At 72.2% G+C, this 222871-nt stretch carries 222 protein-coding genes and 2 pseudogenes (2 of these 224 only partly in view); 86 read left to right on the top strand and 138 right to left on the bottom strand.

Features of this window, described 5'->3' with window-relative positions:
* Window positions 1-1207 carry the 5' portion of a helix-turn-helix transcriptional regulator gene (locus tag BAY60_RS18395; protein WP_245992600.1) on the bottom strand. Its footprint begins 1517 nt before the window's first position, so the window shows 1207 of its 2724 coding nt (coding positions 1-1207); the start codon lies at window positions 1205-1207; its stop codon lies beyond the left edge, outside the window.
* A gap of 121 nt (window positions 1208-1328) precedes the next feature.
* Here BAY60_RS18395 and BAY60_RS18390 point away from each other — a divergent pair, with 121 nt between their 5' ends.
* The 3 genes from BAY60_RS18390 to BAY60_RS18380 all read left to right on the top strand — a co-directional run bounded on the left by BAY60_RS18390 (window position 1329) and on the right by BAY60_RS18380 (window position 3133).
* Window positions 1329-1712, top strand: coding sequence for a nuclear transport factor 2 family protein (locus tag BAY60_RS18390; protein ID WP_112282123.1), 384 nt, complete (start codon window positions 1329-1331; stop codon window positions 1710-1712).
* 11 nt (window positions 1713-1723) lie between these two features.
* Window positions 1724-2356 carry a CatB-related O-acetyltransferase gene (locus BAY60_RS18385; RefSeq protein WP_425466477.1) on the top strand — a complete coding sequence of 211 codons (633 nt, stop codon included), beginning with the start codon at window positions 1724-1726 and terminating at the stop codon, window positions 2354-2356.
* 78 nt (window positions 2357-2434) lie between these two features.
* Entirely contained in the window at window positions 2435-3133 is a 699-nt protein-coding gene (locus BAY60_RS18380) for a DUF5701 family protein (RefSeq protein WP_112282121.1), read from the top strand.
* A gap of 167 nt (window positions 3134-3300) precedes the next feature.
* On the opposite strand, the gene BAY60_RS18375 is transcribed toward BAY60_RS18380, so the two are convergent.
* On the bottom strand, window positions 3301-4527 hold the full coding sequence (locus BAY60_RS18375; protein WP_112282120.1) for a cytochrome P450: 1227 nt from the start codon (window positions 4525-4527) through the stop codon (window positions 3301-3303).
* A gap of 238 nt (window positions 4528-4765) precedes the next feature.
* Here BAY60_RS18375 and BAY60_RS18370 point away from each other — a divergent pair, with 238 nt between their 5' ends.
* The 4 genes from BAY60_RS18370 to BAY60_RS18355 all read left to right on the top strand — a co-directional run bounded on the left by BAY60_RS18370 (window position 4766) and on the right by BAY60_RS18355 (window position 8067).
* Window positions 4766-5929: a steroid 3-ketoacyl-CoA thiolase gene (locus BAY60_RS18370; RefSeq protein WP_112282119.1), complete on the top strand. Its 1164-nt coding sequence runs from the start codon at window positions 4766-4768 to the stop codon at window positions 5927-5929.
* 52 nt (window positions 5930-5981) lie between these two features.
* Window positions 5982-7127, top strand: a complete 1146-nt coding sequence (gene solA, locus BAY60_RS18365; protein ID WP_112282118.1) for an N-methyl-L-tryptophan oxidase — start codon at window positions 5982-5984, stop codon at window positions 7125-7127.
* A gap of 219 nt (window positions 7128-7346) precedes the next feature.
* Window positions 7347-7550: a cold-shock protein gene (locus BAY60_RS18360; protein ID WP_112282117.1), complete on the top strand. Its 204-nt coding sequence runs from the start codon at window positions 7347-7349 to the stop codon at window positions 7548-7550.
* Window positions 7551-7848: 298 nt separating this feature from the next.
* Entirely contained in the window at window positions 7849-8067 is a 219-nt protein-coding gene (locus BAY60_RS18355) for a hypothetical protein (RefSeq protein WP_112282116.1), read from the top strand.
* Window positions 8068-8370: 303 nt separating this feature from the next.
* On the opposite strand, the gene BAY60_RS18350 is transcribed toward BAY60_RS18355, so the two are convergent.
* A complete protein-coding gene (locus tag BAY60_RS18350) occupies window positions 8371-8790 on the bottom strand; it encodes a DUF6292 family protein (protein ID WP_112282115.1) in 420 nt (139 codons plus the stop codon).
* Window positions 8791-8967: 177 nt separating this feature from the next.
* On the opposite strand from BAY60_RS18350, the gene BAY60_RS18345 reads away from it, so the two are divergent.
* On the top strand, window positions 8968-9630 hold the full coding sequence (locus tag BAY60_RS18345; protein WP_112282114.1) for an MBL fold metallo-hydrolase: 663 nt from the start codon (window positions 8968-8970) through the stop codon (window positions 9628-9630).
* Here the strand turns inward: BAY60_RS18345 and BAY60_RS18340 are convergent.
* The 4 genes from BAY60_RS18340 to BAY60_RS18325 all read right to left on the bottom strand — a co-directional run bounded on the left by BAY60_RS18340 (window position 9627) and on the right by BAY60_RS18325 (window position 13638).
* Window positions 9627-10370, bottom strand: a complete 744-nt coding sequence (locus BAY60_RS18340; RefSeq protein ID WP_112282113.1) for an SDR family oxidoreductase — start codon at window positions 10368-10370, stop codon at window positions 9627-9629. The two genes, BAY60_RS18345 and BAY60_RS18340, sit on opposite strands and share 4 nt — an antisense overlap.
* Window positions 10371-10387: 17 nt before the next feature.
* Window positions 10388-11755: an MFS transporter gene (locus BAY60_RS18335; RefSeq protein WP_112282112.1), complete on the bottom strand. Its 1368-nt coding sequence runs from the start codon at window positions 11753-11755 to the stop codon at window positions 10388-10390.
* Window positions 11756-11762: 7 nt separating this feature from the next.
* Window positions 11763-12794: an Ldh family oxidoreductase gene (locus BAY60_RS18330; RefSeq protein ID WP_170160445.1), complete on the bottom strand. Its 1032-nt coding sequence runs from the start codon at window positions 12792-12794 to the stop codon at window positions 11763-11765.
* 100 nt (window positions 12795-12894) lie between these two features.
* Entirely contained in the window at window positions 12895-13638 is a 744-nt protein-coding gene (locus BAY60_RS18325; protein WP_112282110.1) for an IclR family transcriptional regulator, read from the bottom strand.
* 113 nt (window positions 13639-13751) lie between these two features.
* Between BAY60_RS18325 and BAY60_RS18320 the strand changes: the two genes are divergently transcribed.
* From BAY60_RS18320 to BAY60_RS18310, 3 genes are all read left to right on the top strand, one after another.
* Window positions 13752-14231, top strand: a complete 480-nt coding sequence (locus tag BAY60_RS18320; protein ID WP_112282109.1) for a nitroreductase/quinone reductase family protein — start codon at window positions 13752-13754, stop codon at window positions 14229-14231.
* A 136-nt stretch (window positions 14232-14367) separates the two neighbouring features.
* A complete protein-coding gene (locus BAY60_RS18315) occupies window positions 14368-14619 on the top strand; it encodes an antitoxin (protein WP_112282108.1) in 252 nt (83 codons plus the stop codon).
* Window positions 14616-15038: a type II toxin-antitoxin system VapC family toxin gene (locus BAY60_RS18310; RefSeq protein ID WP_112282107.1), complete on the top strand. Its 423-nt coding sequence runs from the start codon at window positions 14616-14618 to the stop codon at window positions 15036-15038. The genes BAY60_RS18315 and BAY60_RS18310 overlap by 4 nt, the downstream gene beginning before the upstream one ends.
* Here the strand turns inward: BAY60_RS18310 and BAY60_RS18305 are convergent.
* From BAY60_RS18305 to BAY60_RS18280, 6 genes and pseudogenes are all read right to left on the bottom strand, one after another.
* Complete coding sequence (locus BAY60_RS18305) at window positions 15031-15495, bottom strand: ATP-binding cassette domain-containing protein (protein ID WP_245992598.1); 465 nt, start codon at window positions 15493-15495, stop codon at window positions 15031-15033. The genes BAY60_RS18310 and BAY60_RS18305 overlap by 8 nt on opposite strands.
* Window positions 15496-15563: 68 nt before the next feature.
* A complete protein-coding gene (gene hsaB / locus BAY60_RS18300; protein ID WP_112282106.1) occupies window positions 15564-16097 on the bottom strand; it encodes a 3-hydroxy-9,10-secoandrosta-1,3,5(10)-triene-9,17-dione monooxygenase reductase subunit in 534 nt (177 codons plus the stop codon).
* The gene (gene hsaC / locus BAY60_RS18295) at window positions 16094-16993 is read right to left on the bottom strand and encodes an iron-dependent extradiol dioxygenase HsaC (RefSeq protein ID WP_112282105.1); all 900 of its coding nucleotides are present in this window, start codon (window positions 16991-16993) and stop codon (window positions 16094-16096) included. Before hsaC ends, hsaB begins: the two co-directional genes overlap by 4 nt.
* Window positions 16993-17835, bottom strand: coding sequence for a 4,5:9,10-diseco-3-hydroxy-5,9,17-trioxoandrosta-1(10),2-diene-4-oate hydrolase (gene hsaD / locus BAY60_RS18290; protein ID WP_112282104.1), 843 nt, complete (start codon window positions 17833-17835; stop codon window positions 16993-16995). Before hsaD ends, hsaC begins: the two co-directional genes overlap by 1 nt.
* A gap of 2 nt (window positions 17836-17837) precedes the next feature.
* Window positions 17838-19019 (bottom strand): 3-hydroxy-9,10-secoandrosta-1,3,5(10)-triene-9,17-dione monooxygenase oxygenase subunit, encoded by a 1182-nt coding sequence (gene hsaA / locus BAY60_RS18285; RefSeq protein ID WP_112282103.1) that lies wholly within the window; start codon window positions 19017-19019, stop codon window positions 17838-17840.
* 45 nt (window positions 19020-19064) lie between these two features.
* Window positions 19065-20664: pseudogene (locus tag BAY60_RS18280) on the bottom strand (FAD-binding protein).
* A gap of 99 nt (window positions 20665-20763) precedes the next feature.
* Here BAY60_RS18280 and kstD point away from each other — a divergent pair.
* Genes kstD through BAY60_RS18255 form a run of 5 tightly spaced genes read left to right on the top strand, consistent with a single transcriptional unit; the run spans window position 20764 to window position 25758 of the window.
* Window positions 20764-22464 (top strand): 3-oxosteroid 1-dehydrogenase, encoded by a 1701-nt coding sequence (kstD, locus tag BAY60_RS18275; protein WP_112282102.1) that lies wholly within the window; start codon window positions 20764-20766, stop codon window positions 22462-22464.
* A complete protein-coding gene (locus BAY60_RS18270; RefSeq protein ID WP_112282101.1) occupies window positions 22461-23603 on the top strand; it encodes a 3-ketosteroid-9-alpha-monooxygenase, oxygenase component in 1143 nt (380 codons plus the stop codon). The genes kstD and BAY60_RS18270 overlap by 4 nt, the downstream gene beginning before the upstream one ends.
* Entirely contained in the window at window positions 23604-23873 is a 270-nt protein-coding gene (locus tag BAY60_RS18265) for a hypothetical protein (RefSeq protein WP_112282100.1), read from the top strand.
* A complete protein-coding gene (locus BAY60_RS18260) occupies window positions 23866-24885 on the top strand; it encodes a ferredoxin--NADP reductase (RefSeq protein WP_112282099.1) in 1020 nt (339 codons plus the stop codon). The genes BAY60_RS18265 and BAY60_RS18260 overlap by 8 nt, the downstream gene beginning before the upstream one ends.
* 12 nt (window positions 24886-24897) lie before the next feature.
* Window positions 24898-25758: a MaoC/PaaZ C-terminal domain-containing protein gene (locus tag BAY60_RS18255; RefSeq protein WP_112282098.1), complete on the top strand. Its 861-nt coding sequence runs from the start codon at window positions 24898-24900 to the stop codon at window positions 25756-25758.
* A gap of 5 nt (window positions 25759-25763) precedes the next feature.
* On the opposite strand, the gene BAY60_RS18250 is transcribed toward BAY60_RS18255, so the two are convergent.
* Complete coding sequence (locus BAY60_RS18250) at window positions 25764-26723, bottom strand: helix-turn-helix transcriptional regulator (RefSeq protein ID WP_112282097.1); 960 nt, start codon at window positions 26721-26723, stop codon at window positions 25764-25766.
* A gap of 61 nt (window positions 26724-26784) precedes the next feature.
* On the opposite strand from BAY60_RS18250, the gene BAY60_RS18245 reads away from it, so the two are divergent.
* Together BAY60_RS18245 and BAY60_RS18240 are read left to right on the top strand one after the other, a co-directional pair.
* Complete coding sequence (locus tag BAY60_RS18245; protein ID WP_211330355.1) at window positions 26785-27369, top strand: DinB family protein; 585 nt, start codon at window positions 26785-26787, stop codon at window positions 27367-27369.
* A gap of 1 nt (window position 27370) precedes the next feature.
* Window positions 27371-27808, top strand: coding sequence for a VOC family protein (locus BAY60_RS18240; protein ID WP_112282096.1), 438 nt, complete (start codon window positions 27371-27373; stop codon window positions 27806-27808).
* 11 nt (window positions 27809-27819) lie between these two features.
* Here the strand turns inward: BAY60_RS18240 and BAY60_RS18235 are convergent, their stop codons facing one another.
* The 7 genes from BAY60_RS18235 to BAY60_RS18205 form a co-directional block, all read right to left on the bottom strand.
* Window positions 27820-28419, bottom strand: coding sequence for a DUF5134 domain-containing protein (locus BAY60_RS18235; RefSeq protein ID WP_112282095.1), 600 nt, complete (start codon window positions 28417-28419; stop codon window positions 27820-27822).
* Between the two features lie 180 nt (window positions 28420-28599).
* Window positions 28600-29769 (bottom strand): lipid-transfer protein, encoded by a 1170-nt coding sequence (locus tag BAY60_RS18230; protein ID WP_112282094.1) that lies wholly within the window; start codon window positions 29767-29769, stop codon window positions 28600-28602.
* Window positions 29766-30164 carry a MaoC family dehydratase gene (locus tag BAY60_RS18225; RefSeq protein ID WP_112282093.1) on the bottom strand — a complete coding sequence of 133 codons (399 nt, stop codon included), beginning with the start codon at window positions 30162-30164 and terminating at the stop codon, window positions 29766-29768. The genes BAY60_RS18230 and BAY60_RS18225 overlap by 4 nt, the downstream gene beginning before the upstream one ends.
* Window positions 30161-31060, bottom strand: coding sequence for a bifunctional MaoC family dehydratase N-terminal/OB-fold nucleic acid binding domain-containing protein (locus tag BAY60_RS18220; RefSeq protein WP_112282092.1), 900 nt, complete (start codon window positions 31058-31060; stop codon window positions 30161-30163). Before BAY60_RS18220 ends, BAY60_RS18225 begins: the two co-directional genes overlap by 4 nt.
* Entirely contained in the window at window positions 31057-32220 is a 1164-nt protein-coding gene (locus tag BAY60_RS18215) for an acyl-CoA dehydrogenase family protein (protein ID WP_112282091.1), read from the bottom strand. Before BAY60_RS18215 ends, BAY60_RS18220 begins: the two co-directional genes overlap by 4 nt.
* Entirely contained in the window at window positions 32220-33281 is a 1062-nt protein-coding gene (locus tag BAY60_RS18210) for an acyl-CoA dehydrogenase family protein (protein WP_112282090.1), read from the bottom strand. Before BAY60_RS18210 ends, BAY60_RS18215 begins: the two co-directional genes overlap by 1 nt.
* A 92-nt stretch (window positions 33282-33373) precedes the next feature.
* Window positions 33374-34768, bottom strand: a complete 1395-nt coding sequence (locus BAY60_RS18205) for a WS/DGAT/MGAT family O-acyltransferase (protein WP_112282089.1) — start codon at window positions 34766-34768, stop codon at window positions 33374-33376.
* 41 nt (window positions 34769-34809) lie between these two features.
* On the opposite strand from BAY60_RS18205, the gene BAY60_RS18200 reads away from it, so the two are divergent.
* A complete protein-coding gene (locus tag BAY60_RS18200) occupies window positions 34810-36042 on the top strand; it encodes an alpha/beta hydrolase (protein WP_112282088.1) in 1233 nt (410 codons plus the stop codon).
* 105 nt (window positions 36043-36147) lie between these two features.
* Here the strand turns inward: BAY60_RS18200 and BAY60_RS18195 are convergent, their stop codons facing one another.
* Window positions 36148-38256 carry an acyl-CoA dehydrogenase family protein gene (locus tag BAY60_RS18195; RefSeq protein ID WP_112282087.1) on the bottom strand — a complete coding sequence of 703 codons (2109 nt, stop codon included), beginning with the start codon at window positions 38254-38256 and terminating at the stop codon, window positions 36148-36150.
* 116 nt (window positions 38257-38372) lie between these two features.
* On the opposite strand from BAY60_RS18195, the gene kstR reads away from it, so the two are divergent.
* Window positions 38373-39008: a cholesterol catabolism transcriptional regulator KstR gene (gene kstR / locus BAY60_RS18190; RefSeq protein ID WP_112282086.1), complete on the top strand. Its 636-nt coding sequence runs from the start codon at window positions 38373-38375 to the stop codon at window positions 39006-39008.
* 12 nt (window positions 39009-39020) lie between these two features.
* On the opposite strand, the gene BAY60_RS18185 is transcribed toward kstR, so the two are convergent.
* From BAY60_RS18185 to BAY60_RS18155, 7 genes are all read right to left on the bottom strand, one after another.
* On the bottom strand, window positions 39021-40010 hold the full coding sequence (locus tag BAY60_RS18185; protein ID WP_112282085.1) for a TIGR03557 family F420-dependent LLM class oxidoreductase: 990 nt from the start codon (window positions 40008-40010) through the stop codon (window positions 39021-39023).
* 47 nt (window positions 40011-40057) lie between these two features.
* Window positions 40058-40891 (bottom strand): LLM class F420-dependent oxidoreductase, encoded by an 834-nt coding sequence (locus tag BAY60_RS18180; RefSeq protein WP_112282084.1) that lies wholly within the window; start codon window positions 40889-40891, stop codon window positions 40058-40060.
* Between the two features lie 71 nt (window positions 40892-40962).
* Entirely contained in the window at window positions 40963-44202 is a 3240-nt protein-coding gene (gene icmF, locus BAY60_RS18175) for a fused isobutyryl-CoA mutase/GTPase IcmF (protein WP_112282083.1), read from the bottom strand.
* 79 nt (window positions 44203-44281) lie between these two features.
* Complete coding sequence (locus tag BAY60_RS18170; RefSeq protein WP_170160444.1) at window positions 44282-44914, bottom strand: GTP-binding protein; 633 nt, start codon at window positions 44912-44914, stop codon at window positions 44282-44284.
* Window positions 44895-45491, bottom strand: a complete 597-nt coding sequence (locus BAY60_RS37935; RefSeq protein WP_245992597.1) for a DUF742 domain-containing protein — start codon at window positions 45489-45491, stop codon at window positions 44895-44897. The genes BAY60_RS18170 and BAY60_RS37935 overlap by 20 nt, the downstream gene beginning before the upstream one ends.
* Window positions 45492-45498: 7 nt before the next feature.
* Window positions 45499-45951, bottom strand: a complete 453-nt coding sequence (locus tag BAY60_RS18160; RefSeq protein WP_112282082.1) for a roadblock/LC7 domain-containing protein — start codon at window positions 45949-45951, stop codon at window positions 45499-45501.
* Window positions 45948-49409, bottom strand: a complete 3462-nt coding sequence (locus tag BAY60_RS18155; protein WP_112282081.1) for a sensor histidine kinase — start codon at window positions 49407-49409, stop codon at window positions 45948-45950. The genes BAY60_RS18160 and BAY60_RS18155 overlap by 4 nt, the downstream gene beginning before the upstream one ends.
* A 1250-nt stretch (window positions 49410-50659) precedes the next feature.
* On the opposite strand from BAY60_RS18155, the gene BAY60_RS18150 reads away from it, so the two are divergent.
* Genes BAY60_RS18150 through BAY60_RS18140 form a run of 3 tightly spaced genes read left to right on the top strand, consistent with a single transcriptional unit; the run spans window position 50660 to window position 53066 of the window.
* The gene (locus tag BAY60_RS18150; protein WP_112282080.1) at window positions 50660-51829 is read left to right on the top strand and encodes a type III PLP-dependent enzyme; all 1170 of its coding nucleotides are present in this window, start codon (window positions 50660-50662) and stop codon (window positions 51827-51829) included.
* Window positions 51819-52208 (top strand): adenosylmethionine decarboxylase, encoded by a 390-nt coding sequence (gene speD / locus BAY60_RS18145; RefSeq protein ID WP_112282079.1) that lies wholly within the window; start codon window positions 51819-51821, stop codon window positions 52206-52208. Before BAY60_RS18150 ends, speD begins: the two co-directional genes overlap by 11 nt.
* On the top strand, window positions 52209-53066 hold the full coding sequence (locus tag BAY60_RS18140) for a spermidine synthase (RefSeq protein WP_112282078.1): 858 nt from the start codon (window positions 52209-52211) through the stop codon (window positions 53064-53066). It abuts the gene before it with no gap.
* On the opposite strand, the gene BAY60_RS18135 is transcribed toward BAY60_RS18140, so the two are convergent.
* The 7 genes from BAY60_RS18135 to BAY60_RS18110 all read right to left on the bottom strand — a co-directional run bounded on the left by BAY60_RS18135 (window position 53044) and on the right by BAY60_RS18110 (window position 58431).
* The gene (locus BAY60_RS18135; RefSeq protein ID WP_112282077.1) at window positions 53044-53385 is read right to left on the bottom strand and encodes a DUF3817 domain-containing protein; all 342 of its coding nucleotides are present in this window, start codon (window positions 53383-53385) and stop codon (window positions 53044-53046) included. The genes BAY60_RS18140 and BAY60_RS18135 overlap by 23 nt on opposite strands.
* A gap of 3 nt (window positions 53386-53388) precedes the next feature.
* Window positions 53389-53817 (bottom strand): hypothetical protein, encoded by a 429-nt coding sequence (locus BAY60_RS18130; protein WP_112282076.1) that lies wholly within the window; start codon window positions 53815-53817, stop codon window positions 53389-53391.
* Between the two features lie 179 nt (window positions 53818-53996).
* The gene (locus BAY60_RS18125) at window positions 53997-54839 is read right to left on the bottom strand and encodes a lytic transglycosylase domain-containing protein (protein ID WP_112282075.1); all 843 of its coding nucleotides are present in this window, start codon (window positions 54837-54839) and stop codon (window positions 53997-53999) included.
* A gap of 114 nt (window positions 54840-54953) precedes the next feature.
* Window positions 54954-55439: a helix-turn-helix transcriptional regulator gene (locus BAY60_RS18120; protein WP_112282074.1), complete on the bottom strand. Its 486-nt coding sequence runs from the start codon at window positions 55437-55439 to the stop codon at window positions 54954-54956.
* Window positions 55440-55753: 314 nt separating this feature from the next.
* Window positions 55754-55921 carry a hypothetical protein gene (locus BAY60_RS37170; RefSeq protein ID WP_170160443.1) on the bottom strand — a complete coding sequence of 56 codons (168 nt, stop codon included), beginning with the start codon at window positions 55919-55921 and terminating at the stop codon, window positions 55754-55756.
* Window positions 55922-56124: 203 nt separating this feature from the next.
* Window positions 56125-57267: a CaiB/BaiF CoA transferase family protein gene (locus BAY60_RS18115; protein ID WP_112282073.1), complete on the bottom strand. Its 1143-nt coding sequence runs from the start codon at window positions 57265-57267 to the stop codon at window positions 56125-56127.
* A gap of 42 nt (window positions 57268-57309) precedes the next feature.
* Window positions 57310-58431 (bottom strand): acyl-CoA dehydrogenase family protein, encoded by a 1122-nt coding sequence (locus tag BAY60_RS18110; RefSeq protein ID WP_170160471.1) that lies wholly within the window; start codon window positions 58429-58431, stop codon window positions 57310-57312.
* A gap of 129 nt (window positions 58432-58560) precedes the next feature.
* Between BAY60_RS18110 and BAY60_RS18105 the strand changes: the two genes are divergently transcribed.
* Complete coding sequence (locus BAY60_RS18105) at window positions 58561-59169, top strand: TetR/AcrR family transcriptional regulator (RefSeq protein ID WP_112282071.1); 609 nt, start codon at window positions 58561-58563, stop codon at window positions 59167-59169.
* A gap of 72 nt (window positions 59170-59241) precedes the next feature.
* Complete coding sequence (locus tag BAY60_RS18100; protein WP_112282070.1) at window positions 59242-60843, top strand: succinic semialdehyde dehydrogenase; 1602 nt, start codon at window positions 59242-59244, stop codon at window positions 60841-60843.
* A 4-nt stretch (window positions 60844-60847) separates the two neighbouring features.
* Here BAY60_RS18100 and BAY60_RS18095 read toward each other — a convergent pair whose 3' ends face one another.
* From BAY60_RS18095 to BAY60_RS18080, 4 genes are all read right to left on the bottom strand, one after another.
* Window positions 60848-63850, bottom strand: coding sequence for a helix-turn-helix transcriptional regulator (locus tag BAY60_RS18095; RefSeq protein WP_112282069.1), 3003 nt, complete (start codon window positions 63848-63850; stop codon window positions 60848-60850).
* A gap of 87 nt (window positions 63851-63937) precedes the next feature.
* On the bottom strand, window positions 63938-64144 hold the full coding sequence (locus tag BAY60_RS18090; RefSeq protein WP_245992595.1) for a hypothetical protein: 207 nt from the start codon (window positions 64142-64144) through the stop codon (window positions 63938-63940).
* Window positions 64145-64317: 173 nt separating this feature from the next.
* Window positions 64318-64527 carry a DUF397 domain-containing protein gene (locus BAY60_RS18085; protein WP_112282068.1) on the bottom strand — a complete coding sequence of 70 codons (210 nt, stop codon included), beginning with the start codon at window positions 64525-64527 and terminating at the stop codon, window positions 64318-64320.
* A gap of 4 nt (window positions 64528-64531) precedes the next feature.
* Window positions 64532-65410 (bottom strand): helix-turn-helix domain-containing protein, encoded by an 879-nt coding sequence (locus BAY60_RS18080; RefSeq protein ID WP_112282067.1) that lies wholly within the window; start codon window positions 65408-65410, stop codon window positions 64532-64534.
* A gap of 192 nt (window positions 65411-65602) precedes the next feature.
* Here BAY60_RS18080 and BAY60_RS18075 point away from each other — a divergent pair, with 192 nt between their 5' ends.
* A complete protein-coding gene (locus BAY60_RS18075) occupies window positions 65603-65977 on the top strand; it encodes a hypothetical protein (RefSeq protein ID WP_112282066.1) in 375 nt (124 codons plus the stop codon).
* 28 nt (window positions 65978-66005) lie between these two features.
* Here the strand turns inward: BAY60_RS18075 and tesB are convergent, their stop codons facing one another.
* The 4 genes from tesB to BAY60_RS18055 all read right to left on the bottom strand — a co-directional run bounded on the left by tesB (window position 66006) and on the right by BAY60_RS18055 (window position 70130).
* Window positions 66006-66911 carry an acyl-CoA thioesterase II gene (gene tesB, locus BAY60_RS18070; RefSeq protein WP_112282065.1) on the bottom strand — a complete coding sequence of 302 codons (906 nt, stop codon included), beginning with the start codon at window positions 66909-66911 and terminating at the stop codon, window positions 66006-66008.
* Between the two features lie 102 nt (window positions 66912-67013).
* On the bottom strand, window positions 67014-68438 hold the full coding sequence (pyk, locus tag BAY60_RS18065) for a pyruvate kinase (protein ID WP_112282064.1): 1425 nt from the start codon (window positions 68436-68438) through the stop codon (window positions 67014-67016).
* Between the two features lie 103 nt (window positions 68439-68541).
* Complete coding sequence (locus BAY60_RS18060) at window positions 68542-69207, bottom strand: DUF2461 domain-containing protein (protein ID WP_112282063.1); 666 nt, start codon at window positions 69205-69207, stop codon at window positions 68542-68544.
* A gap of 140 nt (window positions 69208-69347) precedes the next feature.
* Complete coding sequence (locus BAY60_RS18055) at window positions 69348-70130, bottom strand: AraC family transcriptional regulator (RefSeq protein WP_112282062.1); 783 nt, start codon at window positions 70128-70130, stop codon at window positions 69348-69350.
* 38 nt (window positions 70131-70168) lie between these two features.
* Here BAY60_RS18055 and BAY60_RS18050 point away from each other — a divergent pair, with 38 nt between their 5' ends.
* On the top strand, window positions 70169-70534 hold the full coding sequence (locus BAY60_RS18050; RefSeq protein WP_112282061.1) for a DUF4345 family protein: 366 nt from the start codon (window positions 70169-70171) through the stop codon (window positions 70532-70534).
* Between the two features lie 124 nt (window positions 70535-70658).
* Here the strand turns inward: BAY60_RS18050 and BAY60_RS18045 are convergent, their stop codons facing one another.
* Window positions 70659-71684: a 6-phosphofructokinase gene (locus tag BAY60_RS18045; RefSeq protein ID WP_112282060.1), complete on the bottom strand. Its 1026-nt coding sequence runs from the start codon at window positions 71682-71684 to the stop codon at window positions 70659-70661.
* 249 nt (window positions 71685-71933) lie between these two features.
* Between BAY60_RS18045 and BAY60_RS18040 the strand changes: the two genes are divergently transcribed.
* Window positions 71934-73028, top strand: a complete 1095-nt coding sequence (locus BAY60_RS18040; RefSeq protein WP_112282059.1) for a 3-deoxy-7-phosphoheptulonate synthase — start codon at window positions 71934-71936, stop codon at window positions 73026-73028.
* On the opposite strand, the gene BAY60_RS18035 is transcribed toward BAY60_RS18040, so the two are convergent.
* A complete protein-coding gene (locus BAY60_RS18035) occupies window positions 73025-73522 on the bottom strand; it encodes a polyadenylate-specific 3'-exoribonuclease AS (protein WP_112282058.1) in 498 nt (165 codons plus the stop codon). The two genes, BAY60_RS18040 and BAY60_RS18035, sit on opposite strands and share 4 nt — an antisense overlap.
* A 21-nt stretch (window positions 73523-73543) precedes the next feature.
* Entirely contained in the window at window positions 73544-74308 is a 765-nt protein-coding gene (locus tag BAY60_RS18030; protein ID WP_112282057.1) for a lysophospholipid acyltransferase family protein, read from the bottom strand.
* 206 nt (window positions 74309-74514) lie between these two features.
* On the opposite strand from BAY60_RS18030, the gene BAY60_RS18020 reads away from it, so the two are divergent.
* Together BAY60_RS18020 and BAY60_RS18015 are read left to right on the top strand one after the other, a co-directional pair.
* On the top strand, window positions 74515-75276 hold the full coding sequence (locus tag BAY60_RS18020) for an alpha/beta hydrolase (protein WP_112282465.1): 762 nt from the start codon (window positions 74515-74517) through the stop codon (window positions 75274-75276).
* Complete coding sequence (locus tag BAY60_RS18015) at window positions 75273-75782, top strand: hypothetical protein (RefSeq protein WP_112282056.1); 510 nt, start codon at window positions 75273-75275, stop codon at window positions 75780-75782. The genes BAY60_RS18020 and BAY60_RS18015 overlap by 4 nt, the downstream gene beginning before the upstream one ends.
* Here BAY60_RS18015 and BAY60_RS18010 read toward each other — a convergent pair whose 3' ends face one another.
* From BAY60_RS18010 to BAY60_RS17980, 7 genes are read right to left on the bottom strand one after another with little or no spacing between them, the layout of a single operon-like run.
* The gene (locus BAY60_RS18010; protein ID WP_112282055.1) at window positions 75783-76664 is read right to left on the bottom strand and encodes an NUDIX domain-containing protein; all 882 of its coding nucleotides are present in this window, start codon (window positions 76662-76664) and stop codon (window positions 75783-75785) included. It lies immediately after the preceding gene.
* A 9-nt stretch (window positions 76665-76673) separates the two neighbouring features.
* Window positions 76674-77627, bottom strand: coding sequence for an ROK family glucokinase (locus BAY60_RS18005; RefSeq protein WP_112282054.1), 954 nt, complete (start codon window positions 77625-77627; stop codon window positions 76674-76676).
* Between the two features lie 6 nt (window positions 77628-77633).
* Window positions 77634-78065, bottom strand: coding sequence for a hypothetical protein (locus BAY60_RS18000; protein WP_112282053.1), 432 nt, complete (start codon window positions 78063-78065; stop codon window positions 77634-77636).
* Window positions 78062-79201 (bottom strand): ArsA family ATPase, encoded by a 1140-nt coding sequence (locus tag BAY60_RS17995; protein WP_112282052.1) that lies wholly within the window; start codon window positions 79199-79201, stop codon window positions 78062-78064. The genes BAY60_RS18000 and BAY60_RS17995 overlap by 4 nt, the downstream gene beginning before the upstream one ends.
* Window positions 79202-79207: 6 nt before the next feature.
* Window positions 79208-79648 carry an SRPBCC family protein gene (locus BAY60_RS17990; protein ID WP_112282051.1) on the bottom strand — a complete coding sequence of 147 codons (441 nt, stop codon included), beginning with the start codon at window positions 79646-79648 and terminating at the stop codon, window positions 79208-79210.
* Between the two features lie 28 nt (window positions 79649-79676).
* Window positions 79677-80465 (bottom strand): metallophosphoesterase family protein, encoded by a 789-nt coding sequence (locus BAY60_RS17985; protein WP_112282050.1) that lies wholly within the window; start codon window positions 80463-80465, stop codon window positions 79677-79679.
* 26 nt (window positions 80466-80491) lie between these two features.
* Window positions 80492-80905, bottom strand: coding sequence for a polyketide cyclase / dehydrase and lipid transport (locus tag BAY60_RS17980; protein WP_112282049.1), 414 nt, complete (start codon window positions 80903-80905; stop codon window positions 80492-80494).
* 109 nt (window positions 80906-81014) lie between these two features.
* Here BAY60_RS17980 and BAY60_RS17975 point away from each other — a divergent pair, with 109 nt between their 5' ends.
* Entirely contained in the window at window positions 81015-82811 is a 1797-nt protein-coding gene (locus tag BAY60_RS17975) for an AMP-dependent synthetase/ligase (protein ID WP_112282048.1), read from the top strand.
* A 9-nt stretch (window positions 82812-82820) separates the two neighbouring features.
* Here BAY60_RS17975 and BAY60_RS17970 read toward each other — a convergent pair whose 3' ends face one another.
* Window positions 82821-83561 carry a TetR/AcrR family transcriptional regulator gene (locus tag BAY60_RS17970; RefSeq protein WP_112282047.1) on the bottom strand — a complete coding sequence of 247 codons (741 nt, stop codon included), beginning with the start codon at window positions 83559-83561 and terminating at the stop codon, window positions 82821-82823.
* Between the two features lie 91 nt (window positions 83562-83652).
* On the opposite strand from BAY60_RS17970, the gene BAY60_RS17965 reads away from it, so the two are divergent.
* A complete protein-coding gene (locus BAY60_RS17965) occupies window positions 83653-84651 on the top strand; it encodes an ATP-binding cassette domain-containing protein (protein WP_112282046.1) in 999 nt (332 codons plus the stop codon).
* Window positions 84648-85463, top strand: coding sequence for an ABC transporter permease (locus BAY60_RS17960; protein WP_112282045.1), 816 nt, complete (start codon window positions 84648-84650; stop codon window positions 85461-85463). The genes BAY60_RS17965 and BAY60_RS17960 overlap by 4 nt, the downstream gene beginning before the upstream one ends.
* Window positions 85464-85502: 39 nt before the next feature.
* On the opposite strand, the gene BAY60_RS17955 is transcribed toward BAY60_RS17960, so the two are convergent.
* The 8 genes from BAY60_RS17955 to BAY60_RS17920 form a co-directional block, all read right to left on the bottom strand.
* The gene (locus BAY60_RS17955; RefSeq protein ID WP_112282044.1) at window positions 85503-87437 is read right to left on the bottom strand and encodes a peptidoglycan D,D-transpeptidase FtsI family protein; all 1935 of its coding nucleotides are present in this window, start codon (window positions 87435-87437) and stop codon (window positions 85503-85505) included.
* Window positions 87438-88211: a cell division protein FtsL gene (ftsL, locus tag BAY60_RS17950; RefSeq protein WP_146771033.1), complete on the bottom strand. Its 774-nt coding sequence runs from the start codon at window positions 88209-88211 to the stop codon at window positions 87438-87440.
* Window positions 88211-89167 (bottom strand): 16S rRNA (cytosine(1402)-N(4))-methyltransferase RsmH, encoded by a 957-nt coding sequence (gene rsmH / locus BAY60_RS17945; protein WP_112282042.1) that lies wholly within the window; start codon window positions 89165-89167, stop codon window positions 88211-88213. The genes ftsL and rsmH overlap by 1 nt, the downstream gene beginning before the upstream one ends.
* Window positions 89168-89356: 189 nt before the next feature.
* Window positions 89357-89788, bottom strand: a complete 432-nt coding sequence (mraZ, locus tag BAY60_RS17940) for a division/cell wall cluster transcriptional repressor MraZ (protein WP_112282041.1) — start codon at window positions 89786-89788, stop codon at window positions 89357-89359.
* A 357-nt stretch (window positions 89789-90145) separates the two neighbouring features.
* Window positions 90146-90895: an ESX secretion-associated protein EspG gene (locus BAY60_RS17935; RefSeq protein ID WP_112282040.1), complete on the bottom strand. Its 750-nt coding sequence runs from the start codon at window positions 90893-90895 to the stop codon at window positions 90146-90148.
* Window positions 90892-91461, bottom strand: coding sequence for a PE-PGRS family protein (locus BAY60_RS17930; RefSeq protein WP_112282039.1), 570 nt, complete (start codon window positions 91459-91461; stop codon window positions 90892-90894). Before BAY60_RS17930 ends, BAY60_RS17935 begins: the two co-directional genes overlap by 4 nt.
* The gene (locus tag BAY60_RS17925) at window positions 91462-91998 is read right to left on the bottom strand and encodes a DUF3558 family protein (protein ID WP_245992594.1); all 537 of its coding nucleotides are present in this window, start codon (window positions 91996-91998) and stop codon (window positions 91462-91464) included.
* A gap of 4 nt (window positions 91999-92002) precedes the next feature.
* Window positions 92003-92377, bottom strand: a complete 375-nt coding sequence (locus tag BAY60_RS17920; protein ID WP_112282038.1) for a hypothetical protein — start codon at window positions 92375-92377, stop codon at window positions 92003-92005.
* Between the two features lie 259 nt (window positions 92378-92636).
* On the opposite strand from BAY60_RS17920, the gene BAY60_RS17915 reads away from it, so the two are divergent.
* Genes BAY60_RS17915 through BAY60_RS17905 form a run of 3 tightly spaced genes read left to right on the top strand, consistent with a single transcriptional unit; the run spans window position 92637 to window position 97530 of the window.
* Entirely contained in the window at window positions 92637-93722 is a 1086-nt protein-coding gene (locus BAY60_RS17915) for an AAA family ATPase (RefSeq protein WP_112282037.1), read from the top strand.
* Window positions 93723-93775: 53 nt separating this feature from the next.
* Window positions 93776-95047 carry a DUF58 domain-containing protein gene (locus BAY60_RS17910; protein WP_112282463.1) on the top strand — a complete coding sequence of 424 codons (1272 nt, stop codon included), beginning with the start codon at window positions 93776-93778 and terminating at the stop codon, window positions 95045-95047.
* Window positions 95044-97530: a transglutaminase TgpA family protein gene (locus BAY60_RS17905; protein ID WP_112282036.1), complete on the top strand. Its 2487-nt coding sequence runs from the start codon at window positions 95044-95046 to the stop codon at window positions 97528-97530. Before BAY60_RS17910 ends, BAY60_RS17905 begins: the two co-directional genes overlap by 4 nt.
* Before the next feature lie 217 nt (window positions 97531-97747).
* On the opposite strand, the gene BAY60_RS17900 is transcribed toward BAY60_RS17905, so the two are convergent.
* The 3 genes from BAY60_RS17900 to BAY60_RS17890 all read right to left on the bottom strand — a co-directional run bounded on the left by BAY60_RS17900 (window position 97748) and on the right by BAY60_RS17890 (window position 100416).
* Window positions 97748-98152 (bottom strand): DUF3040 domain-containing protein, encoded by a 405-nt coding sequence (locus BAY60_RS17900; protein ID WP_112282035.1) that lies wholly within the window; start codon window positions 98150-98152, stop codon window positions 97748-97750.
* Between the two features lie 208 nt (window positions 98153-98360).
* Window positions 98361-99617 carry a DNA polymerase IV gene (dinB, locus tag BAY60_RS17895; protein WP_112282034.1) on the bottom strand — a complete coding sequence of 419 codons (1257 nt, stop codon included), beginning with the start codon at window positions 99615-99617 and terminating at the stop codon, window positions 98361-98363.
* 37 nt (window positions 99618-99654) lie between these two features.
* On the bottom strand, window positions 99655-100416 hold the full coding sequence (locus tag BAY60_RS17890; RefSeq protein ID WP_112282033.1) for a methyltransferase domain-containing protein: 762 nt from the start codon (window positions 100414-100416) through the stop codon (window positions 99655-99657).
* A gap of 67 nt (window positions 100417-100483) precedes the next feature.
* Here BAY60_RS17890 and BAY60_RS17885 point away from each other — a divergent pair, with 67 nt between their 5' ends.
* The 4 genes from BAY60_RS17885 (at window position 100484) to BAY60_RS17870 (ending at window position 104769) form a co-directional block, all read left to right on the top strand.
* The gene (locus BAY60_RS17885) at window positions 100484-101425 is read left to right on the top strand and encodes a ParA family protein (protein WP_245992593.1); all 942 of its coding nucleotides are present in this window, start codon (window positions 100484-100486) and stop codon (window positions 101423-101425) included.
* Between the two features lie 6 nt (window positions 101426-101431).
* Window positions 101432-102235, top strand: a complete 804-nt coding sequence (locus BAY60_RS17880; protein WP_112282032.1) for a DNA-formamidopyrimidine glycosylase family protein — start codon at window positions 101432-101434, stop codon at window positions 102233-102235.
* A 130-nt stretch (window positions 102236-102365) separates the two neighbouring features.
* Window positions 102366-103376 carry an adenosine deaminase gene (gene add, locus BAY60_RS17875; protein ID WP_112282031.1) on the top strand — a complete coding sequence of 337 codons (1011 nt, stop codon included), beginning with the start codon at window positions 102366-102368 and terminating at the stop codon, window positions 103374-103376.
* A gap of 340 nt (window positions 103377-103716) precedes the next feature.
* Window positions 103717-104769, top strand: a complete 1053-nt coding sequence (locus BAY60_RS17870) for a quinone-dependent dihydroorotate dehydrogenase (RefSeq protein ID WP_112282030.1) — start codon at window positions 103717-103719, stop codon at window positions 104767-104769.
* Here the strand turns inward: BAY60_RS17870 and BAY60_RS17865 are convergent.
* From BAY60_RS17865 to rimO, 7 genes are all read right to left on the bottom strand, one after another.
* On the bottom strand, window positions 104764-106098 hold the full coding sequence (locus BAY60_RS17865) for an allophanate hydrolase-related protein (protein ID WP_112282029.1): 1335 nt from the start codon (window positions 106096-106098) through the stop codon (window positions 104764-104766). The two genes, BAY60_RS17870 and BAY60_RS17865, sit on opposite strands and share 6 nt — an antisense overlap.
* Window positions 106099-106286: 188 nt before the next feature.
* On the bottom strand, window positions 106287-107270 hold the full coding sequence (pspM, locus tag BAY60_RS17860; RefSeq protein WP_112282028.1) for a phage shock envelope stress response protein PspM: 984 nt from the start codon (window positions 107268-107270) through the stop codon (window positions 106287-106289).
* 10 nt (window positions 107271-107280) lie between these two features.
* Window positions 107281-108150 (bottom strand): PspA/IM30 family protein, encoded by an 870-nt coding sequence (locus BAY60_RS17855; protein WP_112282027.1) that lies wholly within the window; start codon window positions 108148-108150, stop codon window positions 107281-107283.
* Between the two features lie 191 nt (window positions 108151-108341).
* Complete coding sequence (locus BAY60_RS17850) at window positions 108342-108812, bottom strand: helix-turn-helix domain-containing protein (protein WP_112282026.1); 471 nt, start codon at window positions 108810-108812, stop codon at window positions 108342-108344.
* Window positions 108813-108906: 94 nt separating this feature from the next.
* Window positions 108907-109374 (bottom strand): CinA family protein, encoded by a 468-nt coding sequence (locus BAY60_RS17845; protein WP_245992592.1) that lies wholly within the window; start codon window positions 109372-109374, stop codon window positions 108907-108909.
* Window positions 109371-109925: a CDP-diacylglycerol--glycerol-3-phosphate 3-phosphatidyltransferase gene (gene pgsA / locus BAY60_RS17840; RefSeq protein WP_425466476.1), complete on the bottom strand. Its 555-nt coding sequence runs from the start codon at window positions 109923-109925 to the stop codon at window positions 109371-109373. Before pgsA ends, BAY60_RS17845 begins: the two co-directional genes overlap by 4 nt.
* Window positions 109926-109978: 53 nt before the next feature.
* On the bottom strand, window positions 109979-111430 hold the full coding sequence (gene rimO, locus BAY60_RS17835) for a 30S ribosomal protein S12 methylthiotransferase RimO (protein WP_112282025.1): 1452 nt from the start codon (window positions 111428-111430) through the stop codon (window positions 109979-109981).
* A 62-nt stretch (window positions 111431-111492) separates the two neighbouring features.
* Between rimO and BAY60_RS17830 the strand changes: the two genes are divergently transcribed.
* Both BAY60_RS17830 and BAY60_RS17825 read left to right on the top strand, forming a co-directional pair.
* A complete protein-coding gene (locus tag BAY60_RS17830; RefSeq protein ID WP_112282024.1) occupies window positions 111493-111993 on the top strand; it encodes an amino-acid N-acetyltransferase in 501 nt (166 codons plus the stop codon).
* A gap of 147 nt (window positions 111994-112140) precedes the next feature.
* Window positions 112141-112581 carry a phospholipase gene (locus BAY60_RS17825; RefSeq protein ID WP_112282023.1) on the top strand — a complete coding sequence of 147 codons (441 nt, stop codon included), beginning with the start codon at window positions 112141-112143 and terminating at the stop codon, window positions 112579-112581.
* Window positions 112582-112701: 120 nt separating this feature from the next.
* On the opposite strand, the gene groL is transcribed toward BAY60_RS17825, so the two are convergent.
* The 9 genes from groL to BAY60_RS17780 form a co-directional block, all read right to left on the bottom strand.
* Window positions 112702-114396 (bottom strand): chaperonin GroEL, encoded by a 1695-nt coding sequence (gene groL / locus BAY60_RS17820; protein ID WP_112282022.1) that lies wholly within the window; start codon window positions 114394-114396, stop codon window positions 112702-112704.
* Between the two features lie 35 nt (window positions 114397-114431).
* Complete coding sequence (locus BAY60_RS17815) at window positions 114432-115457, bottom strand: NAD(P)-dependent alcohol dehydrogenase (protein ID WP_112282021.1); 1026 nt, start codon at window positions 115455-115457, stop codon at window positions 114432-114434.
* Window positions 115454-116194, bottom strand: coding sequence for an iron-sulfur cluster assembly protein (locus tag BAY60_RS17810; RefSeq protein ID WP_112282020.1), 741 nt, complete (start codon window positions 116192-116194; stop codon window positions 115454-115456). Before BAY60_RS17810 ends, BAY60_RS17815 begins: the two co-directional genes overlap by 4 nt.
* Entirely contained in the window at window positions 116191-117231 is a 1041-nt protein-coding gene (locus tag BAY60_RS17805; protein ID WP_112282019.1) for an amidohydrolase family protein, read from the bottom strand. The genes BAY60_RS17810 and BAY60_RS17805 overlap by 4 nt, the downstream gene beginning before the upstream one ends.
* A 118-nt stretch (window positions 117232-117349) precedes the next feature.
* Window positions 117350-117721, bottom strand: a complete 372-nt coding sequence (gene mimD, locus BAY60_RS17800) for a propane 2-monooxygenase effector subunit MimD (protein WP_112282018.1) — start codon at window positions 117719-117721, stop codon at window positions 117350-117352.
* Complete coding sequence (locus BAY60_RS17795; protein ID WP_112282017.1) at window positions 117718-118914, bottom strand: ferritin family protein; 1197 nt, start codon at window positions 118912-118914, stop codon at window positions 117718-117720. Before BAY60_RS17795 ends, mimD begins: the two co-directional genes overlap by 4 nt.
* 48 nt (window positions 118915-118962) lie before the next feature.
* On the bottom strand, window positions 118963-120012 hold the full coding sequence (locus tag BAY60_RS17790; RefSeq protein ID WP_112282016.1) for an NADH:ubiquinone reductase (Na(+)-transporting) subunit F: 1050 nt from the start codon (window positions 120010-120012) through the stop codon (window positions 118963-118965).
* 121 nt (window positions 120013-120133) lie between these two features.
* Window positions 120134-121783 (bottom strand): ferritin family protein, encoded by a 1650-nt coding sequence (locus tag BAY60_RS17785; RefSeq protein WP_112282015.1) that lies wholly within the window; start codon window positions 121781-121783, stop codon window positions 120134-120136.
* A 195-nt stretch (window positions 121784-121978) separates the two neighbouring features.
* Entirely contained in the window at window positions 121979-122218 is a 240-nt protein-coding gene (locus BAY60_RS17780) for a hypothetical protein (RefSeq protein WP_112282014.1), read from the bottom strand.
* Between the two features lie 133 nt (window positions 122219-122351).
* On the opposite strand from BAY60_RS17780, the gene BAY60_RS17775 reads away from it, so the two are divergent.
* Window positions 122352-124193, top strand: a complete 1842-nt coding sequence (locus tag BAY60_RS17775) for a sigma-54-dependent Fis family transcriptional regulator (protein WP_112282460.1) — start codon at window positions 122352-122354, stop codon at window positions 124191-124193.
* 24 nt (window positions 124194-124217) lie between these two features.
* The gene (locus tag BAY60_RS17770) at window positions 124218-124814 is read left to right on the top strand and encodes a hypothetical protein (RefSeq protein ID WP_112282013.1); all 597 of its coding nucleotides are present in this window, start codon (window positions 124218-124220) and stop codon (window positions 124812-124814) included.
* A gap of 4 nt (window positions 124815-124818) precedes the next feature.
* Here the strand turns inward: BAY60_RS17770 and BAY60_RS17765 are convergent, their stop codons facing one another.
* Window positions 124819-127320 carry an FtsK/SpoIIIE family DNA translocase gene (locus BAY60_RS17765; protein ID WP_112282012.1) on the bottom strand — a complete coding sequence of 834 codons (2502 nt, stop codon included), beginning with the start codon at window positions 127318-127320 and terminating at the stop codon, window positions 124819-124821.
* 117 nt (window positions 127321-127437) lie between these two features.
* On the opposite strand from BAY60_RS17765, the gene BAY60_RS17760 reads away from it, so the two are divergent.
* The 3 genes from BAY60_RS17760 to BAY60_RS17750 all read left to right on the top strand — a co-directional run bounded on the left by BAY60_RS17760 (window position 127438) and on the right by BAY60_RS17750 (window position 129943).
* Complete coding sequence (locus tag BAY60_RS17760; protein WP_112282011.1) at window positions 127438-128259, top strand: lysophospholipid acyltransferase family protein; 822 nt, start codon at window positions 127438-127440, stop codon at window positions 128257-128259.
* Window positions 128260-128405: 146 nt separating this feature from the next.
* A complete protein-coding gene (locus BAY60_RS17755; protein WP_112282459.1) occupies window positions 128406-128855 on the top strand; it encodes a protein-tyrosine phosphatase family protein in 450 nt (149 codons plus the stop codon).
* A 92-nt stretch (window positions 128856-128947) separates the two neighbouring features.
* The gene (locus BAY60_RS17750) at window positions 128948-129943 is read left to right on the top strand and encodes an EamA family transporter (protein ID WP_245992591.1); all 996 of its coding nucleotides are present in this window, start codon (window positions 128948-128950) and stop codon (window positions 129941-129943) included.
* Between the two features lie 226 nt (window positions 129944-130169).
* On the opposite strand, the gene BAY60_RS17745 is transcribed toward BAY60_RS17750, so the two are convergent.
* From BAY60_RS17745 to thyX, 5 genes are all read right to left on the bottom strand, one after another.
* Complete coding sequence (locus BAY60_RS17745) at window positions 130170-131867, bottom strand: ribonuclease J (RefSeq protein ID WP_112282010.1); 1698 nt, start codon at window positions 131865-131867, stop codon at window positions 130170-130172.
* A complete protein-coding gene (gene dapA / locus BAY60_RS17740; RefSeq protein ID WP_112282009.1) occupies window positions 131864-132889 on the bottom strand; it encodes a 4-hydroxy-tetrahydrodipicolinate synthase in 1026 nt (341 codons plus the stop codon). The genes BAY60_RS17745 and dapA overlap by 4 nt, the downstream gene beginning before the upstream one ends.
* Before the next feature lie 133 nt (window positions 132890-133022).
* On the bottom strand, window positions 133023-134552 hold the full coding sequence (locus tag BAY60_RS17735; protein WP_245992586.1) for a serine/threonine-protein kinase: 1530 nt from the start codon (window positions 134550-134552) through the stop codon (window positions 133023-133025).
* Window positions 134553-134622: 70 nt separating this feature from the next.
* On the bottom strand, window positions 134623-135021 hold the full coding sequence (locus BAY60_RS17730) for an ACT domain-containing protein (RefSeq protein ID WP_112282008.1): 399 nt from the start codon (window positions 135019-135021) through the stop codon (window positions 134623-134625).
* Window positions 135022-135029: 8 nt separating this feature from the next.
* Complete coding sequence (gene thyX / locus BAY60_RS17725) at window positions 135030-135782, bottom strand: FAD-dependent thymidylate synthase (protein WP_112282007.1); 753 nt, start codon at window positions 135780-135782, stop codon at window positions 135030-135032.
* 135 nt (window positions 135783-135917) lie between these two features.
* Between thyX and BAY60_RS17720 the strand changes: the two genes are divergently transcribed.
* The 3 genes from BAY60_RS17720 (at window position 135918) to BAY60_RS17710 (ending at window position 140086) form a co-directional block, all read left to right on the top strand.
* Window positions 135918-136469 carry a toxin-antitoxin system HicB family antitoxin gene (locus BAY60_RS17720; protein WP_112282006.1) on the top strand — a complete coding sequence of 184 codons (552 nt, stop codon included), beginning with the start codon at window positions 135918-135920 and terminating at the stop codon, window positions 136467-136469.
* Window positions 136470-136471: 2 nt separating this feature from the next.
* The gene (locus tag BAY60_RS17715; protein WP_112282005.1) at window positions 136472-137386 is read left to right on the top strand and encodes a DUF4097 family beta strand repeat-containing protein; all 915 of its coding nucleotides are present in this window, start codon (window positions 136472-136474) and stop codon (window positions 137384-137386) included.
* 144 nt (window positions 137387-137530) lie between these two features.
* Window positions 137531-140086 (top strand): ATP-binding protein, encoded by a 2556-nt coding sequence (locus BAY60_RS17710; RefSeq protein WP_112282004.1) that lies wholly within the window; start codon window positions 137531-137533, stop codon window positions 140084-140086.
* Here the strand turns inward: BAY60_RS17710 and BAY60_RS17705 are convergent.
* On the bottom strand, window positions 140083-141294 hold the full coding sequence (locus BAY60_RS17705; protein ID WP_425466475.1) for a winged helix-turn-helix domain-containing protein: 1212 nt from the start codon (window positions 141292-141294) through the stop codon (window positions 140083-140085). The genes BAY60_RS17710 and BAY60_RS17705 overlap by 4 nt on opposite strands.
* A 64-nt stretch (window positions 141295-141358) precedes the next feature.
* Here BAY60_RS17705 and BAY60_RS17700 point away from each other — a divergent pair, with 64 nt between their 5' ends.
* Together BAY60_RS17700 and BAY60_RS17695 are read left to right on the top strand one after the other, a co-directional pair.
* Window positions 141359-141919, top strand: a complete 561-nt coding sequence (locus BAY60_RS17700; protein ID WP_112282002.1) for a GNAT family N-acetyltransferase — start codon at window positions 141359-141361, stop codon at window positions 141917-141919.
* A 181-nt stretch (window positions 141920-142100) separates the two neighbouring features.
* Window positions 142101-142811, top strand: coding sequence for a GAF and ANTAR domain-containing protein (locus BAY60_RS17695; RefSeq protein WP_112282001.1), 711 nt, complete (start codon window positions 142101-142103; stop codon window positions 142809-142811).
* On the opposite strand, the gene BAY60_RS17690 is transcribed toward BAY60_RS17695, so the two are convergent.
* On the bottom strand, window positions 142808-143305 hold the full coding sequence (locus BAY60_RS17690) for a GtrA family protein (RefSeq protein WP_245992584.1): 498 nt from the start codon (window positions 143303-143305) through the stop codon (window positions 142808-142810). The two genes, BAY60_RS17695 and BAY60_RS17690, sit on opposite strands and share 4 nt — an antisense overlap.
* Window positions 143306-143452: 147 nt before the next feature.
* On the opposite strand from BAY60_RS17690, the gene BAY60_RS17685 reads away from it, so the two are divergent.
* Window positions 143453-143977, top strand: coding sequence for a YqaA family protein (locus BAY60_RS17685; RefSeq protein ID WP_425466474.1), 525 nt, complete (start codon window positions 143453-143455; stop codon window positions 143975-143977).
* A 13-nt stretch (window positions 143978-143990) separates the two neighbouring features.
* Here the strand turns inward: BAY60_RS17685 and BAY60_RS17680 are convergent, their stop codons facing one another.
* The 11 genes from BAY60_RS17680 to BAY60_RS17630 form a co-directional block, all read right to left on the bottom strand.
* Complete coding sequence (locus BAY60_RS17680; RefSeq protein WP_112281999.1) at window positions 143991-144437, bottom strand: tetratricopeptide repeat protein; 447 nt, start codon at window positions 144435-144437, stop codon at window positions 143991-143993.
* Complete coding sequence (gene dapB / locus BAY60_RS17675; protein ID WP_112281998.1) at window positions 144434-145180, bottom strand: 4-hydroxy-tetrahydrodipicolinate reductase; 747 nt, start codon at window positions 145178-145180, stop codon at window positions 144434-144436. The genes BAY60_RS17680 and dapB overlap by 4 nt, the downstream gene beginning before the upstream one ends.
* Window positions 145177-146547 (bottom strand): M16 family metallopeptidase, encoded by a 1371-nt coding sequence (locus BAY60_RS17670; RefSeq protein WP_112281997.1) that lies wholly within the window; start codon window positions 146545-146547, stop codon window positions 145177-145179. The genes dapB and BAY60_RS17670 overlap by 4 nt, the downstream gene beginning before the upstream one ends.
* Window positions 146548-146626: 79 nt before the next feature.
* A complete protein-coding gene (locus BAY60_RS17665) occupies window positions 146627-148876 on the bottom strand; it encodes a polyribonucleotide nucleotidyltransferase (RefSeq protein ID WP_112281996.1) in 2250 nt (749 codons plus the stop codon).
* Window positions 148877-149098: 222 nt separating this feature from the next.
* Window positions 149099-149368 carry a 30S ribosomal protein S15 gene (rpsO, locus tag BAY60_RS17660; protein ID WP_112281995.1) on the bottom strand — a complete coding sequence of 90 codons (270 nt, stop codon included), beginning with the start codon at window positions 149366-149368 and terminating at the stop codon, window positions 149099-149101.
* A gap of 89 nt (window positions 149369-149457) precedes the next feature.
* Window positions 149458-149985, bottom strand: coding sequence for an RNA 2',3'-cyclic phosphodiesterase (thpR, locus tag BAY60_RS17655; protein ID WP_112281994.1), 528 nt, complete (start codon window positions 149983-149985; stop codon window positions 149458-149460).
* Window positions 149986-149989: 4 nt separating this feature from the next.
* Window positions 149990-150469: a helix-turn-helix domain-containing protein gene (locus BAY60_RS17650; RefSeq protein ID WP_112281993.1), complete on the bottom strand. Its 480-nt coding sequence runs from the start codon at window positions 150467-150469 to the stop codon at window positions 149990-149992.
* Between the two features lie 130 nt (window positions 150470-150599).
* A complete protein-coding gene (locus BAY60_RS17645) occupies window positions 150600-151562 on the bottom strand; it encodes a bifunctional riboflavin kinase/FAD synthetase (RefSeq protein ID WP_112281992.1) in 963 nt (320 codons plus the stop codon).
* Between the two features lie 153 nt (window positions 151563-151715).
* Window positions 151716-152615: a tRNA pseudouridine(55) synthase TruB gene (truB, locus tag BAY60_RS17640; protein WP_112281991.1), complete on the bottom strand. Its 900-nt coding sequence runs from the start codon at window positions 152613-152615 to the stop codon at window positions 151716-151718.
* Between the two features lie 27 nt (window positions 152616-152642).
* Window positions 152643-153923: an MFS transporter gene (locus BAY60_RS17635; protein ID WP_245992582.1), complete on the bottom strand. Its 1281-nt coding sequence runs from the start codon at window positions 153921-153923 to the stop codon at window positions 152643-152645.
* Between the two features lie 172 nt (window positions 153924-154095).
* Window positions 154096-155460, bottom strand: coding sequence for an MATE family efflux transporter (locus BAY60_RS17630; RefSeq protein WP_112281989.1), 1365 nt, complete (start codon window positions 155458-155460; stop codon window positions 154096-154098).
* A 44-nt stretch (window positions 155461-155504) separates the two neighbouring features.
* On the opposite strand from BAY60_RS17630, the gene BAY60_RS17625 reads away from it, so the two are divergent.
* The gene (locus BAY60_RS17625; protein WP_112281988.1) at window positions 155505-156191 is read left to right on the top strand and encodes an antibiotic biosynthesis monooxygenase; all 687 of its coding nucleotides are present in this window, start codon (window positions 155505-155507) and stop codon (window positions 156189-156191) included.
* A 34-nt stretch (window positions 156192-156225) separates the two neighbouring features.
* Window positions 156226-157263, top strand: coding sequence for a TRM11 family SAM-dependent methyltransferase (locus BAY60_RS17620; RefSeq protein WP_112281987.1), 1038 nt, complete (start codon window positions 156226-156228; stop codon window positions 157261-157263).
* Between the two features lie 19 nt (window positions 157264-157282).
* On the opposite strand, the gene BAY60_RS17615 is transcribed toward BAY60_RS17620, so the two are convergent.
* From BAY60_RS17615 to rimP, 9 genes are all read right to left on the bottom strand, one after another.
* Window positions 157283-158863 carry an alkaline phosphatase D family protein gene (locus tag BAY60_RS17615; RefSeq protein WP_112281986.1) on the bottom strand — a complete coding sequence of 527 codons (1581 nt, stop codon included), beginning with the start codon at window positions 158861-158863 and terminating at the stop codon, window positions 157283-157285.
* Between the two features lie 96 nt (window positions 158864-158959).
* On the bottom strand, window positions 158960-159370 hold the full coding sequence (locus tag BAY60_RS17610; protein ID WP_112281985.1) for a type II toxin-antitoxin system VapC family toxin: 411 nt from the start codon (window positions 159368-159370) through the stop codon (window positions 158960-158962).
* Entirely contained in the window at window positions 159367-159648 is a 282-nt protein-coding gene (locus BAY60_RS17605) for a FitA-like ribbon-helix-helix domain-containing protein (RefSeq protein WP_112281984.1), read from the bottom strand. The genes BAY60_RS17610 and BAY60_RS17605 overlap by 4 nt, the downstream gene beginning before the upstream one ends.
* Before the next feature lie 53 nt (window positions 159649-159701).
* Complete coding sequence (gene rbfA, locus BAY60_RS17600) at window positions 159702-160154, bottom strand: 30S ribosome-binding factor RbfA (protein ID WP_112281983.1); 453 nt, start codon at window positions 160152-160154, stop codon at window positions 159702-159704.
* A 12-nt stretch (window positions 160155-160166) separates the two neighbouring features.
* Entirely contained in the window at window positions 160167-160463 is a 297-nt protein-coding gene (locus BAY60_RS17595; RefSeq protein ID WP_112281982.1) for a DUF503 domain-containing protein, read from the bottom strand.
* 70 nt (window positions 160464-160533) lie between these two features.
* Window positions 160534-163437, bottom strand: a complete 2904-nt coding sequence (gene infB, locus BAY60_RS17590) for a translation initiation factor IF-2 (protein WP_112281981.1) — start codon at window positions 163435-163437, stop codon at window positions 160534-160536.
* A 65-nt stretch (window positions 163438-163502) separates the two neighbouring features.
* Window positions 163503-163781: a YlxR family protein gene (locus BAY60_RS17585; RefSeq protein WP_245992660.1), complete on the bottom strand. Its 279-nt coding sequence runs from the start codon at window positions 163779-163781 to the stop codon at window positions 163503-163505.
* Between the two features lie 130 nt (window positions 163782-163911).
* A complete protein-coding gene (gene nusA, locus BAY60_RS17580; RefSeq protein WP_112281980.1) occupies window positions 163912-164958 on the bottom strand; it encodes a transcription termination factor NusA in 1047 nt (348 codons plus the stop codon).
* Window positions 164955-165494, bottom strand: coding sequence for a ribosome maturation factor RimP (gene rimP, locus BAY60_RS17575; RefSeq protein ID WP_112281979.1), 540 nt, complete (start codon window positions 165492-165494; stop codon window positions 164955-164957). The genes nusA and rimP overlap by 4 nt, the downstream gene beginning before the upstream one ends.
* Before the next feature lie 102 nt (window positions 165495-165596).
* On the opposite strand from rimP, the gene BAY60_RS17570 reads away from it, so the two are divergent.
* The gene (locus BAY60_RS17570; protein WP_245992580.1) at window positions 165597-166547 is read left to right on the top strand and encodes a ferritin-like domain-containing protein; all 951 of its coding nucleotides are present in this window, start codon (window positions 165597-165599) and stop codon (window positions 166545-166547) included.
* A 31-nt stretch (window positions 166548-166578) separates the two neighbouring features.
* On the opposite strand, the gene BAY60_RS17565 is transcribed toward BAY60_RS17570, so the two are convergent.
* From BAY60_RS17565 to BAY60_RS17540, 6 genes are all read right to left on the bottom strand, one after another.
* Entirely contained in the window at window positions 166579-167238 is a 660-nt protein-coding gene (locus BAY60_RS17565) for a hypothetical protein (protein ID WP_245992579.1), read from the bottom strand.
* A gap of 25 nt (window positions 167239-167263) precedes the next feature.
* Entirely contained in the window at window positions 167264-168292 is a 1029-nt protein-coding gene (locus BAY60_RS17560) for an aminotransferase class V-fold PLP-dependent enzyme (protein WP_112281978.1), read from the bottom strand.
* A gap of 86 nt (window positions 168293-168378) precedes the next feature.
* Complete coding sequence (locus BAY60_RS17555; protein ID WP_112281977.1) at window positions 168379-169884, bottom strand: PH domain-containing protein; 1506 nt, start codon at window positions 169882-169884, stop codon at window positions 168379-168381.
* A complete protein-coding gene (locus tag BAY60_RS17550; protein WP_245992578.1) occupies window positions 169881-170405 on the bottom strand; it encodes a PH domain-containing protein in 525 nt (174 codons plus the stop codon). Before BAY60_RS17550 ends, BAY60_RS17555 begins: the two co-directional genes overlap by 4 nt.
* 57 nt (window positions 170406-170462) lie before the next feature.
* On the bottom strand, window positions 170463-171593 hold the full coding sequence (locus BAY60_RS17545; protein ID WP_112281976.1) for a CapA family protein: 1131 nt from the start codon (window positions 171591-171593) through the stop codon (window positions 170463-170465).
* Window positions 171594-171658: 65 nt separating this feature from the next.
* Window positions 171659-172792 (bottom strand): MBL fold metallo-hydrolase, encoded by a 1134-nt coding sequence (locus BAY60_RS17540; protein WP_112281975.1) that lies wholly within the window; start codon window positions 172790-172792, stop codon window positions 171659-171661.
* 120 nt (window positions 172793-172912) lie between these two features.
* On the opposite strand from BAY60_RS17540, the gene BAY60_RS17535 reads away from it, so the two are divergent.
* The 6 genes from BAY60_RS17535 to BAY60_RS17510 all read left to right on the top strand — a co-directional run bounded on the left by BAY60_RS17535 (window position 172913) and on the right by BAY60_RS17510 (window position 179690).
* Window positions 172913-173875: an AraC family transcriptional regulator gene (locus BAY60_RS17535; protein ID WP_112281974.1), complete on the top strand. Its 963-nt coding sequence runs from the start codon at window positions 172913-172915 to the stop codon at window positions 173873-173875.
* A 118-nt stretch (window positions 173876-173993) separates the two neighbouring features.
* Complete coding sequence (locus BAY60_RS17530) at window positions 173994-174974, top strand: LacI family DNA-binding transcriptional regulator (RefSeq protein ID WP_170160442.1); 981 nt, start codon at window positions 173994-173996, stop codon at window positions 174972-174974.
* A 51-nt stretch (window positions 174975-175025) separates the two neighbouring features.
* Entirely contained in the window at window positions 175026-176315 is a 1290-nt protein-coding gene (locus BAY60_RS17525; protein ID WP_112281972.1) for an ABC transporter substrate-binding protein, read from the top strand.
* 10 nt (window positions 176316-176325) lie between these two features.
* Entirely contained in the window at window positions 176326-177279 is a 954-nt protein-coding gene (locus tag BAY60_RS17520) for a carbohydrate ABC transporter permease (protein WP_211330353.1), read from the top strand.
* Window positions 177272-178102: a carbohydrate ABC transporter permease gene (locus tag BAY60_RS17515; RefSeq protein ID WP_245992576.1), complete on the top strand. Its 831-nt coding sequence runs from the start codon at window positions 177272-177274 to the stop codon at window positions 178100-178102. Before BAY60_RS17520 ends, BAY60_RS17515 begins: the two co-directional genes overlap by 8 nt.
* A 10-nt stretch (window positions 178103-178112) precedes the next feature.
* The gene (locus BAY60_RS17510; protein WP_112281971.1) at window positions 178113-179690 is read left to right on the top strand and encodes an FAD-dependent oxidoreductase; all 1578 of its coding nucleotides are present in this window, start codon (window positions 178113-178115) and stop codon (window positions 179688-179690) included.
* Window positions 179691-179877: 187 nt separating this feature from the next.
* Here the strand turns inward: BAY60_RS17510 and BAY60_RS17505 are convergent, their stop codons facing one another.
* The 4 genes from BAY60_RS17505 to BAY60_RS17490 are packed head-to-tail and all read right to left on the bottom strand — an operon-like array spanning window position 179878 to window position 183701.
* Window positions 179878-181431, bottom strand: coding sequence for an AMP-binding protein (locus BAY60_RS17505; RefSeq protein ID WP_112281970.1), 1554 nt, complete (start codon window positions 181429-181431; stop codon window positions 179878-179880).
* Between the two features lie 27 nt (window positions 181432-181458).
* A complete protein-coding gene (locus BAY60_RS17500) occupies window positions 181459-181914 on the bottom strand; it encodes a MaoC family dehydratase (RefSeq protein ID WP_112281969.1) in 456 nt (151 codons plus the stop codon).
* Window positions 181911-182783 (bottom strand): amidohydrolase family protein, encoded by an 873-nt coding sequence (locus BAY60_RS17495; protein WP_112281968.1) that lies wholly within the window; start codon window positions 182781-182783, stop codon window positions 181911-181913. The genes BAY60_RS17500 and BAY60_RS17495 overlap by 4 nt, the downstream gene beginning before the upstream one ends.
* A gap of 9 nt (window positions 182784-182792) precedes the next feature.
* Complete coding sequence (locus tag BAY60_RS17490; protein WP_112281967.1) at window positions 182793-183701, bottom strand: SDR family NAD(P)-dependent oxidoreductase; 909 nt, start codon at window positions 183699-183701, stop codon at window positions 182793-182795.
* Between the two features lie 102 nt (window positions 183702-183803).
* On the opposite strand from BAY60_RS17490, the gene BAY60_RS17485 reads away from it, so the two are divergent.
* A complete protein-coding gene (locus BAY60_RS17485; RefSeq protein ID WP_342769779.1) occupies window positions 183804-184247 on the top strand; it encodes a MarR family winged helix-turn-helix transcriptional regulator in 444 nt (147 codons plus the stop codon).
* On the opposite strand, the gene polX is transcribed toward BAY60_RS17485, so the two are convergent.
* Both polX and BAY60_RS17475 read right to left on the bottom strand, forming a co-directional pair.
* Window positions 184242-185972 carry a DNA polymerase/3'-5' exonuclease PolX gene (gene polX, locus BAY60_RS17480; protein WP_112281965.1) on the bottom strand — a complete coding sequence of 577 codons (1731 nt, stop codon included), beginning with the start codon at window positions 185970-185972 and terminating at the stop codon, window positions 184242-184244. The two genes, BAY60_RS17485 and polX, sit on opposite strands and share 6 nt — an antisense overlap.
* 38 nt (window positions 185973-186010) lie before the next feature.
* A complete protein-coding gene (locus BAY60_RS17475) occupies window positions 186011-187498 on the bottom strand; it encodes an aminotransferase-like domain-containing protein (protein ID WP_112281964.1) in 1488 nt (495 codons plus the stop codon).
* A gap of 53 nt (window positions 187499-187551) precedes the next feature.
* On the opposite strand from BAY60_RS17475, the gene BAY60_RS17470 reads away from it, so the two are divergent.
* Window positions 187552-187806: a hypothetical protein gene (locus tag BAY60_RS17470; protein ID WP_245992572.1), complete on the top strand. Its 255-nt coding sequence runs from the start codon at window positions 187552-187554 to the stop codon at window positions 187804-187806.
* Here the strand turns inward: BAY60_RS17470 and BAY60_RS17465 are convergent.
* Window positions 187797-188564, bottom strand: coding sequence for an NAD(P)H-dependent oxidoreductase (locus BAY60_RS17465; RefSeq protein ID WP_112281962.1), 768 nt, complete (start codon window positions 188562-188564; stop codon window positions 187797-187799). The two genes, BAY60_RS17470 and BAY60_RS17465, sit on opposite strands and share 10 nt — an antisense overlap.
* Window positions 188565-188636: 72 nt before the next feature.
* Here BAY60_RS17465 and BAY60_RS17460 point away from each other — a divergent pair, with 72 nt between their 5' ends.
* From BAY60_RS17460 to ligD, 4 genes are read left to right on the top strand one after another with little or no spacing between them, the layout of a single operon-like run.
* Window positions 188637-189620, top strand: coding sequence for a GlxA family transcriptional regulator (locus BAY60_RS17460; RefSeq protein ID WP_112281961.1), 984 nt, complete (start codon window positions 188637-188639; stop codon window positions 189618-189620).
* Window positions 189621-189654: 34 nt separating this feature from the next.
* A complete protein-coding gene (locus tag BAY60_RS17455) occupies window positions 189655-190626 on the top strand; it encodes a sigma-70 family RNA polymerase sigma factor (protein ID WP_112281960.1) in 972 nt (323 codons plus the stop codon).
* A 53-nt stretch (window positions 190627-190679) separates the two neighbouring features.
* The gene (locus tag BAY60_RS17450) at window positions 190680-191756 is read left to right on the top strand and encodes an ATP-dependent DNA ligase (protein WP_211330352.1); all 1077 of its coding nucleotides are present in this window, start codon (window positions 190680-190682) and stop codon (window positions 191754-191756) included.
* Complete coding sequence (ligD, locus tag BAY60_RS17445) at window positions 191753-192760, top strand: non-homologous end-joining DNA ligase (RefSeq protein ID WP_112281959.1); 1008 nt, start codon at window positions 191753-191755, stop codon at window positions 192758-192760. Before BAY60_RS17450 ends, ligD begins: the two co-directional genes overlap by 4 nt.
* A 3-nt stretch (window positions 192761-192763) precedes the next feature.
* On the opposite strand, the gene BAY60_RS17440 is transcribed toward ligD, so the two are convergent.
* Window positions 192764-193186, bottom strand: a complete 423-nt coding sequence (locus tag BAY60_RS17440) for a DUF4345 domain-containing protein (RefSeq protein WP_112282449.1) — start codon at window positions 193184-193186, stop codon at window positions 192764-192766.
* Between the two features lie 83 nt (window positions 193187-193269).
* On the opposite strand from BAY60_RS17440, the gene BAY60_RS17435 reads away from it, so the two are divergent.
* Window positions 193270-193854: a TetR/AcrR family transcriptional regulator gene (locus BAY60_RS17435; RefSeq protein WP_112281958.1), complete on the top strand. Its 585-nt coding sequence runs from the start codon at window positions 193270-193272 to the stop codon at window positions 193852-193854.
* 86 nt (window positions 193855-193940) lie between these two features.
* Here the strand turns inward: BAY60_RS17435 and BAY60_RS17430 are convergent, their stop codons facing one another.
* The 3 genes from BAY60_RS17430 to BAY60_RS17420 all read right to left on the bottom strand — a co-directional run bounded on the left by BAY60_RS17430 (window position 193941) and on the right by BAY60_RS17420 (window position 196385).
* Complete coding sequence (locus BAY60_RS17430) at window positions 193941-194357, bottom strand: ChaB family protein (RefSeq protein ID WP_112281957.1); 417 nt, start codon at window positions 194355-194357, stop codon at window positions 193941-193943.
* Between the two features lie 66 nt (window positions 194358-194423).
* The gene (locus BAY60_RS17425; protein ID WP_112282448.1) at window positions 194424-195743 is read right to left on the bottom strand and encodes an erythromycin esterase family protein; all 1320 of its coding nucleotides are present in this window, start codon (window positions 195741-195743) and stop codon (window positions 194424-194426) included.
* A gap of 42 nt (window positions 195744-195785) precedes the next feature.
* Window positions 195786-196385, bottom strand: a complete 600-nt coding sequence (locus BAY60_RS17420; RefSeq protein ID WP_170160467.1) for an ATP-dependent Clp protease proteolytic subunit — start codon at window positions 196383-196385, stop codon at window positions 195786-195788.
* 147 nt (window positions 196386-196532) lie between these two features.
* On the opposite strand from BAY60_RS17420, the gene BAY60_RS17415 reads away from it, so the two are divergent.
* The 7 genes from BAY60_RS17415 to BAY60_RS17385 all read left to right on the top strand — a co-directional run bounded on the left by BAY60_RS17415 (window position 196533) and on the right by BAY60_RS17385 (window position 201788).
* On the top strand, window positions 196533-197300 hold the full coding sequence (locus tag BAY60_RS17415) for a tyrosine-protein phosphatase (protein ID WP_112281955.1): 768 nt from the start codon (window positions 196533-196535) through the stop codon (window positions 197298-197300).
* 149 nt (window positions 197301-197449) lie between these two features.
* Complete coding sequence (locus BAY60_RS17410; protein WP_112281954.1) at window positions 197450-197809, top strand: GntR family transcriptional regulator; 360 nt, start codon at window positions 197450-197452, stop codon at window positions 197807-197809.
* A 2-nt stretch (window positions 197810-197811) separates the two neighbouring features.
* On the top strand, window positions 197812-198711 hold the full coding sequence (locus BAY60_RS17405; protein WP_112281953.1) for an ABC transporter ATP-binding protein: 900 nt from the start codon (window positions 197812-197814) through the stop codon (window positions 198709-198711).
* Window positions 198708-199406: a hypothetical protein gene (locus BAY60_RS17400; protein ID WP_112281952.1), complete on the top strand. Its 699-nt coding sequence runs from the start codon at window positions 198708-198710 to the stop codon at window positions 199404-199406. Before BAY60_RS17405 ends, BAY60_RS17400 begins: the two co-directional genes overlap by 4 nt.
* A 106-nt stretch (window positions 199407-199512) precedes the next feature.
* On the top strand, window positions 199513-200457 hold the full coding sequence (locus BAY60_RS17395; RefSeq protein ID WP_245992570.1) for a sugar kinase: 945 nt from the start codon (window positions 199513-199515) through the stop codon (window positions 200455-200457).
* Window positions 200429-201190, top strand: coding sequence for an IclR family transcriptional regulator (locus tag BAY60_RS17390; RefSeq protein WP_112281951.1), 762 nt, complete (start codon window positions 200429-200431; stop codon window positions 201188-201190). Before BAY60_RS17395 ends, BAY60_RS17390 begins: the two co-directional genes overlap by 29 nt.
* The gene (locus BAY60_RS17385) at window positions 201177-201788 is read left to right on the top strand and encodes a bifunctional 4-hydroxy-2-oxoglutarate aldolase/2-dehydro-3-deoxy-phosphogluconate aldolase (protein ID WP_112281950.1); all 612 of its coding nucleotides are present in this window, start codon (window positions 201177-201179) and stop codon (window positions 201786-201788) included. The genes BAY60_RS17390 and BAY60_RS17385 overlap by 14 nt, the downstream gene beginning before the upstream one ends.
* Here BAY60_RS17385 and BAY60_RS17380 read toward each other — a convergent pair.
* Together BAY60_RS17380 and BAY60_RS17375 are read right to left on the bottom strand one after the other, a co-directional pair.
* Entirely contained in the window at window positions 201772-202329 is a 558-nt protein-coding gene (locus tag BAY60_RS17380; protein WP_112281949.1) for a methyltransferase domain-containing protein, read from the bottom strand. The genes BAY60_RS17385 and BAY60_RS17380 overlap by 17 nt on opposite strands.
* Window positions 202326-202691 (bottom strand): VOC family protein, encoded by a 366-nt coding sequence (locus tag BAY60_RS17375; protein ID WP_112281948.1) that lies wholly within the window; start codon window positions 202689-202691, stop codon window positions 202326-202328. The genes BAY60_RS17380 and BAY60_RS17375 overlap by 4 nt, the downstream gene beginning before the upstream one ends.
* 200 nt (window positions 202692-202891) lie before the next feature.
* Here BAY60_RS17375 and BAY60_RS17370 point away from each other — a divergent pair, with 200 nt between their 5' ends.
* Complete coding sequence (locus BAY60_RS17370) at window positions 202892-203488, top strand: plasmid pRiA4b ORF-3 family protein (RefSeq protein ID WP_170160441.1); 597 nt, start codon at window positions 202892-202894, stop codon at window positions 203486-203488.
* A 91-nt stretch (window positions 203489-203579) separates the two neighbouring features.
* Here the strand turns inward: BAY60_RS17370 and BAY60_RS17365 are convergent, their stop codons facing one another.
* Window positions 203580-204431 carry a formate/nitrite transporter family protein gene (locus BAY60_RS17365; protein ID WP_112281947.1) on the bottom strand — a complete coding sequence of 284 codons (852 nt, stop codon included), beginning with the start codon at window positions 204429-204431 and terminating at the stop codon, window positions 203580-203582.
* 292 nt (window positions 204432-204723) lie between these two features.
* On the opposite strand from BAY60_RS17365, the gene cynS reads away from it, so the two are divergent.
* Window positions 204724-205173: a cyanase gene (cynS, locus tag BAY60_RS17360; RefSeq protein ID WP_112281946.1), complete on the top strand. Its 450-nt coding sequence runs from the start codon at window positions 204724-204726 to the stop codon at window positions 205171-205173.
* Window positions 205174-205265: 92 nt separating this feature from the next.
* Here the strand turns inward: cynS and BAY60_RS17355 are convergent, their stop codons facing one another.
* From BAY60_RS17355 to BAY60_RS17340, 4 genes are all read right to left on the bottom strand, one after another.
* Window positions 205266-205736, bottom strand: coding sequence for an ATP-binding protein (locus BAY60_RS17355; protein ID WP_146771032.1), 471 nt, complete (start codon window positions 205734-205736; stop codon window positions 205266-205268).
* A 196-nt stretch (window positions 205737-205932) separates the two neighbouring features.
* Window positions 205933-206994, bottom strand: a complete 1062-nt coding sequence (locus tag BAY60_RS17350) for a cobalamin B12-binding domain-containing protein (protein ID WP_112281944.1) — start codon at window positions 206992-206994, stop codon at window positions 205933-205935.
* The gene (locus tag BAY60_RS17345; RefSeq protein ID WP_245992568.1) at window positions 206991-208592 is read right to left on the bottom strand and encodes a PP2C family protein-serine/threonine phosphatase; all 1602 of its coding nucleotides are present in this window, start codon (window positions 208590-208592) and stop codon (window positions 206991-206993) included. Before BAY60_RS17345 ends, BAY60_RS17350 begins: the two co-directional genes overlap by 4 nt.
* A gap of 63 nt (window positions 208593-208655) precedes the next feature.
* On the bottom strand, window positions 208656-209486 hold the full coding sequence (locus tag BAY60_RS17340; RefSeq protein ID WP_112282444.1) for a class I SAM-dependent methyltransferase: 831 nt from the start codon (window positions 209484-209486) through the stop codon (window positions 208656-208658).
* 111 nt (window positions 209487-209597) lie between these two features.
* On the opposite strand from BAY60_RS17340, the gene BAY60_RS17335 reads away from it, so the two are divergent.
* Window positions 209598-211943, top strand: a complete 2346-nt coding sequence (locus BAY60_RS17335; RefSeq protein WP_170160440.1) for an ATP-binding protein — start codon at window positions 209598-209600, stop codon at window positions 211941-211943.
* 27 nt (window positions 211944-211970) lie between these two features.
* On the opposite strand, the gene BAY60_RS17330 is transcribed toward BAY60_RS17335, so the two are convergent.
* The 4 genes and pseudogenes from BAY60_RS17330 to BAY60_RS17315 form a co-directional block, all read right to left on the bottom strand.
* Window positions 211971-212906, bottom strand: a complete 936-nt coding sequence (locus BAY60_RS17330) for a formylglycine-generating enzyme family protein (RefSeq protein WP_211330350.1) — start codon at window positions 212904-212906, stop codon at window positions 211971-211973.
* A 138-nt stretch (window positions 212907-213044) separates the two neighbouring features.
* On the bottom strand, window positions 213045-213668 hold the full coding sequence (locus BAY60_RS17325; RefSeq protein WP_146771031.1) for a LysR substrate-binding domain-containing protein: 624 nt from the start codon (window positions 213666-213668) through the stop codon (window positions 213045-213047).
* A gap of 34 nt (window positions 213669-213702) precedes the next feature.
* Window positions 213703-213837, bottom strand: a pseudogene (locus BAY60_RS38600) (helix-turn-helix domain-containing protein); the annotation flags it as partial.
* A gap of 72 nt (window positions 213838-213909) precedes the next feature.
* Window positions 213910-214566, bottom strand: a complete 657-nt coding sequence (locus tag BAY60_RS17315) for a hypothetical protein (protein ID WP_112281941.1) — start codon at window positions 214564-214566, stop codon at window positions 213910-213912.
* A 276-nt stretch (window positions 214567-214842) separates the two neighbouring features.
* On the opposite strand from BAY60_RS17315, the gene BAY60_RS17310 reads away from it, so the two are divergent.
* The 7 genes from BAY60_RS17310 to BAY60_RS17280 form a co-directional block, all read left to right on the top strand.
* Window positions 214843-215979, top strand: a complete 1137-nt coding sequence (locus tag BAY60_RS17310) for a type I restriction endonuclease (protein WP_112281940.1) — start codon at window positions 214843-214845, stop codon at window positions 215977-215979.
* A gap of 204 nt (window positions 215980-216183) precedes the next feature.
* Complete coding sequence (locus BAY60_RS17305) at window positions 216184-217212, top strand: LacI family DNA-binding transcriptional regulator (protein ID WP_112281939.1); 1029 nt, start codon at window positions 216184-216186, stop codon at window positions 217210-217212.
* On the top strand, window positions 217212-218186 hold the full coding sequence (locus tag BAY60_RS17300) for a carbohydrate ABC transporter permease (protein WP_112281938.1): 975 nt from the start codon (window positions 217212-217214) through the stop codon (window positions 218184-218186). The genes BAY60_RS17305 and BAY60_RS17300 overlap by 1 nt, the downstream gene beginning before the upstream one ends.
* Window positions 218187-218189: 3 nt before the next feature.
* The gene (locus BAY60_RS17295) at window positions 218190-219017 is read left to right on the top strand and encodes a carbohydrate ABC transporter permease (protein ID WP_112281937.1); all 828 of its coding nucleotides are present in this window, start codon (window positions 218190-218192) and stop codon (window positions 219015-219017) included.
* A gap of 32 nt (window positions 219018-219049) precedes the next feature.
* Window positions 219050-220321: an ABC transporter substrate-binding protein gene (locus tag BAY60_RS17290; protein ID WP_112281936.1), complete on the top strand. Its 1272-nt coding sequence runs from the start codon at window positions 219050-219052 to the stop codon at window positions 220319-220321.
* Window positions 220322-220418: 97 nt separating this feature from the next.
* The gene (locus BAY60_RS17285) at window positions 220419-221606 is read left to right on the top strand and encodes an ADP-ribosylglycohydrolase family protein (RefSeq protein WP_112281935.1); all 1188 of its coding nucleotides are present in this window, start codon (window positions 220419-220421) and stop codon (window positions 221604-221606) included.
* Window positions 221603-222871 carry the 5' portion of an ADP-ribosylglycohydrolase family protein gene (locus tag BAY60_RS17280; protein WP_112281934.1) on the top strand. Its footprint extends 75 nt past the window's final position, so the window shows 1269 of its 1344 coding nt (coding positions 1-1269); its start codon is at window positions 221603-221605; its stop codon lies off the right edge, out of view. The genes BAY60_RS17285 and BAY60_RS17280 overlap by 4 nt, the downstream gene beginning before the upstream one ends.

The following is a 222871-nucleotide window of genomic DNA, read 5'->3' as shown; positions in this document are numbered from 1 at the left end:
CGGCAGCCAGCACGAGCCGGCGCGCCCGATCCGGCCGCGACCTCGTCAGCACGGCGGCCCGTTCGTAGGCCGCGCCCGCGGCGGCGTACCCGCTGCGTGCGGCGGCCCGCTGGGCGGTGCGCTCCAGTTCCGCGGCTACCGCCTCGTCCGGGCCGGTGGCCACGACGGCGTGGTGCCAGGCGCGCCGATCGGCGTCCTCGGGCCGGTCGAGGGCCCCGGCGAGCGCCGTATGCACCACGAAGCGGAGGCTGACCGGTGCCGCGTGGTAGACGGCCGACCGTACGAGCGGATGCCGGAAGCGCACGGTGTCGTCGTCCAGCCGGACGAGACCGGCCGCCTCCGCGGGCACCAGATCCGACGGCTCGCAGCCGAGCGGGGCAGCCGCGCGCAGGATGACGTCGCGGTCACCGGTGTCCTCGGCGGCCGCGACCAGCAGCAGCTGCTGGGTCGGCTCGGGTAGCCGCCGCACCTGGTGGAGAAACGCCGCTTGGACCGTGTCGGTCATGGGCATCGCATGACCGGTGGTGACCGACCGGTCGGCGGCGAGAGCGGCCGGTAGCTCCAGCAGGGCGAGTGGGTTGCCCTGTGCCTCGGCCAGCACCCGGTACCGGTCGGCGGGCGACAGCGTGGCGGCGTGCTCGGCCAGCAGCCCCGCGGCGGAGGATGCGTCGAGCCCGGTCAGCGACAGCTGGGTCAGCCCGGGTGCGGCGAAGCCGGGCCGGGCGGCGATGATCAACGCGATGCCCTCGGCGTCGAGCCGGCGCGCGGCGAACAGCAGGGCCTCGGCCGAAGCGCGGTCCAGCCACTGGGCGTCGTCGACGAGGCACAGCACGGCCCCGCCGTCGGCGAACTCGGCGAGCAGCGAGAGCACGGCGAGGCCGACGAGCATGCGGTCACCCGGTTCGGCCGGGGCAAGGCCGAAGACGCCGCGCACGGCACGCGCCTGCGGCGCGGGCAGCGCGCCGGTCCGGTCGAGCGCGGGTCGCAGCAACAGATGCAACCCGGCGAAGGGCAGGTGTGCCTCGGATTCGATCCCGGTGCTGCGCACGACCCGCAGCCCAGCGGCCGCCGACGCCGCGTACTCCAGCAACGCGGTCTTGCCGATACCCGGCTCGCCGGTGATGAACAGGCTCCCGCTGCGGCCGGCCCGGCAGTCCGCCAGCATCCGGTCGATGACCGATGTCTCCGCAATCCGTCCGTGCAACACGAGGCGACAGTACTGAAGCCGGCAGGCCGTCCCGGCCCGAACTACCGGGACGTGACAGATTCCGCACCCCGTTCCCGGCCCTAGCGTGATCACCGAAGCGCAGCGGACGAAGGAGACCGACATGTCCGACATCGACAAGCTGGCCAGGCGGTACCTGGCGAGCTGGAACGAGCCCGACCCGGTCAGGCGCCGGGCGCTCGTCGACGAGCTGTGGGCAGACGAAGCTCGCTACGTCGACCCCATCGTGACCGCTGAGGGCCGCGGTGCGATCGATGACGTGGTGGCCACGGCTCAGCGGCAGTTCCCCGGCCTGGTGTACCGGCAGGCCGGTGCCGTCGATTGCCACCACCATGTGGCGCGCCTCACCTGGGAGCTGGCGCCGGCCGGCGGTCCTGCGGTGATCGCTGGGCTGGCCGTCATGGTCACCGAGCAGGCTCGCCTGCGCCGCGTCTACGGCTTCCTCGACCCGTTGCCACCCATCCCTTCGCCAGGAGCCACGCGTTGACACCTGATCCCATGACCTGCCATCCGCTGCCTGCCCACGAACGGGTGGTGTTCCTCAAACCGCTCGTCAGCTCACCGACGATCGTCGTCGGCGACTACACCTACTACGACGACCCGGACGGCGCGACCGAGTTCGAGCACCGCAACGTGCTCTACGCCTACGGGCCGGAACGGCTCGTCATCGGCAAGTTCTGCGCCATCGCCACCGGGACCCGGTTCCTGATGGCCGGCGCCGACCACCCGACGATGGGCGTGTCCACCTTCCCGTTCACCATGTTCGGCGGCGAGTGGGCCCAGCGGACTCTCGACCTCGTGACCGGCATGCCCAGCCGCGGCGACACCGTCGTCGGCAACGACGTCTGGTTCGGCTACGGAGCGACCGTGATGCCCGGCGTGCGCATCGGCGACGGCGCCATCATCGCGGCGGGGGCAATGGTCACCACGGACGTACCGCCCTACGCGATCGTCGGCGGCAACCCGGCCCGTCCGATCCGGCAGCGGTTCACCGACGCCGACGTCGCCCTGCTCCAGCGTGCTGCCTGGTGGGACTGGCCCACCGAGCTCATCACCGAGCACGCCCGCACCATCATGGCGGGCACGCCGGGCGACATCGCCGGCATCGCCGCCGAGCACGGACTGGAGTAACCGCCGGCCGCGCCGGCACGCCCGTGCCCGCGCAACGATCGTCCTGCCCTGCCAGCACCGAACCGTTGAGAGGACACCATGCCACCCATTGCCGATGACCCGGGTGCCGAGTTCGACCGGCAGGTCCAGAATCTGGTCGAACGGGACTACCCGACGATGGCCGGTCTGACCTCAGAACAGTTCACCGACCTGGTCGCACCTCTGCGCGAGCTTGCCGCCGGCGCCGGGAACGACGGCGACGACCCGGGCACGGGCCTGCTGCCGTTCCTGATCGTGGTCACCCGGCAGGTCGTCCCGATCGAGCAGATGATGCAGCACACCACCCTGCACAACAAGACCAAGCCCGGCTTCGTCGACCGCTCCTTCGAACCTGGCGCACTCGAGCGATTCGTCGCCACCGAGCAGACCGATCTCCCGGACGACCGGGTTTACCTGCTCTTCGAGATCGAACGCGGCGAGGAGTTCTGCGGGGCCATACCCAACGACGCCATGGACACGATCGCCGCGAGGGGCCGAAGCCTCCTCACGATCGAGGAGGGGATCGCGATGATCACCCATTACCCGGAGAGCCTGGTCAAGAACAAGTGCTTCTCTCTCGGCGGCTCTCGCTCTGGCGACCGCCGCGTCCCGGCCATCTGGATCAGCCAGCACGCACCCAAGCTCGGCTGGTGCTGGGAACGCAACCCGCACACCTGGCTGGGCATGGCCTCCGCCGGTCACCGCAAGGCCGGCGCTACGGGCCGGGTCGTACCCGGAGCCGGCGCGGCCAAGCCGTAACCGAACACCACCGAAGCCGTCTCGGGCGCACCCGAGGCGGCTTCGGTGCGTGTGCGTGCGCAAAGCTCCCGAATGCGGCATTGGTTACGTTGAGTGGAGCGAATGCGGCATTCGCTCCATCCAGTGGAGCGAATGCCGCATTGGGGAGCTTTGCCGGGGACAGTTGGTTACTCGTAGGCCACCCGGTAGTGCTTGATGCCGTTGAGCCAGCCGGAGCGCAGGCGGTCGGGCGGCGCGAGCTCGCGGATGTTCGGCATCTCGTCGGCGATGGCGTTGAAGATCAGGTCGATCTCCAGGCGCGCGAGGTTGGCGCCGATGCAGTAGTGGGACCCGGTGCCGCCGAAGCCGACGTGCGGGTTGTCCTCGCGCAGGATGTCGAACTTGCCGGGCTCGTCGAACACCTCGGGGTCGAAGTTGGCCGAGCTGTAGAACATGCCGACGCGGTCACCCTTGCGGATGTGCTGCCCGCCCAGCTCGGTGTCGGCCGTCGCGGTGCGCTGGAAGGCCACCACGGGCGTGGCCCAGCGCACGATCTCGTCGGGTGCGGTCTTGGGCCGCTTCTCCTTGAACAGCTCCCACTGGTCGGGGTGGTCGAGGAAGGCCTTCATGCCGTGGGTGATGGCGTTGCGCGTCGTCTCGTTGCCCGCCACGGCGAGCAGGATCACGAAGAAGCCGAACTCGTCGGACGTCAGCGACTCACCGTCCACATCGGCCTGAATGAGCTTGGTGACGATGTCGTCCATCGGGCACTTGCGCCGGTCCTCGGCCATGTTCCACGCGTAGCCGACCAGCTCGGCGGAGGCGGCGATCGGCTCGACGTCGTACTCGGGGTCGTCGTAGCCGATCATCTGGTTGGACCAGTCGAAGATCTTGAGCCGATCCTGCTGCGGAATGCCGATCAGCTCGGCGATCGCCTGCAGCGGCAGCTCGCAGGCCACGTCGGCGACGAAGTCACCGGAGCCCTTCTTCTTCGCCGTGTGCACGATCTGCTGTGCGCGGTCGCGCAGCGTGTCCTCCAGCCTGGCGATCGCGCGCGGTGTGAAGCCCTTCGACACGATGCGGCGCAGCTTGGTGTGCTGCGGTGCGTCCATGTTGAGCAGGACCAGCCGGTTGGCCTCCATGCCCTGGTCGTCCATGGTCTCGTCGAAGCGGATGATCGCCGTCTTCTCCCGGGACGAGAACAGCTCGCTGTCCTTGGAGACGGTCTTGACGTCGTCCAGGCGCGTGACGACCCAGAAGCCCTCGTCGCGAAAGCCCGCCTTGTTGTACGGCTGGGCGTTCCACCACACGGGTGCGGTCTTGCGCAGCAGCGCGAACTCCTCCAGCGGCAGCCGGGTCGCGTACAGATCGGGATCGGTGAAGTCGAAACCAGTGGGCAGCAGCGACGAGCTCATGCGCCGGACCTCCGACAGCCGTGTCGTGGAACAGGTTCTAGAACCTGATTGAAGCACACGGTGTTAACTGAGGGAAGACGTTTAGTGAATGCCGTTTACTTTATCGATTGGGATCTTGAAGCCGCTGGTAGAGCAGGTCGGTGCTGTCGGTAACCAGATGGCGGTTGACCTCGGCCACCCTTGTCCTGGATAAGAACTTGTTCTACTTTTGACTCAGCAGCGAACCGAGGAGCGCAGCGTGGGACATCCCGTCATCGTCGAAGCCGTCCGCACCCCCATCGGCAAGCGCCGGGGCTGGCTCTCCGGCCTGCACGCGGCCGAACTGCTCGGCGCCGCGCAGCGCGGCCTGCTGGAGCGGGCCGGGATCGACCCCGCGCTGGTCGAGCAGGCGATCGGCGGGTGCGTCACGCAGGCGGGCGAGCAGGCGGGCAACATCACCCGCACCGCCTGGTTGCACGCGGGCCTTCCCGAGGACTGCGGCGCGACCACCATCGACTCGCAGTGCGGCTCCGCGCAGCAGGCGACCCACCTCGTGGCGGGCCTGATCGCCGCGGGCGCCATCGACACGGGCCTCGCCTGCGGCGTCGAGGCCATGACCAGGGTTCCGCTGGGCGCCAACATCGGCAGCGACGCGGGATCCCGCAGGCCGGAATCGTGGTCGATCAACATGCCCGACCAGTACGGCGCCGCCGAGCGCATCGCGGCCCGGCGCGGGCTGAGCAGGGCCGACGTCGACGCGTTCGGCCTCGCCTCGCAGCGCAAGGCCGCGACGGCGTGGGCCGAGGGCCGGTTCGACCGTGAGGTCCTGCCGGTCAAGGCCCCGGTGCTCGGCGACGACGGCACGCCGACCGGCGAGACCCGCCTCGTCAGCCGTGACCAGGGCCTGCGGGAGACGAGCCCGGAGGCGCTGGCGGCGCTCAAGCCGGTGTTGGACGGTGGCTTGCACACGGCGGGCACGTCCTCGCAGATCTCCGACGGCGCCTCGGCGGTGCTGGTGATGGACGCCGACCGCGCACGGGCCACGGGACTGAGGCCCCGGGCGCGGATCGTCGCGCAGGCCCTCGTCGGCGCCGAGCCCTACTACCACCTCGACGGCCCGGTGCAGGCCACCCGCCGGGTGCTGGAGCGAGCCGGGATGAAGACGGGCGACGTGGACCTGTTCGAGGTCAACGAGGCCTTCGCGTCGGTGGTGCTGTCCTGGCAGCGCGTCCACGACCCGGACCCCGAGCGGGTCAACGTCAACGGCGGCGCGATCGCCCTCGGCCACCCGGTCGGCAGCACCGGCACCCGGCTGCTCACCACGGCCCTGCACGAACTGGAACGCCGCGACGCGGCAACGGCGCTGGTGACGATGTGCGCGGGGGGCGCACTGTCCACGGCCACCATTCTGGAACGCCTCTGATCCCTCGCGCGGGCTCCTTGTGCTGCCCGCCTGCCGCGGGTAGCCAGGACAGATGCGCGAACTCGATGCGGACATCGTCGTCGTCGGGCTCGGGGCGGTCGGCTCCCACGCCGTGTGGCGGCTGGCCCTGCGCGGCAAGCGCGTGCTCGGCCTCGACCGGTACCGCCCCGGGCACGTCCACGGCTCCTCCCACGGCCACACCCGGCTGTTCCGGGTCGCCTGCCGCGAGCACCCTGGCCTGGTCCCCGTCGCCCAGCGTTCGCTGCAGCTGTGGCGGGAGCTGGAGGTCTCCTCCGGGCGTCCGCTGCTCGACGTCACCGGCGGCGTGATGATCGGGCCTCCGGACTCACCGCTGGTCACGGGTTCGCTGGAGGCCGGGCGGCGACACGACCTCGCCGTGTCCACGATGGACAGCGCCGAGCTGCGCGAGCGGTTCCCGCAACACGCCGGACTGGCGGACGAGGACGTCGGCGTGTGGGACCCGCTGGCGGGCATCGTCCGCCCGGAGGCCGGGGTCAGGGCCGCCGTGGGCGCCGCGACCGACGCCGGAGCCGACGTGCCCGGTCCGGCCACGGTCACGGCCGTCGAGCCGGTCGGCGGCGGCGTGCTCGTGCACACCGGCTCGGGCACCGTCGCCGCCCGCCAGGCGGTGCTCGCCGCGGGCCCGTGGCTGGGCACGTTCGCCCCCGGGCTGCCCCTGCGCCCCATCCGTACACCGATGACCTGGTTCGCCGCCAGGGACGGCACGGACGGCGCCGCGTTCGGCCTCGAACGGCTCGCCATCTTCATCCGGCAGCTGGCCGACGGAACCCGGATGTGGGGTCACGGTGCTGTCGACGGACTCGACGCCAAGGTCGGCCCCAGCGACGACCCGGCGTACCGGGAGACCGACCCGGACGCCGTCGACCGCGACATCTCCCCCGCCGACCACGCGCTGGTGTCGGACCTGGTGCGCAGGGCACTGCCCGGTCTCGACCCGCGGCCGAGCCGGATCACGACGTGCCTGGTGACCCGCACGCCGGACGAGCAGTTCCTCGTCGGCCGCCCCGGCGGGGACCCGCGACTGATCCTGGCGGGCGGCTGCAGTGGCCATGCCTTCAAGCACGCGCCCGGGCTTGGCGAGGCGATCGCGCAGCTGGCCTGCGGCGAACCGACCTACACCGACCTGGCGTTTGTCCACCCGGACCGGTTCGCCTAGCGTCTCCCGGCCGCCTCTTCGGGGGTGGCCGGGAACAACCCGCGGAGCCGTCGCGTTAGGATGGGTAGTCGCTAGTTTTCGTGCGTGCCTCGCTTCGCGGAAAACGTGATGCGGGCGTGTTGTTTGTCTTCCAGTAGCTGCAGCACCGGCCGTTTCTTGTATGCGACCCGGTGCCGCACAGTGCGTGCCCGGTCAACCAGCTCCTGGAAGGAGACACACATGGCAGAGGGAACCGTCAAGTGGTTCAACGGCGAGAAGGGCTTCGGCTTCATCGCCCAGGACGGCGGAGGCCCCGACGTCTTCGTGCACTACTCCGAGATCGACGGCAGCGGCTTCCGCACCCTCGACGAGGGCCAGCGGGTCAGCTTCGCGGTCGGCCAAGGCGCCAAGGGCCCCCAGGCCACCGGCGTTCGCGCGCTCTGAGTCAGTAGGGTCGCGGTGGTCGTCGGCGACGGCGACCACCGCCACCGCGGGAAGTGATTCCCGCAGGCCGGGCCGGGTGAGGCGCGCTCTCTGCCGCCTCACCCCGCCTCGTCGACGCGCCCCTCGTCGGGAGCGCGTGCCGATCGCGGTCAGCTTGACCTCGCGCGCCGGCCTCCGCCCGGCGCCTGTCGCCCACCGCGATCGCACTTCCCAGCCCGTCCCGGGAACACCCGGACGGATCCGCGCCTTCGCGCTGCCGCCACCTGCACACGCCGGTGCGGCGAATCCCAGGAGCACCATGACCCCCAGGCAGCCGGCCCACGCCGGCCACGGCGCGACCGCCGTAGCGCCTGTCCTGTTCAGCCACCCCGACGCCGGCGAACCGGTCGACTACCAGCGGCTCGCCACGGCGGACGATGCGGGTGGCCCCTCCGCGCTGCGCACGCCGTTCGCGGCACAGCCTCCCGTTCCCGGCCGGCGGCGAGGGCGTCATCCGGAACGAGTGAGCCGCAACTGATGCGCTGCGCCCGGAAGTGGCGTAGCGTCAGTGCTGCCGGAGAAAACCTTGCGCACCACTGTTCGCTGGTGGATTTCCGGCGAGTGATACCGGCCGGTTCTCCGGCCGGGCAAACGGGAAGGGCTTGACACCGACCCGGCGAATGGACCCGACCGGCCATCATGGCCGCTGAGCAGCCGGCGCTGGCTTCGCCACGGCGAGACCGGCCCACAGGGCGCCCACTCCGGGACAGACCGTCGAGCGGGGATCAGACCCGCTAACCACCCGCGGGCTATCGGCACCCAGGCGTGCCGGTAGCCCGTCTCATGCCCCCTGGACGTACCGGGCCAGCCGTTCGGCGAGTTCGTGCCGCCGGGCCGTGAGCACCGAGCCCGGTTCGGGCGAGGCACGGGCCCGGCCCGCGATCACGTCCGAGACGAAGCGGGCCACGGCGTCCGGCTCGGGGACGACGCCCGCGCCCGCGAGGTAACCCATCACCTGCGGAGGTTCGCCGGGATCGGTCTCGACCGCCACCGCCCAGCCGTGCTGTTCGTTCCACACCAGCATCAGGTCGTGGCCGGGCCGGGCGATCCACCGGCGCGTCAGTCCCAGGTAGGCGGTCGCCGTGTCGCTGACCTCGAACGACGTCGCCTCGGCAGGCACCCCGACCGCCCGCGCCACCGCGTGTACGTACCCTGCCAGCCCGCGGCTCAACGGCGGCACCTCTGCCCGGCGATCGTCCATCCTCTCAGGCTAGGCGATCGTGCCGGGTGTCCTCGCGCCACGGCCCCTCACGCGCCGGGTCGCGCGACCTTCCTGCCACCTTCCCCGTGCCGGCACCGTCGTCGTCTCATTGACCTCCAGCATGGTCGAACTATTAGCCTCGCGAAGGTCAGGCGAGGACGAGAAAGGACGACCATCATGCTGGAGCGTGTCCGCGACGACCTGTGGCAAACCCAGGCCTACTCACCGTTTCCCGGGCTGAACACCCACGCCTACCTCTGGACGCCGCCCGCCGGGGAGAACGTGCTGTTCTACTCCCCCGGCGACGACGAGGACTTCGACGCGCTCGCCGGGCTCGGCGGCGTGGCCCACCAGTACCTCAGTCATCGCGACGAGGCGGGTCCGATGCTCGCCCAGGTGGCGGAGCGGTTCGGCGCACGCCTGCACGCCTCCGAGGCGGAACTGGAGTCGGTGCGCGAGTTCGCCGTGCCGCAGGTGCTGTTCAGGCAACGCCACGTCGACGACCGCGGCGTCGAGGTGATCCCGACGCCCGGCCATTCACCGGGAAGTACCTGTTTTCTCGTCCCGGGCGCGGACGGCGCACGCTACCTGTTCACCGGAGACACGGTGTTCCTCAGCGACAAGGGCGTGTGGACCGCCGGCTTCATCCCCGGCATCAGCGACGCCGAGGCCCTGCTGGCGAGCCTGCGCCTGCTGTCGGCACTCGAGCCGGACCTGGTCGTGTCCAGTGCCTTCCAGGGGGCCGCGGGCGCGCACACGCTCGACGGCACGTCCTGGGCGTCGTGTGTGGAGCAGGCCATCGCCACCCTGCCCGAACGCGCCGCCCGAAGCGCTACCTAGCCGCGGCCGATGAAGGGCATCGCCGTGGCGGTGATCGTGAGGAACTGCACGTTCGCCGACAGCGGCAGGCCCGCCATGTACAGCACCGACTCGGCCACGTGCGCGACGTCGAACGTGGGCTCGGCACGCACGCTGCCGTCGGCCTGTTTCGCCCCGGTGGCGATCCCGGCCGTCATCTCGGTGGCGGCGTTGCCGATGTCGATCTGCCCGCAGGCGATATCGAACTCCCTGCCGTCCAGCGAGATCGACTTGGTCAGCCCGGTGACGGCGTGCTTGGTCGCCGTGTAGGCGACGCTCTGCGGCCGCGGTGCGTGCGCCGAGACGGAGCCGTTGTTGATGATCCGCCCGCCACGGGGATCCTGGGCCTTCATCAGCCGCACCGCGTGGTGGGCACACAGGAACATGCCGGTGAGGTTGACGTCCACGGTGCGCCGCCAGTCCTCCACCGGCAGGGTGTCCACGGAGCCGGGCGGGCCGAACGTGCCCGCGTTGTTGAACAGCACGTCGACCCGGCCCCACGCCGTGCGCACCCGCTCGAACAGCGCCTCCACCGCGGCGGGGTCGGTCACGTCCGTGGGCACCACCAGAGCGTCGCCGGAGCCGTCCGCCGCGTCGGCCAGCGGCTCCTCCCGCCGCCCGGCCAGCGCCACCCGATAGCCCTCGGCCAGCAGCGCCCGCGCCACCGCCCTGCCGATGCCGGTGCCCGCACCCGTCACCACCGCCACTCGATCCTGGGTCATGGACCCACCCTAGGACGTCAGCCTTCCGCGGCGGCCCCGGTCCTCGCCCGGGACGCGGGTCGCGTCGCGTCGGCCAGGGTGATGTCGACGTGTCGCGACTCGCGGGAGTACAGGAACGCCACCAGCGAGACGAGCGCGGTGAGGATCATCCAGCCCGCCACGAGCCACGGCCGCCCGCCCGCCTGGGCCAGCAGCGCGGTGGCGATCATCGGCGAGAACCCGGCGAGCGCGGCCCCGATCTCACGCGACGCGGCGAACCCGGTGTAGCGCACGCGGGCACCGAACAGTTCGGAGTAGAACGCGGGCTGCACGGCGATCATCGGTGCGATGCCGCCCGCCGTGGCCACGACGAGCGCCAGCCAGATCAGCACCGGCTCCCGGGTGTCGAGCAGCAGGAAGAACGGGAACGCGAACGCGGCCGTGAACACGACGCTGAACAGGTTGAGCGGCCGCCTGCCGATGCGGTCGGACAGCGCACCGTACACCGGTTGCAGCAGGATCTGCACGGTGGTGAACGCGATGACGCCGGTCAGCGCGACCCACCGGTCGAGCCCGAGTGTCTCCTGGATGTAGGCGATGGTGAACGTCGCGTAGATGTAGATCACCGCGGTGTCGCAGACGTGCGCGCCGATGCCGACGAGAAAGTTGCGCGGGTTGCGGCGCAGCGCGTCCACGATCGGCAGCTTCACCACGTGCTGTCTGGCCGACATGTCCCGGAACACCGGCGACTCCGCCACGCGCAGGCGCACGTAGAGCGACACGGCGATGAGCGCGAAGCTCAGCAGGAACGGCACGCGCCACGCCCAGCCGAGCAGCGTGCTTTCCGGCAGCAGTCCGACGAGCAGGAACACCAGCGTTCCGGAGAGGAGTCCGATCTGGACACCGGTCTGGGCGAACGAGGTGAAGAAGCCGCGCCGGTGGGCGGGGGCGTGCTCGGCCAGCAGCGTCGAGGCGCCACCGAACTCGGCTCCCGCTCCGAGGCCCTGGCACACGCGCATGAGCACCAGCAGGATCGGCGCGGCGACGCCGAGGGTGTCGTAGGTCGGCAGCAGGCCGATGAGGCCCGTGGACAGTCCCATCACGAGCGTGGTGATGACCAGCGTGGTGCGCCTGCCGATACGGTCGCCGAGGTGTCCGAAGAGGAACCCGCCCAGCGGCCGGACCAGGAACGCCACCCCGAACGTGGCGAACCCGACGAGTGTTCCGACGGCGGGGTCGAAGGCCGGGAAGAACAGGTCGTTGAACACCAGCGCGACCGCGGTGCCGTAGATGAAGAAGTCGTACCATTCCAGCGCGGTGCCCACGACGGACGCGCTCACCACCCGGCGCAGTTCCTTGCCGGAGGTGGCGGGAACGCCGTCGGCGTTGACGGGTTGCCGGTTCACGAGGTCGTCACTCCTTCGCTGTGTCGTCGAACGGGTATGAGCGCAGCCGGTGCAGCTCGTCCCAGGTGTGCTTGCTGATCGGGATCCCCTCACGGCTGCGCTGCGCGTGGATGCGCTGCTCGGGCTCGCCCGGCACCAGCACCTCGGTGTGCCCCTCGGCGGGAGGGGTGGCCGCGAGCTCGGCGCAGAACCGTTCGGTCTGCTCGCGGAAGTGCTCGGGCGCGGTGAAGGCGGCGATGTCGAGGGCGACGAGCACGGTGCCGAAGCCGCCGGTGTAGCCCGGCATGCTGCCGATGCCCACCCCGGACAGCAGCCCGCCCACGATCTCGATGAGAAGGCTCAGCCCGTAGCCCTTGTGGCCGCCGAACGGCAGCAGGGCCCCGCCACCGTAGAAGGCCGCGGGGTCGGTGGTGGCGCGGCCGTGCGCGTCGAGCACGAGGCCGGGCGGCACCGCCTCGGCCCGGTCGCGGACCAGCGCGAGCTTGCCCTCCGCGATGCCCGCGGTGGCCCAGTCCATCACCACGGGTGGCCTGCCCTCGGCGCGGGGCACGGCCCAGGCGAGCGGGTTGGTGCCGAGGCGGCGGCGCCCACCGCCGAACGGCGCGACGGTCGGGTCGGCGTTGCCGAACGCCAGGCCGACGAGCCCGTCCTCGGCCAGCGCGCCGACGTACTCGCCGAGCCTGCCGACGTGGTTGCATTCGGTGATGGTGGCGACGCCGGCGCCCTGCCGGGTGGCGACGGTGTGCAGTTCCCGCACGGCGTGCGCGGCGGCGAGCTGCCCGAACGCCCAGCGCCCGTGCACCAGCAGCGCGCCGGGGCGGGTGGCCTCGGCCTTCGGCCGTGCCGTCGGGTCGATCCGGCCGTCGCGGATCTCCCCGAGGTACTGGCCCAGCCTGCGCACACCGTGGGAGTCGTGACCGAGCAGGTTGGACAGCACGAGCGAGCCCGCGACGGCCGCGGCGTCGGCGGGAGCGGCACCCGCCACGGTCAGGATCTGCGTGGCGAGGTCGCGGAGCTCGTCGGCGGACGGGTGCGACACGAACCGTCTCCGTTCTGTCTCACGGAATAGCGTTCCATCCTTGCCGCCGATGATGCCACGGTCATCCGGGCTTGTGAAGCCCGTCACAGGACGTAAGGGGTCAGCCTCCGAGCGCGCGGGACACCGCCGCGGCCGTTCGCAGCACGGCCTCGCCGCGGGCCCCGGCGTCCTCCTCGTGGAACACGAGCGCGGCGGCCGAGACGCCGCCGATGACCTGGCCCGCGTGATCGAACACCGCGGCGCCGACGGCCCGCACGCCCGCCTCGTTCTCCTCGTGGTCCTCGGCGAAGCCCTGCCGCCGCACCACGGCGAGCTCCTTGAGCAGCACGTCCGGGTCGGTCACCGTGTGCGGGGTGCGCGCGGGAAGGCCCGTGCGGTTCAGCAGCGCGCGCACCTCCTCGTCGGGCATCGTCGCGAGGATCGCCTTGCCGATCGACGTGCAGTGCAGGCGCAGGCTCATGCCCACGCGCGAGGCGAGATGGTACGGCTTGGCGCCCTCCACCTTGGCGACGTAGACCGCCTCGTCTCCGGACAGCAGTGCCAGATGGACGGTCCAGCCGGTGGCCTCCTGCAGCTCACGCAGCAGCGGCCGCACCCGCTCGGCCAGGTCGAGCCGCTGCAGGAAGCGCCCGGCCAGGCTGAGGATGCGCGGCCCGCCCACGTACTCGCCGTGACCGTCCGAGCGGGCGAACCCGCGCGCCACCAGCGTCTGCAGGATGCGGTGCACGGTCGGCTTGGGCAGGCCGGTGGCCACCGCGAGATCGGCGATCCGCGAGTGGTCGGCGAGCGCCTCCAGCACGGACAGGGTCTTGTCGGCGGCCGACTGTGGTGCATCCGCGGGCATGGCACCAATCTAGAACGACCCGTGGCCAGGCGCGGAACTCACGGGACCTGTGGCCCTACTGCCTCCTGCCCGGCGGGCGCTACCGTGGGCCGACCGACAGCGGTGGGGGTCCCATGTCCGAGAAGCGCACACGATCGCCGTGGCTGCCGCCCCGCTGGTTCATCCGGCTGGCGTGGAAGGTGCACCGCGGGCTGTATCGCCTCTCCCGCGGACGGCGCGGGCTCTGGCCGCCCAAGGGCAACCGCTGGGGCACCCTGCGGCTGACCACCGTCGGACGCCGAAGCGGCCAGGAACGCAGCGTGATCCTGGCTTACGTCCACGACGGGCCCAACCTGGTGACGCTCGCGATGAACGGCTGGGCCGCGCCGGAGCCCGCGTGGTGGCTCAACCTGCAGGCGCGTCCGGAGGCCAGCGCCACCCTGGTCGACGGTCAGCGCCACGTCCGGGGACGCGCGGCCCACGGCGCGGAACGGGAGCGGCTGTGGGCCCGCTGGCAGGAGCTGGACAAGGGCCTGGACGGCTTCGCCGCGCGCCGGCCCGGCCAGACGGCGGTGGTCGTCCTCGAACCGTCACCGGACCAGGCCCGGAACTGACCCATCCCGCGGCGCGCCCACCGAGCCCACGTAACCGTAGGTACTCGGTGTGTACCCACGGTGCCCTCCGGCTCGTCGTCCGTCCGAGCCGGCTCGTGCATCATGGCATCATGGCTGTTGATGCTATGATGCACCCATGAGGACGACCATCACGCTCGACCCCGACGTCGAAGCGCTCGTCCGGAAGGCGATGGCGGAGCGGGGACTGTCGTTCAAGGAAGCGGTCAACAGTGCGCTGCGGGCCGCGCTCGGCACACCGCACCGGCGGCGATTCCACACGCCGGCCTTCGCGATGGGCGGGTCCACCGTGCCGCTGGATCACGCGTTGCGGGTCGCCGGCGAGCTGGAGGACGCGGAGATCCGGCGGGAACTGGGCGTCGGCCGGTGAAACTGGTCGACGCCAACGTGCTGCTGTACGCGGTCAACAGCGACGCGCCCCAGCACGAGGTCGCCCGCGACTGGCTCGACGGTGCGCTCTCCGGGGACGACACCGTCGGGTTCAGCTGGACCGTGCTGCTCGCCTTCGTGCGGCTCGCCACGCACCCGAGCATCTTCGCGCGCCCGCTGCCGCCCGGCACCGCCTTCGACATCGTCGACGCGTGGCTGGGCCAGCCCAGCGCGGTGGTCGTGGAGCCCACCAGGCGCCACGCCCCGCTCCTGCGCGGCCTGCTGGGCGCCGGAACGGCGGGCAACCTCGTCAACGACGCGCACCTCGCCGCGCTGGCGATCGAGCACCGTGCCGAGGTGGTCTCGTTCGACGCCGACTTCACCCGCTTCGCCGACATCCGCCTGCACAAGCTCAGCTGACGTGCTCGGCCGACGACGCCTGCCAGAGGCGGGCGTACCGGCCGCCCCGGCGCAGCAGCTCGTCGTGGCTGCCCTGCTCCACGATCCGGCCCCCATCGAGCAGAACGACCTGGTCGGCGGTGTGCACGGTCCGGAGCCGGTGCGCGACCAGCACCACTGTCCGGCCCGACGCCAGGCGTTCGATCCCCTGGTGAACGGCCGCCTCGTTCACGGGATCCAGGGCCGAGGTCACCTCGTCCAGCAGCACGACGGGCGCATCCTTCAACAGTGCCCGCGCGATCGAGACCCGCTGCCGCTCGCCACCCGACAGCAGTGCCCCACCCTCGCCGACGTTGGTCGACCACCCGTGGGGCAGGCGCTCGATCACCTCGTCCAACTGTGCCGCCGTCGCGGCCGCTCGCACCTCGGCGTCGTCGGCGTCCGGACGGCCGAGGCCCGGCTGCGAGCCGAAGGGCACCGTGGGTGCACGTCCTGGACCCGCGGTCACCTTGGGCTCGGCCCGGTGCCACGCGACAGCGCGAGGACTCAGAACCAGTCGTCGGGCCGGGGCCAGGTGAACAGCTCCCCCACCGGCTCCGGCTCGGTCACCGTGTAACGGCCCCGGTAGAACAGCAGCGGCCGGTCACCGGACACCTCGCCGAGCGCGGTCACCCGCCCGACGGCGACGTAGTGGTCGCCCCCCTCGTGCACCGCGTCCAGCGCGCAGTCGATCCACGTCAGCGCGCCGTCCAGCAGCGGAGCACCGCTCGGCGCCGGCGACCAGTCCACCGAGGCGAACTTGTCGGCGCCGCGGGCGCCGAACGTGGCACTCACCTCCCGCTGGTCGCCGGAGAGCACGTTCACCGCGAACCGGCCCGCCCGCTCGATCACCGGCCACGTGCGCGAGGTCCGCGCCGGGCAGAACAGCACCAGCGGCGGATCCAGCGACAGCGCCGCGAACGACTGGCAGGCGAAGCCCACCGGATCGTCGCCGTCGCGGGCGGTGATCACGGCCACCCCGGTGCAGAAATGGCCGAGCACCGTGCGAAACCGCGCGGGCTCCACGGTGGTCGTGGTCATCGCGCGCCGACGGAGAAGTCGTGGCCCCACAGGCTCACCGCCGTGCTCTCGCGGGCGATCCAGGTGTCGTCGTCCACCTGACGGCCCTCGCAGCCGAACTCGACGTCGAAGCCGCCCGGCGTCTTCATGTAGAACGACAGCATCAGGTCGTTGACGTGCCTGCCGAGGGTGGCCGACATCGGCACCTTCCGGCGCAGCGCCCGGTCCAGGCACAGCCCCACGTCGTCGGTGTTCTCGACCTCCACCATCAGGTGCACGATCCCGCTCGGGGTGGGCATCGGCAGGAACGCCAGGCTGTGGTGACGCGGGTTGCAGCCGAAGAACCGCAGCCACGCGGGCTCGCCGTCGGCGGGCCTGCCCACCAGCTGCGGCGGAAGGCGCATCGAGTCGCGCAACCGGAAGCCGAGCACGTCCCGGTAGAACCGCAGCGCGGCCTCGTCGTCGTGTGTGGACAGTACGACGTGCCCGAGCCCCTGCTCGCCGGTGACGAACGTGTGCCCGTACGGGCTCACCACCCGGCGGTGCTGCAGCGCGATGCCGTGGAAGACCTCGAGCGTGTTGCCGGACGGGTCCTCGAACGTGACCAGCTCGTGCACGCCGCGGTCGGCGCACTGCTCGGCGGTGCCCTCCTTGAACGGGACACCGTGTGCGGCAAGGCTTTCCCGTACCTCGTCCAGCTCGGCGGCGTTGGCGGACTCCCAGCCCGCCTGCGCCAGCCGGTCCGACTCGCCCGGCACGATCACCAGCCGGGCCGGGAAGTCGTCCATGCGCAGGTACAGGGCGTCGGGATCGGCGCCCTTGCCCTCGACCATGCCGAGCACCTTGAGCCCGAACTCGCGCCACGCCGCCATGTCCGTGGCCTCGATGCGCAGGTAGCCCAGTGAACGGATACCCATCACGTGTCCTTCAGAAAGTCGATGGCGATGCGGTTGAACTCGTCGAACTTCTCCAGCTGCGCCCAGTGCCCGCAGCGGCCGAAGACGTGCAGCTGCGCCCTCGGGATCGTCTTGAGCGCCAGCAGGGCACCGTCGAGCGGGTTCACCCGGTCCTCGCGGCCCCACACCAGCAGCACCCGCTGGCGCAGCCGGTGGGCCTCCCGCCAGAGCATGCCCTGCTCGTAGTCCTCGGGGCGGGAGAACGACGCGCCCATCGCCGCCATCGCGGCGAGCGCCTCCGGGGTGCTCGCGGCGGCGAACCGCTCGTCGATCAGCTCGTCGGTGATGAGCGACTGGTCGTGGACCATGATCCGCAGGAACGCCTCGAGCCGCTCTCTGCTCGGCGCGCCGCCGAAACGCGCGAGGTTCTTCACACCTTCGGTGGGATCGGGCGCGAACACGTTGACGCTGAGCCCGCCCGGGCCCATGAGCACGAGCCTGCCCGCGCGCGACGGGTGGTCGAGCGCGAGCCGGACCGCCGCGCCGCCGCCGAGCGAGTTGCCCACCAGGTGCGCCTTCTCGATGCCCAGCGCGTCCATCAGCCCCACGATGGCGTTGGCGCTGTGCGTGAAGTACTGCGGGTGGTCGGTGGGCTTGTCGGAGCGGCCGAACCCGGGCTGGTCGACGGCGAGGGTGCGAAACGACTTGCCGAACACGGCGATGTTGCGCGAGAAGTTGCTCCACGCCGACGCCCCGGGGCCGCCGCCGTGGAGCAGGATCACCGTCTCGGAGTGTTCGGTTCCGGCCTCGTGGTAGTGCAGGCGCAGTCCCGGCCGCGCCTCGACGTAGTGGCCCTCGGTCATCGCTACACCATCGCGTTCTCGACGGGGAGCCCGAACGCGCCGGTGCCGAACATCGTGTACGCGCGCTCGGGGTCGTTGGCGGCGTGCACACGCCCGGCGTGGGCGTCGCGCCAGAACCGCTGGATCGGCGTGCCCACGGCCAGCGCGCGGCCACCGGAGTTCTCGAAGAGCCGGTCGATGGCGGCGATGGCGCGCTCGGTGCCGCGCACCTGGTCGCGCCGTACGCGCAGGCGGACGTCGAACGGCAGCTTCTCGCCCTGGCACGCCTTCTGGTACAGCTCGTCGATGTTGTGGGTCAGCTGCAGCCAGGCGGCGTCGATCTCGCTGGCGGCCTCGGCGATGCGCACCTTCGCGAACGGGTCCTCTTTGGACTGCTCACCCAGGTAGGCGGCACGCACGCGCTCGCGCTGGTAGGCCACGTGGGCGTCGTAGGCGCCCTGTGCCATGCCGATGATCGGCGCGGTGATGGTGCTCGGGTGTACCGAGCCGTACGGCAGCCGGTACAGCGGGCCGGGGTTGACCTCCTGGCCCGGCGTCTTGCACTTCGAGGTCGCCATGAAGCTCAGTGCCCGGTGCTGGGGCACGAACACGTCGTCGACGACGATGTCGTTGCTGCCGGTGCCCCGCAGGCCGACGGTGTCCCACACGTCGGCGATGGTGTAGTCGGCGATGGGCAGCAGGTAGGTGCAGAAGTCCACCGGCTTGCCGTCGGCGTCGAACGCCGGTGCGCCGAGCAGCACCCACGTGGCGTGGTCGCAGCCGGAGGAGAAGCTCCACCGCCCGCTCAGCCGGTAGCCGCCCCCTTCGACCACCGTCGCGTTGCCCATCGGCGCGTACGACGAGGACACGAGCGTGTCGATGTCGTCGGCCCACACGTCGTGCTGTGCCTGGGCGTCGAACAGCGCGAGGTGCCACGGGTGCACACCGAGGATCGAGGCGACCCAGCCGGTGGAGCCACACGCGCTCGCGATGAGTTTGACCGCCGTGTAGAAGGTCACCGGGTCGGCTTCGTAGCCGCCGTAGGGCCTGGGCTGCAACAGCTTGAAGAACCCGGTCTCCCGCAGGGCCTTGATCGACTCGTCCGGGATGCGGCGTGCGTCCTCCGTCTCCTGCGCGCGATCGCGCAGGACGGGCAGCAGCTCCTCGATCCCGGCGATGACCGCGGCGGTGCCCCGATCGCTCATCCTGTGCCTCGTTCCTGCTGGTTACCTGGCATGACGTCGTCAAGACTAGAACACGTTCTCGTTTTTGTCACGTTGCGACGCTCGTTCCCGCGCGACGCCCTGAGAACACACAGTCCGCCAGCGAGAGCCCGCTGACATAGGACCTGGAACAGATTCCCACCGCGGTGCGTCCGGCCGCGTAGAGACCCGCGATCGGCTCCCCCGCCCCACCCAGCACCTGGCCGGTGTCCTCCGATACCACGAGCCCGCCGAGGGTCAGCATCGGGCACGGGTAGCCGATGTTGGGCCTGATGCCGACGTCCACGAGCGAGAACGGGGGTGTGGTCAGCGGGCGCACGAACGCGGACGGTTTGCCCATCGGGTCGGGACCCTCGGCGTTGTAGGCCTCCACGGTCGCCACGAGCCGCTCCGCGTCGATCCCCGCCTTGCGGGCCACGCCGGCCACCGAGTCCGCGCTCACCCGTCCCCTGCGCAGCAGGTACACCGTCTGCAGCCACTGGAACCACTGGCTCTCGCCGCGGGCGCCGCGGCGGGCGTCGCGCACGATGGCGGCGTCGACGAGCAGCCACCCGCGGCCGCCGTGGCGAGCGATCATGGCCTCCCCGATGGCGGCGCCGTAGCGGGACTCGTCGATGATCCGCTCGCCGTGCTCGTCGACGAGCACCCCGCCGAGGAAGGCGCTCGGCGGGGTCAGGAACCGCCACGCCGACACGCGGTCCAGCTCCGCCGTCGCGGCACCGGCCCGCGTCCCGAGCCGGATGCCGGAGCCGTCGTCGCCCGCCGTGCCGAGCGCGAGCCCGCCGCGGTAGGCCGGGGCGTGCTCGCGCACCATCGCCCGGTTGGCGATGAACCCGCCCGCCGAGAGCACGACCCCCCTGCTCGCGGTCAGCGTCGCCTCCCGGCCGTAGCGCCGCTCCAGCGCGACCACCCTGCGCTGCAGGAGCTTGCGCACGGCGGGCACGTAGAGCCCCGGCTTCGCCGAGTACCGCGCGAGCACCCGGTGGGCGCGCCGGGCCCAGGCGGGCGCGTCCCGCAGGGTGCGCACGCGCACCCCGGTGATGGCGCCGTCCTCGGTGACCAGCTCCACCGCGGTCGTCTGCGGCAGCACGCGCACCCCCAGCCGCCGCGCCGCGGCGGCCAGCCGCGCGAACAGCACCTTGCCGGAGGTCCCGCTGCCCTTCACCCGGTGGCCGCGCGCCGCGGGCTTGGCCGTGTCACAGAACCCGCCCGCCGCCTCGCTGCCGGAGAAGTAGAGGTAGTAGTCGTTGTTCGGATACGACGTCTTGACCGGGCACAGGCTGCCCTCGAACGGCACATCGTGGCGCTCCAGCCAGGCGATCATGCCGGGGCTGTCCTCGCAGAACCGGCGCAGCGTCACCTCCGAGACGACGTCACCGGCCTCCAGGCGCAGGTAGTCGTACATCGCGTCGACCGAGTCGTCGACACCCGCGTCGCGTTGCTGCGGCGTGCCGCCGCCCGCGTAGACGACGCCACCGCTGAGCGCGCTGGCCCCTCCCCCGTCGAACCGGTCGATCACCAGCACGTCGGCGCCGTGTTCGGCGGCCTCGATCGCCGCGCACGCGCCCGCCGCGCCGAACCCGACGACAATCACCTCGGTGTCCTGTCCTTGAGCAGTCGCTGCCACGACCACTACCCTAGAACTGAAACACGTTCTCGTCTATCGTGTCAGCAACGGCACCACGCAGCGACGCAGTGGTCTGTAACGTGTTTCACAGGAGGTGGCATGGCGGACGCTTCGCCGGAGTTCGACGTCGTCGTGGTCGGCAGCGGTGCGGCCGGGATGACGGCCGCGCTGGCGGCCGCCCACGAGGGCCTGAACGCGGTGGTGCTGGAGAAGGCCGACCGCTTCGGCGGCTCCACCGCGCGGTCCGGCGGCGGGGTCTGGATTCCGAACAACGAGGCGCTGCGCGCGGCCGGGATCGACGACACCCGCGAGGCGGCCGCCCGCTACCTGGAGGCCATCGTCGGCGACGTGGTGCCCGCCGAGCGCCGCGCCGCCTACCTCGACGCCGGGCCCGAGGTCGTGGAGTTCGTGCACCGGCACACCCCGCTGCGGCTGGAGTGGGTGCGGGACTACTCCGACTACCACCCCGAGGCGCCCGGCGGGCGGCCCGGGGGGCGCTCGGTGGAGCCCAAGCCGTTCGACGGCAAGCTCCTCGGCGCCGAACTGGCCAACCTCGAACCGCCCTACAGCGCTCCGCCGCTGGGCGTGCCGCTGACGCAGGCCGACTTCCGCTGGCTGAGCCTGCTCGCCCGGCATCCGCGCGGTGTGCTGCGCCTGGTGCGGCTCGGCCTGCGCGGGCTGCGGGGCAGGCTCGCGGGCCGGCGGCTGCTCTCGATGGGCCAGGCCCTCGCGGCGGGCCTGCGCACGGGGCTCCTCCAGGCCGGGGTGCCGGTCTGGCTGTCCACGCCGATGACCGGCCTGCACACCGAAGGCGGCGTGGTCACCGGTGTGCTCGCCCGGCGCGACGGCGAGGAGGTGCTGGTGCGCGCCCGCCGGGGCGTCATCCTGGCCAGTGGCGGTTTCGAGCACAACGACACGCTCCGGCAGAAGTACCAGCGCCAGCCCATCGGCACCGAGTGGACGGTCGGCGCCAAGGGCAACACCGGCGACGGCATCACCGCAGGGCTCGCCCTCGGTGCCCGCGTCGACCTCATGGACGACGCGTGGTGGGGACCGACCCTGCCGCTGACCGGCGGCCCGTGGTTCGCGCTGGCCGAGCGTTCGCGGCCAGGCTGCCTGATGGTCAACGCGCGCGGCGAGCGCTTCGTCAACGAGTCGGCGCCCTACGTCGAGGCCGTGCACGCGATGTACGGGGAAGGCGAAGGGCCCGCCCGCAACATCCCGGCCTGGCTGGTGTTCGACCAGCGCTACCGCAACCGCTACATGTTCACCGGCATCGGCCCGCGCCAGCCGCTTCCCGGCCGCTGGTTCAAGGCCGGAATCGCGGCGAAGGCGGCCACGCTGGGGGAGCTGGCCGAGCGTATCGGAGTGCCCGCCAAGGCGTTGAACACGACTGTGGAGCGGTTCAACACCTTCGCCCGCACCGGGGTGGACGAGGACTTCCGGCGCGGTCAGAGCGCCTACGACCACTACTACGGCGACCCGCGCAACCGCCCCAACCCCAGTCTCGGCGCGCTCGAGGTGGCGCCGTTCTACGCCGTGCGGATCGTGCCGGGCGATCTGGGCACCAAGGGCGGGCTCGTCACCGACGAGCACGCGCGGGTGCTGCGCGAGGACGGCTCACCCATCGCGGGGCTCTACGCGGCGGGCAACACCAGCGCCGCCGTCATGGGCCGCACCTACGGGGGGCCCGGCGCCACCATCGGGCCCGCCATGGTGTTCGGCTACCTCGCCGCCCGGCACCTCGCCGCCGGGAACCGATCCCGCCCGACCGCCCGACACGCTGGAGGTTCGCAATGACGCAGGGCGACGCCGTTCGCACGATCGACGCGGGGGCACCGCCGGCCCGCTTCGCCCGTGGCTGGCACTGCCTCGGGCTCGCGGACACCTTCAAGGACGGCAAACCACACGCCGTCAACGCCTTCGGCACCAAGCTCGTCGTGTTCCAGGGCCAGGACGGCGCGCTGAACGTGCTCGACGGCTACTGCAGGCACATGGGCGGCGACCTCACCCAGGGCACGGTCAAGGGCAACGAGATCGCCTGCCCGTTCCACGACTGGCGATGGGGCGGCAACGGCAAGTGCGTCTCGATCCCCTACGCCAAGCGGGTCCCGCTGCGGGCGCGCACGAAGTCGTGGATCACACTCGAGGAGAACAAGCAGCTCTTCGTGTGGAACGACCCGGAGGGCAACCCGCCTCCGGACGACGTCGTGATCCCGCGCATCGACGGCGTGTTCAGCGACGAGTGGAGCAACTGGACGTGGGACTCGGTGCTCATCGAGGGCTCCAACTGCCGCGAGATCATCGACAACATGGTGGACATGGCCCACTTCTTCTACATCCACTACGCGTTCCCGACGTACTTCAAGAACGTGTTCGAGGGCCACATCGCCACGCAGTACCTCAACACGAAGGGCCGCCCCGACGTCGGCATGGCCTCCAACTACGGCGGCGAGGAGAACCTGCTGCGCTCCGAGGCCTCGTACTTCGGACCGTCCTACATGATCAACACGTTGCTCAACACGTACAAGGGCTTCGAGATCGAGAACGTGCTCATCAACTGCCACTACCCGGTGACGCAGAACTCCTTCGTGCTCCAGTGGGGTGTGATGGTGAAGAAGCTGCCGGGCGTGACCGACGAGCAGGCCGACAAGATCGCCGGCAAGTTCGCCAAGAGCATCGGCGTCGGCTTCCTGCAGGACGTGGAGATCTGGAAGAACAAGACCCGCATCGACAACCCGCTGCTGTGCGAGGAGGACGGCCCGGTGTACCAGCTGCGCCGCTGGTACGAGCAGTTCTATGTGGACGTCGCCGACGTCACCGACGACATGACGAGGCGGTTCGAGTTCGAAGTGGACACCACGCGGGCCAACGAGGTGTGGGCGCAGGAGGTGGCCGAGAACCTGGCCCGCCAGCAGCAGGAAGCCGGGGTCTCCTGAATGCGAGCCGACACGCTGGCCGACCGCGAGGAGTTCCTCACGGCGGGGCTGCGGCCGGTCGCCTGCCGGACGTGTGCGACGACGGTGCTGGTGAAGAAGAACAGCCCGCAGCACACGAGCATCCAGTGGACCACCGACGCGGCCACGGCGTGCCCGGTGTTCGCGGAGAAGGTCGCCGACGGCACCCACCCGGCGCTGCTGGACACGTGCGAGCGGCTGCACGAGAGCATCGCCGAGGCGGCCAGGGAGGGTCTGTTCGCCCATGAGTGAAGGCTCGCGCGTGCTGCGCGTGTCGGAGGTGATCGCCGAGACGCCCCAGGCGTGCTCGGTGGTGTTCGACGCGGCGCTCGACTACCGGCCCGGCCAGTTCCTCACGCTGCGCATCCCCAGCGACGAGTGCGGCTCGGTGGCGCGCTGCTACTCGCTGTCCAGCTCGCCCTTCACCGGCGACGCGCCGCAGGTGACCGTCAAGCGCGACGGCTACGCCTCCAACTGGATCTGCGACCACGTCGCCGCGGGCACCGAGCTGGAGATCCTGCCGCCGAGCGGGGTCTTCACCCCCGCCTCGCTCGACGAGGACCTGCTGCTGTTCGCCGCGGGCAGCGGCATCACGCCGGTGATGTCGATCGTGCGGTCCGTGCTGGCGCAAGGCCGCGGCACGCTCAACCTGGTCTACGCCAACCGCGACGAGACGTCGGTGATCTTCGCCCGCGCCCTGCGGGAACTGGCGGCCGAGCACCCGGACCGGCTCACGGTCGTGCACTGGCTGGAAAGCGTGCAGGGCCTGCCCGCCGCCGAGCAGCTGCGCACGCTGGCGGCGCCCTTCGCCGCGCGCGAGACGTTCGTGTGCGGCCCGCGCCCGTTCATGACCGCGGCGACCACGGCACTGAAGTCCCTCGGCGTGCCCCGCTCGCGCATCCACACGGAGAAGTTCGTCTCGCTCGGCGGCAACCCGTTCGAGCGGGCCACCCCGGCCCCGGCGGCACGGCAGGCCGAGCCTGCGGAGGAACCGGCCGCGCTCACCGTCAACCTGGACGGCGCCGAGCACCGCTTCGCCTGGCCCCGGCAGCGCAAGCTGCTCGACCACCTGCTCGACAACGGGCTGGACGCGCCGTACTCGTGCCGGGAGGGGCAGTGCAGCGCGTGCGCTTGCCGCATCACCGCCGGCGAGGTGAAGATGCTGAACAACGACGTACTCGATTCCGAGGACATCGCCGACGGGATCGTGCTGGCCTGCCAGTCGCTCCCGCTCACCGACGAGGTGTCGATCAGCTACGAGTGAGGAAGGCCGCGCATGCCCATCGACCCGGACGCCGCCATCGGAGCCGACCTCGGCGACACGACGTTCGCCTGGACCTCGTCGGACGTGCTGCTCTACCACCTGGCGCTGGGCGCGGGCTCCCGGCCGACCGACGAGCGGGAACTGCGCTACGCCTACGAAGCGGACCTGCGGGTGCTGCCCACGTTCGCGACGGTCGCCCCGAACCTGCGCATCTTCGAACCGCCGTCGGTGACGTTTCCCGGCATCGACATCGACCTGGCCAGGGTGGTGCACGGCACCCAGGAGGTGGTGCTGGACCGGCCGATTCCCGTCGAGGGCAAGGCGGTCGGCCGCACCCGCATCGTCGACGTGCTCGACAAGGGCAAGGCCGCGGTGATCCAGCAGGAGACCCGCGTCACCGACCCGGCCGGTGACCCGCTGTGGACGGCGCGCTCCAGCATCTTCGCCCGCGGCGAGGGCGGGTTCGGCGGCAGGCGCGGCGCGTCCGACCGGGTCGAGCTGCCCGATCGGGAGCCGGATGCCGTCGTCGACACGCCGACCCTGCCGCAGCAGGCGCTGCTGTACCGGCTGTGCGGCGACCGCAACCCCCTGCACGCCGATCCGCAGTTCGCCAGGGCCGCCGGCTTCGACGTGCCGATCCTGCACGGCCTGTGCACCTATGGCATCGTCGCCAAGGCGGTCACGGACGCGTTGCTCGACGCCGACGTGACCCGCATCCGGTCGTGGTCGGCGAAGTTCGCGGGCATCGTGCTGCCCGGCGAGCCGCTGCGCACGCGCGTGTGGCGGGAGGGCGAGCGGCTGCTGGTCACCACGACGGCCCCCGACCGCGACGACGCGCCGGTGCTGTCCGACGCGGTGCTGACCACCGCGTGAGCGCCTCACCCGGCGCCGGCCAGCTGCTCAAGGCGGTGGGCGAGCCGGGCGGCGGCCTCCCGTAACGCGGCGGGCTCCAGCACCTGCGCCTCGAAGCCCAGCCGCGCGATGTGCATGGCCAGCCAGTCCAGCTCCACCCCGCCGACGACGAGCACGCACCACCCGTCGCGATCCTCCTCGACGCGACCCACCTGGGGCGGCACCAGGTCCCGCACCTGTTCGGCGGTGGCGCGCAGGCGCACCCTGGCGACATGCGGGTACGGCGCCTCGGTGACGGACCGCTGCACGTAGGCGACCGGGTCGGGGTGCTCGCCTGCCCGGAAGCGCCAGGTCGTCGCCACGACCTCGCGCATCCGGTCGAGCCGGAAGGTGCGCCAGTCGTCGCGGTCGACGTCGCGGGCCATCAGGTACCAGCGGCGGCCCGCGGCGACCATCCGCACCGGCTCCACCGTGCGCTCGCGCCGCGGGCCGTCGCGGGTGGCGTAGGTGAAGCGCACCCGCACGGCGTCGCGGCAGGCGCGCGCCAACGTCACCAGCACCTCGGCGTCGATCTCGGCACCGGAGCCCGCCAGGGTGGCGGTGGCTCCGTGCACTGCCCGCACCTCGGCGCGCAGCCGCGGCGGCATGACCTGGTTGAACTTCGCGAGTGCCCGCAGCGCCGCCTCACCGGCGCCCGCGATCGTGCCGCCCGAGGCCAGCCGCAGCGACACGGCCGTCGCGATCGCCTCCTCGTCGTCGAGCAGCAGCGGGGGCAGCCGGGTGCCCGCGCCGAGCTGGTAGCCGCCGCCGACGCCCGCGGTCGCGTGCACGGGGTAGCCGAGCGCGCGCAACCGCTCGACGTCGCGGCGCACCGACCGGTCGGTGACACCCAGCTCGGCGGCGAGCTCGGTGGCGGTCCAGGACGGCCGTCGCTGCAGCAGGGCCAGCAGCCGCAGCACCCGCTCGGTCGTCGACTCGACGCTCACGGGCCCATCGTCGCACGGATCACGGACCGCAGCTGTCCGCTATTGCCGCGACACTGTCCCCATGACCGACCTGACCTGGAACCCCCTGCTGCGCGATCAGCTCGACTGGCACTGGACCCACCAGCTGCGCGCCCGGCTCGACGGGCTCACCGACGACGAGTACTTCTGGGAGCCGGTGCCCGGCTGCTGGAGCGTGCGCCGTCGCGGCACCGGCAGCGCGCCCGTACAGGCCGGCTCCGGGGAGATGACCATCGACTTCGCGATACCGGAGCCCGACCCGCCGCCGTTCACCACGATCGCCTGGCGGCTGGCTCACGTGATCGTCGGCGTGCTGGCGATGCGCAACGCCTCGCATTTCGGCCGCGCGCCCGCCGACTACGTCTCGTTCGCCTACGCCCCGACCGCGAGCGAGGCGCTGGCCCAGCTGGACGCCGAGTACGGTGCCTGGCTGGCCGGGGTCGAGTCCCTCGGCGAGGCGGGGCTGGCCCGCCCGTGCGGTGAGGCCGAGGGCCCGTACGCCGAGCGCCCGCTCGCGGAGCTCGTCCTGCACATCAACCGGGAACTGATCCACCACCTGTCCGAGGTCTGCCTGCTGCGCGACCTCCACCTGCACACACATCGGCCGCTGCCACCGGAGGCGAACTGACATGGCCCGCGAGATCCAGATCACCATCGACTGCGCCGACCCCGCCGGGTTGTCGGCCTTCTGGGCCGAAGCCCTCGGCTACCAGGTGCAGGCTCCACCACCGGGCTTCGCGTCGTGGGACGAGGCGCTGGAGGCGATGGGGGTGCCGCCCGAGCGCCGCAACGACGCCTCGGCGGTGGTCGATCCGGAGGGCTCCGGGCCACGGCTGTTCTTCCAGCGGGTGCCGGAGGGCAAGCAGGTCAAGAACCGCGTGCACGTCGACGTGCGGGCCGCGCCGGGCCTGCAGGGCGAGGACCGGATGGCGGCGCTGGAGGCCGAGGCCGAGCGGCTGGTCGCCCGTGGCGCGACCCGGCTCGAGCGGCATGAGCCCGCTCCCCCGCTCGGTGCCGGTCACCTCATCATGGCCGACCCGGAGGGCAACGAGTTCTGCCTCGACTGACCGCGCGCCGGTTACCCTCCGATCGCCCCGGCGGCGAACAGGTAGGCCATGCCGATCCCCATCACGGTCCGGCACACGGCACGGGATCCGGCGCCCTCCGGCAGGGGGTGCCCGCCCCGGCGCCGCAGGTTCCGCACGGTCTTCGCCGCGGTGTGCGCGCCGTCGACGGCGAAGTAGCCCGCCGCCAGCACGGCGAGCGCGGGAAGGGCGTAGGACCCGCCGCCTGCCTGCACCATGGTCGGCCAGGCGCCGTGCCCGCCGGCGTGGGGCATGGCGGTGAGCATGTAGAGCATCGCGACGGCGGCGACGCCGTGGTGCAGGTCGCAGCGGCGGCACACGCCGTCGGCCATCCGGTCGCGCAGCGCGCAGGCGAGGAACCAGGCGGCGGTGAGCAGGAACATCGCCTGCCAGCCCGCGACCGGGATCGGCGCGCCGACGGGCGAGACCATGGCGACCATCGCGAGCGCCATGAGCAGCCCGGCGAGGTCGATGTGGCGTACCCCGGCGCCGAGGCGGCGGTAGTCGAGGCGCGCCAGCCGCGCCAGGCACGGGTAGGCCAGCGCGAGGAACGCCGCCGTGAGCGACCACGCCACACCTACGGGGATCCCCACGCCACCTCACTCCCGCCCGGCGTCACCTGACCTGCGCCAATACCGTCGCAAAGCGGCACCAGGACGCGCCAGCCGTCAAGCGTGTGATCCTCACGCTCCCCAATGCGGCATTGGTAGCACTGAACGCTACGAATGCCGCATTGGTGGCGCCCAACGCTACGAATGTGGCATTGGGGAGCTTCAGGCGGCGGTGAGGATCAGGCCGCTCGTGGGGACGCCGGTGCCGGCGGTCACCAGGACGTTGGCGGCTCCGCCGACCTGGTTGACGGCGGTGCCGCGCAGCTGGCGCACCGCCTCGGCGATGCCGTTCATGCCGTGGATGTAGGCCTCGCCGAGCTGCCCGCCGTGCGGATTGAGCGGCAACGCGCCGTCGAGCTCGAGCGCGCCGTCGCGCACGAAGTCCTTCGCCTCGCCCCGGCCGCAGAAGCCCAGCTCCTCCAGCTGCATCAGCACGTACGGGGTGAAGTGGTCGTAGAGCACCGCCACGTCGATGTCGGAGCGCGCCAGCCCGGACTGCCGCCACAGCTGCCCGCCGACCACCCCCATCTCCGGCAGCGCGGCGAGGTCGTCGCGGTAGTAGCTGGTCATGATGTACTGCCCGGGCCCGCTGCCCTGCGCGGCCGCCGTGATCAGCGCGGGCGGGTTCGGCAGGTCCCGGGCACGCTCGGCACTCGTGACGACGAGCGCCACGCCGCCGTCGCTTTCCTGGCAGCAGTCGAGCAGGTGCAGCGGCTCGGCCACCCAGCGCGACGCCTGGTGCTCGGCGAGCGTGATGGGCTTGCCGTGGAACCACGCGTCCGGGTTGGTCGCCGCGTGCTTGCGGTCCACCACCGCCACGCGGCCGAAGTCCTCGCTCGTCGCGCCGTAGGTGTGCAGGTAGCGCTGCGCCACCAGGGCGACCGTGGCCGCCGGGGTCGCCAGGCCCATCGGGTAGTGGAACGAGTTGTCGACACCCGAGGTGTTCACCTGGTGCGCGGCGGCCGACGACACCTGGCCGAAGCGCATGCCCGAACGCTCGTTGAACGCCCGGTAGGCCACGACGACGTCCGCCATCCCGGTCGCCACCGCCATCGCGGCCTGCTGCACCGTGGCGGCGGCCGCGCCACCCCCGTAGTGGATGCGGCTGAAGAAGCTCAGCTCGGGGATCCCGAGTTCACGGGCGACGGCGATCTCGGCGTTGCCGTCCATGGTGAACGTCACCAGACCATCCACATCGGACGGCGTGAGCCCGGCGTCGCGCACCGCGGCGCTGACGCACTCGGCGGCCAGGCGCAGCTCGCTGCGGCCGGAATCCTTGGAGAACTCGGTGGCGCCGATGCCGGCGATGGCGGCCTTCCCGGACAGGGTCACGAGCCACCCCCTGGCAGCGTGATGCGGACCGTGCCGGTGACGTGCTCGCCGAGGCTGTCGGTGGCGGTCACCGTGATCTCGGCATCGTCGCCCTCGCAGGCGGTGACCCGGCCGGTGAAGGTGAGGGTGTCGCCCGCGTAGCACGGCACGCCGAGGCGGATCCTGATGGACCTCACGAAGGCCTCCGGGCCGGCCCAGTCGGTGACGAACCGCTGCACGAGGCCGGTGTCGGTGAGGATGTTGAGGAAGATGTCCTTCGATCCCCGCGCCACGGCGGAGTCCCGGTCGTGGTGCACGTCCTGGAAGTCACGGGTCGCCAACGCCGTGCTGATGACGAACGTGGGCGTGGCCTCGATGGTCAGCGGGGGCAGTTCGGTTCCGACGGTGATGCTCATGCGCGCACCTTCCACGCGGGCAGGGTCAGCTCGTCGTCCACCCGCACGAACGCGGCCTCGACCGGGAGTCCGATGTGGACTTCATCGGGCGAGGCGTCCAGCAGCTCGCCGAGCACCCGCACGCCTTCGTCCAGTTCCACCAGCGCCACGACGAACGGCGTCCGCTTTCCGGGCACCTGGGGATGGTGGTGCACGAGGTAGCTGTACACGGTGCCGGTTCCCCTGGCCACCACCCAGCCGGGCTTGGCGTCGAGGTCGCCGTCGGGAGGCATCGGGCCGGGCGGGTGCCGCAGCGTGTCGCCCCAGCGCTGGATGCGCAGCTCGCCGAGGCGGGTGCCCTCCCAGAAGAACTCCGTGTCCTTGCTGATCACCGGGCGCAGCACGGCGGCGGGCTCCGCGGCGGCGGTCGTGCCGCCACCGGGCCGGAACTTGAGCACCCGGAACAGCATGTCGGCCACGACCTCGTCCCCGACGTACCACGTGGTGCGGGTGGTGACGAACCAGCCCTCGCCGAGTGCGGTCCGCTTGGGGCCGGCCACGCTCTCCAGGCGGTTGGTCGCCGAGACGTGCTCCCCGGGCCGCAGATACCGGTGGTAGTTCTGCTCGGAGTTGGTCGCGACGACCGACGTGTAGCCCGCATCGTCCAGAATGGACATCATCGCGCCGAGCGGGTCGTCGCCGGCCCGCTGCCCGTGCAGGCCGGGCATCGTCCACGCCTGGATCATGGCGGGCGGCGCGACCGTGTCCTCGCCCGGCGCGTACCGGGGGTTCGCGTCGCCCATCGCCTCGACCCAGTTGTTGATCATCGCCTGGTTCACCGGGTCGCGCGCCAGGCGGGGCCGCGACTCCCCCTGTGCCGCGATGCGCCGCGCGGCCTCCTCGATGGGCGTGCTCATCGCGGCACCCTCGGCAGGCCGAGCCCGAACTGGGCGATCAGCTCCCGCTGGATCTCGTTCACGCCACCTCCGAAGGTCAGCACGATGTTGCGCTTGGCGAGCACGTCGAGCCATGCGGCCAGCTCGGCGGTCTCGGGATCGGCCAGGTCGCCGTGCCTGCCCACGATCTCCTCCAGCAGCCGGTGCACGCGCTGCTGCCGCTCGGAGGCGAACACCTTCGTCGCGGACGCGTCGGCCACCGACCCGGGCTCCGAGACGGCGACCTGCCAGTTGAGCAGCTCGTTGACCCGCACGACCGCGTAGGTCTCGGCCAGCGCCCGCCGCACGTCGGGCAGCGCCCGCAGCGGCGTTCCGTCCGGGGTCTTGCGGGCCGCGGCCCAGTCCCGCACCCGGTCGTAGAGCCCGCCGATGCGGCCCGCGGGGCCGAGCATGACACGCTCGTGGTTGAGCTGGGTGGTGATGAGCTTCCAGCCGCGGTTCTCCTCGCCCACCAGCATGGACGCGGGCACGCGCACGTCGGAGTAGTACGTGGCGTTGACGTGGTGGGCGCCGTCGCAGGTGATGATCGGCGTCCACGAGTAGCCGGGGTCGGACGTGTCGACGATGAGGATCGAGATGCCCTGGTGGCGGGGCGCGCCGGGGTCGGTGCGCACGGCGAGCCAGACGTAGTCGGCGTCGTGCCCGCCGGTGGTGAAGATCTTCTGCCCGTTGACGACGTAGGTCTCGCCGTCGCGGACGGCGCTGGTGCGCAACGCCGCGAGGTCGGTGCCCGCGTCCGGCTCGGTGTAGCCGATGGCGAAGTGCACCTGCCCGGCCAGGATCTTCGGCAGGAACAGCGCCTTCTGCTCCTCGGTGCCGAACTGCTGCAGCGTCGGGCCGACCGTCTGCAGCGTCACCGACGGCAGCTGCACGTCCGCGCGCGCGGCCTCGTCGGCGAAGATGTGCTGCTCGACCGGGCCGAACCCGCGGCCGCCGTACTCGACGGGCCAGCCGACGCCCAGCCAGCCGTCCCGGCCCATCCGGCGCACGATCTCGCGGTAGGTCTCGCCGTGCCGCTCGCGCAGCATCGTGCGCCGCTCCTCCGGGGTCACCAGGTTCGCGAAGTAGGTCCTCAGCTCGGCGCGCAGGCTGCGCTGGGCGGCGGTGAGCTCCACGTGCATCAGGCGCCTCCCACCAGCTCGCCGAGGGCGTCCAGCCGCGCCGACACCCCGCCCAGCGCCCTGCCCACGTCCTTGACCAGCGACGAGTGGCGATGCAGCGGGTAGGTGACGTCCACCCCGATGCCGCCGTGCAGGTGGTGGCAGGCCGCCAGCGCGCGAGGCGCCTCTTCGGTGAGCCAGTACGCGGCGACGGCGAGGTCGGCGTCCGGGTCGAGCCCGGCGGCGAGCCGCCAGCACGCCGACAGCGCGGCGAGGTGCACGGTGCGCGAGGCGATGTAGACGTCGGCGACCTGCTGTGCCACCGCCTGGAACGTCGCCAGTGGCCTGCCGAACTGCTCGCGGGTCCCGAGGTGGCCGGTGGTGAGTTCCAGCGCACCGGCCAGCGCGCCGTCGCCGAGGGCCACGGCACCGGCGAGGGCGCAGGAGTGCAGCACCGGCAGGGACTCGCCCGGCTCGCGGCTGCCGAGCAGGGCGGTGTCCGGCACCGGCGCGGCGTCGAGCCGCACGGTGTGCTCGGGACTGCCGGTGGCGGTGGGCGTCGCGGTGAGCGTCACCCCCTCGCCGTGCGGGTCGACGAGGAAGATGCCGGGCCCGCCCGGCAGGCTCGCCGGGACGAGCACGCGGTGGGCGGTGGCCGCGAACGGCACGGCCGTCTTGACGCCGCTGAGCAGCCAGTCGCCGTGCGCGGGGGTGGCCGTGGTCGCCGGGCGCGTGGTGAGCGGGTCGGACGGCTCGTGCAGGGCAGCGGTGAGCAGCGACTCGCCGGAGGCCACGCCGGGCAGCAGGGCCGCGCGCTGCGCCGGATCGCCGAGCCGCGTCAGCGGCAGCACGCCCAGGGCCAGGGTGGCCCAGGCGGGCAGCGGGGCGGCGGCGCGGCCGACCTCGGTGAGCACCACGGCCACCTCGACGACACCGAGGCCGTCACCGTCGAGCTCCTCGGGCAGCGCGAGCGCCAGCAGGCCCGCCCGCGCCAGCGCCTGCCACTGGTCGCCATCGCGGGCCAGGACGTCCCTGGCGAGCCCGGCGATCGCCTGCTGGCTCTCGTCGAGGGTGAAGTCCACGCGCGCTCCTCACTGAGACCGGCACCGAGTCCAAGACTGAAACCTGTTCTAGTCTTAACCACAGCGGGCGATCACGGCAAGTCCCGCGCCGATCAGGAAGGCCGCGCGTCGAGCAACTCCTGGAGCGAATCGTGCAGGGCATCGGCCAGCGGCCACAGATCTGAAACGAGTTCTCGTGCGCCGAGGAGGCCGACGTTGACCGTGCCCGCGTTGGACAGCACGGTGATGTTGAGCCCGGCGCCGTGGAACACCGGGCCGAGCGGGTAGAAACCGGTGACCCTGGCCCCGAGCAGGTAGAGCGGCTGCGGCGGCCCCGGCACGTTGGAGATCACCAGGTTGTGGACCACCGGATGGCGCTCGGCCAGCCGCAGCGCCGAGTAGGCCCGCACCGCGAGGCCGAACGTGGTCCCCGCGGCGAACTGCGCCCAGTCCTGGAGCATGTCGGCGTCGATCGTGCTGTGGTGGGCCTTCGACAGCCGGTTGTTCTCCGCGATCATGAACACGCGCGCCGCCGGTTCGGGCAGGTGGGTCGGCAGCGAGGCGAAGAACGCCGACACCCGGTTGCTGCCCTCCTGCCGCGCCGAGCGTTCGTGCACCGACACGGGCACGGTGGCCACCAGCGGGTCGGCGGGCAGCTCACCACGGTCGGCGAGGAACCGGCGCAGCGCACCGGCGCACACCGCGAGCACGGCGTCGTTGACCGTCACGCCGAACGCGTTCTTCACCGCCTTGACGTCGGCCAGGTCGAGCTGGGCGTAGGCGACGCTGCGGTGGCCGGTGATGGTGCCGTTGAACGAGGTGCGCGGCGCGGTGAACGGTGTCGCCATGCCCTTGCCCTGCAGCGACCTGCCGATCCAGCGCGGAACCATGCCGAGCAGGCCGGGCAGCAGCCGCGCCAGCTCCACCGGCCTGCGCGCCAGGTTCGCCACGCTGGAGCCGAGCAGGCTCAGCTGGTTCGGCGCGCCCGGCTCGGCCGCCGCCTCGGGGCCGGGCTCGGGCGGCGGCGCGTCCGGCCCCAGCCCGGCCAGGTAGCTCAGCAGGTTGGCGCCACTGACCCCGTCGACGCTCGCGTGGTGCATCTTCGCGAGCACCGCGATGCCGCCGTCGGCCAGGCCCTCGATGACGTACATCTCCCACAGCGGGCGCGAGCGGTCGAGCGGCTGCCCCGCGAGGTGCGCGCACAGCTCCGCCAGCTCCGCACGCCCGCCCGGCGCGGGCACGGCGATGCGGTGCAGGTGGTGCTCCAGGTCGAACGACTCGTCACTGACCCAGCCGGGATGCACCAGGTTCAGCGGCGGGTTGTAGAGCTTGCGGCGGAACGCGGGCACCAGCGCCACCCGCTCGTCCAGCCGTCGCGCGAGCTCGGCGAAGCGGTACCCGCCCGGGACGGTCGCCGGGTCGAGCGTGAGCAGGCCACAGACGTGCAGCAGCTGCGAGGACGTCTCCAGGTAGAGAAAGCTCGCATCGAGTCCGCTCAGGCGCTGCACACCACACAGCGTAAGCGAGCGCACCCACTAACCTGCAGATCGTGTTCCCCTCGTTCCGGACGCGTCAGGCGGTGCAGCTCGCCCTGACCGCGAACGCCCTGCGCCCCCTGCGCGCACCCCAGACCGCCATCCCCGCGTTCTTCGCGGGCTGGCTCACCGGGGAGCTGGCACCCCATCTGCTGGCGCTGACCGCCGCCGACACGGCCGCGCACCTCGCCCGCCGCGGGCCGCGCCGCGCCGACAAGGCGGCACTGGCGATGGCCGCGCTGTCGGCGGGCGGGCTCGGCGCGTTGATCGCCTCGGCCCAGCGGGCCCGCGGCGCGGTCGAGCAGGCACTGGTGGAGGCGCTCGGCACCGGCTACGAGCGGGACCTGCCGCGCCCGCCCAGCGCGCGGGACCTCGCCACGCCGTGGGGCCAGCTCGTGCTGCCGTTCCGTCAGCACAACCCCGACGTGCGCCGGGACCGCGACATCGCCTACGCGGGCGGCGGGAGGCGGTTCCTGCTCGACGTCTACCGGCCGAGGGAACCGGTCGCGAACCGGCCGGTGCTGCTGCAGGTGCACGGCGGCGCGTGGATCGTGGGCAACAAGGACCAGCAGGGCATTCCGCTGATGCTGCACATGGCACAGCGCGGGTGGGTGTGCGTGGCCATCAACTACCCGCTGTCACCGTCGGCGCGCTGGCCGGAGCACATCGTGGCCGCCAAGCGGGCGCTGGCCTGGATCCGCGAGCACATCGACGGCTACGGCGGCGACCCGTCCTACGTGGTGACCACCGGCGGCTCCGCGGGCGGGCACCTGGCGGCGCTGCTGGCGCTCACGCCCAACGACGCCGCGCTGCAGCCGGGCTTCGAGGACGCCGACACGAGCGTGCAGGGCTGCGTCCCGCACTACGGGGTCTACGACTTCGCCGCGACCAGCGGGTCACGGGCGAGCCAGGCGCGGCTGCGCCACCTGCTGGCCCGCTACGTCGTCGGCAAGGACCCGCAGAAGTTCCTCGACGACTACATCGCCGCGTCCCCGCTGGACCGCATCACCGACAAGGCGCCGCCGTTCTTCGTGATCCACGGCGAGCGGGACACGCTGGTGCCGGTACGCGAGGCGCGCGACTTCGTGCACAGGCTGCGCGAGGTCTCGCCGAACCCCGTCGGCTACGCCGAGATCCCGGGCGCGCAGCACGCCTTCGACCTGTTCCCCTCGATCCGCAGCGCGCACGTGGTGCGGGGCGTGGAGCGCTTCCTGGAGGTCTGCTACGCGCGCAGGCTGGCGGGGTAGGCCGCGCAGCCGCCGTCCCGCCTCGCCCGGCGACGAGCCCAAGGGCCCCTTCGGTACCCAGTGGGCACCCACGGTGCCCTTCGGCTCGCGTGCTGGGGGCGGGCGCTAGCGGGGCAGGCCCAGCAGGCGTTCGCCGACGACGTTGAGCAGCACCTGCGTGGTGCCACCCGCGATGCTCAGGCAGCGGCTCAGCAGGAACTCGTGCTGCGCGGCGGCCGCCTCACCCTCGGCGACGGCGCCTGCCGGGCCGAGCACGTCGAGTGCCACTTCGGCGACCTCCTGCCGGTGCCGCACGCCGAGCAGCTTGCGCACGCTCGACTCCGCGCCCGGCTCCTGCCCCTCCAGGCGGCGCAACGTGTCCCGCAGCGCCAGCACCGACAGCGCGCAGCCCTGGACCACGAGGCCGCCCAGAAGGTCGGCGTCCAGCTCCGGATGGGCGCCGACCAGCGCCTCCACCGCCTCCCCCACCGACGACCCGCCGCCGAGCGCGACCCGCTCGTTGGCCAGCGTCGTGCGCGCGAGCCGCCAGCCCCCATCGACTTCACCGACCACGTCGGCGTCGGGCACGAACACCCCGTCGAGAAAGACCTCGTTGAACCGCGTCTCGCCGGTGATCTCGCGCAGCGGCCGGATGTCGATGCCCTCGGAGCGCATGTCGACGAGGAAGTAGGTGATGCCCTGGTGCTTGGGTGCGTCCGGGTCCGTGCGGGCCAGGCAGATCGCCCAGTCGGCCTCGTGGGCGAGCGACGTCCACACCTTCTGGCCGGACAGCCGCCAGCCGCCGGGCGCCCGCTCGGCGCGGGTGCGCAGCGACGCCAGGTCCGATCCGGCGCCGGGCTCGCTGAACAGCTGACACCAGGTGAGCTCGCCCCGCAGGGTGGGCCCGACGAAACGCTCGCGCTGCTCGGCGGAGCCGTGCTCCAGGATCGTCGGGACGGCCCACGCGCCGATCACGAGGTCCGGCCTGCGCACGCCCGCGCGGCGCAGCTCGGCGTCGATGACCAGCTGCCGGGCCGGGGACGCGCCCAGCCCGTGCGGCGGCGGCCAGTGCGGCACGAGGTAGCCGGTCTCGGCCAGCCGCAGCCGCTGCCGGTGCGGATCGAGCGCCGCCAGTTCGGTGGCGACACGCCGCGCCTGCGCGACGTGCTCGGCGTCGCCGTAGCCGGTGAGGTCGACGTCGAGCTGGCGGCGTGCGCCGGCCATCGTCAGCTCCCCCACCGTGCGCCGCCAGCGGGCCGTCCCGCCGAGCAGCTGCCGCAACGCGAGTGCGCGCCGCAGGTAGCGGTGCGCGTCGTGCTCCCAGGTGAAGCCGATGCCGCCGAGCACCTGGATGCAGTCCTTGGCGTTGCCCACCGCGGCGTCGAGGGCCCCGGCGGCGGCGACCGCGGCGGCGAGCACGTGCTGGCGCGGGTCCTCGTCGGCGGCGCGGGCGGCGTCCCACGCCAGGGCGGCCGCGGTCTCGGCCCGGCACAGCATCTCGGCGCACAGGTGCTTGACGGCCTGGAACGAGCCGATGGGGGCGCCGAACTGCTCGCGGACCTTCGCGTAGCCGGAGGCCGTGCGCACGCACCACGCGGCGACGCCGGCGGCCTCGGCGGCGGCGAGTGTCGCGGCCAGCTCGGGGACGGCGGCGGCGCCCAGTACGGCCTCCGGCGGGACGGTCACGCCGGTCGCCTCGGCGTGGCCGAGCGGGCGGGAGGGGTCGAGAGTCCCGGCGGGATCCACGGGCTCGACGGGCACCGCGCCGGGCGGCAGGGCGAACCACACCGGCTCGCCGTCGAGGCGGGCCGCGAGCAGCAGGTGCGCGGCGGCCGCGGCGTCGGGCACGGGCCCGGTGCGTCCGGTGACCACCAGGCCGCCGTCGGCGGTGCGCCGGGCGACGAGTGACCCCGCGTCGAGCGCGACGGCCGCCTGGGCGGTGCCCTCGGCCAGCGCGGGCAGCAGTTCCTTGGCCACCGGCGAGTCGCCGGCGCGGGTCAGGGTGAGCCCGGCGAGCAGGCTGCCGAACAGCGGCCCGGAGGCCAGCGCGGCGGCGGCCTCGCCCACACCCGCGGCGAGGTCGGCGACGGTGCCACCCGCGCCGCCTGCGTCCTCCGGCAGGGCCACGGCAAGCAGCCCGATCGCGGCCAGCTCCTGGGCGTCGCCGCCCGCGGCGGCCCAGTCCCTGATCGAGCCGGCCAGGGCCCGTTGCTCGTCGGTCAACGCGATGTCCACGCGGCGAGTATAGAACGTGTTTCAGTTTTTGACAGATCACCCGAGCGGTGATCGAGGCCTGTTGTTGGGTACGCTGAGCAAGCGAAATGAAACAGGTTCCCCGATCAGGAGACCGCATGGCAAGCAAGCCCAAGGCGCAGGCCCCCGCCAAGGGCCGGGGCGCCCTGAGCGCGATCGGCGGCGAGGAGCTGGGCTCGGCGGCCCAGCGTGACCGGCGCAAGCGCATCCTCGACGCGACACTCGCGCTCGCCTCGAAGGGCGGCTACGACGCCGTCCAGATGCGCGCGGTCGCCGAACGTGCCGACGTCGCCCTCGGCACCCTCTACCGCTACTTCCCCTCGAAGATCCACCTGCTCGTGTCCGGGCTGGCGCGGGAGTTCGAGCAGGCGCAGGACAAGCTGGAGCGCGGCTCCATCCCCGGGGACACCCCCACCGAACGGCTGCTGTTCGTGCTCGGCCGCAACACCCGGCTGATGCAGCGCGACCCGCACCTGACCGAGGCCATGGTGCGGGCCTTCATGTTCGCCGACACCACGGCGGCGGCCGAGGTGGAGCTCGTCGGCAGGCACATGGAGAACATGTTCGCCCGCGCCATGGGCATCGAGAACCCCACCGAGCACGACCGCGACGTCTTCCATGTCATCGCCGACGTGTGGATGGCCAACCTGGTGGCGTGGGTCACCCGGCGAGCCTCGGCGGCCGACGTCGCCAACCGCCTCGAGCTCTCCGTGCACCTGCTGCTGGACAAGTGAGGCGGCAGCCGCTCAGGCCGTGAGCTTCGGCAGCACCTCGCGGCCGAAGACCTCCAGCCACTCGTCCTGGTTGCGGCCCACGTTGTGCACGTAGATCCGGGTGAAGCCCGCGTCGACGTAGCGCTGCAGGGCCGCGCGGTGCACGTCCGGGTCGGACGAGACGACCATGCGGCCCTCGAAGTCCTCCCGGCGCACCAGCTTGGCCATCTGCTCGAAGTCGAACGGCGAGCGGATGTCGGCCTTGGGAAATTTCATGCCGCCGTTGGGCCACTGCTCCATGGCGTTGGTCCACGCCTCTTCGTCGGTCGGCGCCCACGACAGGTGCACCTGCAGCAGCTTCGGCATGGCGTCCGGGTCCTTGCCCGCCTTGCGGGCGCCCTGGGCGAAGTTGTCGAGGATGCCGCCCAGCTTGGACAGCGACGCACCGGGCGTGATGAGCCCGTCGGCCAGCTCGCCGGTCTTGCGGGAGGTGTAGGGCCCCGCCGAGGCGATGTAGACCGGCGGCGGCGCGTCCGGCAACGTCCACAGCCGGGTCGTGTGCAGCTTGAAGAACTCGCCGCTGTGCTTGACGTCCTTGCCGCTGAACAGCTTCCGAATGATCTCCAGTGCCTCGAACATGCGGCGCACCCGCTCGGGCGCCTCGGGCCAGTAGCCGCCGATGATGTGCTCGTTGAGCGCCTCGCCGGAGCCGATGCCCAGCCACGTCCGGCCGGGATAGGTGGCCTCCAGCGTCGCGGCCGCCTGCGCCACCATCGCCGGGTGCTGCCGGAACGACGGGCAGGTCACCCCGGGCCCGAGGTCGCCGGTGGTGTTCTCCGCCAGCGAGGCGAGCACGCTCCACACGAACGAGGCCTCGCCCTGTGCGGGCACCCAGGGCTGGAAGTGGTCCGCCGCCATCTGGCCGGAGAAGCCGTGCCGCTCGGCCAGCGCCGCCAGCCGGATGGACTCCCTCGGCGAGAACTGCTCCAATGCCGCCGCGACACCGATCTGCACCTCAGCCACGTCTGTTCTCCACCCCTTCTGCGCGCCGTCGTCCGTCCGCGGCCAACCTACCCCGCGTGCCGCTCGGCGAGCACGGCAAGCTCGTCGAGCCTGCGCAGCGTCTCGCTCTCCGGCCGGGTGCCGAGCAGGAACGTCACCCGCTCCACGCCTGCCTCCGCCCAGCCCGCGATCCTGGCCTCGTCGCGGCCCGCGCCGAAGACCGTCACCGGCATGTCCGGCCTGCCCTGCTCGGCGAGCCAGGCGCGCACGCGCCGGATCTCGTCGGGCTGCGCGTTCGGCCGCGGCAGCCAGCCGTCGCCGTGCTCGGCCAGCCGGGCCAGTGCCGCGGGGCTCTCCCCGCCGATGTAGACGGGCGGGTGGGGCCGCTGCACGGGCTTGGGCCACGAGTAGACCGGGTCGAAGTCGACGTGCTTGCCGTGGAACTCCGCCTCGTCCTCGGCCCAGATCGTCTTCAGCGCCCGCAGCTGCTCGTTGAGCAGCGCGCCGCGCGTGGCCGGGTCGGTGCCGTGGTCGCGCATCTCCTCGCGGTTCCAGCCGACACCGACGCCGAACACGAAACGCCCGCCGGAGAGCAGGTCGAGGCTGGCGACCTCCTTCGCGGTGTGGAACAGGTCGCGCTGGACGAGCAGGGCGACCCCGGTGCCGAGCAGCAGGTTCCGCGAGCCCGCGGCGGCCGCCGTCAGGGCGACGAACGGGTCGAGCGTGCGGTAGTAGACGCGCGGCATCTCGCCCCCGCCCGGATACGGCGTCTCCAGGCTGACGGGAATGTGCGAGTGCTCGGCGAGGAACAGCGAGTCGAACCCGCGGTCCTCCAGCGCCGTGGCCAGCGTGTCCGGCCGGATGCCCTCATCGGTCACGAACGTCGAGACACCGAACTTCATGTGATCGTCAAACCGCACGGCCCCGCGGATTGTTCCCGGCCCCCCACCGATCGACATCACCCGGGTGCGGGTCAGACGTTGCGCCGGTACTGGCCGCCGACCTCGAAGAACGCCTCGGTGATCTGGCCCAGCGAGCACACGCGGGCGGCGTCCATGAGAACGCCGAACACGTTGTCCCCCCGGGCCGCGGCCTCCCGGAGCTCCTTGAGCGCCTGCTGGGCCTCGTCGTGGTGCCGCCTCTGGAAGTCGGCGAGCCTGCTCAGCTGCGACTGCTTCTCCTCCTCGGTGGCCCTGGCCAGTTCGACCTCGGTCTCCTCCTCGTCGGCGTGCGGGTTGCGGAAGGTGTTCACGCCCACGATCGGCAGCGACCCGTCGTGCTTGAGCCGCTCGTAGAGAATCGACTCGTCCTGGATCTTGCCACGCTGGTAGCCGGTCTCCATCGCGCCCAGCACGCCGCCGCGCTCGGCGATGCGGTCGAACTCGGTGAGCACCGCCTCCTCGACCAGGTCGGTGAGCTCGTCGATGATGAACGAGCCCTGCAGCGGGTTCTCGTTCTTCGCCAGGCCCCACTCCTTGTTGATGATCATCTGGATCGCCATGGCCCGTCGCACGGACGCCTCGGTGGGCGTCGTGATGGCCTCGTCGTAGGCGTTGGTGTGCAGCGAGTTCGCGTTGTCGTACAGCGCGCACAGCGCCTGCAGGGTCGTGCGGATGTCGTTGAAGCTCATCTCCTGCGCGTGCAGGGACCGGCCGGAGGTCTGCACGTGGTACTTGAGCTTCTGCGAGCGCTCGTTGGCACCGTAGCGTTCCTTCATGGCGACGGCCCAGATACGCCGCGCGACCCGGCCCAGCACCGAGTACTCGGCGTCCATGCCGTTGGAGAAGAAGAAGGACAGGTTCGGCGCGAAGTCGTCGATGTCCATGCCCCGCGCCAGGTAGGACTCCACGTAGGTGAAACCGTTGGCCAGCGTGAAGGCCAGCTGCGAGATCGGGTTCGCGCCCGCCTCGGCGATGTGGTAGCCGGAGATCGACACCGAGTAGAAGTTGCGCACCTCGTGCTCGATGAACCACTCCTGGATGTCGGCCATCATGCGCAGGCTGAACTCGGTGGAGAAGATGCAGGTGTTCTGACCCTGGTCCTCCTTGAGGATGTCGGCCTGCACCGTGCCCCGCACCTGGCGCAGTGTCCACGCGCGGATCCCGGCGGCCTCCTCCGCGCTCGGCTCCCGGCCGTGCTCGGCGCGGAAGGCGTCCATCCGCTGGTCGATGGCGGTGTTGAGGAAAAACGCCAGGATCGTCGGCGCCGGGCCGTTGATGGTCATCGACACCGACGTGGTGGGCGCGGTGAGGTCGAAGCCGTCGTAGAGCGCCTTCATGTCCTCCAGCGTCGCGATGGACACTCCCGAGGTGCCGACCTTGCCGTAGATGTCCGGCCGGGTCGCCGGGTCGAAACCGTAGAGGGTCACCGAGTCGAAGGCGGTGGACAGCCGCTTGGCCTCGGAGTCGGACGACAGGTACTTGAACCGCCGGTTGGTGCGGAACGCGTCGCCCTCCCCGGCGAACATCCGGGCCGGGTCCTCACCCTCCCGCTTGAACGGGAAGACCCCCGCGGTGTACGGGAAGTAGCCCGGCAGGTTCTCCCGGCGCAGGAACGACACCAGCTCGCCGTCGTCGGTGTAGCGCGGCAGCGCCACCCTCGGCACGCGGTTGCCGGACAGCGTCTCGCGCCACAGCTGGGTGCGCAGCTCCTTGTCGCGCACCATGAACACCAGTTCCTCGCCCCGGTAGGCCTCGGCCAGCTCCGCGTACCGCTCCAGCAGCCGCGTCGTCGCGTCGTCCACATCGGACTGCGCGCGCTCCACGAGCCGGTCGATCTCGGCGGTGTCGGCTCCCGCCTGTGCCAGCGCCTCCCGCGCCGCGGCGAGCTGGTCGCGCGTGCGCACGGCCCGCACCTGCTCGGCGGTCCTGCGGTGGTAGGCGCGCACGGTCTCGGCGATGTCGGACAGGTAGCGCGTGCGGGAGGCCGGGATGATCGTGCTCAGGTCGGTCGACACCTTGCCCTCGACCGGCGGCAGCACCCCGGCCGAGACCGACAACCCGCTGCCTGCCAGCAGGTCGCGCAGGTGCGCGTACAGGGCGGTGACGCCGTCGTCGTTGAACTTCGCCGCGCTGGTGCCGAACACCGGCATGTCCTCGGGCGAGGCGTGGAACTCCTCGCGGTTGCGCACGAGCTGACGGGCCACGTCCCGGCGCGCGTCCTCGGCACCGCGCCGCTCGAACTTGTTGATCGCCACCACGTCGGCGAAGTCGAGCATGTCGATCTTCTCCAGCTGCGACGCGGCGCCGAACTCCGGCGTCATCACGTACAGCGCGTGATCGACGTGGTCGACGATGCCCGCGTCGCCCTGGCCGATGCCCGGCGTCTCGACGATGACGAGGTCGAAGCCCGCGGCCTTGCACGCCAGTATGGCGTCGTCGAGCCCGGAGGGGATCTCGCCGCTGGCGGTGCGGGTGGCCAGCGACCGGAAGAACACCCGCTCGCCGTCGATGCTGTTCATCCGGATCCGGTCGCCGAGCAGCGCGCCACCGCCCTTGCGCCGCGTGGGGTCGATAGCCAGCACCGCGATGCGGAGCTTGTCCTCCTGGTCGATCCGGAACCGGCGCACGAGCTCGTCGGTGAGCGACGACTTGCCGGAGCCGCCGGTGCCGGTGATGCCCAGCACGGGCACGGTCCGCGACCGCGCGGTCTCCCGGATCGTGGCCAGCCAGTCCTGCGGCAGCACCTCCTGCTGGAGGCGGGTGAGGGTCCTGGCCAGCGTGGGCACATCCCCGGCGAGCAGGCGGTCGACCGACCCGACGGGCTCGGCGGCGAGGTCGACGTCGCACTCCCGGATCATCGAGTTGATCATGCCGGGAAGGCCCATCTCCAGGCCGTCGTCCGGGGAGAAGATCCGCGCGACACCCCGCGAGTGCAGCAGCTCGATCTCCTCGCGCACGATCACGCCGCCCCCGCCGCCGAACACCTTCACGTGCCCCGCGCCGCGCTCGCGCAGCAGATCCACGAGGTAGGTGAAGTACTCGACGTGCCCGCCCTGGTAGGCGCTGATGGCGACGCCCTGCGCGTCCTCCGAGATGGCGGCCGTGACGACCTCGTCCACCGAGCGGTTGTGCCCGAGGTGGACCACCTCGGCGCCCTGCGACTGCAGGATGCGCCGCATGATGTTGATCGACGCGTCGTGTCCGTCGAAGAGGCTCGCGGCCGTCACGAACCGAACGGGGTGCGCGGGCCGATGCAGTTCGGAGGAGGTCATACCTCCAAAATACTTGGACTTCCTACCTTTTTAAAACCGAGTGTCGGTGTGATGGCGACCTCAGCCGGGCCGGATCGATTCAGGTGGCGCTGGTGGTGGGGTTCGCCGAGCCTGCCGAGCGCATCGCGATCCACTGCCGCATCGCGTACTCCACGAGCGTGATCAACGTCTGCTTGGTGGACTCCCGGTCGCGGGCGTCGCAGCGGACGATGGGGATGCTCGAGTCGATCGACAGCGCCTCGCGCACGTCCTGCAGGTCGTGGTGCAGCACGCCGTCGAACGTGTTGACACCCACGATGTAGGGCAGGCCGCGGTCCTCGAAGAAGTCCACCGGCGCGAACGAGTCGGCGAGCCGCCTCGTGTCGGCGAGGACGACGGCGCCGATCGCGCCGCGTACCAGGTCGTCCCACATGAACCAGAACCGCTGCTGGCCCGGCGTGCCGAACAGGTACAGGATCAGATCGTCGTCGAGCGAGACGCGGCCGAAGTCCATGGCGACCGTCGTCGTCGCCTTGTTGGGCGTCGCCTCGAGATCGTCGATGCCGGCACTCGCGTCGGTCATCATCGCCTCGGTGGTCAGCGGCACGATCTCCGACACCGATCCGACGAACGTCGTCTTGCCCGCTCCGAAACCGCCGGCCACAACGATCTTGGCCGACGTCATCGTCTTCGGCGCGGTCTCGCGCGGTGCCTTAAAGCCGACGGAGTCCACTCAAAACCCTTTCCATCAACATCAAATGCGCTTCGGCACCCTCATCGCCGGTGATGGTCCTGTGCACGGTGACCAAGCCGGCATCCGCCGCGTCACTGATCAAGACTCGTGCCACGCCGAACGGGACACGCAGGGTAGCAGCGATCTCGGCGACCGAGTGTGGGGTCCGACATTGTTCCATGATCTGCTGGTGCTCGATCTGGTCGGGCACCGCCATCACGGCGGCCTCTCGAGTGGAGACCAAGGTCTCGAGCTCCAGTGCGTAGTTCGCCTTGGTCCGCCCGCCCGTGATGGCGTACGGACGGACGAAACCGGTCTCTTCCGCCGGGTGCAACGGAATGGCTTCGGCCGACACAAGCTGCTCCTCTCCGGGCGCGTACCCGGTCTCGCCGGGCGCACCGGCCTGTCCGGATGCCTCGGTAGCTGGGGGTGCATCCCGGTCACCGTGCTCACCGGGCTCGTCGGGGGTGGTGCTGTCCTTGCGACGGCCGTGGCCAGAACCCAGCGGGAACCCGTTGAGGACGTCCGCGAACGTACTCAACTCCTCGTCGCCGGAGTGTTCGGGCCCCGAGCTCATCGTCGGATCATCCCACCGGCTCTCCGACCAGCGGGCCGCTCGCGCCCTGCAGCTGTGCCCGCAGCTCCGGGGTCAGGATCTGCCCGACGCGGTCGACGAGCATGGTCATCTCGTAGGCCACCTGCCCGATGTCGCAGTTGGGCGCGGCCAGCACCGCAAGGCAGGAGCCGTCGCTGATGGACATCAGCACCATGATGCCGAGTTCCATCTCCACGACCGTCTCGTTCACCGCGCCGGCCTCGAAGCAGCGCGCGGCACCCTGAGTGAGGCTGACGAGCCCGGACGCCACCGCGGCGAGCTGGTCGGCCCTGTCGAGCGGAAGCCGGTTGGACGCGGTGAGCAGGAGGCCGTCAGCGGAGACGACCACCGCATGGGCCACTCCCGGCACGCGCTCCGCGAAGTCGTTCACCAGCCATCCGAACTGGTTCTGCTGGGGCTGAGCCCGATCCGGCGCGGTCATTCACCCTCCACTTTCTCATCACTGCTCTCGGTCGCCTGAGCGGTCCGATGCCGGCCTCGGCGAATTCCCTGCTGGAAGCTGCTGAGCCTGCCCCGCACGTCGGCGGGATCCCGCTCCCGCCGTGGCGGGCTCTCCGGCGAGCCCTGTGCCGACACGCTGCCCGGGAGCAGTTGTTCCCCGCGGCGGCGCCTCGGCAGGCCCGCCGCCGTGTAGCTGGACGGTGTCGCTTCCGACACCGCCTGCACGGTCCGCCACCGCTCGTCGGACGAGAACGCCCAGCCCGATGCGGGTGCGCCGCCGGAGCCGCCTGCCCCGGCACTGGTGCCGGCGTCGGCCGGGGCGCCCTCGCGGGACTCCCCGGTCTGCGCCTGCTTCTTCGGCTGCCGTTGCGGCAGGCCTGAAGCCTGGTTGCTCCGCGCGCCCTGCGCGGACTCCGCCGGTGCCGAGGCCTGCCCGGCTCCGCCGGCGGCGTCGGGCTCGGGCTTGCGATGCCTGCGGCCCCGGTTGACGCCCTGCTGGAAGCTGCTGAGCCTGCCCCGCACGTCCGCGGGGTCCCTCGGCGGGATCTCCTTGCGCGCGGGTGCGGCGGCCTGCTCCGGTGCGGGCGGGGTGGTGGGGACGGCACTGCCGGGCAGCAGTTGCTCGCCGCGCCGCCGCCGGGGCAGCCCGGCCTGTGTGTAGTCCGACGGCGCCTGCCGCTGCGACACGGCCTGCACGGTCCGCCACCGCTCGTCGGCGGCGAAGTCCCAGTCGCTCTTGTCGGCGGACTTCTCGTTCGCCGACTCGGTGACGCTGCGGAACCACGCGGAGAGCATCTCGTCGAAGATCGGTGTCGTCTCCGTCGTCGACTCCGCGATCCGCTGGGCCCTGCGCTGGGCATCGCTCTCCGTGGTCGCAGCGCTCCACCAGTCGCTCACCGTGGTGCTCTGTGCCTCGAAGAGGTCCCTGCCGCTGAGCCCTTCCTCGGTGCCGGGCTCGGAGCGCGCTCCGGCCTGTGTCTCGGGCTTGGACTCGGGCTGCGTCGTGGACCCCGCCTCGGGCTGCCCGCGCCGTGGCGCGGGCGGCGACGCCATGGATTCGGTGGCCTCGCTCTCGTCGGCGGCCGGCGGGTCCTGCTGCCCGGCCGTGCCCGCGGCGGGCACGACGGCGCCGTTGCGCCGGGACTCCTCCGGCGCCGCCGGGGACTGCTCCGCCGGGCGGGCCGGAGGCTGGACGACGGGAGGCGGCGTGCGCTGCTGGTCCTGCTTCTCCCTGCCGATCGGGGTGAACAGGGCCGTGCCCGACACCTCGTTGTCGGTGGGCGGAGGCGGCGGCTGCTGCCCGGACGCGGCAGCGCCGGGCAGGACGCCGCTGCGGCTCGCGCCGTTCGGCTTCCTGCGCGGCAGCGCGCCGGGTCCCTGCGCCGGGGCCTGCCGCGCGGGCGCGGCGGACTGCGGCTCGGGGTGCTGCGGCAGCGCGGGCGGCTGGGTCATCGTGGTGGCGCCGGGGGGCTGCGCGCCCTGCTCCTGGCCCATCACCAGCTCGGCGGGCACCGAGACGGTGGCCCGCACGCCGACGATGTCCTTGCCGCCGTGCAGCGCGACACCGAAGCCGTGCCGTCCGGCGAGCCTGCCCACCACGAACAGGCCCATCCGCCGCGACGTGGCGAGGTCGACGGAACCGGCCTCGGTGAGCCGCGTGTTGGCTTCGGCGACCTCGGCCTCGTTCATGCCGATGCCCTTGTCGAGGATGTCGATGGACAGCGAGCCGTCGTCCATCCGCCGGGTAGCGACCGTCACCTGGGTCTCCGGCGCGGAGAAGGCGGTGGCGTTGTCCAGCAGCTCCGCCACCAGCCGCACCAGGTCGCCCGCGGCGTAGCCGACGACCCTGGCGGGCGGCGGGGTGCGCACGACAACGCGCTGGTACTGCTCGATCTCCGACACGGCGGCGCGCAGGACGTCGGTGACGGTGACCGGCTGGCCGGAGCGGCGGCCCGGCTCCGCGCCGGAGAGCACCATCAGGTTCTCGTTGTTGCGCCGCATGCGGGTGGCCAGGTGGTCGAGCTGGAACAGGATGGCCAGCTGGTCGGCGTCCTCCTCGTCCCGCTCGAGCCGCTCGATCAGCTGCAACTGCCGCTGTACGAGGCTCTGGCTGCGCCGCGAGAGGTTGACGAAGACGCTCGCGTAGCCGGTGCGCATCCCGGCCTGCTCGGCGGCCAGCCGCAGAGCCTCGGAGTGCACGGCGTCGAAGGCCCTGGCCACCTCGCCGATCTCGTCGTCGGTCCGCACGGGCACCGGTGTGATCTCGGTGCTCTGCGACCGCCCCTCCTGGATCGTGCGCACCGCCTCGGGCAGCTCCCTGTGCGCCACGTCCAGCGCGCTCGACCGCAGCTGCCTGAGCGAGCGCAGCAGCTGGCGGGTGATGAGGAAGACCACGAGCACGGCAAGTGCGAGCGCCAGCACCAGCACCACGGCGAGCACGCCGAGGTTCGCGCTCGCTCCGCCGGCCAGGTCCGTCGCGGTGGAGGTCAGCTGGGTCGCGAGGCGCCCGCTCACCTGGCCGAGACCGTTGAACACGGTGCCGGAGGCATCGCGCCACTGCGCCGCGCCCGCCGAGGAGAAGGCGTCGCTGTTGCCGGAGTCCTGGCCCGCGAGCACCCGCTCGACGACGCGGTCGCGCTCGTCGAAGGCCTCACCGCGCACGGCGGCGTCGAAGTCCTGACGCTGGGCCGCGGTCGCGGCGGTGCGGAAGTCGGCGATGCGGTCGGTGAAGCGCACCTCGGAGGTGCGCAGCTGGTTGAACTCGCTCGGCGCGAGCCCGCCCCTGGCGATGCCGTAGTCGATGAGCGCCTGCTGCACCGAGACCTCGTCCTTGGCGACGAGCAGGTTGTGCAGCGCGTTGGGGGTGCCGCCGATGGCGTCGTCGCCGATGCCGGCCACGAGCGCGGTGTCGAGATCGAGCAGTGCCGAGGTGATGGCCGAGTACTCGTTGAGCGCGTCCACGGTGCCGACCTGGCCGGCCTGGATCCGCTGGCGCAGGTCGGTGAGCTTGCCCAGCTGCTCGGTGACGGCGGCGCGCGGGGCGGCGAGCCCGCCGTCGGCCTCGGCGGCCGCGTCGAGCGCGGACCGCGTGGGAGCGATCGCGCGATCCACCTCGCCGCGGACCTGCCGCAGCTCCGGGGAGTTCGCGCCCGAGCCCGCGGTGAGCGCCTCGGCGGTGCGGGTGCGCTCGCGCTGCAACCCGTCGAGCAGCGTCCCCGTGGCCGCGCCGAGCCGCGCGAGCTGGTCGACGCGGTCGTAGCGGTCGGAGCGCTCCAGCTGGTTGCTGAACGTGAGCCCGCCCAGCACGAGCGCGATGACGATCGGGATGAGCGTGACGGCACCGAGCTTGACCGGGAGGCTCCAGTCGCGCCACCGCGTCAGGGCTCGCCACCGCGGCGGCTTCGGGCTCTGCCGGCCGAGGAGCTTGCCCACAGGCACTTGGCCTTCTCCTGCAACGGTCACGAAGGTGACGCCTCCTCCGGCTCGCTCGCTGTGTTCCGACGGCTCATGGGGTGCTCCGGCCTACCAGTTCCGAGGACGCATGACCAGTGACTCTGCGTGCTCAGTTGTGTGCCGCATGTACTCCGTCCTCATCCTCGCTGGTGTCGGGCCCGTGCCCTGCCGTCGTGTCGCCTGCGCTGCCGACCGCGTCGTCAACCCCCGGGGGCGCCGCGCTCCGCAGCACGCGATCCGCAGCGCATGCGCCGCGGGCCGGCACCCAAATTGACATTCGGTCGGGGTGCCAGAAAGCGTACACCAATCGGGTACTCGGCAAATGCGCTCAGCCCGTGCCCCGTGACCAGGGCAAATACCCATTCGGGTCGCCCGTGGAGGCGCCCTTTCGCTCGGCCGGGACGGTTCACCGCCATTCCCGTTACTGTATTCATCAGCAGGTGGGCATCAAGCGTCACCCACACAGCCCAACCGGTGCGCTCGCCGACCCCCGAACGGCGGAGGCGACGTGCTCCCTCGGTGGAGTGACGCCACCAAAGTGTGCACGATCATGTGGCTTCACCGTCACGGACGTCACAGTGACCTACTGGTCAGTTTCGGGCGCTGGCCTGCGCATCTTCACCAACGCGTGACATCGGGTGCGACCCAGCGTAGCCGAATCGGCACCCGGAACACTCTCCGCACAAGGCCACCCTGGGTAATACTGGAACGGGGATTACCGGGAAAACTCTCACCCATTGGCACGGCACGAAGCACGCCGCATGACGGAACGCCACGTCGGGACGCACCAAGCCGTGTGAAACTCCCGGCCGGCACCGGCTGCACCCCGGTTGCCCACCACCGGGCCCACCCCGGCCATCTTTCGCCAGGAACCGCCACTACCCTGTGCTTTCCGCACCACACGCCCCGCACCCACACCCCGCCGGAGGGAGCCATGCCGCACGTCCGCCACCCGCGCCGGCCCGGCAGCTCCCTGGCGGCTCCGGCCGGCCCCGGGAAACGTCGAGCGCCACATCTTGTCGCGTTCAGGCACGCCATTTCCGGAAAATCGTGCGAAATGGCGCCGACGCGCCTCGACTGTTTCACAACGCCATTTCGGAGAATAATCGCCGTGGTCGGTCACCACGATTATTCCGAATTCTGCGGACCCACATCGCCGTGCCCAGGCCGTCCGGCCCGCGCGGTGCGGGAGGTCCGTGTGCCCGCCTGCCCGGTGACCTGAGACCCTGCCAGGAGTGAGTACCACCCTTGAGCGGCTCCGCGCGTTCCTCGCGGAGCACACCCCGCCGACACCCTGCCTGGTGATCGACGTCGACACGGTGCTGGAGCGCTACCGGGCGCTCACCCGCGCCTTCCCGGGCGCACGCCTGCAGTACGCGGTGAAGGCCAACCCGGAACCCGCGGTGCTGGAGGCGCTCGCGCGGGACGGCGCCGCGTTCGACGTCGCCAGCCCGGCCGAGATCCGGTCGTGCCTCGCGGCCGGCGCACCGGGCGGCACGCTGTCCTACGGCAACACGGTGAAGAAGCCCGCGGACATCGCGATGGCGCACGCCGCCGGTGTCCGGGAGTTCACGGTCGAGGCCACGAGCGACCTCGAGAACATCGCCGAGCACGCGCCGGGCGCGCAGGTGTCGGCCCGGCTGCTCATCGAGGCGCCCGCGTCGGTGACGCCGTTCGGCCGCAAGTTCGGCGTCGCGGCGGACGAGGCGGCCGCGCTGCTGGTGCGGGCGGCCGACCTCGGGCTGGACCCGGTGGGCGTCAGCTTCCACGTGGGATCCCAGCAACTCGACCTCACGGCCTGGGACATCGCCATCGGCTCGGCCGCCAAGGTGTTCGGCTCCGCCGCGGAGCGCGGGGTCGCGCTGCGCAGGCTCAACGTCGGCGGCGGCATCGGCGTCGGCTATCTCGAGCAGGCGCCGCCCGACGACGCCTACGCCGACGCCATCGCGGGTGCCCTGCGGGCGCATTTTCCGGGCCCGGCGCCGGAACTGGTGCTCGAGCCCGGCAGGGCCCTCGTCGCCGAGGCCGGGGTGATCCGTACCGAGGTCGTGCTCGTGTCGCGCAAGGCGGCCGACGACCCGTATCGGTGGGTATATCTGGACATCGGCCGCTACAACGGGCTCGCCGAGACGGAGAACGAGGCGATCGCCTACCGGTTCGAGGTTGTCGGGGACCACTCCGGCGACACCGGGCCGGTGATCTTGGCGGGGCCGACGTGCGATGGTGACGACGTGCTCTACCAGCGGCGAACCTACCGGCTGCCGGTGTCCTTGCGACCCGGCGACCAGCTCGACATCCTCTCGACGGGGGCCTATACGGCGAGCTACTCGTCGGTGGCGTTCAACGGAATCGAACCATTGCGTACCTACTGTATTTCTGGAGGGAGACTGATCAGTGCCGAGTGAGTTTGTTCCGGTCGGCGCGTTCTCCGGCAGGCACGTCCTTGCCGAGCTGGACGGGGTCGATCCGAACCTGCTCGATGACGCGGATTTCCTGCGGGCCACCCTGGCCAGCACCTTGACCGCGGCAGGCGCGACGGTGTGCGACGTGATCGCCCACCAGTTCGAACCGCAGGGAGTGACCGTGCTGGCGATGCTGGCCGAGTCGCATGCGTCCATCCATACCTATCCCGAGCTCGGCACGACCTTCGTCGACGTTTTCACCTGTGGCGAGCGGGCCGACCCCCAGCAGGCCGTGCACCTGCTCGCCGACGCGCTCGGCACCGACTCCGTGACCATGTCCGTCGTTCAGCGCGGGCGGCAGCCCGCCGGTGCGGGGAAGTGAATGTCCAAGCAGATCGTCGAACCACTCGGTCCCGGCCTCACCCGCGTCTGGGACCTGTCCGAGACCATCCTCGACACACGCACCGACTTCCAGCACGTGGTGGTGGCGCGCACGGCGCAGGGCATCTCCCTGTTCTGTGACGACGAGCGGCAGAGCACCGAGGCCAGCCAGCTCGTCTACCACGAGGCGCTGATGGTGCCGCCGATGCTGCTGGCCGACAGCGTCGACAGCGTGCTGGTGATCGGCTCGAGCGAAGGGGTGGCCAGCCAGCTCGCCATCGCGGAGGGCGCGACGGTGGTCGACCACGTCGACATCGACCACCAGACGGTGCGGCTGTGCGCGGAGCACCTGCCCTACGGCTACTCACCCGAGGAGCTGGCGGCCGCCGAACGCGGCGACGGCCCCGTGCGCGTGCACTACCAGGACGGCTGGCAGTTCCTCGCCTCCACCACGCAGCGCTACGACGTGGTGGTGATCGACCTGCCGGACGAGAACTTCGACCCCGAGGCCCAGCACAACCGGCTGTACGGCGAGGAGTTCCTGCGCCGGTGCTCCGAGGTCCTGACCCCGGGTGGCGTCGTCGCCTGCCAGGCGGGCTGCCCGACGCTGTGGCGCAACGACACGCTGATCGCCGCCTGGCAGCGGTTCCACGAGGTGTTCGGCACCGTCGTCTACTTCGGCTCCGACGAGCACGAGTGGGCGTACCTGTCGGGCAGGGCCGACAGCAGGCAGGACCCGGTCGGCGAGATGGTCGCCACGCTGCGCGAGGCGCGCTACCGGCCGGCCTCGATCGACGAGGACACGCTGCGCGGCTGCACGGTGCCGCCCTACTCGGTCAGAGCTTCTCGCCGGCGGTGACCTTCCGGGTCACCTTCCGTTCGGCGACGAACGAGAGGAAGGGGATCGTGCCGGCCAGCAGCACCAGCACGGTCCCCTTCATCGACCAGCGGGCCTTGAGCGCCAGGTCGACGGCGACGACGAGGTACACCATGTACAGCGCGCCGTGGGTGACGCCGATCCAGCTCATCATCCCGGGCGAGTCGGCCGCGTACTTGAGCACCAGCGCCAGCGTCAGCCCCAGCAGCGCGACGCCGGTGGCGTAGGCCAGCACACGGAAGCGCAGCAGGGAGCCCCGCAGTGCGGGGGCCGCCGTGTCGTCGCGGTCGGTCGTCACCATTTCTCACTTCACCTCGTGGTCGCGGGCGTTCAACTCCGCCAGGTACCGGTTGTAGGCGGCCAGTTCGGCGTCCTCGGGATCCTCGGCGTCGCCGGCGCCTGCGGTCTGCCGGGTCCGGGGCACGGCGGGCCGGGGTGCGGGCACGTCGGCGGGACGCCGTCCCCACGCCGCGCGGTCGCCCTGCGGCTCCCCCTGCCCCGTGCTCCGCCCGGCCTCGGCCTGCGCCTTGAGCCTGCGGATACGCCACACCATGAAGGCCGGGAACAGCCCGAACAGCGGCCACTGCAGCACGTAACCGAGGTTCTGGAACGTGCCGCCCGCCGAGGAGTACCGCTCCCACTGCCACCACGCGAGGCCGCAGCAGATCGCGAGGCTCAGCGCGCACACACCGGCGATCGCGAGCCTGCGGGTGGTGGTAGCGCTCCTGGACACGCTTCGACGCTAGCACTCGCCGTCGTCCGCCCGCCGCCACAGGTGAGCCAACCCGCGCGACGTCTCCCCAATGCCACATTTGTTCCACTCAACGGAGCGAATGCGGCATTCGCTCCATCCAGTGGAGCGAATGCCACATTGGGGAGCTTGGGGCGGCGGCGATGGGGCGCGGGGTGCGGTCAGCTGCGGGCGGTACGGGCCTGCTTGGCGTAGCCGTCGGCGAGGCCGAACACCTTCTGCGCGTACTCGACGGAGTTGTTGTACGACATGATCCCGGCCCACCAGCCGTCCGCGCTGGCCATGTCCCGCCCGTTGACGCACAGGTAGCGGGCGGCCGAGAGTGCCGCGTCGTCGATCTGCTGCGGCTCGGCCCTGCCGTCACCGTCGCCGTCGGAGCCGTAGCGCATCCACGTGCTCGGGATGAACTGCATCGGACCGACGGCCCTGTCGTGCACCGGGTCGCCGTCGAGCTGCCCGCCGTCGGTGTCGGAGATGGACCGCACACCCGTGGAGCCATTCAGGGGGACGCCGATGATCGGGGTCGACGGACGGCCGTCCTCGCCGAGCGTCGCGCCGCCGTAGCGGCCGTGGTCGGACTCGATGCGGCCGATCCCGGCGAGCGTCGCCCAGGAGAGACGGCAGTCCGGCTCGTTGGCGCGCATCGCCAGTTCGGCGTTGCCGTAGGCGATGAGTGCCCTCGCCGGGACGCCGACCACCTGTGAGGTGCGTTCCGCCCACGCGACGAGCGGATCGACGCCGTCCCGCCGCGGCTGGCCCGCGCCGGCCCGGTTGCCCGCGACGGTGTTGCTCACCGGGGCCACCGACCCCGGCTCGACCTGCGCGGGTTCGACCTGCAGGGCCGGGATGTCCGTCGTGGTCGGGCCCGCCTCGGGGGAGGCGGCGCTGGCGACGAGCCAGACGCCGCCCGCGGCGGCGGCGAGCACGACCAGGACGATGACCAACCGAATGAGGGCCGCCAGCCCCGGACGCGATTCCGATGCACGCGTCCCCGCCTCCTGCACGCTGGGCCCTCCACGTCGCCGACCAGTTGACAACTCGCTAACGATGGCACGGACGTTAGCGTTACGGGTGGGCACGCGGCGCGGCCGGCTGCGGCACGTACCCGATCGTGGCCGCTATCCCGCGGCGTCGCGCCGCTGCCGGGACAGCCGGGCCACGCACCACGCCGGGGCGCTGCCGCGGCGCAGGTGCTCCAGCACCGTGAGCGGACCGAGCCGCCTGCTCAGGTCGGCAGGCGTGAGGCCGGCCGCACGGTAGTCGAGCGCACGCTGGTCGAGCGGGCTGATTCCCGCGTCCCACCACGCCTTCGCCTCGTTGACGTCCCCGATCATCTGCCACCAGCCCGCGGCCGCGATCAGCAGCTCGAGCGGCGCCTCGGGCACCCGCTCCCGCATGGCGTCGAGATACCCGGGGTCGGCCGAGTCGACCGGTGCCCAGCCCGTGGGGCCACCGCTGCGCTGGCCCGGGATACCGGGCGCGGCCACCTGCGGTGCCTCCGCCAGCCACGCCGACGCGATCCGGTCGACCTCCTGCTCCTCCGCGCTCCGCTCGCGCTCGGACGCCCACTGCCGGATCACCGCGTCAACACCGGGATCTCGCATCCCTGCCTCCTCTGCACCGCACTGCTGTGGTTCTCGCGAAGACTGTCGAGCAACGTTGTTCGAGATGTTCGAGCGTGAGTCCTCGGATACCGGACGATCACGCAATGTGAGCACCGTATGAGAGGGGGCCAGCGATCCGCCAGACCCTCATGGGCACGAATTCGTTGACCAGCGTTTTATGGGCTGGAATCCACCCGGATGGTGGAGCATTCAGGCCCTCGAGCCGAAATCGGCAACACACAGTAGCCAAATGAGGGGTGCGCAGCAGAACCGCCGACACCGCTTCGGCGGTGCCGGCGAGCAGCGATGTCGGCTCAGGAGAACAGACTCTGCACGAACGTGATGATGGCTTCGGCGCCGTCGCGAAGCCAGCCGAGTGCCGATTGCACGGCGTCGGCGGATTCCGTGGGACGCGTGATCAAGAAGAACAGAACAAGTGCGACGACGCCGAATATGAGGACCTTCTTCAAACCCGGCGACATAGCTCCATCCGATTCACTCCGGCGGCTGCCGTGCCCTCACGGCGGCCGCTGCGCCTCCCCGCCCTTACTCGTCATGATGCCCTACCGGAACCCATCCTGACGGGTAATCACACGAACGGGCGGCTGCGGTGACAGCCCGTACCTGGCGGTTCCGGCCTCACTGTAGGCGCGGCGAGGGCGCCGCGGCCACCACGACACGCGCGTCAGCGGATCGCGCCGGCCTCCCGCAGCGCCGCGATGCGCTCGTCGCCGAGACCGAGCTCGGCCAGCACGGCAGAGGTGTCGGCCCCGGTCTGCGGCGGCGGCCCGGGCGTGGCCGGTGGGGTGCGATCGAAGCGGGGTCCCGGCGCGGGCTGCACGACGCCGCCGACGTCGACGAACGTGCCACGCGCGGCGTTGTGCGGGTGCTCGGCGGCCTCCCACGGCGAGAGCACCGGTGTCAGGCACGCGTCCGTGCCCTCCGCCTTGGCGACCAGCTCGTCGCGCGTGTGCTTGCCGATGGCCTCGGCCAGGATGGCCCGCAGCCGCGGCCACTCCCGCTGGTCGAGATGCACCGGCAGCTCCTCGGCATCGAGACCGAGGACCTGCACCAGCGCGGCCCAGAACCGCATCTCGATCGCCCCGACCGCGACGTACCTGCCGTCGGCGCACTGGTAGGTGTCGTAGAACGGTGCGCCGCCGTCGAGCAGGTTCTCGCCGCGCTCACCCTGCCACAGGCCACCGGCCCGCATGCCGTGCAGCTGCGTGGTGAGCAACGCGGCGCCGTCGACCATCGACGCGTCGACGACCTGGCCCTGGCCGGAGGAGGTGCGCTCGTACAGCGCGGCCAGCACGCCCATCGCCAGGAACAGCCCGCCTCCCCCGAAGTCGCCGAGGAAGTTCACCGGCGGCACCGGCCGCTCGCCTGCCCTGCCCACCGGCTCCAGCGCGCCCGCCAGGCCGATGTAGTTGATGTCGTGGCCCGCCGACTGCGCGAGCGGCCCGTCCTGACCCCAGCCGGTGACCCGGCCGTAGACCAGGCGCGGGTTGCGCGCCCGCACCTGTTCGGGGCCCAGCCCCATTCGCTCGGCGACACCGGGCCGGAAGCCCTCGACGAGCACGTCGGCCTTCTCGGCCAGCGTGAGCACCAGCTCCACGCCCTCGGGCGTCTTGGTGTTGACGCCGATGCTGCGCCTGCCCCGGGTGAGCGGGTCGTCGGGCAGCCCGAGAACGTCCTCACCGGGCACGGCACGGTCCACCCGGATGACGTCGGCGCCGAGGTCGGCGAGGATCGTGCAGGCGAACGGGGCCGGGGCCAGTCCCGCCAGCTCGATCACCTTGAGGCCGCTGAGCGGGCCAGGCTTCATCCGTCCAACTCCTTCGTGTGCTGCCTGTCCGGCCCGTCCCGGCTACAGGGTTCGGGAGATGATGTCCTTCATGATCTCGTTGGTGCCGCCGAAGATCCGGGAGATCCGCACGTCGGCCCAGGCCCTCGCGATCGGGTACTCGGTCATGTAGCCGTAGCCGCCGAAGAGCTGCACGCAGTCGTCGATGACCTTGTTGACGCGCTCGGTGGTCCACAGCTTCGCCATGGCCGCGCCCTGCACGTCGAGCTCGCCACGCAGGTGCCGCTCGATGCACTGGTCGAGAAAGGCGCGGGCGACGGCGGCCTCGGTGGCCGCCTCGGCGAGGGTGAACTTGGTGTTCTGGAAGGAAAAGACCGGCCTGCCGAACGCGGTGCGGTCCTTGGTGTAGGCGATCGTCTGCTCCACCGCGGCCTCCATGCCCGCCACCGCCGTGACGGCGATGATCAGCCGCTCCTGGGGAAGCTGCTGCATCAGCTGGATGAAGCCCTGGCCCTCCTCCTCGCCGAGGAGGTTCGCCGCGGGCACGCGCACGTCGTCGAAGAACAGCTCGGCGGTGTCCTGCCCACGCAGGCCCACCTTGTCGAGCACGCGGCCACGGCGGAAGCCCGGCCTCGAGGTCTCCACGACGATCAGCGACACGCCCTTGGCGCCCGCGTCGGGGTCGGTCTTCACGGCCACCACCACGAGGTCGGCGTGCGCGCCGTTGGTGATGAACGTCTTGGCACCGTTGATGACGTAGGAGTCGCCCTCGCGGACCGCCCTGGTCTTGATGCCCTGCAGGTCGGAGCCGGTGCCGGGCTCGGTCATAGCGATGGCGCCGACGTACTCGCCACTGGCGAGCTTGGGCAGCCACTCCCGCTTCTTCTCCTCCGAGGCGTAGGCGAGCAGGTAGTGCGCGACGATTCCGTTGTGGACGGACACGCCCCACGCGCCGTCCCCGGAGCGCGCCTGTTCCTCGTACAACACGGTCTCGTGGGCGAAGTTGCCGCCGCCCCCGCCATACTCCTCCGGAATGGACAGTGCCAGCAGGCCGACCTCCCCCGCCTTGGTCCACAGCTCCCGGTCGACCTGCTTGGCCGCTATCCAGCGCTCCTGGTTGGGCGTCAGCTCCTTCTGGCAGAACGTCTTCGCGAGATCGCGGAAGTCGTCCAGTTCCTCGGTCATCCACGAGCTTCGCTGGATCTGCAGCGACACGGCCTGCCCTCCTGGTTCCCGGCTACTGGAAAACATTCCAGTTGGAATGTAAGTTCTGACCGGAATGTACAGGCGCCCGCGACGGAGGTAAAGGGGGACATGGTGACGACGGCAGGCCGGGGCCACCGCACGCAGGCACAGCGCCGCGAGCAGACCAGGACCGCGCTGCTCGACGCGACCATCGACTGCCTCGTCGAGCTGGGCTACCCACGCACGTCCATGCAGGAGATCTGCGCCAGGGCGGGCGTGTCGAAGGGCGCCTTCCAGCATCATTTCGCCGCCAAGGCGGAGCTGATGGCGGCTGCCGTCGAGCACCTCACCACCCGTCTCAAGCAGCAGCGGGCTCCGGAGATGGAGGGGCTGCCGCCGGGGCGGGAGCGCATCGCGGCGGCGATCGATCTGCTGTGGGAGTCGTACTCGGGCACGCTGGCCACGGCGGCGATGGAACTGTGGATCGCCGCGCGCACCGAGCCGGAGCTGCGCGCGGCGATCCGGCCGGTGGACCGCGCGCTCGGCCGCTCGACCCTGGAGCAGGTGGCCGCGCTCGCGGGCGAGGTGCCCAGGGAGAGGGTGGAGACGCTGTACTGGCTCACCGTGAACCTGACCCGGGGGCTGGCCCTCGACGCCGAACTGGGTGGTGACGCCCGGCGGCGCAAGCAGCTCATCGAGGAGTGGAAACGCCTCGCGGTGACCCATTTCTCCGTCTAGCGGGCGAGGCACTGGCGGCCATACTGCCGGTATGCTCTACTCGTCGGTAACAACGTCGTTCGCGGAGGGGCCATGACCAGCACAGCTCCCGTCAGGACCGGCAGGCCGGGCACCATCGGCGGTGTCGTCGGCGCGCCCCCGGCCAGCCGTGCCACCGAACTCGTCAACCGGGTGCGCGGCGGTGCCGACTCCGCGCCCGTGGAGATGAAGGCCCCGTTCACCGGACTCACCACGGCGACCCTGCCGCAGGCCACCGACGCCGACACCCGGGCCGCGTTCGCCCGTGCCCGCAGCGCCCAGCGCTCCTGGGCGCAGCGACCCGTCGCCGAGCGGCAGCGCATTCTGCTCCGCCTGCACGAGCTGGTGCTGCGTCACCAGGACGAGGCGCTCGACCTGGTCCAGATCGAAGCGGGCAAGGCCCGGCTCGACGCCTTCGACGAGGTGAGCGCCACCGCGCTGGTGGCCGCCTACTACGGCAAGCACGCCGCGAAGATCCTCGCGCCGCGCCGGGCGCCCGGGGTGCTGCCGCTGCTCACCAAGGCGGGCGAGCTGCGCCACCCCAAGGGCGTGGTCGGGGTCATCTCGCCGTGGAACTACCCGCTGGCGCTGACCGCGATGGACGTGCTGCCCGCCTTGGTCGCGGGCAACACCGTGGTGCAGAAGCCGGACAACCAGACGGCGCTGTCGGCACTGTGGCTGCACGAGCTGGCCGAGCGCGCGGGCCTGCCCGTCGAGGCCTGGCAGATCGTGCTCGGGCGCGGCTCGCGGATCGGTGACGCGCTCGTCGAGGAGTCGGACTACCTCTGCTTCACCGGCTCGACGCCCACGGGCAAGCAGCTCGCGGGCCGCATCGCGCAGCGGCTGACGAGCTACTCGCTGGAGCTGGGCGGCAAGAACCCGATGATCGTGCTGCCCGGCGCCGATCTGGACAGGGCCGCGGCCGGAGCGGTGACCGCGTGCTTCTCCTCCGCGGGCCAGCTGTGCGTGTCGGTCGAGCGGATCTACGTGCACGACAGCGTGCGCGACGAGTTCACCAGGGCCTTCGCGGAGAAGACCGCTGCGCTGCGGCTCGGCGGCTCACTCGACTACGGGCCCGGCATGGGGTCGCTGACCTCCGCTGAGCAGCTGGCCGCGGTGCGGGCCCACGTCGACGACGCCCGTGCCCACGGCGCCACGGTGGTCACCGGCGGGCGGACGCGGCCCGACCTGGGCCCGCTGTTCTACGAGCCGACCATCCTCACCGGCGTCACCGAACGCGCCAGGGTGTTCGCCGAGGAGACCTTCGGTCCGGTCGTGTCGGTGTACGGCTACACCGACGTCGAGGACGCCATCGAGCGCGCGAACGACACCCCGTACGGGCTCAACGCCAGCGTGTGGTGCGGCGACGGCACGGAGGGCTGGGAGGTGGCGTCCAGGCTGAAGGCGGGCACGGTGAACGTCAACGAGGGCTACGCCGCGACCTTCGGCACGGTCGGCGTCCCGATGGGCGGCATGAAGGACTCGGGCGTGGGGCGCCGCAACGGCGCCGAGGGCCTGCTCAAGTACACGGAGGCGCAGTCGATCGCCGTGCAGCGGGGCCTGCGGCTGCGCCCGTTCCGCGGCATGCCGCCCGGGCTGTGGGCCAAGGGCATGACGGCGGGCATGCGACTGCTGCGCCGCCTGCCCCGGCGTTGAGCCGTCACGGTCTGGCCAGCAGGCCCCGGTCGTAGGCGATGGCGACGGCCTCGGCGCGGCGGCTCGCGCCGAGCTTCGCCATCGCGCGCGACAGGTGCACGCTCACGGTCTTCTCGCTGATGTAGAGCTCCTCGCCGACCTGCCGGTTGGTGCGGCCGAGCGCGACGCGCTCCAGCACGGCCCGTTCCCGGTCGGTGAGGGCGTCCACCACGTCGCGCCGCGGCGCCACGCCGTCGAGCTCGATCCTGGCCCGGCGCGCGAGGTCGCGCACCGCCGTGCGCAGCGGCACGGCCTTGAGGCGCTGGGCCACCACGTGCGCCTGCTCGAGCTCCTCCGCGGCACGGGCGGTCTCCCCCGCGGCCAGCAGCGCCTCGGCGTGGCGCCACCGGCACACCGCCTGCTCGTAGACCGCGCCGTAGCCGAAGGCCTCCACGACCTTGGCCCACTCGCCGGGCTCGACCGGACCGCGCAGCCCGCCCGCGGCGGTCTCGGCACGCAGCAACCAGGCCTGCCCCTCGGGACCGAGCGTGCCCGCGCGCGGCCTGCCCCGGGCGATGCAGTTGCGCACGTGCGCGAGCAGGTCGTCACCGATCGCGGCGGCCTCGGCCTCCGCGTCGGCGTCGCCCCGCAGCCGCGCGTCCGTGGCCCACGCCGCGCACGCCTCCAGGCCGAGCGCACCGATCCGGATGCCGCCCAGCGCCCATGGGAACGCGTCCTCGAGCCAGCCGACGCCCTCGCGGGCGCGCACGGCCGCCAGCCGGTGGTCGCCCTGCCAGGTGGCGAGCTGCGTGCCGGCGTCGGCGGCGGCGAGGGCGAACCAGATGTCCGAGCGCCACTGTCCGCGCAGGTCGGCCACGAGCCGCTCGGTTTCGGCGAAGCGGCCGCGCGCCAGCACCAGGTCGACCCAGGCCGAGGCCATGATCGCGCTCACGGTGCTGGACAGCGACGACCGGGGCCAGCCGAGCTCGTCCTCGGGCCAGTCGCCGCGGACGTACCGCAGCGAGGCCTCCCGCAGCCGCGCGCTGAGCCCGTAGGAGGCCCAGCTGAGCCCCGCCTGCTCGGCGTGCTGCACGGCCCGCCGGTACAGCGTGGCGGCGTCGGCGAGCTCGCCCTGGTCCTCGTAACTGAGGGCGAGGTAGTACATGGCGCTCAGCTCGACGTCGATGGCGCCGGCCTCCCCCGCCTTGCGCGCGGCGTCGCGCAACCGCTGCCGGGCCTCCTGCGGGTCGCCCGCCGAGTCGGCGAGCGCGCCCAGGGTGGTCAGCGCCGAGGCCTCGGCACCGTCGGCACCGGCAGCGCGGGCATCGGCGACGGCCGCCTCCGCGCTCGCGGCGGCCTCCTCCAGCCGGTCGTCGCCCCGCAGGATCTGCGCCCGCGTGGACAGCACCCAGGCCCGCCGCGCGCTCGGCTCGGCGTCGGCGACCAGCTCCCACGCCCGCTCGATGGCCTCGACCGCCGCGTCGAACGTGCTGTCCAGTCCCATCTGAGCCTCGGCGAGCCGCCGCCACGCCATGGCGGCGCGGTCGGCGGGCACCTCCGGGCCGAGCGACTCGACGGCGGAGCGCGCGAACGCCACGGCCCGCTCCGGCTCGCCCGAGGTGCCCGCGAAGTACGAGGCCTCCAGCAGCAGTTTCAGCTCGTCGTAGCCGTCGGGCCGGTCGGACCCGGGCACGGCGTCCCAGATGTCGAGTGCCTGCTCGATGTGCCGCAGCGCCCCGCCCGGCGCGCCGAGGCCCTCCGCCTCGTCGGCGGCCCGCACCAGCGCGGCCAGCGCCGTGGGGAAGTCCTTGCTGCGCATGCTGTGGTAGGCCAGCCGGGCGTTGTGGCCCCTGCCCTGCGGCTTCGACCGGATCCGCGTGGCGTAGGCGGCGTGCATGCGGCTGCGCTCGCCCGGCAGCAGGTCGCTGTAGACCGCCTCCTGCAGCAGCGCGTGCCGGAACTGGTAGAAGCCGCGCTCGATGACGAGGACGTGGTGGTGCACGGCCTCGCGCAGCGCCTCGTCGAGCTCCAGCTCGCCGAGGCCGGACACCTCGGCCAGCGCCGCGTGCGAGACACCGTCGCTGGCGACGGCGACCGCGCGCAGCACGCGCCGGGTGTCGGCGGAGAGCCGCTCCAGCCTGGCGAGCAGCACCTCGGCGAGCCCGGCAGGCAGGTCGCCGTCGCACCCCGGCCCTGAGGCGAGCAGTTCCTCGGCGAAGAACGGGTTGCCCTCGGAACGCCGCACCAGCTCCGTCACGGCGTCCTGGCCGAGCGGCTCCTCGGCGAGGGCCTGCACGAAGGCGCGGGCCTCGGGCTCGCCGAACGGCGGCAGCTCGATGCGCTGCACCGTGGGCAGGCGGACCAGCTCGGCCAGCAGCTCGCGCAGCGGATGGCGCCGGTGCACGTCCTCCTCGCGGTAGCTGCCGACGACGAGCAGTTGCTGCGCGCGCAGCCGGGACAGCAGGAACGACAGGAGGTTGCGGGTGGATCCGTCGGCCCAGTGCAGGTCCTCCAGCAGCAGCACCACAGGCCGGTGCGCGGCGATCTCGGTGAGCACGCCGAGCACGGCGTCGAACAGCTGCAGCTGCCCGACGTCCTGCTCGGCCCGCACCCGCAGCCGCGCCTCGTGCTCGGTGGCGGGCACGTGCGGGAACTCGCCACCACTCCTCGGCACCACGGCCGCCTGCGGGAGCAGCCGCCCGAGCGCGGGCCGGGCGCGCAGCGCCTCCGTCACCGCCTCGTCGCCGAGTGTGGCGAGCGGGGCCAGTGCCTCGGCGAAGGGCAGGTACGGCAGCCCGCCCTCCTTCATGTCGAGGCACCGGCCCGTCAGCACGAGTGCCCCCTGTGCGGATGCCTGCTCCGCGAGCTCGCTCAGCAACCGGGTCTTGCCGACCCCCGCGTCGCCAGCCAGCAGCACGGCCCCGGCCTCACCTCGCCGTGCCTGCGCGACGGCCTGACGCAGCCGCCGCAGCTCGTCGACGCGGCCGACCATGGGGATTCCGGTACCAAGACGGGGCACGAGAGCCATTCTCGCCTACCCCACCGACATTCCGGCCATGGTTTTCGCCGTCGGCCGAACGTCCCGCGACCCGGCGCGCGCCGTCGGCACGGCGGGTCAGCTCGCCCGGCGCAGCGGCTGCTGCACCTCCGCGTCGTGTGCACCGCTTCGCTGCGCCGGCAGCGTGATCCGCTCGGCTCTCCTACGGATCGCCCTGCGCCGGCGGACCAGCCGGGTCGCCCGCCCGGCCCGGTGCAGTTCCTCGGTGCGGTAGTCCACCTCGGCGCGCACCGCGTCCAGAGCCCATACCCCCGCCATCGTCATGCCCGCTCATCCCTCTCGCACTCGTCCGTCATCTCCGTCGAGACTCAGACTTCTCCTGAGTGCGGGGCCCCGGCATCGGACGTTCACGCCGCCTGCGGGCATGAGTCGACCCCTTACCCGCGGCCGAGCAGGGAAGACCGGGGTAAGGGGTCGAGGGCACCGGGTCCGGCGCGTCAGCGCAGGTCTAATTCACCTGTTCGGGCAGCGGCGAGCAGGGCGTCCCACTGGGCCGAGCCCAGCCGTAGCGCGCCCGCCGCCGGGTTCTTCGAGTCGCGGACCGCGGTGCCGTCGAGGGTGAACGCCACCTCGACGCAGTCGTTGCCGCCGCCGCTGTAGCTGCTCTTGCGCCAGTCCAGCGTGGAAAGGTCGACGTCAGCCACCATTTCCCTACTCCTTATCTTGCTGTGTCGTTGTCGCGGGTTCGTACCGCCGCCCGGCCTCGGCGATGACCTCGACCGAATCGTCCGGCTTCAGCGCGGCGGCCCGCAAATGATCGAACATGAGCGAGTACCGCCGCACGTCGACCTCCTCTTCCAGGTACAGCCCGCTGCTCGTGCTGTCGACGTAGACGACGTCGGAGTCGGCCTGCTCCGGAAAGCCGAGGATCAGAAACGGTCCCTCCATCCCAGGATGGGCCCCGGCCTCGAAGGGCACCACCTGAATGGTGACGTGCGGCAGCTGCGCGAGCTCGGCCATCCTCGCCAGCTGCTCGGCCATCACGTCGGCGCCGCCGACCATGCGGTGCAGCACCGCCTCGTCGACGATGGCCCAGTACTCCGGCGGGGTGGGATCGCGCAGCAGCTGCTGGCGCTCCATGCGCGCGGCGACCCGGCGCTCGATGTCGGTGTCCGGCGCGGTGGGGCGCATCGCCCTGATCACCGTGCGGGCGTACCGCTCGGTCTGCAGCAGCCCCGGCACGAGCAGCGCCTGGAACGCGTAGAGGGAGCTGGCGTCGGCCTCCAGGCCCACGAAGGTGCCGGTGAAGACCTCGTTGTAGGCATGCCACCAGCCGCGCTTGCGCGCCTCCCTGGCCAGCTGCACGAGGGCTTCCTGCTCGTCGCCGCGGACGCCGTAGAGCTCGAGCAGGTCCCGCGCGTCACGGGGAGTGACCCCGACATGGCCGGTCTCGATCCGGCTGATCTTGGACGCGGAGCATTCGAGCTTCTCGCCGACCTCGTCGATGGTGAGCCCGGCCTGATCCCGGAGCCGCCGCAGTTCGCTGGCCAGCCTGCGACGCCGAACGGTCGGGCCGTGCCCTCGTGTCATGCCTCACCTCCGGTTCACCTGTCCCTCGAACCCACATCTAACCAGCAGGTTCCGCACGGAGGGACGCACTGGGTACGGCCCGGTTCCGAAATGATGCCCAATCGGTGGACTGCAAATTGCACGATCCGCGAGGTAGGCTCACGGTCTGCTTCATGGTCGAGATGTTCCGCTAGTTGAAATACTGGAGCTGACGTGGCCGGGCGCGACCCTATCGTCACCCCCCTGCAGGCAGCTGTGCACCGCACGCTGGACGAGATCAGCCGTGGTCTCGATGGCACCACGCCGCCGCTGGGGGCCGAGTTCACCCGGCGCACCAGCGCCCGGCTCGTGGAGGCGCTGCGCGCCGTGCTCGCCGAGCACCGGCTCGACGCGAGCGGTCACTGCGAGCTGTGCCACGGGCGGCGGTCGTGGTTCGCCATGCGCCGCCGCGGCCCGCTGCCGTGCCGGGCCTATCTCGCCGCGCAACTCGCCCTCGGCGCGGCACAGGAGGATGCCACCACGTCCCTGCCCGCCGCCCGGCACCACCACCATCGGCGGAGTGGGGCGAACCTGCACTTCGCGAGCTGACCGGCGGCGAACGCCGCCCACGTCCGCCTCACAGCACGCGGATGAGCCCCTCCTGCACCACGGTGGCGATGTGGCCGCCGTCGCGGGAGAAGAACCGGCCGGTGGCCAGGCCGCGGGCTCCCGAGGCCGTGGGCGAGCCGCTGTCGTAGAGGAACCACTCGTCGGCGCGGAACGGGCGGTGGAACCACAGCGCGTGGTCGAGGCTGGCGCCGAGCACCTTGTCCAGCTCCCAGTACACACCGTGACTGGCGAGCACCGAGTCGAGCAGTGTCATGTCGGAGGCGTAGGTCAGCACGCAGACGTGCAGCAACTGATCGTCGGGCAGGGTGCCGTCCGCACGCATCCACACCTGGTTGCGCCCGGGGCGCTCACCGGTCTCCCGCGTGACCCACGGAGGCTCGTTGACGTAGCGGATGTCGATCGGCCGGGGCTGGGTGCGCAGGCCGAGCTTGTCGGCGTAGTCCGCGGTGCGCTCGGCCAGTGTGGGCAGCGACTCGGGATCGGGCACGTCCGGCATCGGCTCGGCGTGCTCGACGCCGCGCTCCTCCAGCTGGAACGACGCCGACAGCGAGAAGATCGCCTTGCCGTGCTGCACGGCGACGACCCGGCGGGTGGTGAACGAGCGGCCGTCCCGGATGCGGTCGACCTCGTAGACGATCGGCACCCTCGGGTCGCCGCCGCGGATGAAGTACGCGTGCAGCGAGTGGACCTTGCGTTCCGGGGGCACGGTGCGACCGGCGGCGACGAGTGCCTGCCCCGCCACCTGCCCGCCGAACACGCGCGTCGGCGAGTGGGGCGGGCTGACGCCCCGGTAGATGTTCTCCTCGATCTTCTCGAGATCCAGCAGCGCCACCAGCCGGTCGAGTACCCGCTGCCCGCCGGCACCCGCATCGGCGTCGAGGCCCGACGCGGCTTCCCTCGCCAGCTCAGTCATGCCCGAGATTCAACACTGTCGTCCTCCGGCGCGCCCGCCAGGCGTGCCGACACGTGCGCGCGATCACGCCTCACCCCGTACCGGCATCCGCGCAAGCGGCTCCTAGACGAGGTCTTCCTCACCGAGGCGGTGCACCCGGATGAGGTTGGTGGATCCGACCGTGCCCGGCGGCGAGCCCGCCACGATCACGACCAGGTCGCCGGGCTGGTAGCGGCCGGTCTCCAGCATCGCGTGGTCCACCTGCTGGATCATCCGGTCGGTGGAGTCGGCGTGCGGGACGATGCGGGCGGTGGTGCCCCACGTCATGGCCAGCTGGCAGCGCACGCTCTCCAGCGGTGTGAACGCCAGCAGCGGCAGCCGGGTGTGCAACCGCGCGAGCCTGCGGACCGTGTCACCGGACTGCGTGAACGCCACGAGCGCCTTGGCGTTGAGCCGTTCGCCGATGTCGCGCGCGGCGTAGGAGATCACGCCGCGCTTGGTGCGCGGCACGTGGCTCAGCGGCGGCACGGACGGCATGTCGGCCTCGACCGCCTGCACGATCCGGCTCATCGTCTCGACCGTCTCGATCGGGTAGCGGCCGACGCTCGTCTCCCCGGAGAGCATCACCGCGTCGGCGCCGTCGAGCACGGCGTTGGCCACGTCGGACGCCTCGGCGCGCGTGGGACGGGAGTTGTTGATCATCGAGTCGAGCATCTGGGTCGCCACGATGACCGGCTTGGCGTTCTCCCTGGCGATCTGGATGGCCCGCTTCTGCACGAGCGGCACCTGCTCCAGCGGCAGCTCGACGCCGAGGTCGCCGCGGGCGACCATCAGGCCGTCGAAGGCGAGCACCACGGCTTCGAGGTTGTAGACGGCCTCGGGCTTCTCCAGCTTGGCGATGACCGGCACGCGGCCCTTGCCGACGCGGTCCATCACCTGGTGCACGAGGTCGATGTCGGCCGGGGAGCGCACGAACGACAGCGCCACGAAGTCGACGCCGAGCTCCATCGCGAACTCGAGGTCCTCGATGTCCTTCTCCGACATCGCGGGCACGGACACGTCCATGCCGGGCAGCGAGACGCCCTTGTTGTTGCTGACGGCGCCACCCTCGGTGACCTCGCAGACCACGTCGGGGCCCTCGACGTGGTCGACGACGAGGCCGACCTTGCCGTCGTCGACGAGCAGCCGGTCGCCCGGCTTGGCGTCCTTGGCCAGGCCCTTGTAGGTGGTGGAGACGCGGTCATGGGTGCCCGCGACGTCCTCGACGGTGATGCGCACCGTGTCGCCCGTGCGCCACTCGACGGGGCCGCCCGCGAAGGTGCCGAGCCGGATCTTGGGACCCTGCAGGTCGGCGAGGATGCCGACCGCGCGGCCGGTCTCCGCCGCGGCGTCGCGGATGAGGTCGTAGACCTGCTTGTGATCGCCATGACTGCCATGGCTGAAGTTCATCCGGGCCACGTCCATGCCGGCCTCGACGAGCGCACGGACCTTCTCCGCCGTCGCCGTCGCCGGGCCGAGGGTGCATACGATCTTCGCTCGTCGGCTCACATCTGCACAGCGTAGACCTTCACACCGCCCACGTCTGTACCGATCCCGAGATCGTTAAGGAAAGTTTGGCAACGCGCGTTTCACACCGCGGACGAGCCGGTGGTCAGCGCCGGGGCAGCTCGCTGGCGCCCACGTGGTCGCGGGCCCACTCGTTGAACGGCCGCAGCTGCCGCCACGCCTTTCTCACCCGATCGAGGCACCGGCGCTCGTGCAGCACGTCGTCCGGTTCCCAGGTGCGGACCGCGTACAGCGAACGATGCCGCAGCAGCTCGAGCCGGGGGTGGTCGTCGGCGAACCCGCGTGGCCTAGTCTTGAGCGTGTCGCCCGCGATCGTCCAGCCGGACCGGCGCAGCTGCGCGAGGATGCGCTCGAGCGCGGCGCCGTGGATATCGGTGTCGACGGCCTGCCGGAACCGGGCGAGCTGGTCGGCCGCCAGGTGGAAGCAGCCACCGCCGGCACGCAACCCGTCCGGCCCGACCTCGACGTAGTACGCCCCGCCGCCCCTGCCCTGCTCGATCACCGCGCCGCAATGGGTCTTGTAGGGCGTCTTGTCCTTGGCGAAGCGCACGTCGCGATAGGGCCGGAACACCTTGCCCTCACCGAAGCCGGCGCCGAACTCGGGGCTCAGCTCGGCCAGCAGTTCCTCCATCGGCGCCCGCACGTCGGCCTTGTACGTGTGCAGGTTGTCGTCCCAGTACGACTTCGAGTTGTCCACGACGAGGCCGTCGAAGAAGTCGATCGCATACTCACCAAATCCCGTGAACCCCACGAAAGTCACGCTACCCGGCACCCCCGACGCTTCCTCCGAAGCTCCCCAATGCGGCATTGGTGGCGCTGGACGCTACTAATGCCGCATTGGTGGCGTTCAACGCTACGAATGTGGCATTGGGGAGCTCCCCCGCGTTGCGGTTACGGGGGTGGTCCGGCGACGCGGATGGTCACGCCGGTGGCCAGCAGCCGGGTGGGTGCCAGCCCGAACAGGGAGTGGAAGCTGTCGCTGAAATGCGAGGCGCTGGCGAAGCCGGCGTCCGCGGCCGCGGTGGTGAGATCGGATCCTTCGGCGAGCAGCGTGCCCGCCCGCAGCATGCGTGCCCACAGCCGGTAACGGCGGAAGCTGGTGCCGGTGTGCTCGCGGAACAGGTGCAGAAAGCGGGACACCGACAGCCCGGCCCCGGCGGCCAGCTCGGAGGCGGGCACGGCGGGGCTGGTGTGCGCACGCAGGGACGACGCCGCGGCGGCGATGCGCGGGTCCATACCGTCGCGTGCGGCCGGACAGGCCAGGTCCAGCCATTGCGCGGCCACGGCGGGGTCGCCGAGTGCGGGGGCCAGGCCGGCCAGCCGCTCCTCCGCGCGGTGGCCATGGCCGAGACCGTTCCGCTCCTCGGCGAGCTGGGCGCGGCAGGCCCGTTCCCTTGCCGACGCCGGATCGAGATAGCAGAACACCATCGCCTTGCCGTGCGCGACGACCCGGTGCCGCAGCCGCGGGCCGACGAGCGCGCTGCGCACGGTGCGTCCACCGTGCCCGTCGGCGTGCACGGTGAACGGCGCGTCGGCGCCGACGGCCAGACAGGACACCGAGCCGCTGTGCGGGTCGAGCCGCAACGACGGACCCGAGTACAGCGCCTGGCCAGGCCACAGCCACAGGGTGGCGCAGCACGTTTCCGGAAGCGCCGGTCCCTGCGGTGCGGTCATGCTGGCCTTCCCTGTCCGACCGGCTTCGAGGAGTGTCCGTGTCCACCGTGGTGATCGTCGCCGTGGCCGTCTTCTTCCTGGGCATGGGCGGCTACGCGCTCGCCGCCCCCGCCGCGCTCGTCCGCCCGTTCCGGCTGGTGGCCGACAGCCCGGAGAGCCGCTCCGAGGTGCGGGCCGTCTACGGCGGGTTCGGCCTGGCGATCGCCGTCCTGCTGACCCTGTGCGCCCTGGACGTCGGCGGGCTGAGGCCGGGTGCCGTCCTCGCGGTGGGCGCCGCGCTGGCCGGGATGGCGCTCGGCCGAGTGGTGTCCCGGCTGGCCGACGCGCCGACGGCGTTCTACCCCATCTGGTTCTACGGCGCGATCGAAGCGGTCGCGGCGGGGTTGCTGTTCGCCGCGGCGTGAGCGCCCGCGAGTCCTGCGTCCCGGCCCGCGAGTTCTGCGTTCGCGCGTCCCGGAACGCAGAACTCGCGGACCTGAGTGCAGAACTCGCGGACCTGAGTGCAGGACTCGCGAGGCTGCGCGCTCGTCAGCCGAAGAAGACCTCGGCCTCGGCGTAGCGCTCCGCCGGCACCGTCTTGAGCTCGGCGGTCGCCTCGGCCAGCTTCACCCGCACGATGTCCGTGCCGCGCAGCGCCACCATCACCCCGAAGTCGCCGTCGTGCACGGCATCGACGGCGTGCAGGCCGAACCGCGTGGCGAGCACCCGGTCGTAGGCCGTCGGCGTGCCACCGCGCTGGGTGTGCCCGAGCACCACGGCCCGCGACTCCTTGCCGGTGCGCTCGGCGATCTCCTCGGCCAGCCACGTGCCGACCCCGCCGAGCCGGACGTGGCCGAACGCGTCCTTCTCGCCGCTCTGCAGCACCTCGGCGCCACCCTCGGGCAACGCGCCCTCGGCGACGACGATGATCGGCGCGTACTCGCGCTCGAACCGGCGCTCCACCCACTCGACGACCTTCTCGACGGCGAACGGCCGCTCCGGCACGAGGATCACGCTCGCGCCACCGGCGAGGCCGGAGTGCAGGGCGATCCAGCCCGCGTGCCTGCCCATCACCTCGACCACGAGTGCGCGGTGGTGCGACTCGGCCGTGGTGTGCAGCCGGTCGATGGCCTCCGTCGCGATGTGCACGGCGGTGTCGAAGCCGAACGTGTAGTCCGTGGCCGCCAGGTCGTTGTCGATCGTCTTCGGCACGCCGACGACGTTGATCCCCTCGTCGGTGAGGCGCTTGGCGACCCCGAGCGTGTCCTCACCGCCGATCGCGACGAGCGCGTCGACCCCCTGCTCGGCCAGCACCGCCTTGATCCGCTCCGGGCCGTTCTCCTCCTTGTACGGGTTGGTGCGGGAGGAGCCGAGGATGGTGCCGCCGCGGGTGAGGATGCCCTCGACGTCGTCGCGGCCGAGCGGCTTGCTGTCCCCCGTGAGCGGGCCGCGCCACCCGTTGCGGAAGCCGACGATCTCCCAGCCGTGCATCTCGATGCCCTTGAGCACGACCGCCCTGATCACGGCGTTGAGCCCTGGGCAGTCGCCGCCGCCGGTCAGCACACCGACTCGCATCAGATCAAACCTCCGCGTTTGTCCTGCATCACACTTCTCGCCGCCAGCCTAGCGGGAGCGCACTTGATCGGTGCAGGTGCGGTGCGGGTCTGTTAGAGTCGCCGCCGTGCAGCGCTATTTCTGGTTTAGCAGGCCGGCCCGTGGTGGGCCGGTCGGCGACGCCGTGCGCTGACCACCATCCACCTCGAGCCGGACGACAAGCCGGCTCGGCGGAGCACACGGGCCGGCTTGCGGAAAGGAAGCCACCCGATGTCACTCACCGCAGGTCCCGCGGACGTCGCCGATCCCGCGCAGCTCCTGGACAACCAGCGGACCACGAGCCTCAGTCCCCTGCTCTCCCCCGCCCTGCTGCGCCAGGAGCACCCGATCGACGCCGCGGCCGCCAAGACCGTCGTCCAGGGCCGCGCCGACACCGTCGACATCCTCGACGGGCGCGACGACAGGCTGCTGGTGGTGGTCGGCCCCTGTTCGGTGCACGACCCGGGCGCCGCGCTCGACTACGCGCGCAGGCTTGCCGAGCACGCCGAGCGGCTGCGCGACCAGGTGCACATCGTGATGCGGGTGTACTTCGAAAAGCCCCGCACCACGCTCGGCTGGAAGGGCCTCATCAACGACCCGCGCCTGGACGGCAGCTTCGCCGTCAACGCCGGGCTGCGGCTGGCCAGGCAGCTGCTGCTCGACATCACCGCGCTGGGCTTGCCGGTGGGCTGCGAGTTCCTCGACCCGATCACGCCGCAGTACATCGCCGACACCGTCAGCTGGGGATCCATCGGCGCGCGCACCGCGGCCAGCCAGGTGCACCGCCAGCTGTGCAGCGCGCTGTCGATGCCGGTGGGCGTCAAGAACTCCACCGAGGGCGACGTGCAGGTGGCCGTCGACGCCGTCCGCGCCGCCGCCGCGAGCCATGTCTTCCCCGGCATCAACGCCGACGGGCTCGCCGCGCTGGTCACCACGTCGGGCAACCCCGACTGCCACGTCATCCTGCGCGGCAGCAGCGCAGGCCCCAACTACGACGCCGAGACCGTGGCGGGCACCCTCGCCCTGCTGCGCAAGGCCGGGCTGCCGGAGCGCACGCTCATCGACGCCAGCCACGGAAACAGCGGCAAGGACCACCTCCGGCAGGCCGGGGTCGTCGCCGAGCTCGCGGAACGGATCGGCGCGGGCGAGCGCGGCATCACCGGACTGATGATCGAGAGCTTCCTGGAGGGCGGCAGGCAGGAGCTCACGCTCGGCAGGTCCGGCGAGCTGACCTACGGGCAGAGCATCACCGACGCGTGTGTCGACTGGCCGACCACCGCCGAGCTGCTGACCGAGCTGGCCGCCGCCGTGCGGGCCAGGCGCTAGGCCAACCCACGGCGGCGGCGCACCTCCTCGATCACCCGCCAGCGCTGCAGGTTGTGCCGGGCGTCGGCGAGGGCGTCGTGCGCGTCGGAGGGAGGCGACGGCAGCCTCGGCTTGCCGACGTCCTCCCACCGCTGCCGCAGGTCGCGGGTGAAGCGCGGCAGCTGGCGCGGCAGTGCGGGCATCGGCCCCCACAGCTGCGCCAGCGCCACGTGGTCGTAGGCGGCGAACCACGCCCACAGCTCGATGCCGCCGGGCGGCGAGCCGAGGAAGTCCAGCAGGTCGGCGCGGATCCGCTCCCGGCTGCGCCAGGCCGGGTCACCGGGTGAGGGCAGCTTGTCCAGCACGTGCTCCCGCACCCACGGCCCCGCCTTGCCGGGATCGAACTCGGTGGACACCGCGTAGAACTCACGGCCGTTCTCGTCCACGACACCGATCGAGACCAGATCGATGGTCACGCCGTCCTCGATGAACTCGGTGTCGTAGAAGAATCGCACCGCAGCACGGTACTGAAACGCTCAGCCCGCCTTGCTCTCGGGGAGCCGCGCGGCATCGCGCGCACCACTGGTCTGCGCGGGCACGGCTGGCCGCGCCCCCGCGGCCTCGGCGGCGAGCAGTTCCTTCGCCTTCGCGGCGTAGATGTCGACGTACTCCTGGCCGGAGAGCTCCATCAGCGCGTACATGATCTCGTCGGTGATGGAGCGCTCGACGAACCGGTCACCGGAGAGGCCTTCGTAGCGGGAGAAGTCCAGCGGCTTGCCGAAGTGGATCTCCAGCCGGCGGGGACGCCACATCCTGGAGCCGATCGGGTTCACCTTGTCCGTGCCGACCATCGCGACGGGGATCACCGGCGCCCTCGCCTCCAGCGCGATCCGCGCGACGCCGGTCTTGCCCTTGTACAGCCTGCCGTCCGGGGAGCGGGTGCCCTCCGGGTAGATGCCGAGCAGGTGGCCCTCCCGCACCAGCCGGATGGCGGTGTCCAGCGCGGCCTGTGCCGCCGAGCCCCCGGAGCGGTCGATCGGGAACTGCCCGACCCCGGTGAAGAACCACTTCTTGAGCGTGCCCTTGACGCCCTTCTCGGTGAAGTACTCCTGCTTGGCGGGGAAGGTGACGCGGCGGGGCACCCGCAGCGGCATGAAGAACGAGTCGGCCACCGCGAGGTGGTTGCTGGCGAGGATCGCGCCGCCCTCGGCCGGGATGTTCTCCAGGCCGGTGACCTTCGCCGGCCAGAACAGCCGCAGCAGCGGACCGAGCAGCACGTACTTCATGAGGCGATACAGCACCGCGTCACGTCCTCCTCCAGTGCGACCGCGAACCCCAACCGGAAGGTGAGCCTACGAACCGGCGCTGGCCGGGCACAACAGGCGACACCCTGTTGCGCGAGCGCGGCGACGGATCTCACAACCGGGCAGGTTCCCACCGGGCGCCACGGCGGCGGCGCCGCCGTGCGACGATGGACGGCAGCAAGCTCAACGGGAGGGCGATGGGCATGCCAGTGCTCGCCGGCGCCGAGCCGTTCTCACACACCGGTTCCCCCGACGTCGGTGTGCTGCTGTGCCACGGGTTCACCGGTTCACCGGCGAGCATGCGCCCGTGGGGCGAGCACCTCGCCGAGGCCGGCTACACCGTGCGCGGGCCCCGGCTGCCCGGGCACGGCACCACCTGGCGGGAGATGAACCGGACCGGCTGGACCGACTGGTACGCGTGCGTGGAGGCCGAGTTCGGCGAGCTGGCCCGCGACTGCGAGTCGGTGTTCGTGTTCGGCCTCTCGATGGGTGGCACGCTGGCGTTGCGGCTCGCCGAGCAGCACGGCGACGCGGTGGCGGGCCTGGCGCTGGTCAACCCGTCGGTGCTGACGCTGCGCCGCGACGCGCGCCTGCTGCCCCTGCTCGCCCGCTTCGTGCCCTCCGTGAAGGGCGTCGCGGGCGACATCGCCAAGCCCGGCGTCACCGAGCTGGCCTACGGGCGCACCCCGGTGCGCGCCGCCGCGAGCCTGGCGCAGCTGTGGAAGCTCGTCAGGGCGGACCTGCACAAGGTGACGCAGCCGCTGCTGTTGCTGCACTCGGTCGTTGACCATGTCGTGGAACCGGTCAACTCGCGGATCATCGCCGAAGGGGTCCGCAGCACCGACCTCACCGAGGTCCTGCTGCACGACAGCTATCACGTGGCGACGCTCGACAACGACGCGCCGCTGATCTTCGAGCGCAGTGTTGAGTTCGTGCGCTCGGTCAGGCAGGTTGGTGCGCGGTGAGCAGAACCCCGGGCTCCGACGGACCGGAGGACGTTGACGCGACGTTCGAGGAGATCGTCGCGGACCTGCGCGCGCAGGGCTTCGGCGAGCCGAACGGGCGCGGCGCCGAGCGCGACCCCGCGCCCGAGCCGGAGCCGGAGCCGCGCGAGCCCCCCGCGGGCGGAACCGGCACCCTCGACCCGGTGGACACCGGCTGGCGCGGCAGCGACAGCAGCTGGGAAGACACCATGCTGGGCAGCCCGCCGCCCGGCGCGGACGACGACGAGCACTACGTGCCGCCCGAGCCGCCCCCGCTGCCGAGGCCGCGCAAGGGCGCCTTCGTGGTGCTGCTGTTCTTCGTCGTGGGCCTGCTGCTGCTCATCGCGCCACGGCTGATCGGCCTGTCCACCTCCGTCGCCACCCCACTGGGCCTGCTCGCGCTGGCCACCGGCATCGCGTTGCTGCTCCTGCGGGTCAAGCAGGGCCCTCCCGACGGCGCCGACCCGGACAACGGCGCCCAGGTGTGATCACCGCTGCCCGGCGCCGAGCAGCTCCAGCAGCCCCGAGGGGCCGCTGACGCCGCCGCCCACGGCACGGACGCGCTCGCGTAGCTCCCGGTCGGCGGTCACCACCACGACATGGTCACGGGGACGCTCGGCCACCGCGTCGCGCGCGGTCTCGACGATCGCCGTGTCGCCGTCGTGCCCGGCGGCGACGACCTCGACGCCGCCCGCGGCGGCGGTGTGGCGGGCCTGCCCCTCGACCACCAGCACGAGCCGTGGCCACCAGTGCCACCCTTCGGCGTGGGCGAGGCCGATCGAGGCGGCGGGGACCCCGGAGCGGGCCAGCGGCGCCAGCTGGTCGCGCAGGCGCTCGGCCGCGCCCGCCCGGTCACGCCACCAGCCGTCCGGCCGGGAGCCCATCACGTTCGCGGCGTCCACGACCAGCACCAGCTCGCGGTCGAGCTGCGGTTTGAGGGCAGGCCAGGCCGCCGCGAAGTCGCGGTGCAGCGGGTAGTCCGCCACGTCCTCGGGGTCCACCCAGTCGACGGCGGTGCTCTCGGCGTTGGCGATCCGGGGCCGCACGGGGCCGCGCACGGTGGCCAGCACGGTGGTGTAGCTCCAGGTGCCGTGGTCGACCGAGCGGGAAGCCAGCACGCGCACCGACTCGGCGGGCACGGCCGTCTCCTCGTGGGTCTCCCTGGTCGCCGCCTCGGCCGGGGTCTCGCCCGGCTGCACGGCACCGCCGGGCAGGGCCCACGTCTGGCCGTGGTGGGTCCAGCCTGCCCTGTGCTGCAGCAGCACTCCCCGCCGCGGGTCGGAGAGCAACAGCCCGGCGGCTCCGTGCAGTCCCCAGTGCCGCTGTCCGCATGCGCAGCTGACGAACCCGTCGCCGTTTCCGAGCAGCATTGCTCCAGCCTAGTGCGGCGCGCCGTGTTCCTCGCGCGCCAGCGTGGCCGCGCCGACGATCGCGGTCTCGTCGCCGAGCTGGGCCGTGCGGATGCGTGCCAGCGGCCGGTGCCCGGCACCGGTGACCGTGCGCGCGTAGTGCTCGCGGGCCTCGTCGAGGAACAGCGGCGCCGACTCCGACACGCCGCCCCCGATGACCACGACCTCCGGGTCGTAGACGTCGGCGACGAGGGCGAGGCCCTCGCCGAGCCAGCGCGCCAGCTCCGCCATGGCCCGCTGCGCGATCGGGTCGCCGTCGCGGGCCGCTCCCGCGACCTTGCGCCCGGTGACCGAGCCCGGGTCCGCGGCCATCTCCCTGGCCAGCACGGTCGAGCGGGCCGGGTGCGTGGCCAGCAGCTCCACGGCGGTGGCGGCGAGCGCGGTGCCGCTGCAGTAGCGCTCCCAGCAGCCGTAGCGGCCGCACGGGCACGGCCGCCCCCCGGGCACCACGCACAGGTGACCGAGCTCGGGCGCGACCCCGTGCGCGCCGCGGAACGTCTCGCCGCCCAGCAGCAGACCGGCCCCGATCCCGGTGCCGATGGCGACGAGCGTGACCACGCGGGCGCCGCGGGCGGCGCCGAAGCGGTGCTCGGCGACGGCGGCGGCGTTGGCGTCGTGCTCGAGGGTCACCGGCAGGCCGACCCGTTTCGCGACGCGGTCGGCCACGGGGGCCGATCGCCACGGCAGATGGGGCGCGAACATCACCGAGCGCCGGTCCGGCCGCACGAACGCGGCCACGGCCAGTCCCACGGCGGCCACGTCGTGCCGGTGACGCAGTTCCTCCACCACCCCGGCGATCGCGTCCTCGAGCGCGTTCTGCTCGCCGGGCGTGCCCACCCTGGCCGTGTCCAGCACCGTGCCCTGCTCGTCCACCACGCCCGCGCGCACACTCGTGCCGCCGACGTCGACCCCGACCGTCAGCATTCCCGCCTACCGTTCTCGCTGGTCCCAGTCCTGCCGCGGCCGCACGGCCACGTGCTGCACGCGGCCGTTGCCGCTCGGCTCGGGCTCGGGCCGCGGCGCGGGCGTGTAGCCCGGCATGTGCACGCCCTCGTCCGGCTCCCAGCGGTCGGCCAGCACGGCCCGCAGCAGCGCGATGAGCTGGGCGGCGTGCTCCAGCACCCGCGCGGCCACCTCCGGCCGCTCCCCGCGCGCCAGCGCCACCACCGCGCACAGCGGGCACCAGCCGCAGCCACCCCGCGGCTCCGTGTGCTCGCGCTCGCCGTGCCCGGCGGCGAGCACACCCTCCAGCCACGGGGCCGCGCGCTCGACGACGAGGTCGACGAGCAGCCGGATCTCCTCGGCAAGGCGCGTGGCCGTGTCCGCCGCCGCGCCGGCGTGCGGGTCGTCGTTGCCGGTCATGCAGTCCTCTCCAGGTGGACCAACAGGCCCCGCGAGTCGGATTCGGCGTCCACGATGCGGCACGCGCGCAGCGGTTCGGGCAGCGCGACGAGCCGCCGGAAGCCGTCCACGGTGACGGCGAGGTCGTCGTCGACCCTGGCGAGGTCGACCACGGCGTCCCTGGCCAGCGGCAGGGCGATCCGCAGCTGGAACCCGGAGTCCACTTCGGACACCTGCAGCAGCGGCGTGAGGTTGTGGTCACCGCTCAGCGGGGTGCCGGACCCGTAGAGCTCGTGCGCGATCTCGAGCAACGCGGGCAGCCCGACGGGCTCGGCGGCGCGGTGCTCGACGGACCGCAGCAGGCCGTCGCCGAAGCCCGACGCGGCGAGCTCGGCCAGCACCTCCTCCTGCTGGGCACGCCGGGTGCGCAGCCAGGCCGCGGCCCCGCCGCGCCACAGGCCGGGCGCGGGCATCAGCCGGTTGACGATCATGCCGTCGACCCGGATGCCACGCAGCGCGAGCGAGGTCAGCGTGCGCCGGGTCTCCGCCACCACCACGCGCTCCGGCGTGAGCACCAGCCGCACGCTCGTGCGCGCGGGATCGGTGAGCAGTGCCCGCAGCGACTCCAGGTGCGCGGCCAGCCGGTCCACCGAGCGGGCCAGCCCGGACAGCTTCGCCTTCCAGCCGTACATCCGGGCCAGGTAGCCGGACACGGCCTCGGGCAGCGCCAGCAGCCGCAGCGTCTCGGCGGTGGGCCCGCAGTCGACCACCACCGTCTCCCACGGCCCGGACTCGGCGAGTCTGCGCACCTCGGTGAGCGCGAGCAGCTCGTCCACACCGGGCAGCACGGTGAGCTCCTCGGCGTCGAGGGTGGCGAGCCCGGCGCCGGAGACCAGCGCCGAGCGCAGCTGGTCCCGCAGGGCGTGCCACGAGCCGTCGGCGAGCGCGCGGGTGTCCACCTGCGCGCCGTGCAGGCAGGTGTCCACCTCGGCGGGATCGGCCGACAGCGGCCTGCCGAGGGCGTCACCGAGCGAGTGCGCCGGGTCGGTGGACACCACGAGCGTCTTGCCGCCCCTCGCGGCCAGCGCGGCGCCGGTCGCGGCGGCGAGCGTCGTCTTGCCGACGCCGCCCTTGCCGGTGAACAGCAGCACGCGCACGGCGGCTCAGCCCTTGCTCTCGACGCGGCGCTTGAGCTCCTTCAGCGCGGTGTCCATGATCATCTTCTCGGCCTTGCGGCGGAGCAGCCCGATCATCGGCAGCACCAGCTCCACCGACAGCGTGTAGGTGACCAGCGTGCGGTCGCCCTTCGGCTCCAGCACGTACTGCCCGTTCTGCGCCTTCTGCATCTGGCCCTTGACGAGATGCCAGCGCACCGAGAGCCCGTCGGCGGCCCAGTCGTACTCCAGGGTGTAGACGTCCTTCACCGGGCCGGAGTCGAGCGTGAACCGCACCTGCCTGGCCCTGCCCGTCTCGTCGGTGGCCAGCACCTCGGTCTCCCGGACGGCCTTGGCCCACTCCGGATAGGCGGGCAGGTCGGCGATCACGGCCATGATCTGCTCTGGCGCGGCGTCGACCTCGATGGACTGCGTGGACTGCTCGGCCATGGGGCTAGAGCGTAGCGGTTGCGGGCCGCTACCAGCGCAGCACGTAGGGGCGCGCCGTCTGCTTGAAGTGGCCGACGTTGCGGCACTCGGTGCGCCCGAGCCGCTGCCCGGGCGCCAGCGGCTGGTGCACGTGCCCGAACAGAGCCCACCTGGGCTCCTCCTCGGTGATCAGCTCCCGCAGCGCCTCCGAGCCGATCTCCGGCCTGCGGGCCACGACGTCGTAGGTCAGGTCGGGAACGGCGGGCGGGATGTGGCTGCACAGCACGTCGATGTCACGCAGCTTCGCCGCGGCCGCGTCGAACTCGTCGGCCGGGCGCAGGTACGGCCGCCAGACGGCGCCCTTGCGGGGCACGACGCCCTCCGGCAGCAGCGCGCCGCCGAGGAAGCCGAACCGCAGCCCGCCGATCTCCACGACCTCGCCGTCGGCCACCTGCACACCGGCACCCGCGAACTCGGGCCACAGCCCGGGTGCGTCGACGTTGCCGGGCGTGGCGTAGGTGGGTGCGGTCATGGCGCCGAACAGCGCGGCGTACTGCTCCCGGATCGCCTCGTCGACGGCCGCGGCGGGGTCGTCGAGGCTCGCCCACAGCGAGCGGGAGAAGGCCACGGTCTCCTCGCGGGTGCCCTCCCTGCGCAGCCGCGCGAACGTGGCCACGTTGTCGGCGCCGAACAGCGCGCCCAGGATGCCCCTGTGGTGCTCGTGGTAGTCGACGAAGTCGAGAAGGTCCCCCAGCACGATCAGCGCGTCGGCGCCCTCTCCGGCGCGGGCGAGCGCCTCGGCATTGCCGTGCACGTCAGACACGACATGAACCCGCACGGTGACCAGCCTACCCAGGCGGCCGGTCAGGCGTGGGCGGGCGGCTCGCCGGGCGGGCGGCCGTCCTCCAGTTGCCGCTTGAGCCCGAGCGCGATCGCCTTCGCGGCCCGCGCCCTGCGGTCGAACTCGCGGCTCAGCTCGCGGGCCTTCAGCGGACGTGCCGTGGCCGGGCTGGCGCGCAGGAAGTAGTGCAGCAGCGTGCCGTCGAGCACCGGCTCGAGCCAGACCTCCATGGTGCCGACCAGCGCCCCGCGCACCGTCCAGCGCAAGCCCTTCTCCCCGCGGTCGGTGTAGACTTCCAGCACCAGGTCAGGCCAGTACAACGCCCACGAGCGGGGGTCGGCGAAGGCCGCGGCGACCGTGCTCGGCGGCACCGCGAGGAACGTCTCGTCGACGAGGTCGAGTGCTGGCTGGCCCACAGAACCGGACACGGCGTGCATGAGGTGAGAATGGCATGCTCACCGGATCGTGATGACCCGCCCATGGCCAACACCTCCCCCACGAGCTAAGTTGACCGGCGAGTAACACTGGTTGGACACGGAGGTTCACGTGCGCGAGTACAGCGCTCCCGCAAATCGGCCGGTTGCCGACGACGAGAACGCGTCGGATGTCGTCTGGGCGAACGCCGAGCGCTTCGGCGACACCGTGAGTTTCCGGCGCCAGATCGACTCGTCCTGGCGGGACGTCACCGCCCGTGAGTTCGCCGCCGAGGTGCTCGGCGTGGCGAAGGGCCTGGTGAAGGCCGGGATCAAGCAGGGCGACCGCATCGGCCTGATGTCCAAGACCCGCTACGAGTGGACCCTGCTCGACTTCGCGATCTGGACGGCGGGCGCTGTCACCGTGCCCATCTACGACACCTCCTCGGCCGAGCAGGTGCACTGGATCCTCTCCGACTCGGGCGCCAAGGGCGTGTTCGTCGAGACCGACGAGCACCTGGCCGCCCTCGACGAGGTGCGGGGCAGGCTCTCCGGCCTCGACAACGCCTGGCAGATCGAGGGCGGCAAGCCTGCCATCGACGAGCTCACGGCGCTCGGCACCGATGTGGCCGACGACGACGTGCACGCCCGCCGCCGCGCGGTGAAGGCCGACGACGTCGCCACCATCGTGTACACGTCGGGCACCACGGGCAGGCCCAAGGGCGTCACGCTGACCCACCGCAACCTGCTCGAGGAGGTCCGCGCGGACATCAACGCGTTCCCGCAGCTGATGGGCGCGGGCAACTCGCTGCTGGTGTTCCTGCCGCTCGCGCACATTCTGGCCAGGGCCATCGCGCTGACCGCGTTCACCTCGCGCGCCACCCTCGGGCACACGGCCGACATCAAGAACCTGGTCGCCGACCTCGGCACGTTCCGCCCGACGTTCGTGGTGGCGGTGCCGCGCGTGTTCGAGAAGGTCTACAACGGAGCCAAGCTCAAGGCCCATTCGGAGGGCAAGGGCAAGATCTTCGACGCGGCCGAGGCCACGGCGGTGGCGTTCAGCGAGGCGAAGGACGCCGGCGGCCCCGGGCTCGGCCTGCGCCTGAAGCACCTGCTGTTCGACAAGCTGGTCTACACCAAGCTGCGGGCTGCACTCGGCGGCCGCTGCATCGCGGCGGTGTCCGGCGGCGCGCCGCTCGGCGCCCGGCTGGCGCACTTCTTCCGCGGCATCGGCGTGCCGGTGTACGAGGGCTACGGCCTGACCGAGACCTCGGCGGCGGCCAACGTCAACACCGAGGACGCCTTCAAGGTGGGCACGGTCGGCAGGCCGGTGGCCGGTGTGTCGGTGCGCATCGCCGACGACGGCGAGGTGCTGCTCAAGGGCGGCGTCGTGTTCGGCTCGTACTGGAACAACGAGCAGGCGACCGCGGAGAGCCTCGAGGACGGCTGGTTCCACACCGGCGACCTCGGTGAGCTCGACGACGAGGGTTTCCTGAAGATCACCGGCAGGAAGAAGGAGATCATCGTCACCGCCGGCGGCAAGAACGTCGCGCCGTCCGGCCTCGAGGACACCCTCAAGTCCCACCCGCTGATCAGCCAGGCGATGGTGGTCGGCGACCAGCGGCCGTTCATCGCCGCGCTCGTGACGCTGGACGAGGAGTTCTTCCCGACGTGGAAGGCCCAGAACGGCAAGCCGGAGAACGCGACGGTGGCGGACCTTGCCGACGACCCGGACCTGCACGCGGCGGTGCAGGCGGCGGTCGACGAGGCGAACAAGCAGGTCTCGCACGCCGAGGCGATCAAGAAGTTCACCATCCTGCCGCACGACTTCACCGAGTCCGGCGGCGAGATCACGCCGAGCCTGAAGCTCAAGCGCAACGTGGTGAGCAAGAACTACGCCGACGACATCGAGTCCCTCTACGTCAAGTAGCCGAGCCGCTCACGCTCCTCGCCGGCCGGGCAGGGTGGCCTCGACGCCGGCGAGGATCCGTTGCAGGGCGCGCTCGAAGCGGGCGTCCGGCTCGATGTGCGGCGACGCCGCATCGGTGAGAACCCGCGTCAGCAGCGGGTACTGGCCGCTGCTCATCACCTGCTCCAGGTACGGGCCCAGGGCATGGTGCACGTCCTCGTCGGAGCTGCCACCGAAGAACTCCTTGGCGTCCAGCTCCGCGCGCACGTAGCCGTTGACCCACGTGTCGACGAGGCTCACCGTCTCGAGCATCGCGTCGATGTCCAGACCGAGACCGTCCACGATGGACAGGCTGCGCTCGAAGCCGCGCATGGTGTGCGGCCCGAAACCGGGCCTGCCCGACCAGATGCGCAGCAGCCAGGGGTGGGCGAGCAACAGTGCCCGCTGGCCACGGGCCAGGTCGGCAAGGTCGGTGCGCCAGTCACCGGTGAGCTCCCGCCACTCCTGCCTGCCGAGCATCCGGTCGCCCATCAGCTCGAAGATGCCCTCCTTGCTCTCCACGTAGCGGTAGAGGCTCATCGCGCCCGTGCCGAGCTCGGCGGCGACCCTGCGCATCGTCACCGCGTCCAGCCCGTCGGAATCGGCGATCGCGATGGCGGCGTCGGCGATCCGTTCCCGGCTGTAGGCGGGCGCGGGGCCACGGGACCGCTGCGGCGGCCGGGTCCACACGCGGATGCGCGCCTCGATCGGCGAGTCCGCCCTCTTCGGCACTGGCTTTCACTCCTGGCGAAACTTCGTTGCGTACATCGTACTCGGCTGGCTATCGTCAACCGCGTACATCGTACTCACTTGAGGGGTTTCCATGGGGACCGACACGGGCGACGCCATCGTCGTCGCCGAGGGAATACGCAAAAGATTCGGCGAGACCCAGGCCCTGGCCGGGCTCGACCTGACCGTGCCCGCGGGGACGGTCTACGGCCTGCTCGGGCCCAACGGCGCGGGCAAGAGCACGGCCGTGCGGGTGTTCGCCACCCTCACCAGGCCGGACGAGGGCCGGGCCACCGTCGCCGGCTTCGACGTGGTGCGCGAGTCCCGGGAGGTGCGCAGGCGCATCGGCCTGGCAGGCCAGCACGCCGCGCTCGACGAGCAGCTCACCGGCAGGGAGAACCTGCGCATCTTCGGCAGGCTGTTCCACCTCGGCGGGGCGCGCGCCCGGCGGCGCGCCGACGAGCTGCTCGAACGGTTCGACCTCGCCTTCGCCGCCGACCGCCTGGTGCGCACCTACTCCGGCGGCATGCGGCGCAGGCTGGACCTGATCTCCAGTCTCATCGTCTCCCCCACCGTGCTCTTCCTCGACGAGCCGACCACCGGGCTGGATCCGCGCAGCCGCAACGAGATCTGGGACACCGTGCGCGGGCTCGTCGCCGACGGCACCACCGTGCTGCTCACCACGCAGTACCTGGACGAGGCGGACCAGCTGGCCCAGCACATCGCCGTCATCGACACGGGCACGGTGATCGCCTCGGGCACCCCGGACCAGCTCAAGGCCACGATCGGCGGCCGGATCGACGTGGTGGTGGACGACGTCGCGGGCCTGGACGAGGCCGCCCGCGCGCTCGCCGTGCTCGCCGGCACCGGCGCCGAGCCGGACGTCGATCCGGTGAACCGGCGGGTCAGCGCACCGGTGGGGGCCGACACGCTGGCGTTGCCGGACGTGGTGCGCCACCTCGACCACGCGGGAGTCAAGGCCGTGGACGTCGGCATCCGGCGCCCCACGCTCGACGAGGTGTTCCTGACGCTCACCGGCAAACCCGCCGAGACGAGCGAGTCCACCGAGCCCGGAAGGGAGACCGCCCGATGAGCGCGCCCGCCGTGTCCTCCGGCCTGCGCACCGGCCTTTCCGACGGTCTCGCCGTCATGAGCCGCAACCTGCTCAAGCTCAAGCACCAGCCAGGGCAGATCGTCGCGACGTTCGCGTTCCCGCTGGTGTCGGTGATCCTGTTCGGCTACGTCTTCGGCAGCGCCATCCCGATCCCCGGCGGCGGCAACTACCGCGAGTACCTGATGCCCGGCCTGTTCGTGATGGGCACCGTGTTCGGGGTGATGGGCTCGCTCACCGTGATCGCCAAGGACAACGGCCTCGGCGTGATGGACCGCTTCCGCTCGATGCCGATGGCCCGCTCGGCCGTACCGTTCGGCCAGACCGCCGCCGACCTCCTCGTCGCCGCGGGCAGCCTGGTCATCATGGCGGCCTGCGGGCTGCTGTTCGGCTGGCGTGCCCACAACGGCGTCGGCGCGACGCTCGGCGCGTTCGGGCTGCTGCTGTTGCTGCAGTACGCCGTGTCGTGGGTGGGCGTGTTCCTCGGCGCCCTGGCGAAGAACGAGGAGACCGCCGCCCGGATCGGCCCGCTGATCTTCCCGGTCACGATGATCTCGAACATCTTCGTGCCGACCGACGGGATGCCCGCCGTGCTGCAGGCGATCGCGGACTGGAACCCGGTGAGCGCGGCGACGGTGGCGCTGCGGCAGCTGTTCGGCAACCCCGGCCTGCCCACGGGCGATCTGGCGTGGCCGCTCGCGCACCCGGTGCTGGCGACCGCGGGCTGGTCGCTGCTGCTGCTGGCGATCTTCGTCCCGCTGTCGGTGCGCCGCTTCCGCACCGCGGGACTGTAGGACCTCGCTGCTGGACCGGCCCGGGCACCCCGGGCCGGTTCAGGACATGATCAGCGGGACGACCGGCGCGGGCTTGTCCGACAGCGGGATCTGGTAGCGCTGGGCCAGATAGGACGCGATGTCGTGGAACAGCGGCGCTGCCGAGCTTCCCTCCGGCACCGTGGTGTCCGGCGCGTCGAGCCGGATGCCCACCACGAACCGCGGGTCGTCGGCGGGCAGGATGCCGGCGAAGGTGATGTTGTACAGGTTGTTGCTGTACGCGCCGGTCGCCGGGTCGACCTGCTGGCCGGTGCCGGTCTTGCCCGCGATCTGGTAGCCCTCCAGCGCGGCGGCGGGCGCGGTGCCCCGGTGGTAGGTGTCGCCGTCCTGCGTCACCGCCCGCAGCATGTCCTTGACGGTGTCGGCGGTCTTCTCGCTCACCACCCGCGCGCTCTTCGGCTTCGGTTCGGGGACCCGCCTGCCGTCCGGCGTGATCTTCGCGCTGACGATCCTCGGCTCGACGCGCACGCCGTCGTTGGCGATGGCCTGGTACATGCTGGCCATCTGCACCACCGTCATCGAAAGGCCCTGCCCGATCGGCAGGTTGCCGAACGTGGTGCCCGACCACTGGCTGCGCGGCGGCACGTAACCGGGGCTCTCCCCGGGCAGCCCGATGCCGGTGCGCTTGCCGAGGCCGAACTTGCGCAGCATCTCCAGGTACCGGTCCGGGCCCAGCTTCTCGGCGAGCATGAGCGTGCCCACGTTGGACGACTTCGCGAAGATCCCCGTTGTGGTGTACGGCTGGGTGCCGTGGTCCCACGCGTCGTGCACCGTGTGGTCGGCGATCCGGATGGATCCGGGCACCTGGTGCACCGCGCGCGGCGTGGTGAGGCCGGCCTCGATGGCGGCGGCCGCGGTGACGACCTTGTTCACCGACCCGGGCTCGTACGGGGTGGTGACGGCGGTGTTGTTCATCAGCTCCGGCTGGAGCGTGCTCGTGTCGTTCGGGTTGAACGTCTTGTCGTTGGCCAGCGCGTAGACCTGGCCGGTCTGGGAGTCGAGGATCACCGCGCTGCCGCCCTTGGCCCGCGAGCGCGCCACGTAGTCCGCGAGCTTGCGCTGCAGGTCGTACTGCAGGTCGGAGTCGATGGTCAGCTCCAGGTCCGAGCCGGGAACGGCGGGCTGCAGGTCGCGCTCGGTGCCCGGGATCACGACGTTGTCGTTGCCCTGCGCGGTGTCCACGATCTGCCTGCCCGGCGTGCCTGCCAGGTCGGCGTCCCGCATGCTCTCCAGTCCGGAGAGGCCGTGGATGTTGTGTTTGGACACGTCCGGGTTGTCCATGCGCCAGTTCGCGAAGCCGACGATGTTGGACGCCAGCTCACCGCCCGGGTACTCGCGCATCGCGCGCTTCTCGTAGCCGATCTCCGGGTACCGCTCGGAGATCTCGTCGGCCACCGACGGCTCGACGTTGTCGACGAGGTAGGTGAAGCTGGCGCCCTTGTGGAAGTCCGCCAGCAGCTCCGCCTCGGTGGTCTTGTCCGGCACCTTGCTCGCGATGAACCTCGCGATCTCGGCCACCCGGGTGTTGTAGTTCTGGCCGGAGTCCGGGTTCTGCTTGGCGAACTCGCCCCACGTCTTGCGCATCAGGCGCAGGTTGGCCCACAACGTGCGCGTCTCCACGCTGAAGGCCAGCTCCGCGCCGTTGCGGTCCAGGATGGACCCCCGCTGGGCGGGGATGTCGATCGTGGTGGTGCGCTGCCGCTCGGCCTTCGCCGACAGCGCCTCCGCCTCGAAACCCTGAACCTGCACGAGCTTGAGCCCCGCGGCCACCAGGACCACGACCAGGACCACCCGGCCCACGACGTAGCGGCCGCGGTTGTTCCTGTCGATCGCCGACGCGGTGCCCCGGCGCGCCCTGGCCGAGTAGGTGCGGCGCGTGCCCGCACCCCTGCGGGCGGCCCCCGCACCCCGCCGCGAACGTGGCTGAGCTGGCATCTAGTCCCCTCCGGTGGTCCCCTGCTCCTCCTGCCGGCCCTGCTGGTCCCCGCCCTGCCGGCCCTGTGCCTGCTGGTCCTGCGCCTGGTTCTCCGCATGGTCCTGGGCCTGCCGGTCCCCGCCCTGTGCCTGTGGGTCCTGTGCCTGCGGGTCCTGGGCGTGCTGGTTCTGCTCGGGCTGCTGCGGCTCGGGGTCGGGGTCGGGCTCGGGCGGCGGCGCCGGGGCGGTCGCCTCGCTCGGCTCGCCGACCACCCGCACGGTGCCGTCCTCCCCGACCACCAGCCGGGCGGGGTTGCCGCCCGGGACCATGCCCAGTGCCCTGGCCCGCTCGGCCAGCGACGACGGCGACTCCGCGGTGGCCACGTCGCGCTGGAGCTGCTCGGCCCGCTCGGCGAGCCGCGCGTTCTGCTCACGCAGCTCCTCGAGCCGGTAGGAGTCGGTGATCGCCTGCGTGGACAGCCACAGCGTGGCGGCCACCCCGGAGACCAGCAGCGCCATCAGCAGCAGCACGAACGACGCGCGGGACCGCGGCCAGCGCAACCGCAGCCGCGGCGGGCCCTGCCTGAGATCGGGCCCGTCGGCGCGGCGCAGCTCGTCGGCGCGCTGCGCGCGGCGGGCGTAGGCCCGCTCGGCGGCCGAGCTGCGCCGCCGGGGCGCACCGACATCGGGCAGCTCCGGCGTGACGGCGGGCGCCGACGCCATGGCCTGGCGGCGGGTGCGGACGGGCGGCGTCCGGGTACGGGTGCGGGTACGGCTCCGTGCGGGCGCGGTCATCAGGCAGCCACTCCGATCCGTTCGGCCGCGCGCAGCCGTACCGAGCTGGCGCGCGGGTTGTGCTCGATCTCCCGCTCCCCCGCCTTCTCCGCGCCCCGGGTCAGCAGCCGGAGCTCGGGGCCGTGGCCGGGCAGTTCGACCGGAAGGCCCTCGGGGGTACGGGAGCTGGCCCGCTCGGCGAACGCACGCTTGACGATCCTGTCCTCCAGCGAGTGGTAGGACTCGACGACGATCCGGCCCCCCGCGGCGAGCGCGTCGATCGCCGCGGGAACGGCGGCCCGCAGCGTGTCCAGCTCCCCGTTGACCTCGATGCGCAGTGCCTGGAAGGTGCGCTTGGCCGGATGGCCGCCGGTGCGCCTGCTCGGCGCGGGCACGGTGTCGTAGAGCAGCCGCACCAGCCGCTCGCTGCGGGCGAAGGGCTCCCGCTCCCGCTCGGCCGCCACGGCCTTGGCGATGCGGTGGGCGAAGCGCTCCTCGCCGTACTCGCGCAGGATGCGGGTCAGCTCCGGCACCGGGTAGGTGTTGAGCACCTCGGCCGCCGTGATCCCCCTGCTGGCGTCCATGCGCATGTCCAGCGGCGCGTCCCTGGCGTAGGCGAAGCCGCGCTCGACCTCGTCGAGCTGCATCGACGACACCCCGAGGTCCATCAGCACGCCGTCGACCCGCGACAGCCCGAGCTCGGCGAGCACGCCGGGCAGCTGGTCGTAGACGGCGTGGACGAGCCGGGCCCGCTCGCCGTGCCGGGCGAGCCGGGTCCGCGACCGCTCCAGCGCCCGCGGGTCGCGGTCCAGACCGATCAGGTGCAGCGCGGGATGCGCCGACAGCAGGGCATCGGCGTGCCCGCCGAGACCGAGGGTGGTGTCGACCAGCACGGCGTCGCGGTCGGCGAGCGCGGGCGCGAACAGTTCGAGGACGCGGTCGAGCAGGACCGGAAGGTGCGCGGGCTCGTCGTGCACGGCCGCACCCCCTTTCGCCTCACCTGCCCCGAATCGTTGCCCGGGCGGATGCCGTCAGGTTGCGGACCTGATACCGGGGAAGGTGCATCAGGGCCGCAGCCTGACGGCATCCACGCCGGGACGCCCTCGTCCCCCTCACGGCCGGGCAGAACCCGCGCCCCCCGACAGCGCGGGTGCCGGTGCCGGCCGTCAGAACACGCCGGGCAGGATCTCCTCCTGCGCCTTGGCGTAGTTGTCCTCGTTTTCCTCCAGGTAGCCCTGCCACGCCTGGGCGTCCCAGATCTCCAACCTGGTGATCGCGCCGATCACCACGCAGTCCTTGCTGAGCCCGGCATAGCGCCGCAGCTCGGAGGCGATCGCGATGCGCCCCTGCCCGTCGGGCCGTTGCTCATCGGTGCCGGCGAACAGGTACCGCTGATACGCCCGCACGGCCTCGTTCGTGAACGGTGCCTCCGCGACCTTGCGGGCCATCTGCTCGAACTCCGCGCGCGGGAAGACGTACAGGCAATGATCTTGTCCCTTGGTGATCATCAGCCCACCCGCCAGCGCGTCACGGAACTTCGCGGGCAGCGTCAGCCGCCCCTTGTCGTCCAGCTTCGGGGTGTGGGTGCCGAGGAACACCGGCCACCACCTCCCCTACCGACCAGTGCCGAACCCACGAGCGCGGATCCTGCCGAGATCGGCCACGAGGCTCCCTTCCGCCCCACTGAGCACCACCGTACCCCACTTTCCGCCACAGTCAACGGCGAAACAGCCCGATCGTGCGCATGCTCGCGGAGTTTTCCCAGGTCAACAGGGTGGGGTGCGGGTGGGGCTCCGTGGGGGGCCATCGCCGCCGTGGGTGATGCCGAGCCCGCTCCGGGCGTCCGCGGGACGCCACCGGAGGCGCCGACGAGCGGTCACCGGGGTCCCGGTGGTGGATCGTGGGGGATGCCGGTGGTGGGACGTGGGGCGGCCGGCACCGCCGCGGGAGGTCGCTCAGGCGTCGAGCAGGTCGGCGAGCCGCGACGCCAGGCGCTCGTGGTCGGCCGGAGCGACGCTGACCCAGTCCTCGCCGCCCCTGCCGAGCGCGACCGTACCCAGGTAGGCACCGACGTCGGTGACGAACCAGCTGAGGCCGCCCAGCCTGCGCAGCGCGCCGTCGCGGCGCACCCGCACCGAGAACTGCCCCGCGCCCAGCACCGGCCGCGCCTGGATCGCCAGCACCTCCCGGAGCTGCTGCTCGAAGGCGCGGGAGCCGCGCGAGGCGCCCTGGCCGTACACCGGATCCTGCGCGGCGCCGCCCAGCGCCGCAGACGGCAGGCTCACGCCGTAGCCCGGCCCCGGCTCGAAGGCGGGCAGCACCCCGACCGCGGCGGAGAACAGCTCACCGTCGCGGACCGCCTCGAGCCCGATCGTGCGCTGCGGCTGCACGGCCAGCACGCCCTGTGCGCCGCGCACGGCGGCGACCGCCCGCACCGGCTCGGGCTCGTTCACGTCCAGCATCGCCTCGCACTCGACGTACACCGACGCACCGGCCAGCAGGTCCAGCCGCTCGCGCAGCGTGGCGTCGAGCTCGCCGCCGGAGTGCAGCCCTCGCTCGGCGAGGTTGGCGTAGACGTCGCGCCGGATCGCGGCACGTTCCGCGTCGGTCCGCCCGACGCTGCGCACGGCCAGCGGCGACGGCGGCAGCCGGTGGCCCAGGTCCGACCACAGGATGTCGAAGGCCGACGCGGAGACGCGGATCACGGTGAGCCCGAGGTCAGCGGAGGCGGTGCCGAGAACGACACGTCCGGCAGGGCGGAGGCGAGCGCCTCGTCACGCGCGTAGAGCACGTCGACGGCCCGCTGCCGGGCGGACTCCGCCTCGGCCGCGCGCGCCGTCAGCGCAGCGGACAGCCCGGCGAGCGCGAGGATGCTGCCGCTCGACGCGGCGTCGCGGATCATCGCCGCCGGGTCGTAGCCCACCGGCTCCGGCATCTGTGCCCTCGCGCGGGCCGCGGCCTCGGCCTGCCTGGCCACGGCGTCGCCCACGGCAGCCGACGCGACGGCGGTCTCGGCCGACCAGTGCGCGGCGCGGTCCAGTACCGCGCGCAGGGCCTCACCCGCGGGACCCTGCCACAGCTGCTCACTCGACCCCGACAGCGTCACGAGCTCGTCGATCGAGTCGTGCAGCTGCCTGCCCAGCTCCGCCCAGCCTGCGCCGATCTCCCCGGCCTCACCCGGCTCGTTGCCGGTCTCCACCTCGGCCTTCAGTTCCTCGTGGGAGTAGCTTTCGTACCGCCGCCGCTCGCCGGGCGCCGCCGCCTCGCTCATCTACAACCTCGCCTCGATCAGGTCGGCCACCGTCCGCGCCCGGTCGCAGGCCAGCGCGGTGTCACTGAAGCTGCTGTTGCTGACGTCGACGTGCACACTCGCGGACTCGCCCGTGCCGAGCAGCACCGCACAGGTGCCGTCGTCGGCCTGCTCGTCGGCCACCCGCAGCGCGTCGTGCGCGCCGATGCGCAGCGGCTCCGCCCTGCCGTGCTCCGTCCGGAGGTCCGCGAGGCCGGAGGTGCCGTCGACGGTGATCGTGACGCCGAAGGTGCCGGGTTCGGTGTAGTCGCACGCGCTGGCCTCGCCGACCCGCTTGGCCACCCCCGGCGAGGTGAGCCCCGCCGCCGACCGGTCGGCAGGGCCGAGCAGCGCGCACGGGTCGAGGGCGCCCCGGCTCGCGGCCGGTGCGGTGGCGGTGGTGGCGGAGGCGGACGCCGCGACGGGCGTGCCCGCCTCGGTGCGCGGCTGGCCGCAGGCCGTGCCCAGCACGGCGACGCCGGCACAGCACAGCAGCAGTAACGGGCGACGGATCGGCACGCCGTCAGCCACCGCCCTTGCAGTCGACGCCGTCGGCCGCCGCCTCGTCCTCGCGCTCGTAGCGCTCCAGCGCCACGGTGATCTGCGTCTTGAGGTTCTCCAGCTCCCGGCCGAACCGGGTCAGCGACGCGACGGCCGAGCCGTCGCCGTCGAGGCCGTACCTGGCCATGAACTCGCCGACCTCACCGGCGTACCCGCCGCCCAGCGGCACCGACCGGCCGAGTACCTTGGCCTGCCTGACCATCTGGCCCACGACGTCCTGCAGCTGACTCAGCCGCCGGAACGCGTCGGAGGCCAGCTCCGGTGAGACGGCGAAAGCCTCGGCAGGCACCGGCGACACCGCCGCTGTTCCGCCCGTCGTGACTGCCACCTCGGCCATCGCCCGCGCCTCTTTCGTAGCCGACCGGTTTCGCTCCGAGCATAGGTCAGAACCCACCGTTACCGGGAGCCCCCGGTTCCTCTCACCTGAACAGGGCAAGAACTATCGTGACAGTGCGTGAGCACGGGGTTGTGGCGCGCAGTTCGCCCGGGTTTGACACACTTCGTGGCAGGCTTGGGAAGGGCGACAACCAGCCCGGCACACGAATGATCACCACACGTTCGTGGCATGCGCGAGGGCTTCGGCACCAGGAGGTCGTGTGACGTCGAGAGCACAGTCTGCTTCAACCGCCGAACTCAGCGGGGAGCAGACACCCGGGCAGGTGCCCTACCGCCCGGGCGAGACGTATCCCAACGGCGCCTCCCCCGGGCACTCCCACCCCGCCGGGCTCGACGAACTGCACGACACCGCCCGGCGGATCGCGAACAACGTCGAGCGGGTGCTCGTCGGCAAGCCCGAGGTGGTGCGCATCGCGCTGGTCACGCTGCTCGCCGAGGGTCACCTGCTGGTCGAGGACGTGCCAGGCGTCGGCAAGACGTCGCTGGCCAAGGCGCTGGCCCGCTCCATCGACTGCACGGTCAGCCGCATCCAGTTCACGCCGGACCTGCTGCCCAGCGACGTCACGGGCGTCTCCATCTACAACCGGCAGCGGGCCGACTTCGAGTTCCGGCCCGGCCCGGTGTTCGCCAACATCGTGGTCGGCGACGAGATCAACCGCGCCTCGCCGAAGACGCAGTCGGCGCTGCTGGAGTGCATGGAGGAGCGGCAGGTCACCGTCGACACGACGACCTATCACCTCGACGAGCCGTTCATGGTGATCGCCACCCAGAACCCGATCGAGATGGAGGGCACCTACGCCCTGCCCGAGGCGCAGCGCGACCGGTTCACCGCACGCGTGTCGATCGGCTACCCGGACCCGCAGGCCGAGCTGGCCATGGTCGACGAGCACGCCGGGCAGAACCCGCTCAGCAGCCTGGAACCGGTGGCCGACGCGGCCACCGTGCATCGCCTCATCGAGGCCGTGCGGGGCATGCACATCGCGCCCGAGGTGCGCCAGTACGCCGTGGAGCTGGTCTCGGCCACCCGCCAGGTGCCGGAGCTGCGGCTGGGGGCGTCGCCCCGAGCGACGTTGCAGCTCGTGCGCGCGGCGCGCGCGCAGGCGGCGCTGTCGGGCCGCGAGTACGTCGTGCCGGACGATCTGCACGCCGTCGCGGTGCCCGTGCTCGCGCACCGGCTCGTGCTCACCACCGAGGCGCACGCCGCGCGCCGTTCGGCCGTCGACGTGGTCCGCGGTGTGCTGCACCGGGTGCCCGTTCCCCACGGCAACGGACTAGGCCATCGGTGACCCGGCCGGTCCATCCCGGTGAACCGCCCGCGCGGCAGGGCTCGCGGCAGGCGCTGTGGCGTTCGCTGTCCGGGCTGACCACACGCGGGCGCTGCCTGCTCGCGGCCGGTGTCGCCGCGGCCGTCTGCTCCGCCGTGCTCAACGAGCGCGACCTGCTGCGCGTTGCGGTGTTCGTCATCGCGCTGCCGCTGTTCGTCGCGCTGCTGGCGTCGGCGTCGAGGGTCCGGATCAGGGCCACGCGCACGCTGCTGCCCGACCGGGTCGCCGTCGGCGGGCACGGCGAGGTGCAGCTGGACCTCTGGCGCGGCGGCCGGCTGCCCGCCGGTGACGTGCTGCTCGAGGACGGCATCCCGTACACGCTGGGCTCCCGGCCCCGGTTCGTCGTGGAGCGGCTGCCGCACCACCGCAGCGTCGCCCTGCGCTACCCGGTGCAGCCGAGCCTGCGCGGCATCCAGCAGGTCGGCCCGCTGCGCGCGACGATCACCGATCCGTTCGGCCTGTGCGAGTTCGAGCAGGAGCTCATCGGCCACTCGCGGCTGGTGGTGGTGCCCAGGGTGACGAGGCTGTGGGGGCTGCCGATCGGCGCGGGCATCGGTGCCGGTGACGACGGCAGCATCCGCCTGCACGCCGGGCAGGGCGAGACCGACGTCGTGGTGCGCCAGTACCGGCAGGGCGACGACATGCGCAAGGTGCACTGGCGCTCCACCGCCCACCGCGACGAGATCATGGTCCGGGTCGAGGAGCGCCCGTGGCGGGGCGGCACGACCGTCCTGCTCGACCACCGCGGCGCCGCCCACCACGGCACCGGGTCGACGGCGAGCCTGGAGTGGGCCGTCGAGTTCGCCGCCAGTGTCTGCTTGCATCTGGGCCGGGCGGGCCACCGGGTCCGCCTGGTCAGCGAGCACGGCAGGGTGCTGGCCGACACCCCTGGCGGGGGCGGGCCCAGCCACGACAACATCGTGCTCGACGCGCTCGCGGCGCTGCAGCCCGCGCACGAGCGCGACATCACCACCGGGTTCGACCCGGCGCAGGGCCAAGAGCTGATCGCCGTGCTCGGCACGGTGAGCGCCGAGTCGGTGCACGAGCTGACCAAGTACCGGCCCCGCGGCACCCGCAGCCTCGCGGTCCTGCTCGACGCGCCCGCGTGGGCGGGCGACGGCGGAGCCGAGCACCGCGGGTCGACCACCGAGGAGTCGGCGACACTGCTGCGCGCGGCGGGCTGGGGTGTCGTGATCGCGGCGCCGGGCAGCCCGATGACGCACGTGTGGGGCGAGCTGTGCGGGACGATCGCGCCGGGCGCCTCCCTGATCGGAGGACCCGCGTGAGCGCCCCCGCCCCGCCGCGACCGCGCCCGTCCGCCCCGCCGCAGCCTCCGCAGGCGCCGCCGCCCGCTGCCGCGGGTGGCGTGCTCACGCCCGCGGTCGCCGGGCTGGCCACCGTGGCCGCCGCGACCTCGCTCACCGGCGTGATCCAGGGCTGGTCCTGGCTGGCCTACCTCATCGTGGCCACCGTCCTCGTCGGCTGCACCGGGCTGGCCCTGCGCTCGCTGCGGGTGCCCCCGCTGGTGGTCGGGATGGCCCAGCTGCTCGTGCTGCTGTTCCTCGTGATCGGCGTGTTCACACGCAGCGGGATCCTCGCGGTGATCCCGGGACCGGCGGCGCTGTCGGAGCTGAACGACGTGCTGGTGGCGGCGTTCGACGAGATCCGCACCGGGCTGCCGCCGGTGGAGCCCAGCACGCCGATCCTGTGCCTGGTCACGATCGCGATCGGGCTCGTGGCGATCCTGGTCGACACGCTCGCCGTGGCGGCGGCGGCGCCCGCCGCGACCGGGCTGATCCTGCTGTGCGTCTACGCGGTGCCCTCGGCGCTGGCGGGCGAGCTGCTGCCGTGGTGGACGTTCGCGGTGGGCGCCGCCGCGTTCGCGGGGCTGCTCGCCGTGGACGGCAGTCACCGGCACCGCCGCTGGCGCAACCGCAGCTCGCCGGGGCTCGGCGCCTCCCCCGGCTCGGCGTCCGCCCCGGTGACGGTGGTCGCCCTGTCGCTGGTGGTGGGCCTGGTGGCAGGCTCCACGGTGACCGCGATCGGCACCGAGGGCAGCCTGCCCGGCTCCACGCCCGGCGGCTCCCGCGTGCCGGGCGGACTGGGCGTGAACCCGTTCACGTCGCTGCGTGGCATGCTCGACCAGGGCTCCAACGTCGAGCTGTTCCGGGTCCGCGGGCTCGGCGACGACCGGCGCCTGCTGCGGGCGTTCACGCTCGACACCTACCGGCCGAACGAGGGCTGGGGCCTGCCCGAGGGTCCGATGCCCGCGGGCGTGCCCGCCAACGGGCCGCTGCCCGCGGCGCCCGGCGACGACGGCTACGGCGAGAGCCGGGAGATCCGCATCGAGCCGGTCAACTGGTACGACCTGTGGCTGCCGGTGTACGGCGCGCCGCGCGGGCTGCGCAACGTGTCCGAGGGCTGGTTCTACGACCGCACCAGCGGCACGGTGTTCCGTGAACGCAGGCAGCGCCCTGCGCCCTACTTCGAGATCGCGTCGCTGCGGGAGCCGACGAAGGCGGAGCTGCGCATCGCCGACCCGCAGACCGAGCAGCTGCCGCCGGTCTACACCACCGTGGACGACGTCGATCCGCGGGTGCACCAGCTCGCGCAGCGGCTCACCGCGAACGCGACCAACAACTTCGACCGCGCCGAGGCCATCTGGCAGTACTTCAGCCCCGCCAACGGCTTCGAGTACGACACCGAGACGGCGCCCGCCAACGACCCGGACGCGCTCGCGGACTTCCTCCTCAACGGCAAACGCGGCTTCTGCGAGCAGTACGCCTCGGCGATGGCCGTGATGCTGCGGTCGATCGGCATCCCCTCACGGGTCGCGGTCGGCTTCACCACCGGTTATCCGACCGGCGCCTACCGCAGCATCACCTCGCAGGACGCGCACGCGTGGGTCGAGGTGTACTTCGGCGATCAGGGCTGGGTGAGCTTCGACCCGACCCCGTTGTCCGACGGGCGCGGCTACATCCCGCCGTACCTGCAGCCGGACGACGTGTCCGGCGACCCGTCCTCCGGCGCCGACGACGAGGTGCCGACCGCCTCGTCGAGCGAGTCGTCGTCCGCCGCCGCGCTGCCGGAGGAACCCACGCAGGGCAACACCGCGCAGCCGCAGCGGCCGATCTACGCGGCGCCGTCCTGGGCGGGGTGGAGCGCGCTGGTGACGGCGCTGCTGGGTGTGGCGTTGCTGGCGGCGGCGGCCGTGCTCGGCAGGCGGGTGATCACCGGCAGGCACCGGTCCACCGTCCCGCCGGTGCCCCGCTGGGTCCGGCCGCTGGGCGGCGGGCTGCTGGCGCTCGCGCTGCTGCTGCTGGCCTGGCAGCTGCACTGGACCGTGGCACTGGCGCTGCTGGTGACCGCGGCGGTCGGCCTGGGTCCCGCCGCCGTGCGGGAGCTGGTGCGCCGGCGCAGGCTGCGCGTGATCGCCGCCCGCGAGCCTGCGGCCGCCAACGCGGCCTGGGACGAGTTGCTCGACGAGTGCGCCGACCGCGGGATCACCATCCCGCGCAGCGACACGGTGCGGCTGGCCGCGCAGAAGGTGGCGCAGCGCCATCACCTGGACGAACGCGGCAAGAACGACCTGCGCACGGTGGTCACCGTCGTGGAGCGCTCGTGGTACAGCCCGGCCGGTGGCCCGGACGCCGAGTTCGCGCGCGCCTTCACCGGGCTCCGCGGCGCCCTGCGGCGCAGCGCGCCGCTGTCCTGGCGCGGCAGGCTGCTCCCCCGCTCCCTGTTCCGCCGCCGCACCCCCGCCACCTGAGCCCCTCCGCGGAAAGCTTCCCCTGCGGCACCGTTCGATCCGCGGCGTTCCGCTCGGTTACCAGCGCAGAACTCGCGGGCCCGAACGCAGAACTCGCGGGCCTGGGTGCAGGACTCGCGGGCCTGGGTGCAGAACTCGCGGGGCGGGTGGCGGGCACGCACGACGAAGCAGGGCGCCGTGGCGCCCTGCTTCGTGATCGCTGTGGTTGCCGGAGGGGCTAGCGGTCGTCGAAACGCTGTCGGAAACGCTCTTCCATGCGCTGCGCGAAGGAGCTGCGGCGCGCCGGCTTTCCTGCTCCGCCGCCGCCCGCGCTCTTGGCTTCCGTCTCGCTCGGCTCCCCACGGGTTCGCATGGCAGTGACGGCGAGCAGGACCCCGAAGAACATCACCAGGAACCCGAGCACGCTCACGAGCGGGATCTCGGCAACCCGGAACGGCACCACGACGCCGAGCACCAGCAACGCGATGCCCACCACGAACAGGGCTATGCCCTGGATGCGCCTGCGGCGCGTCGGGCGGCGCATCCTGGCGCCACGTACCTGCGATGCGAACTTGGGGTCCTCGGCATAGAGCTCGCGCTCGATCTGGTCGAGCAGCCGCTGCTCATGCTCGGAGAGTGGCATCTTTCCTCCTCCGGCACAGCGTTGTCTCCGACCCCACTGGCGGGTGTCGGACCGCGCATCGTCGTGGACCCAACGACCCCCCGTTCGGGGCGTCACCACCAGGATACGAGCACCGCGCGCCGACGACTACCCGATCTCGCATCAAGCACGCAGAGATTTGCACGAAACGCCCCGATATGAGCGCCGAACTGGGATTTCGCCGGAGTCGTCACCCCTCATCGGGTGACAACAGTGACGCAGGACGCACAGCGGCGGCGCCGAACTTCGACCGGGCGACGTCGGCGGCGACTTCCGCCTCCCGCCACCGGGGCGCGCCACCGGACCCCGCCGGGGCGTCGAAACTCAGCTGCTCGCCCTCGTCCTCGCCGGACAATCCCTCGACGCGGACGCCGATCAGCCGCACCGCGGCGGTGGGCGCAGCCTCGTCGAGCAGCGCGACGGCGGTGCCGTGGATGTCCCTGGCGACGTCGGTGGCGGCGAACAGTGTCCTGGCGCGCGTGATGGTCCGGAAGTCCGCGAACCGCACCTTGATCGACACGGTGCGCCCGCGCAGGCCCTTCGCCCGCAGCGAGGCCGCCACCCGTTCGGACAGGCGCAGCAGTTCCCGGTTGAGGAAGGCGCGGTCGTGCTGGTCGACGTCGAACGTGCGCTCGGCGCCGAGCGACTTCTCCTCGCTGTCGGGCACCACGGGCCGCTCGTCGCGGCCGTGGGCGAGCGCGTGCAGGTGCTCGCCGAGCGCGGTGCCCAGTGCGCGACGCAGCCGCTCCAGCGGGGTGCGGGCCACGTCGGCGATGGTGTCGAGGCCGTGCCTGCGCAGGTTCTCCTCGGTCTTGCGGCCCACACCCCACAGCGCCGACACCGGCAGGGGGTGCAGGAACTCGAGCGTCCGCGCGGCGGGCACCACCAGCATGCCGTCCGGTTTGGCCATGCCCGACGCCAGCTTGGCCACGAACTTCACCGAGGCCACCCCCACCGAGCAGGTGATGCCGTGCTCGGCGGCCACCCGCCGCCGGATGAGCGCCCCGACGCCGGCCGGGGTGGTGCCCAGCCTGCGCAGCGCCCCGCTCACGTCCAGGAACGCCTCGTCCAGGCTCAGCGGCTCCACCAGGGGCGTCAGCTCCCGGAAGATCGCCAGCACACCCCGTGACACCTCGCTGTAGAGGCCACGGGTGGGCGGCAGGTACACCGCCTGCGGGCACAGCCGCCGGGCCGCGCCCACCGGCATCGCCGAGCGCACGCCGTAGCGGCGGGCCGGGTAGTTGGCGGAGAGCACCACCGAGCGCGGGCCCGCACCGGCCACCACCACGGGTCGGTCGGCAAGCTCCGGCCTGGTGCGCAGCTCCACGGCCGCGAAGAAGGCGTCCATGTCGACGTGCAGCACGCCGCAGCCGGTGTCGTCCGGCGTGGTGTCCCCGGTGGCCCTGAACCGGTCGTAGCCGTCCGGCAGGGCCGCGTTCCGTCCCATCGGCGCCAGGTTATCCCCGACTACCGACAGTTCCCGCTCACGCGGGGCGGCGCGCCACTGCGTGCAGCCTGCTGGCGATGTCGCGCAGCGGCGGCGTGGCGGAGGCGACCGCCTCGAAGTCCGCCACGTCCTGCTCCCACGACGACACCGCGTTGACCGGCTCGGTGCCGCTGGTGTGCACCAGGTCCGAGACCACCCCGTCGCCCTGGACCAGCTCCACGTCCAGGCCGGCGCCACGCAGCAGCGCCTCCAGCCGGGGGGTGTCGAAACGGCGCAGCAGCGTCTCGGCGTCGCCGGTGAGCACGCCGTCCGGTTCGGTGAGCAGGCTGCGGGCCTCGGCGAGCTTGCCCGCCAGCGCGCGGTGCAGCACCGCCGCGTGCCGGTTGGCGGTGAGCACCGACACCGCCCCGCCCGGCGCCACGGCGGCCGCGAGCGCCGTGACCACGGCGCCGGGGTCGTCCACGACCTCCAGCAGGCCGTGCGCGAGCACCAGATCCGCGGAGCCGTCCGCGACGTGCCTGCCGAGCGCGTCGGAGTCGTCGGCGACGACGGTGATCCGCGCGGACACGCCGACCTCGGCCGCCCTGCGCTCCAGCGTCGCCAGCGCGTTCGGGTTGGGCTCGACCACGGTCACCAGGCAGCCCGCCGAGGCGAACGGCACCGCCCACACGCCGCTGCCGCCACCGACGTCGACCACTCGCGGCTGCTCGGCGCCCCGGCCACGCGCGTCGCGCAGCTCGGACTCGAGCACCTTTCGCACGGCCGCCGACCCGTGACCGGCCGAAGTCTCCGTTCGCATGGACGGCAAGCGTAGTTGGGCACCTCGCGCGTTCTCCCAGTGACCGGGCACGGCTACGCTCGCAGGCGTGCACACGGTGGCCGTACTGAGCCTCAAGGGAGGCGTCGGCAAGACGACGGTTGCGCTGGGTATCGCCTCGGCTGCGCTGCGTAGGGGTGCCCGCGCACTGATCGGTGACCTCGACCCGCAGGGCAACGCCACCGCGACCCTCGACCCGCCGCTGACCGACGCGACGCTCGCCGACGTGCTGGAGACCCCGAGGCTCGCGGTGATCAACCAGGCCCTGGCCCCGAGCGCCTGGAGCGACCAGCTCGACGTGCTCGTCGGCGCGGAGGAGCTGGAACTGCTCAACGAGCCGGGCCCACAGAGCCGCAGGCTGGACAACCTGGCCCGGGCGCTCGACGAGCTGCGTGCCTCACCGCCGAGGGGCGAGCCGTACGAGCTGGCCATCCTGGACTGCCCTCCGTCGCTGGGCAGGCTCACCCGTTCGGCGCTCATGGCCGCCGACAGCGCGCTGTTGGTCACCGAACCCACGATGTACGCGGTCGCGGGCGCCGAGCGGGCGCTGGAGGCCATCGAGGCCGTGCGCGCCGAGCACAACCCGAGACTGCGGCCCGCCGGGGTGCTGGTGAACCGGCTGCGGGCCCGCTCCTACGAGCACCAGTACCGGATCGCGGAACTGCGCGAGTCCTTCGGCAGGCTCGTCATGCCGACGGCCATCCCCGACCGCCTCGCGATCCAGCAGGCGCAGGGCGCGTGCACGCCCATCCACGAGTGGAAGTCGCCGGGCGCGCAGGAGATCGCCCTGACCTTCAACATGGTGCTGGCCAAGATCCTGCGGTCGAGCCGCGCGGGCAGGCACCGCCTGGACGGCGACGAACCCGAAACCCCGCAGGCCCCGCAGGGCGAGGCCGACGGCGCCGGGCAGGGCGGCCACGCCCAGCCGCCTGCCGCCGGCGACACGGAGACCACCTCGGAGTTCCCCGCGGTGGTCGAGAACAGGCGCTGAGCTGCCGTGCCCGAGGGCGACACCGTCTTCCTCACCGGCAGGATCGTCGAACGAGCGCTGGCGGGCCACCGGCTCACGCACACCGACTTCCGGCACCCCGCACTGGCCACCGCCGACCTCACCGGCCACGAGGTGCTGGGCGTGCGCACCGTGGGCAAGCACCTGTTCACCCGGTTCTCCGGCGAGCTGAGCCTGCACAGCCACCTCAAGATGGACGGCTCGTGGCGCGTGTTCCGCCGCGGCGCACGCTGGAGCATGCCCGCACACCACGCGCGGGTGGTGCTCGCGAGCGACACCACGGAGGTCGTGGGCTTCCGGGTACACGACCTGGTGCTGCTGCCCACCGGAGAGGAGTCGCGTCTCGTCGGCCACCTCGGACCGGACCTGCTCGATCCGGAGTGGACGGACGCGCACGAGCAGGCCGCGGCGCGGGCGCTGGCGTCCCGGCCCGAGACCGAGCTCGGGCTCGCGCTGCTCGACCAGCGCGTCATGGCGGGCGTCGGCAACCTGTACAAGGTCGAGACGTGCTTCCTGCTCGGCGTGACCCCGTGGACACCGGTCGCCGAGGTGGACCCCGCGCGGGCGGTGGCGCTGGCGCGCAAGCTGTTGCGCGCCAACGCCTGGCGGCACACGCAGAGCACCACCGGCGAGCTGGCGCGCGGCAGGCGCACCTGGGTGTACGAGCGCACGCGGCAGGGCTGCTTCCGGTGCGGCAGCGGGGTGCGGGTGGCCACGCAGGGCGCGGGCACCCAGGGCAGGCCCACCTGGTTCTGCCCGCGATGCCAGCGCGGACCGGCCCCGCTGCGCTAGGATCGGCTGCCGTGGGCCTGTTCAAGCTGCCGCTGTACGGCAGTGACCGCGAGCGCGGCGACCTCGCTCCCTGACACCGCGCTGCCACCCGACCGTCCACCTCACCTCATCGTGGCCAGGGAGCCTTGCCATGCCCGAAAACCTGCGTGCCTTCGTCGCCGCACTGCCCAAAGTGGAGCTTCACGTTCACCTCGTCGGCTCCGCGAGCATGCGGACCGTCACCCGCCTCGCCCGCAGGCACCCGGACGCCGGGGTGCCTGCCGATCCGGCCGTGCTGCGGCGGTTCTACACCTTCCGCGACTTCGACCACTTCCTCACCGTGTACTGGGCGGTGCAGGCGCTGTTGCGCTCGGCCGCCGACATCCACGAACTCGTCGTCGGCCTCGCCCGGGACCTGGCGGCACAGAACTGCCGCTACGCCGAGGTCACCGTCACGCCGTACAACCATCTGCTCGACGGCCTGCCCGGCGACGACCTGCTGGCGGGCCTGGCCTCCGGGCGCGCCGCGGCGGCGGCCGAGCACGGCGTGGAGCTGGCGTGGTGCTTCGACATCCCCGGCGAGAAGGGGCCGGTGGCGGGCCGCGAGACGCTCGTGTTCGCGCTGCGCAACCGGCCGGAGGGGCTGGTGAGCCTCGGGCTGGGCGGGCCGGAGGTCGGCGTCGGCCGCGCGCAGTTCGCACCGTTCTTCACCGCCGCCAGGGAAGCCGGCCTGCACAGCGTGCCGCACGCGGGCGAGACGAGCGGGCCCGCCACGGTGTGGTCGGCGGTGCACGACCTGGGCGCCGAGCGGATCGGTCACGGCACGAGCAGCGCCGCCGATCCGCGGCTGCTGGCCCACCTCGCCGAGCACCGCATCGCACTGGAGGTGTGCCCGACGTCCAACGTGCGCACCCGGCAGGTGGAATCCCTTGCCGCGCACCCGATCCGGCGGCTGCTCGACCACGGCGTGCCGGTGACCCTCAACACCGACGACCCGCCCATGTTCGGCGCCACGCTGAACGGCGAGTACCTCGCGGTGGCCGAGACGCTCGGGCTGCGGCGCGCGGAGGTCGCGCAGCTGGCTCGCAACGCCGTGCACGCGTCGTTCGCGGAGGATACCCGCAAACAGGCCCTGCTGGCCCAGCTCGGGGGCGTCGCCTGAGTGACGCGAAATCCTGTTGCCGGGCAACGGAGTCCTGGCCTAGCGTTGCGGTACACGAGAAAGGAGGTGGTCCGACGTTGAACAGCTATAGGACTCGTGAGGTGGCTGTCCGCTGACGGACAGCACACGGACCACCGTGTGACGTGTGTCTGTCGGTGAATACCAGGCAGTCACCGGCCCCCTGACGCTCCCGAGTGCCGGTCCGACTCGGGCCCGAACGGCTGACGACGTTCGGGAGTCGCGTCGGGGGCTTCTTACTGTCCGGACGCCGGTGTCGCGGCGGCCACGACGGCGAGCGGGCCCATGCGACGGCCGGTGACGCGTGCGGCACGATGTTGCCGTGCTGTTCGACAGGATCGGCCGCCCGGCGCTGTACCGGCTGGCGAGCAACGACCCCGAAACCGTGCACGAGCGCACCGTGCGTGCCCTGGGCAGGATCGGTGACGTGCCCGCGGCGACGGCCGCGCTGCGCCGCCTCTACCGGGCCGACGACCCGGTCACCGTCTTCGGCATCCGCTTCCCCAGCCGGGTGGGGCTCGCGGCCGGGATGGACAAGGACGGCCGCGCACTGCGCGCCTGGCCCGCGCTGGGCTTCGGTTTCGTCGAGGTCGGCACGGTCACCTGGCATCCGCAGCCGGGCAACCCCAAGCCGCGGCTGTTCACCCTCGCCGCCAGCGACGCCGTGATCAACCGCATGGGCTTCAACAACGCGGGCGCCGCGGCGCTCGCCGACCGGCTGGCCACCACCGGCACGCCGCCGGTGCCGCTCGGCATCAGCATCGGCAAGTCGAAGGTCACGGCCATCGAGGACGCGGTCGGCGACTACCAGGCGAGCCTGCGGGCCCTGTACCCCTACGCCGACTACTTCGCGGTCAACGTCAGCTCCCCCAACACGCCCGGACTGCGCACGCTGCAGGACAGGGCGGCGCTGCGGGAACTGCTCGGCGAGCTGCGCGGCACCTCGATCTCCCTCGCCGGCGACGCCGGGCGCGCGCCGACGCCGCTGCTGGTGAAGGTCGCCCCCGACCTGCCCGACGAGGCGCTCGGCGAACTGCTGGAGGTGTGCATCGAGCAGGAGGTCGCCGGGATCATCGCCACCAACACCACGCTGAGCCGCGAGGGACTCGACCCGGCGGACGCGGCACTGGCGTCCGAGGCGGGCGGGCTGTCCGGCCGCCCGCTGGCCGCCCGCGCCCGCGACGTGGTGCGGTTCGTGCGGGCCGAGGCGGGCGACCGGCTGCCGGTGATCGGGGTGGGCGGCATCACGTGCGCCCGCGACGCGGAGCTGTTGCTCGACGCCGGGGCGAGCCTCGTGCAGCTCTACACCGGGTTCGCGCTGCAGGGGCCCGGCCTGGTGCGCCGGATCAACCGGGCACTGGCCGCCCGGTCATGACGCCGTCCGCTGAGGCCGGAACGTGCTCCGGTGCCGGAGGTAGGCCCGCCAACACCCGTACTCGCTGATGTCGGTGCCCTGCCGGGCCGCACGCGGGTCGCAGAGCACCCCCGTGACGGTGCCGCCGTCGGCCAGCTCGATCCCGCCGAGCAACAGCGGTGCGGGCAGGTCGGCGAGGAAGCGGCCCAGCCCGGCGGGCGACACCAGCCAGCGTTCGGTGAGCAGCGCCACGCCGTCGCGGCCCGCGTGGACGAGCCCGGCCTGCGGCGGCTCGCCAGGGAGCGCGACCATGCGGTAGGCGGGCGCGGTCTCGGCGAAGCCGGTGCAGCGTGCGCCCAGCCGCGTCAGCTCCTCGTTGAGTGGCTGCCCGCGCAGGTAGGCGCCGGTCACGGCCAGCTCGACTCCGCCCGACGGGTACGGCGTGTCCGCCTGCGCCCCGGTGAGCAGCGCCACCAGGTCGAGGGCCACCTGGTCGTCGAAGGCACGGGCCAGCACACCGGCACCGGCGGGGGCGCCGTCGTCGAAGGCGACGGCGGCCACGTCGAGTGCCTCCACCAGGTCGCAGAACGCGGGCGACGTGCCGGCCAGCGGCATCAGCAGCGCGTCGTGCCCACGCAGAGCCGTGGCGGGCCGGGCGGTCCACGCTCCGATCGCTGCGGAGAGCTCGAGCGGACTGACCGCGGCGCCCGCGGCGCGGAGGGCATCGGCGGTGACGCCGAAGGCATGGCGGGCGGACGGCGGCAACCCCGCCAGGTCGGCTTCGGCGGGGACGGCGACGCGCGGATGCTCGCCCGCGCTGAACCGCACGGAGCCCGGCCAGGGCCGGCAGCCTGGGTCGGTGTCCTCGGGACCGGTCATCGCCGCGGCCGTCCGCTGGGCCACGTCGATGTCGCGGGCGAGCACCACCGCCTGCCCGTCCCCCGGACTCGGCACGAGTCCCCTGGTCGGGCGCAGGGCCACCACGCCGTGACACTCGGCGGGCAGCGATCGGCACACCACCGCGTCGGCGGCGCCGAGCGTGAAGCCGGTCGTCGCAGCGTGTCGCGACGCCGTGCCCAGCACGACGGCACCCGCGGATTCGAGCCGCTGCCTGACGACGGCGTCGTCGAACACGGCCACGAGCACCCCGGCCAGTGGCAGCCGGTCGCCGGTACGGCCGCGCTCGTCCACGGCCTTGGCGTCGACGAGGACGTCCTCGCGTGAGCGCACGGCGAACCAGGGCTGCGGCCGCTCGGCCCTGGCGAGGGTGTCGAAGGCGGCCAGTGCACGCTGGTAGGCACTGACCGGCGGGAACGAGGCGAGATCGTCCTCGGACAGAAACGGGGTCATGGCACGCTGTCCTTTCCGCCGCTGACAGCACCTGGCGGATACCCCGGTCCGGGTGATCTCGAACCCGGGCCCGCCGGCCCTGTGGTGTCCAGAGTAGAAACGCCGGTTACCGGCACGGTGCCGGTTGCGTTACTCCCCGATGTCGATCCGTGACGGCAGCCGAGACGTGCGGCGGCCGCCCACGGCGGTCAGGACAGTTCGCGCAGGGCCAGTGCGAGCCCGGCGAGGCGGTCGGTGGCGTCGGTCAGCGCCTCCTTGGCGGGCTGCACGCCACCGCTGCTGGCGGCGACGGCCCGGCCCGCGGCGGCGACGAGGGCGCCGTAGCCGTCGAGCCCGTCGTCGAGCTGGGTGCGCAGGGTGCGGATGGCCGAGTCCAGAGCCGGACGCTCGGCCTCGGGAGCTGACGCGCGCGCCCGTTCGATCGACTGCACCCGGGCCGCCAGTGCGCGCAGCGCGTCGGCGGCCTCGGTGGCGGTGGCCCGCGCGTCCGCGACCGACATCTCCGGCACCGAGGCCGGAGCACCGGGCGACGGGGTGGACAGCTGGGTCAGCAGTTCACGGAGTGAGGCCTCACCCTCGGCGAGGCGTTCCATCGGCTCGCGCGCGGCCGAGCCCTTCGGCGGCAGCTTGGGCGGCGCGGCGGCGGCCTTCGGCACCTCGGTGCGGTTGAGCCGGCGCAGGTGCAGCATCGTGCGGGTGCCGAGCACCCCGAAGACCACGACGGCCACGAGGCCGCCGAACGCGCCCTCGAAGCCCTCCTGGGCACTGGTGACGCCGAAGTACCCTCCGAGTGCCCACAGCCCGCTCAGCAGGGTCAGGATCACCAGCAGGGTCACGAAGCGGGAGGCACGGCGCTTGCGCCGCTCCAGCCTCGCGGCGGGCTCGTTCCACCGGGCGAGCTTGTCGCGGACGTCCGACACGACAGACAGGTCGACCGGGACGGGCGGGCGGAACTGGCGCGGCCGCTGCCCGCCGTCGCCGTTGCCGTCGGGCCTTCCCGCCTGGCGCTGCTCCCCCGTCGCGTCCGGCCGCCCGGCCTGCTGCTGACCGGGCGGCGGAACGTACTTCTGCAGCTTCTCCTGGGCACGCTGGGCGTAGTCGGGCAACCGCTGCAGATGCTTTTCCAGCTTCGCGCTGAACTCGCCGAAGTCGCGCTTGCCCGACGTGGTCATGATCGCCCGCTCAGGCCTGGTTCTTCTGACGCTCGGCCTCGACCCGCGCCTGGATCTCGCGCTGGACGTCGGCACCGGACGACGAGGACGCCGCCGACCCCGAGGACGCCGCGCCCTCGGCCGACGACGAGGAACCGTCGGTGACCTGGGCGACCGACTCGCCCTTCATGGAGGCGCGGATCTGCTCGAGGCGGCTGTGCCCGGCCAGCTGCGTGGTCGAGTGCTGCACCTCCAGCATGCGGCCCTGCACCGAGTTCTGCGCGAGCTCGGCCGAGCCCAGCGCGGTGGTGTAGCGCTTCTCGATCTTGTCGCGGATCTCGTCGAGCGACGGCGTGTTGCCGGGGGCGGCCAGCTCGGTCATCTGCGTGAGCGAGGCCGACACCTGCTCCTGCATCTTGGCCTGCTCCAGCTGCGAGAGCAGCTTGGTGCGCTCGGCCAGCTTCTGCTGCAGCATGCTGGCGTTGCGCTCGACCGCCTGCTTGGCCTGCCCGGCGGCCTGCAGGGCCTGGTCGTGCAGGGTCTTGAGGTCCTCGATGCTCTGCTCGGCCGTGACCAGCTGCGCCGCGAAGCCCTCGGCGGCCGTCTCGAACTCCTGGGCCTTCTGCTCGTCGCCCTTGGACCGGGCCTCGTCGGCGAGCACGAGCGCCTGCCGCGTGGAGGCCTGCAGCTTCTCCACCTCGCCGAGCTGGCGGTTGAGCTTCATCTCCAGCTGGCGCTGGTTGCCGATCACCGACGCCGCCTGCTGGGAGAGCGCCTGGTGGTTACGCTGCGCCTCCTCGATGGCCTGCTGGATCTGCACCTTCGGGTCGGCGTATTCGTCCACCTTCGACGAGAACGCCGCCATCAGGTACTTCCAGAACTTCACGAAAGGGTTGGCCATCTCCTCCGCCTGCCTTCTCACGTCCCACGGGCCTGTCGATCCGGCGATGTCACCGTTCCCCGCTGTCCTGGCAACGCGCGACCCCCGGTGTTGGGTTCCATCGTGTCAGGTCAGCAGCCGTCCTTCCAGGCGACCCCGGGGGAATTCAGGGATCCCCCTGAGAGCGTCGGCGGTCCTGCCGGAGGCGGCTCTCAGGCGGCGAGGACGGCCTTGGTCTTCGGCGCGCGGATCGTGGTCCGCAGGCTGGGCGAGATGCGCAGGTCCGCGAGGTCGTTGCCGGCGACACCGGCGACGAGGCGGCCGCCCTCGAACTCGCCCTTGGCGGCCTTGGCGGCCTTGGCGCCGGCGGCGCCCGCGGTGCCCTCCGCGCGCTCGGGGACCGCCCTGTCGGCGGGCTCGCCGACGTGTGGCGCGGTCTTGACCTCGTCGAGCGCGGAGACGTCCGCGGCCACGTTGTGCAGCAGCTCGCCGAGCGGCAGGTCCAGCGCGTCGCAGATGGAGGCCAGCAGCTCGCTCGACGCCTCCTTCTGCCCGCGCTCGACCTCCGAAAGGTAGCCGAGGCTGACCTTGGCGGCGCGGGAGATGTCGCGCAGCGTCCGACGCTTGGTGGTGCGGGCATGACGGAGCCGATCACCGATCGCCTCACGCAACAGCACGGTCATCACGCGCCTCCCTTCAGCTGCCGACCACGTTACCGAGACCGGGGGACAGAACGCAGGTGTTGAAACGAGCGTCCGCCAAGGGCGAACGCCGGAATCAGCCCAGTTGTTCCCGGAGCAGGTCCAGCGCCGCGGTCGCCGAGGCCGCCCGGACGGCCGCCCGGTCACCGGACAACTCCAGCGTACGCGCGGTGCGCGCCGACGGGCCCTCCACGGCGACGTGCACGGTCCCCGGCGGGACGCCGTCCTGCGGATCGGGCCCGGCGACCCCGGTCAGCCCGATGCCCCAGTCGGCGCCGCAACGCCGGCGTGCGCCGCCCGCGAGCTGGGCGGCCACCTCCGGGTGAACCGCTCCGTGCTCGGCGAGCAGCGCGGGGTCGACACCGGCGAGGCTGGCCTTGAGGTCCGTGGCGTACACGACGAGCCCGCCCCGCACCGCCGCGCTCGACCCCGGCACCTCGGTCAGGGTCGCGCACACCAGCCCCGCGGTGAGCGACTCGGCCGTGGCCACCGTCTCGCCGCGGCGGATCAGCTCCCGCAGCACCGCTTCGGCGACGCCTCTCACGCCGCCGCCCGCAGCCGCACGGCGCGCACGACGTAGTCGAGCCCGGTGGCGACGGTGAGCAGGAGCGCGAAGCCCATCAGCGCCCAGCGCACCGGCTCGGCGGCGTCCGGCAGCGGCAGCAGGTACAGCCCGATCGCCACCACCTGGGCCAGCGTCTTGGCCTTGCCGCCCCGGCTGGCCGGGATGACGCCGTAGCGGATCACCCAGAACCGCAGCAGGGTCACGCCGAGCTCCCGCACGGCGATGACGATGGTGACCCACCACGGCAGCTCGCCGAGCAGGCTCAGCCCCACCAGCGCGGCGCCGATCAGCGCCTTGTCGGCGATCGGGTCGGCGATCTTGCCGAAGTCGGTGATCAGGCCGTACTTGCGGGCCACCCAGCCGTCCACCCGGTCGGTGAGCGCCGCGACCGCGAACACCGCCGTGGCGACGTAGCGCCACGCCGGGTCGGCGCCGTCGGCGGTGAACAGCGCCAGGATGAACAGCGGCACCAGCACCAGCCGCGACAGCGTGAGCAGGTTCGCCACGTTGAGCATCGGCGCCGCGGCCACCGCGGGCGTGGCCTGTCCGTCGCCGTCGCGCTCGGCCCCGCCTGCCTCGGCACTCACGGCGCCGTGCCCGGCAGGCCGCCTGCCGTCTCGAGCGGGCGCACCACGAGGTCCACGCCCGCGCTGTCCACCACCTCGCAGCGCAGCAGCTCGCCGACCTTGGCGGTGCCCGCGTCGAGCACGAGGCACTCGCCGTCCACCTCGGGCGCCTGGTGCGCCGCGCGGCCGGTCACCTCGTCGCCGACGTTCTCGACGAGCACCTCGACGGTCTGCCCGACGCGGTCCTCCGCCCGCTGGGTGGTCAGCTCCTCGACCAGCGCGGAGATCCGGCCCACCCGTTCGGCGATCGTGTCCTCGTCGAGCTTGCCGTCGAAGCTCTCGGCCTCGGTGCCGTCCTCGTCGGAGTAGCCGAACACGCCCACCGCGTCGAGGCGGGCCGCGGTGAGGAAGCGCTCCAGCTCGGCCACGTCGTCCTCGGTCTCGCCGGGGAAACCGACGATGACGTTGGTGCGGATGCCCGCCTCGGGCGCGTAGGTGCGGATCTGGTCGATCAGCGCGAGGAACGAGTCGGTGGAACCGAACCGGCGCATGCGGCGCAGCACGGACTCGCTGGAGTGCTGGAAGGACAGGTCGAAGTAGTCGGCGACGCCGGGAGTGGTCGCGATGACGCGCACCAGGTCGGGCCGGGTCTCGGCGGGCTGCAGGTACGACACGCGGACACGGTCGACGCCGTCCACGGCGGCCAGCCGGGGCAGCAGCAGCTCCAGCGCCCGGGTGCCACCCAGCTCCCTGCCGAGGTCCTTGCCGTAGGAGGTGGAGTTCTCGCTCACCAGGAACAGCTCGCGCGCGCCCTGGGTGGCCAGCCACTGCGCCTCGGCGACGATCTCGTCGGGGTGGCGGGAGACGAACGAGCCGCGGAAGGACGGGATGGCGCAGAACGAGCACCGGCGGTCGCAGCCGGAAGCGATCTTGAGCGCGGCGACGGGTGCGTCGTCGAGCCGCTCGCGCAACACACGCGGACCCCACCCGGCGTGGCCGGGGACGGCGACCTGCTCGGCCGCGGCCGGGCGTTCCACCGGCGAGATGGGCAGCAGTGTGCGACGGTCGGCGGGCGTGTGCGACGCGACGGCGCGACCCTCGGCGATGTCGCCGAGGCGCTCCGCCAGGTGCGGGTAGTGGTCGAAGCCCAGCACGGCGTCGGCCTCGGGCAGCTGCTCGGCGAGCTCGGCGCCGTAGCGCTCGGCCATGCAGCCGACGGCCACCACCTTCGCGCCGGTGTCGGACGCGGCGAGCAGCGTGTCCACCGAGTCCTTCTTCGCCGATTCGACGAAGCCGCACGTGTTGACGACGACGACGTCGCTGTCCTCGGGCTCGGCGGTCAGCTCCCAGCCGCCCGCGGACAGCCTGCCCGCGAGCTCCTCGGAGTCGACCTCGTTGCGCGCGCAGCCCAGCGTGAGCAGCGAGACCCGGCGACCGTGCGAGGGTTCTGGGGATTCGGGGGCAGACACCCGACCAGGGTAACGAGCAGGCCCTGACCGTGCCGCGCAGGCCGCCCGCTAGCGTTTGCGGGGTGGGAGAGTCACCGCGCATCCGCCGCGCGCGCGTCGCGGACGTTCGCAAGATCAAGACGCTGGTCGACTCCGACGCGGGCAGGGTGCTGCTCGAGAAGAACCTCGTGACGCTCTACGAGGACATGCAGGAGTTCTGGGTGGCCGAGCTCGACGGCGAGGTCGTCGGCTGCGGAGCGCTGCACGTGCTGTGGGAGGACCTGGCCGAGATCCGCACGGTCGCGGTGCAGCGGTCGATGCGCGGCATGGGCATCGGGCACCGGCTCGTCGACCGGCTGGTGTCGCTGGCGGGTGAGCTGGGCCTGCCCCGCATCTTCGTGCTGACCTTCGAGACCGAGTTCTTCGCCCGGCACGGGTTCGTGGAGATCAAGGGCACCCCCGTGCCGGAGGAGGTCTACGAGGAGATGCGGCGCTCGCCGGACACCGGTGTCGCCGAGTTCCTCGACCTGCCGTTCGTGAAGCCGAACACGCTCGGCAACACCCGCATGCTGCTGGAGCTGTGAGTCTCCGACCACCGCGGGTCAACCCCGCTCCGTAGCCGGCAATTCACCCACTGTTCGCCCCGACGGCGGTAGAGCCGTCCACCCGCCACGCCCGACGCTGATCATCGCCGTCCTGCCTGCCGGCCCGATCAGCGAGGGAGCCCTGTCATGACCGCGACAACCCTGCGTCGCCGACTGCGTGGTGCCGTCGGAACCGCCGCCGTGGCCGCCACCCTGTTCACCGGAGCGCCCGCGGCCACCGCGGTCGACGCCGTGGCCGTCACCGACCGGTACCTCTACGAGATCACCCTGTCCCAGTTCGCCACCACCCGTGCCACGGCCCCGTACGGTGACGTGCTCGACTGGTCGTCCGACGCGTGCTCGTGGTCGCCGGACAAGCCGCTGGGCTACGACTTCACCCGCGCCTGCCACCGGCACGACTTCGGCTACCGCAACTACAAGCGACAGGGCCGCTTCACCGAGACCAACCGCAAGCGCATCGACGACCGGTTCCACAGCGACATGAAGACGATCTGTTCCGGCCGCTGGGCGTGCAACTCCGCCGCGTGGACCTACTACCAGGCGGTGCGCAGGTTCGGCGCCAGCTGACGTCCCGCAGGCACGGGCCCTGGCCGTGAGCCGTCGCGCCGCGACCCGCTCCGGCCCACGACCAGGTCAGCCGGGGCCCGGACCCGCCGGGCCCCGGCTGGACCGAAGGGGCGCCGCCGCTCACCCCACGGAGGGGCCCATCCCCAGCGACTGCGGCGTGCTCGGATCGGGCGACGGCTGCCGCAGGCCCTCGTCGAGCTCACCGAACTCGGTCATCAGCGCCGGGCTGCCACCCCACGGGGTCTGCTCCTCGGCGATCAGCGAGTTGGTGGTCAGCAGCAGGCCCGCCACGGAGGCGCCGTTCTGCAGCGCCGAGCGCGCCACCCGCAGCGGGTCGATGATGCCCAGCTCGATCATGTTCCCGTAGCGGTCGTGCAGCGCGTCGAAGCCGTCGTCCACACCGAGTTCGCGCGTGCGGGCCACGATGTCGCCGGCCGGGTAGCCCGCGTTGCCCGCGATCAGCGCCGCGGGCTCGGCCAGCGCGCGGCGCACGATGTCGGCGCCGATCGCGTAGTCGCCGTCGAGCTCCAGCCCCTCCAGCACACGCTCGGCGTGCAGGAACGCCGCACCGCCTCCCGCGACGATGCCCTCGGCCATCGCCGCCCGCGTGGCCGACAGCGCGTCCTCCACCCGGTGCTGCAGTTCCTTCAGCTCGGCCGGGGTCGCGGCACCCACGCGGATCACCGCCACCCTGCCGGTGAGCGCGCCGATCCGCTCGTTGAGCGAGTCCTCGTCGACGCCGTGCTGGGCCCGTTCCAGCTCCGCGCGCAGCTGGCCGACACGGAACTCGATCGCCGCCGCCGAGCCGGCGCCGTCGACGATCGTGGTGGTGTTCTCGGTGACGCGGACCTGCCGGGCGCGGCCCAGCTGCTCCAGCGTCATGGTCTCCATCGTGAAACCCGACTGCCGCGACAGCACCTGGCCGCCGACGACCGCGGCGATGTCCTCCAGCTTGGCCAGCCTGCGGTCGCCGAAGCCGGGTGCGCGCACCGCGACCGAGGTGAACGTGCCGTTGGTGTGGTTGTGCACCAGCATGGACAGCGCCGCGCCCTCGACGTTCTCGGCGATGAGCACCAGCGGGCGCACGCCGCCGCGCATGATCCGGTCGAGCACCGGCATCAGCTGCTGCACCTTCGACACCTTCTCGGCGCACAGCAGGATGTAGGGGTCGTCGAGCACGGCCTCCAGCCGTCCCGGGTTGGTCACCAGGTACGGCGAGAGGTAGCCGTTGTCGAACTCGAAGCCCTCGACGAAGTCGACGCTCATGCCGATCTGTGCCGACTCCTCGACCGTGACGATCCCACCGTCGCCGACCGTGTGCAGCGCCTTGGCGATCACGGCGCCGACGGCCTCGTCGTTGTTGGCCGAGATCGTGGCGACGCGGGCGAAGTCCGCCTCCGTGGACACCGGATGCGCCACCGTGTGCAGGTATTCGACGAGCCTGCCGACGGCCAGGTCGATGCCGCGCTTGACCAGCACGGGGTTGCCGCCCTTGGCGATGGCGTCCATGCCCTCGTGGATGATGGCCTGCGCCAGCACCGTGGCCGTGGTCGTGCCGTCGCCGACCACGTCGTTGGTCTTGATGGCGGCTTCCTTCACCAGCTGCGCACCCATGTTCTCGAACTGGTCGCGCAGATGGATGTCGCGGGCGATGGTCACGCCGTCGTTGGTGACCTCGGGCGAACCCGTGATCTTCTCGATGATGACGTTGCGGCCCTTCGGCCCCAGTGTCGACTTGACGGCCTCGGCGAGCTTGTCCACGCCCGTCCGGAGCAAGTCGCGGGCGTCCGAGCCAAAGCGGAGATCCTTGGCCATGGTTTTCGCTCCTTCTCTGCGTGCGGATACGGGCGTCAGGGCACGAGGATCGCCCGGCCGCGCACGCGGCCCGCGTCCAGATCGGCCAGTGCGTCGAGCGCGGCGTCCAGCGGGTACTGCCGGGTGTGCAGCGTGACCTTGCCCGCCTGCGCCAGCACCATCAGCTCGGCGAGATCGTTGTAGGTGCCCACGAGGTTGCCCACGACGTTGCGTTCGGTGGAGATGATGTCGATCGTCGGGATGTCGATGTTGCTGCCGTAGCCGATGACGAAATGCGACCCCGCCCTGCGGGTCATCGCGAACGCGTCCTGCTGGGCGCCCTGCTCGGCCACGAAGTCGAGCACGACCTCGGCGCCGTGGCCGCCGGTCAGGTCGAGCACCGCCTCGACGTGGGTGCCGTCGGCGACCACGGTCTCGTCGGCGCCCAGTTGCTCGGCGAGCTTCAGCGCCTCCGGGTTGCGGTCGACGACCACGATCCGCGTGGCGGTGAGCGCCGCCAACGACTGGATGCCGATGTGCCCGAGACCGCCCGCACCGTTGACCACGCACGTCGTGCCGGGCGGCAGCAGCGGCACCGCCTTGCGCACGGCGTGGTAGGCGGTGATCCCCGCGTCCGCGAGCGCCGCGACGTCCTCGGGGCGGGTGGCCGGATCGAGCTTGATGCACGCGCGCGCCGAGGTCAGCAGGTACTCCGCCATGCCGCCGTCACTGTCGATGCCGGGGAAGGCGTTGTCCGCGCAGTGCATGTCGTCGCCCGCGCGGCAGGCGTGACACAGCCCGCACGTCGGCGTCGGGTGCAGGATGACGGTGTCGCCCGGCGCGACGTTGGTGACGCCGGAACCGACCTCGTGGACCCAGCCCGCGTTCTCGTGGCCGATCGTGTAGGGCAGCGCGACGCCCGACTTCTCGGCCCACTGCCCCTCGATGATGTGCAGATCGGTCCGGCAGACACCGGCACCGCCGATCCTGACCACCACGTCGAACGGCCCGGTGACCGTGGGCTCGGGCACCTCCTCCACCACGGGCCGGCTGTGGTAGGCGTGCACTCGTACCGCTTTCATGACACCTTCCCTTCGACGCCTTCGGCCCCGGCGAACCCGACGGCACCCTCGACACCCGCCTCCGGGTACCTCGTGCGCAGCAGGCCCCGGCAGAACGCCGAGTTGCCCTCGATGCTCACGCGCACCGCCTTGGCGAAGCGCAGCCGCTTCGGCAGCGCGCCCGCGGGCACCGGCTCGCCGTCGTCCTCGACGAACAGCGGCGCGTCCGGCCCGGAGGGCAGACCCAGCTCGGCGCGCCGCCGCACCAGGCTCTCGCGTTCGGCCGACGCCGGGAGGTCCCCGAGCGTGGTGCCCGCGAGCGCGTCGATCTGCCAGCCGCTGTCGAGCAGCGTCCGGCAGGCGCGTTCCAGGCAGGCCAGGTGGGCCTTGCGGCGGAACGTGTCCCTCAGCTCGTCGAGCTCTCCCGCGGCCTGCCCGGCGAAGGCGCCCGCGAACCCGGCCTCCGCGGCCACCCCGGCGTTGATCTCCTCGGCGGCGAAGTGATCGGTGAGCCGCACCTCGACCCAGTCGAACTCGCCGAGCGCGACCAGGGCGTCATAGGCGTCGGCCACCATCAGGTAGGCGAAGTTGGGCGCGCAGAAATAGGTGGGCAGCCGGAGCCGGACACTGACGCCGCCGTCGCGGACCGCGGCCGCGACCACGAACCCCAGTTCGGTGATCGGCTCGTCGAGCTCGGGGTCCCGCACCCCGGACAGCGCCTGCCACGCCTGCTCGGCCAGCGCCGGTGCGGCCGTCATGCCGGCACCACGGGCGCGGAACCGACGGCCTCTCCGCTCTCGGCCGGCTCCTCGGCGGCCCGCACCTCGGCGGGCACCTCGATGTCGTACAGCTTCGCCGCGTTGAGCCCGAGGATCTTGCGCTTGATGTCGGGCGTGAGCCGGCCGTACTCGGCCTGCATGTCCTCGGGGATCTGGAAGTCGACGAACTTCTCGACCAGCCACTTCGGATGCCAGATGGCGTAGTCGCTGGCGAAGGTGATGCGGTTCTCGTCGAGCCAGTACAGCAGCTCGCCGAGCACCTGCGCGAAGTAGCGCGGCCGGGAGTGGATGAAGGGCATCACGACGGCGAGCCCGCCGTAGACGTTCGGCTCCTGGGTGGCGATCCAGCAGAAGTCCTCCAGCCGGGGCAGGCCGACGTGCTCGATGATGAAGTTCAGTCCCGGGAAGGCGGTCGCCACGTCGTCCACGTCGGCCACGTCGAACGAGTCGCGGTTCAACGGGTAGATCGTCGGTCCCTTGTGGACGTGGATGTTGGTGATGCCGAGCTCCTCGCACTTCTCGAGGTAGCGGTACGACCACGGGTCGGTGAGCTTCCACCCCTTCGAGGAGCCCTTCCACTCGGCCGTGTAGAGCTTGACGCCACGCAGCTTCCAGCGCTCGGCCAGCAGCTCCAGCTCGCGCAGCCCGGTCTCGCCGTCGCGGGGATCCCACGCACCGTTGACGATGAACCTGTCGGGATGCCGCTCGGCGAGCGCGCCGTCCTGCTCGGTGGTGTTGAAGCCGTTGACGTAGAAGTCGGTGAGGTAGGTGGGCTGGAAGATGGCCTTGTCGACGTAGCCGTCGGCGAACAGGTCCTGCATCAGGGTCTGCTCGGAGTACTTCTCGAACTTCTCCAGCGGCCACACCCATCCCTCGGGGCTGAGGTTGCGGTGGTAGTCGTAGAAGCACTCGATGAAGCCCTTGCCGTAGCGGTTGGCCTGGTTGGCCGGGCTGCCGTCCCAGAAGTGGACGTGGCTGTCGACGACGAAGTACTGCTGGCCGTCCTTGGTGTACATGGTGTCAGCTCCCTTGCTGATGTCGCGGTGTCGGGATCGGCCCGCCGGACCGCGCGCGGGTGCTCCGCGCCCGGCCCGGCGGACCCTCGGCCTCCGGGTGGAGGCGGCGCTCGGTGGGTCAGTCGACGGGCCGCAGGTCGAAGTCGAGGTACTCGGCCGCGTCCTCCGGGTTGGCGAACAGGATCGTGCGGTCGTCGAGGTGGATCATGCGGCCGTAGTGCGTGGACATGCTCTCCTCGAACTCCGCCTGGTCGAACCAGCCGTCCTCCTCCCCCGCGGCCTCGTCGATCTCGGAGTAGACGACGTCGACCCTGCTGCGGGCGTCGACGCGGATCATCGAGGGCAGCGGGGTCACCGTGACGTTGTCCTTGGTGCGCATGACCTCGGCGATCACCTCGCCGACCTGGCTGTTCATGAGCGTGAAGCCGCACATGTTGGAGGCGGTGCTGTTCGCTGCGAAGCGGCTCGCGGCCGTCTGCGTGGTCGTCACTGGTTCAGCTCCTTCGGTGTGCGCAGGCCGAGGTCGGCCAGGATTCCCCGGAACCGGCTCTTCGCCCGGTCGAGCCCGTCCTCGAACCGCGGCGGCTTGGCGTCCGGCTGCGACCACAGCGGCTGCAGGGTGCGTGCGGCGGCGAGGCAGCGCGGCACCCACGTGGCCAGCCACGAGTCCATGATCTCGGTGTTGTGGGTGGCGAACTCCTTGTCGCGCACCAGGGGCTCGAACAGCGCCTTGGTGTAGCGCAGGTCGCGCTCGGCGTAGTCGTACTCCTCGGCTCCGATGAGCGTCGGGGTGACGAAGTCGCCGTTGCCCGGTGCGGCCTGCTGCACGAGGTTGCTCCGGAACAACTCGCCGACGAGCGGCTCGAACACCACGTTGGCGGCGAAGACGGCCTCGGCCCAGTCCCAGATCGCGGTCAGCTGCTCGGCGGTCTCGCGCACCCCCTGCCAAGCCGGGTCGGCCGACCAGGTCTCGTTGTGCGCGGTGCCGTCGAAGCCCGGGATCTCCTCGGACAGCGTCAGGTTGTACAGCGCCAGGTCCTGTGCCGAGCGGATGCGGTGCATGCTGTTCACCGAGATCGCGGTGTTGTGCATGTTCGTCGGCGCCCTGCGGTTGGCGTTGGCGAACAGGTAGAGCCCGAGCCCGTGGTCGACGTGCATCCACGCGCCGACGTGCTGGGCCACGAACTGCACCCAGTTGGGGTTCCACTGCTCGAAGGCCTTCGACTGGCGGGCCGCGTCGATGTTCTGGGACAGCTGCCGCACGACGTTGGAGTTGTTGCGGTAGATGCTCTGTTCCCACTCCTCGTTCGGGTCACGGAACTCGTGCCAGCCGTGGGCGGGCCATTCGTAGCCCTGGCCGCCCGAGCCGGGGAACCGTTCCGGCACCGGCCGGTCGGAGCCCCACGCCTTGAGCACGGTCCAGTCGAGCGGGTATCCGCCCGTGCCGTCGGCGAAGCCGTACAGCCAGCCCTGCGACAGGTAGTGCCGGGGGTCGGGCTGCACCTCCACCGTCACGTCCTCGTAGTGGCTCTGCTTGCGCTTGCGCGGCACGTAGTAGTTGAACCGGCGCAGTGTCGAGTCGGGAAACTCCCGCGCACCGGCCTCGGCATCGGTGAACACCGGCTTCGGTACGCTGCGCTGAGGCTGTTCCTGGCTTCCGGGTCGTTCCTGGGTCGCTGTCATCGGTCTTGTCCTCCTGCGTTGTCTGTTCGGCGATCCGGCACCGGCGCCTCACGCGCTCTCCGCGTCGCCCGTGGTGGTGAACTTGTCGTAGAAGACCCGCCTGTCGTCCACGCCGAGCGCGGGCAGCAGCTCGACCGCCGCCTCCACCATGGGCGGTGGCCCGCACACGTAGGCGTCCACTCCGGACAGATCGGTTTCCAGCCTGCGCACGACGTCGGTGATGAGGCCGACCTCGCCGTCCCAGTCCTCCGCCTCGTCCGGCTCCGAGAGCGCAGGCACGTACCGGAAGTCCGGCAGGGTCTCCTCCAGCTCCCGCAGCTCCTTCTCGAAGCACAGGTCGCGCCTGCGGCGGGCCCCGTAGTAGAACCGCGCAGGCCGCTCGATGCCCCGCTCGGCCATGGAGCGCAGCAGCGCCAGTATCGGCGCCATCCCCGCGCCACCGCCGACGAAGACGAGCCCCGCACCGGGGTTGTCCCGCAGGGTGAACACCCCGAACGGGCCGGTGATGTCGAGCCGGTCGCCCGCCGAGACCGTCGTGTCGAGGAACTCGGAGAACAACCCGCCCGGGTAGACCCTGATGACGAACTCCAGCTGTCCGGACTCGGCGCTGGAGGTGTTGGCCATCGAGAACGACCGGGTCTGGCCGGTACCGGGGACGGCCACGTCGACGTACTGGCCGGGGAAGAACCGCAGCGTCGTCGGCTCCACGAGCCGCACGACCAGATGGCGCAGGTCGTGCGTGACGGGCTCGTTGGAGACCACCTCCACCACGGCCTGCTGGATGGGCAGCCCCGAATGGATCATCTCCTCGTCGTAGTTGAGCAGTTCGATGGTCAGGTCCTCGTAGGCGTGTGCCCTGCACAGCAGCGTGAAGCCCTCCTCCTGCTCGTAGTCGGGAAGGGCGAAGGTGGAGTAGCGGTCGTGCTCGACGTCGTCACCGTCGAGGATGAACGACTTGCACGAGGCGCATTGCCCTTCCTTGCAGCCGTGCATGAGCATCACGCCCTGCTCGGCCGCCGCACGCAGGATGGTCTGGTCCTCGTCGACGTCGATCTCCACGCCGACCGGCTCGAACCGGACCCGGTGCTTGTCTCCCATGTGGTTTGGCCCCATCGTCTCCTGGACCGGCCGGGCAGGCCCGGGGCGAGAACCGTTCAACGGCAACGGTTCTCGCGTCCGGGCCCGGCCAGGCCCGCCATGTCGTCTTGCGAAACAGGCCCTAGTCCTGCGGAGCGGGGCGCCCGGCCGGTCCCTGCCGCACGTAGTCGGCGTGGAACGCCTGCCGCTGCTCGTCGGTCATCTCGTTGAGCGTGACGTTCGGGCTCGGGAACGGCGGGCACTTGCGCAGGTGGTCGAGGGTCCACATCTTCTTCGGGTCCAGATCGAGGTGCGGCTGCGCCACAAGGGTCTTGCCGTCGTCGCGGACGTAGCCCATGTCCTTGACGATGTCGGCGAAGTTCCAGTTGTGGTACAGCGTCTCCCACTCCCGGGAGCCGATGAGCTTGCCCATGTTCGGCGTCTGCCTGCCCTGGTAGGTCGGCCGGAACGCGACGGCGTCGGTCCAGCGGCAGGTCTCCGAGCAGTACGTCCGCCACTGGCCGTCGACCTCGTCCAGCACCATGTCCTGCCGGATCAGGCAGGGCACCATGCAGGTCCAGCAGCGGTGCGGGTAGGCGTAGTCCACGTCCTCGAAGGCGATCGGCTTGTGCCCGTTGGGCACAGAGAGGCGGTTGTAGTTCTCCCACCACGCGCCGTACTTGTCGTACCAGCCCGGGTACTTGTACTCGAACCACTCGAAGTCCTCGTCGGTCATCGGGTCGATGCGCCAGTAGTTAGCGATCCACCCGGTGGCGAAGAACTGGGCCACCTCGTGCACGTAGCCCTTGTTCCAGATGCGGTTCCACGCCTCCTCGACGAGGTCGTGCGGGATCACCAGCCCGTACTTCTCCAGCGGCACGAGGTAGCTGCGGTAGTAGTCGTCGTAGATCCAGCGCCGCCACATCTCGGCGTAGCTCTCGCGGTCCTTGCGGCGGTCCTTCGTGCCGTATTCGATGAACGTGCCGATGGCGGCGTCGACCACGCAGTGGTTGTTCCACCACGCGTAGCGCAGGTCGCGTTCCAGCAACTGGTGATTGGTCTCGTCGGACAACGCCATCAGCAGCGTGGCGTAGCCGTTGCTGATGTGGCGCGACTCGTCGGACTGCACCGAGTGGAACACCGTGGGCAGCAGGTAGTCGCCGTTGGCCGCGGCCTCGCCCGGCATCGCGACGAACAGCGTGTTGGTGAACGCGGTCTCGGCCACGATCGTGAGATAGATGCTCGCGGCGGTGATCGCGTCGCCGGTGATGAAGCCCTCGGCGAACTGCCTGCCGATCGTGCCCGCGTAGTCGTTCTGGAAGTTGCGCAGGCTGGAGTTGAAGCCCGCGGGGTCGATGTAGTTGTTCATGTACAGGCGCTTGAGGTTCTGCTGGATCGTCGAGTGCCTGACCTCGTCGATCATCTGGATGGCCTGCCCGTTGTGCAGCTCCGGGTTGGGCACGGTGCGAAACAGCAGCGGCATCGCGCGGGCCGCGGAGATCTCCGGCAGCGGGATGATCGAGAGGAACAGCTTCTGCCACTCCATCCAGCGCTGCTGGACCTGCCGGAACATGTTGCCGCGAATCGCGCCGTCCTGGGCACCGTAGACGCGGTGGTCCTTCTCCTCCTCCATCGGGAAGTACGAGCGGAGCACCTGCTTGAGCGGGTCCTTCTTCTTGGCCTTCCGGAACGTGTAGTCGGTGCCGTAGTGCGAGACCGGCTCGTGGTAGGCCGGTTCCCACGCCAGTTCCTGGATCTTCTGGTGAGCTTTCGCCACACTCTGGCGAGTCATGATCACTCCTTACCCGTCACTCCCGCGGCGGTGACGGAATCGTCCGGGCAGCTCCGCGCCCCCGGTGGCCCCCGGAGAGCGGGAGCCACCGACGCGGCAGGGGCGCGGCCCTGTGCTGCCCATTACAGGGCTGCCGGGCGGTGAGCGCGGTCTCAATTTGAGACGGGCGTCACATCGCTCCACAGTGGATCTCGTCTACTCGGGTCCCGGTTCGTCCAGCAGCGCCGCGCGCAGCTCGGCGAGCTCCTGCCGGATGCCCTCCCCGATCCGCGCGTCGCCGGCGGCGGCCGGTTCGATGCCGAGCGCACGCAACAACGCCGCCGCGGGCTCGCCGGGGTCGCCCGTGTCACCGAGCGTGGGATGCAGCCCCTGCTCGGCCAGATGGGTGAAGACGACGTTGACGACGGTCCAGTGGCTGTAGGTCTCCTCGGGCATGACACACCTCCGAAAACCCCAGGACACTCCGTCACCGGACGGTGGGTGGTCTCAATTTGAGACACCGGGACCAGCACGGGGGCCTTACCGTGGAACACCGTGGGTCCGCGACGGAGCGGTCTTGGAGGTCTCGATGGCTGGCAGTGCGCCCCTGCGGGAAACGGCGATCCTCGGCACCGTGCCTCGGGAAGACGACGGCGTCCTCGCTGAGGCCCGGATCAGGTTCCTCACCTCCGAGCCGGTGCAGCCGGAGGAGGTCCGCGGGCCGATCCTCACCTCGTGGTGGCGCTCCCGGCAGGCCGAGGTCCCCGCCGACCGCATCGAGGTGCCCTACCTCGGCGAGGAGGGCCTGGACGCCGCGTGGGTGCGCAACGCGCGTCCCCTGCTCGAGCAGGTGGCCGAGCAGCTCGACGGCCAGCCCGTCAGCCTCATCCTCACCGACCCGGACGGCGTCGTGCTCAGCCAGCACACCGGCGACTCCGATCTGCACCGGCACCTGGAGAGCGTGCACCTGGTGCCCGGGTTCAGCTACGGCGAGCAGTTCGTGGGCACCAACGGCATCGGAACCGCACTGGAGGACGTCCGGCCGCGGCACGTGTTCGGCCACGAGCACTACGCCGAGCACCTGGAGAACCTGGCGTGCGCGGCGGTGCCCATCCAGCATCCGCTGTCCGGGAAGATGATCGGCGCGGTCGACCTGACCTGCTGGCGGAGGGACGCCAGCGGGCTGCTCATCGCGCTGGCCCGCAGCACCGCGCAGCAGATCCGGCAGGCGCTGCTCAGCATGACCAGCGCCCACGAACTCGACCTGTTCCAGGCCTACCTGCAGGCCTGCCGGCGCACCAGCGGCGTCGTCATCGCGCTCACCGAGGACGTCGTGATGCTCAACGACAACGCCCGCAGGCTGCTGGAGCCGATGGACCAGTCGATGCTGCAGCGGCAGGCCCGGGAGCTGCTGGCCGAGCGGGACCGCACCAGCGTCGATCTCGCGCTGCCCAGCGGCAGCCGGATCCGGCTGCACTGGCGCCCGCTGACGGCCAAGACGGGCGGCACCGTCTTCGGCGGCGTGCTCCACGGTGAGCTGGTGGAGGCGGAGGAGGAACTGGACGGCGGCAGCCACCCGCTGCCGATGTTCCTTCCCGGCACGGTCGGCGCCGCCCCGGTGTGGCTGCGCTGCTGCCACGAGGTGGACGCCGCCTTCGACTCCGGCGAGTGGCTCGCGCTGGTCGGCGAACCGGGCACCGGCAAGACCACGCTCGCGCAGTGCGTGCACCAGCGGCGCAGGCCCGGCGAACGGCTCCGCACGCTGGACACCGCGCACGCGGCTGAGCCGGGCTGGCTCGACCAGGTGCGCGCCGCACTCGACCGTCCCGCGGCGGCACTGGTGATCCGGCACGTCGACAAGCTCGGCACCCCCGCCGCCAACGCCCTCGCGTCGGTGCTCAGCGAGGTCCGGACCCTCCACCGGGGTGCCGTGCCGTGGGTCGCGGTGACGCTGTCGCCCGGCGCCGACACGCACCCGAGCCTGTCCGAACTGCTCACCCTCGTGCCGCGCACGGTGCAGGTCCCTCCCCTGCGCTACCGCATCGAGGACCTCAACCAGCTCGTGCCGTTCCTGCTCAACAAGCTCAGCCACGGAGGCCAGCTCACGTGCTCGCAGGGGGCGATGAAGCTGCTGATGCGCGCGACGTGGCCCGGCAACGTCAGCGAGCTGGCCGGGGTGCTCAGGGACGTCGTCCAGCACCGCCGCCGCACCGGCGAGATCCGGCCGGGGGACCTGCCGGCCGCCTACCACACGGTCACCCGGCGTGCCCTGACGCACCTGGAGTCCATCGAGCGGGACGCCATCGTGCGCAGCCTCCACGACGCCGACGGCGACAAGAGCAAGGCGGCCCGCTACCTCGGCATGTCCCGCGCCACGATCTACCGCAAGATCCACGACTACGGCATCGTCACCGGCAGCCGGTCGCGCTGACCGGCTCCAGAGGAAGGGAGCGGTATGCCCACCGCAGCGCAGGAACCGACATCGGTGCGCGAGCTGGACACGCCGGCCGCCCGGCGGCTGGCCGGGCTCGCCGAGGTCCTCGGCGAGCTGCACATGGTGCTGCGCTGCTGCGAACGGCTGACCGCCGAGCTGGCGGCAGCCGAGCCGGACGAGCTCGCCGTCGAGGCGCTGTGGACCACGGCACTGCTGTCCTATGCGCGCTGCTTCGCGGGTGAGCTGCTCACCGAGGAGGACGTCACCGGCACCGGGCTGCGCGGCGAGGTGCTCGAATGGCACCACATCCTGCGGCAGCTGCGCGACCACTACGCGCATCCCGCGCACAACCCGCGCGAACGCTGCAGCGTCGGAATCACCCAGGACGAGGGCGGCCACGCGGGCGGCGTCGCGATCACGGCGATGTCACAGCCCGCGCTCGACGACGCGACGGTGCGCCAGACCGGAGCGCTGGCCTACGCCCTGAGCGGCCTCGTGGACGAGCGCATGACACGGCAGCAGGAGGCGGTGCGGGCCGCGGCGGCCGGCCTGCGGGTCCGGGAGCTGGAGCGGCTGCCCCGGATCGACGTCGCGGGCCTGGCAGGCGGCGCGGCGTAGCCCGTCAGCCCTCCTCGCCGTCCCCGGCGTCCGGCGCGGGCTCGCCCCGGATGAGGGCGAGGGTGCCCGGCAGGTCCTCCGGCTTCACCAACACGTCGCGCGCCTTCGACCCCTCGGACGGACCGACCACTCCCCTGCTCTCCAGCAGGTCCATCAGCCTGCCCGCCTTGGCGAAGCCGACGCGCAGCTTGCGCTGCAGCATCGACGTCGAACCGAACTGGGAGGTCACCACCAGCTCGGCCGCCTGCAGCAGCACGTCGAGATCGTCCCCGATGTCCGGGTCGATCTCCTTCTGCTCGCCGGCCTTGGCGGCGGTGACGCCCTCCTGGTACTCCGGGTCGGCCTGCTCCTTGGTGAAGGTGACGATGGAGCTGATCTCCTCGTCGCTGACGAACGCGCCCTGGATGCGCACCGGCTTGCCCGCGCCCATCGGCAGGTACAGCCCGTCGCCCATGCCGATCAGCTTCTCCGCGCCCGGCTGGTCGAGGATGACGCGGGAGTCGGTCAGCGACGACGTGGCGAACGCCAGCCGCGAGGGGACGTTGGTCTTGATGAGGCCCGTCACGACGTCCACCGACGGCCGCTGCGTGGCGAGCACCAGGTGGATGCCCGCCGCCCGCGCCTTCTGCGTGATGCGGACGATGGCGTCCTCGACGTCGCGGGGCGCGGTCATCATGAGGTCGGCGAGCTCGTCGACGATCGCCATGATGTAGGGGTAGGGGCGGTACTCGCGCTCGCTGCCCGGCGGGGCCGTGATCTCGCCGTTGCGCACCTTCTTGTTGAAGTCGTCGATGTGGCGCACGCGGTTGGCCTGCATGTCCTGGTAGCGCTGCTCCATCTCCTCCACCAGCCAGGCCAGCGCGGCTGCGGCCTTCTTCGGCTGGGTGATGATGGGCGTGATGAGGTGCGGGATGCCCTCGTAGGGGGTCAGCTCGACCATCTTCGGGTCGATGAGGATCATGCGGCACTCGTCGGGCGTGGCGCGGGCCAGCAGCGACACCAGCATCGAGTTGACGAAGCTGGACTTACCGGAGCCGGTGGAGCCCGCCACGAGCAGATGCGGCATCTTCGTCAGGTTCGCGGTGACGAAGTGGCCCTCGATGTCCTTGCCGAGCCCGATGACCATCGGGTGGTTGTCCTTGGCCGCCTTCGAGGAGCGCAGCACGTCGGCGAGGCGCACCATCTCGCGGTCGGAGTTGGGCACCTCGATGCCCACCGCCGACTTGCCGGGGATGGGCGCGAGCAGGCGGACGTTGTCGGTGGCCACCGCGTAGGCGATGTTCTTGGTCAGCGCCGTGATCTTCTCGACCTTGACGCCGGGGCCGAGCTCGACCTCGTAGCGCGTCACCGTGGGGCCGCGCGTGAACCCGGTGACCTGGGCGTCCACGTTGAACTGCTCCAGCACGCCGGTGATCGCCTCGATCATGGCGTCGTTGGCCTTGCTGCGGGCCTTCGGCGGGTCGCCGAGCGTGAGCAGATCCGGTGGCGGCAGCTGGTAGTCGCCCTCGACCGTGCGGGTGACCGACAGGGCGGTCTGCTCGCCCTTGCGCTGCTTGCGCTCGGGCACCTCGGCGGGGGGTTTCGGCTTGACCTCGGCGGGTGGCGCCGCGGCGGCCGCAGCGGGCACGTCGGGGGTCTCCGGCTCGGCCGCGGCGGCCTCGGCGCTGGCCTGCCGCCGCCGCGACGGCTTGCGCAGGCGCACCGAGGCGGGGTCGGTCTCGGTGACCTCGTCGCGCTCCGGTTCGCGCTCGCGCTCGGCTTCGAGGTCCTCGGGGTCGACGCCCCACTCGCGGAGCCTGCGCGGGATGTCGCGTACCGGGGTGCCGGTGAAGACGAGCACGCCGAACCCGAGCGCGAGCACCAGCAGCGGGACGGCCACCCAGATGGTGACGCCCCTGGCCAGCAGGTCGCCGGAGAACCAGCCCAGCCAGCCGCCCGCGTACATCTGGTCGTCGTGCGCCTGCGGCCGTGCGTTGATCAGGTGCAGCAGGCCGAGCAGGGACAGGCCGACGAGTAGGGTGCCGATGACCATGCGGGGCCGGGTCTCGGGGCGGGGCTCGGAGCGCATCAGGGCCACGGCGGTGACGAGCAGCGCGAGTGGCACGGCCACGGCACCGGCGCCGAAGACGCTGCGCATGCCGACGGTGACCCAGGCGCCCACGGGCCCGCCCGCCTGCCACAGCACGCCGACGGCGGTGATGAGGGCGAGGGCGATGAGGCCGAGGGCGAGGCCGTCGCGGCGGTGTTCGGGCTCCAGCTCGCGGGTGCGTCCGACGGCGCGGGTCAGGCTGCCGACGCCCTTGGCCACCAGGTTCCAGCCGCCGCGCACGGCCTTGGCGAACGCCCCGCCGCCCGAGCGGCGGGGCGGGGACTTGCGGGGAGTGGGCTTGCGGGGGGCCGGGCGCGACGAGGACGGCCGCGAGCGGGCCGAGCCCCTGGCGGGACTCCTGCCCTTGCTGCCGCCGCGTGCCGTGCTTCTCCCCTTTGTCGTCGACCCGCCTGCCATACCTCTACGGTAACCGCCCTGGCACTCTCGTCACACACGCCACTCACGCCGCTGGAGAAACATTTGTCCCGGGCACCACCCGGGAGCTGCGCAAGGCGGCATGACATCCTTCACCCCATGGTGGCGCTGCACCACGACGAGAACCGGGCGACACGCCGGTCGGGCAACACCCCGGCGATCTGGCGGGCGATGCTGGCGATCGACCAGCGCGTCGTCGGCCTCGCGGGCCGGCTGCGCGTCACCGGAGATGTGCCGCGGGAGCTGCGCGAGCGGCCGCTGCTCATGGCCGCCAACCACATCGGTGTCTTCGACGCCCTCGTGCTGATGGCGGCCTGCCGGAAGATCGGGCTGGCCCCGCGGTTCCTGCTGGCAGGCGGCCTGCTCGACGCGCCCGTCATCGGCCCGGCGCTGCGGGCGAGCGGTCACCTGCGCGTGGACCGCGGCTCGGCGTCGGCGATCGACCAGTTCGCCCAGGCCGTCTCGGAGCTGCGGACGACGCGGGCGCCGATCATCGTCTACCCGGAGGGCCGGATCAGCCACGACCCGGGGCTGTGGCCGGAGCGCGGCAAGACCGGCACCGCCCGGCTCGCGCTGGCCTCCGGGGTGCCGGTGGTGCCGATCAGCCAGTGGGGTGCGCACGAGGCCGTGTACTGGGGCACCGAGACCGTCAGCGGGCTCGGCGACATCGTGCCGCTGGCCCGCTCGGGACTGACCTCGCCGCTGCGCAGGCCGACCTTCCGGGTGCACTTCGGGGAGCCGGTGGACCTCTCGCCGTACGCGCCGGGCCGCCCGGGCGACGCGGTGAAGGCCCACGCCGCCATCATGCGCGCGATCACCGCCGGCCTGGTGCCGTTGCGCCCCGACGAGCCGGACCTCCCCCGCTTCCACGATCCGACCCGGCCCACGGACACCCGCAGCCCCTGGCGCCCCGGAACCTGACCCGCGCTGGTCGCCGACAAGCTCCCCAATGCCACATTTGTTCCACTGGATGGAGCGAATGCCACATTCGTTCCATCCAGTGGAGCGAATGCCGCATTGGGGAGATCGGAGCCGGGGTGATCGGTTCCGCCCGTAGGCTGGCGGCCGTGAGCGAACTGTGGGACCCCGCCGCGCCCGGCGTGCTCGCGCTGCCGTCCGGACGGCTCGTCCGGGGGCGGGGCCTGCGCAAGCCGCTGCCGCCGGGGCCCGAACCGGCCTTCGCCGTCTACCTGCTGGGCACGCAGCCGCCACCGGTGACGTGGGAGTCCACGTGGCTGCGCTGGCCCGACTTCCGGCTGCCCAGCGACCGGGCACGGGCGCGGGAGGTGCTGCACGAGGCCTGGCGGCGCGCCGAATCCGAACGGGTGGAGCTGGCCTGCGCGGGCGGCAAGGGCAGGACGGGCACGGCGCTCGCCTGCCTCGCGATCCTCGACGGGGTCGCCCCGGACGAGGCCGTCGCCTACGTCCGGCAGCACTACGACCGCCACGCCGTCGAGACGCCGTGGCAGAAGCGCTACGTCACCCGCTTCACCCGGCCCGCGGTCGAACAACCCTGATCGGTGACCGGCGGCGCGAGGCGACCGAGACGCCGGTCGCACCCCACCTAATTCGCGGGCGCGGTGTCAGTCCGTCCGCATACAGTCCGGGTGTGGCCGTCGACGCTTCCCCGGACTCCCGCACGCACACGGTTCATCCCGGCCGCGGGCTCATCCTCATCCTGTTCGCCTCGCTGTTCTTCGCCAGTTCCGGCGTGATCGGCAAGCCGGCGATGCTCGCCGGGCTCTCGCCGCAGCAGGTGGCCGCCGCGCGCATCGGCCTGGCCGCCGTCGTGCTGCTGGCGGGCGTCGCGCTGGTGCGGCCGAGCCTGCTGCGCGTGCGGCGCGAGCAGTGGCGGCTGCTGGTCGCCTACGGCCTGCTCGCCGTCGCCGGGGTGCAGCTGTGCTACTTCGTCGCGGCCTCGCGCATTCCCGTCGGCGTGGCGATCCTGCTGGAGTTCACCTCGCCGGTGCTGGTGGCGTTGTGGGTGCGGTTCGTGCGCCGCGTCCGGCTGCCGTGGCCGATGTGGGTCGGCATCGCGCTCGCTCTGGCCGGGCTCGCTCTCGTGGCCCGCGTCGACGAGGGACTGCGGCTGGACGGCCTCGGCCTGCTCGCGGGCGTCGGCGCGGCGCTGTGCTCGGCGGCGTACTTCCTGCTCGGCGAGCACGGCATGTCGTCACTGCATCCGCTGGGCATGGTGACGTGGGGCATGGTGGTCGGCGCGGTCGCCGTCTGCATCGTCGCCCCGCCGTGGACCATGCCCGCCGAGATCCTCACCGGCTCCGCCGAGTTCGGCCCCTGGCGCCCGCCGGTGTGGACGCTGCTGATCGCCATCGCGCTCGTGTCCACCGTCTGCGCCTACCTCGCGGGCATCACCGCGCTGCGGCACCTGCCCGCGCCCGTGGCGAGCGTGCTGGCGCTGGCGGAGCCACTGATCACGACGGTGGCGGCCTGGATCCTGCTCCACGAGGCGCTGACGTCGCTGCAGGTCGTCGGCGCGGTGGTGCTGCTCGGCGGCGCGGTCCTCGTCCAGCTCACCGCCCCGGGCAAGCAGCCGGCCACGGCCGGGGAGCCACTCCCTCTCGAGAGCCAGCCGAACCAGCCCTGAGGGGGACGGCACGGGCGGCCCCGGCCAGCCATCCTGGACCGGCAGTCACGCCACGACCACAGGGGAGCCACCATGAGCCGTCCGAGCAGAGCCGACCAACGCCGGGCCCGGCGCGCGCTACTCGTGCAGGTCACCGCCGTGCTGGCGGCCCTGCTCGTCGCGGCGGCGCGACGCCAGTGACGGCACTGACGCCACTGACGCCGCGCACGCCGCGACGGCGAGGGCGCTAGACCGGGATCACCGTCGGCACGATCATCGGCCTGCGCCGGTAGGTCTCGGCCACCCACCGGCCCACCACCCTGCGCACCGCCTGCGCGATGCGGTGGGTGTCGGTGATGCCCTCGATCTCGGTGCGCGACAGCTCCATCTCCACCAGCGAGGCGGCCGCGTCGAGCGCCTTCGGGTCGTCGGAGAAGCCGCGGCCGGACACGGTCGGGGGGCCCACCGCACGGCCGGTTGCCGAGTCCACGACGACGGTGATCGCGATGAACCCGCCCTCCCCGAGGATGAGCCGGTCGGACAGCGTCGACTCGCCGACGTCACCGACCGAGAGGCCGTCGACGTAGACGTAACCGACCTCCACCCGGCCGCTGATGGACGCCTTGCCGTCGACGAGATCGACGACCACCCCGTCCTCGGCGAGCACCACGTTCTCCTCGGCCACGCCGGTGCGCACCGCCAGCTCCGCGTTGGCGCGCAGGTGCCGCCACTCGCCGTGCACGGGCAGCACGTTGCTCGGGCGGATGGCGTTGTAGAGGAACAGCAGCTCACCGGCCGACGCGTGCCCCGAGACGTGCACCTTCGCGTTGCCCTGGTGCACGACGTGCGCGCCCAGCCGCACCAGACCGTTGATGACGCCGAACACGGCCGTCTCGTTGCCGGGGATCAGCGAGCTCGCCAGCACCACCGTGTCACCGGCGCGGATGCTGATCTGCCGGTGCTCGCCGCGCGCCATCCGAGACAGCGCCGACAGCGGCTCGCCCTGCGACCCCGTGGAGACGAACAGCACCTTGGTCTCGGGCAGGTTCACGGCCTCGTCCAGGTCGATGAGCAGGCCCTCGGGGATGTTGAGCAGACCCAGCTCGGCGGCGATGCCCATGTTGCGCACCATCGACCGGCCGACGAACGCGACCCGGCGGCCGTGCCGCACGGCCGCGTCGAGCACCTGCTGCACCCGGTGCACGTGGCTGGCGAAACACGCCACGATGACCCGCTGCCGCACCTTGGCGATCACGTCGTCGAGCACCGGCCCGATGTCGCGCTCCGGGGTCACGAACCCGGGCACCTCGGCGTTGGTGGAGTCGATGCACAGCAGGTCGACACCCTCGTCGCCGAGCCGGGAGAAACCGGCCAGGTCGGTCAGCCTGCCGTCCAGCGGCAGCTGGTCAAGCTTGATGTCGCCGGTGTGCAGCACCAGGCCCGCCGGGGTGCGGATGGCCACCGCGAGCGCGTCCGGGATCGAGTGGTTGACGGCGAAGAACTCCAGACCGAACTCGCCGACGGTGCGCCGCTGCCCCTCCTTGACCTCCGTCAGGTTGGGGCGCTGCTTGTGCTCCTTGCACTTGGCCGCCACCAGCGCGAGCGTGAAGCGGGAGCCGTAGACGGGCACGTCCGGCCGCATCCGCAGCAGGAACGGCAGCGCACCGATGTGGTCCTCGTGGCCGTGCGTGAGCACGATGGCCTCGATGTCGTCGAGCCGGTCCTCGATCGCGCGGAAGTCGGGCAGGATCAGGTCCACGCCCGGCTGCGCGTCCTCGGGAAAGAGCACACCGCAGTCGACGATCAGCAGCTTGCCGCCGTACTCGAAGACGGTCATGTTGCGGCCGACCTCGCCGAGGCCGCCGAGCGCGACGACGCGCAGGCCTCCCTCGGCCAGTGCCTGTGGTGCGTGGTTCGGTCCGGGTCCTGTGAGGGGCTTACTCACCGATGAATGGTCCCAACGCTGGTGTGAGTGGTCGGTGCGACGTAGGCGGCGGCCGAGTCGGCCTGGGCGACCCGCGAGCCCGCCCAGTCACTCGTCGGGTGCTCCTCGAGAGGCACGCCCGCCTGGGTGAGGTCGGCCGCGATGGCCTGGATCTGGTCCTCGGCCGCGGGCACGATCGGCAGCCGCGGCCCGCCGGCGTCGTAGCCGCGCAGCCGCAGCGCCGTCTTGGAGAACACGACCCCGCCGACCCGCGAGAACGCCCGGTACACCGGCAGCATGCCGCGGTGGTTGGTGCGCGCGGTGGAGGTGTCGCCCTCCTCGTAGGCCTCGATCATGGCGCGGATGCGCCCGGCCACCACGTGCCCGATCACGCTGACGACGCCGGCGGCGCCGACCGACAGCCAGGGCAGGTTCAGCGCGTCGTCGCCGGAGTAGTAGGCCAGGTGTGTGTTGGCGATGACCTCGCTGCCGGCGAGCAGGTCACCCTTGGCGTCCTTCACCGCCTGCACCCGCGGGTGCTCGGCGAGCCTGCGCAGCGTGTCCACCTCGATGGGCACGATCGAGCGCGGCGGGATGTCGTAGAGCATCACGGGCAGCTCGGTGGCGTCGGCGACCGTCGTGAAGTGCGCGTACAGCCCGGCCTGCGTCGGCCGCGAGTAGTACGGCGTCACGACGAGCAGGCCGTGCGCGCCCGCCTTCTCCGCCTGCTTCGCCAGCTCGACGCTGTGCGCGGTGTCGTAGGTGCCCGCCCCCGCGACGATGGTCGCCCGGTCGCCCACGGCCTCGACGACCGCGCGGATGAGATCCGCCTTCTCGGCGTCGGTGGTGGTGGGGCTCTCCCCGGTGGTGCCGTTGAGCACGAGTCCGTCGTTGCCCAGCTCCAGCAGGTGCACGGCGAGCTCCTGCGCCCGCTTCAGATCCAGGGCACCGTCGGCGTCGAACGGGGTGACCATGGCGGTGAGCACGCGGCCGAACGGTCTGCCCGGCGCGGCCGTCGGCGGAGTGGACGGAGCTATCGACATGCTGCTGACGGTACCTCGTCACGGCGGTGGACGAGGCGGTGGCGGGCCGAAACCGGGCAGCCGCGAACGATCGCCTGCGGGACAGGCGGCAGGCAGGAAGTTCTCCGGCCGCCGGCGCGTTCCCGGCGAGCGCTCACTTGACCAAACTGCGGACCGAGCCGGCCGGCATCGTCCCGCCGTCGGCGGCGACCAGGAAACACCGGACATACCGGGCGGGCTCGTCGGTGGAGTCGTCCTCCCAGGCCGCCTGCGTGGGCACCAGCGTCTGGTACTTCACCGCGGCGCGCCTGTCCTCGGCGACGACGTTGGTGCGGAACGCGGTGCCGCACAGGGCCTCACCGAACGCGGTGAGCCGCTCAAGCCCGGGATAGGAGACGCGGATGGCCTCGTCGCTGGTGCTGCTCTCCAGCTCGGCGGGCGCGCCCGAGGCGTACCACTCGGCCTCGTGGGGCTCGTCGCAGGAGAGCCAGTTGCTCTCGACGAGGGATCGCCCTGCGGCCAGTGGTGTGTTGAGGCAGCCGTCGTAGCTGTCGAAGGTCATCTGCGTGATGTCCCCGCCCGGCCCGTAGGTCAGCGTCGGCATCCGCGCGTCGTCGGCGGGCGGCGACCAGAACGGCTTGCCGAGGAAGAACCCTCCGGCCAGCAACGCCACGCAGGCCAGCGCGCCGGCCACGACGAGCGCCGTGCGCCGCCCCGCACCGCGGGCGGCGGGCGGCTGGCCGAGCATCGTGTGGCCGGCCGCGAGCGTCGGCGGCTGGCCTCCATTGTGGACGGCCGTGGGCTGGCCGCCGGGCGGGGTGGACGGCACCGGTGCCTGCTGCGCGGCCATCGCGAGCAGGCCGCGGGCCTGCTGTGCGCTGAGGCGCGCGCCCGGGCTGCCGATGAGCAGGCCCATGATCGCCGAGGCCAGCGGTCCCTGCGTGTGCGTCAGGTACGGCACCTCGTGCAGGATCGCGTGCAACGTCGCCGCCGTGGTCGCCCGCTCGAACGGCAGCACACCCTCGACGGCGAAGAACAGCGAGGCGCCCAGCGACCACAGGTCCGAGGCGGGCAGCGCGTCCTGGCCCGCGACCCGTTCCGGGGCCATGAACGCGGGCGAGCCGACGAGCATCCCGCTCGTGGTCAGCCGCGGATCGTCGACGGCCTGCGCGATGCCGAAGTCGGTGAGCTTCACCCGCCCGTTGGCGGCGACCATGATGTTGCCCGGCTTGACGTCGCGGTGCACGATCCCGGCCTGGTGCGCTGCTTCCAGCGCCGCCAGCACCTGCTCGCCGATGGCGGCCACCTGGTGCGGCGGCAGCGGCCCGTGGCTGCGCACCACCTCGGACAGCGTGGGCGCCTCCACCAGCTCCATCACGATGAACGTCGCGTCGCCCTCGGTGACGACGTCGAACACCGTGACCACCGCGGGGTCGTTGAGCCGGCCACCGGTGCGGACCTCGCGCAGCACCCGCTCCTGGAACACGCCGACGTCCTCGGCACCGTCGGGAAGGCGCAGCTCCTTGATCGCCACCTGCCTGCCGATGACCGTGTCCTCGGCGCGGAACACCACGCCCATCCCGCCCCGGCCCAGCTCGCCCAGAACCCGGTAGCGGCCCGCGACCACGCGCGGCTGCGGCGCGGCCTGGGTGGTCTGCGTGCGGTGGACGTGCGCGTCACTCACGATCTGATCCCCTCGGCTGGTGTGGGACCTGATCGTAGCGACGCCGCGGGGGCCGGATCGGCGGTATCGGTCAGGTTCGGGCCACGACGTGCCCGCCGTCCTCCAGCGCGCTGACGGCACGGTCGAGGTCGGCGTCCTTCACGAGCACGTGGTCGGTGTCGAACGTGGACAGCGTGAACAGCGTGACGCCGGCGGAGGCGAGCTCGCTGGACACCGCGGCGATGATCCCGGTGAGGGTGAAGGCCAGCGGCCCGCGCACCGTGAGCAGCCGCCAGCCCCGCTCCACCGTGGCGCCTGCGGGAGCCAGCGCGGCGGGGCACACCACGGACAGCTCCGTGGGAGTGCGGGTCAGCGACACCAGCCCGCCGCCCGTCTCGGCCGCGAGCAGCGGCTCCGGCATCGGCGCGTGCGGATCCAGCCGCGCGACGGCGTACTCGCCGGGCTGGAGGTCGAGCGTGAGACGGCGCATGGGTGCCCTCAGCCCTCGAGAACCTTCGGACTGGACGCCACTTCCGTGCCGTCCGGCAACGTGGAGATCGTGAAGTCGGCGAAGACGTTCTCGGCCACCTTCTGCAGCTGGCGCAGGCACTCGACGGCCAGCGCGCGGATCTCCACGTCGGCGTGCTCGGTGGCACGCATGGCGATGAAGTGCCGCCACGCCCGGTAGTTGCCGGTGACGACGATGCGGGTCTCGGTGGCGTTGGGCAGCACGGCACGCGCGGCCTGCCGGGCCTGCTTGCGGCGCAGCGTGGCGTTGGGCGCGTCCGCGAACCTCTCCTCCAGCCCGGCCAGCAGCTCGGTGTAGGCGTCAACGCTGGCCTGCGCGGCGGCGACGAACTTCTCGTGCAGCTCCGGGTCGTTGGCGATGACCTCCGGTTCGACGAACGCCGCGTCGCGCTCGGGCACGTAGCGCTGCGAGAGCTGGGAGTACGAGAAGTGCCGGTGCCGGATCAGTTCGTGGGTGAGCGAGCGCGAGATGCCGGTGATGTAGAAGCTGGCCGAGCCGTGCTCGAGCACGGAGAGGTGGCCGACCTCGATGATGTGCTCCAGGTAGCCGGCGTTGGTGGCGGTCCTCGGGTTGGGCTTCTTCCACGACTGGTAGCAGGCCCGGCCCGCGAACTCGGCGAGCGCCTGACCGCCGTCGGCATCCGTGGTCCAGGGCACGTCCTCCGGCGGGAAGAACTCGGTCTTCGCGATCAGTCTGACCTTGGGCGACACCGTCTCGGCCACGTGCGGCTCCCTCCACCTCGCTCGACACCGGCAGCGTATCTGCCGGATCTGACGAAACGCGGTGACATCATCCGGTGTCATCCAGCGTCACCATGACTGCTTGACTGACACCACTTGTGACGTCATAGTGGTGTCATGGACTTGACGCCGTATCTCACCCGGCTGCGGGAGGACCTCAGCACCACGGCCTCCGCGGGCGAGGAACAGGTGCAGCGCGCCGCCGCGGTGCTGTCGGCGGCGCTGGAGCCGGCAGCCCGGCTCACGCTGATGAACGCGCTCTCCGACCTGGCCGCGGAGGTGACCGCCAACCTGCCCGACCACGTGGTCGAGGTGCGGCTCGACGGTCGCGACGTCCGGGTCGTGGTCACCGGCACGGCCGCGGAGGGGCCCGCGGGCGAACCGGGGCCACCACCCCCTCCGCCGCCGCCACCGCCGGGCGGCACCCCTGACGCCGGCGACATCAGCCGCATCACGCTGCGGTTGTTCGAGCAGATCAAGTCGCAGGCCGAGCAGGCGGCCGCGGCGCAGGGGGTGTCGCTCAACACGTTCGTCTCGCAGGCAGTGCAGGGCGCGCTGCAGGGCAAGCATCACCAGCACTGGCACAACTGGCAGCAGGGCGCCGGGCAGCACGGGCCGAAACGGCCCGGCGGCAGCCGCTCGCACCTGCACGGCTGGGTGGAGGGATGACCATGACCGAGCAGCCGATGCCCGGCCCGGAGGAGCTGGTCCGCAGCCAGACGTTCCCGGTCGAAGGACCGCTGGAGCTGGACGTGGACATCCCGGTGGGCCGGGTCGAGATCACCCTGGCCGAGGGCGACGCCGTCGCCGAGATCCGCCACGACCCCTCGGCAGCGGCGCCCTGGACCGAGGGCGTCACCAGCCTGCTCAGCTGGGTCGGCGAGCGCTTCGGCAGCCAGTTGCCGTTCGGCACGGAGCTGTCCACCTCGCCCGCCGAGGCGGTGGAGCAGGCCCGCATCGAGCTGACCGGCAACCGGCTGGTGGTGCGCGCGCCGAAGCAGCTCCCGCTGCGCAACGTGCCGCTCGCGGTCGCCGTGCACGTGCCCGACGGCTCGCACCTCAACGTCCGCACGGGCACGGCCGACGTCACGGTGACCGGTCCCGCGGGGCGTGTCGACCTCGGCACCGGCTCCGGCACGGTGACGGTGGAGCGCGCGGACGGCGCGGCCGTCGTGCGCACCGGCAGCGGGTCGATCAAGCTCGGCCCGGTGCCCGGCGGCCTGCACGCGCGTTCGGGCAGCGGCGACATCGAGCTGTCCGCCCTGGCCGCGTCGGCGACCGTGGCCAGCGGCAGCGGCGACGTGTGGCTCGGCGAGACCTCCGGCGAGGTCCTGGTGCGCACCAGCAGCGGTGACCTCACCGTGGCCGACGCCGCCTCCGGCTCGCTCGAGGCCGTCACCGGCTCCGGGCAGATCCGCGTCGCCATCCGCACCGGCGTCGCCGCCGAGATCGACCTCTCGTCCGGCTCCGGCCGCGTCAGCAGCGAGCTCGACGTCGCCGACACTCCCCCGGACAACCCCATCGCGCTCACCGTGCGCGCCCGCAGCGGCTCCGGCGACACCGCCATCACCCGCGCCGCAGGCTGACCACCAGCAGGGGGTGGTTGAGCAAGGGACCTTTACTCCCGCCAAACGAGAGTAAAGGTCCCTTGCTCCCGTCTGCGGGGTCGCCGGATGGGGGTGCGAAAGGTCCGTTCGTGCGGGTGTGCGCGGCGATAGGCTTCCCGGGACATGAGCGCGCACGTCGCCAGCCCGGTGTTCGCCGGGCGCCAGGAGCAGACGGCCCGGCTGGCCGCCGGGCTCGCGCTCGCCGTCGAGGGCGACCCGGTGACGGTGCTGCTCCGCGGCGAGTCAGGCATCGGGAAGTCCCGCCTGGTCGCCGAGTTCCTCCGCACCCACGCCGGCCGGGCACGCGTGCTGCTGGGCACCGGCGGGGAGCCGGGCACGCCGTTCGCGGCGTTCGCCGGAATCGTGCGCGGCCTTGCCCCCGACCTCATCGGCGACGAGCGCGACCGGCTCGCCCCGCTGCTCGCCGGACAGCAGGACCCACGTCCCCGCCACGACGACGCCCGCCTCCGGCTGTTCGAGACGGTGCTGGCCCTGCTGGCGCGGCTGGCGGCGCGGCGGGCGACCGTGCTCGTCGTCGAGGACGCACACGAGGCCGACCGGTCCAGCCTGGACCTGCTCGCCTTCCTCGTGCGCTCCCAGCGCGCCGCACCCGGCAGCCTGATCGTCGCCACCTCCCGCTCCGGCGAGCCCGCCACCCTCGCCGACCTCGGCGTGCTGCCGTGGGTGGAACCGCTCGACCTGACCTTGCTGCGCCAACACGAGGTCGCCGCCCAGGTCGGCGGCATCCTCGGCAGGCAGCCGGATCCCGAGCACACGCGCACGGTGTTCCGGCGCAGCACGGGCCACCCGCTGTTCGTCGAGGCCCTGCTCGACGGCGACCCCGCCACCCCGGCTCGCTGCAGCCTGCCGGACCTGCTGCTCACCAGGATCGCCCGCCTGCCCGAGGACACCCGCCACGTCCTGCGGCTCGCCGCGCTCGGCGGCGCCCGGGCAGGCCACGCCCTGCTCGCGGCCTGCCACCCGGACCCCGCCGCCGCGCTGCGCCCCGCCGTCGACGCGGGCGTGCTGCTCGCCGACGGCGGGGACTACGTGTTCCGCCACGCGCTGCTGCGCGAGGCCTGCCGCGCCGGTCTGCCGCCCGGCGAGCGGGCCGCGCTGCACGCCCGCCACGCCGAGGCGCTGCGTGCCCGCTCCGGCCCGCCGGGAGCGTTGGCGCACCACCTCGGTGAGGCCGGCGACGAGCCGGGCGCCCTCTCCGCGGCCTGGGAGGCGGCACGACACGCCCGCGACCACCTCGCCTACCCCGAGGAGCTGGCATGGCTGGAGCGGGTGCTCGCGCTGTGGGAGCGCGTGCCCGGCGCGGCGCGGCGCCTCGGCCACGACCGGGCCGACGTGCTCGCCCACGCGGTCCTCGCGGCCCGCCGCTCCGGCGAGGACGCCCGCGGCGAGCGGCACGCCACCGACGCTCTCGCCGCGCTGGGCGACCGCGCCCGCGTGCGGCGCGCGCCGCTGCTGGAGCAGCGCGCGCACCTGCGCGCGCGGCTCGGCATCGGTGGCGCACTCGACGATCTGAACGAGGCCGTGCGGCTCGTGCCCACCGGTCATCCCGCCCGAGGACGGCTGCTCCATGCGCTCGCCGAACACCTCGCCCAGCTCTCCATTCCCGGTGACGCCCGCCGCATCGCCGAGCAGGCCAGGCAGGAGGCGCACGAGGCGGGCGACGCCGCCGCCGAGGCCTCCGCGCTGATCACGCTCGCCGAACTCGGCGCGCGGCTCGGCCACGTCGGCACCGAACTGCCGAAGCTGGCCACGGCCCGCGCGCTGGCCGAGGGCATCGGCGCGCACCGGCTGCGGCTGCGGGCCCTGCACACGGAGTCGTCGCTGCTACGCGAGTTCGGCCGGCTCACCGAAGCGCAGGACGCCGCCCGGCTCGGGCTGGCGGCCGCGCGTGAGGCGGGGCTGGCCTGCTCGGCGGGTGCCCGGCACGCCCTCGACCTCGCCTGCGCCCAGGCCGCGGCCGGCCGGTGGGCGGAGGCCCTCGAGACCGTTCAGCACGCGCTCGCGGCCACCGAACCCGGCGCCGACCACACCGCCCTGCTGTGCCTGAAGGCCCAGATCGCGCTGTGGCGGGGGCACACCGCCGAGGCGGCGAGCATCGCCGGCCGTGCCCGGCGCCGGCTTCCCGGCGCCGCGCTGCCGCGGGACCGGCTGCTGCTGCCCCCACTCGACGCCGAGATCCTGCTCGCGCAGGACAGGCCCGGCGAGGCGCGCCGGGTGATCGGGGATGCGCTGGCGTCCGAGCACTCGCCGGGCCCGCCGCACTCCGTCTGGCCGCTGCTGCTGACCGGGGCGCGCGTCGCCGGTGCCGCCGGGGACATGCGCCTGCTCGACCGGCTGCGGGTGCACGCCGACCGCACGCGGATCGCGGGCCCGGCGCAGCGGGCGGCCGCGCTCACCTTCGAGGCCGAGACCTGCCGCGCCGAGCGGCAACCGGACGGGCCGTGCTGGGAACGCGCCGTCGCGGCGTGGCAGGCGCTGGGCCAGCCGCGGCAGCACGCCCAGGCGCTCCTGCGGCTGGGCCAGGCCCGGTTCGCCGCCGGCGAGCGCGGCCCGGCCGTGCAGGCGCCGCTGCGGGAGGCCGCCGAACTGGCCCGCGGGCTCGGCGCCGCACCGCTGCTCGCGCAAGCGCGCGATCTGGCCCGCCGCGGGACGGGCTAGCTGTGCTGCCCCAGCACGGCACGCAACGCTCCGGCCAGGTCGCCGCGCTCCCCCACCGCCACGCCGCCGAGTCCGAGCCACTCCGCCATGAGCGCCAGCTCACCGGCCAGCTCGGCGGCGACCCGGCCGTGGTCGGCGTCCGGCTCGGCGAAGGCACCCGGCACGCGCAGCACACCGGCGGTGCGGTCGGCCTTGAGATCCACCCTGGCCACCAGCTCGCCGTCGAGCAGGAACGGGAACACGTAGTAGCCGTAGGTGCGCTGCGGCTCCGGCACGTAGATCTCGATGCGGTAGTGGAAGCCGAACAGCCGCTCGGTGCGCGCCCGCTCCCAGATCAGCGGGTCGAACGGGCACAGCAGCGCCCGGCCCGGCACGGCCCGGGGCGTCCTCGCCCGGTGGTGCCGGTAGGCCTGGTGCCGCCAGCCCGCCACCCGCACGGGCTCCAGCGTGCCCTCCTCCACCAGCTCGGCCACCGCCTGCTGGGAGGCCTGCGGGCTGAGCCGGTAGTAGTCGCGCAGGTCGGGCTCGGTGGCCACGCCGAGCGCCTCGGCCGACCGCGCGATGAGCCCCCGGGCGCCCTCGGCGGCGTCCACCTGCCGGGACAGCACGTCCGGCGGGATGACCCGCTCGGTGAGGTCGTAGAGCCGCTCGAAGCCGCGCCGGGTGCCCGTGGTGAGCTGGCCCATCCCGAACAGCCACTCGCAGATCTTCTTGACCTCCGAGCGCTCCCACCAGGCGCCCGGCGACCGCTTCGACGGCCCGGTCAGCTCCTTTTCGATGGTGCCCGCACCGACCGGGCCCAGTTCCTTGACCACGGCCAGCACGTCGTCGACCAGGCCCGGCGAGGCCTCGGCAAGCCTGCCGTAGCCGCGCCACCAACCGGGACGCTTGGCACCCGACTGCAGCAGCGGCCAGTCCTGCACCGGCACCAGGCTTGCCTCGTGTGCCCAGTACTCGACGAGCAGCCGCGGCCTGCGGGCGCTGTGCGACCAGGCGGCCTCGTCGATCAGCGCCGGGTCGTACGCGCCGAGGCGGGCGAACAGCGGGGCGTAGTGGGCACGCACCGCCACGTTCACCGAGTCCAGCTGGATGAGCCGGATCCGGGCGAGCACACGCTGCAGGTGCCGCCGCGTCACCGGGCCGTCCGGGCGCGGGTCGGCGAAGCCCTGCGCGGCGAGGGCGGTGCGGCGGGCCACCGCCAGGCTCATGGTCCTCACGCCTGGCCATGTTGCCAGCACCCGCCGACATTCTCGTGGGCAGTACGGTGGCGCCATGAGCACCGCCGCCGTCCGGCCTGCCACCGTCGCCGACGCCGCCGAGATCGCGAGGATCCAGCGTGACACCTGGCGCACGGCCTACGCCGACCTGCTCGGCGAGGACACGATCGGCGCCCTCGACCTCGGCGAGCTCACCGCCAGGTGGGCCGAGGCCGCGGAACATCCGGAGACGGACCTGCACGTCGCGGTCGAGGGCTCGTTCACCGTGGGCTTCTGCGTCGCCGGTCCCGCACCGGCCGCCGAGATCGCCGCCGCCGACGGCAGCCTGCCGCCCGACGCCGAGACGACCGGCCTGATCGCCACGCTGCTCGTGGAGCCGAGGTGGGGCAGGCGCGGGCACGGTGGCCGCCTGCTCGCGGCCGCGGCCGCGAGCCTGCGCGAGCGCGGCGCCGGGCGGGGCGTCACCTGGGTGGCCCAGTCCGACTCGGCCTCGCTGAGCTTCTTCCGCGGCGCGGGCTGGAATCCCGACAACACGGTGCGCACCCTCGACACCGGCGAACGCACCGTGCGTGAACTGCGCCTCACCGGATCGCTCGAGCTGCGGCTCACCGGCTGAGCATCTTGGGGCGATTCCGCCGGCTGGAAACTCAACCGGCGGAATCTCGGCCGTCCCCGCGCCCGGGCGCGACGGCGGCCTCGATGTGGGGTGCCCAGCACGGGCGACGTGCAATCCTCGCCAGGTCCGGGTAGTCCTACGGGTACTGCTGGCCCGCGCACGGCGAAAGGTGGTGGTTACGATGCCCGGGCCCGGACCCGACGACCTCGCCACGGCGCTGGCCTCGATGTCCCGCAACCTGCTGGCGCAGGAGACGCTGCAGGACACGCTGGACGCGATCGTGCACCACGCGGTCAAGCTCGTCGACGGCTGCGACGTGGCGGGCATCCTCACGGTACGCCGCGGCCAGGTCGCCACACTGTCCGCGACCGACGACCTGGCTGCCGAGTCCGACAAGGCCCAGTCCGAGGCAGGCGAAGGCCCCTGTTTCGACGCGACGTGGCGTCGCCAGGAGGTGTTCCGCATCGAGGACATGGCCACCGAGGACCGCTGGCCGGCCTACGTGCCGAAGGCCCGCGCGCTCGGCATCGGCAGCATGATGGGCTTCATGCTGTTCACCGACGACGAGAACCTCGGCGCGCTGAACATCTACGCCCGCAGCAGCAACGTCTTCACCGAGCTCTCCGAGCAGGTCGGCTGGCTGCTGGCCTCCCACGCGGCCGTGGGGCTGGCCAATGCGCGCAAGGACGCGCAGCTCAAGGAGGCGATCGCGACGCGGCAGGACATCGGCGAGGCCATCGGCATCGTCATGGAGCGCTACAAGGTGCAGGAGGAGCAGGCGTTCGCCGTGCTCAAGAAGGCCTCGCAGGACAGCAACATCCGCCTGCGCGAGGTGGCCAGGACGGTCGCGCAGACGGGCGAGATTCCCGGAGCCCGTTCCAGTTCGCGCTAGGAGCCCCGGTCGCTGAACACCACCCAGCGCAGTGCGCAGTACATGAACAGGCCCTCGCAGCCACCGGCCAGCAGGCGCGAGAGGTGGTAGTCGACGCCGAGCGCGGTGAGCCCCGCACCGACGCCGAGGATGAACGCGGCGTAGTTGATGCCGACGACCACCGCGTAGCGCACCGCCTGCCCGCCGACCGGGGCGTGTGAACGGAAGTTCAGCACCCGGTTGAGCACGAAGGCCAGCCCGAACGCCACCGCGTACGCCAGGCTCACCGCGAGCGCCACCGGCAGTCCGAGCCCGCCGCGCAGCAGCGTCAGCAACGCCAGGTCGACGCCGAAGGTGAAGCCGTTGATGAGCGCGAAGCCGAGGAAGGTCGGGGCCACGATCCCCGCGAGGCCGAACGGCAGCCTGCGCACCACGGCGGCACAGAGCAAAGAAAACCGTTCCGCGGCACGGGATGCGGCCGGCACGCCGGGGTCGCCGACGGCGGATCTGGACACTGCGCTAGGTTTCCAGCCTCAGGTTTCCGGACCCTGACAATGAGGTGAGCGTCCGGTGCGCCTCTTCGCCTTGGAAAACAAGGATTTCACACCACGCACCGACGATCGGCGCTACGGTGAGACGACCCGTCTGCAGGGAGGCCCATGGTGCTCGGATGGCTGTGCCTGGCGCTCGGCGTCGCATTCGGCTCCGCCATCGTCCCCGTCATCAGCGTCGAGGTCTTCGTGATCGGCCTCATGACCAGCGAGTCCGGCATTCCGTGGCTCGCCATGGGCGCCGTCGTCGCGATCGGTCAGATCGCGGGCAAACTGCTGTACTACCTGGCTGCCCGGGGCTCCATCCGGCTGCCTGCCGTGCTGCACGACCGGCTCCACCGCCAGCGCCCGCCCTCCGCTCGGCGCGAACGATGGCACCTGCGCACCAAACGCCTGCGGATGTGGCTGGAGTCGCTGCGCGAGCGCTGCCACCGGCACCCGCACTGGATGGCCAGCACCTACGGGATCAGCTCGATCGTCGGGCTCCCGCCGTTCATGGCCACGACCGTGCTGGCGGGTCTCGTGCGCATGTCCCTGTCCATGTTCGTCGCCGCGGGCCTGCTCGGCCGGTTCGTGCGGTTCAGCGTGCTGGCCGCCTGCCCTGCCGTGTTCGCCGGGCTCGTCCACGGGGCGTGACGCCTGGAGCCGTTCAGCGGTCGGCGGCCTCGAGTTCGATGGCCTTGCGCATGGTGGCCCGGGCCCGGCGGCGGTCGCCGGCGATGTCGTAGGCGTAGGCGAGCCGGTACCAGCGGCGCCAGTCACCGGGTTCGGCCTCCACCTCGGCGCGGCGCTGCTCGAACCAGGCGTCGGCGGCCGCGCGGTCCACCCGGCCCGACGGCCTGCGCGGCAGCCCGGAGACGTCCGGCAGCCCGCCCTCGGCCTCGAGCCTGCGCGCGAGATGCTGGATTCTGGTGCCCGAGCGCCAGGTGGTGACCAGCAGCCACACCCCGAGCAGCGGCAGCGCCAGTACACCGACACCCAGCAACGTCGCCACCGGCCCGCCCGCCCGGATCAGCGCGACCGCCCGCCCGGCGAGCAGCACCAGGTACACCGCCACGGCGACGGTCAGCAGGATCGCGACGTTGCGGGCCCTCACAGGTCGAGCACGTGTTCCAGGCCGACCGTCAGCCCGGGACGGGTGCGCACCGAGCGCACGCCCAGCAGCACGCCCGGCATGAAGGACGCGCGGTCGAGCGAGTCGTGCCGGATGGTCAGGGTCTCCCCCTCGCCGCCGAACAGGATCTCCTCGTGGGCGACGAGCCCCGGCAGTCGCACCGAGTGCACGCGCACGTCGCCGACGCTGGCGCCGCGCGCGCCGGGCAGCTCGGAGCTCGTCGCGTCCGGTCCCGGCGCGACACCGGCATCGGCACGGGCCTGGCCGATCAGCCGGGCCGTGTGCGCCGCGGTGCCGGACGGCGCGTCCGCCTTGCGGTTGTGGTGCAGCTCGATGACCTCGGCGGAGTCGTAGAAGCGCGCGGCCTGCTGCGCGAAGCGCATCGCCAGCACCGCGCCGAGCGCGAAGTTCGGCGCGATCAGCACACCCAGCTCGGGCCGGTCCGCCAGCCAGCCGCGCAGTGTGGTGAGCCGCTCCTCGCTGAACCCGGTGGTGCCCACCACCGCGTGCAGCCCGGCGTCGACCGCGAAGCGCAGGTTGTCCATGACCGCGTCGGGGTGGGTGAAGTCGATGACGACCTCGGCCTTGGCGTCGGTGACGGCGGAGCGCTCGTCTCCGGCGTCGACGGCCGCCACCAGCTCCAGGTCGTCGGCGTTCTCGACCGCCCGCACCGCCTGGGCTCCCATGCGGCCGCGCGAGCCGAACACGGCCACTCGGATTGTCATGCGATCACCTCGTGAAGGTCGTCGGGCAGGTCGTCGTCGTGAGCGTACGGGCCGACCACCACCGCGGCGGTGCCGCCACCCGGGCGCCGCAGCAGGGTGCGGGCCAGCTCACTCACCTCCGCCGTGGTGACCGCGTCGATGCGGGCGACGGTGTCGTCCACGCTGAGGTACTCGCCGTAGTTGAGCTCGTTCTTTCCGAGGCGGGTCATCCGCGAGGCGGTGTCCTCCATGCCGAGCACGAGCCCACCGCGCAGCTGGCCCTTGCCGCGCGCGACCTCGGCGTCGGTGAGGCCGTGCTCGGCCACCTGGCTCAGCACCTCGCGCACCACGGCGGTGACCTCGCCGAGCCGTTCCGGCTGGCACCCGGCGTAGACGGCGAGATGGCCGGTGTCGGCGTAGCTGGCCACCGACGAGTACACCTGGTAGGCCAGGCCACGCCGCTCGCGGATCTCCTGGAACAGCCGGGAGCTCATACCGCCGCCGAGCGCGGCGTTGAGCACCGAGAGCGTGAACCGCCGCTCGTCGTGCCTGCTCAGCGCCCGCACACCCAGCATGAGATGAGCCTGCTCGGTGTCGTCGGGGCGGAGCACGAGCTTGCGGCTGGCGGGCACGCGGGCCCGGCCGCGGCGCGGAGGCACCGGGGCCCGCGCACCGTCGAGCCGGTCGCGCAGCGCCTTGCGCACGTGCCGCAGCACGGTGCCGTGGTCGACGTTGCCCGCCACCGCCAGCACCATCCGGGGCAGCTGGTAGCGGCGGCGGTAGAAGCCGCGCAGCGCTCCGGGGGACATGCCCGTGATCGAGGCCTCCGTGCCGAGCACCGAGCGGCCCAGCGGGTGCCCGGACAGGATCGTCTCGACGAACGTGTCGTGCAGCAGGTCCTCGGGGTCGTCGTCGCGTATGGCGATCTCCTCGAGCACCACGCTGCGTTCGGTGTCCACGTCGGCGTCGGCACAGCGGGCGTCGAACACGACGTCGCCGACGAGGTCGATCGCCAGCGGCAGGTCCTCGTCGAGCACCTGCGCGTAGTAGCAGGTGTGCTCCTTGGCGGTGAAGGCGTTGAACTCGCCGCCGACCGCGTCGATCTCCTCGGCGATCTGGGTGGCGTCGCGGCGGCCGGTGCCCTTGAACAGCAGGTGTTCGAGGTAGTGCGCGGCACCCGCGACCCGGGGCTGCTCGTCCCGGGAGCCGATGCCCACCCACAGTCCGACGGTGGCCGAGCGCACGCCGGGGACGTGTTCGGTGACCACCCGCAGGCCGCCGGGCAGCACCGTCCGCTTCACCAGCGTCGCGCCGCCGTCGCCGGTGCCGTTGTCCAGTGTGCGGGTGGTGCCCACGGGCTGCTGGTGCCCGGGAATCTGTCGCGCCATGAGTCCTTGCCGACGGTCTCGAAAGGCCCGCCCCCGGCGGGAAGCCGGGAACGGGCCGTTCGGGAACAGCTGGTTGTCCTTACTCGCCGGACGGGGCCTGCTCCGACTGGCCCGCGTCGGCGCCGGCCTTCTCGTCGTCCTCGTCCTTGACGACGATCAGGCTGATCTTGCCGCGGCTGTCGATGTCGGCGATCTCCACCCGGAGCTTGTCGCCGACGTTGACGACGTCCTCGACCTTGCCGATGCGCTTGCCGTTGCCCAGCTTCGAGATGTGCACGAGGCCGTCCTTGCCCGGCAGCAGCGAGACGAACGCGCCGAACGCGGCCGTCTTCACCACGGTGCCGAGGAACCGCTCCCCGACCTTCGGCAGCTGCGGGTTGGCGATCGCGTTGATCTTGTCGATCGCGGCCTCCGCGGACGGGCCGTCGGCGGCGCCGACGTAGATCGTGCCGTCGTCCTCGATGGAGATGTCGGCGCCGGTCTCCTCGGTGATCGAGTTGATCATCTTGCCCTTCGGGCCGATGACCTCGCCGATCTTGTCGACCGGGATCTTCACGCTGGTGACGCGCGGCGCGTACGGGCTCATCTCGTCCGGCCCGTCGATCGCCTCGGCCATGACGTCCAGGATCGTCAGCCGGGCGTCCCTGGCCTGGTTCAGCGCACCCGCCAGCACGTCCGACGGGATGCCGTCGAGCTTGGTGTCCAGCTGCAGCGCGGTGATGTGGTCCTTGGTGCCCGCGACCTTGAAGTCCATGTCGCCAAAGGCGTCCTCGGCGCCGAGGATGTCGGTCAGCGCGACGTAGCGGGTCTCGCCGTCGACCTCGTCGGACACCAGGCCCATCGCGATGCCCGCGACCGGCGCCTTCAGCGGCACACCGGCGTTGTAGAGGCTCATCGTGGACGCGCAGACCGAGCCCATCGAGGTGGAGCCGTTGGAGCCGAGGGCCTCCGACACCTGCCGGATGGCGTACGGGAACTCGTCCCGCTTGGGCAGCACCGGCACCAGCGCCCGCTCGGCGAGCATGCCGTGGCCGATCTCCCGCCGCTTCGGCGTGCCGACGCGGCCGGTCTCACCGGTGGAGAACGGCGGGAAGTTGTAGTGGTGCAGGTAGCGCTTCGTCGTCTCCGGCGCCAGCGTGTCCAGCTGCTGCTCCATGCGCAGCATGTTCAGCGTGGTGACACCCAGGATCTGGGTCTCGCCGCGCTCGAACAGGGCGGACCCGTGCGCCCTCGGCACCACCGCGACCTCGGCCGACAGCGACCGGATGTCGGTGAGGCTCCGGCCGTCGATACGCACCTTGTCGCGCAGGATGCGCTGGCGGATCAGCTTCTTGGTCAGCGCGCGGAACGCGGCGCCGATCTCCTTCTCCCTGCCCTCGAAGGCCTCGCCCTCGCCGATGCCGACCTTCTCCAGCACCGCGGCCTTGACCTCGTCGGTGGCGTTGTCGCGGTCCTGCTTGCCGCCGATGGCCAGCGCCTTGGTGAGGTCCTCGGTGGCGATGGCGGCCACCGCGTCGTAGGCGTCCTGCTCGTAGGCCGGGAACAGCGGGAAGTCACCGGTCGGCTTGGCGGCCGCGTCCGCGAGCCGCTGCTGCGCCTCGCACAGGGTGCGGATGAACGGCTTGGCGGCGTTGAGGCCGTCGGCCACCGACTGCTCGGTGGGCCCGGCCGCGCCGTCGGCGATGAGGTCCAGGGTGTTCTCGGTGCCCTCGGCCTCGACCATCATGATCGCCACGTCGTCCCCGACGATCCGGCCCGCGACCACCATGTTGAAGGTGGCCCGCTCCAGCTGCGACCAGGTCGGGAAGGCCACCCACTCGCCCTCGATCAGCGCCACGCGCACGCCGCCGATGGGGCCCGAGAACGGCAGGCCGCCGATCTGGGTCGACGCCGACGCCGCGTTGATCGCGAGCACGTCGTAGGGGTCCTCGGGGTGCAGGCTCTGCACCGTGACCACGACCTGGATCTCGTTGCGCAGGCCGTCGGCGAACGACGGGCGCAGCGGGCGGTCGATGAGGCGGCAGGTCAGGATCGCGTCCGTGGAGGGACGGCCCTCCCTGCGGAAGAAGGCGCCGGGGATGCGGCCCGCGGCGTACATGCGCTCCTCGACGTCCACCGTCAGCGGGAAGAAGTCGAAGTGCTCCTTCGGCTGCTTGGACGCCGTGGTGGCCGACAGCAGCATCGTCTCGTCGTCCAGGTAGGCGACGACCGCTCCCGCGGCCTGCCGGGCCAGCCTGCCGGTCTCGAAGCGGACCGTGCGCTTGCCGAACCGGCCGTTGTCGAGCACGGCCTCCGTTTCGTGCACGGTGGTACCGCTCGCGTCTGTCATGGGGGGTTACTCCTCGTACGTTCTCTGGCGCCCGCACGTCCCCACCCTTTGGGGCACGCCCGAGGTACGAGGCCGGTCATCGATCGAAGCCCTCGGGTACTACCCGGGAGCCACTACCGAGGACCGGCTGGGGCGTCCCCGTGCGCGGTGCGCTCGCCTGTGTTCTTCCTGTTTCTGTACCGAGGGGGAGCGACCCGGCGGGTCACTCCCCCTCGGAGCTTGTCATCGGCGGAGGCCGAGCCGCTGGATCAGCGACCGGTAACGCTCGATATCCACCTTCATCACGTAGTTGAGCAGCCGGCGGCGACGGCCGACCAGCAGCAACAGGCCGCGACGGGAGTGGTGGTCGTGCTTGTGCACCTTCAGGTGCTCGGTGAGGCCGATGATCCGCTTGGTAAGCAGGGCCACCTGGGCCTCGGGGGATCCGGTGTCCGACTCGTGCAAGCCGTACTCGGACAGGATCGCCTGCTTCTCGTCGGTGGACAGCGCCACTCGCTAACTCCTTGGTTGTGTGCCGTGTGCAGTACTGACGCGAGTTCCCGGCCGCCACGGACCGCAGCCGGACTCGACTGTCGAGGGTATCAGGACAGGTTTTCACCCGCCGGGGCGCCGAGCCGGAACCGCTCGACCGTGGTGTACGCGGGACCGCCCGGTCCCGGGTCACTCCGCATGAGCACGACCTCGCCGGCCGTCCAGCGCGGGCTCCGGTAGCCGGCCAGCAGCCGGGTCCACACCGCCAGCGCACCCGGTGCGTCACCCCGGGCGAGCGTCAGGTGAGCCCGGAACTCCCGGTCCTCGCTCTCGGGCCGCACCGCGGCGGCCAGTTCGGCGAGCCCGGCGGCCTGCACCCCGGTCCAGAGTACCCCGGGAAACGTGCCCGCACCCGTGAGCCGCACCGTCGGCGCAGGCAGGCCCGCCAGCCGCTCGCGCAGCCAGTGCGCGCGCGCCACCGGATCGTCGCGGCCGTAGAAACCGAGCGTGAGGTGCCACTGGGCGGGGCCGGTCCAGCGCAGCACGCCCGAGCCCTCGTCGCGCGGGTGCCGGGCGAGCTCGTCGCGCAGCGACGCCACGACCTGCGGCGGCGGCAGCAGCGCGGTGAACAGCCGCACCGGCTCAGTTCCCCTTGGCCGCCCTGCGCAGCAGGTCGGCGATGGCCGGGAAGTCGGGGTCGAGCCGCTCGGCGGCCTCCACGAGGTTCTCGTCCTCGGCGACCTCGCGCAGTGCCGACAGCACGGCCTGGTCGTCGGGACCCGCGCCGACCGGGAAGTTGTCCCTGCTCACGGTGGGCCGGGCCGACCTGACGTCCTCCAGCGCGGCCCGGATGGCGGCCTTGCTGCCGGAGGCGACCTCCGGCGTGAGGACCTTGCGCTCCAGCATGATCAGCCGCGAGAGCACCACCGGGTTGCCGATCTTGGCGCGCCGCCCGCTCATCACCTGGCTGAGCATCGGGGCGCTGATGCCGAGCACCTCGGCGAGGTAGGCCTGGGAGACGTCGAAGGCCACGACCAGCCTGCGCACACGGTCGCCGAGCGGCTCCCCGTACCACTCTCGTTGTAGCGCGATGTTCCGCTGGACGATCTTGTGGTCCTCCACGGTATGCCTGCTCCCCTACGACGGCGTTGTTCAGACCCTCGGCCCGTGAAGCATCTTGCCAGGTCGCGCCCGGTGAGCGGGGCGGAATGCCCCAGGCGTTCGCATTTGCACCCGGCCGGGGAGTGCCCGCTCAGCCGAGGCCGAGCACCTCGCGCGTGCGGGTGACGTCGGCGCCGATCTGCTCCACGAGCGCATCGGGGCTGTCGAACTTCACCTGGCCACGCAGGCGGGCCACGAAGTCGAGCGCGACGTGCTGGCCGTAGAAGTCCTCGTCGACGTCGAGCACGAACGCCTCGACCGTGCGCTCGCGCCCCGAGAACGTCGGGTTGGTGCCCACGGAGACGGCGGCGGGCAGCCGCTGGCCCGGCTTGGCCGAGCGCAGGAACCAGCACGCGTAGACGCCGTCGGCGGGGATGGCGGCGAAGCGCGGTGCCGACAGGTTCGCGGTCGGGTAGCCCAGGTCGTGCCCTCGCCCGTCACCGCGCACGACGATGCCCTCCAGCCGGTGCGGGCGGCCGAGCGCATCGGCGGCAGCGGCGACGTCGCCTGCGTCGATGCACGAGCGCACGTAGGTGGAGGAGAACGTGATCTCGCCGTTGTCGTCGTCACCGGGCAGCTGACGGCCCTGCAGCGTGGCGCCGTGCGCGACGAAGCCGAAGCGTTTGCCCAGCGCGCGCAGCGTCTCCACGTCGCCGGCGGCCTTGTGCCCGAACGTGAAGTTCTCGCCGACGATGACCGCCGCCGCGTGAAGCTTGTCGACGAGCACCTCGTGCACGAACTCGTCCGGGGTCAGCCGCGCCAGATCCGGCGTGAACGGCAGCACGGCGAACACGTCCACCCCGAGCTGCTCGACGAGCTCGGCCTTGCGGCGCAGGGTGGTCAGCTGTGCCGGGTGCGTGCCCGGCCGCACCACCTCGGACGGGTGCGGGTCGAACGTGAGCACCACGCTCGGCAGCCCGCGCTGCCGCGCGGCCTCCACGGTTCGGTTGATCAGGGCCTGGTGGCCGCGGTGGACGCCGTCGAACACGCCGATCGTGACGACGCACCGGCCCCAGCCACCGGGCAGGTCCGTCAAACCCCTCCAACGCTGCACGCTGCGGAGCGTAGCCGCCGGTGGCGGACCGGCCGACAAGCAGGGTGGCGGCGCCACCGGCGCGCCCAAGGTGCCCCCGGGTACCTGACGCGTACCGAGGGTGCCCTTCGGCTCGCCGCCGGGCGATGCCTTGCTCCGCCGAGGGTTGCCGGTTCAGGCGGGAGCGAGGACGACCACGGGGCGGGCCACGTCCCCGGCATCGGCGGCGAGCGCGAGCACCTTCCCCGCGGGGTCGAACACGCCGTAGGTGCCCTCGATCCCGGCGGCGGGGATGCGCTGGCCGTGCCGCACGGCCCTGGCGGTCGCCGCGTCGACGTCGTGCCGGGGGAAGGCCGCCGCCACCGCCTCGTCGAGGCTCAGCGACAGCTCCGGTTCCTGCTCGATGCGGTCCAGCGTGCGCGCGGTGGCGAGCGTGAACGGCCCGACGGTGGTGCGGCGCAGCGCCGCGAGGTGGCCGCCGACGCCGAGGTCGCGGCCGAGGTCCCTGGCGAGAGCGCGCACGTAGGTACCCGACGAGCAGTCGATCATCACGTCCAGCTCGATGCGGCCGGGCGTGCGCCGGGTGGCGAGCAGGTCGAACCGGTACACGCTCACCGGCCGCGCGGGCAGCTCCACGTCCTCCCCGGCGCGTACCCGCGCGTAGGCGCGCTTGCCGTCCACCTTCACGGCGCTGACGGCGCTGGGCACCTGCTGGATGTCACCGGTCAGCGCCGCGACGCCCTGCCGGATGCGCTCGTCGGTGACCCCGGCCGGGTCGGTCTGCTCCAGCGGCTCGCCCTCGACGTCGTCGGTGGTGGTCGACGCGCCGAGGGCGATCGTGGCGAGGTAGGTCTTGCGGTCCAGCGCCAGGTGCCCGAGCAGCTTGGTGGCGCGCTCGATGCCCAGCACCAGCACGCCGGTGGCCATCGGATCCAGCGTGCCGGCGTGACCGACCTTGCGGGTGCCCATGATGCGGCGGGCACGGGCGACGACGTCGTGCGACGTCATGCCGCCCGGCTTGTCGACGACGAGCAGGCCGGGGGCGGGCGCGGGCTTGGCGGGCTGTCGGGACACGGCCGCACACCTTAGCGAGGGGCTCGCTCAGGCCGCGGCGGCGACCCGCTGACGCTCCGGCCCGCGCACGTCCCACGGGCGGCGCCGGATCTGCACGGGCACCGCCTCACCGCGCTCCTGGGCCGCGAACACCGCGGCCCTGGCGCGCAGGTACCAGACGATCATCCGCCAGCTGCCGAACAGCAGCAGCGCCAGTACGGAGCCGAGCGCGACGCGGAAGCTGCCACCGGAGACCTCCAGCAGCACGCCGATGGCCAGCGCCGCGATGGTGGTGGCGACGAAGCCACCGACGTTGACCATGCCGGTGGCGGTGCCCACACGGGGCAGCGGGTTGTAGTCCCTGGCGAGCGCGAACCCGATGGTCGACATCGGACCGCCGAAGGAGATGAGCGCGAACGCGGGCACGAGCACGGCGAGCGGGATGCGGCCCGGCCAGCTCAGCAGCACCGTCCACACGACCGCCATGGTCGCCAGGAAGCCCAGCACGAGCGGCATGCGCGCCTCCGGTTTGCGGCCGACGAAACCGCCCACGAGCGGGCCGCCGATCATCGAGCCGATCACGAACACGGCGAGCAGCGAACTGGCGGTGGTGGCCGCGTAGCCCTGGCCCTGCACGAGGAACGGCACGCCCCACAGCAGCACGAGCACGTTCTGCCCGAACATGGTCGAGAAGTGCGTCCAGAAGCCGAGCCGCGTGCCGGGCACCCGCAGCGCGGTGAGGACCTGCCTGCCGACCTCGCGGGCGGAGGCCGCCTGCGACTCGGTGACCCGCGAGTGCGGGGTGTCGTGCACGCGCCACTGGACGATCGCCACGAACAGCACGGTGACCAGCCCGGCCGCGAGGAACGTCGGCAGCCAGCCGGGGCCGGCGAGCAGCAGGGTCAGCGGCAGGGTCGCGGCGAGGTTGCCGGCGAAACCGAGGGCGCCGGTGAACGCGGTGACCAGCATGTACTGCTTGGCCGGGAAGTGGTTGGCGGCCAGGCGCAGCACGGAGACGAACGTGAGCGCGTCGCCGAGCCCGAGGACGCCGCGGGCGAGCAGCCCGAGGGCGTAGGTGTCGGCGACGGCGAGCAGCACCTGGCCGGAGCCGAGGAAGACGAGCGCCGCGGTGAGGACGTTGCGCGGACCGAACCGGTCGACGAGCACCCCGGTCGGGATCTGCATGGCGGCGTAGACACCGACCTGGAGCACGGTGAACGTGCCGAGTGCGGCGGCTCCCACCCCGAAGCGGTCGGCGGCTTCGAGTCCCGCGACCCCGAACGAGGTGCGGTGGAACACGGCGAGGACGTAGACGAAGGCGGCGGTCAACCAGATCAGCCACGACCGAGCGCTGGCACGCGCGATCGCCGGGCTCCCGGACGACAAGTAGCTCCCTCCAAGACGACGTGGGCGGACTGCGACGAGGACGCCGGCACCGCCGTCCCGCTACTTGTATCGACTAACGATCGCCGAAACATACCCGTTATCAGCGTGTTATTCCTCACGCGCGCACGGCGCCGACCACCGCCCAGTCACCCGACCGCCAGCGCACGACCACGAAGCCAAGGCGCAGCATCATGAACAGCGACAGCCCGGACCAGATGCCCACCAGTCCCCAGCCGAAAGCCAGTGAGGCCCAGATCAGCGGCAGGAAGCCGAGCACGGCGCTGCCCAGGGTCGCGTTGCGCAGGAACGCGGCGTCGCCCGCGCCGAGCAGCACCCCGTCGAGTGCGAACACCACCCCCGCCACCGGTTGCAGCGCGACGAAGAACCACCACGCGTGCGGAATCTCGGCGAGCACGCCGGCGTCGGAGGTGAATGCCCTCGGCAGCACCTGCGACACCGCGGCGAACACCACGCCCAGCACGCAGCCGAGGGCCAGCCCGTAGCCGGCGATCTGCGTGGCCACGCCTTGCGCCCTGCGCCGCGATTCCGCGCCGAGGGCCGCGCCGACCAGCGACTGCGCGGCGATCGCCACCGAGTCGAGCACCAGTGACAGGAACGTCCACAGCTGCAGCACCACCTGGTGGGCGCCGACCGCCTCGGTGGAGGTGCGTGCGGCGACGGTGGCGGCGGACAGGAAGCACGCCTGGAAGGCGAGGCTGCGCAGCACCAGGTCGCGGCCGAGCCGCAGCTGGGCCCACATCACCGAGGGCCGCGGCCGCAGCCCTGCGCGTTCCCTGGCCAGTGCCAGCAGGAACAGCCCACCGGACAGGGTCTGGGCGGCGAGGTTGGCCACCGCGGAGCCCTCCAGGCCCCACCCCACCGGGTACACCAGCACGGGACAGAGCACGGCGGACACGCCGTTGCCGATGAGCACGTAGCGCAGCGGGCGCACCGCGTCCTGCACGCCGCGCATCCAGCCGTTGCCCGCCATCGTGACGAGGATCATCGGCGTGCCGCACAGCGCGATCCGCAGCCACGACACCGCCTCGCCGGTGATTGCCTCGTCGCCGGACATCGCCCTGGCCACCGGCTCGGCCAGCACCTGCCCCACCCCGGCGATCACCAGGCCCACGACCAGCGCGAGCCACGTCGCCTGCACACCCTCGCTGACCGCCTCCGCCCTGCGGCCGGCGCCGTGCAGGCGGGCCGTGCGCGCGGTCGTGCCATAGGAGAGGAAGGTCAGTTGCGTCGACACCAGCGACAGCAGCGTGCCGCCGAGCGCGAGCCCCGCCAGCGGCAGCGCGCCGAGATGGCCGACCACGGCCGTGTCGACGAGGACGTAGAGCGGCTCCGCCGCGAGCACCCCCAGCGCCGGGACGGCCAGCCCGAACACCGTGCGAGCCGGAACGCGCTCCTGGATCACGTTGGCCACCAGGCGAGAGTAGCCACCGGCACCGACACTCGGCGCGGCCCCAGTCATCCGACAGATGCCCGCCGCCTGCCGCCGCCCCTAGCGTCGGCCGCATGAGCGACACGACAACCCCACTGCCGGACCTGCGCCGCGACGACGCCCGGTACGTGCTGGTCAGCACCTGGCGCGTCGGCGACCCGGCGGCACAGCGGGCGGCCGCCGAGGCGGCACTGGCCGAGTGGCGCGGCTCACCGTGGCCACCCGGGCTGCTGGCCCACAGCGTCCTGCTGGGCACCGAGGGGCACACGCTGCTGCACTATTCACAGTGGACGGCCGAGCGGGCCGTGGAGGACTTCCGCCGCGCGGGCCGGGCGGCCCGCAACGCCGGGATCGACGCAAGGATGCCGGGCATCGAGCGCGTGGAGGCGACCGGTTACCGGCTCTACCGCAGCGCCGTCCCCGCCGAGGACGTCCAGCCGGGTGTCGTCGTGCTGGTGACCTTCGACACCACCTCCGCCGAGGTGGGCGAGGGCTTCGTCGACGCGCTGCTGTCCCTGCGCTCGGGTCCCGCCCTCGGTGCCGCGCCGGAGGGCATGCGGGCCAACCACTTCCACGTCGCTGTCGACGGCAGCCGGGTGCTCAACTGGGCCGAGTTCGCGGACGAGGGGGCACACCAGCGCGTCGTGGACAGCAGCCTCCGCGCCGGTGACGAGGTGCCCGGCCTGATCGGGCGCACGCCCGGCCTGACGCCCCTCGGCTTCCGGCGCTACCTGCCCTACGGCACGGCGGTGCCAGGCTGAGCCGCACCGGGCGGGGTCGCCTAATCTTGGCGCGATGCCTGAGTACGCGATCCTCATCCTGCCGTCGGCCAACCGCGTCTACACCGACACCTCGCCGCGGCTGCTGAGCGCCGAGCTGTCGGTGTTCGGCGCGACCGTGCTGTCCACGGAGATCGCCGAGGTGGGGACCCGCGCCATCGGCGGCGCCGAGTACGTCACGTTCACCACCGGCACACCGTTGACCGACGACGACGTCGCGTACCTGTCCAACCTGTCCTCGGCGTATGTCCTGTTCGAACTCACCGGCGAGCTGCTGCGCCCCGTGGAGCTCGCGCCCGCCGACGTGTTCGACTCGGACCTGCTGACGATCCAGAAGTACAGCGGCAAGACCAACGAGCTGTTCACCAAGCTGCTGCTCAACCTCACGGTGCTCACCAGCGACCGGCCGTCGGCGCTGCGTGAGGGCGGGCTGCGGCTGCTGGATCCGTTGTGTGGCAGGGGAACCACGCTCAACCAGGCGATGATGTACGGCTTCCACGCCACCGGCCTGGAACTCGACGCCAAGGACTTCGACGCCTACCAGCAGTTCATCAAGACCTGGCTGCGCACCAAGCGGCTCAAGCACACCGCCGAGGCGGGACAGTTGCGGCGCAACAAGACCCGCCTCGGGCGGCGGCTCGACATCGAGTACGGCGTCACCAAGGAGCGGTACAAGGAGGGCGACACCCGCACGCTCACCTTCCTCAACACCGACACGCTGCACACCGACGAGCTGCTGCGCCGTCACTCGGTCGACGTGATCGTCACCGACGCGCCGTACGGCGTGCAGCACGGCAGCCGCGGCCAGGACGCGAGCCTGTCGCGGAGTCCGCGTGACCTGCTCGCCGCGGCGGTGCCGGTGTGGGAGCGGGTGCTGCGGCCCGGCGGAGCCATCGGGCTGTCCTGGAACACCCACGTGGTGGGCCGCGACGAGCTGGCGGAGATCCTGCGGCGATCCGGCTTCGCGGTGCGCGAGGGCGGCCCGTACGAGGGCCTCGCGCACCGCGTCGACCAGGCGATCGTCCGCGACGTACTGGTGGCCCGCAAGGAGTAGGCGGGCCGGGTCACGCCGGTCAGGCGGTGACGTGGGCGATACCGGGGCGCCCCGCTTCCACGAACACGCTCGCCCTGGTGTGCACGGGCGCTCCGGGCGTGGTGACGTACGGGACCACGCGGTAGTCGGTGCGCAGCTCCCTCGGCGTTGCGGTGATGCGCATGTAGCCGCGCTGGGCGTTGTGGAACCGCATGTGCGGGTTCTCCGCCAGCCACGTGCGGCCCAGGTCGTCCATGTCCCTGCCGTCGGCGCCGGAGCTGACCGACGTGCCGAGGAACTCGGTGCCCACCGCGGGCGAGGTGGTGTCGTCGAAGTCGACCTTCAGGTCGGCGGCGACGCTGCGGTGGGCGTCGCCGGTGAGCACGACGAAGTTCTCGACACCCCGGTCGCGCACGCCGGACAGCAGCCGCCTCCGCGCGGCGTAGTACCCGTCCCAGGTGTCCATGCCGAACGCCTGCACAGGCCCCGCCTCGTGGTCGGCCTGCATCATGAACACCTGGTTGCCCATGATCTGCCACGTCGCCGCCGACCGCTGCATGCCGCGCAGCAGCCACTGCTCCTGCTCCTGCCCGAGCATCGTGCGCTCCAGTTCCAGCCGTTCGACGCAGTCGATACGCCGCCCGTCGCCGCACGCCTGGTCGTCGCGGTACTGCCGGGTGTCGACCATGCTGATCTGCGCCAGGCCACCGAAGGGCACGTGCCGGTACAGCCGCATGTCGGGCCCGTGCGGGCGGGACGTCAGCCGCAGCGGCATGTTCTCGTAGTAGGCCTGGAAGGCGGCGGCCCTGCGCTGGAGGAACACGGCCGGGTCCTGGTCGGGTTCGCTGTCGGCCTGGGAGATCTCGTTCGCCCAGTTGTTCTCGACCTCGTGGTCGTCGAGCACGACCAGCCACGGGGCCGCGGCGTGCGCGGCTCGCAGGTGCGGGTCGCTCTTGTACTGGCCGTAGCGCACGCGGTAGTCGGCCAGCGAGAACGTCTCGGCGGCAGGCAGGTGACCGCGGCCGAGGCGCCCCTGCGCCGCGCCCTCGTAGATGTAGTCGCCGAGGTGCAGGACGACGTCGAGGTCTTCCTGCGCCAGATGCTGGTAGGCGGTGAAGTGCCCGTCGGGGTAGTTCTGGCAGCTGACCGCGGCCAGGGACAGCGAGGTGAGCCGGGCGTCCTGGCGCGGCGCGGTGCGGGTGCGTCCCACCGGGCTCAGCTCGCTGCCGACGCGGAAGCGGTACCAGTACTCGCGGTCCGGGCGCAGGCCGCCGACCTCGACGTGCACCGAGTGCCCGAGTTCCGGCGTGGCCTGCTCCGCTCCGGCGCGCACGACGTGGCGGAACCGTGGGTCCTCGGCGACCTGCCACGCGACGCTGACGGCCTTGCCGGGCATGCCGCCCGCACCGTCGGCGGCCACCGGGTCGGGTGCGAGGCGGGTCCAGAGCACCACCCCGTGCGGGTCGGGCTCACCCGAGGCGACCCCGAGGCTGAACGGGTCCTCGCGGAACCGCGGCGTGGCCCACACCGCGGAGGTGGAGGCGCCGGCGAGGGCCAGCGCGAGCGTGCCACCACCGGCGAGGGCGAGAAAACGGCGTCGGTCATGCGGCTGAGCGATCATGCGCTCATCCAGCCAAAGCAGTGTGGCGAGCGCGGGAGCGCCGGGCCAACGCGGCGTGACGGCGCGGCGAAGACCAGGCCCTGGCCGCAGCCGCGTTCAGCTGTGGGCCGCCCCGCCGACCAGCTCGACCCGGCAGTACGCCATCGCCGAGCGGGCCAGCCTCGCATCGGAGGTGACAAGCGTCAGCGCACGCGCTTCGGCGAGTGCGACATAGGGCGCGTCGTAGGCGGCGATGTTGCCTCGAAGCTGCCACATCCGCGTCAGGAGTTCATCGAGTGAGACGGTGTCGATGCCGAGTCGCGGCAGGCGCTCCACGGCACGGACGGCGGACTTCTCGGTGAGTTTGCCGCTCAGGGAGAGCCCGCGGACGACCGAGAACACCTCCGCCTTCCAATGCTCGGGTGCCGCCCACTCGACATCCCGGCCCAGTACCGCACGGGCACGGCGACCACGCTCGTCGGCGTACAGCAGCAGGTTCGCCAGCACTGACGCGTCGACGACGATCACGCGGCGCCGCCCGGTGCCTCCGCGCCACCGGCGATATCGCGCCCTGCGCGGGCCTGCGCCAGCAGGTCGGCCGCATCCGCCGCGTCGGCATCTGCGCCACCGCCCTCGGCCAGCTCGTCCGCGATCTCGGCCAGTAGCTCCCGGTTCCGCCCGAACTCGGCCTGCCGTTCGAGAACGGCAAGGAGAAACGCTTGCAGTGACTGACCGCGTTGACGCGCGTCGCGCGCCAACGCGGCTTTCGTGTCTTCGGGAACGTCCCGGATAGTCAGCACAGCCATGCATGCATTATGCAGTCATAATGCAGGCAAACGCAAGATCGGACGCGGAAGTCCTACTCGGACTCGGGGTCCTCCTCGCGGGGCGCGCGGTACGGGTCCGGCTCGCCCGCCGGCTTCGCGCCCGTCGCCTGCCGGGCCACCTCGGCGTCCGCCTCCCTGGCCTTGGCGAGCAGTTCGTCGATGTGCCGCGCGTCGGCGGGCACGTGGTCGGGCACGAACGTCAACGTCGGCGTGTAGCGCACCCCGGTGCCCTGGCCCACCTTCGTCCGCAGCACGCCACGCGCCGACTCCAGCGCGGCGGCGGCACCGGCGAAGTCCGGTGCGGCGTCGAGGCTTTCGCCGAGCACCGTGTAGTACACCGTGGCGTCCCGGAGATCACCGGTGATCCGCGCGTCGGTGATCGTCACGTTGCCCAGCCGCGGGTCCTTGACCTCGTGTTCGAGCGCCGACGCGACGATCTGCGCGATGCGCTTGGCCAGCCTCCTGGCACGAGCCTGATCGGCCACAGAGATCCCCTCCTATTCGTCGTCCGGGCCCAGCAGCCTGCGGCGCGCGGACAGCAGCTCGACATCCGGCCGGGCCGAGACCAGCCGCTCACAGGCGTCCAGCACGTCTCTCACCTGCTCGCCGTCGGCGGATACCACGGCCACTCCGATCAACGCCCTCCGGTGCAGGTCCAGATGACCCGCCTCGGCGACGGAGACGTCGAACCGCCTGCGCACCTCGGCGATCACCGGCCGCACCACCGAGCGCTTCTGCTTCAGCGACCGCACGTCGCCGAGCAGCACATCCAGTTCCAGTGCACCTACGAACATCGGTGTCGTCGCGACGGGGGACGAAGACCCGCGGGGCCCGGACCGCTCCGGGCCCCGCGGGCCGTGTCCGTCACGCGCGAGGCTTCTCGCGGTGCTCGTACGTCTCGATCACGTCGCCGACCTTGATGTCGGAGAACTTGCCGAGCGTCAGACCACACTCGAAGCCGTCGCGGACCTCCACCACGTCGTCCTTGAACCGCCGCAGCGAGTTGACCGGCAGGTTGTCGGAGACCACCACACCGTCGCGCAGCAGGCGGGCCTTGGCGTTGCGGCGGATGTGGCCGGAGGTGACCAGGCAACCCGCGATGGTGCCGTGCTTGGAGGACTTGAAGACCTCGCGGACCTCGGCCGCGCCGAGCTCCACCTCCTCGTACTCCGGCTTGAGCATGCCCTTGAGAGCCTGCTCGATCTCGTCGATCGCCTGGTAGATCACCGTGTAGTACCGGACGTCGACGCCCTCGCGGTTCGCCCGCTCGGTCGCCTTGCCCTGTGCCCGCACGTTGAACCCGAGCACGATCGCGTCGGAGGCCGTCGCCAGGTCGATGTCGCTCTCGGTCACGCCACCGACACCGCGGTGCACGATGCTGAGCTCGACCTCGTCGCCGACGTCGATCTGCATCAGGGACGCCTCGAGCGCCTCGACGGTACCCGAGTTGTCGCCCTTGATGATGAGGTTGAGGCTGTTGGTCTCCTTGAGCGCGGAGTCCAGGTCCTCCAGGCTGACGCGCTTGCGCTTGGCCGCGTTCTCGGCGTTGCGGATGCGGGCCTGGCGGCGCTCGGCGATCTGCCGGGCCACCCGGTCCTCCTCCACGACCAGGAACGTGTCACCCGCGCGCGGCACCGAGGTGAAGCCGATGACCTGCACCGGCCTCGACGGCGTCGCCTCGGTGACGTCGCGGTTGTACTCGTCGACCATGCGGCGCACGCGGCCGTAGGCGTCACCCGCGACCACCGAGTCGCCCATGCGCAGCGTGCCGCGCTGGACCAGCACCGTCGCCACGGGGCCGCGGCCACGGTCGAGGTGGGCCTCGATCGCGACGCCCTGGGCCTCCATGTCCGGGTTGGCCCGCAGGTCCAGTGCCGCGTCCGCGGTCAGCAGGATCGCCTCGAGCAGCCCGTCGATGTTGATGTTCTCACGGGCGGAGATGTCGACGAACATGGTGTCGCCGCCGTACTCCTCGGCCACGAGCCCGTACTCGGTGAGCTGCTGGCGGATCTTCTGCGGGTTCGCGCCCTCCTTGTCGATCTTGTTGACCGCGACCACGATCGGCGCCTTCGCCGCCTGGGCGTGGTTGATCGCCTCCACCGTCTGCGGCATGACCCCGTCATCGGCGGCGACCACGATCACCGCGATGTCGGTGGCCTGCGCACCACGGGCACGCATGGCGGTGAACGCCTCGTGACCCGGGGTGTCGATGAAGGTGACGAGCCGCGGCTCGCCCTCGAGCTCGGTCTCGACCTGGTAGGCACCGATGTGCTGGGTGATGCCACCGGCCTCGCCCTCGTGGACCTTCGTCTTCCGGATGGTGTCCAGCAGGCGGGTCTTACCGTGGTCGACGTGACCCATCACGGTCACCACCGGCGGCCGCACCTGCAGGTCCTCCTCGTCACCGGCGTCCTCGCCGTAGGTGATGTCGAAGGCCTCCAGCAGCTCGCGGTCCTCCTCCTCGGGGCTGACCACCTGCACGTTGTAGTTCATCTCCGTGCCGAGCAACTCCAGCACGTCCTCGGAGACCGACTGCGTCGCCGTGACCATCTCGCCGAGGTGGAACAACACCTGCACCAGCGAGGCCGGGTTGGCGTCGATCTTCTCCGCGAAGTCGGTCAGCGAGGCACCACGCGGCAGCCGGATCGTCTCGCCACTGCCCTTGGGCAGGCGGACGCCGCCGACGCTGGGCGCCTGCATGTTCTCCATGTACTCCTGGCGCTTCTGCCGCTTCGACTTGCGGCCCTTGCGCGAGGGACCACCGGGACGGCCGAACGCGCCGGCCGCACCACCGCGACCGCCGGGGCCACCACGGCCACCGCGGAAGCCACCACCGGCGGGCGCACCGCCGGGGCCGCCGCGGAAACCGCCGCCGCCACCGCCGCCGCCGGGGCCACCGCCACCGCGGAAGCCGCCGCCACCGCCGCCGGGACCACCACGACCCGCACCGGGGCCGCCCCGACCGCCGCCGGGGCCGCCACGGCCACCGCCGGGGCCACCACGGCCGCCACCGGGACCGCCCGCCGGACGAGCGGGCCGGGTCGGCATCATGCCGGGGTTGGGCCTCGGCGGCATGTTGCCGGGGCTGGGCCGGTTGCCGCTCGGGGCGCCGCCGCGCGGACCCGCCGCGGGACGCTCACCGCCGGGCCGCTGCCCGCGCTCGCCGCCCTGCTGACCTCCGCCGGGACGCTGCGAGGACGGCCGCGGCGGGGGCGAACCCGAGCCGACGCCGAACGGGTTGTTGCCCACCCTCGGCGGGCGCGGACCCGGCTTGGGGCCGGGCTTGGGGCCCTGCGGCTTCGGCGGAACGACCGAACCGGGCGAGGGCTGCTGCTCCTGCTTCGGCGGGGTCGCCCTGGCCGCGGGAGCCTGCTCCTCCGGCTTCGGGGCCGGGGGCTTGGGGCCGGGCTGCGCCGGTTTCGGACCGGGCTTGGGCCCCGGCTTGGGGGCCTGCTGCGCGGACCGGTGCTGCGCGGGCCGCTGGGGCTCGGACTGCTGCTGCGCGGGCGGCGCGGGCTTGGTCGAGCCGGCCGCCGCGCTCGCCGACGCCGAGCCGTTGCCGCTCGGGGCGGAGGAGCGGCCGGACTTGCGGTCGCTCTTGCCGTCCTTGCCGACGAACGCGTCGCGCAGCCGCCGGGCGACGGGCGCCTCGACGGTGGACGACGCGGACTTCACGAACTCGCCCTGCTCCTTCAGCTTGGCGAGTACTTCCTTACTGGTGACACCGAGCTCTTTCGCGAGCTCATGTACACGGGCCTTGCCTGCCACTGCTCTCCTCAACTGATGAGGCCGGGCGGCAACAACCCGCTCGACCTCGTCCTATCGTCGCGCGTTCATGGCTTCAGCTTCACGGCTGACTCATGACGGGTCGACCTGCTTCCTTGTTCCGACTGGACGCGGGAGGGTCCCGCGTCCACGCTTTCCCCGGCGAGCCGCTCCAGGTGGGCCCGAAGCCCACCGGTGTCGAGCGCTCCCTGGACTCGTAACGCCCGGGGAAACGCCCGCCGCCGTTCCGCCTTGGACAGGCATCCGAGGTCGGGGTGCACCCACGCACCACGCCCCGGCAGCCGCCGCCGCGTGTCGACGACGACCTGCCCGTCCGCCGCGATCACCCGCAGCAGCTCTCCGACCAACGCCCGCTGCCGGCACCCGACACACGTGCGGACCGGCCTGTGACCGTCCTGACGGCGTGCGGAATCCGACCGCGGGCGTTGCACCACCTCTAGTTTAGCCCCTGGTCAATCAGTCAGCCGAACCGGTTGCCGCGGCGTGCGGCGAATCGTCCGGCGCGGCCTGCTGCTGCGGGCCGCTCTCGGGAGCGGCGTCGCTGCGGATGTCGATCCGCCAGCCGGTCAGCCGCGCGGCGAGGCGGGCGTTCTGCCCCTCCTTGCCGATGGCCAGGGACAACTGGAAGTCGGGGACGACGACGCGGGCCGTCTTGGCACGCTCGTCGACCACCTTCACCGACACAACCTTCGCGGGCGACAGCGCATTCCCGACGAAGCGCCCGGGATCCTCCGAGTAGTCGATGATGTCGATCTTCTCGCCGCCGAGCTCGCTCATGACATTGCGCACACGCGCGCCGACGGGCCCGATGCACGCGCCCTTGGCGTTGACACCCGCCACCGTCGACCGGACGGCGATCTTCGAGCGGTGTCCCGCCTCGCGGGCGACCGCGGCGATCTCCACCGTTCCGTCGGCGATCTCGGGCACCTCGAGCGCGAACAGCTTGCGCACCAGGTTCGGGTGCGTGCGCGAGAGCGTGATCTGCGGGCCGCGCGCGCTACGCGACACGCCCACCACGTAGGCCTTGATCCGGCTGCCGTGCTGGTACGACTCGCCGGGCACCTGCTCGGCGGCGGGCAGCACCCCCTCGGTGTCGCCGACCTGCACGATCACCATGCCGCGGGCGTTCGCGCGCGCGTCGCGCTGGATGACACCCGCGACGATCTCGCCCTCCTTGGCGGAGAACTCGCCGTAGGTCTTCTCGTGTTCGGCGTCGCGCAGCCGCTGCAGGATCACCTGGCGCGCGGTGGTGGCGGCGATCCGGCCGAAGCCCTCCGGCGTGTCGTCCCACTCCTCGGCGACCTCGCCGTTCTCGTCCAGCGTGTGCGCGAGCACGCGCACGAAGCCCGTCTTGCGGTCGATGTCGATCTTGGCGTGCGGCTGGTGGCCCTCGGTGTGCTTGTAGGCGGTGAGCAGGGCCGTCTCGATGGCCTCCAGCACGGTCTCGAAGGGGATGTCCTTATCTCGTTCGATCGCGCGCAGTGCCGCGATGTCGACGTTCACCTCGACTCCTCCTTCGCTCCGGCACCGTCGTCGATCTTGCCGGACGCGTCCGCCTCCAGCAGCTTGAGCTCTCCCGCGGGCGGCTGCTTGAACTCGATCTCCAGCACCGCCTTGGCCACGCCGTCGTACCGGACGTCGCGGATGGTGCCGTCGACGAGCACCCGCACCGAGCTCGGGCCCGCCTCGCCGACGCGGCCGACGAACTCGGCGCCCTCCGTCGGCGTGATCCGCACCTGCCGGTACTTGGCCCGTCTCCAGTGCCGCTGTCTGGTCAGCGGGCGATCGACACCCGGCGACGTGACCTCGAGAGTGTAGGCGCCCGCGATGAGGTGCTCGTGCTCGTCCAGGGCCGCCGACACGGCCCTCGAGATGTCGGCGACCTCGTCGAGCCCGACACCCTCATCGCCGTCGACCACTACTTTGACCAGCTTGCGCCGGCCGGCTTGTTGCACGTCCAGCGCGTCGAGATCGAAACCCGCGGCCGTGACGGCTTCGGCCACGATGGGCTCCAGCCGACTGGCGAGTTCGTTGGGCACCGTGCTGCTCCCCGTTCTCGGAGTTCGAAGTGGTGGTTCAGCTTATCTTGCCGGGACCCGCTTCCGCCGACCATCGGACCCCGCCTGGCAGGATGACGTCTCGTGAGTTCCCGACCCCTGCTGACCCGGCGCGGTCTGCTGCGCACCGTCGCGGTCACCGCGCTGGCCGCCCCCGTGGCCGCCGCGTGCGGCCCCGGCTACGACGACAGCCCCGACCAGCTGCTCCCGCTGCTGCGCCGCGCCAGGGCCGACGCCGCCGCCGCGAACGCGCTGGCGCGCTCCTCCGCCGACGTCGCCGAGCTGGCCAGGCAGGTCGCCACGGCGCGGACGGCACAGGCCGACGCGCTGCAGCAGGAGGTCGACCGGCTCAACAAGCCCAGGCCGGAGGGCGGCAACGCGCCCCCGGAGACGGTGCGGGACCTCTCCGCGCTGGGCGAGCGGCTGGCGCAGGCCCGCACGCAGGCGGCCGAGCTGGTGCCACGCCTGCCCGCCTACCGCGCGGGGCTCACCGGCTCGGTGGCGGCGGGCTGCGCGGCGGTGCAGCAGCTCGCGCCGTCCCTGGGCGCCGAGCAGCCCGGCACCGTCGACGTGCCCTCGACCGGGGAGCTGACGCCGGAGGCCGTCGGCGCGCTGCAGCAGGCACTGGCGGCCGAGCACGCGGCCATGTGGGTGTACGGCCTGGTGAGCGCGTTCCTGCCCGCCGACTACGCGGCAGGCATCGACAACGGAACCGACGCGCACCGGGACCGCAGGGACGCCTGCGAGCGGGTGCTCACCGCGGCCGGGGTCACGCCACGCCCGCCCGAGGCGGCCTACGTGCCCCCCGAGCCGGTGCGGGGCGAGGACGCGGCCGTGCAGCTCGTGGTGACCGCCGAGACCGACGCGGCGAACGCCTGGCACGGCGTGCTGGAGCGCACCGGCGACGCCGGGCTGCGCAGGCTCGCCACCCAGGCGCTCATCGGCTCGGCCACCCGGTGCACGAGCTGGCGGATCGAGGCGGGACGGCAACCTGCCGCGCTCGCGCTGCCGGGCCGCGCCACCGGCACGGACTGACTGCCTGACCGCGGTGGCCCGGGACCGCGGCTCAGCGCAGTGCCGCGGACAGCCGCAGCGCGTCGGCCGCGATGCGGGCGAGCGTGTCGTCGGCGGCGCGCTCACCGAAATAGGCGGCCTCCACGATGGTGACCTCGCTGCCCTCGGCGGTGGACGCGTACTCGCCGCCGGCGACCTCGGGGGCACCCGGCAGGTTCGCCGTGCCGTCGCGCACCAGGTCGTTGATGTTGCCGGTGCCCTCGGTGTCGGTGATGGCCTTCAGCTGTCGCGCGCCGCCCGCGTCGGGCATCGTCACCAGGACCACCGAGACCAGCGCCCTGGCCTCGCCGGACCCGGTGGTGTAGAGCGCACGGTCGAGACGGCTGCAGGGAGTGGACGCCAGCCAGTCCGCGACGTCGCCGTAGGCGTTGCCCGCGCAGTCCGTGGACCGCTGCGGCCCCGCCACGACCGTGTAGTCGAACGCGCCGCTGGTCAGCGGGTCCTCGGTGACCGTGGGCTCGGCCTGACCCTCGACCCCGCTGCCCGACGTGCGGAGCAACCCCCAGATCAGCCCCGCCACGACGGCGACCGCGACCAGCCCCGCCCCGCGCAGCAGCCACTGGGTGCCGCGCGGCCGGTTCGGCGGCGCAGGCCGCACGGCGCGTAACGGCGCCGTGTCGCTCACTCCGGGGTTGTATTGCTCGCCAGCCACGGGCTGTGACCGTAGCCGACGCCGGTCACCCCAGAGCGGCCAGCACCCGGTCCACGTCGTCGGCCGTGTTGTAGAGATGGAAACCGATCCGGGCCTTGCCCGCGCGCACGCTGGCCTTCACCTCCGCGTCCGCGAGCCGCTCCGCGGCGTGGGGCGCGGCCAGTGCCACGATCGCGCTGCCCCGGGCAGGCGACCCGAGCTTGGCCAGCAGCAGGTCGGCGAGCCCGGTGCAGTGCTGGTGCACCTCAGCCTGGTCGAGCGAGGCCACGTACGGCAGGGCCACGGCGGCACCGGCGAACGACAGCCAGGCGGGCGAGATGTCGAACCGGCGCGCGCCGGAAGCCAGGCGCAGCGGCAGGCCGTAGACCGACTGCCACGGGTCCTCCCCCGCGTACCAGTTGGCCGCCACGGGCACGGTCCGCTCCATCGCCCGCGGGTGCACGGCGAGCCAGGCGGCGCCACGCGGAGCCAGCAGCCACTTGTAGGAACCGCCGACCACCCAGTCCGCCCACTCCAGCGCCAGGGGCAGCCAGCCGGCCGCCTGCGTCACGTCCAGCAGCACCGGCACCCCGGTGGCCGCGGCGGCCTCGCGCAGCGCGGGCAGGTCGGCCAGCGCGCCGTCGGCGGACTGGACCACGCTCACCGCGACCAGGTCGTGTCCCTCCACCCTGGACGGCAGGTCGGCCAGCGGCACCTCGTGCACCGTGACGCCCCTGCTGCCGTGTGCGGCGAACGGGAAGCTGACGCTGGTGAACTCGTTGCCGGCGGTGAGCACCCGCGCGCCGTCGGGCAGGCCCGCCGCGACCATGCCCACCAGCGACGAGACACTGCCGCCGATGGCGATCCGCTCGGCGGGCACGCCGGCCAGACGGGCGAACGCGCCGCGAGTGATGTCCACGGCCTCGTCGAAGTCCGGTGGCGCCGCGGCGCCGGTGCGCCAGCGCCGTACCGTCTCGTCCACCGCGTCGGCGACGTGCGCGGGCGGGATGCCGACGCTCGGCGTGTTCAGGTACCCGGCGGGAACGGCGAAGCCGGCGGAGAAGGCGTGGCGCATGACGCCGACACTACCGAGCCGGCGAGCACCGCCCACCCCGTTATGGTGGCTGCCGCCGACGCCGGCGGCCAACACACCGCCCGGCGTCAGGCGTTGTCGGCGCGCTCCAGGAACGGACCGAACAGGTCGGGCACCGCGGTCTCGGCGAAGGCCAGGCCGTCGCTCTCGCCGATGTCGTAGATGGAGTAGGCGCCCTGCCCGGCCGCCGTGGTGGCGGTGAGGGTGAGCAGCCCCTTGCGGCGCTGGAAGATCGACTGCTTGGCGGTCCAGCCGATGATGCCGCGCCGTTGCAGGGCCACCGTGCCCCGCCGGACGGCGCCGCTGCGGGCCACGAGATAGCCGCCGGTGAGCCCGTGGCCGAGGTTGCGGTACGCCTCGACGGCGAGCGCGACGGCGACCGGCGCCAGCACCACCGCGCTGATCCACGCCACGTGCAGCAACACCGCCGACACCGTCACACCGAGCACCAGCAGCACCAGCACCGGTACCGCCGCGGCCGCCAGCGCCCACCGGATCCGCCTGCCCCGCGCGGCGAGCGGGTGGGCCCGTAGCCGCACCGACTCGGTCGGCGAGACCGGTTCCGCCAGCACCAGCGCGGCGACCCGGTCGGCCTCCGCCTTCGGCGCCGAGGGCAGCAGCGTCTTGTGGTCGGTGCGCTCGTTCTCCTTCTGCTTCACCAGTCCGGTGGCGACCGCGTCGACCCTGGCGGCGCCGACGAGCCGGTTGCCCAGCGGCTCGACCACCTCAACACCCCGCAGCCTCCGCTCCTCCAGCGAGATGGACCGGGTGGTGAGCAGGCCGCGGCGGACCCGCAGTGTGCCGCCCGGCTCGCGGTCGAGGCGGTAGTTCCACCACATCTCCACGAACAGCGCGCTCGAGCCGACGACCCCGACGACGAGGCCGATGCCGACGAGCACACCGATCGCCGCGAGCAGGGGCAGGTCCCGCAGCACGTCCAGGGCCCAGGTGATGACGCCCTGCTGCAGCCCGAACCACTCGGCGACCTGCAGCACCGCGCCGAACACGGCCACCCCGAGCGTCGGGGTCAGAAACGACATCGGCGCGAACCGCACCCACGACAGGTCGAGCGTGGCCAGCCTGCCGTTCTCCGGCTCCCCGGCCACCGGTCCCGCGGGTGCCCGTTCCAGCAGCTGCCTGCGCAGCCGATCGGCCTCGGCCTTGGTGACCGGGTGCAGCGCGAGCGAGCCCTCCCCCGCACCGGCCTGCTCCCCGGTGCCGATCTTGACGTTGACGAGCCCGAACACGCGCAGCAGCAGCCCGGCGGTGAGGTCGACGCTGCGGATGCGCTCGCGGCTGAGCGAGCGGCGCTTGCGCACCAGGATCCCGGTGTGCAGCTCCACGCGTTCGGCGGTGACGCGGTAGCGGGTCTTGCGCCAGCGCACCTCGTCGGCCACCGCGGCCGCGGCGATGCCGGCGAGCGCGACGGGCACCACGATCGCCAGGGCGATCACCGGCGAGGTGCCGCCGCCGATACCGATACCGGCGGGAAGGCCTGCGGCGACGGCCACCCCGGCGGCGTTGGCCGCGGTGACGACGACGGTGCGGTGGTCGAGCGCGCGCCAGTCGCTCACGTGGCGTCTCCCGGCGTGGCCTGCGTGGTCTCGGTGAGCTGGCGCACCAGGTCGGCCGCGAGCTCGTGGTCGAGGCCGGGGATGGTGACGGCGCCCTTCGCCGACGCGGTGGTGACCGTGACCGTCGCCAGCCCGAAGAACTGCTCCAGCGGCCCGCGCTGGGTGTCGACGGTCTGGATGCGCGACATCGGCGCCACGCGCCACTCCTGCCAGAAGAAGCCGGTCCGCGTGTAGACGGCGTCGCCGGTGATCTCCCAGCGGTGCACCCGGTACCACCACAGCGGCAGCAGCACGACGAAGGGCAGGCCGGCGAGGGCCACGGCCCCGGCGGCGACCAGCAGCCACAGCCTCGCGGGCAGCAGGAACTGCGCCAGTGCGAGCAGCACGACGCACGGCGTGCCGAACAGCAGCAGGAACCCGGTTCGCCACCAGCGCACGGCTCGCGGGTCGAGCTGGTTGTTCGGCGGGCGCAGGCGCAGCGGAACGTCCTGTTCTGACGGTGTCTCCGGCGTGTCCGGCACGGCCCCCACTCCCCGTCGGCTACGAGTGGCTGGAATCTAGCACCGGGGCACCGTGGGTCACGGCCCGCCCACGGTGAGCCCGTCCTCGGCGCCGCCGCGGCTCAGCACGATGTCGCGGGTGCGCTCCAGCGCCTCGGTGCGGCGTGGCGTCGGCTCGGCGGTGGTGAGGTCGGTCAGCCGGATCGGCGGGCCCAGCTCGACGAGGGTGGGCACGTACCCGGCCTCGTCGACGGTCCAGTCCCCGCCACGGCGCACGAACCGGAACTGGGCCGCGATGCCCTCCTCGGACACGCCCACCGGCTCGGCGTGCCGGGCGACGGAGTTGCCGAGCCCGTAGGCCACCCACTTGTCGCCGAGCTTCTCGATCGGCTGCACGACGTGGGCGTGATGGCCGACGATCAGGTCGATCGCGTCGCCGGCCAGCAGCTGCTCGGCGAGCTGCTGCTGCTCGGCGGTGGGCTCGTGCTGGTACTCCTCGCCCCAGTGCAGGCTCGCGATCACCACCTCGGCTCCCGCGGCCCTGGCCGCCTCGGCCTGGGCGAGCACGGCCTCGGGATCGAGCGGGTTGGCCAGCCAGGGCTTGTCGGCGGGCAGCTCGAACCCGTTGAAGCCGAACGTGAACGAGACCTGCCCGACCTTGACGCCGCCGACGTCGACCACGAGCGGAGTGGCGGCCTCCTGCTCCGTGCGCGCGGAGCCGGTGTGCTCGAGACCGGCCTCGTCGAGGGCGCCGAGCGTGCTGGTGACGCCCTCCTCGCCGTGGTCGAGCACGTGGTTGGAGGCGGTCGAGCAGCTGTCGTAGCCGATGTCGGCGAGCGTGTCGGCCAGCTCGGGCGGGGCGCTGAACTGGGGGTAGCCGCTGTAGGGCCCGCCGTCCTCGGCGAGCGGCACCTCCAGGTGGCACAACGCGAGGTCGGCCTTGCTGATCAGCGGCCGCACGCCCTCGAACAGCGGGCCGAAGTCGAACGCGTCCGGCTCGCCGCCCGCCTCCTCCGCGGCCTGCTCGTACAGGTCGGGATGGATGAGCACGTCACCGGTGGCCACGACGGTGAACGAGTCCTCCGCCGCGGAAGCGGACGGAGCCGGGGGCGCGGGTGGTACGGACGGCGATCCTCCGGCGGGTGCCGTGCTGCAGGCACCCGCCAGCAGCGCGACACCGGCGATCGCGCTCGCGGCACGACGGACCATGATCAGCCTTTCGGGGGATGGGTGGCGTCATCCTGCCTGGTCCCCGCGAGCGCCGCGACGTTGCCCTAGCTAAGTGTCGTCCACCAGCCGTCGACCTGCGGCGGAGCGGCCACGTCGATCCGTTCGCCCGGCCGCGGCACCGCGAGCGTGACCCCGCGGGCCTTGGCCTCCTGCCACGCCCGGTCGACCGGCTCGCTCCACGCGTGCGGCGCGAGGTTGAACGTCGCCCAGTGCACCGGGATCATCAGGCCACCGCGGACGTCGAGGTGCGTGGCCACGCCCTCCTCGGGCGTCATGTGGATGTCGGGCCAGCTGGGGGCGTAGGCGCCGATCTGCACGAGCGTGGCGTCGAAGGGCCCGTACTGCTCGCCGATGCGGGTGAACCCGTCGAAGTGGCCGGTGTCGCCGCTGTAGAAGACGCGGTGCCGCTCGCCCGCGATCACCCAGGACGCCCACAGCGTGTTGTTGCGCTCGAAGCCCCGGCCGGAGAAGTGCTGGGCGGGCGTGGCGACGATCCGCAGGCCGCCCGCCTCGGTCTCGTCGCCCCAGTCCAGCTCGACGATGCGGGACTCGGGCACCTGCCAGGCCCGCAGGTGCGCGCCGACGCCCAGCGGCACCACGAACGGCGCCCGCTGCGTGCGCGCCAGCGTCAGCACGGTCGGCATGTCGAGGTGGTCGTAGTGGTCGTGGGAGATGACGATCGCGTCGACCGGCGGCAGGTCGTCGATCCGGTGCGGCACGGGGTGCAGCCTGCGCGGCCCGACGAGCCGCGACGGCGACACCCGGTCGCTCCACACCGGGTCGAGCAGCACCCTGGCGCCGTCCAGCTCGACGAGCGACGACGCGTGTCCGAACCACGTGATGTGCAGGCCCTCGGCCGGGGCGGGACCCGACGGCACCACCAGCGGAACCGGCGCGGCCGGGTGCCGCGGCTGCCCGCCGAAGAGCAGCTCACGCGCGGCCTGCTTGCCACTGCCTGGCGGAAGCCAGCGAGGTGGCGCGGGGTTGCGGAAGGCGCCGTCGCGGAACTGCGGCGACCCGGCGAGCGCGGCGCTGTCCGGCCGCCCGCCGAGAGCAGCGCGCACGCCCCGTGCCGCGAGCGCCACTCCGGTCACCGCGACCGCTCCCGCACCGGCCGCCGCGCCACCCAGCAGCCAGGAGGCCGCGTGTGTGCCCCTGTTCACCCGTTTGCCGCCCATGTCCCGCCCTCCGTGTCCGCGTCTGCCGGATCAACGCCGCGTCCCGACCGGGTGTTCCCGCGGGCAACGGCGCCGCTCACGGCGGTCCGGGCGGGGCAGGAACGCGCGTAGGCTGAGCGCGTGGACGCGCTGGGGTCGCTGCTCGACGGGCCGAGACCACGTGGCGCCTTCCTGCTGAAGGCCCTGCTGGACCCGCCGTGGTCGCTGCATGTGCGCGACCGCGCGCCGCTGGCGCTGCTGGCCATGGCCGCGGGCGAGGGGTGGCTCGTGCCCGCGGGCGGCGCCCCCGAACGGCTGTGTCCCGGCGACGTCGCCGTGGTGCGTGGCCCCGCGCCGTACGTGCTGGCCGACGACCCCGCCACCCCGCCCACCGCGGTGATCCATCCGGGGCAGCGCGCGACGACGCCGGACGGCGAGGAGTTGTGCGAGCGCCTGGCGCTGGGCGCGCGGACATGGGGCACCGGCGGCTCCACCACGGTGCTCGTCGCGGTCCACGAAACGCCCGGCGAGCTGAGTTCCCGGCTGCTGGGCGCACTTCCCGCCACGCTGGTCATCCGCAGCCGGACCTGGGAGTCGCCGCTGGTGCCGCTGCTGGCGGCCGAGCTCGGGCGCGACGAGCCCGGCCAGGACGTCGTGCTGGACCGTCTGCTCGACCTGCTGCTGGTCGCCGCGCTGCGCGAGTGGTTCGCTCGCGAGGACGCCGACGCGCCCGCCTGGTACCGGGCGCACACCGATCCCGTGGCCGGCCAGGCACTGCGGCTGCTGCACGACGATCCCGCGCACCCGTGGACGGTCGCCACGCTCGCCGCCAAGACAGGGGTGTCCCGCGCGGCGCTGGCCCGCCGGTTCACCGCGCTCGTCGGCGAGTCGCCGATGGCCTACCTCACCGGCTTGCGCCTGGCGCTGGCCGCCGACCTGCTGCGCGGCTCCGACTCCACAGTGGACGCCGTGGCCAGGAAGGTGGGCTACGGCAGCCCGTTCGCCCTGAGCACGGCGTTCAAGCGCGTCCGTGGCCTCAGCCCGCAGGAGTACCGCGAGCGGACCGTGCATCCCGCCACCGTGGCGGGTGCCGCGCCCGGCTAGCGCGGCACCGACCGTCCATTCGCACTCGGCAAACCGGGGCTTGACTTCCCCGCTGATCGCGTGTCAGGGTTTAGTTATGCGCATAACTGGCCAGGGCCGACCGCGCCGCGTGTCCCAGATGGACATTGCGCGGCAGGCGGGCGTCACCCAGGCCGCCGTATCGTTGATCCTGCGGGGCAAGGCGGAGTCCATCCCGGAGGAGACGCGGCAGCGGGTGCTCGACGTCGCGCGCGAGCTCGGCTACCGCGCCGATCCGCTGGCCCGCCGACTGGCCAAGGGGCGCAGTCAGCTGCTCGGCGTGTTCACCTACGAACGGGTGTTCAGCGTGGCCCAGCGCAGCCTGTACCACCCGTTCCTGCTCGGCATCGAGGAAGCCGCCGAGCAGGCCGGACACGACCTGCTGCTGTTCACCAGCGCGGCCACCTCCGGGCCGGTGCGCAGCATCTACGCGGGCGGCGAGAACAAGCTGCGCCTCGTCGACGGCGCGGTGCTGCTCGGTCGCGACGAGATCCCCGCCGAACTGGAACAACTGGTCGCCGAGGAGTACCCGTTCGTCTTCATTGGACGGCGCTTTCTCGGCGACGGGCGCGAGGTGCCCAACGTGTCCCCCGACTACACGGGCGCGGGACGTGCGCTGGCCGGGCGGCTCGCCGAGGCGGGGCACCGCCGGATCCGCTACGTCGGCGCCAACCCGGAGCTGCCCGCCACCGCCGACCGGCTCGCCGGGCTTCGCGCGCGGCGGCTGGAGGTGTCGTCGGCCTTTCCCCACCTCGCCGAGATCTCGGCGGAGTTCGTGCGTGAGCTCCAGCGGGCCGGGGTCACCGCGGTGGTCGCGGAGAGCACCGACTACGCCGAGGCGCTGCGGTCGGCCGCCGAAGGCTGCGGGCTGAGCGTGCCCGGCGGGTTGTCACTGGCCGTGGCGGGCGTGTCCGAGGACGACGGGGACACCGGCTGGTCCGGCTACGGCATCCCCGGCAGACTCCTCGGGCGGCTCGCGCTGGAGCGCCTGCTCGGCCGCCTGGACGGCACGGCCGAGGCCACGGCCACGGTGGCGTGCCCGCCCCACGAGGGCACCACGCTGGCCGCGCCCGAGAACTGACCGCCCGAACGAAAACGATCCCATCCCCGCCAACCCCAATGGAGAGGTTGCATGAGCACGCGTTTGCGCTGCCTGCTCGCCGCGTCCGCGGTCGCGCTGACCGCGGCCTGCGGTGTCGGCGACCAGGCCGGATCCAACACCGTGACGATGACGGTCTGGACGTCCAACCAGGCCCAGCTCGACCTGCTGAACCGGCTGGCCGACGACTTCTCGGCCCAGCACGACGGCGCGGACGTGCGCATCCAGTCCGTGCCGCAGGCCGACTACACCACCAAGATCTCGGTGCGCCTCGCGGGTGGCGACGCGCCCGACCTCGGCTGGCTCGGCGCGCCCGACGCCGTCGGCATGGCCGCCTCCGGCCAGCTCGCCGACGTCGGCCCGGCACTGCGTAACGATCCGGAGTACCGGTTCGACGACTTCGTGCCCGCCGCGTTCACCAACTGGCGCGGCGGCGACGCCGTGTACGGCGTGCCGTTCTCGACCAGCCCGTTCTTCGTCATCTACAACAAGGACGCCTTCGCCACGGCGAACCTGCCCGAGCCCGCCGAGCTGGCGGCGCGGGGCGACTGGACATGGGACCGGCTGGCCGGGCTCGCCCGCGACCTGCAGCCGAGCCTGCCGCGCGGTCACTTCGTCTTCCAGAGCAACGAGGGCAGCGTCTACGGTCCCCTGCCGGTGTCGTGGCCGACGCTGGATCCGCTGTTGCGGGCCCACGGTGCCGGGTTCTACGACCCGCAGACCAAACGCTGCACGCTCGACAGCCCCGCGGCCGCCGAGGCCGTCGGCACCTTCCACCGGATGGCGTTCGACGACCGCACCGCCGTGCCGCCCGGCGCGCAGGCCGACTTCTACGCGGGCAACGCGGCGATGACGATCACCCAGTTGTCGAGGCTGTCGCAGCTGGAGGGCGCCGAGTTCGACTACGGCATCGCGCCGCTGCCCGGCGGCCCCGGCGGGCAGCCGCACGTGACCGGGCAGGCCGGGCTCGTGGTCTTCGAGCAGGCACCGCACAAGGAGCTGGCCACGGAGCTGCTCAAGTACCTGACCAGCGAGAAGGCGGTCCGGGAGCTGGCGGAGTTCTACCCGCCCGCCCGCACGTCGGTGCTGGCCGACGCCCCGGAGATCTACCGGGACTCGCGGCTGTCCGAGCAGGCGGTGAAGGACATCCTGGTGCCGGGCATCACCGAGGGCCACGCGTTCCAGTACCCCCGGACGTGGCCGGAGATCAAGACGACCGCGCAGCCGGTGTTCGACCAGCTGTGGAGCCCCGGTGCCGACGTGGGCTCGGTGCTGGGCAGGCTGTGCGGCGAGGTCGGCCCGTTGCTGAAGCAGGCGGAGTGACGGAGCAGGCGTGGCCGCACCGATCCTGACTCCCACCCCCGAGGCCACCGGCCGGTCCGGCTCGCCCGCCCCTCGGCGGGCGCGCCGGCACCGGCGGCGGGAGGCGCTGACCGGCTACCTGTTGATCTCCCCGCAGGCACTCGGGTTCACGCTGTTCGTTCTCGTCCCGCTCGTCGCCATCGTCGTGCTGTCGTTCACGCACACCGACCTGCGCTCGGGCCGGTCGGAGGCGGCGGGCTGGGACAACTACCGCCAGTTGCTCACCGAGGATCCCACGTTCTGGCGGTCGGTGGCCGTCACCGGCGTGTTCGCGCTCGGTCTCGTGGCCATCAACGTCGGCCTGTCACTGGGACTGGCGCTCGTGCTGTACCGGCGCCCTCCCGGCGCGGGGCTGTTTCTCACCCTGGCCTTCCTGTCGGTGGTCACCTCGCAGGCGGCCTGGGCACTGGTGTGGCGGTTCCTGCTGCAGGGCGAGGGCGGCGGCGTCAACGAGCTGCTGTCGCTGGTCGGCATCACCGGCCCCAACTGGCTGTTCGAGGCGAAACCGGCGCTGGCGGCGGTGATCGTGGTGGCCGCGCTGAAGACCGTGGGGCTCAAGGCCGTCATCTTCCTCGCCGCGCTGCGCAACATCCCGTCGGAGACGCTCGAGGCCGCCCGGCTCGACGGCGCGAGCGAGTGGCGGCTCATCCGGCACGTCGTGCTGCCGTTGATCGCGCCGACCACGCTGGTGGTCGTGCTGATCACGTTCATCGGCTCGTTCCAGGTCTTCGACTACATCCAGCTGATGACGCACGGCGGCCCCTCGCACGCGACGTCGGTGCTGGCGTTCTACCTCTACGAGCAGGCGTTCGAGCTGTTCCAGGCGGGCTACGCCAGCGCGATCGCCGTGGTCCTCTTCGGACTGACACTGCTGCTGGTCGCCGCGCAGTGGTGGGCGAGGCGGAAGTGGGTGCACAGTGAGTAGGCTCCTCACCCGCGGCGCGCTGTACCTCTTCCTGATCGCGCTGTCGGTTCCGCTGGTCTTTCCGTTCCTGTGGATGGTCTCGAGCGCGCTGAAGCTGCCCGGCGACGTGCTCGCCTCACCTCCGCAGCTGGTCCCCGCCGAGGTCACGTGGGACAACATCCGCGACGTGTTCACGTTCCAGCCGTTCGCGCGGCAGGTCTACAACAGCCTCTACATCGCCACCCTCGTGGCTCTGTTCACGTGCGTGCTGTCGCTGCTGTCCGGCTACGCGTTCGCGCGGCTGCGGTTTCCCGGGCGCAACGTGCTCTTCTTCCTGTTCCTGTCGGCGTTGATGCTGCCGGTCGAGGTGACGCTGATCCCGAACTTCAGCCTGATGAAGGCACTCGGGTTCGCCGACACGCACGTGCCGCTGCTGGCGCTGCCGGTGTTCGGTGCCACCGGGGTCACGGGGGTCTTCCTGATGCGCCAGTTCATCCAGTCGATCCCGGTGGAACTGGAGGAGGCCGCCATGATCGACGGCATGGGCAGGCTGCGGATCCTGCTGCACGTGATCCTGCCGCTGACCCGCCCGATGCTGGGCACCATCGGCATCATCGCGTTCCTCTACAGCTGGAACTCCTTCCTGGAACCGCTGGTGTTCGTCAACCGCAGCGAGCTGTTCACCGTGCCGCTCGCGCTGACGGCGTTCACCGACACCAGCGGCAACCCCATCTGGGGCGTGCAGATGGCGGCGACCGCCATCTCGACCGTGCCCCTGCTGCTGGCCTACCTCGTGGCCCGGCGACAGATCACCGAAAGCCTCGCCCAGACGGGCATCAAGTGAACGGAGGGACATGGCTTCAGCCCACGGACTCGACTGCGACGTCCTGGTGGTCGGCGGCGGGTGCGGCGGGGTGGCGGCGGCGCTGTCCGCGGCGCTGCTCGGCCGCCGCGTCGTGCTCACCGAGGCGACCGGCTGGCTCGGTGGCCAGCTGACGGCACAGGCCGTGCCGCCCGACGAGAACCCGTGGGTGGAGACGACCGGCAGCACCGCGTCCTACCGGCTGCTGCGCTCGCGCGTGCGCGACCGCTACCGTGCCGATCCGCGGCTCGGCGAGCAGGCCCGCGCGCGGCGCGAGCTCAACCCCGGTGAGGGCTGGGTGAGCGCGCTGTGTGCCGAGCCGGTGGTGGTCCACGACGTGCTCACCGAGTTGCTGCGGCCGCTGTGCCGGTCGGGAAACCTCACCATCCGGCAGCACCACGTCCCCGTCTCCGCCGACACCGGCGGCGACCGGGTCGAGGCCGTCGCCTTCACCGCCCCGGACGGCCCGGTGACGCTGCGGGCGGCCCACGTCATCGACGCGACCGAGGAAGGCGACCTGCTGCCGCTGACCGGGTGCGAGCACGTGCTCGGCGCCGAGAGCGAGGCCGACACCGGCGAGCCGCATGCGCTGCCCGGCCCCGCCGACCCGTTCGACCAGCAGGCGCTGACCTGGTGCGTGGCGCTGGAGCACGGCTCCGGCGAGCACGTGATCGAGCGGCCCCGCGACTACGACTTCTGGCGCGGCTACCGGGCACCGTTCTGGCCGGGGCCGCAGCTGGGCTGGGCCACCCAGGAGCCGGAGACGGGACGGACGCTGCGCAGGCCGCTGTTCGGCGAGGACGGCGAGCAGGACCTGTGGCGCTTCCGGCGTATTCGCAGCGGGCGGCTGTACGACCCGCCGTTGCCGGATGTCTCGCTGGTGAACTGGCCGCAGATCGACTACTGGCTCGCGCCCGTGACGGGCGTGGGTGCCGCCGAGCGGGACCGGCGGCTGGAGCAGGCCCGGCAGCTGACCCTGTCGTTCGTGTACTGGCTGCAGACGGAGGCGCCCCGCCCGGACGGCGGTGCGGGGTATCCGTGGCTGCGGCCCGCCGGGGAGCCGCTCGGCACCGCCGACGGGCTGGCCGCCGCGCCCTACATCCGGGAGGCCCGCCGCATCCGCGCGGAGTTCACGGTGCTGGAGCAGCACGTCGGCGTCGAGGCGCGCGAGGGGCTGGCCGGCGCCGAGCAGTTCCCCGACAGCGCCGGCATCGGCAGCTACCGCATCGACCTGCATCCCAGCACCGGCGGCAGCGGGTATCTGGACATCGCGTGCTACCCGTTCCAGATCCCGCTCGGCGCGCTGATTCCGCAGCGGCTCGACAACCTGCTCGCCGGCGGCAAGTGCCTCGGCGTCACCCACCTGACCAACGGCTGTTACCGGCTGCATCCCGTGGAGTGGAACACGGGCGAGGCGGCGGGCGCGCTCGCCGCGTTCGCGCTGGAGTCCGGCGTGCCGCCCCGTGCCGTGCGGGCCCGCCCGGACCTGCTCGCCGAGTTCCAGCGGGTGCTGACCAAGCTCGGCATCCCGCTGGAGTGGCCCGAGGACGTGCGCACCTTCCAGCGCTGACGCGCGCGAGTCCTGCACTCAGGCCCGCGAGTCCTGCACTCAGGACGCCGAGTTCTGCACTCAGGACGCCGAGTTCTGCGTTCCGGTACCGAGCCGCCGAACCCGAACGCAGAACTCGCGGGCACGAACGCAGGACTCGCGGGCACGAACGCAGAACTCGCGGGCACGAACGCAGGACTCGCGGGTGTCAGGCTTCGCGGTCCTTCAGGACCCGGCGCAGGATCTTGCCCGTCGGCGACTTCGGGATCTCGTCGACGAACTCGACGTCCCGGATCTTCTTGTACGGCGCGACGCGCTCGGCGACCCACGCCAGGAGGTCCTCTGCCGTGAGGCCGCCGTCGGCGACCACGAAGGCCTTCGGCGCCTCGCCGCCCTCGGCATGCGGCACACCGATCACCGCGGCGTCGAGCACCCGCGGGTGGCTCAGCAGCACGGCCTCCAGCTCCGCGGGCGCCACCTGGTAGCCCTTGTACTTGATGAGCTCCTTGAGCCGGTCGACGATCCAGAACACGCCGTCGCCGTCCACCCGCGCGATGTCGCCCGTGTGCAGCCAGCCGTCGGTGATCGTCGCCGCGGTGGCCTCCGGGTTGTCCAGGTAGCCCGCCATCACCTGCGGGCCCCGCACCAGCAGCTCCCCCGCCTCGCCGGGCTCGACGTCGGTGTCGGTGCCGGGCACCACGAGCCGCGCCTCGGTGCCGGGCGAGAGCCGGCCCACGCTGCCGGCGGGCATCGAGGAGAACTCGGCGTCGAACACCTGATGCGTGCCGGGGCTGGCCTCGGTCATGCCGTAGCCCTGCCGGATCAGGCAGCCCAGCCGCTTCTCCGCCCGCTCGGTCACCTCCACGTCCAGCGGCGCCGCGCCACAGAAGGCGAACCGCAGCGCGGAGAGGTCGTAGTCCTCCACCCCGGGCAGGTTCGCCAGCGTCAGCACCATCGGCGGCGCGAAGTACGCCCGCGTCACCCGGTGCTTCTCCAGCGCGGCGAGGTAGCCGTGCGGCTCGAACCGCGGCAGCGTCAGCACCGTCGCCCCGGCCAGCAGCCCGGAGTTGAGGATGATCGTGAAGCCGTAGATGTGGAAGAACGGCAGCACGGCGGCCTGCACGTCGTCGCTGGTGATACGCCAGCCGACACGGGTCTGCGCCAGGTTGGCCACCAGGTTGCGGTGCGTGAGCCGCACGCCCTTCGCCATGCCGGTGGTACCGCTGGAGAACGGCAGCGCGGCCACCGCCGTGGCCGGATCCAGCTCCGGCGACGGCGCGGGCCTGCCCTCGGCCAGCAGGTCCGCGAACGGCCGGGCGCCCTCGTGCTCGCCAAGGACGAGCACGTGCGCGATCCCCGCGGCCCGCGCCACCTCCAGCGCCTTGCCCGCCACCGGCTCCGCCGTGATCAGCACCGACGCCCGCGACGCCGCGAGCTGCTTGCCGATCTCCTCCGGGGTGAGCACGGGGTTGATGGGCGTGACCGCCGCGCCGGCGGCCAGCACGGCGTGCAGGGCGACGGCGTAGCGCGGCTGGTTGTGGCTCAGCAGCGCGACGACGTCGCCCGGCCGCACCCCCAGCGCGGCCAGCCCTCCGGCGCCCGCCTGCACGGCGTCCACCAGCTCCGCGTAGCCGATCCGCTCCCCGGTCACGCCGTCCACGAGCGCTGCCCTGTCCCCGAACCGGCGGGCCTGCCCGAGGACGAACTCGGTGAGTGTCAGCGCCGGAACCTCGACGTCCGGCAGCGGACTGCGATAGATCATGCTGACTCCCCGTCGAGCCGGAGGAACCTAGGCATAGAAGCGGAACACCGGCTGGGCGACACACGCGGGCTTGTCGCCGTTCTCGATCTCGACCACGACGTCGACGGTGAGCTGCAGCCCGCCGCCCGCCACCTCGTCCACCTGAGCCAGCGTGCCGGACATCCGGACCCGCGAGCCCGCCCGCACCGGCGAGGGGAACCGCACCTTGTTCAGCCCGTAGTTGACCTTCGTGGTGACGCCGTCGACCTCCAGCAACTCCGTCCACATCGGAATAACCAGGGAGAGCGTCAGGTAGCCGTGGGCGATCGTGCCTCCGAAGGGCCCGTCCTTGGCCCGCTCGGGGTCGACGTGGATCCACTGGTGGTCGCCGGTGGCGTCGGCGAAGGTGTCGATCCGCTCCTGCGTCACCTCGATCCAGTCGCTGGTGCCCAGCTCGCTGCCGACGAGCGTCTTGACCTCGTCGAAGGAAACCCTTGTCGTCACTTGTTCTCCTCAAGGCCCAGCACGCGCACGGCGTTGTCCTTCATGATCTTCGGCCGGACGTGCGGTTTCATGTCGAGTTTGTCGAAGTCGCTGATCCACCGGTCCGGGGTGATCAGCGGGTAGTCGGAACCGAACAGCACCTTGTCCTGCAGCAGGCTGTTGGCGTAGCGCACCAGCTGCGGCGGGAAGTACTTCGGCGACCAGCCGGACAGGTCGATGTGGACCTTCGGCTTGTGCAGCGCCACCGCCAGAGCCTCGTCCTGCCACGGAAAAGACGGGTGCGCCATGATGATCGTCAGCTCCGGGAACTCCACGGCGACCTCGTCGAGCAGCATCGGGTTGGACAGCCCGAGCTTGATCCCGCCCCCGCCCGGCATGCCGGCGCCGATGCCGGTCTGCCCGGTGTGGAACAGCGCGGGCACCCCGAGCTCCTGCGCCACCTCCAGCAGCGGGTAGGCGCTGCCGTCGTTGGGCGCGAAGTCCTGGATGCTGGGGTGGAACTTGATGCCGCGCACCCCGTGCCGGCTCACCAGTTCCCGGAAGCGGCGGGCTCCGGCCGCGCCCTTGGCCGGGTCGATGCTGGCGAACGGGATCAGCACGTCGGAGTGCTCGGCCGCGGCCTCGGCGATCTCCTCGTTGGACAGCGCCGGGTGCCCGGTGGCCGACTCGATGTCCACGGTGAACACCACGGCGCCGATGCGCCGCTGCCGGTAGTAGTCGGCGATCTCGTCGAGCGTCGGCGCCCGGTGGTCGGCGCCGAAGTGCTCGGCCGAGGCCTCCAGGAAGTCGTCGGGCAGCGACAGGTGGCCGTGCCCGTCGGTCTCGATGTGGACGTGGACGTCGATCGCGTCGAGCGTGGTGGGATCCATGGCCACCTCCTAGTTCGCGGGCGGTTCGGGAAGCTTCTCGCCGACGCTCTGCGGCTCGGCGCCCACGGTGGTCGACCAGACCCGCGCGATGGCGTCGGCGCTCCAGCCGCCCTCGGCGTAGGCGGTGGCCACCTGCTGCGGGTGCGACCACAGGGAGAGCCGGTCGCCGCCGATGCCGATGCACTGGCCGGTGACGTCGGAGGCGGCGTCGGAGGCGAGGAACGCGACGAGCCCGGCGGCGTCCTCGGGGCCGCCGAAGGCCAGCGCCTGCCGCGCGAAGGCGGGCATCGGCTCCCCGGCGCGCATCTTCTCGACGTAGCCCTGCAGCGCGGGGATCGTCTCGGTCATGGCCGTGGCGGCCACGGGAATCACCGCGTTCACGGTGATCCCGGCCCGCGCCAGCTCCATCGACCAGGTCCGCGCGAACGCGGCGATGCCCGCCTTGGCCGCCGAGTAGTTGGTCTGGCCGAAGTTGCCGCGCTGCCCCGCGGGCGAGCCGACGAGGATGAGCCGCCCGCCGTCGCCCTGCTCGCGCATCTGCCTCGCGGCGGCGCGGGCACACGTGAACGTGCCCCGCAGGTGCACGCCGATGACGGTGTCGAAGTCGTCGTCGGACATCTTCCACAGCACCCGGTCGCGCAGCACGCCGGCGTTGGTCACCAGCACGTCGAGCCTGCCGAACTCGGCGACGGCCCTGGCGACGAGCGCGTCGGCGGCCTCGGTGCTGCCGACGGCGGCCACCTCGGCGACCGCGGTGCCGCCCGCGTCGGTGATCTCCTTGGCCGCCGCCTCGGCCGTGGCCGCGTCGACGTCGTTGACGACGACCTTGGCCCCCGACGCGGCCAGTTCCTTCGCGTAGGCGAGACCCAGCCCCCGGCCGCTGCCGGTGACGATCGCGACCTTTCCGGTCAGCTCCATCAACGCTCCTTGTGTCTCAGGTTTCCTGATATAAAGGTGTACTCATCAACCGTTATGGTTGTCAACCATTGACGCAGTCACTCATCTGCCCGAGGAGGAGCCATCGCCACCACCGAGCCGATCCCCGACGCCGACCGGCCGGGCCGGACCGGCTTCCTGCTCGCGCGCGCCGGGGGCAGGGCGATCCGCAGCCTCAACCGCGCGCTCGAGCCGTTCGGCCTGCGCAGCAGGCACTACACGGTGCTGTCGGCCTCGGCTGCCCGCGGCGGGCTGTCCCAGCGGGAGCTGGGCGAGATACTGGGCGTGGATCCCAGCGCCGTGGTCGCACTCGTCGACGACCTCGAGCGGGCCGGACTGGTGCGGCGCGACCCGCACCCGGACGACCGGCGCACCCGCCTCGTCGTGGTCACCGCCGCCGGGCAGGTGACGCTGGCCGAGACACGGGAGCTGGCCCGCCGGGTGGACGACGGGCTGCTCGCCGCGCTCACTCCCACCGAGCGCGCGACCCTGGAAACGCTGCTGGAACGTCTCACCGACCCCTCATGACGACGCGCCCTTCGTGCGCAGGAACGACGCCAGCCTGCGCAGCGGCCAGGTGTTGATCACGTCCTCGGCGGTGAGCCAGCCGCGCTGCGCGGTGCCCACCCCGTAGCGGGGAAACGCCAGGTGCACCGGTGAGTGCGCGTCGCTGTTGATCGCGAACTTCACGCCGAACCGCTTGGCGCGCAGGATGTCCTCGTCGCACAGGTCGAGCCGGTCGGGCGCGGAGTTGATCTCCAGCGCCGTTCCGGTGCGCGCACACGCGGCGAACACCGCGTCGAGATCCACGTCGATCGGCGGCCGCCTGCCGATGATCCGGCCGGTGGGGTGGCCGATGATGTGCACGCACGGGTTCTCGATCGCGCGCAGCAGCCTGCGCGTCATCGTGTCGCGGTCCTGGGTGAAGTGCGAGTGCACCGAGGCCACGCACACGTCGAAGCCCCGCAGGAAGTCCTCCGGCCAGTCCACACCGCCGTCCGGCCCGATGTTGAGCTCGGTGCCGTGCAGCAGCCGCAGCCTCCGGTGCCTGCCGTCGAGCGCACGCACCTGCTCGCGCTGCGCGAGCATCTTCTCGTCCGACATCCGCTGCATCGCCATGTCGGGCGCGTGGTCGGTGATCGCGTAGTACGCCAGCCCGCGTTCGGCGGCCGCGCGCACCATCTCCTCCAGCGACGCCACGCCGTCGGTCAGGTCCGTGTGGGTGTGCAGGTCGCCGCGCAGGTCGGCCTCGGTGACCAGCTCGGGCAGCGCTGCCCGCCGGGCCGCCTCGATCTCGCCCCGGTCCTCCCGCAGCGGCGGCGCGATCCACGGCAGGCCCAGGCGGTCGTAGACCTCCTCCTCCGTCTCCGACACGATCAGCTCGCCGGTGCCGGCGTCGAACAGCCCGTACTCGGAGAGCTTCAACCCGGCGTGCACGGCCATCTCGCGCGTGCGGATGTTGTGCGCCTTCGACCCGGTGAAGTACTGCAGGGCCGCGCCCCACGACTCCAGCGGCACGACCCGCAGGTCCACCTGCAGCCCCTTGGTCGTGCGGATGGAGGTCTTCTTCTGGCCCGACGCGATCACCTCGGCCACGAAGGGCAGCGCGCGGAAGGCCTCCATCAGCGGCGCGGAATCCTCGGCGGCCGCGAGAACGTCGACGTCGCCGATGGTCTCGCGGAACCGGCGCAGCGACCCGGCGTGCGCGCACCGCACGCACCCGGTGACCCGCGACAGCGCGGCGGTGATCTCCTCGGCCAGCTCGAGCGCCACGTTCAGCAGGGCCCGGTCACCCGCCTGCTGCATCAGCGCCACGCCGTGCAGGATGTTCTCCTCGGTCTTGGGCCCGAAACCCTTGAGCCCGCGCAGCCGCTCGGAGTGGATGGCCTCGACCAGCTCGTCGACCGACGAGATCCCCAGATCCTCGTAGAGCACGGCGGCCTTCTTCGGGCCAAGCGTGGGGATCGCGATCAGTTGCCGCACGCCGGCCGGGATCTTCGCGCGCGCCTCCTCGATGGCGGCCACCTGCCCGGTGCGGACATACTCAGCGACCTTCTCGGCGATCGATTTCCCCACCCCGGGGATCGCCTTGAGCTCGGCGACGCCCAGCGTGGAGACGTCCTCGTGATGGCCGCCGACGGCGCGGGCGGCCTTCTCGTAGGAGCGCACCTTGAAGGCATCGCCCCCGGTGATGGAGAGGAGGTCGGCGTATTCCTGCAGCAGTGCCTCGACCTCGTCGTTCGGCCGGGCCATGCCGCCATCCTAGAACCCCGGTGGCGGACCGGGCAGGCTCAGATGATCGGCCGCACCGGGCACTCGTCCCTCGGCCCGTGCCTGCGCAGCTCGGTCCACGCGTCGGCGAGGCGGCGCACCAGCTCGTCGGCCACCTCGGGCGCGTGCATGAACGGCACGCGCAGGTAGCCGTCGTGCACACCGGTCGGGTCCATGGTCGAGCCGGGGATTACCTCGACGCCGTGCCGCAGCGCCAGCTGGGCGAAGACGTCGGCGTTGCCCTCGGGCAGCGCGACCCACAGCGACGAGCCGCCGTCGGGGGTGCGCCAGCGCCAGCCGGGCAGCCGCTCCCGCAGCAGGGACTCCAGGTACTCGCAGCGCTCGCGACGCAGCGCCGACCGGCTCTTGGTGATGTCGGCCAGCCGCGGGAACAACCGCGCGGCGACGGCCTGCTCGATGGCAGGGCTGGCCAGGTCGGCCAATGCCTTGCGCCGGGCGCAGCGCTCGATGATCCCGGCGGGGCCTCGGATCCAGCCGATCCGCAGCCCGCCCCACACGGCCTTGAGCGACTCGACGGTGACCACCTCGGCGCCGGCGGGCGCGTAGGCGGCCAGGGGCGGCATCTGAACGCCGTCGTCGCGGAACCCGCAGCCCGCATAGGCGTTGTCCTCCAGCACGGCCACGCCGTGCCGGGCGGCCAGCTCGGCCACCCGCCGCCTGCGCGCCTCGGACATCAGCACGCCGGCGGGATTGTGGTAGGTCGGCATGACGTAGAGCAGCGCGGGCCGGTGCTCGGCCAGCGCGTCGGACAGCAGCCGCGCGTCGATGCCCTCGTCGTCGAGCGGCACCGCGGCCACGTCGGCGTGCACGGACCGGAAGATGTCCAGGCACGGCGGCCAGCTGGGCCCCTCCACGACCACGGTGGACGGCGAGCGCAGGTACACGTCGGCCACCAGCACGAGCGCCTGGTGCGCGCCGGTGGTGATCAGCACCTCGTCGGCGGAGGTCGGCAGGCCCAGCGCGGTGTAGTGGTCGGCGACGGCGGCGCGCAGTGACGGCAGCCCCCTGGCCTGGTAGCCGGGGTCGGTCAGCAGCTCGTCGATGTCGAACCGGACCACCTCCTCCAGCGCCTCGGCCACCTCGGGAGCACCGCTGTCGGCCGCGCACGCCAGCGAGATCGGCGGGCCGGGGCCGTCGATGAGCCGCTGGAAGATCACGGTGCCGCGGCCGCCCGAGACGCGCCCGTCGCTGCGGGCGGGGCGCACGGCCGGGCTGATCCGGGTGCCGCTGCCCTGCCTGCGGTCGAGCAGGTCCCGTGCGCGCAGCTCGTCGTAGGCGGCCACCACGGTCGCCCTGCTCACCGCCAACGACCGGGCCAGTTCCCGTTCCGAAGGCAGCCGCTGCCCCGCGTGCAGGGCGCCGTCCTTCGCGGCGCCGGCCAGCGCGTCCGCCAGCTTCCGGTACAGCGGCCCGGGTCCGGCAGTCCAGTCGCCGAGCACGGTGGCCAGCTCGGCACCCTGCTGAAAACGATCCAATTCGCTCGCCATTGGCCCTTACTCCAGTCCACTTTCCTGAGCACTCTAGACCACAAGCAGTCCAGTTGACAGGCCCCAGCGGCCGGAGGGGAAGGATCGCCATGCTGGTCACCGCGTTGTTCCTGGTCACCACGACAGTACTGCTGGCAGGGCTGGGCCGTGCGGTGCGGCCGGCAGGCCCGCTGCCCGACGCCGAGCCGGCGTTCGCCCGGCACGTGGTGGCAGGCGTGCTGGTGCTGGCACAGCTCAGCGCCAGCTACTCCCAGCGGATCGAGTGGTACGTGCGGGAGATGCGCGGGGAGCCACTCGTTCACGCGTAGTGCGCGCCGAGGCCGGATTGGCCCGGTGCGACGTGCGCGCGCAGCACGAGGTCGTCGTCGTAGTCCCCGCCGTCCTGGTGGCGGTACCGGATGGGCGCGGCCTCGGGCAGCGCCGCCAGCACGCGCCGGAGCCGCCCGGCCGCGGTGGCGAAGTCGGCTGCGGTGGCCCGGTCCGCCCCGTACACGGCCACGGGCGGCAGGACCTCCATGCCCGTGTACCAGAAGATGCCGTGCAGCAGGCCGAACAGCACGTCGTGCAGCTCACCGTGGATGCCGCGAGGGCCGAACGAGGCCTCCCTCGCCCCGATCGTGGTCACGGCCAGCGCCCGCTTGCCCGCCAGCCCGCCGTCGCCGTAGCGCAGGGTGCGCCCCGTGGCCGGGTCCCCGACGCCGAAGGCGAAGCCGTTGACGAATACCCGGTCGAACCAGCCCTTGAGGATCGCGGGCGGTCCCATCCACCACAGGGGGAACTGCACGACGAGCGTGTCGGCCCAGCGCAGCTTGTCCTGCTCGGCGCGGATGTCGGCGGACAGCGCACCCGCGGCGTAGGCGCGCTTCGACACCTCGCCCACCAGTAGCCGCTCGCCGGGGTCGTGGCCGAAGTCGCCTGCCTCCACCACCGGGTTCCACTTCATGGCGTAGAGATCGCTGACCTCGACGGCGTGACCCGCCGCCTTCAGCGCGGCGACGCCGTCGTCGGCGAGGGCCGCGCTCAGCGAGCGCTGGTCGGGATGCGCGATGACCCAGAGCACGTTCATGCCCTCGATCCTGCGCAGCGCCGCCCGCCGCCGGCGAGTGGCCCGGAGGCCATCCTGTGAAAGAATCAGGCCATGACGTCGGCGCCGCACCGGGTCGCGGTCCTCGCCCGCCACGGGGTCATGCCCCTGGAGCTGGGACTGGTCCACCAGCTGTTCGGCCAGGCCCGCTCTCCGGACGGGGTGCGGCTCTACGACGTCGTCACCTGCGCCCTGGAGCCCGGTACCGTGCGCACGGACGCCGACTTCGGCATCCACGTCGCCCACGGTCCGGACACGCTCGCGCACGCGGGCACGGTGGTCATCCCCGCCACGCACGAGCCGGACGAGACCGAGACCGCAGGGCGCCTGTCCCCCGCGCTCGCCGCCGCGCTCGCCCTGATCCGGCCGGGGACCCGCCTGGCCTCGATCTGCACGGGTGCCTTCGTGCTGGCCGCCGCCGGGCTGCTGGACGGCCGCGAGGCCACCACGCACTGGCAGTCCGCCGACGACTTCCGCCGCCTCTACCCCGCGGTGCGGCTCAACCCCGACGTGCTCTACACCGACTCCGGCGACGTGCTCACCTCGGCGGGGGAAGCCTCCGGCATCGACCTGTGCCTGCATCTCATCCGCCGCGACCACGGCGCCGCGGTGGCCGCCGAGGTGGCCCGCCGCACGGTCGTCCCGCCGCACCGCGAGGGCGGGCAGGCCCAGTACGTCAGACGCCCGGTGGCCGAGCCACGCGTGTCCTCCACGGGCGGGGCGAGGGCCTGGGCGCTGCGCCACCTCGACCGGCCCCTGTCGCTGCGCGAACTCGCGGCGACGGCGGGGATGAGCACGCGCACCTTCACCCGGCGCTTCCGCGAGGAGGTGGGCCTCTCCCCGGGCCAGTGGCTGGCCCGGCAGCGCATCGAACGCGCCCGGCAGCTGCTCGAGGAGACCGACCTGCCGGTGGACCGCGTCGCTGAGCAGGCCGGATTCGGCACGGCCGTGTCGCTGCGGCAGCACCTGCACGCCGCCATCGGGGTGTCGCCCAGCACCTACCGGGCGACGTTCCGGGGCGGAATGTCACCAGGGTGAAAAACGTTGTCATCACCGAGAGAGGTGACAACGATTGGCTGATGCGACTACGACACTGACCCGTCGCCGCACCCGGACCGACAGCGACAACAACACTGACCTGGTTCGAGCCTACCTCGACGAAATCGGAACAACCCCGCTGCTGACGGCGACCGAGGAGGTCGACCTGGCCAAGCGGATCGAAGCAGGCGTGTACGCCGCGGAGCTGCTGCGGGCCGCCGACGCCGGTGAGCGCGACCTGCCCGCGGACCGGGAGCGGCTGGAAGCCGTGGCCCGGGACGGCGCGCTGGCCAAGGACCACATGGTGCGCGCCAACCTGCGGCTGGTGGTCACGGCGGCACGCAAGAGCAGGCACACCAGCCTGCCGCTGCTCGACGCCATCCAGGAGGGCAACCTCGGCCTGATCCATGCCGTGGAGAAGTTCGACTACACGAAGGGCTTCAAGTTCTCCACCTACGCGATGTGGTGGATCCGGCAGGCGATCCAGCGGGGCAACGCCTTCCAGAGCAACACGATCCGGCTGCCGATGCACACCTCGGAGCAGGTGGCCAGGCTCGACCGGCTCGAGCGCACCCTGCAGTCGCAGAGCGACCACGAGCCGACCGTCGAGGAACTGGCCGCCGCGGCCGATCTCCCTGTGGACAAGGTCGTGGAGCTGCGCAGGGCGGGCCAGTCCACGGTGAGCCTGGACGTGCCGCTCGACGCCGAGGGCGAGCTGCGCCTCGGTGACCTGGTGACCGGTGGCTCGGCGCCGGGCGTTGGCGAGGCACTCGAGCGGGAGGCGATGGTGACCGACCTGCACGCGGCACTGGACACCCTGCCGCCCGCCGAGGCACAGGTGGTCTCGCTGCGGTACGGGCTGGCCGACGGCCACCAGCACACCATCCCGGACATCGCGCGCAGGCTCGGGCTGACCCGCAAGCGCGTGCGCACCCTGGAGCAGCGGGCCCTGCTCCAGCTGCGCGACCCGCGGCACTCCCGCACGCTGCTGGAGTGGGCCAGCTGAGACACAGCCGCTCACCAGGTGCTCCGCGCCGGCATCGGCTCTAGGATCGGCTCGTGGATCTGCCCGTGATGCCGCCGGTCAAGCCGATGCTGGCCACGCTGGTGCGCGAGATGCCGCGCGAGCCCGGCCTGCTCTACGAGCCGAAGTGGGACGGCTTCCGGTGCATCGTGTTCCGCGACGGAGACGAGCTGGAGCTCGGTTCGCGCAACGACCGTCCGCTCACGCGGTACTTCCCGGAGCTCGCCGACCTGCTCGCCGAGGCGCTGCCACCCCGCTGCGTGGTCGACGGCGAGGTCGTCATCGTCACCGATGCCGGGCTCGACTTCGACGCGCTGCAGCTGCGCCTGCATCCCGCCGCCTCGCGGGTCCGCAAGCTGGCCGGCGAGACCCCGGCCAGCTTCGTCGCGTTCGACCTGCTCGCGCTCGGCGACCGCGACCTGACGGCCGAGCCGTTCCACGAACGGCGCAGGCTGCTGGAGAGCATCCTCGACACCGCGCCCGCCCGCGTGCACCTCACCCCGCTGACCGGGGATCCGGACGTGGCGCAGGACTGGTTCACCCGGTTCGAGGGCGCCGGCTTCGACGGCGTGATGGCCAAGTCGCCCGACCTGGCCTACGAGCAGGACCGGCGCACGATGTGGAAGGTCAAGCACGAGCGCACCGCCGACTGCGTCGTGGCCGGATTCCGCTGGCACAAGGACGGCAAGGGCGTCGGCTCGCTGCTGCTCGGCCTCTACGACGACGAGGGCACGCTGCACCATGTCGGCGTGGCCAGTGGGCTGGCGGCAGCGCGGCGCCGGGAGCTGGTCGACGAGCTCGCGCCGCTGCGGGAGAACGCGCTGGACGGACACCCGTGGCGGCGGTGGGCCGAGGCGCACGCCGAGGCGGGCGGGCGCATGCCCGGCGGGATGAGCCGCTGGTCGGTGGGCAAGGACCTGTCGTGGGAGCCGCTGCGGGCCGAGCTGGTCGCCGAGGTCCGCTACGAGCACGTCCAGGCGGGCCGGTTCCGGCACGGGGGCAGGCTGGTGCGGTTCCGGCCGGACCGCGCCCCGGAGTCGTGCACGTACGCCCAGCTGGAGGAGGTGCCGCCCGCGGAGCTGGCGGCCCTGTTCGAGGAGGTGCGCGCGTGAGCGGCGAGGCGGTCACACTCGACATCGGCGGCACCGAGGTGACCGTCTCCAGCCCGGGCAAGGTGTTCTTCGCCGAGCGCGGCGAGACCAAACTCGACCTGGTGCGCTACTACCAGGCGGTCGCGGGTCCGCTGCTGGCCACGCTCGGTGGCCGCCCGCTGCTGATGGAGCGCTACCCGAGCGGCGCCGGGGGCAAGTCGTGGTTTCAGAAGCGCGTCCCCAAGTCGGTGCCCGACTGGCTGCGCACGACCGTCGTGGCCACGCCCAACGGCACCACCAGCGACGCGCTCGTGGCCGCCGACCTGGCGCACGTGATCTGGGCGGTGAACCTGGGCTGCCTCGGCTTCCACGTGTGGCCCTACCGCGCCGAGACACCCGAGGTGACCGACGAGCTGCGCGTCGACCTCGACCCCTCCCCCGGCGTCACGTTCGAGCAGGTGCGGCAGGCCGCGTGGCTGGCGAGGGAGCTGCTCACCGAGCTGGGCATCGAGGCGCACGTGAAGACCACCGGCTCCCGCGGGCTGCACCTGTACGTGCGGCTGGAACCGCGCTGGGACAGCTACCAGGTGCGCGCGGGCGCGGTGGCGCTGGCGCGTGCGCTGGAGCGGCGCCACCCCGGCCTCGTCACCGCCCAGTGGTGGAAGGAGGAACGCGGCGCGCGCGTGTTCGTCGACTTCAACCAGAACGCACCCCACAAGACGGTGTTCGGCGCCTGGTGCGTGCGGCCCCGCGCCGGGGCGCAGGTGTCGGCGCCGATCGGCTGGGACGAGCTGGACACCGTCGAGCCGGACACGCTGACCATCGCGACCGTGCCCGCCCTCGTGGCCGAGCGGGGCGACCCGTGGCGGGGCATGGACGAGCGTCCGCAGTCGCTGGAACCGCTGCTGGAGATGTCGCGCGCGGACCTGGCCGCCGGGCTGATGGACGCGCCGTGGCCACCCGTGTATCCCAAGCAGCCCAACGAGCCGCCGAGAGTCGCGCCGAGCCGCGCCAAACGCGACTGACGCTCAGCCCGCGGCGACCGTGCCACGGCCGACGGCCTCGCGCCGGGCCGTCGCCTTCTCGTCGGCGGCCGCGAGCAGGAAGAACAGCGGCGGCAGGACCACCTCGACGGCCGTCAGCACGAGCTGGAACCACTGCGGCTGGCCATGGATGAGCAGGGAAACCATCCGGCCCGCCGCGCCGAGCAGGAACACGCCGGCGAGCCAGCGCACCGCCCGCGCCGGGATCGGCGACTGCCGGGCCGCCCAGATCCAGGCGAGGCCATAGCCGAGGAAGATGGCGCCGTAGAACCGTTCCCGGCTGTCCACGGTGGCACCTGCCGAGCCCTCGCCGGGTACCGAGTCGATGCCCAGAGCCAGATGGACGACACCGATCGCCACGCAGGCGATCCCCATGACCAGCGTGAGCCACTTCAGCGTCCGCGCCACGATGCGCACCCTCCCTTATTAGACAGACGTCTACTAGGGACGGTAGGACCGTTAGTAGACGTCTGTCAACTAAGGTGGCAAGCGTGAGCACCCGCCGCAGGCTCGACCCCGCCCAGCGCCGCACCGAACTGCTCGACACCGGTGCCCGGCTCTTCGCGGCCAGGCCGTACGAGGACGTGCTGATGGAGGACGTCGCCGAGCAGGCCGGGATCTCCCGGGCGCTGCTGTACCGCTACTTCCCCAGCAAGCGCGACCTGTTCGCGGCGGTGTACCGGCAGGCCGCGGACCGGCTGCTGGGTGAGGCCACCTTCGACCCGGCCGGGTCGCTGACCGAGCAGGTGTCCGCCGCGCTCGACGCGCACATCGACTACTTCGTGGCCAACCGGAACACGGTGCTCGCCGCGAACCGGTCGCTCGCTGGCGATCGGGTGATCCAGACCATCATCGACGAGGAGTGCGCCGCGCTGCAGCAACGCCTGCTCGACGCGACGGGATTCGAGAACCGCACGCGGGATCTGGTGGCCGCCGTGCTGATGAGCTGGCTGATGTTCGTGCGCACGCTCTGTGTGGACTGGCTGGCGAACCGGACATGCTCGCGCGAGGAACTGCGGGACATCTGCCTCGGTGCCCTGCGGGGCGCGCTGAACCCCGTCGTGCGCTTCGACTAGCGCGGAGAGCCAACGCACCAACACCAAGACGGCCAAACACACCGGGTGCCCGGCATGTTGGCCGTCTGGGGCGTCGTGTTGGCCGGTCAGGACTTCTTCTTGCCCTTGCTGCGCGCCTGGGCCGTGCGCTTGCCGCTGGCCTTCTGCAGCGCGTCGACCAGCTGCTGCTTGCTCATGGTCGAGCGGCCACTGATGTCGAGCTCCCTGGCCCGCTCGTACAGATGCTGCTTGCTCGCGTTGGCGTCCACGCCACCGGCGGTCTTCGCCGTCCGCTGGCCTGCGCCCCGTTTGGCCTGCTCGTCGGAGGGGCCACGGTGTTCCTTCGGCTCCCAGCGGTCGCCGACCTTCTCGAACGAGTGCTTGAGCGCGGAGTACGCCGTCTGGTGGGCACGCCTGCCCTCACCGTAGGTCTCGACCGCGGAGTCGTGCGCCTTCATCCAGGTTCGCTGCGCCTTGCGCGGGGAGCGCTGCAGCGTGCTCGGAAGTTCCTCTCGTGCAGGCATCGCCTAACCTCCTTGCCTGTTCACCGCGAGGATTTCCTGGTCAGCGCCTCGGCAAACACCCGCAGGTCAATGACCACTCGGGTAGGTCTCCGCCTCGCGGGGCACCGGCTCGTGTTCCAGCGGGTGCAGCGGGGTGAGCGCCGTGGTGTAGTCGCAGTGCACGAACGCGTCGTACCGGCGGGAGAGCACGGTGGGCACGTAGTTGCCGAGCCGCTCGGCATCCGGCCGGTACACGACCCCGATCGCGCGGTGGTCGCTCACCTCGCTCGCCCAGCCACCGTCGGAGTCGGGGCCGCCGAACACGAACACGGCGTTGCGGTCGGGCACGGCTTCGTGCAGCAGCGCCTCGGTGCTGCCGCGCCGTGCCTCGGGCACGCGCATATGCCGGGGCGGCGCGCCCCAGAAGTCGGCCGCCGTGACCGTTCCCCGGTGGCTGCCGAAGCCGACCGCCACCACCCCGTCGCCGGCGTGCCGTTCGCGCACGAGCTGTCCGACGTTGACCATGCCCGCGGCGGCCATGTCGGTGGCGCGTGCATCGCCGATGTGGGTGTTGTGCTCCCATACGACCGCCTTCGACTCCGGCCCGTACACCTCGGCGAGCCGGTCCAGCGTGTCGGTCATGTGGCAGTCGCGCACGTTCCAGGAGGCGCTGCCGCCGCGCACCATCTCGCGGTAGTAGCGCTCGGCTTCGGCGACGATCTCGGCGTTCTGCCTGGCGACGAACCGCGCATCGAGCCCGGGCAGCGGTGTCTCGTCGGCCCCGCCCCGCAGCTGGGCGAGCATGCGCACGACGTCGTCCTCGCAGCCGCTCGGCACGATCGCGCGGGCGTAGCCGTAGGCCTGCGGATCCTCGCCGTACGGGTCGAAGCACCGCATCGCCTCCAGCGCGGCGTCGACGTGGTCCGGCTCGTGCTCTCGCAGGTAGGCCAGCACCGCGCGCAGCGAGTCCCACAGGCTGTAGACGTCGAGCCCGTGGAAGCCCACCGGCACGTCCGCGAAGCGCTGTGCGTTGAATCCGCGCAGCCAGCGCGCGAAGTCGGCCACCTCCTCGTTGGCCCACATCCAGCGCGGCCACCGGTCGAACGAGCGCAGCACCTCCTCTGGGTCGTCCGGCTGCCCGGGCGCACCCGCGAGGCAACAGTGCAGCCGGTGGCAGTCGGGCCAGTCGCCCTCGACGGCGACGAAGGAGAACCCGCGCTCGGTGATGAGCCGCTTCGTCAGCTCGGCGCGCCACCGGTAGAACTCGGCCGTGCCGTGGGACGCCTCGCCCAGCAGCACGAACCGGGCGTCGCCGATGCGCTCCAGCAGGGGGTCGAGGTCGTCGACACCGGCCAGCGGCCGCGCAGCCGCCCGAACCGCGTCGACCGTGGTGCTGCGGTCCCTCATGTCCACGGGCAGTGCCCGGCGGACCCCCGGGCTAAACCTCGTTCAGCGCGCGGTGGCGGGCACCCGGCGCACCACGTGGTCGACGAAGCCGTACTCCCTGGCCTCGTCGGCGGTGAACCACCGGTCGCGGTCGGCGTCGGCGAGGATCCGCTCCACGGGTTGCCCGGTCTGCTGCGCGGTCAGCTCGGCGATGTGGCGCTTCATGTCACCGAACACCTTCGCCTGGATGCCCACGTCGGTGGCCGTGCCCTGGATGCCCGCCGACGGCTGGTGCATCACCAGCCGCGCGTTCGGCAGCGCGTGCCGTTTGCCCGGCGTACCCGAGGACAGCAGGAACTGCCCCATCGACGCCGCGAACCCGAGCGCCCAGGTGGAGACGTCCGGCTCGATCAGCTGCATGGTGTCGTAGATGGCCATCCCGTCGCGCACGGAACCGCCGGGTGAGTTGATGTAGAACTTGATCTCGGCGGCCGAGTCCTCGGCGGCGAGCAGCAGCAGCTGCGCGCAGATCCGGTTGGCGACCTGGTTGTCCACTTCGGATCCCAGGAAGACGATCCGCTCGGCGAGCAGCCGGTCGTACACCGAGTCGGACACGCCAGCGCTGTCCGAGGACCGCAGTTCCGGCGGGGTCAGTGGCTCCATCGCGGTAGTCATGGCGCTGACGCTAGCGATCGCGGTGCGCCATGGCGGCCGTGTTCGCTCACGGCGTTGTTCGCCCACGGCGGAGCCGACTGTGATATCGCACCGAAAAGCACTCGGCCGTACCCGCCGGTCTGTGACACTGGTGACGTGCTGTGGCTCGAACTCGAAGGTGCGGTCAACATTCGCGACGTCGGTGGCATCCCCACCGACGACGGTGGCACGACGGAGCCGGGACGGCTGCTGCGGGCGGACAACCTGCAGAGCCTGTCGTCGGCGGACATCTCCTACCTGGTGGACACGATCCGGCTGAACACGGTGGTCGACCTGCGCACGGTCACCGAGGTGCAGGCCGAGGGGCCCGCTCCCCTGACGAAGTACGCGCAGGTCAAGCACGTGCATCACTCCCTGCTGCCCGAGCACGCCTGGGGCGCGAACTCGGGCGACGCGCTGCTCACGCGGCGCGCGCAGGAGCAGGCGCGCTACCCGGCCGACCCGACGTGTGCCCACTACCTCGGCTACGTGGAGCACCGGCCGGACAGCATCGTCGGCGCGCTGCGCGCCATCGCCGAGTCGTCCGGGCCCGCGCTGGTGCACTGCGCGGCGGGCAAGGACCGCACCGGCGTGGTGGTCGCCTTCGCGCTGAGCGTTGCCGGAGCGCGCCGGGACGCCATCGTGCGCGACTACGCCGCCACCGGCGAGCGGATCGTGGCGATCGTCGAGCGGCTGCGTTCCTCGGCGACCTACGCCGAGGACGTCGACCGGGTCACGCTCGACAAGCACCGGCCGCGGCCGGAGTCGATGGCGGCGTTCCTCGACCAGATCGACGCCCGCTACGGCGGCGTGCACAGCTGGCTCGCCGAGCACGGGTTCGGCGACGACGACATGGGGCGTCTGCACGGCAAGCTCCGGGGCTGACCCCGGTTCCGTCCGGCGAAGCCGGGCCCGTCACGGACGGGCCCGGCTTTTTCGTGCGCTGCCCGGGCTTGACAAAGCCAGTCCCCTGGCTCCATGGTTACCTACATGACTAATGAACCATCGGACCGACGTGGTTGGTACCGGACGCGATGAAGGACGACGGCCGGCCGCTGTTCCTGCAGATCGCCGAGCAGATCGAGAACGCGATCATCGACGGTTCCCTGCCGGAGGAGTCGCGGGTGCCGTCGACCAATGAGCTGGCCGCGTTCCATCGCATCAACCCGGCGACGGCGGCCAACGGCATCAGCCGGCTGGTGTCCGACGGGTTGCTCTACAAACGAAGGGGGATCGGGATGTTCGTGGTGAGCGGAGCGCGCGAGCTGCTTCTGCAGCGCCGCAGGGAGTCGTTCGGGCACGCCTACATCGCTCCGCTGCTCGCCGAGGCGCGCAAGCTCGGCATGGATGCCGAGGATCTGAAGAAGATGATCGACGCCTGGCGGGAGGACTGACCATGGCCGTGGCACGCATGCACGACGTCACGAAGCGCTACGGCGACTTCGCCGCCCTGTCCGGCGTCAGCCTCGGGCTGGCGGAGAACCGCATTCACGGCCTGCTCGGCCGCAACGGAGCGGGCAAGACCACCATCATGCAGATTCTCACCGGGCAGAACTTCGCGACCACGGGTCAGGTCGAGGTTTTCGGTGAGCACCCGTACGAGAACGAGCGCGTGCTGCGCAACGTCTGCTTCATCAAGGAGGCGCAGCGCTATCCCGACATCTTCTCGGTGCGGCACGCGTTCGCGGCCGCACGCCTGCTCTACCCGAACTGGGATCAGGAGTTCGCCGAGCAGCTGACGGCGGAGTTCGACCTGCCGGTCAAGCGCAACGTCAAGAAACTGTCCCGGGGGCAGCTCTCGGCGGTGGGCGTGATCATCGGTCTGGCGGCGCGGGCACCGCTGACCTTCTTCGACGAACCGTACCTGGGGCTGGACGCGGTGGCCCGGCACACCTTCTACGACCGGCTGCTCGCCGACTACGCCGAGCACCCGCGCACGATCGTGCTGTCGACGCATCTCATCGACGAGGTGGCCGACCTCATCGAGCACGTGGTGGTGGTCGACCACGGCCGCGTGCTGCTGGACGAGGACGCCGACCTGCTCCGCTCGCGGGCCGTGACGGTCAGCGGCCCCACGCAGGCGGTGGAGGCGTTCGCCCACGGCTACACCGAGCTGCACCGGGAACGTATGGGCGGCTTTCTGCGCGTGACCCTGGAAGGCGCGGAGCCGGACCACGAGACGGACAGCCTGCAGTTCGAGCCGGTCTCGCTGCAGGAGCTGGTCGTGCGGACCACGCAGCAGGCGGGCGGGCAGGAGCTCGTCGGCACGGCCAACGGCAAGGGGGGTCACCGATGAGTCTGGTGTGGAGAGTTGTGCGCATCCAGTTCGTCAACTGGCTGATGGCGCTCGGGTTCCCGGTTCTGATCCTGGCGCTGGCTTTCCTGGGCAACGTGGGCGTCTTCGCGGTGATCAGCGACGTCGCTCCGCCGGAGGGGCGGATCACCGGCGGGATGGTGTCGATCTATCTCACGCTGCTGATCGCACACCTGCAGACGATGACGCAGTTCTTCCCCTTCGCGCTGGGCCTCAGCGTCACGCGGCGGGTGTTCTTCGCGGCGACGTCGATGTTCATTCTCGGCCAGGCCCTGCTCTACTCCGTACTGCTGTACGGGATGCGGCTCATCGAGGAGGCCACGAACGGTTGGGGGCTGCACGTCCGGTTCTTCGGGCTGCCGTTCATGGAGACGTCGAACCCGGTGCTGCAGCTGCTCGTGTATCTGGTGCCGTTCCTGTTTCTGTCCTTCCTCGGCGTCTACACGGGCATCGTGCTGAAGCGGTGGGGCGCCTTCGGCGTCTGGACACTGTGGATCGGAATCGCCGCGGCCGCGATCGCACTGGCCGTCCTCGCCACCTGGCGGGGCTGGTGGCCCGCCGTGGGCCGGTTCTTCACCGAGCAGTCGGCGTTCAGCCTGTTCGCCGGCTACCCGTTCATCCTGGCGGTGCTGCTCGCCGGCCTCGGCTACCTGACACTGCGCCGCGCAACGGCGTAGCCGGAAAGGGGGATCCACAGCGCGCGGTGCCTGCCGGGCACCGCGCGCTGTGTGTTAGCGTTGCACATATCGATCAGTCATTGCAATATGTGCAACGGGAGGGTCAGTGAGTGCTGCCGACGTGCTGACGATCGGCGAGACCATGGTGATGGTGACGCCGCAGCCCGGCGGCAGGCTCGACGCCCGGTCAACCTTCCTCCTCCGGCCGGGAGGCGCCGAGTCCAATGTCGCCGCGTCGCTCGCCATGCTCGGGCACTCGGCGGCGTGGGCCAGCGCGGTCGGAGCGGACCCGCTGGGCGATCTCGTCGTCGACACGCTGCGCGGCCATGGCGTGGACGTCTCCCTGGTCCGCAGGGACCCGCGGCGGCCCACCGCCGTCTATTTCAAGGACCCGGCACCCACGGGAACCTCCGTCTACTACTACCGGACGGGTTCGGCCGCGTCGGCGCTGAGCACCGGCGACCTCGCGGCGTGGGCGGCGCGCCACCCGCGTGTCACCCACCTCACCGGCATCACGCCCGCCCTGTCGAAGCCGTGCCACGACCTCGTCCGGCGGCTGGTGCACGATCGCCCGCTCGCGCCGTCGCTGCTGAGCTTCGACGTCAACCACCGCGCGGCCCTGTGGCCGGACGGCGGCGGCGACGAGCTCCGCGCACTGGCACGGGCGTCGGACGTCGTGTTTGTGGGCAGGGACGAGGCCCACACGCTGTGGGGCACGACCACGGCCGAGAGTGTGCGGGCGCTGCTGCCCGAACCTCCGTATCTCATCGTCAAGGACGCGGAGGTGGAGGCCGTGGCGTTCACGCCGTCCGGAACCTACCGGGAGCCGTCGTGCCGCGTCGAGGTGGTGGACGCGGTCGGCGCGGGCGACGCGTTCGCGGCGGGCTGGCTCAGCGGGTTGCTCGACGGGCTCGACGAGCCGGAGCGGCTGCGGCTGGGGCACCGCCTGGCGGCGCGGGTGCTGCGCTCGCCGTCCGACCTCGCCGGCCTCTCCCCCGCCGACCGGAAGGGAGTGGGCAGCCATGTCGCAGACGGTCGCCCGCGCGCTTGACGTCATCGGCTTCGTCTCCGGTCGGCACCGTTCGCTCGGCGACGTGGCCGAGCATCTCGGTGTGCACAAGTCCACCGCGCTGCGCCTGCTGCAGACTCTGGAGGACCGCGGCTTCGTGCGCCGCGTGCCCGAGGGCCGCTACGCGATGGGTTTCCAGCTGATCGCGCTCGGCCAGCTGGCGCTCGACCAGGTCGAGGCGCGCTCGCTGGCGCACCCGGTGCTGCGCGAGCTGGCCGGGCGGCACGGCCACACCGTGCATCTCGGCGAGCTGTCCGGCGAGCACATCGTGTACGTCGACAAGGTCGACGGCACGGGCAGTGTCGCGATGGGTTCGCGGATCGGACTCCCCGCGCACACGCACACGGCGGCAGTGGCGAAGGTCGTCGTCGCGCACCAGGATGCCGAAACCCGGGACCGTCTCCTTACCACGGCCACGTTCCACCGCTTCACCGGCACCACCATCACGAGCCGGCGCGAGCTGGAGCGGCAGCTGGATCTCGTGCGCCATCGCGGGTGGGCCGAGGACGACGGCGAGCACGAGGACTACATCAACTGTGTGGCGTTGCCGGTGTTCGACGCGCGCGGCCGGGTGACGCACGGGATCTCGGTGACGGCCCTGCGCGCGGTGGCACCGCTCGACGAGCTACGGCGGCACCTGGACGACTTTCGCGCGGCGGCCCACGAGGTGTCCCGTGCGCTGGGCTGGAGGGGAGAAGGGCATGGACAGCGCTGAGTTCTTCGAGCGGCATCTGGGCAGGCATCCGGTGGTCGGCATCTTCCGGGGCCTGAGTCCCGATGCGACGGTGGCGATGTGCGAGCAGGCCTGGGAGTTCGGCGTCGAGCTGGTCGAGGTGCCCGTGCAGACGCCGGACGCGCTGCCGTCGTTGCGGGCGGCCCTGGACGCTGCTCGCGGCACCGGCAGGGTCGTCGGCGCGGGCACGGTCACCACGGCCGAGCAGTTCCGCGCCGTACGTGAGCTCGGTGTGGGCTTCACCGTCGGCCCCGGGCTGCACGCCGAGGTCGTGGCGGCGTCGCGGGCGGCGGGACTGCCGCACCTGCCCGGTGTCGCGACGGCCACGGAGATCGCGAAGGCGCTCGCGGAAGGGCTCAGCTGGCTCAAGGCGTTTCCCGCGGCACAGCTGGGGCCCGGATGGATCTCCGCTCAGCGGGGTCCGTTCCCGGAGGTGCGGTTCGTTGCCACCGGCGGGATCGACGCGGGCAACGCGGCCACGTTTCTGGCCGCGGGCTGCCGCGGAGTCGCCGTCGGCTCGGCGCTGTCCGACCCGGAGGCTCTGGCCGCGTTGAGCGAGGCGATCAGGGGCCGCCCGTGAGGCGGGCGAGCAACCGGCTCGTCGCCCGGCCGCCGGTGTCGAGGTAGTCCTCGGTGAGGACGGTGAACCCGGCGGGCAGCCGGTCTCCGAGCTCACCGTGGCGGACATGCCAGCGGCGTGACCCGATGGCGTCCCGGTCGGCCAGCGCCTCCCAGCCGAGCAGTCCGCCCGGACGCACCGCGGCGCACGCGACACGGAAGGCGCTCGCATCCCAGTAGCGAGTGGCGAGCACGAGGGCGAACCGGCGCTGTGGCCGGTAGGAGGGCACATCGGCCTCGACACACCGGACGCCGAGGCCTCGCCGCCGGGACTCTGCGGCCAGCTGCGCGAGCGCGACGTCCGAGACATCAACAGCCACCACCTCTCGGCCGGTCTCGGCCAGCACGAGGGCGCTTCCGGACGGTCCGCACGCCAGCTCCAGCACAGGCCCGTCCGGCAGACCGGCCGCGAGCGCCTCGGCGACCAGCGGGTGCGGCTCGAAGGTCGGTGCGGCAGCCTCGTAGCGGGCGTTCCAGCGCCGCCGGTCGTCGGCCGCGGTCACAGCTTCTGAGCGAACTCGACGACATTGCCGTCCGGGTCGGCAATGTGCAGGGTCCGCTCGCGCCACGGCCGGTCGACGGGCCCGGTGAGGATCGGCACGCCGGCCTCCCGCAACCGGCGCGCCTCGGCATCCACGTCCTCGACGATGAACCCGATCTCGCCGCATGGTGCGCTGCCACCCTCACCGCCGATGAGTTCCGGCAGCTTGGTGCGCTCGAACAAGGCGAACTTGGTGTTGTCCATCGTGAACTCGACATAACCGTCACCCTCGATCCGTACCTCGAACCCGAGCACGTCGCGGTAGAACTCGACGGAGCGGGCGAGCGACTCCACATACCAGATCACGTAATCGATGCGCGGCATTGCTCCACCGTAACGGCCGCCGCCGAGCCCGCGGACCGCTCAGCACAGCGCTGGCGCTGGTAGTCGATGTCTCGGACACCCCATCATGGTAGCGCGATACTCGAACACCTGAGCGAATACGATCGGGTGATCTGCCAAGCCTCCACTGACAGAGGACCGGGTTGTTCGGACAGATCGGGTTCGGTGGAAGCATCGCGGGCATGGCGAAGCTTCAGGTGACGGCGAAGACGAAGATCTTCCGCATCGAGATCGTGCTGGTCGATGCCGAACCGCTCATACGACGGGTGGTCGAGGTGCCGGGCGACATGAGCCTGGCGGTGTTGCACCAGGTCGTGCAGGCAGCGATGGGCTGGCAGAACGCGCATCTGTACGAGTTCGACATCCACCGTGTCCGCTACGGGCCGCCCGACCCGGACTGGGATGACGGCGTGGTCGATGACTCCGCGGTGACGCTTTCTCGGCTGGTGGGGGCGGGCGATACGGCGGGCTATGTCTACGACTTCGGTGACGACTGGCAGCACCTGCTGACCGTCGAGGCGGTCACGGCTCCGGAGCCCGGAGTGCGCTACCCGCGCTGCGTCGACGGTCAGGGAGCGTGCCCACCCGAGGACGTTGGCGGGGTGCCGGGCTATGCGGAGTTCGTCGAGGGACTCGGGGACCCGGCGCATCCTGAGCACACCGAGCTGGTCGAGTGGTGGGGGTCGGACCGCGTTGACCCGCACCACTTCGACCTCGCCGCGGCCGACCGCGCACTGGAGCGGCTGGCCTGGACCCCGCTCCCCGCCGGCCGAGCCTGACCCGCACCGTCTGCCCAGCCGAGCGCAGAACTCGCGGACCTGAGCGCAGGACTCGCGGGCTTGAGCGCAGGACTCGCGGGTCTGCCGGCCGTCAGGCGTTGACCTTGTCCGGGACCGTGAAGTCGTCCAGGGTGCCCGGGTTGCGGGTCGCACCGGTGCGGGCGTGTGTGGCGTAGAGGGTGAGGCCGACGAAGGTCAGCCCGCCCACCAGGTTGCCGACCACGGTCGGAATCTCGTTCCAGATGAAATAGTCGGCAACGGAGAAGTCGCCGCCCAGCATCAGCCCGGAGGGGAACAGGAACATGTTGACGACCGAGTGCTCGAAGCCCATGTAGAAGAACACCAGGATGGGCATCCACATGGCGATGACCTTGCCGGACACCGACGTCGACATCATCGCGGCCACGACGCCGGTGGACACCATCCAGTTGCACAGCACGCCACGGATGAACAACGTCAGCATGCCCGCCGCACCATGATCGGCGTAGCCGACGGTGCGGTCGGTGCCGATCTCGCCGAGCCGTTGGCCGATCTCGTTGGGATCCACGGAGAATCCGAACGTCACGATCACGGCCATCATCAGCGCCACGGTCAGCGCACCGGCGAAGTTGCCGACGAACACCAGGCCCCAGTTGCGCAGGATGGACCTGACCCGCACCCCGGGCCGCCGGTCGAGCAAGGCGAGCGGCGCCAGAGTGAACACGCCCGTCAAGAGGTCGAAGCCCAGCAGGTACAACATGCAGAACCCGACGGGGAACAGCAGCGCGCCAACGAGGGCGTTGCCTGTCTGCACGGTGACCGTAACGGCGAACGCGGCGGCCAGCGCCAGGATGGCGCCCGCCATGTACGCCCGGATCACGGTGTCGCGGGTGGACATGAAGACCTTGGCCTCACCCGCGTCGATCATCTTGGCGACGAAATCAGGCGGATTCACATACGACATGGGGCTGGCTCTCTCGCTGGGGATCGGTCAGGGCGGTGGGGAACTCGACCCGCACGAGTCTGAGCGCGCGACGTTTCCTGCGGATGACGCCGCTGCGAGCATCGAGTCACAGCCCTCTCACGCCCGCCGCCCGGCACCGGTCCCGAAGGTAACGCCGCCGTAACGGCCGCGCCGTTGCGTCGCAACACCACGCCTGCCGACGTGAACACTGCGTGTCGGCGGCCTGCGAGCGTGGCTTCCCCGCCGATCGGCACGGCACGCTGGTCGGCGCCCGCCGACCCGAGGAGCCGACATGACCCCGATCCTGAGCAAGTCCGACGCCGCCGACCTGGTGGTCGCCGCGCGGATCCGCCGTGGCCTTTCCTGGTCCACGATCGCCGAGGAGATCGGCGCACCTCTGGTGTGGACGACCGCGGCCCTGCTCGGCCAGCACCCCATGACCGCCGAGCAGGCCAAGCGGGTGTGCACGCTGCTCGGTCTCGACGAGCCGGTCGCCGAGAGCCTGCAGCGGCAACCCAGCCGTGGCACCGATCCCGCGGTGATGGCCGACCCGACGATCTACCGGTTCACCGAGGCACTGGCGGTGTACGGACCCGCGCTGAAGGAACTGATCCACGAGGAGTTCGGCGACGGGATCATGAGCGCGATCAACTTCCGCGTCGACATCGCCCGCCGCACGGACCCCGACGGTGACCGCGTGGTCGTCACGTTCGACGGCAAGTTCCTCGACTACCGATGGTGAGCGTCCACCGACATGGAGCGGCCCTGCCGCGCCTCGCTCTCGACGGGAGGCACGGCAGGGGCCGCACTACCTGGACGACTGGGTGCCGCCGGTCATCCAGGCAGGGTCTGCCGCCGCGGTGCGGGCACCCGCTTGCCCGCGTCGCCGAACTGTCCACTCCGGACGCGCTGGGTCGCCTGGAATCGAGGGCGCCGGGACAAGCGGAACTCGGCCCGGCACTCGCGAACGGAGACGCCGAGCGCATCGAGAAGCCGGGCGCCCGCGGCACAGTCGGCACAGCGGTCGGCGGAACATGCCGGGCCGGCGCCGTCCAGCTCCACGACAAGGGCACCCGAGGCGGAATCGAGGGCAAGCCGCACCGCGGCCGGCGGTGGCCCGTGCCGCACTCTCCGGCTGACCAGTTCATCGGCGACGAGCACCGCGTCGATCGCCGTGTCGGTGTCCCAGTCCCTCAGCAGCGTCCGCACCTGTGTGCGCACGTCCCCCAGGAACTCACGAGCGCTCCGGGACCGGCCGTTCACCACGCGGGCGCCGTCCGCGTCGTCCGTGTCCTCGTGAACCATCTCGGCCTCCTCACCGACGAGGTCACCGTGTTGTTCGGCTGTATCCACGGCAGACGAATCCGAAACCTCGGCCGGTGATCGAAAACCTGCCAGTCCACTACGGACTGCGACGGGGAAACCGCACCGTACGGCGGCCGCATCGAACACACGGGCCACCCTGGCGACCATGCACGGGCAGCACGGACAGTGGCATGAATCACATGTCGGCACTCGGGCGGCGGTCCAGATGCCAGATCGCCTCGCCCACGATGCGACACGAACGAGGCAAATCGGGCATCTCTCCGCGGAGCAGTTCCAGACCGAGGCGCAGCCACCCGGCCGGTACCCCGCGGGCGGTGAGGATCTCGGCGGTCCAGGCCACGAAGCCGGTGAACAGTTCGCCGTCGTCGAGATACAGCGCGGTCGCGAGGAAGCCGACGATGTGTGCGAGATCCTCCGCCGTGTGCCGGCGCTGCAGATCCGGGAGTTCGCGCAGGACGGGCAGGCGTTCTTCGAGGCCCGCGTAGACGGCCGACACCAGCTGCGGCGAGGACCTCGACACCCGTGCGTGCTCGTGGTCGGCAAGGTGAGGCAGGTCGTCCACGGCCTGCCTGCCGGGGCGCGGACGGGCCAGCGGTTCGGACAGCACGTCGGCGGCCGCGCGGGCGTCGGGCGCCCATCCGTCCGCGCCGAGCAGTCTGGCGTACCGGCCGTCGGGCCCGAACGCGGCTCCGCCCACGATCACCGGGACTCCGGCGGCCTGGCACGCGGTGATGGTGGCGTGTGCCGCCGGCAGCCGGGTCGCGATCGAACCGGACAGCGCGGCCGCATCGGGGCCGGTGCGATGCAGGTGCGCGACGAGGTGAGGCGCGGGTACCTGCGCGCCGAGGTAGTCGACACCGAAACCGCGCAGGGTGAGCACCTCGGCCAGCAATCGCGCAGGCAGCGCGTGCCACTCACCGTCGACGCAGGCCACCGTCACCCTGCCCCGATCAGCGGACCGGCGCTCGCGCGGCACGACGGAGGCGATGACCCGATCGTTGATCGCGGTGGCGGCGTGTTCCTCGGGGACACTGAGCCGGTTGGCCGCCCATTCGCGCCCGACCCGCCGCTGCACGGCGCCCACCACGTCGAGCAGGGCGCCTTCCGCACCCAGCAGTCGCGCCGCACGGGCCACCACCTGGTGCGCGGTGTGCTCGTCGCCCGCGCGGACAGCGTCCCACAGCGCACCGGCGTGTCGCTCGGCCTCGGTGCGGGCATTCCCGAGCGCGGCCTTCACGTCACCGGCTCCCGCGGCGCGGCGACGACGAGCACGGCCATGTCGTCGTGGAGACCGCGCCCGACCCAGTCGGAGGCGAGCATCTGCACCCGTTCCACGACGGCCTCGGCCGGCATGCCGGTGCAGCCGGCGAGCGCCTGCCGGAGACGGTCCTCGCCGAACTGCTCCCCACCCATGGGGCCGCCCCTGCACTCGACGATGCCGTCGGTGAACAGCACGCACGTTTCTCCCGGCGCGAGCAGCACGGTGTCGGTGACCGCCTCGATCTCGGGCAGCGCCCCGACCAGCGTGCCGCGGGAGCGGCACTCCTCGACCCGGCCGTCGAGCCGCAGCACGAGAGGCGGCAGGTGGCCCGCGCAGGTCAGGCGCAGCCGCACCCCGCCTGCCGTCCGTCGCGCCGAGGCCAGCACCAGCGTGGCGAACCGCTTGGGGGACAAGGTGTTCAGCGCGCCGTTGAGCACGCGGAGCATTCGCTCGTGGTCGTCGGCCATGGGCAGCAGGGCGTGCACGGTGTTGCGGATCTTGCCGGTGAGCACCGCGGCGGAAAGGCCCTTGCCGCACACGTCGCCCAGCACCGCCAGGGACTCGTCGCCGTGGGGTCCCGCGCCGGGATGCACGTCGTAGAAGTCGCCGCCGATGTGCTCGGTGTCCTCGGCCGCGCGAAAGCCGCCGGCGAACTCGACCCCCGCGATGCGGCGCGGAGCGGACGGAAGGAGATCGCGCATCAGGGTGTCGGTGATCTGGGACTGCTCGGCGAGCAGCCGCGCCGCCGACATCGCCGCTCCGGCACGGGCGGCGAAGATCCGCGCGAACGCGTCCTCCTCGTCACTGAAGACGCCGTGGCCCGCCCCGCGCAGCAGCACCAGCGCCCCCGCTGGCACCCCGTGCCCCGGCAGCGGCGTCACGACGAGCGAGCCAAGCTCGCCGAACGCCTCCGGAACAGCCCACGACGGAACGGCAGCCGGGTCGACCCAGCGCGAGGGCACGGGCGGAAACCCGCGCAGCGCCTCGGGCAGGCCGGGCAGCTCCTCCGGATCCACCTCGACGTGCAGCGACCTCGGGGCGCCACCGCGGACGCAGACCGTCATCGGCAACCGGCGCCGAGGGGAGGGCGCGATGACGAGCGCGGCGTCGGCCAGATGCCGGGCCGCCAGCTCCGCCGCCGTCTCCCTGCATCTCTGCGGGTTCAGCGACGCCTGCAGGACACTCGACACCTCGGCCAGCACCGACGCGCGCCTGCGCTCGGCCTCCAGTGCGGCATTGGCGCGCCGCGCGTCGGTGTCCTCGACCAGAAACCACGTGACGGAGCCGCCCTCGCGGACCGGGTGCGCGACGAAGCTGCGCTGCCCGAGCCAGCCGCCTGCAGCCTCGGCCGGACGGTCCGGGCTTCCGGCAGCCCGCTCCTGTGCCGACCTCAGCCACTCAGGCGCCACCGTGGCGGGCGCGCCGTCCGGCTGCGCCGCGGGCAGCACCGACCTTGCGGCCGGGTTCACGGCGCGGACCAGACCGTCGTCGACGACGACCACCGGAACCGGCACGACGTCCCACCGGCTCCCGGCCAGCACCGGAGCGCTGGTGACCCTCTCCCGCTGCGCCACAACCGCAGGGTACGGGACTCTGCCGAGACCGCCGCGTGTCCGGCGCGGCGGTCTCGCACCGGCTCACCGGCGGCGTGCCGTGAACAGCAGGTACTCCCACTCCATCGTCCGGGTGCCCGGCGAGAAGTACTCGTCGCCCAGCTCGGCGAGTGCCTCGTCGAGCTGGGCCACCGCGGTGTCGTCGCCCGCCCCCGCGAGCCGGTCGTACACCGCGATCGTGGGCCCGTAGGTGGCCTTGAAGAAGTCGCGGAACTCCTCCCCCGACGTGAACCGGGAGACCGGCAGGATGCGCCGCTGCGCCGTGACGTCGGTGACCCTGTCGCCCAGCAATCCGCGCACGTGCTCCGGATCGCCCCACAGCGGCGGCGGCTGCGCGCCCGCGGGCGGTGGCGCCGCGTAGGGCCGCAGGGTCGCGAACATCCGGCCGATGAAGCCCTCCGGCGTCCAGTTGGCGAGCGCGATCGTGCCACCACTGCGGGTGACCCGCACGAGTTCGTCGGCGGTGGCCTGATGGTGGGGCGCGAACATGACGCCCACGCAGGACAGCACCGTGTCGAACTCGCCGTCGGCGAACGGCAGCGCCTCGGCGTCGGCCTCCGTCCAGGTCAGCGTCACGCCCGCCCGTTCGGCGGATCTGCGCCCCGCCTCGAACAGCTCGGGCGCCAGGTCCGCGGCCACCACCTCGGCGCCCGTGAGCGCGGCCGGGATGGCGGCGTTGCCCGCGCCCGCGGCGACGTCGAGAACGCGCTGACCGGGTCGCACGCGGGCGGCCTCGACGAGAGCGGGTCCGAGGGCCGGGATGACCTCGGTGGCGACGGCGGGATAGTCGCCGGACGCCCACAGTGCACGGTGCCGCGCCTTGAGCACGCGGTCGGCGTCGGTGGTGGTGGTCATGTCTCCTCCGGAAATGGTGGTGGCGGATCGTTGCCGCCGACCACTCTTCGCCCCGGACCGGGCTTTTCACATCCGTGCCGAACACGGAACTTTCGCGGCTACTCTGTTGCGGTGGTCCCGACAGACCTCACCCGCCGCGAGCGCGAGACACTGTCGGCGATCGAGCGGCGGCTGGGCAACGCCGAGATCGCCGCGGAGTTCGGTGTGTCGGTGCGGACGGTCGAGTCGCACATCGCCACGCTGCGGCGCAAGCTCGGCGCCGGGACCCGCGCGGAGCTGGTCCGCGCGGCCCGCGACCTGCGGGGCGCCGGCGTGCCGGTGCCGCCGACGTCGTTCGTCGGCCGCGAGCGGCACGCGGACGAGGTGCGAGTGCTGCTGGGCCGGACGCGCTGGGTCACCGTCACCGGCCCCGCGGGCACGGGCAAGACGCGCCTCGCGCTGGAGGTGGCGGCCGCGGGCACGCGCGCCGCTGTGGTGGCCGAGCTGGAACACGCCTGCGCCGACGACGTGCCGGTGGTGGTCGCCAAGGCGGTCGGGGTGGTCGTGGACCCGAGCCGGGACCCGGTGCAGGCCCTCGACGTCGTGCTGGGCGCGCGGCCGCACCTGCTCGTGCTCGACAACGCCGACCGGGTCGGGCCCGCCACCAGGGCGCTGGTCCGCCGACTGCTGGTGGCCGTTCCCGGCCTCGCGGTGCTCACCACCTCGCGCATGCCTCTTGGCGACGGCGCGGAGACCGTGTACGTGCTGCCGCCGCTGGACACCGACGGCCCGGACGCTCCGGCGCACACCCTGTTCCTGGATCGCGCGCAGGCCGCCGCGCCCGGGCTGGTGCTCACCGGCGGCGAGCGGGAGGCGGTGTCGCGGCTGTGCGCCCGGCTCGACGGGCTTCCGCTGGCCATCGAGCTCGCCGCCGCGCGGGTCCGCCACCTGCCCGTGGCCGAGCTGGAGGCCCGGCTCGGTGACGGGCTCGGCGCGCTGGAACGCGACGGCGGCGGTCGTCACGACACGCTGGAGGCCGCGTTCGCCTGGACGTGGGATCTGCTCGACGGCGCCGAGCGGGACGTCCTGTGCCGCCTGGCGGCGCTGCCGCGCACGTTCGACCTGGACCTTGCGGAGGCGGTGACGTTCCCGGGCGCGAGCCGGGTGGTGCTGCGCTTGCTCGACCGCTCCCTGATCGTGCCGGTCAGGCCTGGCGGCTCCGCGCCGGACCCGGCGCCGCGCCGGTTCCGCATTCTCGCCGTGCTCCGCCATTTCGCGCTGGCCCGCTCCCCCGCCGCCGTTCCGGGCGAGGTGCGCCGGGCACACGCTGCCTACCATGCGCGCCTGGCCGGCGCGCTCGTGGCGCGCGCAAGGGTGGACGACAGCGTCGCGGCGGTCGCGGAGGCGACCCGGCTGTGCCCGGAGCTGGCCGAAGCGCTGCGGTGGGCGGTGCGGGAGCAATCCGAGCTGGCACTGCCGCTGGCCCGCACGATCGCGGTGGGCATCGAGCAGTACGGCACCGACATCGTCAGCATGGAGGCGCTCACCGTCGCGGCCCGGGATCACCGCATCCGCGCCGAGCTGACGGCGAGCGACCTGTTCGTCGTCGGGCAGGCGTTGTGCTACCACGACCTCGACCTGGTCACCGAGCTCGCGGAGCTGGCCGCCGAGCGCATCGACGGCCCCGCCGCCGAGCTCGCCGCACGGCACCTCGCCGGGTTGTGTGCCGCATACCGGGACCGGGGCGCCGACGCCCTGGCTCACCTCGGGGCCGCCACCCGGCTCGCGGAGGGCCTCGGTGACCGCTGGCAGCTGGGCGGAGTGCTGCAGGCGATCGGCATCGCACGGATGTCGGCGTCCGTCGGCGACCCGGCCGGAGCGCTGGAGGCGTTCACGGCGGCGACCGAGGCCTACGCCGAGGCCGGTGACGCGTTGCACGTCAACAACGCCCGCTACATGATGGCGCGCTCCGCCGCGGCGGCGGGGCGACCGGTGCAGGAGGTGGCGGCCTGGGCACAGCAGTGCGTGGACTATGCCGCGGAGAAGGGCAATGCGCACCAGCTGGCGCACGCGCTCCTCGTGCGGGCCCCGGCGCTGGAGCGGGCGGGCGCGGAACGCGACCTGGCCACGGCGGCCGCGGTGTTCGAGTCGCTCGGCGACCTCCGCTGCCTTGCCCGCGCGTCGCTGAGCCTGGCGGCGCTCCACACCGGCCGCCAACGCCTGGCGGAGCTGGACCGCGCGCTGGGGGTCGCGCAGCGCCTGCACGACACCCAGCTGGAGACCCAGGCGCGGGCCACGCTGGTGGACGCGCTGTGGGAGGACGGCGACCACCGTCGCGCCGCCGTCGAGTTCGGCTACCTGGCCGAGCGTGCGGGCGTGCCACGGGCGGAGGAGCTGTGCCCGCGGCCGGTCGTCACGGGCCTGGCCGCCTGGCCGGTGGCTGTCGCGGAGGGCCGGGCCCGGGCGCTGCGCGGCTGACGCCGGCGCCACGGCGCGCTCGGCGTCTCACGGGCCGCCCGCGTCACGCACGCAGCGGAATCCGGTGTTGCCGCCGGAGCTGTCCGGGGTGTTGTGGGAGCGGGCGGCCACCCGGTACCGGTTGCAGTAGGAGGCGTGGCACAGGTAGGAGCCGCCTCGCATCACGCGGGCCGTGCCGGACGCCGGACCGGCCGGGTCACGCGTCCCCGGCGGCGCGTGGTCGGTGCCCCACCAGTCCGCGCACCATTCCCAGACGTTGCCCGCGATGTTGAACAGGCCGAAGTCGTTGGGCGGGAACGCGTCCACCGGCGCGGTGCCCTCGTACCCGTCGTCGGCGGTGTTGGTGACCGGGAAACGGCCCTGCCAGATGTTGGCCCTGTGCTCGCCGCCCGGGGTGAGCTCGTCGCCCCACGGATAGCGCCACTGGTCGTGCCCGCCGCGGGCGGCGTACTCCCACTCCGCCTCGGTGGGCAGTCGCTTGCCCGCCCAGCGGGCGTAGGCGTCGGCGTCGTGCCAGGACACGTGCACCACCGGGTGGTCGCCGCGTCCCTCCAGGTCGCTGCCCGGGCCTTCCGGGTGCCGCCAGTCGGCGCCCTCGACCGCCGCCCACCACGGGGTGACCTCGGGCCGGGGCGAGATCCGGCGCAGCTCCCGGCCGAGGAACCGGACGAAGACGTAGGACCAGCCGAAGCGCTCGGCATCGGTGACGTGGCCGGTGTCGGCGACGAACGCGGCGAAGGCGTCGTTGCGCACGGCGAAACGGTCGATGGCGAAGGGTGAGAGCTGCACCGCCCGCACCGGGCCCTCCCCGTCGGCGGGGAAGCCCTCGGCGTCGTCGGTGCCCATGCGGAACGTCCCGCCGGGCAGCACCACCATGTCCGCGTCGTCCCGGTGCTCCGCCGTCGCCATCGGGACGGTGGTGCGGGCGGCGCCCGAGCGTGGCGGCGGGCAGCAGCTGCTCATGCCGCACCTCCGATGGCTCCTGCACGTGTCACCGCTGTGCCCTCTCGCCGACGACCGCCCCGAACACCTTACCGAGCACTCGGTAAGGAGCAACCCCCGCGTCCTCTCGGGAACGACGTGTTCCGGACGATCTGCCACTCAGTGTGGCTGCCGCTGCCTCCGCAGCACCTCGGCCGCCAGGTCCGCCGCGGACTCGCGGAGCGCCGCCACGAAAGCCCGGCCGACCGGGCCGTCCCCGCGATCCCGCGGCCGGGCGACCGCGACGGGCCTGCTCGCCGCCGGGTGATCCATGGGGACGATCGCGATGTCGGCGGGCAACGCGGGTACGGCGAGCCCGGGAACGACGGTGACGCCCAGGCCCGCCGCGACGAGGCCGAGCTTGGCGACCCAGTCCCGCGCCACGAACGCGATGTCCGGTCGCCCGGGCGACTCGGCCCAGGCGCCCAGCAGGCCGGAGCCCGGCTTGTCGCTGCTGGCGATCCACCGCTCGCCGCGCGGCATCGCCTCGCCGACGCCGGGACGGCCTGCCAGCGGATGGTCCGGCGGCATCGCCACGAACAACAGATCGTCGGCCAGCGGCACCAGATCCACCCCGGGCGGCGGCGCCGTCGCCGGTGCGGTCACCACGGCCACATCCAGGCGGCCCCTGGCGACGGCGGTGAGCAGTCCCGGGCTGAGCGCCTTGCGCAGCGGAACGCGCGTGTGCGGCTCCGGCATCCGCGTGCCGCGCGACGGTCCTGCCTGCTTCGGTCGGCGCGACACCGCGTGCCTGCCGCTCGAACAGCGGTCTTCCCGCCGCCTGTTCCATGAGTGCAACCTGCCGGGACACGGCCGACTGCGCGTGACCCAGCCGCTCGGCCGCCAGCGAGCACGAACCGCACCGGACGGCCTCCCGCACGACCCGAAGGCCCAGCACCGTGAACTCAGCCATGCTTGTCAGTCATCGCAGCTGCTGGATCCGTCCCCCGCTGAGCCGCAGGGAGGTCAAACTCACCATTCGCGGTCAGGGGCGAGGAAACTCCGCTACGACGTCGGCGACAGCGTCCAGATACTCCGCCGGGGGGCTGCCCCGCAGTGGCTCCACCTCGGCGATCGTCACCGACCGCCCGGATCGCCTTGAGTCGTAGTTGTGCCCGGTCCAGCCGATGTCCCCCGCGCCGACAAGCGGGCCGGGCAGGGGTGAGATGTTGCCCGTACCGTGCACGTCGGCAAGGTCGCGAAGCTGCCGGGCACTCCGGCTGGTTGCCATCCCGACCCAGGACACCGACACCACGATGCGGTTGCCGCTCGCGTCGTCGAGGACGAACAGCATCCGGTCGAGCGAGCGGCATGGCGTACGAGCCAGGAACTGCTGGACCTCTCCGTAGGAGTTCGCCGCGCACTGAGCGCCACGCCGGAGCCGCTGGGAGATGCGCCTGAGGTCCAGGCGCCGCCACGTGACGTCACGGCGGCCCTTCGCCGCGCTGCGCTTGCCCCGGTCGAGCTTCGCCCGGACGGCCTTGCCCAGCGACGCCTCGACCGACACCGCACCGCCGCCCCCGGACGCGCCGAGCGGCCCATATGCCACGCCCGCGGCGAGCACCCCCGTCACGACCACCACCGCGCCCGGTCGCTTGACCCAGCGACCGTCCTTCCCGCGCGGCTGGTCACGCCACGTCATGTGCCACCTCCCCTGGTGCACGGCTAAGCCACCTCGATCATGGGACGGCCGCCATGGTCTTCGCGGCCATTTGCGCACGGATCACCGGAACAGAGCAGCCTGGAGTGCACCCGCCAAGTCCGGGAATAACTTCCCGGTCGCCGATCACGTGAAATGGACGTCAATGGTGACCGTGCCGATTCGGCTGGTAACACTCGAGTTGCCTTTCACGAATTCTCTGGGCACAGGTCTGGTCAACGACGCGCGGACCTGTCGCCGAAGCCAGGAGATGACATCGTGGGCATAACCGAACGGGTTGCGGAACTCTCAGCCAAGTTGAAGCAGCAGAAGGGCTCGATCGAGACCGAGGAAGCCACGAAGAACGCGTTCGTGATGCCTTTCATCGGCAGAGTACTCGGATATGACGTGTTCAACCCGGCTGAGGTGATCCCCGAGTTCACGGCGGACGTGGGAACCAAGAGGGGCGAGAAGATCGACTATGCCCTGGTCCACGACGGCCAGGTCCAGATGCTCATCGAGGCAAAGAAGGTCACCGAACCGCTACGACTGGAACATGCGTCGCAACTGTTCCGGTACTTCTCTGTGACCAATGCTCGAATCGCGATACTGACGAACGGTCAGACATGGGAGTTCTACACCGACCTCGACGAGCCGAACAAGATGGACAGCAAGCCTTTCCTGGTCCTCGATCTCTCCGCTGTCGATCGCACACTGCTGCCCGAACTGGCGAAGCTGACGCGTGAGTCCTTCGATCTCGACTCCGTTATCAGTGCCGCCGGAGAGCTGAAGTACATCGGAGCCATCAAACGAGCGCTGGGGGCGGAATTCAAGGAACCGAGCGAGGAGTGGGTGAGGTTTCTTGCTGGCCGGGTATATGGCGGCAGAAACATCACACAGCGGGTCCGCGAGCAATTTCATCCACTGGTACAGAAGGCTGCCCACCAGTTCCTGACCGAGCAGGTCAACGACCGCCTGAAGACGGCCCTCGGGTCCGGCGAGGCCGAGCAGGACGTCACCGAGCTGGCCGCCGCGGCCCAAGCTCCGGGGCAGGATGCCGCCCCTCTCGCAGAGCCAGAAGGCGCGCAGCTTGAACGTACCCGAGACGTCGTCACCACCGAGGATGAGCTCGACGCATACCGCGTCGTGCGCGCCATCGCGTGCAGCGAGGTCCCGGCCGACCGGATCTTCGGACGCGACACCAAGACCTACTTCGGCGTACTGCTCGACGACAACAACCGGAAACCGGTCGCGCGGCTGTGGTTCAACCGTTCCCGGCGCTACCTCGGCGTGTTCGACGAGAACAAGGTCGAAACGCGCATCCCCATCGAGCGCGCGGAAGACATCTACGCCCACGCGGACCGTCTCCGCAAGACGGTCGCCGGCTACCTCTCGAAGGCCGACGAGCGGATCTGACCGATCAGGCCCCGGCGCTGATCGCCCCAGCCTGATCAGCGCCGGGCGTAGGTTCGTGGTGGGCGAAACCGGCGTTTGACACACACCCGAACGGGTGGCAGGATTCCCGCCAATCCGTTGGAAACGTTTCCACGACGACCAGCGGACCCGGATTGGAAACGTTTCCAGTCCGACTCGCACCGCCGCGACCGACCGGGAGGGACGATGACCTCGACACGCGCCACGCTGCTGCAGGTGGCCGAGCGCGCGGGAGTGTCACTGGCCTCCACCTCCCGCGCGCTGCACGGCACCGGCGCGAGCAGGGCGATGGTCGAGCGGGTCCGCGCGGCGGCCGCCGAGCTCGGCTACAGCGCCGACGCGATCGGGCGGTCCCTGCGCATGAAGAAGACCTTCCAGATCGCCTTCGCGGTCGCCGACATCGGCAACCCGGTCTACGTCGAGATGATGCGCGGCATCCACGAGGTCCTCGCCCCGCACGGCTACCGGGTGGTGGTCATGACCACCGGCGACACCGCCGCCTCGGCCGCCGAACTGGTACGCAGCCTCAACAGCGGCTTCGTCGACGGCATGGTCGTCATCCCGCTGCGCACCGACGACGAGCTGATCGCCGAGATCCAGCGGGCACCGGTGCCGGTCGTGGTCATCGGCCGCGCCCTGAGCGAGCACGGCGTCAGCTCGGTGTCCACCGACTCCGCGGCCGGTATCGGCCAGGCGGTCCGGCACGTGCTGGACCGGGGCCGCCGCCGCATCGGCTTCCTCAACGGCCCCCTCGACACCACACCCGGTGCGTCCCGCCAGCGCGGCTTCGACGCCGCCATCGGCGCCGAGGGCGTCCACACCGAGCGCGTCGAGACCGAGATCGCCGGCGACTTCACCGTCGCGGAGGGCATCGTGGCGGCCCGGCGGCTGTTCGACCGTGCGTCCGGGCAGGCACCACGCCTCGACGCGGTAGTCGCGGCCAACGACCTGCTCGCCATCGGCGCCATCCGCGCGGCACGGGAGCTGGGCCTGTCCGTGCCGGGCGACGTGGCGGTGACGGGCATGGACGACACCGAGCTCGGCCGCGTGTTCCTGCCGAGCCTGACCAGCGTGTCCCTCGGCTCGGCCGCACGCGGGCGCGCCGCCGCGGAGCTCATGCTCGGCCTCACCGACGACCCGGACCAGCAGGCTCGGCAGATCGCCGTGGGACCCGAGCTCATCGTGCGTGAGTCCACAACGGACGGAGCAGCGTGATGGCCACCCCGTCACTGGCGACCGCGTCGCCCGCAGCGCCCGCTCCCCCGCCGAACCGCAGGCCGCGGCGGCGTCCCCGCAGCGCGCTCGGCCGCGCCCGGCGCCGCGAGGCGATCGCGCTGGTGATGCCCTCGCTGATCCCGATCCTGGTGCTCAGCGTCGCGCCGCTCGTGGTCGGCATCGCGCTCGCCTTCACCGACGCGCGCCTGGTCCGCCGCCCCGACTACGACGTCGTGGGCCTGGAGAACTTCGGCAGGCTCGCCGAGAACTCCCTGTTCTGGGACTCGCTGCGCATCGGCATGATCTGGACGGTCAGCGTCACGTTGCTGCAGCTCGCCGCGGCGATGGGCCTGGCACTGCTGCTGAACTCCGGGCTGCGCCTGCAGGGCCTGACCCGGGTGCTCGCGCTCATTCCGTGGGCAATGCCGCCGGTGGTCGTGGCGATCATGTGGCAGATGATCTACTCGGCCAACGGCGGCCCGCTCAACGCCGTCCTGGGCAGCATCGGGCTGCCCGGTGACACCAACTGGCTCGGCGACTTCTCCACCGCGCTGCCCGCGGTGATCGTCGTCGGCGTCTGGGTCGGCATGCCGCAGACCACCGTCACGCTGCTGGCCGGGCTGCAACAGATCCCGGCCGAGCTGCACGAGGCCGCCGCCGTGGACGGTGCGAGTGCCTGGCGCCGGTTCACCGCGGTGACGTGGCCGAGCCTGCGCCCGATCGTCACGTCGATCACGTCGCTGAACTTCATCTGGAACTTCAACTCGTTCGCCCTGGTCTACGTCCTCACCGAGGGCGGGCCCGGAGGCCGGACGATGGTTCCGGTGCTGTTCGTCTACCTCGAGGCGTTCAAGAACCGCAACCTCGGCTACGCCGCCGCGATGGGCGTCGTGCTGGTCATCGTCATCGTCGCCGTCCTCGCGGCGTACCTGCGCTCGCAGTTCCGCCACGACAGCACCGAGAAAGCGCGGTGAGTCATGCGTTTCCTGGCCCGGCCCGCCCGCTACGCCGCGCTCGCGGCCTACATTCTCTTTCTCGGCTTTCCCCTGCTGTGGCTGATCTCGGCGTCGGTGAAGTCGTCGGCTGAGCTCAACTCGCTGTCGGTGAACCTGCTGCCACAGCAGTGGCACTGGGACAACTACGGGCAGGCGCTCGAACGGCAGGGGCTCGTCCGCTCCGCGTGGAACAGCCTCGTCGTGGCGCTGACCTCGACGGCACTGGTGATTCTCATCGCGCTGCCCGCGTCCTATGTGCTGGCCCGGCTGCGCGGCAAGGTGCGGATGGCCGGTGTCGCCTGGATCCTGGTGAGCCAGGTGTTCCCCGTCGTGCTGGTGATCCTGCCGCTGTTTCTCATCCTGCGCACGCTGGGGCTCTCCGACAGCCTGGCCGGGCTGACGCTCGTGCACATGACCTACATGCTGCCGTTCGCCCTGTGGATGCTGCAGGGCTACGTCTCGGCGGTGCCGGTCGAACTGGAGGAGGCCGGGTCGATGGACGGCGCGAGCCGGCTCACCGTGCTGCGCGTGATCGTGTTTCCCCTGCTCGCGCCCGGCATCGTGGCGACGGCGATGTTCGGCTTCGTCTCCTCCTGGAACGAGTTCTTCTTCGCGCTGGTGCTGTTGCAGTCGCCCGAGAACTACACGCTGCCGATCACGCTGAAGATGTTCATCGGCGGCGAGGGCAAGGTCGCGCTCGGGCCGCTCGCCGCGGGCGCGGTGCTCGCCGCCATCCCCAGCATCGTCTTCTTCTCCCTGCTCCGCCGCAGGCTCACCAGCGGGCTCATGGCCGGAGCGGTGAAGGGATGAGTCCTGCCCACCCCAACCGGGAAAGGTCGACAATGAAGTCTCGACGCGCGTTACTCGCCTGTGCCCTCGCCACCGGCCTGCTCGCGACCGCCTGCGGCGGCGGGAGCGGCGACGACTCGGGCCCGGTGACCCTGAAGTTCCAGTCGCTGTCCGATCAGCCCGCCGCCATCGAGGCGACGAACAAGATCGTCAAGGCGTGGAACGACGAGCACCCCGACGTGCGGGTGGAGGTGGTGCCCGCCGGGTGGGACGGCGTCTACGACAAGCTCATCACCCAGTTCAACGCGGGCAGCGCACCGGACATCGTGCACTACGAGGCCGCCGGGATCGTGCCGTTCGCCGTGGACGGCTACCTCGCCGACCTGTCCCCGTACCTGTCGGAGCAGACGCGCGCCGACATCCCGAAGGGCATCCTCGACTCGGTGACGGTCGACGGCCAGGTGATCGCCTACCCCACCGAGCTGCAGTCCTACATGGTCTTCGCGAACCGCAAGCTGCTGCAGCGCGCGGGCGTCGAGATCCCCACCGGCCCGACCATGAGCTGGGAGCAGCTCCGCGAGATCGCCAAGGCCACCACCAAGGACGGCACGTACGGGCTGGGCTGGGGCCTGTCCAGCCCGACGGCCGCGTTCATGGCGCTGGCGCCCGGATTCGGCGGGAAGTACTTCGAGGGCACGGGCGACAACACGACGATCTCGATCGGTGAGGGTGAGACGGCGCTGCCGGAACTCGTGCACACGATGGCCTACGAGGACAAGTCCATCATGCCCGTGACCCTGACGCAGTCCGGCTCCAAGACGCTCGCCCCCTTCTACGAGGGCCAGATCGCCATGACCGTGCAGGGCTCGTACCAGGCCGCGAACATCGCCAAGGATGCCCCGAAGGGCCTCGACTGGGTCGTCCTGCCGCCACTGGCGGGCCCGGCCGGCCCGGAGCAGGCGGCCAACCCGCAGACCCTGTCGGTGAACATCGACTCCGAGCACGTCGAGGAGTCCGCCGAGTTCATCGAGTTCTTCACCAGCACCGAGAACCTCGCCGCGCTCAACGAGGCCGACGCGCTGATCCCGGCGACGAACTCGGCGCGCGAGGCCCTGGCCGGAAAGCTCGGCTCCGCCAACGGCTGGGACGCGATCCTGTCCTCCGGGGAGCACCTGACCTCGGCGCCGTACCTGTTCGTCGACAAGTACGCGCAGTGGAAGGACACCGTCGCCACGCCCGCGTTCCAGCGCTACCTCGCGCGGGAGACCGACGCGGCCGGGCTCGCGCGAGAGCTCGAGGACGGCTGGAACAGCATCTCCAACTAGCAGCGGAGGCGGGCCGGGGCGCGACGCCGCCACGGCCCGCCATCGCTGACACGCGCGGGCAGCCCGCCCGCGCCGGACGAGGAAGGACTGAAAGCCGGTGACCTGGCTGGAGGACCGTGCGGTGGCGGTGATCACCGGTGCGGCGGTGGGGGACGCGCTCGGTGGCGCCACGGAAGGGTGGACGCCGGAGCAGATCGAACAGCGGCACGGCGGCAGGGTGACCGGCATCGTCGGGCCGTGGTATCCGAACTGGCGCGACGCCCGGCCCATCGCGCCCTACCACAAGGGCGACGGGCACGTCACCGACGACACCCTCATGACCTGTGCGCTCGTCGAGGTCTACGCCCGGCGCCGCGCCCACCTGGACGCCTACGCGATGGCCGAGGACCTCGTCCCGCTCATGATCGGCGAGCCCCGGTGGGTGCCCGAGCTGGAGTCCTCCGCCCTGCTGCTGCAGCGCGTGTTCCTCGCGGAGAAGTGGATCGTCACCCGGCTCCACTATGGACACGTCGACCCGCGGGAGGCCGGGGTGGGCAACGTCGTCAACTGCGGCGCCGCGATGTACATCGCGCCGGTCGGGATCGTCAACGCCGGGGACCCCCGCGCCGCCTACGCCGAGGCCATCGACCTCACCGGCGCGCACCAGTCCAGCTACGGGCGGGAGGCCGCGGGCGTGCTGGCCGGGATGGTGGCGGCGGCGGTCGCACCCGGCGCGACGCTGGACGACGTCACGGCAGCGGCGCTGGAGACCGCCCACGACGGCACCGCGGCGGCCCTGCGTGCCGTCGTGGACGCCTTCGCGGACGCCACGCCGCCGAGGACCGACGACGAGGAACGCGCGCTCGCCGGTGCGGTGCGGGAGACGGTGGCCCCGTTCGACTCGGTGGGCCCGCACTACCGCGAGATGGCGCTCGACGCCCGGCGACCCTCACGCACCCGGTCGATCGAGGAGCTGCCCGCGGCGCTCGCGTTCACGCTCGCCCACCGGGGCGGCTACCGCGGCGCGGTGCTGGCCGCCGTGAACTACGGCCGCGACGCCGACTCGATCGCCTCCATGGCGGGCGCGCTGTGCGCCGGGCTCGGCGGCACCGCGGCGGTGCCCGCGGAATGGGTGGACGCCGTCGGCGAGGCCAGCCGCATGGATCTGCGCGCCACCGGACGTCTGCTCGCGTCGGCGGCCGATGACATCCTCCGCGCCGACCGCGAGCGGGCGCTGGCCCGGATCGCGGCGCTCGACGCCCTGGCCACCACCCCGCCCGCCGTGCCGGTCGGAGACCCGGCATGAGGCTCACGTGGGCCCAGCCCGAGGATCTGCTGGCGCACGAACTGGTGCAGTCCGCGGCGGAAGGCAGAGACGTCGCCGCCGTCCGCGAGCGGTGGGTGGCGGCCGGGGGCGACCCGGTGCCCGCCGTGAGTGGCGCGGGTCCGCACCCCGCACCACCCGCGCTGCGGTCGCTGGCCCGCACCCTGCTCGACGAACTGGCCGCGCTGCCCGCCGCGCCCGCGCCGGAGGAACCGGACGACTGGGACGCGCTGGCCGCGTCGCTGCCCGCTCCCCCGGACCTGCCCATGACGGGCGCGGACCGCACGCTCGGCGCGTGGACGGGCCGCGCGGCAGGCTGCCTGCTCGGCAAGCCGGTGGAGAAGATCCCGCGTGAGGGCATCGAGGAGATCCTGCGGGCGACGGGGCGCTGGCCGCTGGACCGGTACTTCACCGCGGCGGGCCTGCCCGCCGACGTCGCGGCACGCTGGCCGTGGAACCGGCGCTCCGCGGCCACCTCGCTGGAGGAGAACATCGCCGGGATGCCGGAGGACGACGACCTCAACTACCCGATCCTCGCGCTCGGGCTCCTGGAGCGGCACGGCAGGAACTTCCGCACCGGCGACGTCGCCGAGGCCTGGCTCGACAACCTGCCCGCGGGCCGCGTGTTCACCGCCGAGCGCGCCGCCTACCGCAACCTGCTCGACGCGCGGCCGGTGCCGGAGACCGCCACCCACCACAACCCGTTCCGCGAGTGGATCGGGGCGCTCATCCGCGCCGACGTCCTCGGCTGGATCTCGCCGGGCGACGTGCGCGGCGCCGCTCGGCTGGCGTGGACCGACGCCCGGCTGAGCCACACGCGCAACGGCGTCTACGGCGCGATGTGGGCGGCGGCGCTCGCCGCGGCGGCGATGGTCTGCGACACCGCCGACGAGGTGCTGGACGCGGCCGAGGCCGTCGTGCCGCCGCACAGCAGGCTCGCCCGCGCCGTCCGGTTCGGCCGCGAGCTGGCCGCCGAGGCCGACGTGCGCGCCGGTCTCGACCGGCTGCACGAGGCCTACGGGCACCTGCACTGGGTGCACGTGCTCAACAACGCGGCGGTCATCGCCTACGCGCTGGCCCGTGGTGGCGGGGAGTTCGGCCCGAGCGTGTCGATCGCCGTGACGGCGGGCTGGGACACCGACTCCGCGGCGGCGACGGTCGGCGGCGTCGTCGGCGCCCTGCGTGGCGTGGACGGCATCGGCCGGCGGTGGACCGCGCCGCTGGACGGGCGGATCGCGACGTCCCTG

The organism is Prauserella muralis (assembly GCF_003202285.1).
Lineage (GTDB): Bacteria > Actinomycetota > Actinomycetes > Mycobacteriales > Pseudonocardiaceae > Prauserella_B > Prauserella_B muralis.
The sequence above is the reverse complement of the archived record's forward strand: the minus strand, read 5'-3'. Positions and strand labels throughout refer to the sequence as shown.

What these genes read in the sequence shown, in the direction of transcription:
- BAY60_RS17795 (WP_112282017.1), bottom strand. Translation starts at nt 118,914, where the DNA reads ATGACAGCGACCCAGGAACGACCCGGAAGCCAGGAACAGCCTCAGCGC.
- BAY60_RS18000 (WP_112282053.1), bottom strand. Translation starts at nt 78,065, where the DNA reads ATGACCGGCAACGACGACCCGCACGCCGGCGCGGCGGCGGACACGGCC.
- BAY60_RS17630 (WP_112281989.1), bottom strand. Translation starts at nt 155,460, where the DNA reads ATGACTGGGGCCGCGCCGAGTGTCGGTGCCGGTGGCTACTCTCGCCTG.
- BAY60_RS17775 (WP_112282460.1), top strand. Translation starts at nt 122,352, where the DNA reads ATGGCTGGCAGTGCGCCCCTGCGGGAAACGGCGATCCTCGGCACCGTG.
- BAY60_RS17490 (WP_112281967.1), bottom strand. Translation starts at nt 183,701, where the DNA reads ATGGAGCTGACCGGAAAGGTCGCGATCGTCACCGGCAGCGGCCGGGGG.
- dapA (WP_112282009.1), bottom strand. Translation starts at nt 132,889, where the DNA reads ATGTCGATAGCTCCGTCCACTCCGCCGACGGCCGCGCCGGGCAGACCG.
- BAY60_RS17460 (WP_112281961.1), top strand. Translation starts at nt 188,637, where the DNA reads ATGACGTCGGCGCCGCACCGGGTCGCGGTCCTCGCCCGCCACGGGGTC.
- BAY60_RS17865 (WP_112282029.1), bottom strand. Translation starts at nt 106,098, where the DNA reads ATGACCCCGTTTCTGTCCGAGGACGATCTCGCCTCGTTCCCGCCGGTC.
- BAY60_RS18180 (WP_112282084.1), bottom strand. Translation starts at nt 40,891, where the DNA reads ATGAAGTTCGGTGTCTCGACGTTCGTGACCGATGAGGGCATCCGGCCG.
- BAY60_RS17825 (WP_112282023.1), top strand. Translation starts at nt 112,141, where the DNA reads ATGACCGCGACAACCCTGCGTCGCCGACTGCGTGGTGCCGTCGGAACC.
- BAY60_RS17720 (WP_112282006.1), top strand. Translation starts at nt 135,918, where the DNA reads ATGGACTTGACGCCGTATCTCACCCGGCTGCGGGAGGACCTCAGCACC.
- BAY60_RS17355 (WP_146771032.1), bottom strand. Translation starts at nt 205,736, where the DNA reads ATGGTTCACGAGGACACGGACGACGCGGACGGCGCCCGCGTGGTGAAC.
- hsaD (WP_112282104.1), bottom strand. Translation starts at nt 17,835, where the DNA reads ATGACCGAGGGCCACTACGTCGAGGCGCGGCCGGGACTGCGCCTGCAC.
- BAY60_RS18105 (WP_112282071.1), top strand. Translation starts at nt 58,561, where the DNA reads ATGGTGACGACGGCAGGCCGGGGCCACCGCACGCAGGCACAGCGCCGC.
- BAY60_RS17710 (WP_112282004.1), top strand. Translation starts at nt 137,531, where the DNA reads ATGAGCGCGCACGTCGCCAGCCCGGTGTTCGCCGGGCGCCAGGAGCAG.
- BAY60_RS18260 (WP_112282099.1), top strand. Translation starts at nt 23,866, where the DNA reads ATGAGTGAAGGCTCGCGCGTGCTGCGCGTGTCGGAGGTGATCGCCGAG.
- BAY60_RS17430 (WP_112281957.1), bottom strand. Translation starts at nt 194,357, where the DNA reads ATGCCTGCACGAGAGGAACTTCCGAGCACGCTGCAGCGCTCCCCGCGC.
- dinB (WP_112282034.1), bottom strand. Translation starts at nt 99,617, where the DNA reads ATGGGACGGAACGCGGCCCTGCCGGACGGCTACGACCGGTTCAGGGCC.
- BAY60_RS17705 (WP_425466475.1), bottom strand. Translation starts at nt 141,294, where the DNA reads ATGAGCCTGGCGGTGGCCCGCCGCACCGCCCTCGCCGCGCAGGGCTTC.
- BAY60_RS18215 (WP_112282091.1), bottom strand. Translation starts at nt 32,220, where the DNA reads ATGCACGTGGAGCTCACCGCCGCCCAGCGCAGCCTGCGCGCCGAGCTG.
- BAY60_RS18320 (WP_112282109.1), top strand. Translation starts at nt 13,752, where the DNA reads ATGTCCGAGAAGCGCACACGATCGCCGTGGCTGCCGCCCCGCTGGTTC.
- BAY60_RS17665 (WP_112281996.1), bottom strand. Translation starts at nt 148,876, where the DNA reads ATGACAGACGCGAGCGGTACCACCGTGCACGAAACGGAGGCCGTGCTC.
- BAY60_RS17605 (WP_112281984.1), bottom strand. Translation starts at nt 159,648, where the DNA reads ATGGCTGTGCTGACTATCCGGGACGTTCCCGAAGACACGAAAGCCGCG.
- BAY60_RS18340 (WP_112282113.1), bottom strand. Translation starts at nt 10,370, where the DNA reads ATGACCCAGGATCGAGTGGCGGTGGTGACGGGTGCGGGCACCGGCATC.
- BAY60_RS18090 (WP_245992595.1), bottom strand. Translation starts at nt 64,144, where the DNA reads ATGACGATGGCGGGGGTATGGGCTCTGGACGCGGTGCGCGCCGAGGTG.
- solA (WP_112282118.1), top strand. Translation starts at nt 5,982, where the DNA reads ATGCGCGAACTCGATGCGGACATCGTCGTCGTCGGGCTCGGGGCGGTC.
- BAY60_RS18355 (WP_112282116.1), top strand. Translation starts at nt 7,849, where the DNA reads ATGACCCCCAGGCAGCCGGCCCACGCCGGCCACGGCGCGACCGCCGTA.
- polX (WP_112281965.1), bottom strand. Translation starts at nt 185,972, where the DNA reads ATGGCCCGGCCGAACGACGAGGTCGAGGCACTGCTGCAGGAATACGCC.
- BAY60_RS18225 (WP_112282093.1), bottom strand. Translation starts at nt 30,164, where the DNA reads ATGAGCATCACCGTCGGAACCGAACTGCCCCCGCTGACCATCGAGGCC.
- BAY60_RS18010 (WP_112282055.1), bottom strand. Translation starts at nt 76,664, where the DNA reads ATGCTGCTCGGAAACGGCGACGGGTTCGTCAGCTGCGCATGCGGACAG.
- kstR (WP_112282086.1), top strand. Translation starts at nt 38,373, where the DNA reads ATGGCAAGCAAGCCCAAGGCGCAGGCCCCCGCCAAGGGCCGGGGCGCC.
- BAY60_RS17930 (WP_112282039.1), bottom strand. Translation starts at nt 91,461, where the DNA reads ATGAGCGAGGCGGCGGCGCCCGGCGAGCGGCGGCGGTACGAAAGCTAC.
- BAY60_RS18375 (WP_112282120.1), bottom strand. Translation starts at nt 4,527, where the DNA reads ATGAGCTCGTCGCTGCTGCCCACTGGTTTCGACTTCACCGATCCCGAT.
- BAY60_RS18385 (WP_425466477.1), top strand. Translation starts at nt 1,724, where the DNA reads ATGACCTGCCATCCGCTGCCTGCCCACGAACGGGTGGTGTTCCTCAAA.
- BAY60_RS17760 (WP_112282011.1), top strand. Translation starts at nt 127,438, where the DNA reads ATGGTGGCGCTGCACCACGACGAGAACCGGGCGACACGCCGGTCGGGC.
- BAY60_RS17695 (WP_112282001.1), top strand. Translation starts at nt 142,101, where the DNA reads ATGCCCGGGCCCGGACCCGACGACCTCGCCACGGCGCTGGCCTCGATG.
- BAY60_RS17330 (WP_211330350.1), bottom strand. Translation starts at nt 212,906, where the DNA reads ATGAGCAGCTGCTGCCCGCCGCCACGCTCGGGCGCCGCCCGCACCACC.
- BAY60_RS17560 (WP_112281978.1), bottom strand. Translation starts at nt 168,292, where the DNA reads ATGCGCCACGCCTTCTCCGCCGGCTTCGCCGTTCCCGCCGGGTACCTG.
- BAY60_RS18045 (WP_112282060.1), bottom strand. Translation starts at nt 71,684, where the DNA reads ATGCGAGTCGGTGTGCTGACCGGCGGCGGCGACTGCCCAGGGCTCAAC.
- BAY60_RS17815 (WP_112282021.1), bottom strand. Translation starts at nt 115,457, where the DNA reads ATGAAAGCGGTACGAGTGCACGCCTACCACAGCCGGCCCGTGGTGGAG.
- BAY60_RS17980 (WP_112282049.1), bottom strand. Translation starts at nt 80,905, where the DNA reads ATGCACGCCGTGTCCGGTTCTGTGGGCCAGCCAGCACTCGACCTCGTC.
- hsaA (WP_112282103.1), bottom strand. Translation starts at nt 19,019, where the DNA reads ATGAGCGATCGGGGCACCGCCGCGGTCATCGCCGGGATCGAGGAGCTG.
- kstD (WP_112282102.1), top strand. Translation starts at nt 20,764, where the DNA reads ATGGCGGACGCTTCGCCGGAGTTCGACGTCGTCGTGGTCGGCAGCGGT.
- BAY60_RS17670 (WP_112281997.1), bottom strand. Translation starts at nt 146,547, where the DNA reads ATGGCGCGACAGATTCCCGGGCACCAGCAGCCCGTGGGCACCACCCGC.
- BAY60_RS18245 (WP_211330355.1), top strand. Translation starts at nt 26,785, where the DNA reads ATGACCGACCTGACCTGGAACCCCCTGCTGCGCGATCAGCTCGACTGG.
- BAY60_RS18160 (WP_112282082.1), bottom strand. Translation starts at nt 45,951, where the DNA reads ATGACCGCGCCGGATCGGGCTCAGCCCCAGCAGAACCAGTTCGGATGG.
- BAY60_RS18270 (WP_112282101.1), top strand. Translation starts at nt 22,461, where the DNA reads ATGACGCAGGGCGACGCCGTTCGCACGATCGACGCGGGGGCACCGCCG.
- BAY60_RS17900 (WP_112282035.1), bottom strand. Translation starts at nt 98,152, where the DNA reads ATGCCACTCTCCGAGCATGAGCAGCGGCTGCTCGACCAGATCGAGCGC.
- BAY60_RS17700 (WP_112282002.1), top strand. Translation starts at nt 141,359, where the DNA reads ATGAGCACCGCCGCCGTCCGGCCTGCCACCGTCGCCGACGCCGCCGAG.
- BAY60_RS17855 (WP_112282027.1), bottom strand. Translation starts at nt 108,150, where the DNA reads ATGGCCAACCCTTTCGTGAAGTTCTGGAAGTACCTGATGGCGGCGTTC.
- cynS (WP_112281946.1), top strand. Translation starts at nt 204,724, where the DNA reads ATGACCCCGATCCTGAGCAAGTCCGACGCCGCCGACCTGGTGGTCGCC.
- BAY60_RS17425 (WP_112282448.1), bottom strand. Translation starts at nt 195,743, where the DNA reads ATGAGGGACCGCAGCACCACGGTCGACGCGGTTCGGGCGGCTGCGCGG.
- BAY60_RS17545 (WP_112281976.1), bottom strand. Translation starts at nt 171,593, where the DNA reads ATGGTCCGTCGTGCCGCGAGCGCGATCGCCGGTGTCGCGCTGCTGGCG.
- BAY60_RS17540 (WP_112281975.1), bottom strand. Translation starts at nt 172,792, where the DNA reads ATGGGCGGCAAACGGGTGAACAGGGGCACACACGCGGCCTCCTGGCTG.
- BAY60_RS17990 (WP_112282051.1), bottom strand. Translation starts at nt 79,648, where the DNA reads ATGGCCGAGCAGTCCACGCAGTCCATCGAGGTCGACGCCGCGCCAGAG.
- dapB (WP_112281998.1), bottom strand. Translation starts at nt 145,180, where the DNA reads ATGACAATCCGAGTGGCCGTGTTCGGCTCGCGCGGCCGCATGGGAGCC.
- BAY60_RS17625 (WP_112281988.1), top strand. Translation starts at nt 155,505, where the DNA reads ATGAGCGACACGACAACCCCACTGCCGGACCTGCGCCGCGACGACGCC.
- BAY60_RS17850 (WP_112282026.1), bottom strand. Translation starts at nt 108,812, where the DNA reads ATGACCGTGCTGTTGCGTGAGGCGATCGGTGATCGGCTCCGTCATGCC.
- BAY60_RS18140 (WP_112282078.1), top strand. Translation starts at nt 52,209, where the DNA reads ATGTCCAAGCAGATCGTCGAACCACTCGGTCCCGGCCTCACCCGCGTC.
- BAY60_RS17510 (WP_112281971.1), top strand. Translation starts at nt 178,113, where the DNA reads ATGGCTTCAGCCCACGGACTCGACTGCGACGTCCTGGTGGTCGGCGGC.
- BAY60_RS17420 (WP_170160467.1), bottom strand. Translation starts at nt 196,385, where the DNA reads ATGGAGCCACTGACCCCGCCGGAACTGCGGTCCTCGGACAGCGCTGGC.
- groL (WP_112282022.1), bottom strand. Translation starts at nt 114,396, where the DNA reads ATGGCCAAGGATCTCCGCTTTGGCTCGGACGCCCGCGACTTGCTCCGG.
- BAY60_RS17805 (WP_112282019.1), bottom strand. Translation starts at nt 117,231, where the DNA reads ATGTACACCAAGGACGGCCAGCAGTACTTCGTCGTCGACAGCCACGTC.
- BAY60_RS17730 (WP_112282008.1), bottom strand. Translation starts at nt 135,021, where the DNA reads ATGCGCCGTCTCACGCTCGACCTCCAGCCCGGCGAGTACGCCGTCGCG.
- BAY60_RS17530 (WP_170160442.1), top strand. Translation starts at nt 173,994, where the DNA reads ATGGACATTGCGCGGCAGGCGGGCGTCACCCAGGCCGCCGTATCGTTG.
- BAY60_RS18120 (WP_112282074.1), bottom strand. Translation starts at nt 55,439, where the DNA reads ATGCGAGATCCCGGTGTTGACGCGGTGATCCGGCAGTGGGCGTCCGAG.
- BAY60_RS17370 (WP_170160441.1), top strand. Translation starts at nt 202,892, where the DNA reads ATGGCGAAGCTTCAGGTGACGGCGAAGACGAAGATCTTCCGCATCGAG.
- BAY60_RS17410 (WP_112281954.1), top strand. Translation starts at nt 197,450, where the DNA reads ATGAAGGACGACGGCCGGCCGCTGTTCCTGCAGATCGCCGAGCAGATC.
- BAY60_RS17780 (WP_112282014.1), bottom strand. Translation starts at nt 122,218, where the DNA reads ATGCCCGAGGAGACCTACAGCCACTGGACCGTCGTCAACGTCGTCTTC.
- ftsL (WP_146771033.1), bottom strand. Translation starts at nt 88,211, where the DNA reads ATGACCGCGCCCGCACGGAGCCGTACCCGCACCCGTACCCGGACGCCG.
- BAY60_RS17955 (WP_112282044.1), bottom strand. Translation starts at nt 87,437, where the DNA reads ATGCCAGCTCAGCCACGTTCGCGGCGGGGTGCGGGGGCCGCCCGCAGG.
- BAY60_RS17770 (WP_112282013.1), top strand. Translation starts at nt 124,218, where the DNA reads ATGCCCACCGCAGCGCAGGAACCGACATCGGTGCGCGAGCTGGACACG.
- BAY60_RS18040 (WP_112282059.1), top strand. Translation starts at nt 71,934, where the DNA reads ATGTCACTCACCGCAGGTCCCGCGGACGTCGCCGATCCCGCGCAGCTC.
- BAY60_RS17290 (WP_112281936.1), top strand. Translation starts at nt 219,050, where the DNA reads ATGAAGTCTCGACGCGCGTTACTCGCCTGTGCCCTCGCCACCGGCCTG.
- BAY60_RS18080 (WP_112282067.1), bottom strand. Translation starts at nt 65,410, where the DNA reads ATGACACGAGGGCACGGCCCGACCGTTCGGCGTCGCAGGCTGGCCAGC.
- BAY60_RS17475 (WP_112281964.1), bottom strand. Translation starts at nt 187,498, where the DNA reads ATGGCGAGCGAATTGGATCGTTTTCAGCAGGGTGCCGAGCTGGCCACC.
- BAY60_RS18240 (WP_112282096.1), top strand. Translation starts at nt 27,371, where the DNA reads ATGGCCCGCGAGATCCAGATCACCATCGACTGCGCCGACCCCGCCGGG.
- BAY60_RS17715 (WP_112282005.1), top strand. Translation starts at nt 136,472, where the DNA reads ATGACCGAGCAGCCGATGCCCGGCCCGGAGGAGCTGGTCCGCAGCCAG.
- BAY60_RS17810 (WP_112282020.1), bottom strand. Translation starts at nt 116,194, where the DNA reads ATGACGGCCGCACCGGCGCTGGCCGAGCAGGCGTGGCAGGCGCTGTCC.
- BAY60_RS18380 (WP_112282121.1), top strand. Translation starts at nt 2,435, where the DNA reads ATGCCACCCATTGCCGATGACCCGGGTGCCGAGTTCGACCGGCAGGTC.
- BAY60_RS37935 (WP_245992597.1), bottom strand. Translation starts at nt 45,491, where the DNA reads ATGAGCTCGGGGCCCGAACACTCCGGCGACGAGGAGTTGAGTACGTTC.
- BAY60_RS17385 (WP_112281950.1), top strand. Translation starts at nt 201,177, where the DNA reads ATGGACAGCGCTGAGTTCTTCGAGCGGCATCTGGGCAGGCATCCGGTG.
- BAY60_RS17785 (WP_112282015.1), bottom strand. Translation starts at nt 121,783, where the DNA reads ATGACTCGCCAGAGTGTGGCGAAAGCTCACCAGAAGATCCAGGAACTG.
- BAY60_RS18020 (WP_112282465.1), top strand. Translation starts at nt 74,515, where the DNA reads ATGCCAGTGCTCGCCGGCGCCGAGCCGTTCTCACACACCGGTTCCCCC.
- BAY60_RS17620 (WP_112281987.1), top strand. Translation starts at nt 156,226, where the DNA reads ATGCCTGAGTACGCGATCCTCATCCTGCCGTCGGCCAACCGCGTCTAC.
- BAY60_RS18360 (WP_112282117.1), top strand. Translation starts at nt 7,347, where the DNA reads ATGGCAGAGGGAACCGTCAAGTGGTTCAACGGCGAGAAGGGCTTCGGC.
- hsaB (WP_112282106.1), bottom strand. Translation starts at nt 16,097, where the DNA reads ATGACCACGACCACCGTGGAGCCCGCGCGGTTTCGCACGGTGCTCGGC.
- BAY60_RS18390 (WP_112282123.1), top strand. Translation starts at nt 1,329, where the DNA reads ATGTCCGACATCGACAAGCTGGCCAGGCGGTACCTGGCGAGCTGGAAC.
- BAY60_RS17315 (WP_112281941.1), bottom strand. Translation starts at nt 214,566, where the DNA reads ATGACGTGGCGTGACCAGCCGCGCGGGAAGGACGGTCGCTGGGTCAAG.
- BAY60_RS18115 (WP_112282073.1), bottom strand. Translation starts at nt 57,267, where the DNA reads ATGAAGCCTGGCCCGCTCAGCGGCCTCAAGGTGATCGAGCTGGCGGGA.
- BAY60_RS17505 (WP_112281970.1), bottom strand. Translation starts at nt 181,431, where the DNA reads ATGATCTATCGCAGTCCGCTGCCGGACGTCGAGGTTCCGGCGCTGACA.
- BAY60_RS37170 (WP_170160443.1), bottom strand. Translation starts at nt 55,921, where the DNA reads ATGTCGCCGGGTTTGAAGAAGGTCCTCATATTCGGCGTCGTCGCACTT.
- BAY60_RS18350 (WP_112282115.1), bottom strand. Translation starts at nt 8,790, where the DNA reads ATGGACGATCGCCGGGCAGAGGTGCCGCCGTTGAGCCGCGGGCTGGCA.
- BAY60_RS17300 (WP_112281938.1), top strand. Translation starts at nt 217,212, where the DNA reads ATGGCCACCCCGTCACTGGCGACCGCGTCGCCCGCAGCGCCCGCTCCC.
- BAY60_RS17465 (WP_112281962.1), bottom strand. Translation starts at nt 188,564, where the DNA reads ATGAACGTGCTCTGGGTCATCGCGCATCCCGACCAGCGCTCGCTGAGC.
- BAY60_RS17595 (WP_112281982.1), bottom strand. Translation starts at nt 160,463, where the DNA reads ATGTTCGTAGGTGCACTGGAACTGGATGTGCTGCTCGGCGACGTGCGG.
- BAY60_RS17615 (WP_112281986.1), bottom strand. Translation starts at nt 158,863, where the DNA reads ATGATCGCTCAGCCGCATGACCGACGCCGTTTTCTCGCCCTCGCCGGT.
- BAY60_RS18135 (WP_112282077.1), bottom strand. Translation starts at nt 53,385, where the DNA reads ATGGTGACGACCGACCGCGACGACACGGCGGCCCCCGCACTGCGGGGC.
- BAY60_RS17305 (WP_112281939.1), top strand. Translation starts at nt 216,184, where the DNA reads ATGACCTCGACACGCGCCACGCTGCTGCAGGTGGCCGAGCGCGCGGGA.
- BAY60_RS17400 (WP_112281952.1), top strand. Translation starts at nt 198,708, where the DNA reads ATGAGTCTGGTGTGGAGAGTTGTGCGCATCCAGTTCGTCAACTGGCTG.
- BAY60_RS18100 (WP_112282070.1), top strand. Translation starts at nt 59,242, where the DNA reads ATGACCAGCACAGCTCCCGTCAGGACCGGCAGGCCGGGCACCATCGGC.
- BAY60_RS17390 (WP_112281951.1), top strand. Translation starts at nt 200,429, where the DNA reads ATGTCGCAGACGGTCGCCCGCGCGCTTGACGTCATCGGCTTCGTCTCC.
- BAY60_RS18110 (WP_170160471.1), bottom strand. Translation starts at nt 58,431, where the DNA reads ATGACCGAGGAACTGGACGACTTCCGCGATCTCGCGAAGACGTTCTGC.
- BAY60_RS17495 (WP_112281968.1), bottom strand. Translation starts at nt 182,783, where the DNA reads ATGGATCCCACCACGCTCGACGCGATCGACGTCCACGTCCACATCGAG.
- BAY60_RS18325 (WP_112282110.1), bottom strand. Translation starts at nt 13,638, where the DNA reads ATGCCCGCGGATGCACCACAGTCGGCCGCCGACAAGACCCTGTCCGTG.
- BAY60_RS18085 (WP_112282068.1), bottom strand. Translation starts at nt 64,527, where the DNA reads ATGGTGGCTGACGTCGACCTTTCCACGCTGGACTGGCGCAAGAGCAGC.
- add (WP_112282031.1), top strand. Translation starts at nt 102,366, where the DNA reads ATGCCCGAAAACCTGCGTGCCTTCGTCGCCGCACTGCCCAAAGTGGAG.
- BAY60_RS17295 (WP_112281937.1), top strand. Translation starts at nt 218,190, where the DNA reads ATGCGTTTCCTGGCCCGGCCCGCCCGCTACGCCGCGCTCGCGGCCTAC.
- BAY60_RS18265 (WP_112282100.1), top strand. Translation starts at nt 23,604, where the DNA reads ATGCGAGCCGACACGCTGGCCGACCGCGAGGAGTTCCTCACGGCGGGG.
- tesB (WP_112282065.1), bottom strand. Translation starts at nt 66,911, where the DNA reads ATGACTGAGCTGGCGAGGGAAGCCGCGTCGGGCCTCGACGCCGATGCG.
- BAY60_RS18345 (WP_112282114.1), top strand. Translation starts at nt 8,968, where the DNA reads ATGCTGGAGCGTGTCCGCGACGACCTGTGGCAAACCCAGGCCTACTCA.
- BAY60_RS17375 (WP_112281948.1), bottom strand. Translation starts at nt 202,691, where the DNA reads ATGCCGCGCATCGATTACGTGATCTGGTATGTGGAGTCGCTCGCCCGC.
- BAY60_RS17405 (WP_112281953.1), top strand. Translation starts at nt 197,812, where the DNA reads ATGGCCGTGGCACGCATGCACGACGTCACGAAGCGCTACGGCGACTTC.
- hsaC (WP_112282105.1), bottom strand. Translation starts at nt 16,993, where the DNA reads ATGGGTATCCGTTCACTGGGCTACCTGCGCATCGAGGCCACGGACATG.
- BAY60_RS18220 (WP_112282092.1), bottom strand. Translation starts at nt 31,060, where the DNA reads ATGAGCACGCCCATCGAGGAGGCCGCGCGGCGCATCGCGGCACAGGGG.
- BAY60_RS17365 (WP_112281947.1), bottom strand. Translation starts at nt 204,431, where the DNA reads ATGTCGTATGTGAATCCGCCTGATTTCGTCGCCAAGATGATCGACGCG.
- BAY60_RS18055 (WP_112282062.1), bottom strand. Translation starts at nt 70,130, where the DNA reads ATGACCGCACCGCAGGGACCGGCGCTTCCGGAAACGTGCTGCGCCACC.
- BAY60_RS17525 (WP_112281972.1), top strand. Translation starts at nt 175,026, where the DNA reads ATGAGCACGCGTTTGCGCTGCCTGCTCGCCGCGTCCGCGGTCGCGCTG.
- BAY60_RS17960 (WP_112282045.1), top strand. Translation starts at nt 84,648, where the DNA reads ATGAGCGCGCCCGCCGTGTCCTCCGGCCTGCGCACCGGCCTTTCCGAC.
- BAY60_RS17765 (WP_112282012.1), bottom strand. Translation starts at nt 127,320, where the DNA reads ATGGCAGGCGGGTCGACGACAAAGGGGAGAAGCACGGCACGCGGCGGC.
- BAY60_RS17920 (WP_112282038.1), bottom strand. Translation starts at nt 92,377, where the DNA reads ATGGCCGAGGTGGCAGTCACGACGGGCGGAACAGCGGCGGTGTCGCCG.
- BAY60_RS18005 (WP_112282054.1), bottom strand. Translation starts at nt 77,627, where the DNA reads ATGCTGACGGTCGGGGTCGACGTCGGCGGCACGAGTGTGCGCGCGGGC.
- BAY60_RS17965 (WP_112282046.1), top strand. Translation starts at nt 83,653, where the DNA reads ATGGGGACCGACACGGGCGACGCCATCGTCGTCGCCGAGGGAATACGC.
- icmF (WP_112282083.1), bottom strand. Translation starts at nt 44,202, where the DNA reads ATGACCTCCTCCGAACTGCATCGGCCCGCGCACCCCGTTCGGTTCGTG.
- pspM (WP_112282028.1), bottom strand. Translation starts at nt 107,270, where the DNA reads ATGACCACGTCGGGCAAGCGCGACTTCGGCGAGTTCAGCGCGAAGCTG.
- BAY60_RS17890 (WP_112282033.1), bottom strand. Translation starts at nt 100,416, where the DNA reads ATGCGAACGGAGACTTCGGCCGGTCACGGGTCGGCGGCCGTGCGAAAG.
- BAY60_RS18255 (WP_112282098.1), top strand. Translation starts at nt 24,898, where the DNA reads ATGCCCATCGACCCGGACGCCGCCATCGGAGCCGACCTCGGCGACACG.
- BAY60_RS18095 (WP_112282069.1), bottom strand. Translation starts at nt 63,850, where the DNA reads ATGGCTCTCGTGCCCCGTCTTGGTACCGGAATCCCCATGGTCGGCCGC.
- BAY60_RS18315 (WP_112282108.1), top strand. Translation starts at nt 14,368, where the DNA reads ATGAGGACGACCATCACGCTCGACCCCGACGTCGAAGCGCTCGTCCGG.
- BAY60_RS17790 (WP_112282016.1), bottom strand. Translation starts at nt 120,012, where the DNA reads ATGGGAGACAAGCACCGGGTCCGGTTCGAGCCGGTCGGCGTGGAGATC.
- BAY60_RS17340 (WP_112282444.1), bottom strand. Translation starts at nt 209,486, where the DNA reads ATGACCACCACCACCGACGCCGACCGCGTGCTCAAGGCGCGGCACCGT.